This window comes from Mesorhizobium koreense (assembly GCF_031656215.1).
Taxonomy (GTDB): Bacteria; Pseudomonadota; Alphaproteobacteria; order Rhizobiales; family Rhizobiaceae; genus Mesorhizobium_L; species Mesorhizobium_L koreense.
In genome coordinates this window covers 2,154,546-2,383,122 of sequence record NZ_CP134228.1, presented here as the reverse complement: position 1 = coordinate 2,383,122, position 228,577 = coordinate 2,154,546, and the positions used below count along the sequence as shown (strand labels likewise).

At 63.2% G+C, this 228,577-nt stretch carries 215 protein-coding genes and 1 tRNA gene (1 of these 216 running past the window's edge); 90 read left to right on the top strand and 126 right to left on the bottom strand.

Features of this window, described 5'->3' with window-relative positions; genetic code table 11:
* Nucleotides 1–12: 12 nt before the first annotated feature.
* Entirely contained in the window at nt 13–708 is a 696-nt protein-coding gene (locus RBH77_RS11285) for a winged helix-turn-helix transcriptional regulator (RefSeq protein WP_371832860.1), read from the bottom strand.
* A 183-nt stretch (nt 709–891) separates the two neighbouring features.
* On the opposite strand from RBH77_RS11285, the gene RBH77_RS11280 reads away from it, so the two are divergent.
* From RBH77_RS11280 to ychF, 8 genes are all read left to right on the top strand, one after another.
* Entirely contained in the window at nt 892–2,313 is a 1,422-nt protein-coding gene (locus tag RBH77_RS11280) for an FAD-binding oxidoreductase (protein WP_311032265.1), read from the top strand.
* A 974-nt stretch (nt 2,314–3,287) separates the two neighbouring features.
* Nucleotides 3,288–4,082, top strand: a complete 795-nt coding sequence (gene pgeF, locus RBH77_RS11275; protein WP_311032264.1) for a peptidoglycan editing factor PgeF — start codon at nt 3,288–3,290, stop codon at nt 4,080–4,082.
* Nucleotides 4,083–4,087: 5 nt separating this feature from the next.
* Nucleotides 4,088–5,239 (top strand): M24 family metallopeptidase, encoded by a 1,152-nt coding sequence (locus RBH77_RS11270; protein WP_311032263.1) that lies wholly within the window; start codon nt 4,088–4,090, stop codon nt 5,237–5,239.
* Nucleotides 5,240–5,299: 60 nt separating this feature from the next.
* Complete coding sequence (locus RBH77_RS11265) at nt 5,300–5,854, top strand: hypothetical protein (protein ID WP_371832859.1); 555 nt, start codon at nt 5,300–5,302, stop codon at nt 5,852–5,854.
* Nucleotides 5,855–5,973: 119 nt separating this feature from the next.
* Nucleotides 5,974–6,906, top strand: coding sequence for a ribose-phosphate pyrophosphokinase (locus tag RBH77_RS11260; RefSeq protein WP_311032261.1), 933 nt, complete (start codon nt 5,974–5,976; stop codon nt 6,904–6,906).
* 231 nt (nt 6,907–7,137) lie between these two features.
* Entirely contained in the window at nt 7,138–7,788 is a 651-nt protein-coding gene (locus RBH77_RS11255) for a 50S ribosomal protein L25/general stress protein Ctc (RefSeq protein WP_311032260.1), read from the top strand.
* Nucleotides 7,789–7,813: 25 nt separating this feature from the next.
* Nucleotides 7,814–8,545: an aminoacyl-tRNA hydrolase gene (gene pth / locus RBH77_RS11250; RefSeq protein ID WP_311032259.1), complete on the top strand. Its 732-nt coding sequence runs from the start codon at nt 7,814–7,816 to the stop codon at nt 8,543–8,545.
* A gap of 105 nt (nt 8,546–8,650) precedes the next feature.
* Nucleotides 8,651–9,754: a redox-regulated ATPase YchF gene (ychF, locus tag RBH77_RS11245; RefSeq protein WP_311032258.1), complete on the top strand. Its 1,104-nt coding sequence runs from the start codon at nt 8,651–8,653 to the stop codon at nt 9,752–9,754.
* 60 nt (nt 9,755–9,814) lie between these two features.
* Here ychF and RBH77_RS11240 read toward each other — a convergent pair whose 3' ends face one another.
* On the bottom strand, nt 9,815–10,252 hold the full coding sequence (locus tag RBH77_RS11240) for a CopD family copper resistance protein (protein ID WP_311032257.1): 438 nt from the start codon (nt 10,250–10,252) through the stop codon (nt 9,815–9,817).
* 146 nt (nt 10,253–10,398) lie between these two features.
* Complete coding sequence (locus RBH77_RS11235; protein WP_311032256.1) at nt 10,399–10,614, bottom strand: YgaP family membrane protein; 216 nt, start codon at nt 10,612–10,614, stop codon at nt 10,399–10,401.
* A gap of 230 nt (nt 10,615–10,844) precedes the next feature.
* Here RBH77_RS11235 and RBH77_RS11230 point away from each other — a divergent pair, with 230 nt between their 5' ends.
* Genes RBH77_RS11230 through RBH77_RS11220 form a run of 3 tightly spaced genes read left to right on the top strand, consistent with a single transcriptional unit; the run spans nt 10,845 to nt 12,139 of the window.
* Nucleotides 10,845–11,312, top strand: a complete 468-nt coding sequence (locus tag RBH77_RS11230) for a MaoC family dehydratase (protein WP_311032255.1) — start codon at nt 10,845–10,847, stop codon at nt 11,310–11,312.
* A complete protein-coding gene (locus RBH77_RS11225) occupies nt 11,309–11,779 on the top strand; it encodes a MaoC family dehydratase (RefSeq protein WP_311032254.1) in 471 nt (156 codons plus the stop codon). Before RBH77_RS11230 ends, RBH77_RS11225 begins: the two co-directional genes overlap by 4 nt.
* 15 nt (nt 11,780–11,794) lie before the next feature.
* Nucleotides 11,795–12,139: an ASCH domain-containing protein gene (locus RBH77_RS11220; protein ID WP_311032252.1), complete on the top strand. Its 345-nt coding sequence runs from the start codon at nt 11,795–11,797 to the stop codon at nt 12,137–12,139.
* 9 nt (nt 12,140–12,148) lie between these two features.
* Here the strand turns inward: RBH77_RS11220 and RBH77_RS11215 are convergent, their stop codons facing one another.
* The 9 genes from RBH77_RS11215 to RBH77_RS11175 form a co-directional block, all read right to left on the bottom strand.
* Nucleotides 12,149–12,694, bottom strand: a complete 546-nt coding sequence (locus RBH77_RS11215) for an adenine phosphoribosyltransferase (protein WP_311032251.1) — start codon at nt 12,692–12,694, stop codon at nt 12,149–12,151.
* A gap of 67 nt (nt 12,695–12,761) precedes the next feature.
* Entirely contained in the window at nt 12,762–13,178 is a 417-nt protein-coding gene (locus tag RBH77_RS11210; RefSeq protein WP_311032250.1) for a GFA family protein, read from the bottom strand.
* Nucleotides 13,179–13,312: 134 nt separating this feature from the next.
* Complete coding sequence (locus RBH77_RS11205) at nt 13,313–14,170, bottom strand: cytochrome c1 (RefSeq protein ID WP_371832858.1); 858 nt, start codon at nt 14,168–14,170, stop codon at nt 13,313–13,315.
* Nucleotides 14,171–14,190: 20 nt separating this feature from the next.
* Nucleotides 14,191–15,492: a cytochrome b gene (locus RBH77_RS11200; RefSeq protein WP_311032249.1), complete on the bottom strand. Its 1,302-nt coding sequence runs from the start codon at nt 15,490–15,492 to the stop codon at nt 14,191–14,193.
* 12 nt (nt 15,493–15,504) lie between these two features.
* Entirely contained in the window at nt 15,505–16,005 is a 501-nt protein-coding gene (gene petA / locus RBH77_RS11195; protein ID WP_371832875.1) for a ubiquinol-cytochrome c reductase iron-sulfur subunit, read from the bottom strand.
* A 411-nt stretch (nt 16,006–16,416) separates the two neighbouring features.
* Nucleotides 16,417–16,731 (bottom strand): DUF6665 family protein, encoded by a 315-nt coding sequence (locus tag RBH77_RS11190; RefSeq protein WP_311032247.1) that lies wholly within the window; start codon nt 16,729–16,731, stop codon nt 16,417–16,419.
* 9 nt (nt 16,732–16,740) lie between these two features.
* Entirely contained in the window at nt 16,741–18,609 is a 1,869-nt protein-coding gene (locus tag RBH77_RS11185) for an ABC transporter ATP-binding protein (RefSeq protein WP_311032246.1), read from the bottom strand.
* Entirely contained in the window at nt 18,606–20,453 is a 1,848-nt protein-coding gene (locus tag RBH77_RS11180) for an ABC transporter ATP-binding protein (RefSeq protein WP_311032245.1), read from the bottom strand. The genes RBH77_RS11185 and RBH77_RS11180 overlap by 4 nt, the downstream gene beginning before the upstream one ends.
* Before the next feature lie 253 nt (nt 20,454–20,706).
* The gene (locus RBH77_RS11175) at nt 20,707–20,907 is read right to left on the bottom strand and encodes a hypothetical protein (RefSeq protein WP_311032244.1); all 201 of its coding nucleotides are present in this window, start codon (nt 20,905–20,907) and stop codon (nt 20,707–20,709) included.
* A 35-nt stretch (nt 20,908–20,942) separates the two neighbouring features.
* Here RBH77_RS11175 and RBH77_RS11170 point away from each other — a divergent pair, with 35 nt between their 5' ends.
* The gene (locus tag RBH77_RS11170; protein ID WP_311032243.1) at nt 20,943–21,425 is read left to right on the top strand and encodes a tRNA (cytidine(34)-2'-O)-methyltransferase; all 483 of its coding nucleotides are present in this window, start codon (nt 20,943–20,945) and stop codon (nt 21,423–21,425) included.
* Here the strand turns inward: RBH77_RS11170 and RBH77_RS11165 are convergent.
* Nucleotides 21,394–21,651: a hypothetical protein gene (locus RBH77_RS11165; protein WP_311032242.1), complete on the bottom strand. Its 258-nt coding sequence runs from the start codon at nt 21,649–21,651 to the stop codon at nt 21,394–21,396. The two genes, RBH77_RS11170 and RBH77_RS11165, sit on opposite strands and share 32 nt — an antisense overlap.
* Nucleotides 21,652–21,752: 101 nt before the next feature.
* On the opposite strand from RBH77_RS11165, the gene hemF reads away from it, so the two are divergent.
* From hemF to RBH77_RS11150, 3 genes are all read left to right on the top strand, one after another.
* Nucleotides 21,753–22,667, top strand: coding sequence for an oxygen-dependent coproporphyrinogen oxidase (hemF, locus tag RBH77_RS11160; RefSeq protein WP_311032241.1), 915 nt, complete (start codon nt 21,753–21,755; stop codon nt 22,665–22,667).
* 210 nt (nt 22,668–22,877) lie between these two features.
* The gene (locus RBH77_RS11155) at nt 22,878–24,347 is read left to right on the top strand and encodes a pilus assembly protein TadG-related protein (protein WP_311032240.1); all 1,470 of its coding nucleotides are present in this window, start codon (nt 22,878–22,880) and stop codon (nt 24,345–24,347) included.
* A gap of 96 nt (nt 24,348–24,443) precedes the next feature.
* Complete coding sequence (locus tag RBH77_RS11150; RefSeq protein ID WP_311032239.1) at nt 24,444–24,629, top strand: DUF1059 domain-containing protein; 186 nt, start codon at nt 24,444–24,446, stop codon at nt 24,627–24,629.
* Nucleotides 24,630–24,685: 56 nt separating this feature from the next.
* Here the strand turns inward: RBH77_RS11150 and RBH77_RS11145 are convergent, their stop codons facing one another.
* The 3 genes from RBH77_RS11145 to RBH77_RS11135 are packed head-to-tail and all read right to left on the bottom strand — an operon-like array spanning nt 24,686 to nt 27,239.
* Entirely contained in the window at nt 24,686–25,975 is a 1,290-nt protein-coding gene (locus RBH77_RS11145) for a CCA tRNA nucleotidyltransferase (RefSeq protein ID WP_311032238.1), read from the bottom strand.
* Nucleotides 25,972–26,610 (bottom strand): CoA pyrophosphatase, encoded by a 639-nt coding sequence (locus tag RBH77_RS11140; protein WP_311032237.1) that lies wholly within the window; start codon nt 26,608–26,610, stop codon nt 25,972–25,974. The genes RBH77_RS11145 and RBH77_RS11140 overlap by 4 nt, the downstream gene beginning before the upstream one ends.
* Nucleotides 26,611–26,612: 2 nt before the next feature.
* Nucleotides 26,613–27,239 carry a DUF1285 domain-containing protein gene (locus RBH77_RS11135; RefSeq protein ID WP_311032506.1) on the bottom strand — a complete coding sequence of 209 codons (627 nt, stop codon included), beginning with the start codon at nt 27,237–27,239 and terminating at the stop codon, nt 26,613–26,615.
* A gap of 128 nt (nt 27,240–27,367) precedes the next feature.
* Between RBH77_RS11135 and RBH77_RS11130 the strand changes: the two genes are divergently transcribed.
* The 4 genes from RBH77_RS11130 to RBH77_RS11115 are packed head-to-tail and all read left to right on the top strand — an operon-like array spanning nt 27,368 to nt 34,192.
* Nucleotides 27,368–28,372: an AAA family ATPase gene (locus RBH77_RS11130; protein WP_311032236.1), complete on the top strand. Its 1,005-nt coding sequence runs from the start codon at nt 27,368–27,370 to the stop codon at nt 28,370–28,372.
* On the top strand, nt 28,372–29,289 hold the full coding sequence (locus RBH77_RS11125; RefSeq protein ID WP_311032235.1) for a DUF58 domain-containing protein: 918 nt from the start codon (nt 28,372–28,374) through the stop codon (nt 29,287–29,289). Before RBH77_RS11130 ends, RBH77_RS11125 begins: the two co-directional genes overlap by 1 nt.
* Nucleotides 29,286–32,126: a DUF4159 domain-containing protein gene (locus RBH77_RS11120; RefSeq protein ID WP_311032234.1), complete on the top strand. Its 2,841-nt coding sequence runs from the start codon at nt 29,286–29,288 to the stop codon at nt 32,124–32,126. The genes RBH77_RS11125 and RBH77_RS11120 overlap by 4 nt, the downstream gene beginning before the upstream one ends.
* On the top strand, nt 32,123–34,192 hold the full coding sequence (locus RBH77_RS11115; RefSeq protein WP_311032233.1) for a hypothetical protein: 2,070 nt from the start codon (nt 32,123–32,125) through the stop codon (nt 34,190–34,192). The genes RBH77_RS11120 and RBH77_RS11115 overlap by 4 nt, the downstream gene beginning before the upstream one ends.
* 27 nt (nt 34,193–34,219) lie before the next feature.
* Here the strand turns inward: RBH77_RS11115 and RBH77_RS11110 are convergent, their stop codons facing one another.
* On the bottom strand, nt 34,220–34,738 hold the full coding sequence (locus tag RBH77_RS11110; RefSeq protein WP_311032232.1) for a GNAT family N-acetyltransferase: 519 nt from the start codon (nt 34,736–34,738) through the stop codon (nt 34,220–34,222).
* A 279-nt stretch (nt 34,739–35,017) separates the two neighbouring features.
* Here RBH77_RS11110 and RBH77_RS11105 point away from each other — a divergent pair, with 279 nt between their 5' ends.
* The 3 genes from RBH77_RS11105 (at nt 35,018) to RBH77_RS11095 (ending at nt 38,791) form a co-directional block, all read left to right on the top strand.
* Nucleotides 35,018–36,007, top strand: a complete 990-nt coding sequence (locus tag RBH77_RS11105; protein ID WP_311032231.1) for a glutathione S-transferase family protein — start codon at nt 35,018–35,020, stop codon at nt 36,005–36,007.
* A 363-nt stretch (nt 36,008–36,370) separates the two neighbouring features.
* Nucleotides 36,371–38,080 carry a 2-isopropylmalate synthase gene (leuA, locus tag RBH77_RS11100; protein ID WP_311032230.1) on the top strand — a complete coding sequence of 570 codons (1,710 nt, stop codon included), beginning with the start codon at nt 36,371–36,373 and terminating at the stop codon, nt 38,078–38,080.
* 111 nt (nt 38,081–38,191) lie between these two features.
* Nucleotides 38,192–38,791, top strand: coding sequence for a hypothetical protein (locus RBH77_RS11095; protein ID WP_311032229.1), 600 nt, complete (start codon nt 38,192–38,194; stop codon nt 38,789–38,791).
* Between the two features lie 42 nt (nt 38,792–38,833).
* Here RBH77_RS11095 and RBH77_RS11090 read toward each other — a convergent pair whose 3' ends face one another.
* Nucleotides 38,834–39,766, bottom strand: coding sequence for a metallophosphoesterase family protein (locus RBH77_RS11090; protein WP_311032505.1), 933 nt, complete (start codon nt 39,764–39,766; stop codon nt 38,834–38,836).
* A gap of 59 nt (nt 39,767–39,825) precedes the next feature.
* Here RBH77_RS11090 and RBH77_RS11085 point away from each other — a divergent pair, with 59 nt between their 5' ends.
* Entirely contained in the window at nt 39,826–40,314 is a 489-nt protein-coding gene (locus RBH77_RS11085) for an NUDIX domain-containing protein (protein ID WP_311032227.1), read from the top strand.
* A gap of 521 nt (nt 40,315–40,835) precedes the next feature.
* The gene (locus RBH77_RS11080; protein WP_311032226.1) at nt 40,836–42,377 is read left to right on the top strand and encodes a DUF2778 domain-containing protein; all 1,542 of its coding nucleotides are present in this window, start codon (nt 40,836–40,838) and stop codon (nt 42,375–42,377) included.
* Between the two features lie 38 nt (nt 42,378–42,415).
* On the opposite strand, the gene RBH77_RS11075 is transcribed toward RBH77_RS11080, so the two are convergent.
* Nucleotides 42,416–43,501 carry an AbrB family transcriptional regulator gene (locus RBH77_RS11075; RefSeq protein WP_311032225.1) on the bottom strand — a complete coding sequence of 362 codons (1,086 nt, stop codon included), beginning with the start codon at nt 43,499–43,501 and terminating at the stop codon, nt 42,416–42,418.
* A gap of 291 nt (nt 43,502–43,792) precedes the next feature.
* Here RBH77_RS11075 and RBH77_RS11070 point away from each other — a divergent pair, with 291 nt between their 5' ends.
* On the top strand, nt 43,793–45,100 hold the full coding sequence (locus RBH77_RS11070) for an MFS transporter (protein ID WP_311032504.1): 1,308 nt from the start codon (nt 43,793–43,795) through the stop codon (nt 45,098–45,100).
* Between the two features lie 22 nt (nt 45,101–45,122).
* Here the strand turns inward: RBH77_RS11070 and RBH77_RS11065 are convergent, their stop codons facing one another.
* The 11 genes from RBH77_RS11065 to choX all read right to left on the bottom strand — a co-directional run bounded on the left by RBH77_RS11065 (nt 45,123) and on the right by choX (nt 59,478).
* Nucleotides 45,123–46,049: a cation diffusion facilitator family transporter gene (locus tag RBH77_RS11065; RefSeq protein WP_311032224.1), complete on the bottom strand. Its 927-nt coding sequence runs from the start codon at nt 46,047–46,049 to the stop codon at nt 45,123–45,125.
* Between the two features lie 26 nt (nt 46,050–46,075).
* Entirely contained in the window at nt 46,076–48,265 is a 2,190-nt protein-coding gene (locus RBH77_RS11060) for an anthranilate synthase (RefSeq protein WP_311032223.1), read from the bottom strand.
* Nucleotides 48,266–48,566: 301 nt separating this feature from the next.
* Entirely contained in the window at nt 48,567–49,916 is a 1,350-nt protein-coding gene (locus RBH77_RS11055; protein WP_311032222.1) for an SH3 domain-containing protein, read from the bottom strand.
* Nucleotides 49,917–50,402: 486 nt separating this feature from the next.
* Complete coding sequence (locus RBH77_RS11050) at nt 50,403–52,082, bottom strand: formate--tetrahydrofolate ligase (RefSeq protein WP_311032221.1); 1,680 nt, start codon at nt 52,080–52,082, stop codon at nt 50,403–50,405.
* A 194-nt stretch (nt 52,083–52,276) separates the two neighbouring features.
* The gene (locus tag RBH77_RS11045; RefSeq protein ID WP_311032220.1) at nt 52,277–53,092 is read right to left on the bottom strand and encodes a TrmH family RNA methyltransferase; all 816 of its coding nucleotides are present in this window, start codon (nt 53,090–53,092) and stop codon (nt 52,277–52,279) included.
* Between the two features lie 11 nt (nt 53,093–53,103).
* Nucleotides 53,104–53,457, bottom strand: coding sequence for an ArsR/SmtB family transcription factor (locus RBH77_RS11040; RefSeq protein WP_311032219.1), 354 nt, complete (start codon nt 53,455–53,457; stop codon nt 53,104–53,106).
* 162 nt (nt 53,458–53,619) lie between these two features.
* A complete protein-coding gene (locus tag RBH77_RS11035; protein ID WP_311032218.1) occupies nt 53,620–54,393 on the bottom strand; it encodes a HugZ family pyridoxamine 5'-phosphate oxidase in 774 nt (257 codons plus the stop codon).
* 83 nt (nt 54,394–54,476) lie between these two features.
* The gene (locus RBH77_RS11030) at nt 54,477–55,238 is read right to left on the bottom strand and encodes a 3-hydroxyacyl-CoA dehydrogenase (protein WP_311032217.1); all 762 of its coding nucleotides are present in this window, start codon (nt 55,236–55,238) and stop codon (nt 54,477–54,479) included.
* Between the two features lie 1,035 nt (nt 55,239–56,273).
* A complete protein-coding gene (gene choV, locus RBH77_RS11025; protein ID WP_311032215.1) occupies nt 56,274–57,455 on the bottom strand; it encodes a choline ABC transporter ATP-binding protein in 1,182 nt (393 codons plus the stop codon).
* Complete coding sequence (choW, locus tag RBH77_RS11020) at nt 57,452–58,300, bottom strand: choline ABC transporter permease subunit (RefSeq protein ID WP_311032214.1); 849 nt, start codon at nt 58,298–58,300, stop codon at nt 57,452–57,454. Before choW ends, choV begins: the two co-directional genes overlap by 4 nt.
* A gap of 242 nt (nt 58,301–58,542) precedes the next feature.
* Nucleotides 58,543–59,478 carry a choline ABC transporter substrate-binding protein gene (choX, locus tag RBH77_RS11015; protein ID WP_311032213.1) on the bottom strand — a complete coding sequence of 312 codons (936 nt, stop codon included), beginning with the start codon at nt 59,476–59,478 and terminating at the stop codon, nt 58,543–58,545.
* A gap of 252 nt (nt 59,479–59,730) precedes the next feature.
* Between choX and RBH77_RS11010 the strand changes: the two genes are divergently transcribed.
* Nucleotides 59,731–60,858 carry a DUF2333 family protein gene (locus RBH77_RS11010; RefSeq protein ID WP_371832874.1) on the top strand — a complete coding sequence of 376 codons (1,128 nt, stop codon included), beginning with the start codon at nt 59,731–59,733 and terminating at the stop codon, nt 60,856–60,858.
* A 24-nt stretch (nt 60,859–60,882) separates the two neighbouring features.
* Here RBH77_RS11010 and RBH77_RS11005 read toward each other — a convergent pair whose 3' ends face one another.
* Together RBH77_RS11005 and RBH77_RS11000 are read right to left on the bottom strand one after the other, a co-directional pair.
* Nucleotides 60,883–62,079: a coiled-coil domain-containing protein gene (locus tag RBH77_RS11005; protein ID WP_311032211.1), complete on the bottom strand. Its 1,197-nt coding sequence runs from the start codon at nt 62,077–62,079 to the stop codon at nt 60,883–60,885.
* Nucleotides 62,080–62,191: 112 nt separating this feature from the next.
* The gene (locus RBH77_RS11000) at nt 62,192–62,776 is read right to left on the bottom strand and encodes a DUF1134 domain-containing protein (protein WP_311032210.1); all 585 of its coding nucleotides are present in this window, start codon (nt 62,774–62,776) and stop codon (nt 62,192–62,194) included.
* Between the two features lie 305 nt (nt 62,777–63,081).
* Between RBH77_RS11000 and chpT the strand changes: the two genes are divergently transcribed.
* Nucleotides 63,082–63,717, top strand: coding sequence for a histidine phosphotransferase ChpT (chpT, locus tag RBH77_RS10995; protein ID WP_311032209.1), 636 nt, complete (start codon nt 63,082–63,084; stop codon nt 63,715–63,717).
* A 157-nt stretch (nt 63,718–63,874) separates the two neighbouring features.
* Complete coding sequence (locus RBH77_RS10990) at nt 63,875–64,447, top strand: DUF998 domain-containing protein (RefSeq protein WP_311032208.1); 573 nt, start codon at nt 63,875–63,877, stop codon at nt 64,445–64,447.
* A gap of 67 nt (nt 64,448–64,514) precedes the next feature.
* On the opposite strand, the gene RBH77_RS10985 is transcribed toward RBH77_RS10990, so the two are convergent.
* Nucleotides 64,515–64,793: a helix-turn-helix domain-containing protein gene (locus tag RBH77_RS10985; RefSeq protein ID WP_311032207.1), complete on the bottom strand. Its 279-nt coding sequence runs from the start codon at nt 64,791–64,793 to the stop codon at nt 64,515–64,517.
* Complete coding sequence (locus RBH77_RS10980; protein ID WP_311032206.1) at nt 64,762–65,049, bottom strand: BrnT family toxin; 288 nt, start codon at nt 65,047–65,049, stop codon at nt 64,762–64,764. The genes RBH77_RS10985 and RBH77_RS10980 overlap by 32 nt, the downstream gene beginning before the upstream one ends.
* A 169-nt stretch (nt 65,050–65,218) precedes the next feature.
* Between RBH77_RS10980 and RBH77_RS10975 the strand changes: the two genes are divergently transcribed.
* Nucleotides 65,219–65,587 (top strand): response regulator, encoded by a 369-nt coding sequence (locus tag RBH77_RS10975; RefSeq protein WP_311032205.1) that lies wholly within the window; start codon nt 65,219–65,221, stop codon nt 65,585–65,587.
* Between the two features lie 100 nt (nt 65,588–65,687).
* Here the strand turns inward: RBH77_RS10975 and ctrA are convergent, their stop codons facing one another.
* Nucleotides 65,688–66,383, bottom strand: a complete 696-nt coding sequence (gene ctrA / locus RBH77_RS10970; RefSeq protein ID WP_195163170.1) for a response regulator transcription factor CtrA — start codon at nt 66,381–66,383, stop codon at nt 65,688–65,690.
* 480 nt (nt 66,384–66,863) lie between these two features.
* On the opposite strand from ctrA, the gene RBH77_RS10965 reads away from it, so the two are divergent.
* Nucleotides 66,864–67,235, top strand: a complete 372-nt coding sequence (locus tag RBH77_RS10965) for a flagellar export protein FliJ (RefSeq protein ID WP_311032204.1) — start codon at nt 66,864–66,866, stop codon at nt 67,233–67,235.
* Between the two features lie 162 nt (nt 67,236–67,397).
* Here RBH77_RS10965 and sciP read toward each other — a convergent pair whose 3' ends face one another.
* Nucleotides 67,398–67,673 (bottom strand): CtrA inhibitor SciP, encoded by a 276-nt coding sequence (sciP, locus tag RBH77_RS10960; protein ID WP_026227425.1) that lies wholly within the window; start codon nt 67,671–67,673, stop codon nt 67,398–67,400.
* Nucleotides 67,674–67,937: 264 nt separating this feature from the next.
* Here sciP and mnmA point away from each other — a divergent pair, with 264 nt between their 5' ends.
* Entirely contained in the window at nt 67,938–69,122 is a 1,185-nt protein-coding gene (gene mnmA, locus RBH77_RS10955; RefSeq protein WP_311032203.1) for a tRNA 2-thiouridine(34) synthase MnmA, read from the top strand.
* Nucleotides 69,123–69,152: 30 nt separating this feature from the next.
* On the opposite strand, the gene RBH77_RS10950 is transcribed toward mnmA, so the two are convergent.
* Nucleotides 69,153–70,145 carry a Gfo/Idh/MocA family protein gene (locus RBH77_RS10950; protein ID WP_311032202.1) on the bottom strand — a complete coding sequence of 331 codons (993 nt, stop codon included), beginning with the start codon at nt 70,143–70,145 and terminating at the stop codon, nt 69,153–69,155.
* Nucleotides 70,146–70,461: 316 nt separating this feature from the next.
* On the opposite strand from RBH77_RS10950, the gene RBH77_RS10945 reads away from it, so the two are divergent.
* Nucleotides 70,462–70,538 (top strand) — tRNA-Met (locus RBH77_RS10945).
* 89 nt (nt 70,539–70,627) lie between these two features.
* Here RBH77_RS10945 and RBH77_RS10940 read toward each other — a convergent pair.
* The 7 genes from RBH77_RS10940 to RBH77_RS10910 all read right to left on the bottom strand — a co-directional run bounded on the left by RBH77_RS10940 (nt 70,628) and on the right by RBH77_RS10910 (nt 79,841).
* Nucleotides 70,628–71,662, bottom strand: coding sequence for a hypothetical protein (locus RBH77_RS10940; RefSeq protein WP_311032201.1), 1,035 nt, complete (start codon nt 71,660–71,662; stop codon nt 70,628–70,630).
* Nucleotides 71,663–72,183: 521 nt separating this feature from the next.
* Nucleotides 72,184–73,290, bottom strand: a complete 1,107-nt coding sequence (locus RBH77_RS10935; RefSeq protein WP_311032200.1) for an ABC transporter ATP-binding protein — start codon at nt 73,288–73,290, stop codon at nt 72,184–72,186.
* Nucleotides 73,287–74,087 carry an ABC transporter permease gene (locus RBH77_RS10930; RefSeq protein ID WP_311032199.1) on the bottom strand — a complete coding sequence of 267 codons (801 nt, stop codon included), beginning with the start codon at nt 74,085–74,087 and terminating at the stop codon, nt 73,287–73,289. Before RBH77_RS10930 ends, RBH77_RS10935 begins: the two co-directional genes overlap by 4 nt.
* Nucleotides 74,084–74,872, bottom strand: a complete 789-nt coding sequence (locus tag RBH77_RS10925) for an ABC transporter permease (protein ID WP_311032198.1) — start codon at nt 74,870–74,872, stop codon at nt 74,084–74,086. Before RBH77_RS10925 ends, RBH77_RS10930 begins: the two co-directional genes overlap by 4 nt.
* Before the next feature lie 132 nt (nt 74,873–75,004).
* The gene (locus tag RBH77_RS10920) at nt 75,005–76,075 is read right to left on the bottom strand and encodes an ABC transporter substrate-binding protein (protein ID WP_311032197.1); all 1,071 of its coding nucleotides are present in this window, start codon (nt 76,073–76,075) and stop codon (nt 75,005–75,007) included.
* Between the two features lie 38 nt (nt 76,076–76,113).
* On the bottom strand, nt 76,114–77,805 hold the full coding sequence (locus RBH77_RS10915) for a hydantoinase B/oxoprolinase family protein (protein ID WP_311032196.1): 1,692 nt from the start codon (nt 77,803–77,805) through the stop codon (nt 76,114–76,116).
* Nucleotides 77,802–79,841, bottom strand: a complete 2,040-nt coding sequence (locus tag RBH77_RS10910; protein WP_311032194.1) for a hydantoinase/oxoprolinase family protein — start codon at nt 79,839–79,841, stop codon at nt 77,802–77,804. The genes RBH77_RS10915 and RBH77_RS10910 overlap by 4 nt, the downstream gene beginning before the upstream one ends.
* Nucleotides 79,842–79,944: 103 nt before the next feature.
* On the opposite strand from RBH77_RS10910, the gene RBH77_RS10905 reads away from it, so the two are divergent.
* Nucleotides 79,945–80,700 carry a GntR family transcriptional regulator gene (locus tag RBH77_RS10905; protein WP_311032192.1) on the top strand — a complete coding sequence of 252 codons (756 nt, stop codon included), beginning with the start codon at nt 79,945–79,947 and terminating at the stop codon, nt 80,698–80,700.
* Nucleotides 80,701–80,719: 19 nt separating this feature from the next.
* Here the strand turns inward: RBH77_RS10905 and RBH77_RS10900 are convergent, their stop codons facing one another.
* Nucleotides 80,720–81,685, bottom strand: a complete 966-nt coding sequence (locus tag RBH77_RS10900) for a GlxA family transcriptional regulator (protein ID WP_311032191.1) — start codon at nt 81,683–81,685, stop codon at nt 80,720–80,722.
* Between the two features lie 87 nt (nt 81,686–81,772).
* Between RBH77_RS10900 and RBH77_RS10895 the strand changes: the two genes are divergently transcribed.
* The 4 genes from RBH77_RS10895 to RBH77_RS10880 are packed head-to-tail and all read left to right on the top strand — an operon-like array spanning nt 81,773 to nt 86,809.
* Nucleotides 81,773–83,023: a sarcosine oxidase subunit beta family protein gene (locus RBH77_RS10895; RefSeq protein ID WP_311032190.1), complete on the top strand. Its 1,251-nt coding sequence runs from the start codon at nt 81,773–81,775 to the stop codon at nt 83,021–83,023.
* 9 nt (nt 83,024–83,032) lie between these two features.
* A complete protein-coding gene (locus RBH77_RS10890) occupies nt 83,033–83,320 on the top strand; it encodes a sarcosine oxidase subunit delta (protein WP_311032188.1) in 288 nt (95 codons plus the stop codon).
* Nucleotides 83,317–86,265 (top strand): sarcosine oxidase subunit alpha family protein, encoded by a 2,949-nt coding sequence (locus tag RBH77_RS10885; protein WP_311032186.1) that lies wholly within the window; start codon nt 83,317–83,319, stop codon nt 86,263–86,265. The genes RBH77_RS10890 and RBH77_RS10885 overlap by 4 nt, the downstream gene beginning before the upstream one ends.
* Entirely contained in the window at nt 86,246–86,809 is a 564-nt protein-coding gene (locus tag RBH77_RS10880; RefSeq protein ID WP_311032185.1) for a sarcosine oxidase subunit gamma, read from the top strand. Before RBH77_RS10885 ends, RBH77_RS10880 begins: the two co-directional genes overlap by 20 nt.
* 115 nt (nt 86,810–86,924) lie before the next feature.
* Here RBH77_RS10880 and RBH77_RS10875 read toward each other — a convergent pair whose 3' ends face one another.
* From RBH77_RS10875 to RBH77_RS10715, 33 genes are all read right to left on the bottom strand, one after another.
* The gene (locus tag RBH77_RS10875; RefSeq protein WP_311032184.1) at nt 86,925–87,989 is read right to left on the bottom strand and encodes a carbon-nitrogen hydrolase family protein; all 1,065 of its coding nucleotides are present in this window, start codon (nt 87,987–87,989) and stop codon (nt 86,925–86,927) included.
* A gap of 152 nt (nt 87,990–88,141) precedes the next feature.
* A complete protein-coding gene (locus tag RBH77_RS10870) occupies nt 88,142–89,122 on the bottom strand; it encodes an NAD(P)H-quinone oxidoreductase (protein WP_311032183.1) in 981 nt (326 codons plus the stop codon).
* An 11-nt stretch (nt 89,123–89,133) separates the two neighbouring features.
* Entirely contained in the window at nt 89,134–90,066 is a 933-nt protein-coding gene (locus tag RBH77_RS10865) for an MBL fold metallo-hydrolase (protein ID WP_311032182.1), read from the bottom strand.
* Nucleotides 90,063–91,613, bottom strand: a complete 1,551-nt coding sequence (locus tag RBH77_RS10860; RefSeq protein ID WP_311032181.1) for a class I adenylate-forming enzyme family protein — start codon at nt 91,611–91,613, stop codon at nt 90,063–90,065. Before RBH77_RS10860 ends, RBH77_RS10865 begins: the two co-directional genes overlap by 4 nt.
* A 19-nt stretch (nt 91,614–91,632) precedes the next feature.
* Nucleotides 91,633–92,847: an NADH:flavin oxidoreductase/NADH oxidase gene (locus RBH77_RS10855; RefSeq protein ID WP_311032178.1), complete on the bottom strand. Its 1,215-nt coding sequence runs from the start codon at nt 92,845–92,847 to the stop codon at nt 91,633–91,635.
* A complete protein-coding gene (locus RBH77_RS10850) occupies nt 92,844–94,217 on the bottom strand; it encodes an MmgE/PrpD family protein (protein WP_311032176.1) in 1,374 nt (457 codons plus the stop codon). The genes RBH77_RS10855 and RBH77_RS10850 overlap by 4 nt, the downstream gene beginning before the upstream one ends.
* Before the next feature lie 35 nt (nt 94,218–94,252).
* The gene (locus tag RBH77_RS10845; RefSeq protein WP_311032174.1) at nt 94,253–95,005 is read right to left on the bottom strand and encodes an aspartate/glutamate racemase family protein; all 753 of its coding nucleotides are present in this window, start codon (nt 95,003–95,005) and stop codon (nt 94,253–94,255) included.
* Between the two features lie 26 nt (nt 95,006–95,031).
* Nucleotides 95,032–96,249, bottom strand: a complete 1,218-nt coding sequence (locus RBH77_RS10840) for an NADH:flavin oxidoreductase/NADH oxidase (RefSeq protein WP_311032172.1) — start codon at nt 96,247–96,249, stop codon at nt 95,032–95,034.
* A 119-nt stretch (nt 96,250–96,368) separates the two neighbouring features.
* The gene (locus RBH77_RS10835; protein WP_311032171.1) at nt 96,369–97,406 is read right to left on the bottom strand and encodes a LacI family DNA-binding transcriptional regulator; all 1,038 of its coding nucleotides are present in this window, start codon (nt 97,404–97,406) and stop codon (nt 96,369–96,371) included.
* A gap of 24 nt (nt 97,407–97,430) precedes the next feature.
* A complete protein-coding gene (locus tag RBH77_RS10830) occupies nt 97,431–98,318 on the bottom strand; it encodes an MBL fold metallo-hydrolase (protein ID WP_311032170.1) in 888 nt (295 codons plus the stop codon).
* 43 nt (nt 98,319–98,361) lie between these two features.
* Nucleotides 98,362–99,717 (bottom strand): MmgE/PrpD family protein, encoded by a 1,356-nt coding sequence (locus tag RBH77_RS10825; RefSeq protein ID WP_311032169.1) that lies wholly within the window; start codon nt 99,715–99,717, stop codon nt 98,362–98,364.
* Between the two features lie 10 nt (nt 99,718–99,727).
* On the bottom strand, nt 99,728–100,909 hold the full coding sequence (locus tag RBH77_RS10820; RefSeq protein ID WP_311032168.1) for an acyl-CoA dehydrogenase family protein: 1,182 nt from the start codon (nt 100,907–100,909) through the stop codon (nt 99,728–99,730).
* Between the two features lie 14 nt (nt 100,910–100,923).
* Nucleotides 100,924–101,847 (bottom strand): hydroxymethylglutaryl-CoA lyase, encoded by a 924-nt coding sequence (locus RBH77_RS10815; RefSeq protein WP_311032166.1) that lies wholly within the window; start codon nt 101,845–101,847, stop codon nt 100,924–100,926.
* 1 nt (nt 101,848) lies between these two features.
* Nucleotides 101,849–102,643: an enoyl-CoA hydratase/isomerase family protein gene (locus RBH77_RS10810; protein ID WP_311032165.1), complete on the bottom strand. Its 795-nt coding sequence runs from the start codon at nt 102,641–102,643 to the stop codon at nt 101,849–101,851.
* The gene (locus RBH77_RS10805) at nt 102,640–103,776 is read right to left on the bottom strand and encodes a CaiB/BaiF CoA transferase family protein (RefSeq protein ID WP_311032163.1); all 1,137 of its coding nucleotides are present in this window, start codon (nt 103,774–103,776) and stop codon (nt 102,640–102,642) included. Before RBH77_RS10805 ends, RBH77_RS10810 begins: the two co-directional genes overlap by 4 nt.
* A gap of 32 nt (nt 103,777–103,808) precedes the next feature.
* On the bottom strand, nt 103,809–104,501 hold the full coding sequence (locus RBH77_RS10800; RefSeq protein ID WP_311032162.1) for an ABC transporter ATP-binding protein: 693 nt from the start codon (nt 104,499–104,501) through the stop codon (nt 103,809–103,811).
* On the bottom strand, nt 104,485–105,246 hold the full coding sequence (locus RBH77_RS10795) for an ABC transporter ATP-binding protein (RefSeq protein ID WP_311032161.1): 762 nt from the start codon (nt 105,244–105,246) through the stop codon (nt 104,485–104,487). The genes RBH77_RS10800 and RBH77_RS10795 overlap by 17 nt, the downstream gene beginning before the upstream one ends.
* Nucleotides 105,243–106,289, bottom strand: coding sequence for a branched-chain amino acid ABC transporter permease (locus tag RBH77_RS10790; protein ID WP_311032160.1), 1,047 nt, complete (start codon nt 106,287–106,289; stop codon nt 105,243–105,245). The genes RBH77_RS10795 and RBH77_RS10790 overlap by 4 nt, the downstream gene beginning before the upstream one ends.
* Nucleotides 106,286–107,152: a branched-chain amino acid ABC transporter permease gene (locus tag RBH77_RS10785; RefSeq protein WP_311032159.1), complete on the bottom strand. Its 867-nt coding sequence runs from the start codon at nt 107,150–107,152 to the stop codon at nt 106,286–106,288. Before RBH77_RS10785 ends, RBH77_RS10790 begins: the two co-directional genes overlap by 4 nt.
* 15 nt (nt 107,153–107,167) lie before the next feature.
* On the bottom strand, nt 107,168–108,340 hold the full coding sequence (locus RBH77_RS10780) for an ABC transporter substrate-binding protein (protein WP_311032158.1): 1,173 nt from the start codon (nt 108,338–108,340) through the stop codon (nt 107,168–107,170).
* Nucleotides 108,341–108,812: 472 nt separating this feature from the next.
* Complete coding sequence (locus RBH77_RS10775) at nt 108,813–110,219, bottom strand: FAD-dependent oxidoreductase (RefSeq protein ID WP_311032157.1); 1,407 nt, start codon at nt 110,217–110,219, stop codon at nt 108,813–108,815.
* A 1-nt stretch (nt 110,220) separates the two neighbouring features.
* The gene (locus RBH77_RS10770; RefSeq protein ID WP_311032156.1) at nt 110,221–110,838 is read right to left on the bottom strand and encodes a cysteine hydrolase family protein; all 618 of its coding nucleotides are present in this window, start codon (nt 110,836–110,838) and stop codon (nt 110,221–110,223) included.
* Nucleotides 110,838–112,895 carry a hydantoinase/oxoprolinase family protein gene (locus tag RBH77_RS10765; protein WP_311032155.1) on the bottom strand — a complete coding sequence of 686 codons (2,058 nt, stop codon included), beginning with the start codon at nt 112,893–112,895 and terminating at the stop codon, nt 110,838–110,840. The genes RBH77_RS10770 and RBH77_RS10765 overlap by 1 nt, the downstream gene beginning before the upstream one ends.
* Nucleotides 112,892–114,631 carry a hydantoinase B/oxoprolinase family protein gene (locus RBH77_RS10760; protein WP_311032503.1) on the bottom strand — a complete coding sequence of 580 codons (1,740 nt, stop codon included), beginning with the start codon at nt 114,629–114,631 and terminating at the stop codon, nt 112,892–112,894. The genes RBH77_RS10765 and RBH77_RS10760 overlap by 4 nt, the downstream gene beginning before the upstream one ends.
* Nucleotides 114,628–115,494 (bottom strand): isocitrate lyase/PEP mutase family protein, encoded by an 867-nt coding sequence (locus tag RBH77_RS10755; RefSeq protein ID WP_311032153.1) that lies wholly within the window; start codon nt 115,492–115,494, stop codon nt 114,628–114,630. The genes RBH77_RS10760 and RBH77_RS10755 overlap by 4 nt, the downstream gene beginning before the upstream one ends.
* Nucleotides 115,494–115,994 (bottom strand): LeuD/DmdB family oxidoreductase small subunit, encoded by a 501-nt coding sequence (locus tag RBH77_RS10750; RefSeq protein WP_311032152.1) that lies wholly within the window; start codon nt 115,992–115,994, stop codon nt 115,494–115,496. The genes RBH77_RS10755 and RBH77_RS10750 overlap by 1 nt, the downstream gene beginning before the upstream one ends.
* Nucleotides 115,991–117,268, bottom strand: coding sequence for a 3-isopropylmalate dehydratase large subunit (locus RBH77_RS10745; RefSeq protein WP_311032150.1), 1,278 nt, complete (start codon nt 117,266–117,268; stop codon nt 115,991–115,993). Before RBH77_RS10745 ends, RBH77_RS10750 begins: the two co-directional genes overlap by 4 nt.
* A complete protein-coding gene (locus RBH77_RS10740; RefSeq protein ID WP_311032148.1) occupies nt 117,268–117,972 on the bottom strand; it encodes an ABC transporter ATP-binding protein in 705 nt (234 codons plus the stop codon). The genes RBH77_RS10745 and RBH77_RS10740 overlap by 1 nt, the downstream gene beginning before the upstream one ends.
* On the bottom strand, nt 117,965–118,711 hold the full coding sequence (locus RBH77_RS10735) for an ABC transporter ATP-binding protein (protein ID WP_311032146.1): 747 nt from the start codon (nt 118,709–118,711) through the stop codon (nt 117,965–117,967). Before RBH77_RS10735 ends, RBH77_RS10740 begins: the two co-directional genes overlap by 8 nt.
* Entirely contained in the window at nt 118,704–119,690 is a 987-nt protein-coding gene (locus RBH77_RS10730) for a branched-chain amino acid ABC transporter permease (protein ID WP_311032144.1), read from the bottom strand. Before RBH77_RS10730 ends, RBH77_RS10735 begins: the two co-directional genes overlap by 8 nt.
* Nucleotides 119,691–119,695: 5 nt before the next feature.
* Nucleotides 119,696–120,568: a branched-chain amino acid ABC transporter permease gene (locus RBH77_RS10725; RefSeq protein ID WP_311032143.1), complete on the bottom strand. Its 873-nt coding sequence runs from the start codon at nt 120,566–120,568 to the stop codon at nt 119,696–119,698.
* 65 nt (nt 120,569–120,633) lie between these two features.
* Nucleotides 120,634–121,881, bottom strand: a complete 1,248-nt coding sequence (locus RBH77_RS10720) for an ABC transporter substrate-binding protein (RefSeq protein ID WP_311032141.1) — start codon at nt 121,879–121,881, stop codon at nt 120,634–120,636.
* 2 nt (nt 121,882–121,883) lie between these two features.
* Nucleotides 121,884–122,795 (bottom strand): GntR family transcriptional regulator, encoded by a 912-nt coding sequence (locus RBH77_RS10715; protein WP_311032140.1) that lies wholly within the window; start codon nt 122,793–122,795, stop codon nt 121,884–121,886.
* Nucleotides 122,796–122,880: 85 nt separating this feature from the next.
* Here RBH77_RS10715 and RBH77_RS10710 point away from each other — a divergent pair, with 85 nt between their 5' ends.
* Entirely contained in the window at nt 122,881–123,429 is a 549-nt protein-coding gene (locus RBH77_RS10710) for a nuclear transport factor 2 family protein (RefSeq protein ID WP_311032138.1), read from the top strand.
* A 157-nt stretch (nt 123,430–123,586) separates the two neighbouring features.
* On the opposite strand, the gene RBH77_RS10705 is transcribed toward RBH77_RS10710, so the two are convergent.
* Genes RBH77_RS10705 through RBH77_RS10685 form a run of 5 tightly spaced genes read right to left on the bottom strand, consistent with a single transcriptional unit; the run spans nt 123,587 to nt 129,096 of the window.
* Complete coding sequence (locus RBH77_RS10705; protein WP_311032136.1) at nt 123,587–124,561, bottom strand: ABC transporter ATP-binding protein; 975 nt, start codon at nt 124,559–124,561, stop codon at nt 123,587–123,589.
* Nucleotides 124,558–125,517: an ABC transporter ATP-binding protein gene (locus RBH77_RS10700; protein WP_311032135.1), complete on the bottom strand. Its 960-nt coding sequence runs from the start codon at nt 125,515–125,517 to the stop codon at nt 124,558–124,560. The genes RBH77_RS10705 and RBH77_RS10700 overlap by 4 nt, the downstream gene beginning before the upstream one ends.
* Nucleotides 125,514–126,392, bottom strand: a complete 879-nt coding sequence (locus RBH77_RS10695; RefSeq protein WP_311032134.1) for an ABC transporter permease — start codon at nt 126,390–126,392, stop codon at nt 125,514–125,516. The genes RBH77_RS10700 and RBH77_RS10695 overlap by 4 nt, the downstream gene beginning before the upstream one ends.
* A complete protein-coding gene (locus RBH77_RS10690; RefSeq protein WP_311032132.1) occupies nt 126,385–127,341 on the bottom strand; it encodes an ABC transporter permease in 957 nt (318 codons plus the stop codon). The genes RBH77_RS10695 and RBH77_RS10690 overlap by 8 nt, the downstream gene beginning before the upstream one ends.
* 21 nt (nt 127,342–127,362) lie before the next feature.
* Nucleotides 127,363–129,096 (bottom strand): peptide ABC transporter substrate-binding protein, encoded by a 1,734-nt coding sequence (locus RBH77_RS10685; RefSeq protein ID WP_311032131.1) that lies wholly within the window; start codon nt 129,094–129,096, stop codon nt 127,363–127,365.
* Between the two features lie 164 nt (nt 129,097–129,260).
* Here RBH77_RS10685 and RBH77_RS10680 point away from each other — a divergent pair, with 164 nt between their 5' ends.
* From RBH77_RS10680 to RBH77_RS10655, 6 genes are read left to right on the top strand one after another with little or no spacing between them, the layout of a single operon-like run.
* Entirely contained in the window at nt 129,261–131,675 is a 2,415-nt protein-coding gene (locus tag RBH77_RS10680) for a GcvT family protein (protein WP_311032128.1), read from the top strand.
* Nucleotides 131,672–132,925, top strand: a complete 1,254-nt coding sequence (locus RBH77_RS10675; protein WP_311032127.1) for a sarcosine oxidase subunit beta family protein — start codon at nt 131,672–131,674, stop codon at nt 132,923–132,925. The genes RBH77_RS10680 and RBH77_RS10675 overlap by 4 nt, the downstream gene beginning before the upstream one ends.
* 15 nt (nt 132,926–132,940) lie before the next feature.
* Nucleotides 132,941–133,210 carry a sarcosine oxidase subunit delta gene (locus RBH77_RS10670; RefSeq protein ID WP_311032126.1) on the top strand — a complete coding sequence of 90 codons (270 nt, stop codon included), beginning with the start codon at nt 132,941–132,943 and terminating at the stop codon, nt 133,208–133,210.
* Nucleotides 133,207–136,089, top strand: coding sequence for a sarcosine oxidase subunit alpha family protein (locus RBH77_RS10665; RefSeq protein WP_311032125.1), 2,883 nt, complete (start codon nt 133,207–133,209; stop codon nt 136,087–136,089). The genes RBH77_RS10670 and RBH77_RS10665 overlap by 4 nt, the downstream gene beginning before the upstream one ends.
* Entirely contained in the window at nt 136,082–136,603 is a 522-nt protein-coding gene (locus RBH77_RS10660; protein ID WP_311032124.1) for a hypothetical protein, read from the top strand. The genes RBH77_RS10665 and RBH77_RS10660 overlap by 8 nt, the downstream gene beginning before the upstream one ends.
* Nucleotides 136,604–136,652: 49 nt before the next feature.
* Nucleotides 136,653–137,315, top strand: a complete 663-nt coding sequence (locus tag RBH77_RS10655) for a TetR/AcrR family transcriptional regulator (protein WP_311032123.1) — start codon at nt 136,653–136,655, stop codon at nt 137,313–137,315.
* Nucleotides 137,316–137,369: 54 nt separating this feature from the next.
* Here RBH77_RS10655 and RBH77_RS10650 read toward each other — a convergent pair whose 3' ends face one another.
* From RBH77_RS10650 to RBH77_RS10625, 6 genes are all read right to left on the bottom strand, one after another.
* On the bottom strand, nt 137,370–138,641 hold the full coding sequence (locus RBH77_RS10650) for an amino acid ABC transporter substrate-binding protein (protein ID WP_311032122.1): 1,272 nt from the start codon (nt 138,639–138,641) through the stop codon (nt 137,370–137,372).
* A complete protein-coding gene (locus RBH77_RS10645; RefSeq protein ID WP_311032120.1) occupies nt 138,638–139,399 on the bottom strand; it encodes an ABC transporter ATP-binding protein in 762 nt (253 codons plus the stop codon). The genes RBH77_RS10650 and RBH77_RS10645 overlap by 4 nt, the downstream gene beginning before the upstream one ends.
* A complete protein-coding gene (locus tag RBH77_RS10640) occupies nt 139,396–140,109 on the bottom strand; it encodes an ABC transporter ATP-binding protein (protein WP_311032118.1) in 714 nt (237 codons plus the stop codon). The genes RBH77_RS10645 and RBH77_RS10640 overlap by 4 nt, the downstream gene beginning before the upstream one ends.
* Nucleotides 140,106–141,122: a branched-chain amino acid ABC transporter permease gene (locus RBH77_RS10635; protein ID WP_311032116.1), complete on the bottom strand. Its 1,017-nt coding sequence runs from the start codon at nt 141,120–141,122 to the stop codon at nt 140,106–140,108. The genes RBH77_RS10640 and RBH77_RS10635 overlap by 4 nt, the downstream gene beginning before the upstream one ends.
* Entirely contained in the window at nt 141,119–141,997 is an 879-nt protein-coding gene (locus RBH77_RS10630) for a branched-chain amino acid ABC transporter permease (protein WP_311032115.1), read from the bottom strand. Before RBH77_RS10630 ends, RBH77_RS10635 begins: the two co-directional genes overlap by 4 nt.
* A 131-nt stretch (nt 141,998–142,128) precedes the next feature.
* On the bottom strand, nt 142,129–143,421 hold the full coding sequence (locus tag RBH77_RS10625) for a flavin-dependent oxidoreductase (RefSeq protein ID WP_311032114.1): 1,293 nt from the start codon (nt 143,419–143,421) through the stop codon (nt 142,129–142,131).
* A 260-nt stretch (nt 143,422–143,681) separates the two neighbouring features.
* Here RBH77_RS10625 and araD1 point away from each other — a divergent pair, with 260 nt between their 5' ends.
* Together araD1 and RBH77_RS10615 are read left to right on the top strand one after the other, a co-directional pair.
* Nucleotides 143,682–144,680, top strand: a complete 999-nt coding sequence (araD1, locus tag RBH77_RS10620; RefSeq protein ID WP_311032113.1) for an AraD1 family protein — start codon at nt 143,682–143,684, stop codon at nt 144,678–144,680.
* A gap of 153 nt (nt 144,681–144,833) precedes the next feature.
* The gene (locus RBH77_RS10615; RefSeq protein ID WP_311032112.1) at nt 144,834–145,766 is read left to right on the top strand and encodes a Gfo/Idh/MocA family protein; all 933 of its coding nucleotides are present in this window, start codon (nt 144,834–144,836) and stop codon (nt 145,764–145,766) included.
* Nucleotides 145,767–145,787: 21 nt separating this feature from the next.
* On the opposite strand, the gene RBH77_RS10610 is transcribed toward RBH77_RS10615, so the two are convergent.
* The 4 genes from RBH77_RS10610 to RBH77_RS10595 all read right to left on the bottom strand — a co-directional run bounded on the left by RBH77_RS10610 (nt 145,788) and on the right by RBH77_RS10595 (nt 150,163).
* Nucleotides 145,788–146,570, bottom strand: coding sequence for a FadR/GntR family transcriptional regulator (locus RBH77_RS10610; protein ID WP_311032111.1), 783 nt, complete (start codon nt 146,568–146,570; stop codon nt 145,788–145,790).
* A 30-nt stretch (nt 146,571–146,600) separates the two neighbouring features.
* On the bottom strand, nt 146,601–147,605 hold the full coding sequence (locus tag RBH77_RS10605; protein WP_311032110.1) for an ABC transporter permease: 1,005 nt from the start codon (nt 147,603–147,605) through the stop codon (nt 146,601–146,603).
* Nucleotides 147,606–147,615: 10 nt separating this feature from the next.
* Entirely contained in the window at nt 147,616–149,142 is a 1,527-nt protein-coding gene (locus RBH77_RS10600; RefSeq protein ID WP_311032502.1) for a sugar ABC transporter ATP-binding protein, read from the bottom strand.
* A 70-nt stretch (nt 149,143–149,212) separates the two neighbouring features.
* Nucleotides 149,213–150,163 carry a sugar-binding protein gene (locus tag RBH77_RS10595; RefSeq protein WP_311032109.1) on the bottom strand — a complete coding sequence of 317 codons (951 nt, stop codon included), beginning with the start codon at nt 150,161–150,163 and terminating at the stop codon, nt 149,213–149,215.
* A 324-nt stretch (nt 150,164–150,487) separates the two neighbouring features.
* On the opposite strand from RBH77_RS10595, the gene minC reads away from it, so the two are divergent.
* Genes minC through minE form a run of 3 tightly spaced genes read left to right on the top strand, consistent with a single transcriptional unit; the run spans nt 150,488 to nt 152,362 of the window.
* On the top strand, nt 150,488–151,255 hold the full coding sequence (minC, locus tag RBH77_RS10590) for a septum site-determining protein MinC (RefSeq protein WP_311032108.1): 768 nt from the start codon (nt 150,488–150,490) through the stop codon (nt 151,253–151,255).
* 34 nt (nt 151,256–151,289) lie between these two features.
* Nucleotides 151,290–152,105, top strand: a complete 816-nt coding sequence (minD, locus tag RBH77_RS10585) for a septum site-determining protein MinD (protein ID WP_311032107.1) — start codon at nt 151,290–151,292, stop codon at nt 152,103–152,105.
* A complete protein-coding gene (gene minE / locus RBH77_RS10580) occupies nt 152,102–152,362 on the top strand; it encodes a cell division topological specificity factor MinE (protein WP_311032106.1) in 261 nt (86 codons plus the stop codon). Before minD ends, minE begins: the two co-directional genes overlap by 4 nt.
* A gap of 52 nt (nt 152,363–152,414) precedes the next feature.
* Here minE and RBH77_RS10575 read toward each other — a convergent pair whose 3' ends face one another.
* Nucleotides 152,415–153,971, bottom strand: coding sequence for a GumC family protein (locus tag RBH77_RS10575; protein ID WP_311032104.1), 1,557 nt, complete (start codon nt 153,969–153,971; stop codon nt 152,415–152,417).
* A gap of 211 nt (nt 153,972–154,182) precedes the next feature.
* Between RBH77_RS10575 and RBH77_RS10570 the strand changes: the two genes are divergently transcribed.
* Complete coding sequence (locus RBH77_RS10570; protein ID WP_311032103.1) at nt 154,183–155,430, top strand: O-antigen ligase family protein; 1,248 nt, start codon at nt 154,183–154,185, stop codon at nt 155,428–155,430.
* A 66-nt stretch (nt 155,431–155,496) separates the two neighbouring features.
* Complete coding sequence (locus tag RBH77_RS10565; RefSeq protein WP_311032102.1) at nt 155,497–156,240, top strand: SDR family NAD(P)-dependent oxidoreductase; 744 nt, start codon at nt 155,497–155,499, stop codon at nt 156,238–156,240.
* A 210-nt stretch (nt 156,241–156,450) separates the two neighbouring features.
* Here the strand turns inward: RBH77_RS10565 and RBH77_RS10560 are convergent, their stop codons facing one another.
* Nucleotides 156,451–157,242, bottom strand: coding sequence for a hypothetical protein (locus tag RBH77_RS10560; protein ID WP_311032101.1), 792 nt, complete (start codon nt 157,240–157,242; stop codon nt 156,451–156,453).
* Nucleotides 157,243–157,522: 280 nt separating this feature from the next.
* Between RBH77_RS10560 and RBH77_RS10555 the strand changes: the two genes are divergently transcribed.
* Complete coding sequence (locus RBH77_RS10555) at nt 157,523–158,215, top strand: orotate phosphoribosyltransferase (protein ID WP_311032099.1); 693 nt, start codon at nt 157,523–157,525, stop codon at nt 158,213–158,215.
* A 283-nt stretch (nt 158,216–158,498) separates the two neighbouring features.
* On the opposite strand, the gene RBH77_RS10550 is transcribed toward RBH77_RS10555, so the two are convergent.
* Together RBH77_RS10550 and RBH77_RS10545 are read right to left on the bottom strand one after the other, a co-directional pair.
* Nucleotides 158,499–160,982, bottom strand: a complete 2,484-nt coding sequence (locus RBH77_RS10550; RefSeq protein WP_311032098.1) for a heavy metal translocating P-type ATPase — start codon at nt 160,980–160,982, stop codon at nt 158,499–158,501.
* 240 nt (nt 160,983–161,222) lie between these two features.
* Nucleotides 161,223–162,290, bottom strand: a complete 1,068-nt coding sequence (locus tag RBH77_RS10545) for a dipeptidase (protein ID WP_311032097.1) — start codon at nt 162,288–162,290, stop codon at nt 161,223–161,225.
* A gap of 55 nt (nt 162,291–162,345) precedes the next feature.
* Here RBH77_RS10545 and RBH77_RS10540 point away from each other — a divergent pair, with 55 nt between their 5' ends.
* Both RBH77_RS10540 and RBH77_RS10535 read left to right on the top strand, forming a co-directional pair.
* Complete coding sequence (locus tag RBH77_RS10540) at nt 162,346–163,173, top strand: beta-keto acid cleavage family enzyme (protein ID WP_311032096.1); 828 nt, start codon at nt 162,346–162,348, stop codon at nt 163,171–163,173.
* Nucleotides 163,174–163,198: 25 nt separating this feature from the next.
* On the top strand, nt 163,199–163,678 hold the full coding sequence (locus RBH77_RS10535; protein ID WP_311032095.1) for an SIS domain-containing protein: 480 nt from the start codon (nt 163,199–163,201) through the stop codon (nt 163,676–163,678).
* 304 nt (nt 163,679–163,982) lie between these two features.
* Here the strand turns inward: RBH77_RS10535 and RBH77_RS10530 are convergent, their stop codons facing one another.
* The 6 genes from RBH77_RS10530 to RBH77_RS10505 form a co-directional block, all read right to left on the bottom strand.
* Nucleotides 163,983–164,879, bottom strand: a complete 897-nt coding sequence (locus RBH77_RS10530; protein ID WP_371832873.1) for a carbohydrate ABC transporter permease — start codon at nt 164,877–164,879, stop codon at nt 163,983–163,985.
* 48 nt (nt 164,880–164,927) lie between these two features.
* Nucleotides 164,928–166,010, bottom strand: a complete 1,083-nt coding sequence (locus RBH77_RS10525; protein ID WP_311032501.1) for a carbohydrate ABC transporter permease — start codon at nt 166,008–166,010, stop codon at nt 164,928–164,930.
* A gap of 136 nt (nt 166,011–166,146) precedes the next feature.
* A complete protein-coding gene (locus RBH77_RS10520; protein WP_371832872.1) occupies nt 166,147–167,796 on the bottom strand; it encodes an extracellular solute-binding protein in 1,650 nt (549 codons plus the stop codon).
* Between the two features lie 220 nt (nt 167,797–168,016).
* Nucleotides 168,017–168,952, bottom strand: a complete 936-nt coding sequence (gene rbsK / locus RBH77_RS10515; RefSeq protein ID WP_311032092.1) for a ribokinase — start codon at nt 168,950–168,952, stop codon at nt 168,017–168,019.
* A gap of 7 nt (nt 168,953–168,959) precedes the next feature.
* The gene (locus RBH77_RS10510; RefSeq protein ID WP_311032091.1) at nt 168,960–169,412 is read right to left on the bottom strand and encodes an RbsD/FucU family protein; all 453 of its coding nucleotides are present in this window, start codon (nt 169,410–169,412) and stop codon (nt 168,960–168,962) included.
* A gap of 78 nt (nt 169,413–169,490) precedes the next feature.
* Nucleotides 169,491–170,120 (bottom strand): LysE family translocator, encoded by a 630-nt coding sequence (locus RBH77_RS10505; RefSeq protein ID WP_311032090.1) that lies wholly within the window; start codon nt 170,118–170,120, stop codon nt 169,491–169,493.
* 263 nt (nt 170,121–170,383) lie between these two features.
* Between RBH77_RS10505 and otsB the strand changes: the two genes are divergently transcribed.
* From otsB to RBH77_RS10455, 10 genes are all read left to right on the top strand, one after another.
* The gene (gene otsB / locus RBH77_RS10500; RefSeq protein ID WP_311032089.1) at nt 170,384–171,178 is read left to right on the top strand and encodes a trehalose-phosphatase; all 795 of its coding nucleotides are present in this window, start codon (nt 170,384–170,386) and stop codon (nt 171,176–171,178) included.
* Nucleotides 171,179–171,195: 17 nt separating this feature from the next.
* Complete coding sequence (gene otsA, locus RBH77_RS10495) at nt 171,196–172,611, top strand: alpha,alpha-trehalose-phosphate synthase (UDP-forming) (RefSeq protein WP_311032088.1); 1,416 nt, start codon at nt 171,196–171,198, stop codon at nt 172,609–172,611.
* 73 nt (nt 172,612–172,684) lie between these two features.
* The gene (locus tag RBH77_RS10490) at nt 172,685–172,882 is read left to right on the top strand and encodes a hypothetical protein (protein ID WP_311032087.1); all 198 of its coding nucleotides are present in this window, start codon (nt 172,685–172,687) and stop codon (nt 172,880–172,882) included.
* A gap of 144 nt (nt 172,883–173,026) precedes the next feature.
* A complete protein-coding gene (locus RBH77_RS10485; RefSeq protein ID WP_311032086.1) occupies nt 173,027–174,463 on the top strand; it encodes an aldehyde dehydrogenase family protein in 1,437 nt (478 codons plus the stop codon).
* 75 nt (nt 174,464–174,538) lie between these two features.
* Complete coding sequence (locus RBH77_RS10480) at nt 174,539–175,456, top strand: dihydrodipicolinate synthase family protein (protein WP_311032085.1); 918 nt, start codon at nt 174,539–174,541, stop codon at nt 175,454–175,456.
* A gap of 298 nt (nt 175,457–175,754) precedes the next feature.
* A complete protein-coding gene (locus RBH77_RS10475) occupies nt 175,755–176,732 on the top strand; it encodes an ABC transporter permease (protein ID WP_311032084.1) in 978 nt (325 codons plus the stop codon).
* The gene (locus tag RBH77_RS10470) at nt 176,729–177,571 is read left to right on the top strand and encodes an ABC transporter permease (RefSeq protein ID WP_371832857.1); all 843 of its coding nucleotides are present in this window, start codon (nt 176,729–176,731) and stop codon (nt 177,569–177,571) included. Before RBH77_RS10475 ends, RBH77_RS10470 begins: the two co-directional genes overlap by 4 nt.
* Nucleotides 177,568–179,223, top strand: a complete 1,656-nt coding sequence (locus RBH77_RS10465) for a dipeptide ABC transporter ATP-binding protein (RefSeq protein WP_311032083.1) — start codon at nt 177,568–177,570, stop codon at nt 179,221–179,223. Before RBH77_RS10470 ends, RBH77_RS10465 begins: the two co-directional genes overlap by 4 nt.
* A complete protein-coding gene (locus RBH77_RS10460; RefSeq protein WP_311032082.1) occupies nt 179,220–180,815 on the top strand; it encodes an ABC transporter substrate-binding protein in 1,596 nt (531 codons plus the stop codon). The genes RBH77_RS10465 and RBH77_RS10460 overlap by 4 nt, the downstream gene beginning before the upstream one ends.
* Before the next feature lie 31 nt (nt 180,816–180,846).
* Complete coding sequence (locus RBH77_RS10455; RefSeq protein ID WP_311032081.1) at nt 180,847–181,434, top strand: substrate-binding domain-containing protein; 588 nt, start codon at nt 180,847–180,849, stop codon at nt 181,432–181,434.
* A gap of 63 nt (nt 181,435–181,497) precedes the next feature.
* Here the strand turns inward: RBH77_RS10455 and RBH77_RS10450 are convergent, their stop codons facing one another.
* Entirely contained in the window at nt 181,498–182,841 is a 1,344-nt protein-coding gene (locus tag RBH77_RS10450; protein ID WP_311032080.1) for an amidase family protein, read from the bottom strand.
* Nucleotides 182,842–183,197: 356 nt separating this feature from the next.
* Between RBH77_RS10450 and RBH77_RS10445 the strand changes: the two genes are divergently transcribed.
* Nucleotides 183,198–183,767 (top strand): Crp/Fnr family transcriptional regulator, encoded by a 570-nt coding sequence (locus RBH77_RS10445; RefSeq protein WP_311032079.1) that lies wholly within the window; start codon nt 183,198–183,200, stop codon nt 183,765–183,767.
* A 39-nt stretch (nt 183,768–183,806) separates the two neighbouring features.
* Here RBH77_RS10445 and speB (RBH77_RS10440) read toward each other — a convergent pair whose 3' ends face one another.
* The 6 genes from speB (RBH77_RS10440) to RBH77_RS10415 all read right to left on the bottom strand — a co-directional run bounded on the left by speB (RBH77_RS10440) (nt 183,807) and on the right by RBH77_RS10415 (nt 188,995).
* Nucleotides 183,807–184,751, bottom strand: a complete 945-nt coding sequence (gene speB, locus RBH77_RS10440; RefSeq protein WP_311032078.1) for an agmatinase — start codon at nt 184,749–184,751, stop codon at nt 183,807–183,809.
* Nucleotides 184,752–184,788: 37 nt separating this feature from the next.
* A complete protein-coding gene (gene speB, locus RBH77_RS10435) occupies nt 184,789–185,799 on the bottom strand; it encodes an agmatinase (RefSeq protein WP_311032077.1) in 1,011 nt (336 codons plus the stop codon).
* Nucleotides 185,800–185,831: 32 nt separating this feature from the next.
* Entirely contained in the window at nt 185,832–186,662 is an 831-nt protein-coding gene (locus RBH77_RS10430) for an amino acid ABC transporter ATP-binding protein (RefSeq protein WP_311032076.1), read from the bottom strand.
* Between the two features lie 33 nt (nt 186,663–186,695).
* A complete protein-coding gene (locus tag RBH77_RS10425) occupies nt 186,696–187,346 on the bottom strand; it encodes an amino acid ABC transporter permease (protein WP_311032075.1) in 651 nt (216 codons plus the stop codon).
* 4 nt (nt 187,347–187,350) lie between these two features.
* Nucleotides 187,351–188,004: an amino acid ABC transporter permease gene (locus RBH77_RS10420; protein ID WP_311032074.1), complete on the bottom strand. Its 654-nt coding sequence runs from the start codon at nt 188,002–188,004 to the stop codon at nt 187,351–187,353.
* Nucleotides 188,005–188,140: 136 nt separating this feature from the next.
* Nucleotides 188,141–188,995: a transporter substrate-binding domain-containing protein gene (locus tag RBH77_RS10415; RefSeq protein WP_311032073.1), complete on the bottom strand. Its 855-nt coding sequence runs from the start codon at nt 188,993–188,995 to the stop codon at nt 188,141–188,143.
* A 258-nt stretch (nt 188,996–189,253) separates the two neighbouring features.
* Here RBH77_RS10415 and RBH77_RS10410 point away from each other — a divergent pair, with 258 nt between their 5' ends.
* Nucleotides 189,254–190,201, top strand: coding sequence for a LysR family transcriptional regulator (locus RBH77_RS10410; RefSeq protein WP_311032072.1), 948 nt, complete (start codon nt 189,254–189,256; stop codon nt 190,199–190,201).
* Nucleotides 190,202–190,210: 9 nt separating this feature from the next.
* Here the strand turns inward: RBH77_RS10410 and RBH77_RS10405 are convergent, their stop codons facing one another.
* Both RBH77_RS10405 and speB (RBH77_RS10400) read right to left on the bottom strand, forming a co-directional pair.
* Nucleotides 190,211–190,843 carry a DUF1989 domain-containing protein gene (locus tag RBH77_RS10405; RefSeq protein WP_311032071.1) on the bottom strand — a complete coding sequence of 211 codons (633 nt, stop codon included), beginning with the start codon at nt 190,841–190,843 and terminating at the stop codon, nt 190,211–190,213.
* Nucleotides 190,844–190,861: 18 nt separating this feature from the next.
* A complete protein-coding gene (gene speB / locus RBH77_RS10400; protein WP_311032070.1) occupies nt 190,862–191,830 on the bottom strand; it encodes an agmatinase in 969 nt (322 codons plus the stop codon).
* Between the two features lie 553 nt (nt 191,831–192,383).
* Here speB (RBH77_RS10400) and RBH77_RS10395 point away from each other — a divergent pair.
* On the top strand, nt 192,384–192,590 hold the full coding sequence (locus RBH77_RS10395) for a DUF6494 family protein (protein WP_311032068.1): 207 nt from the start codon (nt 192,384–192,386) through the stop codon (nt 192,588–192,590).
* A gap of 35 nt (nt 192,591–192,625) precedes the next feature.
* Here the strand turns inward: RBH77_RS10395 and RBH77_RS10390 are convergent, their stop codons facing one another.
* Nucleotides 192,626–193,501 (bottom strand): substrate-binding domain-containing protein, encoded by an 876-nt coding sequence (locus RBH77_RS10390; protein ID WP_311032066.1) that lies wholly within the window; start codon nt 193,499–193,501, stop codon nt 192,626–192,628.
* A 102-nt stretch (nt 193,502–193,603) separates the two neighbouring features.
* Here RBH77_RS10390 and RBH77_RS10385 point away from each other — a divergent pair, with 102 nt between their 5' ends.
* The 5 genes from RBH77_RS10385 to RBH77_RS10365 all read left to right on the top strand — a co-directional run bounded on the left by RBH77_RS10385 (nt 193,604) and on the right by RBH77_RS10365 (nt 199,141).
* Entirely contained in the window at nt 193,604–194,296 is a 693-nt protein-coding gene (locus tag RBH77_RS10385) for an ABC transporter permease (RefSeq protein WP_311032064.1), read from the top strand.
* Between the two features lie 2 nt (nt 194,297–194,298).
* Nucleotides 194,299–195,021 carry an ATP-binding cassette domain-containing protein gene (locus RBH77_RS10380; RefSeq protein ID WP_311032499.1) on the top strand — a complete coding sequence of 241 codons (723 nt, stop codon included), beginning with the start codon at nt 194,299–194,301 and terminating at the stop codon, nt 195,019–195,021.
* A 64-nt stretch (nt 195,022–195,085) separates the two neighbouring features.
* Nucleotides 195,086–195,871, top strand: coding sequence for an ABC transporter substrate-binding protein (locus RBH77_RS10375; protein WP_311032498.1), 786 nt, complete (start codon nt 195,086–195,088; stop codon nt 195,869–195,871).
* Nucleotides 195,872–196,022: 151 nt separating this feature from the next.
* Nucleotides 196,023–197,153 carry a molybdopterin-binding protein gene (locus RBH77_RS10370; protein WP_311032063.1) on the top strand — a complete coding sequence of 377 codons (1,131 nt, stop codon included), beginning with the start codon at nt 196,023–196,025 and terminating at the stop codon, nt 197,151–197,153.
* Nucleotides 197,154–197,179: 26 nt separating this feature from the next.
* Nucleotides 197,180–199,141 carry a molybdopterin biosynthesis protein gene (locus RBH77_RS10365; RefSeq protein WP_311032062.1) on the top strand — a complete coding sequence of 654 codons (1,962 nt, stop codon included), beginning with the start codon at nt 197,180–197,182 and terminating at the stop codon, nt 199,139–199,141.
* Here RBH77_RS10365 and mobA read toward each other — a convergent pair.
* Together mobA and RBH77_RS10355 are read right to left on the bottom strand one after the other, a co-directional pair.
* The gene (mobA, locus tag RBH77_RS10360) at nt 199,126–199,767 is read right to left on the bottom strand and encodes a molybdenum cofactor guanylyltransferase MobA (RefSeq protein WP_311032061.1); all 642 of its coding nucleotides are present in this window, start codon (nt 199,765–199,767) and stop codon (nt 199,126–199,128) included. The genes RBH77_RS10365 and mobA overlap by 16 nt on opposite strands.
* On the bottom strand, nt 199,757–200,650 hold the full coding sequence (locus RBH77_RS10355; protein ID WP_311032060.1) for a formate dehydrogenase accessory sulfurtransferase FdhD: 894 nt from the start codon (nt 200,648–200,650) through the stop codon (nt 199,757–199,759). Before RBH77_RS10355 ends, mobA begins: the two co-directional genes overlap by 11 nt.
* A 165-nt stretch (nt 200,651–200,815) precedes the next feature.
* Between RBH77_RS10355 and RBH77_RS10350 the strand changes: the two genes are divergently transcribed.
* From RBH77_RS10350 to fdhF, 4 genes are all read left to right on the top strand, one after another.
* Nucleotides 200,816–202,072, top strand: a complete 1,257-nt coding sequence (locus tag RBH77_RS10350) for a molybdopterin molybdotransferase MoeA (RefSeq protein WP_311032059.1) — start codon at nt 200,816–200,818, stop codon at nt 202,070–202,072.
* A gap of 36 nt (nt 202,073–202,108) precedes the next feature.
* Entirely contained in the window at nt 202,109–202,348 is a 240-nt protein-coding gene (locus RBH77_RS10345; protein ID WP_311032058.1) for a sulfurtransferase TusA family protein, read from the top strand.
* Nucleotides 202,349–202,568: 220 nt separating this feature from the next.
* Nucleotides 202,569–204,242, top strand: coding sequence for an NAD(P)H-dependent oxidoreductase subunit E (locus tag RBH77_RS10340; RefSeq protein WP_311032056.1), 1,674 nt, complete (start codon nt 202,569–202,571; stop codon nt 204,240–204,242).
* Nucleotide 204,243: 1 nt separating this feature from the next.
* Complete coding sequence (gene fdhF / locus RBH77_RS10335) at nt 204,244–207,042, top strand: formate dehydrogenase subunit alpha (protein ID WP_311032054.1); 2,799 nt, start codon at nt 204,244–204,246, stop codon at nt 207,040–207,042.
* Between the two features lie 87 nt (nt 207,043–207,129).
* Here fdhF and RBH77_RS10330 read toward each other — a convergent pair whose 3' ends face one another.
* Complete coding sequence (locus RBH77_RS10330) at nt 207,130–208,119, bottom strand: LysR family transcriptional regulator (RefSeq protein ID WP_311032053.1); 990 nt, start codon at nt 208,117–208,119, stop codon at nt 207,130–207,132.
* A gap of 183 nt (nt 208,120–208,302) precedes the next feature.
* Here RBH77_RS10330 and RBH77_RS10325 point away from each other — a divergent pair, with 183 nt between their 5' ends.
* The 9 genes from RBH77_RS10325 (at nt 208,303) to fdxA (ending at nt 216,388) form a co-directional block, all read left to right on the top strand.
* Entirely contained in the window at nt 208,303–209,337 is a 1,035-nt protein-coding gene (locus RBH77_RS10325) for an ABC transporter substrate-binding protein (protein ID WP_311032052.1), read from the top strand.
* Between the two features lie 10 nt (nt 209,338–209,347).
* Nucleotides 209,348–209,794 (top strand): MaoC family dehydratase, encoded by a 447-nt coding sequence (locus tag RBH77_RS10320; RefSeq protein WP_311032051.1) that lies wholly within the window; start codon nt 209,348–209,350, stop codon nt 209,792–209,794.
* A 79-nt stretch (nt 209,795–209,873) separates the two neighbouring features.
* Nucleotides 209,874–210,908, top strand: a complete 1,035-nt coding sequence (locus tag RBH77_RS10315) for an ABC transporter substrate-binding protein (RefSeq protein ID WP_311032048.1) — start codon at nt 209,874–209,876, stop codon at nt 210,906–210,908.
* An 11-nt stretch (nt 210,909–210,919) separates the two neighbouring features.
* Complete coding sequence (locus RBH77_RS10310; protein WP_311032047.1) at nt 210,920–211,729, top strand: ABC transporter ATP-binding protein; 810 nt, start codon at nt 210,920–210,922, stop codon at nt 211,727–211,729.
* Nucleotides 211,729–212,571, top strand: a complete 843-nt coding sequence (locus tag RBH77_RS10305) for an ABC transporter permease (RefSeq protein WP_311032046.1) — start codon at nt 211,729–211,731, stop codon at nt 212,569–212,571. The genes RBH77_RS10310 and RBH77_RS10305 overlap by 1 nt, the downstream gene beginning before the upstream one ends.
* 36 nt (nt 212,572–212,607) lie before the next feature.
* Nucleotides 212,608–213,963, top strand: coding sequence for an FAD-dependent oxidoreductase (locus RBH77_RS10300; RefSeq protein WP_311032045.1), 1,356 nt, complete (start codon nt 212,608–212,610; stop codon nt 213,961–213,963).
* Nucleotides 213,964–214,018: 55 nt separating this feature from the next.
* Nucleotides 214,019–215,224, top strand: coding sequence for a CaiB/BaiF CoA transferase family protein (locus RBH77_RS10295; protein WP_311032044.1), 1,206 nt, complete (start codon nt 214,019–214,021; stop codon nt 215,222–215,224).
* Entirely contained in the window at nt 215,221–215,997 is a 777-nt protein-coding gene (locus tag RBH77_RS10290; RefSeq protein WP_311032043.1) for an enoyl-CoA hydratase-related protein, read from the top strand. The genes RBH77_RS10295 and RBH77_RS10290 overlap by 4 nt, the downstream gene beginning before the upstream one ends.
* A 10-nt stretch (nt 215,998–216,007) precedes the next feature.
* On the top strand, nt 216,008–216,388 hold the full coding sequence (fdxA, locus tag RBH77_RS10285) for a ferredoxin (RefSeq protein WP_311032042.1): 381 nt from the start codon (nt 216,008–216,010) through the stop codon (nt 216,386–216,388).
* An 18-nt stretch (nt 216,389–216,406) separates the two neighbouring features.
* On the opposite strand, the gene RBH77_RS10280 is transcribed toward fdxA, so the two are convergent.
* Genes RBH77_RS10280 through RBH77_RS10270 form a run of 3 tightly spaced genes read right to left on the bottom strand, consistent with a single transcriptional unit; the run spans nt 216,407 to nt 219,060 of the window.
* Nucleotides 216,407–216,808 carry an ester cyclase gene (locus RBH77_RS10280; protein ID WP_311032041.1) on the bottom strand — a complete coding sequence of 134 codons (402 nt, stop codon included), beginning with the start codon at nt 216,806–216,808 and terminating at the stop codon, nt 216,407–216,409.
* The gene (locus RBH77_RS10275) at nt 216,805–217,977 is read right to left on the bottom strand and encodes a Gfo/Idh/MocA family protein (RefSeq protein WP_311032040.1); all 1,173 of its coding nucleotides are present in this window, start codon (nt 217,975–217,977) and stop codon (nt 216,805–216,807) included. Before RBH77_RS10275 ends, RBH77_RS10280 begins: the two co-directional genes overlap by 4 nt.
* 27 nt (nt 217,978–218,004) lie before the next feature.
* On the bottom strand, nt 218,005–219,060 hold the full coding sequence (locus RBH77_RS10270) for a sugar phosphate isomerase/epimerase family protein (protein WP_311032039.1): 1,056 nt from the start codon (nt 219,058–219,060) through the stop codon (nt 218,005–218,007).
* Nucleotides 219,061–219,254: 194 nt separating this feature from the next.
* Here RBH77_RS10270 and RBH77_RS10265 point away from each other — a divergent pair, with 194 nt between their 5' ends.
* The 3 genes from RBH77_RS10265 (at nt 219,255) to RBH77_RS10255 (ending at nt 221,636) form a co-directional block, all read left to right on the top strand.
* The gene (locus tag RBH77_RS10265; protein WP_311032038.1) at nt 219,255–220,244 is read left to right on the top strand and encodes a hydroxyacid dehydrogenase; all 990 of its coding nucleotides are present in this window, start codon (nt 219,255–219,257) and stop codon (nt 220,242–220,244) included.
* 247 nt (nt 220,245–220,491) lie between these two features.
* Nucleotides 220,492–221,271 carry a hypothetical protein gene (locus RBH77_RS10260; protein ID WP_311032037.1) on the top strand — a complete coding sequence of 260 codons (780 nt, stop codon included), beginning with the start codon at nt 220,492–220,494 and terminating at the stop codon, nt 221,269–221,271.
* Nucleotides 221,268–221,636, top strand: coding sequence for a DUF2019 domain-containing protein (locus RBH77_RS10255; protein WP_311032035.1), 369 nt, complete (start codon nt 221,268–221,270; stop codon nt 221,634–221,636). Before RBH77_RS10260 ends, RBH77_RS10255 begins: the two co-directional genes overlap by 4 nt.
* Before the next feature lie 16 nt (nt 221,637–221,652).
* Here the strand turns inward: RBH77_RS10255 and clpS are convergent, their stop codons facing one another.
* The 3 genes from clpS to RBH77_RS10240 form a co-directional block, all read right to left on the bottom strand.
* A complete protein-coding gene (clpS, locus tag RBH77_RS10250; RefSeq protein ID WP_311032034.1) occupies nt 221,653–221,958 on the bottom strand; it encodes an ATP-dependent Clp protease adapter ClpS in 306 nt (101 codons plus the stop codon).
* Between the two features lie 88 nt (nt 221,959–222,046).
* Entirely contained in the window at nt 222,047–222,985 is a 939-nt protein-coding gene (locus RBH77_RS10245) for a DUF5996 family protein (protein ID WP_311032033.1), read from the bottom strand.
* A gap of 70 nt (nt 222,986–223,055) precedes the next feature.
* Complete coding sequence (locus RBH77_RS10240) at nt 223,056–223,703, bottom strand: glutathione S-transferase family protein (protein WP_311032031.1); 648 nt, start codon at nt 223,701–223,703, stop codon at nt 223,056–223,058.
* Between the two features lie 318 nt (nt 223,704–224,021).
* Here RBH77_RS10240 and RBH77_RS10235 point away from each other — a divergent pair, with 318 nt between their 5' ends.
* Together RBH77_RS10235 and RBH77_RS10230 are read left to right on the top strand one after the other, a co-directional pair.
* Nucleotides 224,022–224,717, top strand: a complete 696-nt coding sequence (locus tag RBH77_RS10235) for a helix-turn-helix transcriptional regulator (protein ID WP_311032030.1) — start codon at nt 224,022–224,024, stop codon at nt 224,715–224,717.
* 174 nt (nt 224,718–224,891) lie between these two features.
* Entirely contained in the window at nt 224,892–225,623 is a 732-nt protein-coding gene (locus RBH77_RS10230; protein ID WP_311032029.1) for a helix-turn-helix transcriptional regulator, read from the top strand.
* A gap of 108 nt (nt 225,624–225,731) precedes the next feature.
* Here RBH77_RS10230 and RBH77_RS10225 read toward each other — a convergent pair whose 3' ends face one another.
* The 4 genes in view from RBH77_RS10225 to fliN are tightly spaced (at most 28 nt apart) and all read right to left on the bottom strand, a layout consistent with a single transcriptional unit that may run on beyond the window.
* Nucleotides 225,732–226,187, bottom strand: coding sequence for a BspJ family T4SS effector nucleomodulin (locus RBH77_RS10225; protein WP_311032028.1), 456 nt, complete (start codon nt 226,185–226,187; stop codon nt 225,732–225,734).
* Nucleotides 226,188–226,197: 10 nt separating this feature from the next.
* Nucleotides 226,198–227,289, bottom strand: a complete 1,092-nt coding sequence (flhB, locus tag RBH77_RS10220) for a flagellar biosynthesis protein FlhB (protein ID WP_311032026.1) — start codon at nt 227,287–227,289, stop codon at nt 226,198–226,200.
* A 16-nt stretch (nt 227,290–227,305) separates the two neighbouring features.
* Nucleotides 227,306–228,328, bottom strand: a complete 1,023-nt coding sequence (locus RBH77_RS10215) for a flagellar motor switch protein FliG (RefSeq protein WP_311032025.1) — start codon at nt 228,326–228,328, stop codon at nt 227,306–227,308.
* A 28-nt stretch (nt 228,329–228,356) separates the two neighbouring features.
* Nucleotides 228,357–228,577 carry the 3' portion of a flagellar motor switch protein FliN gene (fliN, locus tag RBH77_RS10210; RefSeq protein ID WP_311032024.1) on the bottom strand. The gene runs 175 nt beyond the window's last position, so the window shows 221 of its 396 coding nt (coding positions 176–396); its start codon lies off the right edge, out of view; it ends in the stop codon at nt 228,357–228,359.

Genomic DNA, 228,577 nt, shown 5'->3' with positions numbered 1-228,577 from the left:
TCAGGCCCGAAGTCAGGCGTTGACGAGCTTCTTTTCCACGGCGAACGGGCTGAGGCCCAGCCATTGATGGATGGCGTTCTTCAGCTTTTCGTTGCCGGTAAGATGCATGCGCCCGGCATCGACCTCGCTTCTGATGGTGGTGAGTCCCATCCAGACCGCCGTCATGGTCCTGAGATCGGTCGATATATAGAGATCCACCTCGAAGCCGGGATCCACCTTGCAAAGATCCGTTTCCCCGTTTTCGATCACCAGCCACCAGCTTCGCGTACCCCGTTTAAGTTCCGGATACACAATCTGTATCACCGCGCGCGGCTGCGGCATGGGGGTCGGATCGAGATTGCGGCGCATGTCCCACATCAGGAGCGAGGGGTCGAGATTCTTCAACGAGCTTTGCGCCTCGATCCAGCGCTGCCCCCAGAAGCCGAGATCGAGAACGACCGTTTTCAGATCGTTCCCGGCCGGCGTGAGCCGATATTCGGATGCCTCTTCCGCCGATCTCACGCGCTCTATCACGCCTGCTTCCTCCAATTGTTTCAATCGCTTGGAAAGAAGCGTTGGAGAAATGCGCGGAACGCCGCGCCTCAGATCGTTGAACCTCGTGCTCCCCGCTACAAGTTCGCGCAGGATGAGCGGCGTCCAGCGCGTGCAGAATATTTCGGCAGCCATCGCAACCGGGCAGAACTGCCCGTAGCTCTCCGCCATGTTCATGGCAAATCCTCCCTCGCGACAGGATCGGCGCCGATCCGGACGTGCCGGCCGGTACAGATCGTGCAGTTGCCGGTGCTACCCGACTGCATTCTGATATGCGGCGAAAAGCGGATGCCGCGCAACGTGCCTTTCGACGGGTAGCGCCACGGCAATCCCATGAAGCGTGGGGAAAGAGGAGGAACTATGGCAAACCTAGCAGAAACTATTCGCGCCCGGCCATCCCCTGTCCCGGCCGGCGGCATCGAGACCATCCGGTCTTCGCTGAAAGGTCAGGTCTGCGTCAAGGGAGAGCCTGGCTACGATGAGGCGCGCACGATCTGGAACGCCATGATCGATCGTTCGCCGGGCGTGGTCATCCGGTGTGCCGAAGCAGCCGATGTGATCGGCGCCGTGCGCTTCGCAAATGCGCACGATCTCGATATCGCCGTGCGCGGCGGCGGCCACAACATCGCCGGAAACGCCGTTTGCGAGGGCGGGCTTTTGATCGACCTGACGCCGATGAAAGCAGTACGGGTCGATCCGGCCGCCAGGCGGGCGTGGGTCGACCCCGGCTGCACGCTGGGCGACGTCGACAGGGAAACCCAGGCCTTCGGCCTCGCCGTGCCGACCGGCATCAACTCGACGACCGGTATCGCCGGCCTCACCCTCGGCGGCGGCTTCGGTTGGCTGACGCGCCCCTTCGGCATGACCGTCGACAATCTTGTCGGGGCCGATGTCGTTACGGCGGAAGGCGAAATGGTCCATGCCAGCGAAACGGAAAATCCGGATCTGTTCTGGGCGCTTCGCGGCGGCGGCGGCAATTTCGGCATCGTCACCTCATTCGAATTCAAGCTGCACAAGCTCGGCCCGGAAGTGTTCTCGGGGCTGATCGTGCATCCCTTCGAAGACGCTGCGACACTGTTGAAGCAATATCGCAAGATCGCCGACGAAGCTCCGAACGAACTAACGATCTGGACGGTCATGCGCAAGGCGCCGCCGCTCCCCTTCGTTCCAGCCGAGTGGCATGGCCGCGAAGTGTTCATCTTCGCCGCCTTTTATGCAGGCTCCAACGCCGACGGCGAAAAAGCGACCAAATCGCTCCGCGCGCTCGGCCATCCGATCGTGGATGTGCTCGGCCCGCATCCTTTCATCGGCTGGCAGTCTGCCTTCGATCCGCTGCTCACACCGGGCGCTCGCAACTACTGGAAGACGCATGATTTCGCGACACTTCCAGACGGCGCGATCGACGCGATCACCGGCGCGGTATCGAACCTGCCGGGGCCGGAATGCGAGGTCTTCATGGCGCATGTCGGCGGTGCCATGGCGCATGTGGCAAAGCACAGCACCGCCTATCCCTATCGCGACGCCCATTTCATCATGAATGTGCATACGCGCTGGCGCGAGGCCGCCGATGACGGGAAATATCTTGCCTGGGCGCGCAGCCTCTATAAGGCCACCGAACCCTTCGCCACCGGCAGCGCCTATGTGAACTTCATGCCGGCGGACGACACTGGAAAAATCGGCGAGGTCTACGGCGACAACTACCGACGGCTGGTCGAGGTGAAACGGCGCTGGGACCCGAAGAACCGCTTTCACATCAATCACAATATCAACCCGGCAGGCTGATTGGTTGCCGATTGCGGTCGGGGGCTAACGCCCACGACCGCACCGCTTCGATACCCTCATACGTCTCGTGCAGATACAAGGGGTATCGGGCCGAACAGGACGTGGATAAACCTGCGCCCGTTTGGCTCCCAACCCGTTCATATCGCTGCTTTTCCATATTTTCTTTTCCCGTCTCTCTCCACGCCTACCGCGCTTCCTCCATAATCGCTCGCAGTCCCTCCCATCGGGAACACCGATCATGACGGTGATTGCGTGGGGAAGGATCGGCGCCTCCGCCTTGATGCTGACGTGGCATCATGGCCGGGGAGGTCCTGCCGGGAGGTTCCCCTGGGGGCACTATGACCCCTGCGTGTCGGAAAGAGGCACACAGACCCGAGACAGAAGAGCGCTTCGGGAGCAGCGGAACAGGCGGGAACAGAAATCGCCGGACGGACGGCCGCAAGGTCGCATATAATTTGCTAGATGAGCGAGCCTGCGGCCGCCCGTCTTTCCCGAAGGATCAATGGCCAGATCGGAAACGAGGCGTGGCAGCGAGAAAGCATGTGCGATCGCAGATACGGATAATCCTGCGCCCCTGCGCACCCCCCTCTGTCCTGCCGGACATCTCCCCCTCAAGGGGGGAGATCGGCTGTCATCGCGGCCTTCGCCAATCTCTAAAGCTGCAGGAAGGGTGCAGGCGGTGCGGCCGGCTCAATCTCCCCCCTTGAGGGGGAGATGTCCGGCAGGACAGAGGGGGGTGCGAAGGGGCGGAGGATGGGGAGTATTTTTACAAACGATAAACTTCAAACGGAGAGGCATACCCCAAAGCCCGACCGGGCGTCGCGCCTAATGGCGCGCCCCCGCGGAGCCCAGCCGCGCAAGTGGCGGATACGGGTACGAGCGAAAACAAACCCCCGCATTGACTTCGCCTCCCCGCTTCGCAATCATCCGCGCCCGACGCACAAATCATCAGCAGCATGAGGGCATAGCCGCGAATGCTTGACCACACCGGGCCGGAGCCACTGCGCTCGGCGAGGCTGGACGCCGCGCGGCGATCCGGCATCCGCCATGGCTTTTTCACCCGCAAAGGCGGCGTTTCCGACGGCCTCTATGCCGGCCTGAATGTAGGCATGGGCTCCGGCGACGAACGCGCCTCGGTAACGGAGAATCGCGCGCGCGTAGCGCGCTGGATGGGCGTTCCGACCGCTTCGCTGGTCTCCGTCCACCAGATCCATTCGGCGGATGTCATTGTCGTCACCGAACCATGGGGAGCCGAGAGGCCGAAAGCCGACGCCATGGTGACCGCGACGCCGGGTCGCGCCATCGGCGTTCTGGCGGCGGATTGCGGGCCCGTCCTTTTCGCCGATGCCGAAGCCCGCGTGATCGGTGCGGCGCATGCCGGATGGAAGGGTGCGCTGACCGGCGTGCTCGAATCGACCGTCGCCGCCATGGAAACGCTGGGAGCGAAGCGCGGGAACATCGTCGCGGAACTCGGCCCCTCGATCAGCAGGCGCAATTATGAAGTCGGCCCGGAATTCGTCGCCCGTTTCGTGGAGGCGTCGCCCGATAACGACCGCTACTTCATGCCCTCGCCCAAGCCAGGCCACGCATGGTTCGATCTCAACCGCTATACGGTGGACCGGCTGAATGCCGCTGGAGTAAAGGCGGATTTCCTCGACCGCTGCACCTATGCGGAAGAAGAGAATTTCTATTCCTACCGCCGTGCCACCCACCGGGGCGAACCCGATTACGGGCGGCAGATTTCGGCGATCGTCCTGGAAGAGAGGTAGATAAAATGGCGCTTCATTTCGACCGCGCGGAGTTCGACGCAAGGCGCGACCGTCTGATGATCGACATGGCGGAGAAGAAGCTGGATGCCATCCTGCTCTTTGCCCAGGAGAGCATGTACTGGCTGACCGGCTACGACACGTTCGGCTTCTGCTTCTTCCAGTGTCTGATCGTCCAGGCGGACGGTTCGATGACGCTTCTGACCCGCTCGGCGGATCTGCGCCAGGCGCGCCACACCTCCATCATCGAGAACATCGTCGTGTGGACCGACCGCGTCGACGCCAACCCGGCAGTGGAACTGCGTAACCTCCTGAACGACCTCGACCTGCTCGGCGGACGCATCGGCGTCGAATACGATACGCACGGGCTGACTGCCTATAACGGGAAGCGTGTGGACGAACAGCTCCAGACCTTCGGCCAGATCATCGACGCGTCCGGCATCATCGGGCATCTGAGGCTGTTCAAGAGCCCCGCCGAAATCGCCAAGGCGGAGAAGGCGGCGGCGCTCGCAGACGACGCGCTCGACGCGGCGCTCCCGCTCATCAAGCAGGGCGGCGACGAGGCGGCCATCCTCGCCGCCATGCAAGGGACCATTTTCGCCGGCGGCGGCGATTACCCGGCCAACGAGTTCATCATCGGTTCCGGAGCAGACGCGCTTTTGTGCCGTTACAAGGCCGGCCGCCGCAAGCTCAACAAGAACGACCAGCTCACGCTGGAATGGGCGGGTGTCTTCCATCATTACCACGCGGCGATGATGCGCACGATCCTCATCGGCAAGGTTTCGAAACGCCATCAGGAACTGTTCGACGCCGCGCGTGAAACCTTGCTTGCCGTCGAGAAGGCGATGACGCCCGGCAATACTTTCGGTGACGTCTTCGACGCCCATGCGCGCGTGATGGAGGCGCACGGCCTCACCAAGCACCGGCTGAACGCCTGCGGCTATTCGCTCGGCGCCCGCTTCACCCCGTCCTGGATGGACATGCCGATGTTCTATGCCGGCAATCCCGAGCCGATCGCGCCCGACATGACGCTTTTCGCCCACATGATCATCATGGATTCCGAAACCGAAACCGCCATGACGCTCGGCCGCACCTATCTCACCACCGAGGACGCTCCGAAACCGCTCTCGCGCCACGGTCTCGACCTGATCGTACGTTGAATGAACGGCGTCAAACGGCTAAGCGAACAGACGAAGCCCGGTGCGGAGGGTCAGGATTACGTGAGACGCTTGTTCCCTGTAATCGCCGGGCTGATTGCGGCGGCGGCCCTTGCCGGTTGCAATACCGCTTCCACCCTCGGTACCGCCGCGCCTCCCACGGCCGAAAGCCCGGCCGGCTCCACGACGACGCCGGGCACCACGCCTTCCGGCCAGACCACAGCGGCAACCCCGCCGGTTGGTGACCTTTCCAGCCAGCGCGTGCAGTTCGCGCCCATCGTCGGAACGACGGCCGAATCGGTCGCCCCGCTTTCGAAGGAGTTGTCGGCACGGGCGAAAGCGCGCGGCCTGACCATCGTTCCCACCAGCGATCCTTCCACGACGCTCTTGATGAAAGGCTATTTCTCGGCCCTGACCGACAACAGCCAGACGACGGTGATCTATGTCTGGGACGTTCTCGATCCGGCCGGCAACCGGCTGCACCGCATCGAGGGCCAGCAGAAAGCGCCCACCGCGAAGGGCGAGGGCTTTGCGGCCGTTACCGACCAGACGATGAAAGCGATCGCGGACCAAACGATCGACCAGCTCGTCACCTGGCTTTCGGCCAAGAAGACATGAGCCGACCGCGTTTTCCCACGGCAATCATGGCACAGAGCGAGGATTTGCCGCTACGCGCTTGCAATACCGGCATGGGGCGCTAAAAAGCGCTCCTATCGGCTCTCCCCCAGGGACAATCCATGAAACTTTTTGCGGGAAACTCCAATCGGGTGTTGGCCGAGGCCGTCGCCCGCTACCTCAACATATCCCTGGGCAAGGCAAGCGTCCGGCGTTTCGCGGACCAGGAGATATTCGTCGAAATCCAGGAGAACGTGCGCGGCGAAGATGTCTTCGTCCTGCAGTCGACCTCCTACCCGGCTAACGACCATCTGATGGAAATGCTCATCATGATGGATGCCTTCCGCCGCTCCTCGGCCCGGCGCATCACGGCGGTGATCCCCTATTTCGGCTATGCCAGGCAGGATCGCCGCGCTTCGGGCCGCACGCCGATCTCTGCGAAGCTGGTCGCCAACCTGATCACCCAGGCCGGCGCCGACCGAGTGCTGACGCTCGACCTCCATGCCGGGCAGATCCAGGGTTTCTTCGACATCCCGACCGACAACCTCTTCGCCGTGCCCGTGATGGCGCGTGACGTCAAGGCGAAATACAGGCTCCCGAACGTCATGGTCGTCTCGCCGGACGTCGGCGGCGTGGTGCGCGCCCGCGCGCTCGCCAAGCGCATCGACGCCCAGCTTGCCATCGTGGACAAGAGGCGGGAGCGGCCGGGCGAATCGGAGGTGATGAACATCATCGGCGACGTGCGCGGCAAGGATTGCCTCCTGATCGACGACATCGTCGATTCCGGCGGCACGCTGTGCAACGCCGGCGACGCGCTGCTTGCCAACGGCGCCACCAGCGTGACCGCCTACATCACCCATGGCGTGCTCTCCGGTGGCGCAGTGGCGCGCATAACCGGCTCCAAGCTGAAGGAACTGGTCATCACCGATTCCATCCAGCCGACATCGTCGGTGGAGGCGGCACGCAACATCCGCGTCATCTCGATCGCCGACCTGATCGGCGAAGCAATTTCGCGCACCGCGAGCGAAGAATCCGTTTCGAGCCTCTTCGACTGAGGCACGATACCTGCAAGCTGTCGATCCGCTTGCGCCGGCCCCCAGCATTCGGTATAGACGCGCGTCCGCGTAGACACCCTTGGAGGCACCGCGGATGAAGGCGGCCTGGCCGTGTGATCCCCGATTTCGTTCGGCAAAGATCACGCTCCCTTCGGGGCGGGTGCTTTCGACGTTTTCGGCCGATGCCGCAAGGCGGGCCGGAGACGCTCCAAAAACGCGAAAGGAAAAGCCATGAGCCACGACACTTACGAGCTCAAGGCCGAAGCGCGCGAACGGGTCGGTAAGGGGTCCGCCCGTGAAGTTCGGCGCAACGGCAAGATACCCGCCGTCATTTACGGCGACAAGAAGCCTCCCCTGGCGATCGCGCTGTCCTACAAGGACGTCTATTACAAGATCCATGGCGGCGGCTTCATGACCACCATCGCCACGATCGACGTCGGCGGCGACAAGATCCAGGTCCTCCCCAAGGACTACCAGCTCGATCCGGTCCGCGACTTCCCGATGCATGTGGACTTCCTGCGCGTCGGCAAGGACACGATCGTGACCGTGTTCGTTCCGGTGCATTTCATCAACGAGGAAAAGTCGCCGGGCATCAAGCGCGGCGGCGTGCTCAACGTCGTACGCCACGAGGTGGAGTTCCACTGCCCCGCCACCGCGATCCCGGATGCCATCACGCTCGATCTCGACGGCACCGATATCGGCGACTCGCTCCACATCTCTGCCGTGAAGCTGCCGGAAGGCGTTACCCCGGTGATCGCCGATCGCGATTTCACCATCGCCACCGTCGCCGGCTCCTCTGCAATGAAGCCGGAGCCTGTCGAGGAAGGCGTCGAGGCGGCTGAGGAAGCGGCTGAAGAAGAAGAAAAGGGCGAGGAGGAGTAACCTCTACGCCGAGGAGGATGCGTCGATGCTGCTTTTGGCAGGCCTCGGCAATCCGGGCCCGAAACATGCCGGCAACCGGCACAATATCGGCTTCATGGCGGCGGACGCGATTGCCCGCCGCCATTCCTTTTCGCCCTGGTCGAAGAAGTTCCAGGGCCTCCTCGCCGAAGGTACACTGGCCGGCGAGAAGACGCTTCTCTTGAAGCCGCAGACCTTCATGAACCTTTCCGGCCAGTCGGTCGGCGAGGCCATGCGCTTCTATAAGCTCGACCCGTCGAGCCTGATCGTCTTCTACGACGAACTCGACCTCGCGCCCGGAAAAGTGCGCGTGAAGACCGGCGGCGGCGCGGGCGGGCATAACGGCATCCGCTCGATCGATCAGCATGTCGGCAAGGAATACCGCCGCGTCCGCATCGGCATCGGCCATCCCGGCGCCAAGCCGATGGTGCATGGCCATGTGCTTGGCGACTTCGCCAAGGCCGATGACGAATGGCTGGAGCCGCTGCTCTCATCCATCGCCGATAACGCGCCGCTTCTGGTGAAGGACGACGGATCGAGCTTCATGAACCGCGTTACGCTCGACCTGCGCGAGAAACTCCAGCCGACCGGTGACCACGACCGCCCTCCCCCGAAAGCACCGAAGCCCGCAAAGGCGCAAAGCCACATCCGCCAAGCCCGGCCGCAAAAGCCTGCGGTGAACGTGCCGGAAACCGGCCCGATGGCCGCTATGCTGAAGAAGCTGTTCGGGAAGGATTGATGTCCCTGCCGGGTCGGAGCTCGAACACCCAAGGACTTGACGATCGTCGATCCCTTCGCCCATAGCCCTGAGCAAATTCTGGCTTCCCCATAGGATAACGAACAGATGGGTTTCAAATGCGGTATCGTCGGCCTGCCCAATGTCGGCAAGTCGACGCTCTTCAACGCGCTGACGCGCACGGCTGCGGCACAGGCGGCCAATTATCCCTTCTGCACCATCGAGCCGAATACGGGTGAGGTCGCGGTGCCCGACGAGCGGCTGCAAAAGCTCGCCGGGATCGCCAAATCGAAGGAGATCATCCCGACCCGCATTTCCTTCGTCGATATCGCCGGTCTGGTGCGCGGCGCCTCGAAGGGCGAAGGGCTCGGCAATCAGTTCCTCGCCAATATCCGCGAAGTAGACGCCATCGTCCATGTGCTGCGCTGCTTCGAGGACGATGATATCACCCATGTCGAGGGCCGTATCGACCCCGTAGCCGATGCCGATACCGTCGAGACCGAACTCATGCTTGCCGACCTCGATAGCCTCGATCGGCGCATCCAGCAGGTCAGGAAACGCGCCACCGGCAAGGACAAGGAAGCGCTCACGGTCCTGCCCGTCATGGAGAAGGCGCTGGCGCTGCTCCAAGACGGCAAGCCCGTCCGGCTCATGCTTCAGGGTATCGCAGCTGAGGACCTGCATATCCTGCGCGGGCTGAGCCTTCTGACGTCGAAGCCCGTTCTCTACGTCTGCAACGTCGCCGAGGCGGATGCTGCAGCCGGCAACGCGCACACGAAAGCTGTCGAGACTATGGCTGGCGAACAGGGCGCGCGAACCGTGACCATCTCGGCCGCCATCGAGGCGGAAGTCGCACAACTGCCGGACGAGGAGCAAAAGGAATTCCTCGAGTCGATGGGACTGGAGGAGCCCGGCCTGGACCGGCTGATCCGTGCCGGTTACGAGTTGCTGGAGCTGATTACCTTCTTCACGGCCGGGCCGAAGGAAACCCGCGCCTGGACCGTCCACAAGGGCGCGAAGGCACCGCAGGCGGCGGGTGTCATTCATACCGATTTCGAGCGCGGTTTCATCCGGGCGCAGACCATCGCCTACGCGGATTACGTGGCCCTTGGCGGCGAGGTGGCGGCGAAGGAGGCCGGCAAGGCCCGCGACGAGGGCAAGGAATACGTCGTTCAGGATGGCGACGTGATGTTGTTCAAGTTCAACGTCTGATCTTCTTCCCGCCGCCAACGATTTTTGGTCGACCGGCCGGGAGCGTCCCCGTCACATTCATCACGTGATGTAGAACATTGCTTTCGCCAAAAAGACGATGAGCACTACATGGCAGAAGACGCTCAAATGAATGAGCTTGAAATGCCGTGACTTGAGCTTGCCTCGGGCGCCGAGTGTGACGGCCGTTATGAAATGGGCCAGCACGCTCACCGCCAGAACGATCTTGATCCACAAAAGCGTCGCGAAGCTGCTGTCGAGAGGATGCGCGAGGGTATCGCGATACTGCCACGCCATGCTGATGCCGGCAGCGTAGAGAACCAGTATCACGAACGGCATCAGGCGACGGGCACGCCGCCCTATGGCGGTTTCGACCGACCGCATCACCTCTCGCCCGACTGGTTTGCGGATGCCTTCGAGGATCAGCACCTCGAAAAAGACCGTGCCGACAAACATGATGGCAGCGAACAGATGCAGCGTGACGAGTGTGAAGTAGCCCATGGCGCGTAATTCCCGCGACCATGACTATGCCCGCCCGCAGCACCGCGCAACGTACGTTTCCGCGACACAAAGTCCTGTATGGCTTTTGGGCATCCCAGGGAACGAATTGGCGATTGGCCGTAACTCGGCCAATCGCCAATCCGTGACTACGATCGGGCCTTGTCCTTCATCGGGCAAGTCGATTTGCCCATCAGCTTGTAGAATGGGCAAATCCCGAATACGCCGCTCATCAGCGGCACGACACCGATCAAGCCGAACCAGCGCAGCGGCGCATTAGGCGCCAGAAAGATCAACCCTATAAGGAAAAGGCCCGACAGGGTGCGCACGGCGCGATCGCTGAGGCCGACATTTTGCTCAAACATTTCGATTCTCCGGAATATGCACTTCGGCGCCTGCTAGACACATATTTTTCATTGCCAGGCGAACCGCCGATATGGGATCGAACCGATCGGTTCGCAATATTACTCTCAAACATTTTCTGGAGAAAGACCGTTCACCGGCAAAATTTCGTGAGTGGCGATATCCCCTTCCGAAGCTTGCCGGCTTCCCTCGCAGACGGCAAGTTACCTCTTTCGGATGAATGGATTCGGCGATGACAGACAAGAAATGGGCGTATGAGAATCTCGAAATCGGCCTGGTTCTCGATCTCGGATCGAAGACCGTTACAGCCGAAGAGATCGTGGAGTTCGCGCAGGAATTCGATCCGCAACCCATGCATCTCGACGAAGCAGCGGGGAAGGCGGGTATCCTCGGCGGCCTGTCGGCATCGGGCTGGCACACCTGTTCGATCTATATGCGCATGGTCTGCGAAGCCTTCATCCTGCAATCGACTTCCGAGGGCTCGCCCGGCATTGACTATGTGCGCTGGAAGAAGCCTGTTCGCCCCGGCGACGTACTGACGGGCCGTGCAACCATCACAACGAAGAGACGCTCGAAATCGCGGCCCGACATTGGCTTCGCCAACTGCCGGGGCGAACTCGAAAACCAGCGCGGCGAGATCGTACTGGAGTTGGAAAACACCGGCATGTTCCGGCTGCGTAATCCGGAGGCGACGGCATGACACTCGACAAGCACCTCGGCGTCGGCCGGACCATAACGCTCGGCACGCACCGTTTCGGAGCCGAGGAGATCAAGGCCTTCGCCCGAAAATTCGACCCTCAACCTTTCCACATGGACGAGAAGAGCGCCGAGAAAAGCGTCTTCGGACGGCTGTGCGCGTCGGGCTGGCACACGGCATCGACATGGATGCGCTACAACGTCCTGGCGCGCGACAATGCCGGCGAGCACGCCGCGGACGGCTCCCACCCTGAACCCGAATTCGGTCCCTCCCCCGGGTTCAGGAACCTGAAATGGCTGAAACCCGTCTACGCGGGTGAGACGATCACCTTCAAACGGACCGTTCTCGGGCACCGCCCGCTGGCTTCCAGACCTGGCTGGCGGCTGATGACCGTTCGCGCCGAGGCTTTCGATTCAACCGGCGACAAGGTCATCGAGTTCGAGAGCGCGGTTCTGGTGAAAGCGGAATAGCTGCCGGAGAATGCCATGCAGTCGCTCATGATCGCCGACAGACTCTATCCGCTGGTTCTGAACGGTAAGAAGACGCATACGATCCGCTGGCGCGAAACGCGTATCCATCCCGGCACAATGCGCTATGTGTGCGACCGGGACCCGGAAAAGACAGTCGTCGTCCTCGTGACACGTTGCAGGGACGTTCCGCTATCGCAAGCCGCTGTGCTGGTGGGAAAGCAGGATATCTGGCCGGATGCGATCATGCTTTCAGGGATGCGGGAACATTATCCCGACATCGAACTCGACGACATAGTGCAAGTGGTCGAGCATCTGACCCCGCAACAGACACAAGCCGCCCGGGCCGGCGAGAGCGACTGACAGGCGCCCTCACTCGCCGTCAAAGGCGACGAGGCATCGCACATCGACGCCGAGCGCCTCCAGCTTGGCGCGGCCGCCGAGCGCCGGCAGATCGATGACGAAACAGGCCGCCACGATCTCCGCTCCCATCTGACGAAGCAGTTTGACCGCGCCTTCAGCCGTGCCGCCAGTGGCGATCAAATCGTCGACGAGGATTACCTTCTCTCCCGCCGTGACGGCATCCTTGTGCATCTCCATCTCATCCAGCCCATATTCGAGGCTGTAGGCGACGCGCACCGTCTCATGCGGCAGCTTGCCCTTCTTGCGGATCGGGATGAAGCCGGCCGAAAGCTGATGGGCGACGGCGCCGCCAAGGATAAAGCCGCGCGCCTCGATACCGGCGATCTTGTCGATTTTCGAGCCGGCATAGGGATGCACCAGTTCATCGACCGTACGGCGGAAGGCGCGTGCGTTACCAAGCAGTGTCGTGATGTCGCGGAACTGGATGCCGGGCCTCGGATAGTCCGGGATCGTCCGGATTGACGACAGGAGCGTGTCTTCGAGGGAAGGTTTCATGCTGGCCCCATTGCTTGCCGGCAAGTCGTAGCGCCTGCCGACGGCAAAGGAAAGCGTTGATGGAACGTCAGGCGGCGTGCCCTTCATGCTGTGGCAAGTCGTCCGTAATCGTGAACCAGGGCGCCTTGGAGCCGACGAAGATATGCGCCGAGGGCCGGATAGAGGGCGCATCGACAAGCGTGCCCATCGCGACGTGCACGTATTCTCCCTCACGCACGACGGAATAAAGCAGCGAGCCGCAGACGGAACAATGTGCATCATGCGCCTGCTCGTTACCAAAGCGCTTGATATCGTCCGCACCCTTTGTCACACGAAATTTTTGCCGTTCGATCCCGGCAAATGGCTTGAACGCCGAGCCGGTCGTTCGCCGGCAATTCGAGCAATGGCAGTTGGCGGCATAAAGAAAGGCATCCGCCACGATGTACCCGACGGCCCCACACAGGCATCTGCCTGTCAGGTTCTTCGTCTTGTTCGCTCGATCCATCCGGCCGGCTCCCGCTTTGTCGATCCGTACGCATGCATCGACATTCGCCGAAGCCGGTCAAGGCGGGAATGCGGGATCGATGCAAAAGGGCGCCTTACGGCGCCCTTGCACAAACCTCTTCCGGTCCCTCAAGCTCAGTGCGCGACGTCCGCCCACACCTTGCGCTTCGTCAGATAGACGAGAACGCCAAAGAGCAGGATGAAGATCATCACGCGGAAGCCCGTCTCCTTGCGCGCCTCGAGATGCGGCTCTGCGGCCCACATCAGGAAGGCAGCGACGTCCTTGGAATACTGGTCGACCGTCTGCGGCGCCGCATCGTCATAGGCCACCTGCCCATCGGACAGCGGCGGCGGCATATGGGTCGAAACGCCTGAGATGAAATGCGGGTTATAGTAGGTGCCTTCGGGGATGGTAACACCGGCCGGAGGCTTCTGGCCGAAGCCGGTGACGAAGGCATGGATGTAGTCCGGACCGCCTTCCTCATACTGGGTGAAGATGTCGAAGATGAAGCGGGGGAAGCCACGCTGCACCTCGCGTGCCTTGGCGATCAAAGAAAGATCGGGCGGAGCCGCACCGCCATTGGCAGCAGCGGCGGCCTGCTCGTTCGGGAACGGCGCGGGGAAATGATCCGACGGCTTGCCCGGCCGATCGAACATCTCGCCGTCGTCATTCGGTCCGTCATGGATCTGGTATCCGGCGGCAAAGGCCTTCACCTGCGCCTCGCTGTAGCCGAGGTCCTCAAGGCTGCGGAACGCCACGAGATTGAGCGAATGGCATGCCGAGCACACTTCCTTGTAGACTTTCAGCCCGCGCTGAAGCTGAGCCTTGTCATAGGTGCCGAACGGCCCGGCGAAGGACCAACTCATTTCCTGTGGCCGCTCAAGCGGGAAATGCGTCGGTTCGGCGCTACTTCCGTTCTGCGCCGCAGCCACCACGACCGTGCCGCCGGCAACGATGGCGAGGGTCGCCAACCCGTGAAGGATTTTTCTCACTTCTCGAAATCCTTTCCGGATCAGCCTTTGGTTTGCGGTGCTGCTGCGGCGCCAGCGGGGTGCGCCGAGCCTCCGTTCTTTTCAAGAACGGCTTCGGTAATCGAATTGGGCATTCGTTTGGGTGTCTCAATCAGGCCGAGAACCGGCAGGATGATCAGGAAGTGGACGTAGTACCAGACGGCGCCAAGAAGCGCGAGCGTCGGGTAGATGCCTTCCGGCGGTTTGGCGCCGATCCAGCCGAGCATGACGACGTCGGCGATGAATATCCAGAAGAACAGCTTGTACCAGGGGCGGTACACCGCCGATCGCACCTTGGACGTGTCGAGCCAGGGCACGATGAACAGGAGTACGATCGAGCCGAACATGACGAGCACGCCACCGAGCTTGGAGTTGATCGGCCCGATGTTGAAGGTGATGGCGCGCAGGATCGCGTAGAAGGGCAGGAAGTACCATTCCGGCACGATCTCCGACGGCGTCTTCAGCGGGTTTGCCTCGACGTAGTTGTCGGCATGGCCAAGGAAGTTCGGGATGTAGAAGATGAAATAGGCGAAGATGAACAGGAAGACGATCATGGCGAAGCCGTCCTTCACCGTCGCATGCGGCGAGAACGGAACCGTGTCGCCCTTCGACTTCACCTCGATGCCGGTCGGGTTCGTTTGCCCCGCCACGTGCAGCGCCCAGATGTGCAGGATGACGACGCCAGCGATCATGAACGGCAGCAGGTAGTGCAGCGAGAAGAAGCGGTTGAGCGTCGGATTACCGACCGCGAAACCGCCGATCAGAAGCTGCTGGATCCAGTCTCCGACGAGCGGAATGGCCGAGAAGAAGCCGGTGATGACGGTGGCGCCCCAGAAGCTCATCTGCCCCCAGGGCAGGACGTAGCCCATGAAGGCGGTTGCCATCATCAGGAGATAGATGATGCAGCCCAGGATCCACAGCAGTTCGCGCGGCGCCTTGTAGGAGCCGTAATAAAGGCCGCGGAACATATGGATATAGACCGCTATGAAGAAGAACGAGGCGCCGGTCGAGTGCATGTAGCGCAGGAGCCAACCATTGTTGACGTCGCGCATGATGCCTTCGACGGAGTTGAAAGCGAGACCCGAATTCGCAGCGTAGTGCATGGCGAGCACGACGCCGGTCAGGATCTGCGCGACGAGCATCAGCGAAAGGATGCCGCCGAACGTATAAGCATAGTTGAGGTTGCGCGGGACCGGATAGGCGACGAATGAATCGTACATCAGCCTCGGCAGAGGCATGCGCGCATCGACCCAACGGCCGATGCCGGTTTTCGGCGTGTAGGTGGAGTGTTGCATTCCGCTCATCGTCTTGCTCCCCTACCCGACCCGCACCACGGTATCAGACGTGAATTCATAGACCGGGATGGCCATGTTCTCCGGCGCGGGTCCTTTGCGGATGCGCCCGGCGGTATCGTATTGCGAGCCGTGGCACGGGCAGAACCATCCGCCGAACTCACCCTGCTCGCCGAGCGGGATACAGCCGAGATGCGTGCAAACCTCCACCATCACAAGCCATGCCTCTTTCTTCGGCACGGTGCGGTTGGCATCGGTCGCCGGCGCATCGCTCGGCAGATTGGCGTTCCGGGCGATCGGATCCTTGAGCTCGGAAAGCTTTACGGCCTTGCCTTCTTCCAGTTCCTTGTCGCTGCGGTAGCGGATGACAACTGGCTTACCGCGCCACTTGACGGTGAGCGAAGCGCCCTTCTGCAACGAAGAGACATCGACCTCCACCTGCGCCAGCGCCAGCGTCGAGGCGTCAGGCTGCATCTGGTCGATGAAGGGCCACGCGACGCTTGCCGCGCCGACCACGCCCGCCATGCCTGTAGCGATGTAGAGGAAGTCCCGCCGGTTGCCGTCAACCGTTTCGTTTGCCGCTTCGTGTGCGCTCACGGGTCCAGAATCCTTTCGAATCGATCCCGCCGGCGAAAACCTGCCCAGAACACCTGTCAAAGCCTTGTCGGCCTTGAGGCAATACCCCTCGGGCCGGACGGATTCCCCCGGCAATTGGCGAAGTTTCTATGCGTCCGTGCCACGCTTGTCCAGACGCCTGCGGTACGGGAGGGCAGATTGTCGCGGGCGCCGGTCAAACGTCCCGAAAGGTAGCGAATATGCAGGAACTGATGCGATCGCAGGGGAACAGAGCCACCGATCGAAAAGCGCTGAACCGAGCTTGTCGTCAGCTTGTCCCCAACAAGCTTGACCGACTCGGTCTGTTCTTCCCGTCGGCCGCTATTTCGCTCCTAGTCTCACCAGCACTTCTTTGGGAATCGCATATTCCCGGATCAGGCTGTCGTGGCGCCTTAATCCGCATAGTTCCCGCTGGATGAACCAGGCATAGACAGCCTCGACCGTCTTCTTGAGCAGAACGGCGCGGCCATCCGCATCGCCCTGATAGTTGCGCAACAGATTGAGATGCTGCTCGGCATAATAGCCGGCACGGCCGAGCGAGGCGGCCTTCTCGGCCATCAATTCGTAATCGAGGACATCGACGCCGGTCTGGCCGGACGCAGGCGTGGAATTCTGTCCGGGTAGGCGCAGGCTCATCCGGTCACCCTACTCCGCCGCGATCCGGTCTGCCAGGAAACCGCCCGACTGTCGCTTCCAGAGCTGCGCGTAAAGCCCGCCGCGCCGGATGAGTTCGTCATGCGTGCCCTCCTCCACGATGCGTCCACGATCGACCACGATCAACCGGTCAAGCGCGGCGATGGTGGACAGCCGATGCGCGATGGCGATGACGGTCTTACCCTCCATCATCTGCGCAAGGTTTTCCTGGATCGCCGCCTCGATCTCCGAATCAAGCGCCGAGGTCGCCTCGTCGAGAACCAGGATCGGCGCATCCTTGAGAATCATGCGGGCGATCGCGATACGTTGCCTCTGGCCGCCGGAAAGCTTGACGCCGCGTTCGCCGACATGGGCGTCATAGCCCTTACGCCCCTTCGGATCGGTGACATTCAAGATGAAGTCATGCGCCGAAGCCCGTTTCGCGGCATGGACGATCTCGGCTTCGCTCGCGCCAGGCTTGCCATAGGCGATGTTGTCGCGGATCGAACGGTGCATCAGAAGCGGTTCCTGGCTGACTACACCGAACTGCGCCCTGAGCGAAGCCTGGGTAAGTTTGCGGATATCGCTTCCATCGAGCAGGATCCGGCCATCCTCGATATCGAAAATCCTGAGTGCCAGATTGACGATCGTCGTCTTGCCGGCGCCCGAAGGGCCGACGATCGCCACGCGCTCGCCCGGTCGGATATGGAACGACAGCCCATCGATGATGCCGCCGCCCTTGCCGTAATGGAAGGAGACTTCGTCGAACCGTAGATCGCCTTCAGCGCGCGGAATCTCGGCCGCATCCTCGGCATCACGGATTGTCGGCTCGACCGATATCACGCCGGTCGCGTCCTGCACGGTGGCGAAGTTGCGGATCAGCCCGTTGATATTGAACATCATATAGCCGGACATGGTGTTCAGCCGGAAGACGAGGCCGGTCGCTGCGGCAATAGCGCCTGTCGTGGCGTCGCCCTCCATCCAGCGATGCACGGCGAGCACCATGACCGCGCCCATCATGATGCCGTTCAATATGGCGACGGCAGCGCGTACCGAGGTGATGGCGCGCGTCAAATCGATCACTGCCATCAGGAAGATATCCATTCCCTCGCGCACAAAGGCGTGCTCGCGCCGGCCGCTGTCGAAGAGTTTTACGGCAAGGATATTGGTAAAGGCATCGACCATGCGGCCGTTCAACACCGAGCGGCCGTCTGCCGTACGGCGGCCGGCTGCACGCAGCGGCGGCAGCAGGGCGCGCGCGACAGCAAGATAGCTCACCAGCCACACAGCGATCACCACCGCCATGAGAGGATCGAGTGCGGCCAGGATGGAAGTCGCCAGCACCAGGAAGGTCGCAAAACTCCACAAAGTTTGCAGCGAGGAGACGATGAAATCGCCGGTCGATTCGCCCGCCTGCATGATCTTGGTGGCGATACGCCCGGCAAAATCGTTCTGGTAGAAATCGTAGGGCTGTTCGATGACGCGGCGGAAGGACTGCCAACGGACCTTCTGATAGAAATGCGGGACGATCACCTGCTGCTCGACCACGGCATTGGCGATCAATATGACGGCGCGCACCACCAGCACCAGCACCAAGAGCGCCAGCAATTCCGGCCAGTGGTCGGCGATCAACGTCTTCGGGCTGGAGGAATCGAGCAGGTCGATCAGCCAGCCGACCGCCCAGTAGAGCGAGGCATCGACAATGCCGGCCAGCCCGCCGATGACGAGCAACAGCGCGAACGGCCCCTTCGCCTGTCTGGCGAAATAAAGGATGAAGCGCCAGCCCTCGCGGGGCAGCACTTCGCGGTCGGTGTCGCCGAAGGGATCAATGATCCCCTCGGCCTTGCGCCAGAGCCGATCGAAAATCGCGCCTTGCTTCACTCCGCCGCCTCCGCCTGCCCCGGGTCGATGAAGCCGCCGGACTGGCGCCGCCACAGGCGCGCGTAGAGCCCGCCACGCGCGATCAGTTCTTCATGGCTGCCTTCCTCAATGATGCGGCCCTTGTCCATGACGATCAGCCGGTCCATCGCCGCGATGGTCGAAAGGCGGTGCGCGATGGCGATGACGGTCTTGCCCTGCATGAGTTGGTAAAGGTTCTCCTGTATCGCGGCCTCGACCTCCGAATCGAGCGCCGACGTCGCCTCGTCGAGGATCAATATAGGGGCATCCTTCAGCATCACACGCGCGATCGCGATGCGCTGGCGCTGGCCGCCCGAAAGCTTGACGCCGCGTTCGCCGACATGGGCGTCGTATCCCTTGCGCCCCTGCGGATCTGCCATGGCGCCGATGAAACCCGCTACCTCGGCACGCCTTGCCGCCTCGATCATCCGCTCCTCACCGGCATCAGGCCGTCCGTAAAGGATGTTTTCCCTTACCGAGCGATGCAGGAGCGACGTGTCCTGGGTGACCATGCCGATATTGGCGCGCAGTGAATCCTGCGCAATATCGGCTATATCCTGCCGATCGATCAGGATGCGGCCGCCCTCGAGATCGTAGAAACGCAGAAGCAGGTTCACCAGCGTCGACTTGCCGGCGCCAGACGGGCCGACGAGGCCGACCTTTTCCCCTGCCTTTACCCTCAGGCTCAGATCTTCGATGACACCCTTCTGCTTGCCGTAATGGAAGCGGATATGGTCGAAATCGATCTCTCCACGCTCGACGGCGAGGTCGGGCGCTCCCGGCCTGTCCTCGACCAGCCTTGGCAGCGAGATCGAACTGATGCCGTCCTGGACGGTGCCGATGTTCTCGAACAGGCCGGAGGTTTCCCACATGATCCATTGCGACATGCCCCAGAGGCGCAGCACGAGGCCGATCACCACCGCGACGGCCCCGACCGTCACCGCCTCGCCCAGCCACAGCCAGATGGAGAGTGCGCCGACGGCCAGAAGCAGCAGCGAGTTCAGCGCATAGATGACAGTGTAGAGCGAGGTGATCAGCCGCCCCTGCCGGTAGGCAGTCACCATGAAGTCGCTCATGCCCTCACGCGCGTAATCCGCCTCGCGCCTGGCATGCGAAAAGAGCTTCACCGTCTGGATGTTCGTGTAACTGTCGACGATCCGTCCGGTCATGAGCGAACGCGCGTCCGCCTGCGCCTCGGCGACACGGCCAAGACGCGGAATGAAATAGCGCAGCACGAATATATAGGCCACGATCCAGACGGCGAGCGGTGAAGCAAGTCGCCAGTCGGCCGAACCCACGATGACGAGGACGCCGAGGAAATAGACCACGACGTAGTTCAGCACCTCGACGAACTTGATGACCGTCTCGCGCACGGCAAGCGCCGTTTGCATCAGCTTGGTGGCGATGCGGCCGGCGAACTCATCCTGATAGAAGACCATGGACTGCTTCAGGAGATAGCGGTGCACCAGCCAGCGGATGCGCATCGGGTAATTGCCGAAGAGCGTCTGGTAGGTGGTCAGCGAGGAAACCGTCACTACCGCCGGCAAGGCCACCCCCGCCACCAGCGCCATGCCGAGCAGCTTCCACTTCTCCGTCTGCAGGAAGGTCTCGCGGTCCTGTGCCGCCAGCCAGTCGACGATGTGGCCGAGGAAGCCGAACATCCACACTTCCATGACGGCGATCAGCGCCATGCAGATCGCGGAAAGCAGGACGAACGGCCACGAGGCGCGCGTGTAATACCAGCAGAAGGCGAAAAGCGTCTTCGGCGGCTCGTCCGGCTCGGCGGCCGGGAAGGGATCGAGTCTTTGTTCAAACCAGCGAAACATCGTCAAAGCCTTGAAGGAATTTCGAGAATATGGGGAGAGGCCGGCCGGTTTCTCAGCCTCGTCGGCTGAAAAACGAACGGCACGAGATGGATGCCAGCGCTCGGCGGCAGAGCGATTTGGTCAGGCGAGGCCGAAAGCCTCTTGGGCAGAAAGACGGACATTGGGCGAATCCAGAACGAACCGGGGATGATCTCCGGCGGGATTCGCGACGATGAAACCGAATGTCAGGGATGCGTCGAAACGAAAACCGCCGTCAGGCCAGAGGCCAGCCACGCAGGCAGAAAGTCGATGGGAACATGATCACGTTCACTCCTGCCTCCTTGCGGTTTTCGTACTGATGTTCATACACGGGACGAATACCATCCCTAACGGTCAGCAGCTTATAGTCGCCTTCTTCCGACATGGCCAGACGGGTCGTGGCGCGATAGGAACGCTTCCTGACAATTGTGGCCATCGGGCAACGGCAGCGCCGTTCGACAAGGGAAATCCGTGCACGAAACCGTCCGCATCGCGCTTTACCAGCCGGACATCGCCGGAAATACCGGAACGATCCTGCGCCTTGCCGCCTGCCTGGCACTCGGCGTCGATCTGATCGAGCCGGCGGGGTTCGATCTTTCCGACCGGGCGCTCAGGCGTGCCGGCATGGACTATCTGGAGAGGGCGGCGCTGACACGCCATGTCGATTGGACCGCCTTCGAGGGTTGGCGGGCGTCCGAAGGGCGGCGTCTCATCCTCTTCACGACAAGAGGCGCCCTTCCCTTCACGGATTTCTCTTTCAGGGCCGGCGACATCCTGCTCTTCGGACGCGAATCGGCCGGCGTACCCGATTCCGTACGCGAGGCGGCGGACCATCGACTGCTCATCCCGATGCCGGGCGGCGGCCGTTCGTTGAATGTCGCGATGTCGGTTGCAATGGCGACTGGCGAAGCGGTCCGGCAGCTTAGTCCGCGCTCGGCAGCCGTCGCATCGTGAACTCGATCACGTCGCCCGGCTCTTCGCGCCAGCTTTCGATTTCCGTCCAGTAGGCCTGTTTCGGCCAGCGGTCGAGCCATTCGCGAGCCTTCGCACGGGCCTCGACACGCGGCAGAATGAAAGTCTCCCTGAGAAAGCCGTCGCGTGGCTTGACCGCTTCGGCGGCGCGCTGTCGGCGCAACCTCTCCTTCAGGCTGTCGAGCGATGGTCTTGCCGGTGTGCGCATGACGCAACTCCTTGACCCGCGATACAGAAAGTTTAGGTGTCGCGGACGCAAAAAACGAGTCTAAAGTCGACCGGCAAGGGCGCGACGCGAACGGAGAAGGCATGGACCCCCACGATCTTCCATCCGGCCTGCCGGATGCCATCGAGGAGAAGAAGACCGCGGCCGAAAGCTGGTTTCGCGAGTTGCGCGACCGCATCTGCGCCGCCTTCGAAACGCTGGAAGACGACGCAACAGGTCCACAAGCCTCATGGGCGGCGGGTCGTTTCGAGCGGCATCAATGGCTGCGCGAGGCCGGCAAGGGGGGCGGTGGCATCATGTCTACCATGCGCGGCCGCGTCTTCGAGAAGGTCGGCATCCATACATCGACCGTTTATGGCGAGTTCTCGCCGGAGTTCCGCAAGCAGATCCCCGGCGCGGAGGAGGATCCGCGCTTCTGGGCCTCCGGCATCTCGCTCATCGCCCATCCGTGGAATCCGCATGTCCCGGCCGTGCACATGAACACACGCATGGTCGTCACGTCGCGGCAGTGGTTCGGCGGCGGCGCCGACCTGACCCCGGTGCTGGACAGGCGTCGGGTGCAGGACGATCCCGACACGGTCGCCTTCCACAAGGCGATGCAACTCGTCTGCGACCGGCATTCGGCCATCGTCGACTATCAGAAGCTGAAGAAATGGTGTGACGAGTATTTCTTCCTGCCGCACCGCGGCGAGCCACGCGGGATCGGCGGAATTTTCTACGATTGGCTCAAAAGCTCCCACGAAAAGGGCGGCTGGAATGCCGATTTCGCCTTCACGCAGGATGTCGGCCGTGCCTTCCTCCTCATCTATCCGCACCTGGTACGCCGGAATTTCATGCAGAACTGGACCGATGCGGAACGCGAGGAGCAGCTTGTCCGGCGTGGCCGCTATGTCGAGTTCAATCTGCTCTATGACCGCGGCACGATCTTCGGGCTGAAGACCGGCGGCAATGTGGAATCGATCCTGTCCAGCCTGCCGCCCGAAGTGAAGTGGCCCTAGCGAGCTGCCTTCTATTTTGCTGAAGCGCTGTGATTTCAGTAGGCTAGGATTGTTTTCGCACACGGAAGTGAGGGTTCGTTCACCAAACGGGACGATTTCCCGCGCCCTACCGCCAGATTTTCGCGGCGGCTAACCGAAAAGAAAGCGGCAAACGGTTCCTTGCATGCAAAGCCCGACATCAGGGGGTGGGGCATGCAGGGGAAGCAATCGATGACAAGGGCCTTTCTCGCCGATCGCCGCGGCGCCTATTCCGTAGTCCTGGCGGTATGCGCCATTCCGCTTCTCCTGTCGGTCGGGCTGGGCGTGGATTATGCACGCTACCTCAGCGCGCAGGCTCATCTCCAGCGGATCGCCGACGCGGCGTCGCTTGCAATGGCGGCCTCCCGCGCCGAGGACGAAGACGCGCTTCGCAAGGTGGGCAACGACTATATCGCCGCGAATTATACCGGGAATCAGGTCGACAACGTCCATGTCGCCAGCCTGCAAGGGACGACGGAAAGGGTCGATCTGACGCTCGAAGGAACTCTTCCGACAACCTTCATGGCCCTCGGTCATATCAACACGCTCGACGTGAAGGCGAATTCGCTGGCGATCCGTTCGGTCTCGGGCAGCGTGGAAGTAGCGCTTGTCCTCGATAATACGGCCTCGATGAACGACAACAACAAGATCGGCACGCTCAAGGCCGCTGCGAAGGACCTTGTCACCAACCTGTTTTCCGATAGCAACGGCGGCGTGCGCGTCGGACTGGTTCCCTATGCCGACAACATCAATGTCGGTGTGGCAAATCGCAACGCGAGCTGGCTTTCGATCCCGGCGGAATATACAACGCCCGCGACCGAAAGGGTGTGCCAGCCTTCGACATACGAGACCGTCTCGACCTGCAAGACATATGAAAAGGTATCGTGCACCCGAACCGTAGATGGCGTGGTCAAACAATCCATGTGCAACGGACAGTGCTTGGCGTACAACGATCCGGTAACGCGGGAGGTGACGCATTGCAGCGGCGGCAATGCCGCGGTCTCCTACACGTGGAAGGGTTGCATCGGATCGAGACTGTCTGGAACCGCTCTCGTGCTCGATGATCAACGCGCCTCGATCCCTTATCCCGGCTTTCTCGATGGCGGTAACTACAAGAGTTGCCTGTCTGAAATAACGCCGTTGACGGACGACCAGAACAAGGTCCAGGCCGCGGTCTCCGGGATGACGACGTCGTCGCCGGGATATAACGCCGATACGTACATTCCGGGCGGTATGATCTGGGGGATCAATATGCTTTCTCCGACCGCGCCGCTGACGGACGGTGCGGCCTACGACCCGAAGAACCAGAACCCGCGCAAGGTCATCGTTCTGATGACCGACGGGCTCAATTCACGAATGGTCGTGAGGAGCGGGTCCAACAAAGGCGGATATCAGAATATCCCCACGGTCAACAACGTCCTCGATCCCGACAAATCGGCTCAGGTCAACAAGGACACCGAAACCGTCTGCGATTACGCGAAGTCGAAAAACGTGGAGATATTCTCCATCGCCTTTATGGTGGGCGACGGTGACGCCAAGACGATGCTGCAGAATTGCGCGACCGATGCGCAACATTATTACGACGCCACCAATTCCGCCGCCTTGGCGGATGCATTCTCCGGCATCACCCAGTCGCTCACCAACGTGCGGCTTGCGCGCTGATAGGCGGAGCTTCGGAATTTTGACCGGCCTGGCAACGAAATCGCCCCATTTCGTGTTATCCTTCGATCCATGTTACGTGGACAAGGAGGATTTCCGATGAAGGAATTTCATTGCGGTTCGCTGGTGCCCGGCTGCGAGTGGCACACCCGCGCCGAAGACGAGGCGGAAGTCATGCGCCGCGCGGTGGAGCATCTGCGTGAGGTTCACGGCGAGGATACGATCCGCGAGACGATGATCGAAGCCATCCGCTCGCGCATCGAGAAGGTCCGCGACGCGGCTTAGCTGAAAAAGCTGAATCAATTTGTGAACAAGCGGAATCTATTTCCGCGGAGCCGCTTCTAATGGCCTGAATTGCCGATCTTTTTCGCGGCGCGCGCCATCAGCGCGTCGCGGTCGAGCGCGAAGCCTGTGTTGATCCATTCCGATTCGAGTTCGGTGAGCAGTTCGCCGACATTTTTGCCCTGTTTCAGGCCCAATCCGCGCAGATCGTCGCCATTGACGGGGAAAACAGGCCGCTTCCATCTTTCCAGATAGCTGAGAAGGCGCGCATAGTTGCCCGCCTCGATCATCAACGCATTGTCATCGTCCACTGCACGGCTCCGCGCGGACGCGAAGGCAAGGCGCAGGCCGTCCTCTTCCGCTTTCGGATCGCCGCGATAAAGCGCCCTTGCCAGCGCGACCTCGGTCGTGGAAGGCTTTATCCGTTCCGCCAGCGCCCATTTCGTCAGCCGCCCCCCTTCGGCCTTGGAAAGTTTGAGCCGCTTGGCGAGTTCCTCCATGCGCGCGGCGTCCGGCGGAACGATGGCTTCCAGCCGGAGCAGTGGATCGGGTATCCAGCCGAGATCTGCCTCTGCTTTCGTCAACGCATGGATCGCGTCGATACCCCATTTCTCGCCTTCCGGCAGCACCATCCCGAGCACGCCGGCCTGCCGCATCCACAAGAGCGCGCGCGACGGATCGGGTGCGGAAAGAAGCTTCTTCAACTCCGACCACACGCGTTCGGCCGAAAGGTTCACCAACCCGTCCTTTAGCCGGGCGCAGGCCTTCAGCCCCTCGGCGTCCGGCCTTCCTGAGCCATACCAGGCGAAAAAGCGAAAAAAGCGCAGTATCCGCAGAAAATCCTCGCGGATGCGCGCTTCCGGGTCGCCGATGAAGCGCAATGTCCGGCTCTCGATATCGGCAAGCCCACCGATGAGATCGACAATCGTCCCGTCCGCCTCGGCATAGAGCGCATTCATTGTGAAGTCGCGCCGCTCGGCATCGGCCTTCCAGTCGCGCCCGAACGCGACCCTGGCATGGCGGCCGAAGGTCTCGACATCAGCCCTCAGCGTCGTCACCTCGAAGGGCCGGTTGCCGGCGACCACGGTCACAGTGCCGTGCTCGATGCCGGTCGGCACCGGTTTGAAGCCCGCTGCCTTCGCTCGCCGCGTTGTTTCTTCCGGTAATGTCGTCGTAGCGATGTCGATGTCGGTCACCGCAGCGCCGAAGAGCGCGTTGCGGATGGCGCCGCCGGCGATCCTGGCTTCCTCACCGCCTTCCGAAAGCGCCGCCAACAGACGCTGGAGGTTCCTGTCGGCGAGCCAGCCCGCGCGCCCGGCAAGCGTCTCCGGCCCCTTTGCCGCGCTCATGCGTAGAACTGCTCGTAGAGCATGCGAATGATGCCGGCGGTCAGCCCCCATATATAATGATCATTATAGGGCATCTCGTAGTAGTTCCGCATATGGCCCTGCCACTCGTGTCTTTCGCGGCTGTGGTTCGCCTCGTTCATGAGGAAGGCAAGCGGCACCTCGAACGCGTCGTCCACCTCATCGGCGTTGAGCGTCAAAAGAAAACCGGGCCGTACGATGCCGAGGATGGGCGCCACGCGGAATCCGCTACCCGAGACATAGTCTGGCAGCCGGCCGATCACTTCGATGAAGCCTCGGTCGAGCCCGATTTCCTCTTCCGTTTCGCGGAGCGCCGCGTCTTCAGCAGAAGCGTCCGAAGGGTCGATGCTGCCGCCTGGAAAGGCGACTTGGCCGGAATGGTTTCTGAGCTTCTCGGTGCGTTTGGTCAGGATGACACTTGCACTGCCCTTGTGGTCCACCACCGGAACGAGTACCGCCGCGTTGCGCAGGCCATCGCGGACGATGAAGCGCCGAAGCTCGGGATTGAAGCGATGGTCGCCATAATCACCGTCACTGTTCACGGCGGAGATGTTGCGACGCTCCGCCCGCATGCGGAAATCAGCCGCGGAATAGGGTTCGACCGCGTGCGCGTCCATCGTCACGCACTCAGCTTCTTCAGTGTCTCGGCCGGTATGATCGGAAAGACCATGCCTTTCGAACGGACCGCAAACATCAACCTGCCGTCAAACTCGACCTCCTCGCCGACATTGACGAGTTCATACATCACCGGCCGCGCCACCAGCGCTTCCAGCCGTCCGCGCACATGCAGATAGGGCTTCAGCCCGTCCGTGCCGACCTCGTCGACGAAGCGCAAAGGGTGCTCCGGACCCGCCTCCACCACGTCGCCGACATTGGTGCGGAAGGTCAGCACCTGTTCCTCTCCTATGCCCGAAGCATCCATCTCGACCGCGACGAACGGCGCGTCGATCACACGAATACCGGCCTTTTCCACTGGAGTGACGAGATAGGTCTTCCCGTCCTCATCCTTGCGCAACACCGTCGAAAAGAGCCTGACCAGAGGCGCCCGGCCGATTGGTGTCCCCATATAAAACCACGTCCCGTCGGCCTTTATCTCCATGTCTAGATCGCCGCAGAAGGGCGGGTTCCAGCGCTCCACCGGCGGCGCGCCCTTGCCGGCGCGTGCCGCGCGTGCGATCAGCGCATCAAGGCCGCTTGTGTCACGGGCCGCCGAAAGCGTTGCGTCTGGTTGCTGCTCGTCGAACATCGTCACGAAATAGTCACTGTTCTTCCGCTTGTCAGCCATCGGGGGTGATTTAAGTTCACCCCATTGTCCATGGGAAGAGGCGAATCACCCGCAATAGGGTGAATCACGCAGCAAGGGAAGCAAGCGGCATGAGCGTCATCGCCACCGGCAAGCCGATCGACGAGAAGGAAATGATCGCCGAGGCGGAGCGCGCCCTCGCCGACATCGCTCGCGTCAAGGAAGGTGTCGGCAAGGTCATCTTCGGCCAGGCCGGCGTGGTCGAACGTGCGCTGGTGACGTTGTTCGCCGGCGGTCACGGGCTGCTGGTGGGCGTTCCCGGCCTCGCCAAGACCAAATTGGTCGAGACGCTCGGCATCGTGCTCGGCCTCGATGCAAGGCGCATCCAGTTCACGCCCGATCTGATGCCCTCCGACATACTGGGCTCGGAAGTGATGGAGCAGGATGCGAAGGGGAAGCGCTCCTTCCGTTTCATCCACGGGCCGGTTTTCGCACAGCTTCTGATGGCCGACGAGATCAACCGCGCCTCGCCGCGCACGCAGTCCGCACTCCTGCAGGCCATGCAGGAATACCATGTGACCGTGGCCGGCGCCCGACACGACCTACCCTCGCCCTTCCATGTGCTTGCCACCCAGAACCCGCTCGAGCAGGAAGGCACCTACCCGCTGCCCGAAGCGCAGCTCGACCGCTTCCTCATGCAGATCGACATCCTCTATCCCGAACTGGAAGCGGAACGACGCGTGCTCCTGGAAACCACCGGCGTCGAGGAAGCGAAGGCTGCAAACGTCCTTTCCGCCGAACGGCTGAAGGAGATCCAGCTTCTGGTCAGGCGCATGCCGGTGCCCGAAAGCGTGGTGACGGCCATTCTCGATCTTGTCCGCTCGGCCCGTCCCGGCCAGGGCAACGCCGAGACCGACAGGCATGTCGCCTGGGGGCCCGGTCCGCGCGCCAGCCAGGCGCTGACGCTCTGTGCTCGTGCCCGCGCACTCTATGACGGAAGGCTGGCGCCCTCGATCGACGATGTGCGCGCATTGGCGGAGCCTGTCATGCAGCACCGCATGGCGCTTACCTTCGCCGCCCGCGCCGAAGGCATGAACGTACGCGATGTGGTGGCGCGGCTGGTGAAAGGCATGTGATGGCGCGTATCGGCGAGGCGACCGCTCCTGCCCTTACCAGCGACGCTCTAGCCCGCGGCCGCTCGCAAGCGGCGCTCGTGCCCGACCTGCTGGTCGAGGCCCGTCGTGTCGTCAACACCGTGATCGCCGGCTGGCACGGCAGGCGCAAGCGCGGCATCGGCGAAAATTTCTGGCAGTTCCGCCCTTATGTGGAGGGCGAGCCCGTCTCGCGCATCGACTGGCGTCGCTCGGCACGCGACGACCACATTTATATTCGTGACCGCGAATGGGAAGCCGCACATACGGTCTGGCTGTGGGCCGACAATTCGCCGTCCATGCTCTTCAAATCGGCCAATGCGCTCGTTTCCAAGGAATCCCGGGCGCTCGTCCTGACCCTCGCCCTGGCCGAACTCCTGTCGCGCAGCGGCGAGCGCATCGCCTGGCCGGGGCTTACCGACCCCTTCAACGCGCGCGACGGCGCCGAGCGGCTGGCCGCACACCTCACGCATGCGCCGGACCGCCCCGGCCGGCCCGACCTGAGTGCCGTCCGCCGCTTTTCCGACGTCGTGCTCGTCGGCGACTTCCTCGACGCGGTCGAGGAAACGCAAGCCTGGCTGGAAGTGCTGGCCGGACGCGGCGCCCGCGCGCATCTCGTCGAAGTGGCTGATCCGGTCGAGGAGAGCTTTCCCTATGCCGGCCGCACCGAATTCCGCGATCCCGAAACCGGTGAAAAGCTGACCGCCGGTCGCGCCGAGATGCTGCGCGAGGACTATGCCCGCCTCTATCAGGCCCGGCGCGACGAGCTTGCCCGCTGGGCGACACGGCTCGGCTGGAGCTACACCGTCAATCATACCGACCGACCCGCTTCCGAAGCACTGGTGCGCGTTCATCTGGCGCTCTCCGCCGATGCCGGCCTCGCCGAACGGGCGCACGCATGAGTTGGCTCGCTCTCTCGTTCGGGCAGCCGCTCGTCCTCTTCGGGCTGGCGGCATTGCCCGTCATCTGGTGGCTGCTCCGGGCAACACCGCCCCGGCCGCAGGACGAGGTCTTTCCGCCGCTCCGCATCCTCGCGCGCGTCCTGAAGCGCGAGGAGACGCCGGAGCGCAGTCCATGGTGGCTGACGCTGCTGCGCCTCCTGATGGCCGCGCTGATCATTCTTGCGCTGGCCGATCCAGTTATCAATCCGCGCGAGAAATTGCCCACCAAGGCGAGTGCGCTTGCCATGGTCATGGACAATGGCTGGGCCTCGGCGCCCGATTGGGACAAGCGCGTCGCCACCGCCGCCCGGCTGATCGCGGACGCGGGCGACAGGAACGAACCCGTCATGCTCGCCTTCACCGCCGAAAAGCCGAATGCCGAGATTGGCCCCTTCGATGCGAAGACAGCCGAGGACAGGTTGCGCGCGGCAAAGCCCCGCCCGATCCCCGTCGACCGCGCTTCCGTCTATGGCCGCGTCGCCGCAGCAATTCATCAGTTTCCAGGCGCACGGCTCGCCATCCTATCCGACGGGCTGGCAACCAAGGGCGACGAGGCCGCCTTCAAGGCCATTCTGGGCGAGAATGAAAGCGGATTGGTCTGGGCGGCACCAGACAGGCTGACGACGCTCGGCCTGACGGCCGCGGATAACCAGCCCGACGCCTTCGCGGTCACCGCCGTCCGCGCTGAAAACGACAAGGGCCCGCGCCAGGCGACGATCGGCGCCTTCGACACCAAGGGCCGTCGCATCGCCGATGCGACGCTCACCTTCGCGCCCGGCGCCTCGAAGGCGACCGGCAAGGTCCCGGTCCCCTTCGAACTACGCAACGATTTCACCTCGATCGCCATCGACGGCCAGCGTCAGGCCGGCGCGATGCGTGTTCTGGACGACAGTTCCAGGCGCCGACGTGTCGGCCTTCTCTCTCAGGCCGATTCCAACGACCTTGCCCAGCCGCTCCTGTCGCCGCTCTATTACATCAGCCGGGCGCTCAGGCCCTTCGCAGATCTCATCGAGCCGAAAGACCAGGACCTGGCCAAAGCCATTCCCGAATTGATCGACCAGAAGCCGGCGATGATCGTCATGGCGGATATCGGCACGCTGCCGCCGAGCGCGCGCCAGAAGTTGATCGGCTGGTTGAAGGATGGCGGCACGCTGGTGCGTTTCGCAGGACCCCGGCTGGCGGCGGTGACGGAGAACGACGAGGAACTTCTACCCGTGCCGCTCAGGCTTGGCGAGCGCTCGCTCGGCGGCGCTTTGTCGTGGACCAAGCCGCAGCCGGTGGCGAAATTCCCCTCGATCGGTCCGTTCTCCGAACTCTCGGCACCTCAGGACGTGACCGTCAACCGGCAGGTACTGGCCGAGCCGACACCGGATCTGGCCGACCACACATGGGCTAGCCTCGCTGACGGCACCCCGCTCGTCACCGGGGCAAAGCGCGGCAAGGGCACGCTCGTCCTTTTCCATGTAACGCCGGAAGCGACCTGGTCGAACCTGCCGATCTCCGGCAGCTTCGTCGAGATGCTGCACCGTATCGCCTCCCTCTCCCGCAATCAGGGCGCTATAACGAACGGTGCCGGTGAAACCGCACAGAGCGCCTTGCCGCCCTATCGCATGGTCGCTGCCGACGGGACGCTCGGTCCGCCGTCGCCCGACGCCCGGCCGCTGGAGCGGGGCAATGCCGCCGCGCCCGTCACGATCGAGAATCCGCCCGGGCTCTATGGCGGCGAGGACGGCGTCGTGGCGCATAATCTGCTTGACGCCGACACAAAGCTCGTCCCGCTCGAGCGACCCGCTACTTCGCTTCCCGTCACGGAAGTCGCTTATGCGCTCGACCAGTCGCGCGCTCTGAAAGGCTCCTTCCTCCTCGCCGCCCTTATCCTGATGATCCTCGACGCGCTGGCCGTGCTGTGGCTGGGCGGCCTCTTCAGCCGCCGCCCCCGCAAAGCCGCTTCCGCTTCGGCCGCCGCATCGCTCTTCGCGTTCGCGATCGTGGGCGGTCTGCTCATGGCCGCATCCGGCCATGCCTTTGCCGACGACACCAAGCCCGGTGACCAGGTAGCGATCGATGCGGTTTCCAAGACCCGCATCGCCTATGTCATCACCGGCGACAAGGAAATAGACGATATCAGCCGCGCCGGCTTGCTTGGCTTGTCCCGCTTCCTGATCGAGAAGACGGCTCTGGAGCCGGGCGACCCCGCTGGCGTGGATATCGCCAAGGACGAACTTTCCTTCTACCCGCTGATCTACTGGCCAATCGACGCCCGAGCGGCAATGCCGTCCGAAGACGCCATCGCCCGTATCGATGCTTATATGAAGCAGGGCGGCACGGTGCTGTTCGACACGCGGGACCAATTCACCAACGGCCTCGACGCGAGTAACGTCAGCCCCGCCACCGAGCGCCTGCGCGACATCCTCTCCAACCTCAACGTGCCGCCGCTGGAGCCCGTGCCGCCCGACCACGTACTGACGAAATCGTTCTATATCCTGCCGGAATTCCCCGGTCGCTATGACGACGGCCCACTCTGGGTGGAGGCCTCCGCCGAAGCGAAGAGTAGCGCCAACCGTCCGGTCCGCACCGGCGACGGCGTTTCGCCTATCCTGATCACCGGCAACGATTTCGCCGGCGCCTGGGCCATCGACGACAACGGCAATCCGATGTTTCCGACCGTGCCCGACGACCCGATGCAGCGCGTCTATGCCTACCGCGCGGGCGTCAACATCATGATGTACATGCTGACCGGCAACTACAAATCCGACCAGGTGCATGTGCCCACCCTCCTCGAAAGGCTGGGGCAATGAACTGGTCCGTCAGCTTCGAACCGCTCATCCCGTGGGTCTGGATCGCCGCCGGCCTGGTGCCGCTCCTCATCCTTGCCTGCGTTGGCCTCTTTCTGCGCCGGCGCGGCGCGTGGCTGAGGCTGCTTGCCTTCCTCGCATTGGCGCTCGCGCTGGCCAATCCGGTTCTCCTGGATGAGCTGCGCGACCCGCTGAAAAGCGTCGTCGCGCTGGTCGTCGACAAGAGCCAGAGCCAGGACATCGGCGATCGCGCCAAAATGACGGACGCCGCCGTCGAGGAACTGAAGGCCCGGCTCGCTCGCTTCAAGCAGTTCGACGTGCGCGTCGTCGAGGCCGGCCGTTCGCCTAAGGCCGACGAACGCGCTGAGACGAGGCTCTTCGCCGCGCTCGACAGCACCTTCCGCGATGTACCGCCCTCGCGCATCGGCGGCGCCATCATGGTGACCGATGGCGAGGTCCACGACATACCGGGGAAGGCAGGTTCTTTCCCGGCGCCGCTTCATGCGCTGATAACAGGCCGCGCGGACGAGCGCGACCGCCGCATCTTCTTCCAGAAGGCGCCGCGTTTCGGTATCGTCGGCAAGCCGCTGGAACTGACCTATAAAATCACCGATACGGCCGGCGGCGACGGCACCGTCAATGTCCGCGTGTCCGTGAATGGTGAGACGGTGTCGTTCGACCAGGCGCGGCTCGGCCACGAGACGCCGATCTCCATCCAAGTGCCGAATGCCGGCCGCAACATCATCGAATTGTCGGTGGCTGCCGTTCCGGGCGAGATCAGTACGACCAACAACCACACGATCGCGCTGGTGGACGGTATCCGCGAGAATTTGCGCGTGTTGCTCGTCTCCGGCGAACCGCATGCCGGCGAGCGCACCTGGCGCAACCTGCTGAAATCGGACGCCTCGGTCGACCTCGTCCACTTCACCATCCTGCGCCCACCGGAAAAGCAGGACGGCACGCCGATCAACGAATTGTCGCTGATCGCCTTCCCGACACGCGAGCTTTTCGTCGAGAAGATCGAGGATTTCGACCTCATCATCTTCGACCGCTACCAGCACCGCGACGTGCTGCCGATCCTCTATTACGACTACATCGCTCAGTACGTGGAAAACGGCGGTGCGCTCCTGATCGCAGCAGGCCCCGAATATGCCGGCGAGAATTCGATCGCGCGAACGCCGCTGATTTCGGCTCTCCCCGCCCTGCCGACCGGCGACATCATCGAAAAGGGCTTCTATCCGCGCCTGACCGAGACCGGCAAGCGCCATCCGGTCACGCGCGGGCTGGAAGGCTCCGGCTCCGAGCCGCCGCATTGGGGCCGCTGGTTCCGCGATATCGTCGTCGACCATCCCCAGGGCGAAGTGGTGATGAAGGGTCCCGACGATCAGCCGCTTCTCATCCTCGACCGCAAGGGCAAGGGCCGGGTCGGCATGCTCTTGTCCGACCAGGGCTGGCTATGGTCACGCGGCTATGAGGGCGGTGGCCCGGACGTGGCGCTCTACCGGCGCGTGGCGCACTGGCTGATGAAGGAGCCGGATCTCGAGGAAGAGCGCCTGACGGCAGACGGTTCCGGCATGACGCTCAACATCCGCCGCCAGACCATGAGCGACGATCCGGGTGACGCGCGCGTCATCACGCCTTCGGGCAAGAAGCTGACGGTGAAGCTTTCCAAGTCCGAGCCGGGCGTATTCACCGGCAGCGTCGATACCGACGAGATCGGCCTCTACCAGATCGGCAATGGCGACCTGACCGCGCTCGCCCATGTCGGCCCCGTCAATGCGCCCGAATTCGCCGATCCGGTCTCCACGACCGAAAAGCTCCGCCCCTTCGCCGAAGCGACCGGCGGCAGCGTCAGGCGGCTCGCCGACCAGTCCGGCAATATGAACCTTCCCGGCATCGTTCCGGTGCGCAGTTCCGGCGACGCCTCCGGCCGCGACTGGATCGGCTTGAGGACCACCGGCGACAGTGTCCTGAAAGCCGTCGATCGCGTGCCGCTCTTCGGCGGCTTCCTCGGCCTGGCGCTGCTGCTCTTCGCCATGGGCGCCATGTGGTACCGCGAAGGGCGATAGGCTGGCCACCAACCGCAGGGGCGCCGGCTACACCACCGCCCGCGCCCTGTTCTCGTGGTCGAGCATGCCGGTCAGGGCTGCTACTGCGCCCGGCGCGATCTCGTGCGCCAGCAAGCGATTGAGATCGACGGGGCCGGGCATCGACAATTGTCCGCGCGGCACGCGCTGGAAGCCGAGCGGCCCGTAATAGGGCTCGTCCCCCACCAGCACGACGGCGCCCGCGCCGGCCTTCGCCGCCGCATCGAGCGCCATCGCCACCAGGCGCCGGCCGATACCGATATTCTTCCACTCCGGCCTGACCGCAAGCGGGCCGAGAAGCAGTGCCCTGCCCTTCCCCGCCGCCACCCATGTCATGCGCACCGAGCCGATCACGGTTTCACCCTGCATGGCAACAAAGGAAAGCGCGCGCTCGTGCGGTCCGCCTTCGCGGATGCGATAGGCCGCGCGAGTGTAGCGACCGGGGCCGAACGCCTCTTCGTTGATTTCGTCGATTTGGGAGTCGTGAGCCGCCTGCTCCTGCAGGTAGGCGAAATCGGTTGCCTTCATGGTCGATCGGTTCCGGTTCGAGAACGAGTTGTACAGATGGTTCGGCGCAGCACACGCCGGCGCCGGGTCAGGCGCGGGCTCGTCGTCGCTCGAAACGGATGGTGACCAAGGCTCTTCCTCCAAGGAGTTCCCCGCTAGACGATTTTGGCGTCGCGCGCAATCGTCATCTGCATGAAATTGACGGCGGCCCCCGCCGAGAACGGACTGTTCAGGAACCGAAGGGTTGGGCTCGCCGCACCGCCGGCCTAAATGCTTGGAGGAGAAACCAAGGATATTGTCATGGGACTTCTGGTCGACGGTGTTTGGACGGATAAATGGTATGATACGAAATCGACCGGCGGCCGCTTCGAACGGTCGGAGGCGCCCTGGCGCGATTTCGTCACGGTGGACGGCAGCCCGGCGCCCGGCCGGACACGCGGCTTCAAGGCCGAGCCCGGCCGCTATCATCTCTACGTTTCGCTCGCCTGTCCCTGGGCGCACCGCACGCTGATCTTCCGCAAACTGAAGAAGCTGGAGGACGTCATTACGGTTTCCGTCGTGCATCATTTCATGGGCGAGAACGGCTGGACCTTCAAGCGTGAGGAAGGCGCGACCGGGGACACGCTTTACGGCCTCGACTATCTCCATAAGGTCTACACCAAGGCCGATCCGCACTATTCCGGCCGCGTCACCGTTCCGGTCCTGTGGGACAAAAAGGAGGAAACCATCGTCAACAACGAATCCTCCGAGATCATCCGCATGCTGAACTCGGCTTTCGACGAATGGGGCGACCGTTCGCTCGACCTCTATCCGGCCGCCCTCCGCGCCGAGATCGACGCGGTCAACGCGCTCATCTATCCGGCGATCAACAACGGCGTCTACCGCGCCGGCTTCGCCACCACGCAGGAAGCCTATGAGGAAGCCTTCGATGCCCTTTTCGCCACGCTCGACAAGATCGAAGAGCGGTTGTCGCGGCAGCGCTATCTGGTCGGCGGCCACTTCACCGAAGCCGACTGGCGGCTGTTCACGACGCTCGTCCGCTTCGACCCGGTCTATGTCGGTCACTTCAAGTGCAATCGGCAGCGCATCGCCGACTATCCGAACCTGTCGAACTACCTGCGCGACCTCTATCAGGTGCCGGGCGTGGCGGGGACGGTGAGCCTCTACCACATCAAGCACCATTATTACGAAAGCCATCCGACGATAAACCCGACGCGGATCGTGCCGAAAGGACCGACGCTCGACTACGCGGCCGCGCACGACCGCAACCGTTTCAGGAAGGCGGCGTAGGGAAATCAGGGAGCGAAACACTTTCGTTTCAGTAGGTTCACGCGCTTGCATGAATCATTATCTGAGCGGCAGGGCGCAACCCTCCCCGCCTTTTTCCTTGCAAGACGTTCCCGCCTTGTCTATTGAAACCGCCATGAATACGCGCCGCGCCCTGCCTTCATCGTCGTCCGTTGCCTTCGCGACGGCGACCGTTCGCGCGCTTTCCTCGACGCTGCTTCTTCTCGGCCTTATCGGCGACCGTCGGGCTCGTTAAACAGGAGCACCCGGCGGTCGATGCGACGCCGACGCTCCTCCACAGAACCCGTTCAAGCAAGATCATAAGGCGATGCTGGGGCTTCGAGGCCCGCGCGCCGGAGGAAAGAGATGAACCAGCACGAGAAGATCGTCCGCGCCAAGGGCATGCCGGACGCCGCCCGCAAATACCAGCCCTACCCGACCATTTCCCTTTCCGACCGCACTTGGCCGGACAGGATCATCGATCATGCGCCCATCTGGTGCTCCGTCGACCTGCGTGACGGCAACCAGGCGCTCATCGACCCGATGGGGCACGACCGCAAGGCACGTATGTTCCAGTTGTTGCTGGACATGGGCTTCAAGGAGATTGAAGTCGGCTTCCCCTCCGCCTCGCAGACCGATTTCGACTTCGCCCGTTGGTGCGTTGAGGAAGGCAATGTTCCCGACGACGTCGATCTCCAGGTGCTCGTCCAATGCCGTCCCGAACTGATCGCGCGTACCTTCGAGGCGTTGGAAGGCGCGAAGACGCCCATCGTGCATTTCTACAATTCGACCAGCGAGTTGCAGCGGCGGGTTGTCTTCGAGAAAGACGTCGCCGGAATCAAGCAGATCGCCACCGACGCCGCCAAGATGATCACAGACATGGCGGCGAAAAGCGGTGGCGGCTACCGTTTCCAGTATTCACCGGAAAGCTTCACCGGCACCGAACTGGAGGTGGCGCTGGAGATCTGCAACGCGGTGGCGGAGATCGTGAAGCCGACGCCGGAAAACAGGCTCATCATCAACCTGCCTTCGACCGTCGAGATGGCCACACCCAACACCTATGCCGACCGCATCGAGTGGATGTGCCGCAACCTCGACAACCGCGAGAGTTTGATAATCTCGCTGCATCCGCATAACGATCGCGGCACCGGCATCGCCACCACCGAACTCGGCCTGATGGCCGGCGCCGACCGCGTCGAGGGCACGCTGTTCGGCAATGGCGAGCGCACCGGCAACGTCGATATCGTGACGCTGGCGCTCAACATGTACACGCAGGGCGTCGATCCGATGCTGGATTGCTCCGACATCACCCGGATGAAGGACATCTACGAATATTCGAACCAGCTCCGCATCCCCGAACGCCACCCTTATGTCGGCGAACTGGTCTACACGGCCTTTTCCGGCTCGCATCAGGACGCGATCAACAAGGGCATGAAGGCCGCGCAGAAGGCCAACAACACGCTTTGGGAAGTGCCTTACCTGCCGATCGATCCCAAGGATGTCGGCCGCAGCTACGAGGCGATCATCCGCATCAACTCGCAATCGGGCAAGGGCGGCATCGCCTATATCCTGCAAGCGGATTACGGGCTGAACCTGCCGCGTGGCCTGCAGGTCGAGTTCAGCCAGTCGATCCAGGCCATTACCGACGCGGAAGGCAAGGAACTTCCCTCGAAGCGCATCCACGAGGAATTCCTGAAGCACTATGTCGACCAGCCCGGCGCCCGGCTGAAATTCGTCGAGCATCGCACCTTCCCCACGCAGATCAGAGGTCAGAGAATCGTGGAGGCCACCGTCATCGACGGCGGCAAGGAGATAACGATTTCCGGCACCGGCACCGGGCCGATCGACGGTTTCGTCGACGCGCTTTCGCGCCATGTCGGCATTCCCTTCTCCATCCTCGACTATTCCGAGCATTCCATGCAGCGCGGCTCCAACGCCGCCGCGATCTCCTACATGGAGGTGGAATATCCGGACGGACGTGTCTTCGGAGCCGGCATCAACACCAATATTTCCGCCGCGTCGCTGGAGGCGGTGGTTTCGGCGGTCAATCGCATCCTTTCGCGTGGCCAAGGCTGATTTCATGCCCTTCCTTTCTCCCTTCAACCGGGAGAAAGGAACGTGAACATCGTGGCAAACCCCGCAGGCTTATGTTAATGATCCATTAACTGTGTGCTGCGGAGTTTTCCTATGGCTGATGCCGAGGCCAGCGTAACGCCCATAGACCAGGCGCGAAGGCTCAACGACGCCGTCCGCGAGGTGAAGAACGCGGCCGCCGACCGCGATGACGTCGTCGTGGAGATCCGCGAGGCGAGCCGTGTGCGGCTAGAATTGCTGGCGCAGGAATTGCAGCCGGTGTTCGACGCGGTTCCAGCCGACAATGACTGGTTCGACTTCGCCATTTCCTCCGGTCTCCAGCCGAGGCTGTGGATCGACGCCATCAGCCATGTCACGCTCGCGCGCGACCGCCGCACCTACCGTTTCCTAGCCGATACTAGGCTCGGGCGGACGGTGCTTGCCGAAGCGCCCGAGATCAAGCCGGTCGCCGATCAGGTGACCCGCTATATCGCCGAGCGCATGGTCGAACGCCAGCGTCTTGTCGAGGGAACGGTCGAACCGGTCGCCCGGCTGGCGGAGCGCGCGAAATGGGGCAGTGTCTACCGGCCGCGCCGGGGGTGGCGGGCATTCCTCCACGGCGCCCTCCTGGTCATCGCCGGCGCCCTGGTCGGACTGGCCTTTGCCGCGGCCTTCTTCTGGGACCGGCTCGCCGAATTGGGGATAGGCTTCTAAGGAAACCCATCAAGGACGACCGACGGACTTATCGAGCGGTCTCTACGCCCGAAGAAGCACCTTGTGCGGCTTGTGCGATAGGTACTCGGAGGATATCTCCGTCACTGTCGCCGTTGGCCCGGTGACGCCCCGGCGTGTCAGGCGGATTGCCCAGTCCTTGCCGTCGCGGTCGATGTCGATCAGATTGTATTGCGCCAGCGGTCGCCGCGAGCCGAAGGCTTCCCCCGCCGCAGCCACGCCGACCACCGGAATATCCTCGCCATGGCCGGGAATGCGGTAAAGCGTGGGTTCGTGCGTGTGACCATGGAGCACGAGTTCGGCGCCATGCACCCTGACCGTACGCTGGAACAGCGATATGCCGAACAGCCGCTTGTGGGCAGCGGCCGAACCGCGCACCGGCGGATGGTGGATCATGACGACGCGAAAGAGCCCCTTCCGGCCCGCCGTGTCGAGCAGCGCGCCAAGCCGTGCCGCCTGCGCTGCACGGAAATAGCCCGTCGCCATGAAGGGAGCGCTGGCCCTTGCGGAAGACACGCCGATGAGCGCGACATCCCCGCGCACACGCATATAGGGAAAGTGGCGGCGGAAATCCGTCATCGGCATATCGCCGTCGCCGATCATCCATGGGCTCCATGCCCGGCAGGCCTTGTCGAGCGCGCCTGGAACATAGGCGTCGTGATTGCCGGGAATGAGGGAGACGTCGTGCGGAGGCCCCAGAACCTCCAGCCACAGCCGCGCCATCTCGATTTCGCGGTCCAGCGCCAGATTGACGAGGTCGCCGGTGACCGCGATGTGATCGGGCTCCGCAGCCTTCATGTCGCCGACGATCGCGTCGAGGATGGAATCGCGCATATGCCGGCGGCGGCTGCGCTGCCAGTTGACATAGCCCGTAATTCTCTTGGATGCGAGTTCGCGGTAGTCTACATCGGGCAAGGGACCCAGATGGACGTCGGAAATATGCGCCAGCCGAAACATCATAAACCCTTACGCCACGCAACCGCCCCGCACCAGCCTTTTGCCGCAGCGCGATCGATATGAAAGCGGATGTGTTCCGCCAGACGGGCTGGCGCGGGGTCAGGGCGAAGCTCTTCCATGGCTATTTCCTTCTATCGCGGCCGATGACATTCGGGGTCCGCGCCATCGTCCATGACCGTAACGGGCATAAGGTCTTCCTGATCCGTCACACTTACGTGCCCGGCTGGCATCTGCCGGGCGGCGGCGTGGAGAAGGGCGAAACGGCCTTCCAGGCGCTTGCACGCGAGCTTGCCGAAGAAGGCAACCTGCAGCTTGTCGCCCCCCCTCTCCTGCGCTCGCTGCATTTCAACCGGCACGCCAGCCCCCGCGACCACGTGGCTCTCTTTCTGGTCGAGGATTTTCGCCAGCATGCGGCGAAGATAGCCGATCACGAAATCGCGGAGGCCGGATTCTTCGCCATGGACGACCTTCCGGAGATGACCACGCCCGGCACCCGTCGTCGGCTGGCGGAAGCCTTCGACGGCGCGCCGATCTCGGAATATTGGTAATTTCGGGTGCATGGACCCGCGTTTCCGCTTGCCCATTGGCCAAGGCTGGAAAATACTGCGGATACAGGTTGCTGCCCGCGTTTGCCGCAATGTCGCCGCGTCCATCGGCATAACAGGCAGAAGATGGAGATCAGCCGGGGTGGGCGATGTTCCATCCATGAAACAACAGAAGCTTTCGACGTTGATCGAAGCCGTCCGTGTTGTGACCGGGAAAAGAAACGTATGGCGGCGCTTCGCCCGTTTACTTTACCGCCAACGGGCATCTCTGCGCGACGCCGAATGCTTGCTTTGAACTGAATGAGGGATTAACCACTGCGATACGTCGTGAGAGGGGCCCTTTCTCGACAAACAAAATTTAGGTGGCGAGTAAAGGGATTGGTTAACCAAGCTTGTCGATAATTTTAGATCAGTCGGCCATCGGTGGCGGGCGCAGAGGCGCTTGGCCTGTCTCCGCCGCACGCGGGAATGCGGCGGCCAGAACCGATTGTCTGCGCGTAACGAGTAAAGTTCGATTGGCTGGTATGGCGTACGCAAGCGACACGATCTGGGACGATTATCCCCGCGGAAATCCAAGTCTCCGCCTCCCTTCGATCCGCACGAGCTGGCTGGTCTCCGGCGCGGCCGTATTGGGGCTGGGCGTAGCGCTCGCGGGCTGGTCGCTCGCCACGGTAGCCGCGGTGCACAGGATGGAGACATCGCTCTCCTCCACGCCGACCCTTTTGCCGGAAAGTGCTTTCGCGCCCGGCGCGGTCGCCCTTTTCGATCCCGCCCATCGCGTCGGGCATGTCAGCGACAGGATCCGGCAGCGCCTGGCCGGGCACGCGACCCCCGCCGTCCAAGCCTCTTCTTCCGCCAATCGAACGGAAACAAGCCTCCACCCGAAATCCGCGCGGATAAGCACCCCCTCCCTGATACAGGAGCCCGTGTCGGAGCGGATAGCATCGCACATGCCCCTCCAGGAACGTTTCGGCGAGGCCCGGTCCGAGGCGGCGGCGATCGCGCATCAGCGGGGATCGGCTTTCATCCGCTCTCGTCTGGAAGCGGCCGGGTCCGTCAAATCGACACGCGTGGCTCTGGCTTCTATCGCCAGGCCCGCCGTCGAACAGACTGCTCCAGCGGCAAAAGAGGCGGTTGCGCTTCCCGACAAAGTCGCGCTCATCCCACAGATCCCGTCGGACAGCCGTTTCGCGCATGAAGTCGCCGAAGCCGTCCCGGCTCTGCTGCGCGATGCGCCGTTGACCGGCCGCTTCGGCCCGCGCACCGACAATGCGGAGAAGCCCTCGAAGATTGCCCTCGCCGTCATCGATGCGGAACTGGGCGACGGGGAAAGCATCTCTTCGCCGCCGCTCCCGAGTGCGCCGCCGGCACATAGCGCGCCGGCTATTTCCGACGACGCGGCGGATGACGCCGACACGCGGGCTGACGCTCCTGTTGCCGAAGGCATTCCCGACAGCGTGCCGCTGCCGACATGGCGCCCCGAATGGGAAAAGCCGGCGCCAGCGGCGCGGCCCGAGCGGGCTCCGTCGCACTCGCCCAATACCATGACGGCCTATGCCAAGCCCGACGATGCCGAGGACACCGCCCCGATGTCGGGCCTGGCGAAGCTCTTCCAAAGGAAGCCTCATCTTCCCGGTGCCGGAAGCGGGGTAGCCGTCTACGATGTCCGCAACGCGGTCGTGTACATGCCGAACGGCGACAAGCTTGAAGCGCATTCCGGCCTCGGCCAAATGGTTGACAAGCCACGTTACGCATCCGTCAAAAATCGCGGCCCAACGCCACCGAACACCTATAAGCTCGTCTTGCGTGAACGGCGTTTCCATGGCGTCGAGGCCATCCGGCTGCTCCCGGTCAACGGCGAGAAAAAATTCGGCCGCGACGGCCTTCTGGCCCACACCTACATGTTGCGTGGCGGCCTCGCCCAGTCGAACGGCTGCGTCGTTTTCAAGGATTACAAGCGCTTCCTGAGAGCGTTCAAGCGGGGCAATGTGACCCGCCTGGTGGTCGTTCCGGACCTTTCGCACGCTTCTCCGGCCGTCATCGCGTCGGCGGCGCGCGGCGCGTAAGCCGTTTCGCCCCACGCCTGCATTTCACCGTACCTCAGTCACCGTACCCATCGCGCGACCAGCCGCGCGATGGGCGCGCCAAGGACCAATACGAAAAAGAAGCGCACCGCCTGCAGCGCCATGACCAGCGGCAAGTCGACCTTGCCGCTTGCCGAGGCGATGATGGCGATGGAATCCATGCCTCCGGGGCTTGTCGCCAGATAGGCGGTGAGAAGATCTATCCCGAGTATCCGGCTGAGCATGAAGGCGAGCGCGCAGCAGAACAGGATCAGCGCGACGATCGATGCGGCAATCTGCGGAAGCGCGCGTGCCGCGTGCCGCACCACCTGCCGCGTGAAACTGAGGCCGATCGACCAGCCGATCAGCGCATAGCCCGCCACCAGCAGCCATTCGGGCAGTTGGTAACTCGCATAGCCGCAAAGATGGAGCGCCGTCCCGACAACCATCGGCACCAGCATCGCTCCCGCCGGAACCTTCAGGAACACGCCGAGCGGTACGCCGAGAGCGATCAGCGTCACTGTCCAGGAAAAATTCGTGACGTCGATAGCCGGGAACCAGACGACGGCCGGTGCCGGCACATCGCTCGCTTCGGCGAAGAAGCGCGCCACGATCGCAGCCGCTACGGCAACGAAGATGACGCGCAGATATTGCATGAATGCGACGAGGCGCACATCGGCCCCGAACGCTTCCGCCATCAGCACCATCGCCGTCGCGCCGCCCGGCGAAGCGCCCCAGACGCCGGCGGTTCCTGGCAGCACGTGCCAGCGGCTTATGAGATAGCCGAGCAGGCTGGAGGCCATCAGCACCGACAGCACGACCGGCACGAAGAGCAGCCATTCCTCCCGGAAGGTCGTCAGGATCTGCGGCGTCAGCGCCTGTGCGATAAGAATGCCGACGACCCCCTGCGCGATCCTGTAGAATGCCATCGGGACGCGGACGGTCGCGCCGTTGACACCGGCGACCACGCCGGCTGCCAGTGGCCCGAGAAAGAGCGCCGCCGGGATACCCGCCATCTGCAGGGCGCCGCCTACAACCGCCGAAATCGCGACAATCACCGCCCACTGCGCAACGGCAGGCGTACCCGCCAGACGGGCAGGCGTGATGTCTTCGACGGATTTATCCATAAGGCGGGAATCCCATGGCGCGGACCATGGGCCACCGGGCACTACAATTCAACGGCGGCGCCCCAATGACCGCATCGTTGGGGGAATAACAGCCTGCGAATTGCACTCTGACCGATCCTTGCGCAAAGTGGCCCAGTCTGTTTGCCGCTCAGCGTCTATGACGCATCTTTCATTTCGTGCTCTGCAGGCCCTCCATTGGACCAGACCGAATCCCCGCCCGTGACCCGACCCCGCATCACCGCCCCCGACGGTCTCGAAACGCCGAGACGCCAGTGGGCATGGGCAACGATCATGGTCGGCATCACCCTTGCCGTGCTCGATGGCACCATCGCCAACGTGGCATTGCCGACCATCGCGGCGGATTTCAACGCAAGCCCTTCTGTCTCGATCTGGATCGTCAACGGCTACCAGTTGGCGATCGTCACCACGCTTCTGCCTTTTGCCTCGCTCGGCGAAATATATGGCTACCGGCGCATCTACATCTTCGGTGTCGTCGTTTTCACGGTGTCGTCCCTTGCCTGTGCACTTTCCGGCTCGCTGGAATTGCTTACGGCGTCCCGCATCGTGCAGGGCATCGGCGCCGCCGGCCTTATGAGCGTCAATTCCGCGCTCCTGCGCTACATCGTGCCACGTGTGAAATTCGGCACGGCCATCGGCCTCAACGCTCTCGTGGTCGGCGCCAGTTCGACCATCGGCCCCACGCTCGCCGGATCCATTCTCGCGGTCCTGAGCTGGCCGTGGCTGTTCATAATCAACGTGCCGCTCGGCGTGCTGACCGTCGTCATGGGCTGGCGCAGCCTGCCTGAGAACGACCTCGCCGATCGCCCGTTTGATCTCGCGAGCGCCGTGCTGAGCGCCTTGTCGATCGGCCTTATCGTAACGACGATCGACAGCATCGGCCATGGGCTGTCGCTGACGCTGATCCTTCTACAGGCGGTGCTTTGTGTGCTGACAAGCACGCTGCTGGTCAGGCGGGAACTCGGGATGCGCGACCCGCTCCTGCCGCTCGACCTTCTGAAGGTACCGGTCTTCGCGCTTTCGATCGGGACCTCGATCGCATCCTTCACCGCCCAGATCCTGGCTTATGTCTCGCTTCCCTTCGTCTTCCAGAATATCTACGGCTTCACCCCGGCCGAGGTCGGCATGCTTATCGCCCCATGGCCAGCCGCCGTTGCCATCATGGCGCCGATATCGGGCAAGCTGTCCAACCGTCATTCAACCGCGCTGCTCGGCAGCACCGGCCTCATCCTGCTTGCGGCCGGCCTGCTGCTTCTTGCCTTCCTGCCGCAGCATCCCTCGATAATGGGCATCGCCTGGCGCATGGCGCTTTGCGGCATCGGCTTCGGATGTTTCCAGTCGCCCAACAACCGGACGCTCATCCTGTCGGCGCCGCGCGAGCGCAGCGGCGCCGCGAGCGGCATGCTCGGCACCGCGAGGCTGACGGGCCAGACGATCGGGGCGGCGCTGGTCGCCCTGCTCCTCGGCCGCCTCGGCATCAACGGCGCTACGACGGCGCTGCTTGTCGGCGCGGGCTTCGCCATCCTCGCCGCGATCGTCAGCCTTTCGCGCTACGGCCGGGAAAACCAGGCAATGTATTGAAGGCCGTGGACACCTGACCCCCTCAAGCGAAGGGGACCGATGCAGTTCCCGGCGGCAGCTTCGCCTCGTCGTCCGGTTCGACATGGATCACCACCCGGACACTCGGGATTTCGGCCTTCAGCGCTTCCTCGATCCGGTCGCAGATCACATGGCTGTCGCCGACGCTCATCGCCGCGTCGACAACCAGATGGAATTCTATGAAGGTCGCGCGACCCGCGATCCGCGTCTTCAGATCGTGGACCTCGAGCGCGCCGCCCGCATTGGTCGAGATGATGCTGCGGATACGCATCGACTGCTCGGCATCGACCCCCACATCCATCAGGCCCTGGACGGAAGAGCCAATGACGCTCCAGCCCTGGTAGAGAATATTTATCGCGACCGCGATGGCAAGCAGCGGATCGAGCACCGTCCACCCGGTCGAAACCGCCGCGACAAGCCCGACGATCACGCCAGCGGACGTCCACACATCGGTGAGGAGGTGGCGCCCATCCGCATCGAGCGCCGGCGATCTCTCCCGCCGCCCGGCGCGGATCAGGACCCATGCCCAGCCAGCGTTGAGCACGCCGGCAACCGCGTTGATGGCCAGGCCTGGCCACGGCCGCTCGAGCGGCATCGGAGATTGCAGCGCGAAAAACGCCTCCCGGAAAATGAGAAGCGCGGCGACGATGATAAGCGCCCCTTCGACCACGGCGGAGAGATATTCGGCCTTGTGGTGGCCGAACGGATGGTTCTCGTCCGCCGGCATATGGCTGATGCGGATCGCCCAGAGCGCGAAGAAGGAGGCGATCACGTTGACGATTGATTCCAGCGCATCCGAATAGAGCGCCACGGAATCGGTGATCCACCAGGCGGCGAATTTCAGCGCAAGAACGGCAACCGCCACCGGGATCGACCAGAGGGCGAGCATGGCGACTTTTCGCTTGGCTGTCTCTATTGACCGAGCCGCCATCATCAGCCCCTCGCCCTCCGGTACGGCTACGCCGCTTTTTCCTTCGCCCGGCGCGGCAGATGCGCAACCACATTCTCGATCATCCGCATGCCGGCGTTCTGACCGAGTGTCATGATCGATTCGGGATGGAATTGCACGGCCGCCACCGGCTCCTTTCGATGCTCGAAGGCCATGATGACGCCATCATCCGTCTCGGCGGTAACGACGAAATCCTCGGGCAGAGCGGCCGGATCGGCAAAGATCGAGTGATAGCGCCCGACCGTCACCTCGCCGGGCAGGCCGGAGAATATGACGCCCTCCCTGCTCACCTTGATGCGGGAAGGCTTGCCGTGCATCGGCAGCCGCAACTGCCTGAGCGCGCCGCCATAGGCTTCGGCAAGCGCCTGCAGCCCAAGGCACACTCCGAAGATCGGCAGCCCGCGCCGGCGCGCCATCTCGATCGTCGCCTTGCAGTCGAAATCGGACGGCAGTCCCGGCCCGGGAGAAAGCACGACGAGATCGGGGTTGAGCCGGTCGAAGATTTCCTCCGCGACCGGCGTGCGCACCGTGGTAACCGCCGCGCCCGTCTGGCGGAAATAATTGGCGAGCGTGTGGACGAAGGAATCCTCATGATCGACGAGCAGCACGTTGACCCCGGTCCCGACACGGGCGCCGGCCCGCTCCGGGTTCACCGAATTGCCGGCTCGCGCGTCGCGGATGGCCGCGAGCATCGCCGAGGCCTTGAGTTCGGTCTCGGCCTCCTCGTCCTCCGGCACGGAATCGTAGAGCAGTGTCGCCCCTGCCCGCACTTCGGCGATGCCGTTCTTGATCCGGATCGTTCGCAAGGTGAGGCCCGTATTCAGGTCGCCGTTGAAATGCACCATGCCGATCGCGCCGCCATACCATGCGCGCGGGCTCTTCTCGTTGTTCTCGATGAAGCGCATTGCCCAAAGCTTCGGTGCGCCGGTGACGGTGACCGCCCAGGCATGCGATAGGAAGGCGTCGAAGGCATCCATGCCTTCGCGCAGCCGCCCCTCGATATGATCGACCGTATGGATCAGCCGCGAGTACATCTCGATCTGGCGGCGGCCAATCACCCTGACCGAACCCGGCTCGCAGACCCTCGACTTGTCGTTGCGATCGACGTCGGAGCACATGGTAAGCTCCGACTCGTCCTTCTTGGAATTCAAGAGCTTCAAGATCTGCTCCGAATCCGAAATGGCGTCGTCGCCGCGCTTGATGGTGCCGGAGATCGGGCAGGTCTCTACGCGCCGTCCGTTGACGCGCACGAACATCTCCGGCGAGGCGCCGATCAGATACTCGCGGTCGCCGAGATTGATGAAGAAGGAATAGGGCGACGGATTGATCGCCTTCAGCCGTCGCGCGATCTCCGACGGCTTCCCCTCGCAGCGCTCCAGGAACTTCTGGCCGGGCACCACCTCGAAGAGGTCGCCGCGCAGGAAACTTTCCTTCGCCTTCTCTACCAGCCGCGCATATTCACCGGGCTCATGGTCGGAACGCGGCGGTATCCGGTCGGACGGCTGGAAAGCCGCTGTCGAGCCCTCGCGCGGCAAACCTTCGGTCGTCCAGCCTTGGCCGGCGAAATCGTAGCGATCGAGCCACGCCGCCGCCGAATAATGGTCGACCACGAGAATCTCGTCCGGCAAGTAAAGCACCACATCGCGCTGGTCATCCGGCCGCTCCAGCCTGTATTCGACCGGGTCGAACTGGAAGGCGATATCGTAGCCGAAAGCGCCGTAGAGTCCGAGGTTCGCATCCTCCGGCGATTTGAACAGGGCCACGATCGCGCGCAGCACCGTGAAGATCGTCGGCGCCCGCGAACGCTCCTCCTCGCTGAACACACGGCCGGGCTCGGCAACTTTCAGCGTCGCGACTCCCGCGCCGTTCTCCAGAAGCGTCACCTCTTCCATGGCCTCGACCGCGCCGACGATTGCCGGCAGCATCGCCCTGCCGCGGCCGTTCAGCGCCTCGATCCGCATGGCGCGATCCCGTGCGGTGACGACAATCGGCGGGTCGATGATCGCCGTATCCCATCGCGTATAGCGACCCGGATACTCGTAATTCGAAGAAAAGACGGCGCCACGCCTTGAATCGAGCCCATCGATGAAGCGCTCGATCGCGCCCTCGTAGGGCGTAGCGTGCCGCTCCCGCGTGATCGAGACGCCGCCGGCCGTCACATAGCGCTCGGCTCCGTTTTCGAGACTTTCGATCGTCATTTCCGTATTCCCTTCTGATCTCGCACGGAGCCGGGAAAACAAAATGGCCGCCCGGAGCATCCGTTGCGGCCACCACAATCTTCATACGCACGCGCGTCGACCGGCCGCTGTCAGCAGCCCCACCACCAGACGGTCTTGATCGAAAGCGCAGTCATGGGAATCTCCATACCGGCGTTCAGACGGCATGGCAACTAGAAATGGCGGGGCGGTCACAGGCACCGCCCTCACCTCGCCTTGCAGAAGGAGTCGCGAAACAGACGCGAGGCAACTACCAGTTCCGCCTTTGTGGCACGAGGAGGCGTTACCGCCGCATCATCGTCCGCTCGGATGCCGCCTCGAGCGCCTCGGCGTTGGCTGGCGCAGGGGTAGCCGGCTTGGCGGCGGCACTCTGTGCCGTCTGTTGTGCCGCGGGTGCGGCCGGAGCGGCGGCAGATTTCTGCGGGGCAGCCTGTGCCGGCGCAGGGGAAGCATGGCCACCAAGGAAGCTCTTGAAGACATAGCCTTCCTTGCCTGCATAGGAGACCTTGCACCACCCCTTGCAGTTCAGCACATGCACAGTCGCCTTCCCCGGCACGACGCCGATGGAACGGCTGCCGTTGCTCGGGCCGGCGCGCAATTTGACGGCCGTATGCACCGTGCTCGCATAACCACCCGCAGTATCGCTACTGCCGGCAGTGTCGTTGGCCTCACCAGCCGATGCCTTGGCCGGCACCGAGAGCGGATTGGCATTGACGCCCGGTAACGCAGTCTCCCCGGAAGCATCCTGGGCAGCGGAACCCGCTGGCGGCAATGCCGCCGTCACCGCTTTGTCGACCGGATGCACCGCCTGAGAAGGTGCCGCATAGGCAAGTTTCTTCGGCACTTCCGCCTTAGGGGCTTCCGTTTTAGGGGCCGCCATCTTCGGCTCTTCCGTTGGCACCGGAGCGCTCTGCGGATCGTCCACCTTAGGCGCGGCATCGACTTCATCAGCCTGCGGCTGTGGAGCGGCGGCAACTTTGGCGCCCGACGATTCGCCCCAGCGCGCATTGTCGGGGGCGAGTACCTTCGTTTCTGTCGCGGCGGCACCCGTCGGCGCGACAGCCGCCACCTTTGCCGGAGCCACCGGTGCGGTAACTCGCGCAGCGGTATCCTGACTGGTCGCGGCGCTCGTCTTGGCGGTTTCAGCGGGCGCAGCCGGCACCTGCGCTACCGCCGCCACTGTCGTTTCGGCTTTGGTCGGCGCGGCGGTGTTGGCGACAGCCGCATTCGGACCAGCCGCGAATGTATGCATGAGATAGAAAGCGCCAAGCGCGACACCTGCCAGCAGGGCCAACGCACCGGCGGGCAAAAGCACCCGGCGGCCGAGCGACGGACCTTCCTGCTCGTTGGCGGCCTGGCTCACATAGCGTCCGTCCCAATTGTAGCGGCCGCGCCGACGCGGCCTTGCCGTATCGTTCGCAGCCAATGTCGGATAGCGCTGCGCGCCTGTTTGCGCCGCTCCCACGGCCGGCTGCGGCGCCGGGCGGAAGACTTCGCGTTGCGGAAAACTCAGGAGTTGCTTCTCACCGGCCGTCCTGTCGGAAAGGCTCTGCCATCCCTGCAATGCGCTGTGCTGAAGCGGCGGCGCGTTCCTTGCGGCGTCGGCGGGTTTAAGTCCCTGACTACCTCTCAAATTCCCTACTCCGAACCGGCACTACCGTCGATCAAGCTCCCAGCCCGCCCCTCGATCGTAGTGTCCTTGCTTACCTTTCAGCCGGCGCGAACGCGGTTTTTTACCCTGCGCCAGCCCTGTGTCGAATTTGCACCATTCGAAATAATTGTGGCGATCGCGTGCTCAAAAAGTAATTTTCTTCTATCTTTCGCGGGGTTAGTAAAGTCACAAATGGCAAAAATGTGCGACAATCGGTTGCAATAGGCACTTTTTTATCCCGAAATCGCCGATCCGAGCTTCGGAAATCCATCTCATGCCATGCGTCGGTGCAACGAAAGGGTCGCCGCCGACGGCCGATGGTTCAGGCGCGGTAGCCCGAGCAGCTTCAGCCAAAGCGCACTAAAGCGCATCGCGATCTTTCAGATTCGCCCCGTGCGCTTTAGCCCTTTGATTTTGCCCATGTCTTCATCCCGAAACCGGTGACCGCTTTCGGCAGACATGCTGCAGTCAGCTCAGCCCTTCGATCAGGCCGTCCTTGTTGAGGAATATCTTCTCCGAGGAGGGACGGCTCGGCAGGCCCGGCATGGTCATGATCTCGCCGCAGATCGCCACGACGAAACCGGCTCCTGCCGAAAGCCTGACCTCTCTCACCGGCACCACATGACCGGTGGGCGCGCCGCGCAGATTGGGATCGGTCGAGAAGGAATATTGCGTCTTGGCCATGCATACAGGCAGATTGCCGTAGCCCGCCTGCTCCCACTGGTGGAGCTGGTCGCGCACGCTCTTGTCGGCGATCGCCTCGGAGCCGCGGTAGACCCGCTTCACGATGGTGTTGATCTTCTCGAAAAGCGGCATCTCGTCCGGATAGAGCGGTGCAAACTGAGAAGCGCCCGACTCGGCGAGTTCCGCGACCTTCTTCGCAAGCTCCTCCGTGCCTTTGGAGCCCTCCGCCCAGTGGCGGCAGATGATCGCCTCCTCGCCCATCGAGGCGACATAGTCCTTGAGCGCCTGGATCTCGGCTTCGGTGTCTGAGTGGAAGTGGTTGATCGCGACCACCGCCGGCACGCCGAACTGACGGACATTCTCGATGTGCCGGCCGAGATTGGGAGCACCCTTCTTCACGGCCTCGACATTCTCCGCGCCGAGATCCTCCTTCTTGACGCCGCCATTCATCTTCATGGCGCGAATGGTCGCGACGATCACGGCCGCGGCCGGTTTCAGCCCGGCTTTCCGGCATTTGATGTCGAAAAACTTCTCCGCACCGAGATCGGCGCCGAAGCCGGCTTCCGTCACCACATAGTCGGCAAGCTTCAGCGCCGTGGTGGTAGCCATCACCGAATTGCAGCCATGGGCGATGTTTGCGAACGGGCCGCCATGGACGAAGGCCGGATTGTTCTCCAGCGTCTGCACCAGGTTCGGCTGCATCGCATCCTTCAAGAGCACCGCCATCGCCCCGTCGGCCTTCAGGTCACGGGCATAAACCGGGCTCTTGTCGCGGCGGTAGGCGACGATGATGTCACCGAGCCGCTTCTGCAGGTCCTTGAGGTCGCGCGCAAGGCACAGGATCGCCATCACTTCCGAGGCGACCGTGATGTCGAAGCCAGACTCGCGCGCGAAGCCGTTGGCAACGCCGCCAAGCGAGCAGACGATCTGCCGCAGCGCCCGGTCGTTCATGTCCATCACCCGCCGCCACGTAACCCGGCGCGTATCGATGCCGAGGTCGTTGCCCCAGTAGATGTGGTTGTCGACCATCGCCGACAGGAGATTGTGCGCCGTGGTGATGGCGTGGAAATCCCCGGTGAAGTGGAGGTTCATGTCTTCCATCGGCACGATCTGCGCGTAGCCGCCGCCCGCCGCCCCGCCCTTCATGCCGAAATTCGGGCCGAGCGAGGCTTCGCGGATACAGATGATGGCCTTCTTGCCGATGCGGTTCAGCCCGTCGCCGAGGCCGACCGTGGTCGTCGTCTTGCCCTCGCCGGCCGGCGTCGGATTGATCGCCGTGACCAGGACCAGCTTGCCGTCCTTCTTCCCGGAGAGCGATCTGATGAAGTCCGCCGTAACCTTCGCCTTGTCATGGCCGTAGGGCAGGAGATGCTCGGCGGGGATGCCGAGTTTCTCACCGATTTCCATGATCGGCTTCTTTTTCGCGGCGCGGGCGATTTCGATGTCGGACTTGAACTCGGCCATGCGGCTTTCCTTCAAACTTGCATTGGAAAATGGAACCGATCGCGAAGGACCGGAGACGGATTGTCGATCAATTGGAGGGGATAAAGGAGCCGATGTCCTCCCCATCGGTTACGGGGGGGCATAAAAGCGCGAGCGCGAAAAATTCCGCCGTCTCAAAACAGCCGCCGAATGCACCGATTGCGACAGGCAACATGCTATCCCGCCCGCTTCTGCCATAAATGGTGGAGCGCAACCGCCGAGGCGGCCGCGACGTTCAGACTGTCGAAGCCGGGCGCCATGCCGATCCGCACGGTCCGGAGCGCCGAAAGCAGCCCGGCCGGGAGCCCCTCTCCTTCGCTGCCGAGAACAAGCGCCGTACGCGCCGCCGGCGCCATATCCGTGATCTCCACTCCTCCGGCAGGCGAAAGCGCGAGTATCGAGAAGCCGCCTTCATCCAGCGCGGCCATCATCGCGTCCGCATCGCCGCCCTGCACGAACGGCACCTTCAGCGCCGCCCCGACCGAGACCCGGATCGCCTTGCGGTAGAGCGGATCGCACGAGGTCTCGTCGAGAATGACCGCAACGGCGCCGAAGGCGGCCGCGTTGCGGAAGATTGCGCCGACATTGTCATGGTTCGAGATTCCGACCAGCACAACGACGAGGGCCTTTTCCGGCAGGCTCGCGATGAGCCCCGAAAGGCTCTCGCCGGTACGTCGGCGGCCGAGCGCAAGGATGCCGCGATGCAGGTGGAAACCGGCGATCCGGTCGATGACATCCTGGCATGCGACATAAACGGGTGTGTCCTCCGGTGTCGCGGCCAGCACCTCCTGCATTCCCGCGACACGGTTTTCCAGGAGGAGCACCGATGCAAGCGCGAACCTCCGCGCCGCCAACAAGACGTTGAGCACCACCTTGCCCTCGGCGACGAAAAGCCCTTCTCGGCCGGAAAGGTCCTTCTCGCGGATGTCCCGATAGCAAGCGATCCGTGGATCGCCTGGATCGTCTATACGGATGAGGTCGGGGCGGCTCATGGCCGGCGAAACTAGCTGAGCGATGTCGGATTGTCGCCCTTCGAGTGCGCCCGCCCAGGCTTGTCGGGATCGGCCTCGCCGAAAAGCCCGTCAAGCGTATTGAGCACTTCCTTCACCTGTTCGGAGCGGCAGGAATAGTAGATCGTCTGCCTGACCCGCCGTGTCGATACCAGTTCCTCGCCACGCAGTTTCGCCAGATGCTGTGAAAGCGCCGACTGGCTCAGCTGCACCTTTTCGGCAATGGCCCCGACGGACATCTCGCCGTTGACCAGAAGACACAGGATCGCCAGGCGCTTTCCATTACCGAGTATCGCCAGAAACCTTGCGGTTTCTCCAGCTTTTTCAAAGAGCGCCCCCGAAATCATTAGTAATTCCTAATATGATGTACTCTCTGGATCGGTCAAACGCCCAAATTGAATAGACTTGGATTGCGACCCTCTTCCGTTCCTCAGAATCATTTCAGGATGATATTGAACCGCGCTTGATCATTTCAAGTTAAAACTAACGGTGGCACGATACGACACCCTTCACCCAGCGTTGCGATTGCCGGCCGCCTCATCGGCCGCGGCCATATCCACCAGCGTCCGGCGCAATTCGGAAAGGTCGCCCACCGGCGCCGGAAAAAAGACGCGGCGGGTCATATCGGAGCGCTGAAGGTCCATGCCTTCCGGATCGGCGGCTACCGCGCGCCAGCCCGTGTCGCGGGCGCCTGCGAAATGCCGGGCGTAGAAATCGAGCGCGGCGGCATGATCCGCATTCATATGGTCGATCGCCGACTGTTCGCCGACCGCGATCGACGCCACCGCCGGTCCCGTCAGCACGATGTCGCCGCGGGTCAACCTGTACGCCTTCGCAAAACCGCCATTGAGGCTCGATCGCTCGATCTTCAGCCTGAAGAAGGAAAAATCCTTGAAGCCTGCATAAAGCTTCGCCTTGGGGTGACGGTTGAGATAACGCCGCCCGGCTTCGTCGCACTCCGGCGTGCCGCGTTCCAGCCTCTCGGCGCGGCACATCAGCGTGACGCGCGCATAGGCGAGCGGATCGCCGCTGCCCGGCTCGCCGAGAAGCAGCGAGCAGCGCGGATCGGCGAGGATGAACCCGGTATGCTCGGAGAGTTGCGACACGAGGATGATCGGATCGCCGGCCACCTCCGTCGCCACCGCGACGCGGCTGGCGAATGGAGCGCCGGTTCCAGGCTCCAGCGAAGCGAGTGCCCCGTAGCGGGCGGTCCTGAGCAGTTTCCTGGCAAGCCGGACACCTTCGTCGTCGGTTTTCTGGATGACGTTCTTTTCTTCGGCCATTCAATCCTCGGTAGACCTATTCGGTAGCGCTGTCATGGATGGCACCGCCATCGTCGACCAGCGGCCCCGCACTCCATCGGCGGTCAGCGCGGCGCCATGCGGATTGCCCCGTCGAGCCGAATCGTCTCGCCGTTCAGCATCTGGTTTTCGACGATATGGCAGGCAAGCGCGGCATATTCGCCCGGCTCGCCGAGACGCGGCGGGAACGGCACCTGCTGGCCGAGCGATTGCTGCGCCTCTTCGGGAAGGCCGGCCATCATCGGCGTGCGGAAGATACCGGGCGCAATGGTGCAGACCCGGATGCCGGAACGGGCGAGATCACGCGCCACCGGCAGCGTCAGCCCGACGATGCCGCCCTTCGAGGAGGAATAGGCGACCTGCCCGACCTGGCCGTCGAATGCGGCGACCGATGCGGTGTTGATGATAACGCCGCGTTCGCCACCCTGAAGCGGTTCGATATCCTGCGTGCGCGCCGCGAACAGGCGGATCATGTTGAAGGTGCCGACAAGATTCACCTCCAGTACCTTCCGGTAGAGGTCGAGCGGGTGCGGCCCGTCCTTGCCGACCGTCTTCATGGCGATGGCGATGCCTGCGCAGTTGATCAGGATGCGCGCCGGGCCGAGCTTTGCGGCGGCATCGGCAAAGGCCTTTTCGCCGCCCTCGGCGCTCGACACGTTGCATTCGAAGGCCGCTCCGCCGATCTCGGCGGCGACTTTCTCGGCCTTATCCGTCTGAAGGTCGAAGATCGCGACCTTCGCGCCCTTCGCGGCAAGCGCCCGCGCGGTCGCTTCGCCAAGCCCCGAGCCGCCGCCGGTTACGATCGCGACCTGGCTTGATGGATTCATGTTCTTCTCCGACTTCTAAACGGTTAAATGCCAGCCGACAGTAGCGGGCACCGCACCCGAGGCGCAAGCCACGCGCCGTGCGCCTTTTTGGCAATGCGATGCTCGCTGCCGCCTCACCCTCTTCTCTCAGGCACGCATCGACGGTCGCGCGGGAGAATTCCGCGGCGGCGTGCCGTCGGGCGGGACACCCGGTCGGACCTTTGGGGGTGCGTGATTGCTTGAAACTCGTCCCCCCTGTGAAACATCCTTCTTCGTTCTCCGCCCCTTCGCACCCCCCTCTGTCCTGCCGGACATCTCCCCCTCAAAGGGGGGAGATCAGCCGGCCGCGCCGCTTCTGCCAGTTTCCAAGGTCTCAGAAAGGCCGCGAACAGAGCGGCCAGCGTAATCTCCTCCCTTTGAGGGGGAGATGTCCGGCAGGACAGAGGGGGGTGCGCAGGGGCACAGGGCTATCCGCATCTATCATTGCACATGCCTCATCTTCGCCACGCCCGGTTTCTCCACCGTCTGGCCATTGAAAGTCGGGAAAGACGGGCGGCCGCAGGCTCGCTCATCTAAGCAATTTACGTGCGACCTTGCGGCCGCCCGTCCGGCGATTTCTGTTCCCGCCTGTTCCGCTGCTCCCGAAGCGCTCTTCTGCCTCGGGTCTGTGTACCTTCTACCGGCACGCAGGGGTCATAGTGCCCCCAGGGGAACCTCCAGACGGGACCTCCCCGGCCGTAATGCCACGTCAGCATCAAGGCGGAGGCGCCGATCCCTCTCCACGCAATCACCGTCATGATCGGTATCCCCGATGGGAGGAACTGACGGGGATTATGGACGAAGGGAAAAGGGCGTGGAGAAAACGAGAGAAGAAAAATGCGGAAAGCGCTGAAATCAGCGGTCTCGCGAGGCAGGCAGGGGTAAATCTGTCCACGTTTTCGCCGGCCTCCCCGCCTTCGTCATCCACGGCAAGCGACGCCCCAGAATGACGACGCACGAAGGGCAACATGCCTCCCGGCCACCACCTCGCGTCCTCGGAAAGCGGAATGGTAAATGTCAGCGTCGAATAATTGCGCTCAGCACGTCGCGCACGCCGATGGACCCGACGAAGCGGGACTGCTCGTCGAAGAGCGCGACGGGCGCGGTCTGGCTTTCGTGCATGGCGTGCATGACCGTCTTGAGCGACGTCCCTGCCTTGGCCCAGAACACCTGCGGCGCGTCGGGCGGCAATTTCTCGATGTCGTCGCAGGACACCCACTCCGCCGGCCGCCCGTTGCGCTCGGCGCCGATGACGAGCCCGTCGGCGTCTATCCTGAAGCGCGTCGTGTTGCGCCGGTCGAGCCACACCCAGCCGCCGCCTGCATCGTCGAGGTCGCGGCGGTCGCGCATGACGTTCCACGCCGTCAGCACCGAGAGCGGGTTCACATTGGCGATGAACTCGCGCACGTAGTCGTTGGCGGGCCTCAGGACGATGTCCTCCGGCGCGCCCGTCTGCACGATGCGTCCGCCCTCCATGATGGAGATGTGGGTGCCGATCTTGAGCGCCTCTTCCAGATCGTGGCTGACGAAGATGATCGTCTTGTGTAGCCGCTCCTGAAGCTGCAGCAACTCGTCCTGCAGCTTGGTGCGGATCAGCGGATCGAGTGCCGAGAACGGCTCGTCCATCAGGAGGATCGGCGCCTCGGTGGCGAAGGCGCGGGCCAACCCGACCCGCTGCTGCATCCCGCCGGAAAGCTCGTGCCCGTATTTCTTCGCCCACTGGTCGAGCCCGACCAGCTTCAACTGGGCCGCGACACGCTCGCGGCGCTCGGCGTCGGGCACGCCGGCGAGTTCGAGGCCGAGGCCGACATTCTGTTCCACCGTACGCCACGGCAGGAGCGCGAATTGCTGGAAGACCATGGCCACCTGCGTCTGGCGGATATGACGAAGCGTCTTCTCGTCAGCGCTCACCACGTCCACCATGCGCTCGCCGTCGCGGACCAGCACCTTGCCACGTGCCGGCACATTGAGCCGGTTGACGGCGCGCAGAAGCGTGGACTTGCCGGAGCCGGAAAGCCCCATCAGCACGCAGATTTCGCCGGTCTCGACGGTGAGGTTGGCGCCGGCGCAGCCGAGCACGCTGCCGGTCTCGGCCAGGATCTCCTCGCGGCTCGCGCCCCGATCGATCATCTCGAGCGAACGGCGCTGTTCCTCGCCGAAGACGATATCGACGTTCTGGAAATCGACCGCCGCGCTCATTTCGCCTCTCCGATGCGGCAGATGCGGTCAAGGATGATGGCGACGATGACGATGGCCAGCCCCGCCTCGACGCCGAGCGGGATGTTGACGGAGTTGAGCGCCCTGACGACCGGCTTGCCGAGACCGTTAGCGCCGATCAGCGCCGCGATGACCACCATGGAAAGCGACAGCATGATGCATTGTGTCAGGCCGGCCATGATCGTCGGCAGCGCCGAAGGGAACTCCACCTTCCACAACAATTGCCGCTTGGTGGCGCCGAAAGCCTGGCCCGCCTCGATCATCGGCTTCGGCACGGAGGTGATGCCGAGATAGGTGAGGCGGATCGGCGAGGGCATCGCGAAGATCACGGTGACGATGAGGCCGGGCGCGATGCCGAGGCCGAAGAGGATCAGCACCGGGATGAGGTAGACGAAGGTCGGCATGGTCTGCATCAGATCGAGCAGCGGATGGAGGACCCGGTAGACGCGCGGATTGTGCGCCGCCCAGATGCCGATCGGCACGCCGATCGCCATCGAGACCGCCGTCGCCGCCACGACGAGCACCAGCGTCTCCACCGTCTCACGCCACAGGCCCTGGTTGATGATGAAGAGCAACCCGACAGCGACCGCGACCGCCAGCCGCCACGATTTTTGCAGCCACCACGCCAGCGCCATGATCAGGATCACCAGCACGACGGGCGGTATCCAGAGCATCAGGTCGATGAGGGATTCGAGAAGTGACTTCAGCCCGTCCGACAAACGGTCAAAAAACCACGAGAAATTGGTGGTCAGGAAGTCGAAGAATTCCTTGCCCCACGCCCCGATCGGGATTTTCCAGTCCGCGATGAATTGCGAGATCGGGTCCATGCCTTCCCCTCATTTCCCGTCCTTTTTGAACGGACAGGATATTCACATGGCAAAATATCCCCACTCCGTCCGCTTCGCGGCCACCTCTCCCCCGCTTTCATGGGGTAGAGGAAAGATGCCAAGCCTTGCGGCCGGCGTTTCCTCTCCCCCGTCGATCGGGGAGAGGTGGTCAGCGAAGCTGATCGGAGTGGAGGTCGAACTTCATAGGCTATCGCGCCGCCGCGGGAGAAGGAGCGTTCTCCTCACGACCCGAGCTTCTCCTTCAGCGCCGCCTTGGCGTCCTTGCCGTCGAAGGTGGTCACGCCGTCGAGCCAGGCGTCGGCGGCATTCGGGTTGGCCTTCAGCCAGTCGGTCGCGACCTTCTCCGCGTCGCCGCCCTTCAGGATCCCGTCCATCATCTTGTTCTCCATGGAGAGATCGAATTTGAGCTGCTTGATGAACTTGCCGACGTTCGGGCATTCGTCGAGGTAGCCCGTCCGGACGTTGGTGTGCACGGTTGCCGCGCCGAAGCCGGAATCGCCCATGCCCTCCAGATAGGTGATCTTCATCTCGCCCATGACCGGGTGCGGTGTCCAGCCGAGGAAGACGATCCAGTCCTTGTTGCGTATGGCCTTTTCGGCCTGGGAGAGCATGCCGGCCTCCGAAGATTCGACCAGTTCGAAGCCCTTGAGGTTGCTCTTCGGGTCCTTGATCATGCCGAGCACGATGCGATTGCCGTCATTGCCGGGCTCGATGCCGTAGATCTTGCCGTCGAACTTGTCCTTGAACTTGCCGATGTCGGTCAGCGTCTTGACGCCGGCCTCGGCCACATAGTCCGGCACGACGAGGCCGTAGCCGGCGCCCGTGAGATTGGTCGAGATGGATTCGACGGACTTGTCCTTGAGGAAGGGCGCGATGTTCTCGTTCATGGACGGCATCCAGTTGCCGAGGAAGACATCGATGTCCTTGTTCTTGAGCGACTGGTAGGTGACGGGAACCGAGAGCACCTGCGTATCCGGCTTGTAGCCGATTGCGTCGAGCACGACGGAAGCCGTCGCGGTGGTCGCCTGGATGTCCGTCCAGCCGACATCGGCGAAGCGGACCGCCTGGCAGGAGGCGGAATCGCCGGCATAGGCCGCGCTAACGGACATGCCGGCGGCCAGCATCAGCGCCGCGGCAAGTGATTTGGAAAACGACATCGGACTCTCCCATTATGTGATCCGGCCGCCCGTTGCGACGGCCGGGAAAGTTTCCCCAAGGGGCTTCCCTTTGAAACAAACACCATTTCGCCGTGCTTTCAAGAAAATTGGCGGCGCACGGCGCGACCTCATATAGTCGTCGGGCGACACTTCGGGGATCGCCTTCCGGGCACGGTTGTCCGACTACCGGAAACCCCCTATCTGACGCGAGGTCGCCCACCGGCATGGGGGCCATGCATGAAAGGTCGAAGCGTGCTCAATCCCGTCGTCGAATTCGTGACGCGCATCTTCCAGTGGATCGGCCGCGCCATCGGCATGTTCATCGCCTGGCTGTGCTGGCCCTTCGTGCTCGCCGGCCGCTGGTACACGCGCCGCGGCTGGATCGTGCGCATCGTCATCGGCCTTTTCGTCCTTGTGCTGATCGGGCTCTACGCCAACTTCTTCTGGCAGACGCAGCGCTGGACCGATTTCAATCCGGACTACGCGCAGAAATACGACCTGAAGGACCGCCAGGCTTCCGCCGGCGAAGAGACGCCGGCGGTCCAGGCAACCGGCGCCAGCCAGAAAGTCTGCGCGCGCTCGGCCATCGTCGACGCTTCCGCCGACCTGACCGACTTCAATGTCAACAAGAACCAGTGGATCTCTTCGATGATCCTCTACAAGCTCGGCTTCTTCGGGCTCGACTGGGACAGGACGCCTTTCTTCGACAATAAGGCCTCATTCCAGCGCGGCATCAACCAGGCGGTGCGACGCACCTCCGTGGAACTGGTCGACACGCTTGGCCGCGTGCGTGGCACCTCGCAGGTGGATGCGGACCTGCAGGATGCGCGCGGTGCGCTGCAATTCGACGAATATACCTGGTATCTCGGCTGGAACCCGCCGGGGCCGAAGACGCCGACGCCGAGCTACTACCGCACCGCCATCAAGAAACTGCGCGCCTTCAACGACCACCTCGCCGCATGTCAGGCGACCTTCGACGCGCGCGCCGACAACCTCATCCAGTTCATCGACCGCATCGCCAACGATATCGGCTCGACTTCGGCGATCCTGAAGGACCGCGCGGAGAACCATAACAATGGCTGGTTCGACACCCGCGCCGACGACCGCTTCTGGTTCGCCTACGGCCAACTCTACGGCTATTACGGGATACTGACCGCGGCGGAAGCCGACTTCGATTCCGTCATCAAGGAGAAGAAGCTCACCACGCTGTGGGACGACATGGAAGGCCAGTTCCGCTCCGCGCTCAGGATTCAGCCCTTCATCATCGCCAACGGCCGCGAGGACGGCTGGATCGTACCGAGCCACCTGACCACGATGGGCTTCTACATATTGCGCGTCCGCTCGAACCTGGTCGACATCAAGGCCGTGTTGCAGCAGTAGCGCTAGCGTCAGATTTGCGCGGCTTTAGTTCCGCCGCGCCGCCGCTTCCCTTAAAGCGCGTACGCGCTCGGCAATGCTCGGCGTGTCTCTGCCAGCCGCTTCCCCGGCGCCTTCCGCCTCCGGCATGGCGAGCGCCTTGTCGATGGGCGAACCCGGCCCCTCGATCAGGGCGGTCAGCGCCACCATCTCGGCGGCGAGGTTGCTGATCTGCTCGCGCAGCGCCGTTTCCCCGGGCATAACCTCGCGCGTGGGCACCGACGCTTGCGGCGATAGCGAAGCCGTGCGCAGCCTCTTGTTCTCTCGGGTTAGCGTGGTGAGCCGCTCTTCCAGGCGCTTGCGCTCGCTCTTCAGCCGCGCGAGCGCAGCATCCGGCGCGTCGGGATCGACCGGGGGCGTCTCCCCATTCGCTTGCGGGACTGCCGCGACCGTTGCCGCCGCTTCGTCCGGCGCCGTTCTCTCGCTCCCTCCTTCGCCGCGACGGACGCGTTCACGTTCGCCCCGTTCGAGCGCCTCCTCCCGATCGGCAAGCGTGGTGAGCGCCTTTTCCAGACGGCGTTCGAGATCGGCGGACCGTGCGCGCTCCGTCTTCAGCGCCTCGCGCCCGGACCTGTTGTCGAGGGTCATGTCGCGCAGCTTCTGCTCGCCTATCCGGCGCTGTTCCCTGAGCCGTGCGACATCGTCCTTCAGCTTGGCGACTTCCGCCTCCCGCGCCGCAAGCTCGATCTGCCGGTTCGAGACTTCGAGGCTGGCGTCGGTAGCCGCCAGGTCCAGCCGGGAAATCTCCGTATCCTTGTCTGCAAGCTGCACGCTGATCGCGGCGAATTTCGCGGAAAGGGCTTCGCCCTCCTCACCGGCTGCCTTGAGCGCCGCATCAAGCTCGTCGTTCTTCTTGCCAAGCGCTGCGCCGTCCGCCTTCAGGCTCTCGCGCTCCTCGCCCGCCTGCCTGAGGTCCTCCCGGCTGCGTTCGATCTCGACCATCTGCGTCGCGACGCGGTCCTGAAGGCTCTTCACCTTCATTTCGAGACGCCGCGCGGACATGGCGAACTCGGCCCGCAATCCGTCCTTCTCGGCCTGGATCTCGTTCATCGTCAGCGGCACGGTCGCCCGGATACGCCGCTCCGTCAGCCTCACAGCGCGACGCCAGAACGCCGGCGCGACGAGCAGGGCGATCAGCACCGCGCACAGGAAACCAAAGCCGAAAAAGAGAAGGGACTGGATCACCTGAATACGCCCGCAAGACGCGCCGGATCATACCGGCACGCCGCCTTTTGCCACGAGGATGGGCTTCTACGCCAGCGGCGATCCAAACCGGTCGAAGCTTGTCCGTCCAGGATCAGAACGGATTCCAGGTCGGCTGCTCGGTCAGCTTCAGATAGCCCAGATTGACGCCGAGCCTGGCGCCGACGCCGGTGCGCACGGGCACCAGAAGCACGTTCCCATGCTTGAGCACGTTGAAGCCGAGGCCGGCGACCACATAGGCGGATCCCGCAACGCCGGCATAGCGTTCGTAGAGGCTGTCGACGCTGTCGAGATTATAGACCAGCACCATCAGCCGCGAACCTTCGGCGCCGAAATCCCAGCCGATCGACGGTCCCTGCCAGAAGACCTTATGGTCGCCGGCATTCTTGGTGTAGAGCGTCCCTTCACCGTAGGTCAGACCGCCGATGATGGCGCCCGACCCCTGCTCTCCCAGCACGTAGCCGTTCGGGAGGCCGTAGGTGGCGAATACCTTCTCCACGACACTGGCGAGCCCGCCCGATGTCGATCCGAAGAACCGGTTGCCCGAATCGATGATTTCCTGCGCCGTGTAACCCGTATCGGCGCGTGCGCCGGGAGCGGCCACCGCAAGGACGGCGAGACACACGGCGAAAATGGCGACGAAACGGATGCCTATCCGCTTCAGTGGATTAAAGTTCATTGGTCTCGGTCTCCCTATGGGAGCCCATTCGCCGACGCCTTGTTCCCGGGCTGCCTTGGATGGCCGCTTCTCGGAGTGAGACAAACTAACCCGTAATTCTTTTTCAACTATTAAGTTCGCACATGGAGATGGCCGAGAAGTGGCCCAAAAGGTGGGATTGCGGGGGCGATTGCCGAAAAATTTCTACGTTTTTAACGGGGAATGTGATTTCCCCCGTCGGAGGCGATAATCGGCGCGGACGGGTGATTCGCCGCGCGTGCGGCATCGCGCGATGTTCATTGACGAAGAAGCAGGAACGGATGGAAATGGCTGACATATTCACGCTGACGGCACCGGAACTGGCGGCGCTGCTCTGCAGCCGGGTCTGCCACGACATCATCTCGCCGGTTGGCGCCATCAATAACGGCCTCGAATTGCTCGACGAGGGCGGCGCCGACGAGGATGCAATGAACTTGATCCGCGTCTCCGCCAGGAACGCCTCGGCCAAGCTGCAATTCGCCCGCATCGCCTTCGGCGCGGCCGGCTCTGCCGGCATGCAGATCGACACCGGCGATGCCGAGGCCGTCGCCACCGCCTTCATGAAGAACGAGAAGCCGGAATTCTCCTGGTCGGGGCCCCGCGCCTACCTGCCGAAAAACAAGGTCAAGCTCCTGCTCAACCTCATCATGATCGCCAATGCCGCCATCCCGCGCGGCGGCAAGCTCGCGGTTACGCTCGAAGATTTGGAAACGGAACCGAAATTTACGCTGGTGGCGGGCGGTCCGATGGTGCGCGTTCCGCCGAAATTCCTGGAGATGCATTCCGGCCAGAAGCCCGAAGAGGCGATCGACGCGCATGCGGTGCAGCCTTATTACACGCTGCTTCTCGCCCGCGAGACCGACATGGCGGTCGAAATCCGTGCCTCGGCGGAGGAAATACGCTTGACGGCGAGCCGGCAGTAGAGCCTGTCGCTTGCTTCCACGGACGAAGCCGGGGTTTGCGCGGAGCGCGGAAGCTCGGCGAAAATCGGTCGGCGGCGGGATTGCGGAAGAAATGCGCTTTCGCGCCATTTATCGCTCGCCGGATTTGCCTTCACATCGCTGACAATAGGAGATGCAGGTGACGATCTACGCCGTGGCCGCATTGGCTTATCTCGTCCAGTTGGCGCTGTTCTTCGCGCTGAATATCCGTGGCACCTACAGCTTGGTCGGTCATGCCGTCAGCGACTACGGCGTCGGCCCCTCACGGCGGCTGTTCATGATATACGGCTTGACGGGTATCATCGCGGCGATCGTTCTGGGCGTGGCCGTGCTTGTGGATGGGCGGTTTCCGACCCGCGGCGGTGTGTATCTTCTGATCATGGCTGCGCTGAGGCTCGGCGTCCTCGCCTTCCCGACCGATCTGGAGGGCCAGCGCCTGACGGGGACAGGAAGGCTGCACTATGTCTTCGCGATCGCCAGTTTCGCGCTTGCCTATATGGCGATCGACGTTCTGAATCCGGTCGTGCTTCCGATTGTGGCGGACTGGGCCACACCTGTGTTGGCCGGACTGTATTGGGTGGTCACGGCATCGCTCGCCGGCGTCGTGATCTGCCTTATCCCGGCCCTCCGCCGTATTTTCGGGCTGGTAGAGCGGGTGTTCCTGGTATCAGTGATGCTGTGGTCGGCTGTGTTCGCATTGGCTGCAACCTGAAGCCACACCGGGGCGCAGCTTCCGGCATTGCAGCCTTCCTGCCGGTCAAAACTCTCCGGCACACCGGCTATGCGACCGCCTTTGCCACCATATCGGGATGCTGGCCGATCACCCGCACATAGGCGACAGCGAAATCAGGCGCGGTCACCCGCGCCTGTTCCCAGTCGCGCAGCGTGCCGACCGGAACCCGGAAGCGCCGGGCGAATTCGGACTGTGACAGGCCAAGCCCGGTCCTCGTCTTGCGGATCAGGCGGGCACGCTGGGCTCGGTCTAGTGCTTTGGCCGTCACGTCGAAATCTTCGGCGTCAGACGGGTCAGCAGGCAGCGCGATATGCTCGTTCTTCACCTATGTTGCTCCTTCTTACCGAAATGAAACGAGGCAATTCGCCCCGCCAGACAAAAACACCGGTGAACAGCTTCTCCTCGACGACCCCGACCACCTTGAACCGCTCCTCGCCATCGATCTCGCGGATAGAGGGGATTATCAGGTGGTTGTCGTCCTCAAAAATCCGATCGCCAAAGACCAATGGCAATCTGTGCTTCTCGCGATTGGCCGCGTCTTTGACGGGGTCGAACCTGTCTTGAGTCATTGGTGCAATCATACGGGATTTCCGTACAGTATGCAAATCCTCGATCGGCGGGATGCAAACCTCCCACCTTGGCTAAAATTTAACCAAATCCGTCCCCCCGTTTCTTAACCGTTTCCGTTTAGCTTACGCATCGTCGGCTCGCCGGTCTCGATCCGCGAGACGCGCCATTCAGGGGTGGAAGATGAAACGGTGCATGATCGTCGACGATTCGAGCGTCGTCAGGAAAGTCGCGAAACGGATCCTCACGAGCGAGGACTTGCTGGTCGTCGAGGCTGGCAGCGCAACGGAGGCGCTCGGCCTCTGCTCGGCGGAGATGCCGGAACTGATCGTCGTGGATACCACTCTTCCCGACATGGCCGCTGCCGATTTCATCCGCGAGGTGCTTTCCTACGAGGCCGAAACGAAGCCGCGCGTGGTCATCTGCATCGCGGAGATCGATGTCGGCGCCATCATGCGCGCCAAGCGTGCCGGCGCCTCAGGTTATCTGCTGAAGCCATTCAACCGGCCGCAATTGCTGGAGCGTTTCCGCGAATTCGAGATGGCCGCGTAGGTCCGGCGATCAATAGCAGTTGGTAAGGGAAAGCAGCGCCTTCGGGGCCGGATCCGACACGAACCCGACTGCCGATTATCAAATACCGATTGACTGAGCGTCAGGCGCTTTCGCGGATTTCCTCGGGCTCGCGCAGCACATAGCCACGGCCCCAGACCGTCTCGATGTAATTCTGGCCGCCGGATGCGGCGTCGAGCTTCTTGCGAAGCTTGCAGATGAAGACGTCGATGATCTTCAGTTCCGGCTCGTCCATGCCGCCGTAGAGATGGTTGAGGAACATCTCCTTGGTCAGCGTCGTGCCCTTGCGCAGCGAAAGCAGCTCGAGCATCTGGTATTCCTTGCCGGTCAAATGCACCCGCTGTCCGCCGACCTCGACGGTCTTGGCATCCAGGTTGACGATCAGATCGCCCGTGGTGATGACTGATTGCGCATGGCCCTTGGACCGGCGCACGATGGCGTGGATGCGCGCGACCAGTTCGTCCTTGTGGAATGGCTTGGTCATGTAGTCGTCGGCGCCGAAACCAAGGCCCCTCACCTTGTCCTCGATGCCCGCCATGCCCGACAGGATGAGGATGGGCGTCTTCACCTTCGACAGTCTGAGCGTCCTGAGCACCTCGTAGCCCGACATGTCCGGCAGGTTGAGGTCCAGAAGGATGATGTCGTAATCGTAGAGCTTGCCGAGATCGACCCCCTCTTCGCCGAGATCCGTCGTGTAGACATTGAAGCTCTCAGACTTGAGCATCAATTCGATGCTCTGTGCGGTAGCACTGTCATCTTCAATCAGCAGAACGCGCATTTAGGTCCCCTTTTCTGCCGCCAGCCGGGCTCGCCCCACCCTAAGCCTGGTTCACCCGATCCTGAACCGCAGCAATCAACACGTGAATCGCAGGCTGCCACCGAATGGTTAACAAAATATAATTCGGTTTGGCAAGCGGTAACGATCTGTCCAACATTTCTAGGCACGCAACTGAATCCTTTAAGGAATCTCAGCAGAAAACTCAGCAGACGAACTTCAATAAATCACGCTAAGTGATTCAACTGACTCGCTTTGTGGGGATTTGTCGGCTCACTGCGAATTTTTTACCGGCCCTTAAGTCCTGCCCCGTATGATTAACAATGCCCGTAAACGAATGGTTACCGTCGGCGCAAAAGCTTAGGAATTTGTTTCCGGGCGGAGAATCGCAGCTAGGCGGCTTTCGAAGAGGGGCTAGGGGTATGAGGGGCTTGACCCAGGCCGCTGGGACCAAAGGCGTTCGCGTTTCGGGAGTATGATGGCATGAAAGCACGTGAAAACCTCGTTCGGCTGAAGCAGTTTCAGGTGAACGAGAAGCGTCGGCAGCTCCTGCAGCTCGACATGATGATCGCCGAATTCGAGCGCATGGCCAACGAACTCGATGTCCAGATCGCGGCCGAGGAGAAGAAGGCAGGGATCACGGACGTGAACCATTTCGCCTATCCGACCTTCGCCAAGGCGGCCCGCCAGCGCCGCGACAACCTGTTGAACTCCCAGGCCGACCTTGCCGAGCAGCGCGCAATCGCGGAGGCCGCCCTTGCCGAGGCGGAACTGGAACTTTCCAAGGCCGAGATGCTGGAGACGCGCGACGCCAAGGCCCGCGAGGGCGACGGCAGCCGCGCGATGACCGGGTAATGCCAAACTGCATCAGGCAGCCGGCGATCGGCAGCCTCCATACGCCTTCCAGGCATCACGAACACGAACAATATTCCGCCCGCTAGCGCGCGGCGGAATTCTTCGTTCTATCGCTGATCGTCGGCCTGTCGGCTGCCTAGGCTTGGCTGCCGGCCTGCAACGTCAGTGCCGGTATTGCTGGATACGCGTGGTTCTGAGGCCGGCCAGCCCGTATTCGTCGATCGAAGCCTGCCAGGAAAGGAATTCCTCGGTGGTCAGCTTGTAGCGCTGACAGGCTTCCTCGAGGCTGAGCAGCCCTCCGCGCACGGCGGCGACCACCTCGGCCTTTCGCCGGATGACCCAGCGACGGGTGTTGGACGGCGGCAGATCCGCTATGGTAAGCGGGCTACCATCGGGCCCTATGACGTACTTGACGCGAGGCCTTACAAGATCGGTCATCCGTACTCTCTACTAAAATCAAAGAACCAATCGTCGGTCACTTTAACGCCACAGCTTTAAAAATTGCCTAAACAAAAGGTAACGCACCGGTAAGCTTGGTGAATCGCCCGTTAGTCGGATCATGCGTATTCTAACGATCCGAAATCGAGGCCTTCACGCCGCACGGGCTGCGCCGCCACGCCATATGGTGCAAGGGTTCGGCTTGACCTATATTGGCAAGGTCGGCATGAAGCCGGCCATCAACGTACCTGGAACGCACCTGAAATGAACAGCCTCGACCTGCCGGGACGCCCCGAAGACACGCGCGTTGTCGTGGCCATGTCGGGGGGTGTCGATTCCTCCGTCGTTGCCGGTCTCCTAAAGAAGGAGGGCTACGACGTCGTCGGCGTCACGCTGCAGCTTTACGACCACGGCGCGGCGACCCACCGACCCGGCTCCTGCTGCGCCGGGCAGGACATAGACGACGCACGCCGTGTGGCGGAAACCTTGGGCTTTCCGCATTACGTGCTGAACTACGAGGAGCGTTTCCGCAAGGCGGTGATCGACCCCTTCGCCGAGAGCTACGTTTCCGGCGAGACACCGATCCCCTGCGTTTCCTGCAACCAGACGGTCAAGTTCGCCGATCTTCTGGAGACGGCGCGCGAACTTGGCGCCGACGCGCTGGCGACCGGCCATTATATCCGGTCCGCGCCGCGGGGCGACGGCCACCGGGCGCTCTACCGGCCGCTCGACGCCGACCGCGACCAGAGCTATTTTCTCTTCGCCACTACGCAGGAACAGATCGACTATCTGCGCTTTCCGCTGGGCGGCCTGCCGAAGCCCGAGGTACGCCGTATCGCCGAGGAAATGGGGCTTGCGGTTGCCGCCAAGCAGGACAGCCAGGACATCTGTTTCGTGCCGCACGGCAAATATTCCGACATCATCGCGAGGTTGAGGCCGGGTGCCGCCGCGCCCGGTGACATCGTCCATATCGACGGGCGCGTGCTCGGCCGCCACGACGGCATCCTGCGCTATACGGTCGGTCAGCGTCGCGGCATCGGCGTGGCCGCCGGCGAGCCGCTTTACGTCGTCCATCTCGATGCGGGGCATTCGCGCGTCATCGTCGGGCCGCGCGAGGCGCTGGAAACCCACAGCCTCGTCCTGCGCCAGGTGAACTGGCTGGGCGATGCGCCGCTTGAGGATATCCCGGCCGAGGGTATCGAGCTTTTCGCCAAGGTGCGTTCCACGCGCCCGCCGCGGCCGGCGGTGCTGACGCGGTTCGGCGGCTCGGTCCGGGTGGAACTGGTGGACGGCGAAACCGGCGTCGCACCCGGACAGGCTTGCGCGCTCTATTCCGACGACGGCGACGAGGCGCGCGTGCTCGGCGGCGGCTTCATCGAGCGCGCCTATCGCGGCGCCGAGGCCGAAGCCATGCTTTCACGCCTTACCGCACAGCCCGCGCACGCCTGAAGCCGAGAGGCCGGACCGGCCGATCCCCAATCAGCCGATAGAAGAGATTTTCTGTTCGCCCGCGAAGCGGGTATCGTGGGTCACGCTTCCCGCGGTGAGTACCTTGAGCACCAGAATCGCCTCTTCTCCGTCGGTCCTCGGCTCCTCACGCGTTTCGATGCAGTGCATGAAATGCTCCAGTTCGCGCGTCAGCGGCATGCCCTCCTTGACCTCTATGTAGGAGGGGTCGTTGGCGGTGAAGGCCCATTGGCCGCTATCCTGCCAGACGGCGTGCCGGTAGACGGCGAGCTTGCGCTCCCACGGCTCCACGTCGTCGAACACGGCCATGGCGCGGGTGCCGACGACGGTGAGGCGGCGTTCGCGATAGGGATTGAGCCGCGACGTGAAGAGATGACTGCGCAGATTGTTGGGAAAGCGCATGTGAAGATGCGCGAAATCGCTCAAATGATCGAGAAGGGCAGCCCCCTCCCCGCGGACCTCCACCGGCCCCGCGCCCGTGATCGCCAGGATCATCGACAAATCGTGCGGTGCGAGATCCCATAGAGCGTCGTTCTCGGTATGGAACTTGCCGAGACCGAGCCGATGCGAATGGATGTACTTCACCTCGCCGAGCTCACCCTCGTCGATAAGTTCCTTCAGTTTCTCGAAGGCCGGATGGAACCGCAGCACATGCCCGACCATGAAGATGCGTCCGGCATCGTGCGCCGCCTTCACCGAGCGCTCGGCGTCGGCGACGGTGAGCGCAACCGGCTTCTCAACAAGCACGTCCTTGCCGTTCCGAACGGCACGGATCGCGCATTCGGAGTGGAATTGCGGAGGCAGCGCCATGACGATGGCGTCGATATCATCGCGGCCGTAGATTTCTTCGGGGTCGATAGCGAGGCAATCCTGCTCGCTGGCAAACCCCTCGGCGCGAGGCCGGTTGGCGTCGGAGACGGCATAGAGCGCGCCAAGCGATTTGAGCGTGCGGATATGGTTCGATCCCCAATATCCGCAACCAAGGACGGCAATGCGCGGTTTCATCAACAGGATACCTGAAAGTCTGTGCCAGACACATATCCATGCGACGGGCCGAACTCAACCCCGGCGCGGCGCTGTTGCGCACCCGAGTGGATCGCCTGAACGGCGCGAGGGCCACGGCGGGTCCTGCTCCGGCTGTCCCGGGAAGGCGCGAGGGCCGAATCCGACGGCTTTACACCCTGACCGAACTCCTGTCGGAACCCCGGGCCCGGCTTTACCCGATCGGCAGCCGACCGTCCTTGACAGGGTCGCCACACCCCCCTTATATCCGCGCGTCCTTGCCGGGGTACGCGGGTTCGTAACCTGGACCCGGCAGCGTGGCGGAGTAGCTCAGTTGGTTAGAGCAGAGGAATCATAATCCTTGTGTCGGGGGTTCGAGTCCCTCCTCCGCTACCACCGTTTAATATCAATAGCTTAGCTTATTTTCAACCCGCTACCGGCCAGCACCCCCGACAGCCCCTGATCCATTTGATCGGCGACGGCGTCTACTTGGAAAGGGTCTCAAAAAAGGCCGCCAACTGCTCTTTTCCGCCTTCTGTGGAAATCGCGGCTATTCCTAGAAACACTGGCGCCTCGCTTGATGCTCTTACTTGAACACCAAAGCTGTTTGAATATGCCAGCATGCGGGCTTCTAACTGCGATAGGCTGGACATCACATTGATGTAAATTCCGACTCGCTCCCGCAAAGCTCGCTGCGAGATGTCTATGCGAGTGTCCTCGCCATTCACAACGATCTCTACGAGGGGGAATGTCGTAAGCTCTCTTTCGCGGCCTTGAGCCTCGATAACTGCATGAAAAAGGAACCCCGAATCCTTGCGGTAGTGCAACATCACTTTGTGGTGGCCGTAGAGTGAATCCCGCTCGCCTCGAACGTACAACCCGCCGGCTCGCGCCTGCACGCTCCAAGTGACATCCGTTTCCCCACCAGTCACGACTTTCAAGCGGCGTAAACTTACCTCGTCGACAAGCTTGATCTGACTGCTTAGCACTGAAGACGACAATTCTAGAAATTCGGGCGATACCCCCATTTCAAACACATACAGAGCTATCTTGGCGGACAAGACCTGCGATCGTCCCAAGTCGTCAGGCGATGGATTTCGAAAGGAGAACTGATGTACGCCAAACTGAGCCTCAGCGTTGAAATATCGAAGCCTTCCGCCGAGGTAGATTAGAGTAGCTGCGCTCATGCACCGTCCGGGTAGATGGTCCCTCTCTGTTACGAATTCCTTCCTTCCTCGAAGAACATAATTGCCTATGGCCGTATGCATCCACGCGCCTCGGATCAATCGGCCGATGCCAATAGCCGCATCCACGTCACCGCCAAGGGAGTCGATGTAGACAGTCGTTCTCGGTGGAGGAGATGACCGCTCCAGAAAGTCACGAAACTTGATATCGTCTCCAGGTTCAATCACGCCGAAGGCGTTGATAGAGAAGTGGCCGCCGATCAGCGCCTCGAATTCGGTTTGTGGGTCTGTGTATTCGAACTGCAAATTCTGGCTCTGATCCTGCAATACGCGCACGACGATTAAGCACCCATCGAAAGCAGATGTTCAAGAGCGATATCGCCTCTCACGAAACCTACGCTGCTCGCTCACTGGATCGCCGCTTAACCGCTTCACGCCACGCGAATGCGACATGATTTTCGGTCGGGGGGTTGCGCCAAAGCAGACCTCCGCTACCAGAATTCTTTAATAATTTCAGTTATTTAGATTAACACCACCGGCTCCGTATGAGGCACGAGCGGCTATGGGTGTCATTTTGCATGGCACGGACGTGCGCTTTGACGCGATAGATGAAGAGCCAAAAAACCTTACCTTCCTTCTCAGCGCAACCGCGCTTCAATATCTTTGCGAAGCCCATCATTTTCACAGGCCCTAGCTAGTCCTTCCAAAACGCCGGCCAAATAGGGATAGAAATCGTGAAGAGCAGGTGCATTCTTGCGAGAATCGGCCGCGAGTTCGCCCTCCAGCGCGCTGCCGTGAAGGACACAGATTGAAGAACCGGTTGAGACACTCGGACCGATGAGGCCGCCGCGAGTCTGCTATCCTATGACGTATGTCGCCTCGGGGGGGATGATCAGATCGACAGAGTCGCCGATGCGGAATGGCGGCGTTCCGTCATCCTTGTTCGATGTCCGCACCGTAAACCGTTGGCCAGCACCTTCGCTGACGGCAATCTTGAGTTCCGCCCACGCGCCCAGATAGTTGACATCCAGGACCGACCCGCGAAGCACGGCGGAGTGCGATCCGCCTGCCTCCTGCCTTTCACTAGGATGGACCGTGGCGATCCGCTCCGGGCGGAACATGACCATCACGGGACCCTCGGCCGTGCTTTCGCAATCCGCCATCGGAAGTCTCGCCTCCACCCCGTCAAGCGCAAGCTCGCAGCCATGGCCGCCCGGCTGCCGCTTCAACTGCCCCTTGAGCAGATTCATGCGGCCCATGAAGTTGGCGACGAACGCCGTGGCCGGCCGCTCGAAAATGTCGGCCGGCGTCCCCACTTGCTCCACTTTTCCCGTGTTCATGACCACGATGCGATCGGAGAGGGTAAGCGCCTCTTCCTGATCGTGCGTTACGAGCAGCGTCGAGATGCCGAGGCTGCGCTGCAACTGGCGCATCTCGCTTTGCATGTGCTGCCTGAGTTCGCGGTCCAGAGCGCCGAAGGGCTCGTCCAGCAGGAGGATATCCGGCTGTATCACAAGGGCCCGAGCCAGGGCCGTGCGCTGTTGCTGCCCGCCGGACAATTGGCGCGGATAGGCGTCACGCCGTTCAAGGAGGCGAACCTTTTCCAGGGCTTCGTCGATCTTCGGACGCGCCGCCTGTTTGGCGATACCCCGCATCTTGAGCCCGAAGCCGACATTCTCCGCAACGGTCATGTGCGGGAATAGCGCATAGTTCTGGAAGACGAGCCCCACCTGCCGCTTGTGCGGCGGTATATCGTTGACGGGCGTACCGGCGATGCTGACGGTCCCGGAAGTGGGCCGCACGAAGCCGGCGATCATGCGCAGGATCGTCGTCTTTCCGCAGCCGGAAGGGCCGAGCAGCGTGACCATCTCTCCGCGACCGATCGTGAGGCTCAGCCCATCGACTGCGGCAAGCGCTCCGTATCGCTTGGTCACGCCTTCGAGATGTACGGCTTCGGCGCTCATGCTTGTCCTGTTCTCCCATAACCGCCGCGGGTGATGAGAAGCCCGCTCAGGACGGCGGTCAGCACTAGCGTCAGGCCGGAAACGGCAGCTATCGATGGTTCGAGTTGATAGGAAAGGCTGCTGAATATCTTGATCGGGATCGTGAAATTCCGCGTGGCAAGGAAATAGGTGACGATGAACTCGTCGAATGAGGTGATGAAGGAAAAGATCGCGCCTGCGAAAATGCCCGGCCGGATGATGGGCAGGACGATATGGACGAATGCCGAAAAGGGCGAAGCGCCAAGGCTTTGCGCGGCTTCCTCGAACCGGCGGTCGAAACTTTCCAGGCTGGCCCCGACCGTGACCACGACATAGGGAACACACAGGAGAAGGTGGGCCCCGACGAAGCCGGGTATCGTATCGTCGAGCCGTATCGGCAAAAGCACGCGATAGAGCGCCATGCCGAGCACCACATGCGGCAGGAGCATGGGCGACAGGAGCGCGCCGCGCAGGAATTTGCGGCCAGCCGGCGGCCCACGGTCGAGGGCGAGTGCCGCCATCGTCCCAAGGAGTAGCGCCACAGGCGTGGAAATCGAGGCAACGATCAGGCTTGTCCCAAGTGCCTCCCGCCATTCCGGGTCCGTGAAGATGAAAGCATACCAGCGGATTCCGAAGGCCTGCGGCGGGAACATCAGATAGTCCTCCGCGGTGAACGACTGAATCAGAAGGATGATTTGCGGCACGACCAGGAAGAACAGGACGACGCACGCAGTAATGGTGACAAATGCCCCCTTTTTTCCTTCGCGGCTCTCCTTCAAAGCGCCGCCTCCTTGCCGCGGGCCTTGGTGAGCTGTCTCGTCGCCGCATAGGAAAGCACGAGCACCGCGCCGATGAAGGCCAGCAGCATGACCGAGAAGGCGGCGGCTCGCGCCCAGTCGTACTGGTTGCGAACCAGATCGGTGATCGTCATCGCAAGCGTGGTGACGAAACTGCCGCCCATGATCACGGGCGTAAGATAGATGCCCATCGACAATATGAAGACCAGGGTCACGCCGGCGACCAGGCCCGGCAGCGAAAGCGGCAGGGTCACATGAGCAAAAACCCGCCAGGGCGATGCGCCGAGGCTTGCGGCGTTCTCCTCGAGCGACGGATCGATCGCGAGCAGGCTCGCAAAGAGCGGCAGGACGACAAAGGAAAGATAGACATGCGTGACGCCGACAACCACGCCGAACGTATTGTAGAGGAGCGGCAATGGCTGGTCGATGATGCCCAACGCCCGTAACGTCGTATTGATCAGCCCTTCGTGCCCGAGAACGAGGAGCCAGGCGACGTTGCGCACGATGACGCTGGTAAGCAGGGGGGAGACGACCAGCGCCAGGAGGACAATCCGCATACGCGGACCGGCCCGACGCATGAAAAGCGCCACGGGATAGCCCAGAACGACACAAGCGACCGTGACGAGGACCGATATCCAGACGGTCGACAGGAAGATGCTGAACGTTACGCCGTCCGTCCAGAAAGCCTGGTAGTAGGCAAGGCTCGGCCCGGCGGTCTGACCCGCCTCCGCAGGCGGACGAACACTGTCCGTAAGCAGGACACCCAACGGCAACGCAAAAACGCATGCATACAGGATCGCACTTGGCAGCAGGAGCAACCAAGGACGATATGACGCGCTTTCATCGCCGCCGCCGAGCATCAGCCGTTTCTCACTAGACGAAGTTCCGGTGAACGGGGATCAGCCCTGTTTCCAAGCGTCCCACATGCGGCGCCATTCGCCAAGATGATCGAGGATGGCGCCATAGTCTTCCTTCACCGCCAGCTTGAGGTCCTCCGGCTTGGTGATGACGACGCGCTTCGCGATGTCCGGCGTATAGCTGACCTTCATGTTGGGCGTGCCCTGGAAGAGCTGGTCTGCGAGGCCTTTCTGGCGGTCTGCATTGCAGATGTAGTTGATCCAGCGCTTCGCAAGGGCGGGATTTTTGGCCCCACGCGGGATGCAATACGGATCATAGCGGACGAAGAAGCCTTCCTCGGGCGTCACGAAATCCACCGGGACTCCGTTATCCTGAAGCGTGAAGACCCGGCCGTTCCAGCACGGCGTCAACCAGACTTCCTCGGTGCGCAGAAGCTGCTCCGCCTGAGCGCCGGTCGTCCAAAGGGTGGCCAGGTTCGGCCGCAGCTTGTCCAGTTCGGCGAACGTCTCCTTGTCGACCGGCGTCGGCTTCCCTTTCGCTACGAGATTCACCATCTGGAGAGCCTGTTCGAAGAGCGCCTCGTTGAGGGCGACCTTGCCTTTATAGGCCGGGTTCCACATCTCTTTCCACTGCTTGGGCCTCTCGGCGATGTGCTTCGTGTTGTAGGCCAGCCCATAGCACCAGAGGATCAGGCCGGGGCCATGGTCCGTCACGAATTCGGGGAAAAGGTTCGCGTATTCGGGAATCTCGTCACGGCCGATCGGCATCAGGAGATTGTTGCGCACCGCGAATGTATAGTCGGTGAGCTGCATCGGGATGACGTCGGCATCGGGCCGTCCTGCGTCGACCTGAGCCTTGATCTTGGCCATCGGGGGCGAACTGCCCTGCATCGTCAACACGTCGATGCGGACGCCTTCGGACTTGGCGAAGGGGTCGATCCAGTTCTCCTTGATGAATTTCCCGATGATGCCGTCGAAATTGTACACCACCAGCGTTTCGTTGGCGTACGCCCTGTTGACGATCGCCGGCATCGCCAATCCCGTGGCTGCCGACCCGGCTAGCGCTTTCAGGACGACCCGGCGGGTCAATCCGTTATTCATTCTGTCTGTCATCGTTTTCCTCCCTTGCTCTGATCCTGTTTCTGTATCGGCTACGCCGACTTCCGATCGGCTTTGGCATAGTGATGTCTGAGATACTCGTCCGAGAATTTGCCCGAGACACGGTCGGTCGCGAGATCCGCCTCGGAACGACCGAGCGGATCTCCGTATCCGCCGGCGCCCGGCGTCTCCGCCACCACCACTTGTTCAGGCGCCAGCACCATGCCCGAAGCCTTTGGCGGCAAGTCGGTGACCTTCCCGTCATCATCCCTGAGGAAGAACCGGCCCGAACTTCCGCTCTCCCCGCCGAAGATGCCCCATGGCTGGTGCCTGAAACGTTCGCCGACTCCGGAAAACTCGCAAGCGTGGCCGACCGGGCGGATCACGCGGCGCAGGCCCATTCCGCCGCGCTGGCGCCCTGCCCCACCGGAATCGGCGACGAGCGAATACTCCTCGACGCGAAGCGGATATTCCATTTCGATCGCCTCGACCGGCAGGTTGGACGTGTTCGTTATGCCGACCTGGACCCCGTCCTTGCCGTCATGGGTCGAGCGCGCGCCCATTCCACCACCCAACGTCTCGAGATAGACATATGGAGCGCCGGTCAGCGGATCCGTCCCGGCGAACACCATGCTGGTGTTGGCCCCGTTGGATGCGCCCGTCGTCTTCTCCGGAAGTACGGACGCGAGAGCTCCGAACACCACGTCGATGACGCGCTGGCAGGTATTGGCGCGCAGCGCGACGGCGCTGGGGCCGTCGCAGTTCACGATGGAGCCGCGCGGCGCAACGATCTCGAGCGCGTCGAGCACACCCTGATTGTTCGGCATATCGGGATCGAGAAGCGCCTTCAGCACGAAGGCGACAGCCGACTGGACGGCGTTCAGCGTCAGATTGATATTGCCGGGTACCTGCGGGTCAGATCCCGTGAAATCGAGGACGATCGTGCTATCCGTTTTCTTCACGGTCAGCGCGATGCGGACGTCCTCGCGTCCCGCCCCGTCATCGTCCATGAAATCCTCGAACGACCAGGTGCCGTCCGGAAGGGCGGCTATCGTTTGCCGCATCCGTTCCCTGGTACGCGTCACGATGTCGGCGAAAGCCTGCAGCACGTTCTCCACGCCGAAGCGCGCGAAGATCTGGGCCATGCGGTCGTTCCCGAGCCGGCAGGCTGCGATCTGCGCATTCAGATCGCCCCGTCGCTCGCGCGGCAGCCGCATGTTGAGCAGCAGGATATCGAAGATCTCTTTTTGCAGTTCGCCGCCACGGTGCAGGCGAACGACCGGAATCCGCACGCCCTCCTGATAGATCTCGGTAAGCCCGCCCGACATGGAGCCCTTGGCGGCGCCGCCTACATCGGCATGGTGGGCGATATTGCATACGAACCCCGCCAGCTCGCCATCGGCAAAAACCGGCATCGCCATGTTGATGTCCGGCAGATGGGTACCCCCGGCAACATGCGGGTCGTTGGCGACAAAGATATCGTTCGGGCCGATATCGGAGCCGTAGCGGTCGAGCAGGACCTGCACCAGCCCCGTCATGGAGGCGAGATGGATAGGCATCGACTTGTCCGCCTGCACGATGAGGCGGCCGGACCGGTCGAGGATAGCGATGGAGTGGTCGTGGCGCTCCTTGATATTGGTCGAGAAAGCGCTGCGCTGAACCGTCAGGAAGCACTCGTCGGTCACCGAGCGCAAACCGTTCCAGATGATTTCCAGCGTTATCGGATCCAGATTGGGCGTACTCACGCGCTAAGCTCCATGATCAGATTTCCCGCTTCGTCGACATGGGCGGCCGCTCCGGGAGGAACCACCGTGGTCGAATCGAACTGAGTGATGATCACCGGTCCGGCGAGGCTATCGCCCGGACCAAGCGAGGCACGATCGACGATGGATGTTTCTACCGGACGATCGCCGCCGAACCAGACGAGTCCATTGAGAGGCGCGGCTTCCGAAGGGGCACGTCCCGGATTGTTGGAGGGCCGCACCTTGCCGAACTGGATACGCGCGCGAAGACGCACATTGATGATCTCGACGCTGGCGTTCGGGTCGAAGTGTCCGTATTTCGCCCGGTGTTCGGCAAAAAACCGGCTCTGCAGTTCTTGACCGCCGGGAAGCGACGATTCGTTTCCGTTGCCGATGTCTATGGGAAGCTCGTAATTCTGGCCGACGTAGCGCATGTCGAGCGCGGCGGACAGATCGCAATGCTGCCCCTCCCCGATGCTCATGGCCCATGTGCCGGCCTCATCGAGGAGGCGTGCCAAGGCTGACCGCACGGGCCCCAGATCCTGCTCGACGGGAGCCCTCACCGTGGCCACGAAGCTCTCTTCGAGGTCGGAAACCGCAACCCCTTCAGCGCAGAGGATACCTGGAGAAATCGGGACGACGATATCCCGCATTCCCAGTTCACGGGCAACGTCGGCGGCGTGCAGGCCGCCCGCGCCTCCGAAAGGCATCAGCGAGAAACGCCGCGGATCGTAACCGCGCTCGATCGACACGACGCGGATCGCCCTAACCATATTGGAAACAACGATCCTGATGATCCCCAGGGCCGCCTCTTCGACCGAGAGCCCCAGCTTGTCGGCAATCGGCTCGATCGCGCGCGCGGCGGCATCGCGGTCGAGCCTCATTCCCCCGCCGACAAGCTCGCATGGAAGGCGGCCGAGCACCACATTCGCATCTGTAACCGTCGGCAGCGTGCCTCCTTGTCCGTAGCAGGCCGGCCCGGGAGCGGCGCCCGCGCTTTCCGGCCCTACCTTGAGCAGGCCGTCACGGCCGATATGCGCGATCGATCCGCCGCCGGCCCCGACGGTGTGGATATCGATCGAGGGTAGGCGAACGGGAAAGTCGGCGATATTGCGGCCATAGGCCAGCGTCGCGGCGCCATTTTCGATAAGGCAGACGTCCGTGCTCGTGCCGCCTATGTCCAGGGTGATCAGGTCACTTCGTTTGGAGCGGGTCGCGACCGACATGGCTCCCACGACGCCGGCGGCCGGCCCAGACAGAGCGGTGCGGATCGGCATTTCGGAAGCACGGTGAATGTTCATCAACCCACCGGAAGACTGGCTGATACCGATCGACGCGCGCGGTGCTTCGCCGGCGAGCGACGAGGCCAGATGGTTCATGTATTGCGTAACTTTCGGCTTCAGGAACGCGTTCAAGAGCGTCGTCGAAAACCGCTCATATTCGCGGAACTCCGGCTGCACATCACTCGACAACGAAACCTGGATGCCTGGACAGCGCTCGCTGAGCGCGGCCCCGATACGTTGCTCGTGCCGCGGATTGATGAAGGAGAAGAGCAGGCAGACGGCGCAACTGTCGACGTTCGCCGCAACCACCTCCGCCACTACGCGGTCGATCTCTTCGTCGAGCAAGTCCCGCAGGACCTCTCCGCTGGGACCGATGCGCTCCGCCACCTCGAAACGACACTCGCGCGGCACCACCGGCATCGGCGCATCGGCGTTCAAATCGTAGACCTTGGGACGAACCTGGCGGCCGATCTCGACGAGGTCGCGGAATCCGGCCGTGGTTATCATGGCCACGCGTCCGCCCTTCCGCTCGATCAAGGCGTTCGTGGCGACGGTCGTACCGTGGGCGAACCGATCGAGCACGTTCGCGGGCAGATCAAGGCGGGTGCGGAGGTCGATCAGTCCCGAGAGAACGGCGGTCGAGGGGTCATCCGGCGTGGAGGGAATCTTGTGGACGTGAACGGCTCCAGTCGTGCTGTCCGAAAGGAAGAAGTCGGTAAAGGTCCCACCTACGTCGACACCGACCGTCCAGCTCATTGCATTTTTCTCCTCGATGGATATTATTTGTATCCAAATTGGATATCTTGTCAATCAGGCAGTGCCAGAATATGTCGATAACGAGGGAGGCCTTTGATTCGTCATGGGAAATGCCACTCGAAACAGTGACGTCGGCCAGCGGAACGCGGATCGCATCTATGGCGAGATACGCGAGAAAATCCTGTCCATGGAATTCGCGCCAAGCTCTGTGATCGACGAAGCCGGCATCGTGCAGAAATCAGGCGTTTCGCGAACACCCGTCCGGGAAGCGATCATTCGTCTCGTATCGGAGGGCTTGCTGCTGCGCGATGGGCGGCAGGTTCGCGTGGCTTCCTTCGATATTTCGCAATTGCGCGATGTGTTCGAGGGCCTGATGCTTCTGTCGCGCGCGTTGCATCGCCTGGCAGCACTTCGCCGGGAGCCGGCACATCTGACGGCCATGTGGAAAGCGCTTCAGATATTCGAAGCCGAGGCGGAATCGCCCGACGAGGCCCGGTTGAGCGAGGCGAACCATCACTTTCACATGGAGGTCGCCAAGGCCGCGGCGAGTACCGTTCTGCACGGCTTCTACGAAACCGTCTCCATCGACACGTTGAGACTGTCGCGCCAATGCTTCATCGTCGGTGCTCGGGCCGGCTATGTCGGTGACGATCACCTGAAGCAGACCATGCAGGACCACCGGGATCTCTTCGCAGCGATCGAGGCCGGCGACGGGGACGAGGCCGATAGTGTCGCGCAGCGCCACACCGTTCTCTTCAGGGAGCGGCTCACGCGGCAATTGCTCGGGCGGTCGGGCGATATCGATTCCTTCCACCTCCAAGACCGAATGGGCCTGGAACCGTCGGGGCGGCGCGGCTGAATCCGGCGATGATATCCCACTATACAGCTCTTGTGCGCTCTCCGCTCGGCGTCATGCCGAATTGCGCACGGTAGCAGCGCGCGAAGTGTGAACTGCTGGCAAAACCGCAGGCGAATCCGATCTCCGTAACCGACAGCGCGCTTTGGCGCAGGAGGTTACGCGCATGGGCGAGCCGCAACTGGTGGTAATGATGCAGGAACGAAGTCCGTAGCCGCGTCTGGAACAACCGGTCGAGATGGCGCGGGCTGATGCCTGCGAACGAGGCCATCGTGATGCGGTCGAGAGGCGCGGAAAGCGTCGTCTCCATCTTCTCCAATATAGCGAGCAGCACGGGGTGGTGGACGCCATAGCGCTCCGCCAGCGAGGCGCGTTGCGGGGCGGACGGCATATCGACATGGGTGTGCAGGAACCAGTCGCTTACGCGCCTTGCGAATGCCGCGCCCATGCGTTCCGTGATCAGGGCGTGCATCATGTCCATCGGCGCGATGCCGCCGCCGCAGGTCAGCCGGTCGCGGTCCAGGATAAAGCGTGAGCGCTCGGGCTTCAGCGTCGGGAACGCCTCCATCAGCGCTTCGACGTGCTCCCAGTGTATCGTGAAGCGGCGTTCGGCGAGTAGTCCTGCTGCCGCCATCAGATAGGGCCCGCCGGCGATGCCGCCGATCCGCACACCCTGGCGTGCGAGCCGGCGCAGGCAACTGATAACCGGCGGTACCATCCAGTCTTTCGGCTCGCCGCCCGCCGTCACGAATACGGTATGCAGCGAGCCCCGATCCACGGGCAGTCGCTCGCCACGGACGCTCGCGCCGGATGACGAGACGGTCTCCTCGCCGGAGACGATATAATTTGTCCAGCGATAGAGCGGCCGTCCGGCGAGCCGGTTGGCCGCACGCAGCGGCTCGACGGCGGTAGCGTACGACATGAGGGCGAAGCCCGGCAGCGGGATGAAGCCGAAATGCTGGACGCCGGGAGTTGGCTCTATAACCATGTCTCATTCATATCTGTATCCGTCCTTCACAGACAAGGGCCTGCCGTTCGTTTCCGCATATTTCGCGGCGGTCGAAGGATTTGATCCATGCGCTATTCGTTTGCGTCTCTCATCACCAACGCCCTTTCGGGCAACCGCAACTGGACGCCTGTCTGGCGTGAGCCGGAACCGAAGAGCCGTTACGATGTCGTCATCGTCGGTGGCGGCGGCCACGGCCTCGCCACCGCCTATTACCTTGCCAAAGAACATGGCATCCGCAACGTCGCTATTGTGGAAAAGGGCTGGCTCGGCTCGGGCAATATCGGCCGCAACACGACCCTCATCCGCTCCAACTACCTTCTGCCCGGCAACGAGCCTTTCTACGAATGGTCCCTTAAACTGTGGGAGGGGCTGGAGCAGGAATTCAACTTCAACGCCATGGTCTCCCAGCGCGGCGTGCTCAATCTCTATCATTCCGACGCCCAGCGCGACGCCTTCACCCGCCGCGGCAATGCCATGCGCATGCATGGCGTCGATGCCGAATTGCTGGACCGCGAGGGCGTGCGCCGCATGTTGCCCTTCTTCGACTACGACAATGCGCGCTTCCCTATCATGGGCGCGCTGTTGCAGCGGCGCGGCGGCACGGTTCGTCATGACGCGGTCGCCTGGGGTTACGGACGCGGCGCCGATGAAATGGGCGTGGATATCATCCAGCATTGCGAGGTGACCGGCATCCGCGTGGAGAACGGCCGGGCCAAGGGGGTCGAGACGACCCGCGGCTTCATCGGCTGCGACCGGCTGGCACTCGCGGCTGCCGGCAATTCCTCCGTCGTCGGCGCCATGGCCGGGCTGCGCCTGCCCATCGAGAGCCATGTACTGCAGGCCTTCGTCTCCGAGGGCCTGAAACCCTTCATCGACACCGTCGTGACCTTCGGCGCCGGCCATTTCTACATCTCGCAATCGGACAAGGGCGGGCTGGTCTTCGGCGGTGATATCGACGGCTACAATTCCTATGCCCAGCGCGGCAATCTGGCGACGGTCGAGCATGTCTTCGAGGCAGGCCTGGCGATGTTCCCGGGCCTGTCGCGCGTCAAGGCGCTGCGTTCCTGGGGCGGCGTCATGGACATGTCGATGGACGGATCGCCGATCATCGACAAGACGCCCATCCCCAACCTCTATCTCAATTGCGGCTGGTGCTATGGCGGCTTCAAGGCAACCCCGGCCTCCGGCTGGTGCTTCGCCCATCTGATCGCCCGCGACGAGCCGCATCCGGTGGCGCGCGAGATGCGGCTCGACCGCTTCGCGCGCGGCTATCTCATCGACGAGAACGGCCGCGGCGCCCAGGCAAATCTCCATTAGGAAACGACGATGGCCAGTCTCATCCCCTGCCCCCACTGCGGCATGCGCCCGAAGGAGGAGTTCACCATCCGCGGCGCCGTGCCTGACAATCGCCCCGCCTGGGGTACGCCGATAGACGATCCGCAATGGTTCTCTGCCGTCTATCTGCGAGCGAACCCGCGCGGACGCCTGCGCGAGCATTGGTATCATGGCGCCGGCTGCGGCAGTTGGCTGATCGTCGAGCGGGACAATATGAGCCACGCCGTCTACGACGTCGCCGACGCCCGGGCACGCGGGCTCGCGGGAGACCGGACATGAGTTCCCGGCGTCTCCCGCAGGGTGGCCTGATCGATCGTTCCCGCCCGATCGACTTCACCTTCGACGGACAGAAACTCTCGGGCTTCGCCGGCGACACGCTGGCCTCGGCCCTGCTCGCCAATGGGCGACGCCTCGTGGGCCGCAGTTTCAAATACCACCGCCCACGCGGAATCCTGACCGCGGGCTCAGCCGAACCCAACGCTCTGGTAACCGTCGGCACGGGCGGGCGGCGCGAGCCTAATGTGCGCGCCACCATGGCGGAGCTTCACGAAGGCATGGTCGCCAAGAGCCAGAACCGCTGGCCTTCGCTCGGCTTCGATCTGGGCGCCGTCAACCAGCTTTTCTCGCCTTTCCTCGCCGCCGGTTTCTACTACAAGACCTTCATGTGGCCGGGAGCTCTCTGGGAGAAGCTCTACGAGCCGCTGATCCGCCGTGCGGCAGGACTCGGCAAGGCAAGCTACGAGCGGGACCCGGACCGTTTCGAAAAGCGCTGGGCACATTGTGACCTGCTGGTGATCGGCGCCGGCCCCGCCGGCCTGATGGCGGCGCTGACCGCGGCGCGCTCCGGCGCGCGTGTCGTCCTCGTCGACGAGCAGTCGCTTCCCGGCGGCTCGCTCCTCGGTGAACGCGAGAGCGTTGACAATATGGAGGCGCCGGACTGGGCGCGGCAGGTCGCGGACGAGCTTGACACCATGCCGAATGTGCGGGTGCTTTTGCGCACCACTGCCTTCGGCTGGTATGATTCCAACGTGTTCGGCGCGCTCGAACGGGTGCAGAAACATCGCGCCGAAATAGACGAGGCGCTTCCTGTCGAGCGGCTTTGGCGCATCGTGGCAAAGCGCGCCGTTCTGGCGAGTGGCGCCGAAGAGCGTCCGTTGGTGTTCGGCGGTAACGACCGGCCCGGCATCATGATCGCCGGCGCGATGCGCACCTATCTCAACCGCTACGCCGTGGCGCCGGGCAGGAAAGTCGCAATCTTCACCAATGGTGACGCCGCCTACCGTACGGCGCGTGATCTGCAGGCACGCGGCGTCGAGGTGGCGGCGGTAATCGACAGCCGCGCCGCCTCTTCGGCCACGTCGGCGGCAACCCGCACCATCCCCGGCGGGCTGGTGACGCGCACCTTCGGCGGGAAAAGCCTCAAAGGCATCGAAATCCTCAGCAACGGAAAATACGAGCGGATCGGCGTCGACGCGCTGGCGATGTCAGGCGGTTATACCCCGATCATCAATCTCGCCTGCCAGCGCGGCGGCCGTCCTATATGGAATGAAGGCCTGCAAGCCTTTCTCGCCCCCGAGATCGGCGGGCTGGCAGTAACCGGGTCCGCTGCCGGCATCTATGGTCTCGCCGACTGCCTACGCGACGGTATCGAGAAGGCCAAAGCCGCGCTCGGCGAACTAGGCATCAAACCGGCTCGCTTCGATCCGCCCAAGACGGCGAAAGAGACCGGCGCCGGGTTCAAAGCGCTCTGGCATGTCAAGGAGTCTCGCGCCAAAGCCTTCGTCGATTTCCAGAATGACGTGGCCGTCTCCGATCTCGGCCTGGCCGTACGTGAAGGCTACGGCCATATCGAGCACGCGAAGCGCTACACCACCACGGGAATGGCCACCGACCAGGGCAAGCTGTCCAACCTGAACGCGATCGGCATCGTCGCCGAGGCACAGGGGAAGTCGCCGGCGGAGATCGGCACGACCACCTTCCGCCCCTTCTATACGCCGGTTTCCTTCGGCGCGATCGTGGGCGCCAATCGCGAAAAGCACTTCCAACCGGTGCGCAAATCGCCATTGCATGGCTGGGCCGAGGCGAATGGCGCCGTCTTCGTGGAAGCCGGGCTCTGGTATCGCTCCGCCTGGTTCCCCCGGGAAGGCGAGACCCATTGGCGCCAGAGCGCGGATCGCGAGGCGGCCAATGTCCGCGCCAATGTCGGCATCTGCGATGTCTCCACCCTCGGCAAGATCGAGATCTTCGGTCCCGACGCTCCGGAATTCCTGAACCGCATCTACTGCAACGGTTTCGCCAAGCTCCCGATCGGCAAGGCGCGCTACGGACTGATGCTGCGCGAGGACGGCTTCATCTTCGACGACGGCACGACAAGCCGCTTCGCCGAGGACCATTATTTCATGACCACGACGACGGCGCAGGCCGCCGGCGTCATGACGCATCTGGAATTCTGTGCGCAGGTCTTGTGGCCGGAGCTCGACGTGCGTTTCGCCTCTGTCTCCGACCAATGGGCGCAGATGGCGATCGCCGGACCGAAATCCCGCGACGTGATCGCCGAACTGGTGGACCGCGATGTCTCGAACGAAGCGTTCCCCTTCCTGGCCGCGGCTGATGTCACGGTTCTGGGCGCGGTGCCGGCGAGGCTTTTCCGCATCTCGTTTTCAGGTGAGCTCGCCTATGAGCTTGCCGTGCCGGCGCGCGCGGGCAAGCGTGTTGCCGACGCTGTCATGGAAGCGGGCGCGAAACACGGCATCATGCCCTACGGCACGGAAGCGCTCTCGGTGCTGCGCATCGAGAAGGGCCATGTTACCCACGCCGAGATCAACGGCACGGTGGTTCCAGACGATATCGGCATGGGCAGAATGGCGTCACAGGCCAAGGACTATGTCGGGCGCCCGATGCTCGGCCGCGAGGCGCTGGCCGCCGGGGATCGAATGCAGCTCGTCGGGTTGAAGCCTGTCGGCGCCGATCGCATCATCCGGACTGGTTCTCATCTGCTGGAACGCGAGGCACCGCCGTCGACCGAGAACGACCAGGGCCACGTCACCTCCGCCTGCTATTCGCCTGCGCTCGGCCATCACGTCGCCCTGGCGTTGCTCAAGCATGGACGCGCCCGCCATGGCGAGGAAATCAGGATATGGGACGGGCTGCGCGGAGAGGAATTCCTCGCCGTCGTCTGCGAAGCCTGCTTCGTCGATCGGGAAAATGGGAGGCTCCATGTCTGATGTTGCCAACGGCGCTGGACGAACCAGGACGCCGACGGTTATGCTCGCAGCCACTCTTCCGGCCGCGATCTTCCTCGTCCTTGCCTCAGCGAAAGCGCACGACGCCGTAGCAAAGCGGCTCATGACTATCGCCTCTGCCGTCGGTGTTCTTCCCCGCTCCGTTGGGCGCGATAAATGGCTGATCATCGCCGAAACCGGCGCGGCAACGGCGAAGCTGCGACAATCCCTTGCCGCTGGCCTTGGCGCCGAAGCATCATTCCTCGACCAGAGCGACAGCCGTACGGTGATTGTCGCCGATGGTCCGGATGTTCGTGAAATGCTTGCGAAAGGCATCGGCATGGATCTCGCCCCCGATTCCTTTCCGGAGGGCGCTTCAGCCATGACGGCCTTCGGTCATCTCACGGTCCAGGTCACCCGCACGGCCGCCAACCGCTACGACCTTATCGTCACATCCAGCTTTGCCGACAGCCTGTGGGAGTCGTTGCGCGAAGCTTCCCTCGAATTCGGTTGTGACGCGCCCGAAAAGCTCACTGACCTGGGCTGAGCACTTCGAATTATCGGGAAGATCGGCTGCGAGATCGACCTTCAACTCGCCGCTTTGAGGAAGTGAGCGGGCGTACCCGCGACTACGGCATTGCTACAGCTCGAACCACAACCCTTCAGGTATCCGCATTGCGGCCGTTCCCGGCATGTCGCGTGCGGGACGGCATGTCGTCGCCATCCTCGCCTAGCGGCATCTCATCCGTTTCCGGAAGATCGACGAACCTGGCCGGGGAGAGCCGCTTGCGGTTGATCGTGACGTCGAAGACGTCGAAGCGGTTGTAGTAGCCGACCACATCGTGGAACTGTTTGGGCTCGATGCATCGCCGCAGGTCGAACTCGGCATAGCCGATGCCTTCTTCCTCCTGCAGATGGTCCCCGAGCGTCTCTCCCGTCGGATCGACGAAGAAGCTTGCCGCGCGCGGAGTCCCGTCGATGATATCGGCAACGCCGGGATCACGCGCGATGAGAAATTCCCTCATCGCCTTGTCCATGTACCCGGCCGTGACGATCCCGAACGCTTTTGCCTCGAACGAATGCGCGCTTGCGCGAATTCTGTTGGCCGCGACATTGTTGAAATTCCCGCCGACGCTGGGGCGTCGGGTCGGCCACATCGGCGGCCAACTCGAAATATGGATCTGCTCGCTCTGCGCCATCAGGGCATAGCGGGCCAGCGGGTTGGTATTTTCCCCGCAGATCAGGTTTCCCACGCGGCCGACAGGCGTGGAAGAGACCTTGAGGCCTGCCCCGTCGCCTGAGGCCCAGACGAGTTTCTCGTAGAACGTGGGAACGAGCTTGCGATGGTGGTTGAGGATCGCGCCGTCGTGCCCGATCAGGATATTGCTGTTCCAAAGCGCGCCTACGCTGGCATCCGAGCTTTCGCTGATGCCCATCGAGATGCAGACGCCGAGCGATTTGGCTTCCCTTCTGAGCGCATGGATTTCAGCGCCGTGCGGAGACACGGATTGCTCGGCCATTCGGACGAAGAGATCGTGATTTTCGATCGGAGCCCACAAGGCAGCCCAAACGGGAAAGGCCGGAATAAACGTCTCAGGAAAGGCAATAAGCCTGGCGCCGTGGCGCGCCGCCTCCCGGACCAGCGAGATGGCTTTCTCGGCCGTCGCGGCCCTGTCGAGGAAGACCGGAGCCGCATGAACGGTGGCGACTGTTACCAACGAAGACATCTGTCAGGGAACCTCGAATGCTCACGCAAAGCACAGCAGGCTATCAGACAGATTGGCGAAAGTTGAATCGTACTTTCGCAGCCCGGCCGTGGTCCCAAAAAAACGTGGCCTCAAAAAAGGAAGAGCCATCCGAAAGCCGCCAAGCCCCTGCTTCAGACCCTCAGTATGATCTTGCCGAAATTGTCCGTCGCCTCCAGCATGCGATGGGCCTCGACCGCCTCTTCGAACGGCAGAACGGCATGGATTACCGGTTCGATCTCGCCTCGGGCAAGAACCGGCATCCAGCGCTGGCGGAAACGCTCGACTATCCGGGCTTTCTCTTCGATGGAGTGCGGACGAAGGGTGAAGCCGCGCAGTTGCAGCATCTTGGTCAGAACCGAGGCAACATCCATTTCAGCCATGCCGCCGCTCAGCAGGCCGACGAAAGCCATTCGCCCCCGCCACCTGAGCAGCGAGATATGACGTGCGAGATAGGCCGGTCCGACGAAATCCTCGACCACGTCAATTCCGTCGGGGTAAATCTCGCGGACAGACTCGGCGAAATCCGCTTCGCGATAGTTCACTACATGCCGCACACCCCAGTCACGCAGGCGCCGGGCCTTCTCCTCGCGGCCGGTGGTGGTGACGATCTCGGCCCCGATATGCTGGGCCATGCGGATCGCCGTGCTGCCGACCGCGCTCGCGCCGGCCTGAATCAGCACGCGCTCGCCCGGCGCGAGACGCGAGAGTTCGAACAGTGTCTCATGCGCGGTGCAGTATGTTTCGATCACGCTGGCCGCGCGCACGTCATCCCAGTCGGCGGGTACGGCGACGACGTGGCGCCAATGCGCCACCGCATATTCCGCGTAGCCGCCGCCTGAAAGCAGGGCCGCGACGCGCGTCCCGGGAACGATATCCCGGACCTCCGCCCCGACCTCGATCACCTCGCCGCCGCATTCGACGCCAAGCACGGGATTGGCGCCCTTGGGCACAGGATAGACGCCGGCGCGTTGCATCGCGTCGAGCCGGTTCACGCCGATCGCTCCGACGCGGATCAGGACCTCGTCCGGAGCGGGATGGGGCCGCTCGACATCCAGGAAGCGCAGGGCCTCCGGTCCTCCCGGCTCGGGTGCATGGCAGATCATCATCGGCATAGAAACCCCCTTCAATTCTTTTGCGATGACACCCGGATTCCGGGACGGTGCCCATGATTCAATGCGTGGAACCATTGCTCCTGAATGAAACGAAATGCCCCGCTATAACCGGGGCGGATGCGGGCGAAGCCGGGAAAGTGGATATGCATGCCCGCGACCAGCAGGTCTTCGTCGACACAACGCTGCAATATCCAGCGGCGCGATATCGCACCCGCGGGGCTGTCGGTGTCGAAGATCATTCCCACATCCGGGTCGGTGAGTTGCACCTCGGGGATATGGACCGTGTCTCCCCAGATGATCATCGCCTCATCTTTGGACCGTACGATGTAGCAGGTGTGCCCGGGCGTATGGCCCGGCGAAGGCACGGCCGTAATTCCCGGCAGAATGTCACGTTCGCGGTCGAATGCCTTGACCGAATCCGGGAGGTAGGGCCGCAGTTGAGTCCGGCCGGCGTCGAAATAGACCCGCTTTTGTCGTTCAGTCGCTTTCGCCTTCTGTTCGTCGTCGAACCAGTGCGTGATCTCTGCCTGGTGCACATGGACGGTGGCGGATGGAAAGAGCTTGCGGCCGCTCGCCGGGTCGGTCAGGCCGTTCGAGTGGTCCGGATGGACATGGGTCAGGGCGACATCGGTTATCTGGTCGGGGCGAATGCCCAAAAGATCCAGCAGGCCCGGCAGCCTTCCGCAGGTGGGCCCCATGATATCGCCGGAACCGCAATCCACCAGGACGCTGCGCTCCCCGTCCCGAAGGAGGAAGGCGTTGATCGAAACCACGGGCGGCGACACCCGTGTTTCCCCGGCAAGCAGCCTCTCGAGCTTGCCGTGATCGGGATCCTTCATGATGTCGAGCGTGTCGTAGGTCACGTAGCCGTCACAAAGGGCGGTGACCAGAATGTCGCCGACCATACGATGATAGATGCCCGGTACCTGTTCGAACGCGATCACTGGCCGCTCCCCGCTGTTTCAGCCTGCTTCGGTACGAAGGCAGGACGTGGCTTCTCGACAAGGTCGTACTGTGCGGCCAGCCAGCGGCGCAGGTGCACGCGGGCCATCTTGCCGATCGAATTGCGCGGCAGGCTGTCGATCGAGGCGAAGAGCCGCGGTCGCTTGTAGGAGGTCATCTCCGCCAGCGCCAGCGCAAGGCGCTCCTGCCAATCCGCGGGCGGCTTCTGCGCAACCACCGTGACGATCTCGCCCCAATATTCGGAGGGGAAACCCAGGACCACCAATTCCGTGCCCGGCAGCGAGGGGGCCAAAGATCGTTCGACCTCCTCGGGCGAAACCTTGTAGCCTCCGCTCTTCATCATGTCCGCCTGGCGCGCCACGAGATGGAGCCGCCCGGCTTCATCGAGATATCCGATATCCCCGGTTTCATGGAACTCGTCGGGCGCCAGCATCCTTACTCCGTCACGCATCATGTATCCGCTGAAGAGATGCGGGCTGTGGAGATGGATCATGCCGATCTCGCCGGCCGGCAGCACTCTGCCCTCCTCGTCGCGGATCTCGATCCGCACGCCTGTCGCAGCCCAGCCGACGCAAAGGCCTTCACCGATCGGCCCGGCATAGGCCGCGGCGGTTTCCGATGGCTCCAGCGAGGTGATCGGATTGAAGATCTCGCTCTTGCCGTAGGTGACGCGAATGATTTCTCCGAAACGCGTCGCCGCGTTGCGATAGATCGTTGGCGTAAGCGGCGCCGTGCCTGTCAGGATCATGCGCAGCCTGGGCCGAAATTCAGCGAAGGCCGGAGCCGAGGCAGCCTCCGTCAATTTGGCAAGCACGGTCGGAGGAGCGAACATCTCGGTCACTTCGCCCGATGCCAGAAGCGGCAGCACGACCGCCGGATCGACACCTTTCATCAGGTGCACGCTCGCTCCATGCGCCAGATAGGCAAAGGTCAAAAGCGAGCTTCCGTGCGAAAACGGCGTCATCAGGAGGATGCGGTTGCTGCGGTCGGGCAGGAGAGGCAGCGACGAACGCAGAAGAAGAGTGCCCGTCCATCGGCCGAGATGGCTGTGGATCGCGCCCTTCGAGAAGCCGGTGGTCCCGCTGGTGAAGACAATGCGGCTTGGCGCTTGCGGCTCGACGTCGGGCCAGTTCGCTGCCGTCATGGTACGAGGCGCGATCTGCCGCGCATCGACGGGCGTCGCGTCGAGTTCCGGCAACGGCTCGGCCGCGCCGTCCACAAGGATGAACCGCGCTCCGCTGCAGGCGAGCGCATGGGCGATTTCAGATTGGCTAAGCAGAGGGTTGATCGGCACCTCCGCCGCCCCCGCCAACAGCACGCCATAACTTGCCGATGCGGCAAGCGCGGAATTGTGGAAGACCGTCGCAACGAAGTCGTTCGGCCCCAGGCCAAGGTCGCGAAGGCGATCGGCGATCCCCGCCCCGCGGTCGATCAACTGCGCAATCGTATGCCGGCCCTCCGCATCGAAGACACCCGGATTGTCGCCGTAGCGCAATCGGGTCGCGGCAAGGTCTTCGCCCCAGTTCATCCCGGATCTCCTGCCAGCTTCATGAGGGTTCGGGAAAACGCTCAGGCCCCAACGGATCCTCGCCGTTCGCTGCCAGGGCGCGCGCCCATTTGTCGAGCCACCAGCCATAGGGTTCGGGCCAGGTCGCGAAATCGCGTTCCACTCCCATTTCCCAGGCGGCATGACGGACCCAGAACGGGTTGAACAATATCTGCCGCCCGATACAGACCAGGTCCGCCTTGCCGCCCTGCAGGATTTCCTCGGCATATTGCGGGGTGCGGATCATCCCGACCGCGGCGGTCGCAATCCCGGCCTCACGCCGCAGACGGTCCGAGAGGGCGACCTGATATCCCGGCCCGCGCGCAAGGTTCGAATTGGTTGCCCCAGCTCGCATGTTGCCGCCGGACGAGCAGTCGATCAGGTCGACCCCGGCCTCCTTCAGCTTTCCGGCGAGAATGACGCTGTCATCCTCTGTCCATCCGCCCTCCATCCAGTCGGTCACCGAAAGCCGCGCCAGAAGCGGCATCGAGTCCGGCATGATATCGCGCAGGCGCTCGACCACCGTCAGCGGCAGACGCATGCGGTTCTCGAGCGATCCTCCCCACCGGTCGCGGCGCTGATTGGCAAGCGGGGAAAGGAAGCTTTGCAGCAGGTAGCCATGCGCCAGATGGAGCTCCAGCAGGTCGAAGCTCGCGAGCAGGGCGCGGCGCGCGCCCGCCACGAAAGCTTCGACGATGCCTTCGATCTGCGCCTCGTTCATCTCGATCGGCGTCAGCCATTCTTCCGCCAGCGGCAATGCCGAGGCACCCATCGGATAAAGCGGCTCGTCGCCTGCCGCCAGGTCACGCTCGGTGATCGGCCCGTTGCCGTCATAGGCGCGTTGCTGGCCGCCCTTTCGGCCCCCATGGCTGATCTGGATGCCCGTCCTGGCGCCATAGCGCTTCATTTCGCTGACGAGCCGGCTCATGGGCTCGATGTGGCTGTCGGCCCAAAGGCCGGGATCGCCGTTGCTGACCCGGCCTGCCCGTGTGACGAAGGTCTGCTCCATGATCACCAGCCCGGCACCGCCCATCGCCATCCGCTCGTAATGGGCGAACTGGAAGGGCGTCAGCCGCCCGTCCTCGGCCGAATAGGTGCCCATCGGCGAGACGACGACACGGTTCTTCAGCGTCACGCCTCTCAGCGTGTAGGGCTGGAAAAGCAATGGAATGTCCGGCATATCGGGCTCCAGTCGGATGAGGCGGGCGCTGTTCATCGCGTCAGTTCGATGACCTCGCTCACAACCTTGCCGATGGCGGGGCTTTCGGCACCCTCCAGGCCGGCAAAGAGGCGCTCTCCGAGTTCACGCACCGTGCCGGCAGTGGCACCCAGCCACGACAGCCGGGCCTCGAAAACATCGAGGGAGCGTGCGCGGGTCTGGAAGATGAGTTCGCGCGGCATCTCGGACGAATGGGCCTCGCGACGGCTGCCATCCTTCATCGTCAGCGTCACGCGCGAATCCAGCGCCCCGCCGACCGCGTCCGGCACAACTGTCGTCTTCGCTACAAGGCCGAGGATCACCGGATCCTTGCGCAGCGAATTGCCCATCTCGTAGGTGATGTCGCCGCGCGCGAGCATCGTGCCCACGGCAAAGGCGGTACTGGCCTGGGTCTGCACCAGCCGCTCATAGGGCCCCTTGTAGTTGGTGCCCGGATAGTCGGTGTAAGGCTTCCATAGTGTGACCTCGATCGCCTCCACCGCGGCAGGATCGACGCCTTCCTTGTGAAGCTTTTGCGCGGCCATGGCTGCGGGCATGTTGTCGCCGAGCGTCGCATAGGGCTTGGCCATGATGGTGCGCATGATGGCTGGATCGGGCGGGGTCGCCCATACGTCCGGCGTCACATCGAGCCCGGCAAGGGTGGCGAGGAAGCCCTTGGGCCCGTCAAGCGCCTGCGGCGCGCCCGTCACACCACTACCGGCAAGACACGCGGCGACAAGGCCGCCCTGCGCGGCACGGCCGTTCTGCACCCGCCATTCGTCACTTCCGGAGCGCACCGGTTCCAGCGTTCCGCCGGTCGTGCTGGCCGCGATCGACACCGCCGAGCCGGCCTGACCGGCATCAAGACCGAGCAGGGCTGCACTGCCTGCGGCGGCCCCGATCGTGCCCAATGTCGGGCTCGTACGAAAACCGCGTCCAATCAGCTCGCGTGCCACGACCTCTCCGCGGCCAAGCCAGTTGATCACGCTGTAGCCGGCGACTATCGCGGAAAGGACCGCGTTCAGGCTGGCGCCCTGCTGCTCGCCCAACGCAACGACGGCGGGCGGGACCAGGGAGCCGGGATGGGTCCATGAATCGTGGTCGGTATCGTCCTGGAAATGCGCATGCGCGGCAACGCCGTTCGCAAAGGCGGCCTCGCTCGCCGCAAGCCGCGCTCCAGACGCCCACGCCGTCGCGCCGCCCGACTTGAGCGGATGCGACAAGGCGAGCGCCGCCTGCGTTGTCGGCTCGATCGCCGCCAAAAGCGAGAGGCCGAGCGTATCGAGCAGGCAGATCAGCGCCTTCTCGCGGATATCGGGATCGAGCCGGATGGTCGCGAAGCTCGCGATATAGTTGCCAAGGATCTGGCCGGCGGGTTTCATCGTCATGTTTCCTTCCAGGGAATTGAAATCCGGTGATCTTCTCAGCCGCGGCTGTAAAGCCAGGCGCGACTGGTGCCGATACCGGCACGCCGCAGACGGACGAGGTTGAGCGCATGGCTCCACGCGGCGGCGAAGACATCGATGACGACCGCCTTGTCGATCTGCTTCAGCCCCTTGTGCGCGAAGATTTCAGCCATCACACCCTCGGCCGGCACGATGACGTCCGCTCCCTTGGCGATCAGGTCGCGCGCCGTATTCGTGAAGGCGGCGATAAGCGCGGAAGCATCCTCGCGCGCCGCGATCAGTTCATATTCGTCCATGCCCGGCGAGAGGGAGGTTACCGAGAGCACGCGCGCCTCGAGGTGGTGCTTGGCAACCGAAAGCCGGGTCATGTAGGCCACGTTCGGGGCGTTCGAAATCAACCCGATCTGCGAGCCCAGCGAACAGCCGGTCAGCAACGCCGCCTCCGTCAGCGAAGCCACCGGTATGTCGACTGCGGTCCGCATCTCGCGCAGATACGGCTCGCTGAACGAGCCCATGACGAAAGCGTCGTAGCCCTGCCGTTCCGCCTCCACCGCCATGTCGACGAGAGGCGAGAGAAGGCGGTGATAGGTATAGGCATTGCCGAGCGCGTCGCTCGGGCTCAGCGCGCCATATGTACCCTCCGGCAGGCCGTGGACCTCCACCTGCGCCTCGGTGCCGAGAAAGGCGCGGGCATGGGCTTCAATGCCCTGCTTGTAAGCCGCGATGCGGCTGAGTTCATTGACGGACTGGTGCCAGATGCGAACAGGCATGATCTTTTCCCTCCATGGATCTTCGTTCAGGCGCGGGACGAACGGGAGCGTCTGCCTGCCGCCACCGCGGCGGGCTCGGGAAAGACCTCGGAGCCCATGGGGGTCTCGCCATTCGCGGCAAGCGCTCGCGACCATTTGTTGAGCCACCAGCCATATTGAGGCGTCCATTCCGAGAAACCGTCATTAACGCCCAGAGCCTCGGCTGCGTGATGCGCCCAGAATGGGTCGAACAGCGCCTGACGGCCGAGGCAAATCAGGTCGGCCCGTCCGTCCTGAACGATCCGCTCGGCAAATTCCGGGGTTCGGATCATGCCGACAGCAGCGGTCGGAGTGCCGGTTTCGGCTCGGATACGCTCGGCGAACGGCACCTGATAGCCCGGCCCGCGGCCAAGGCTCGAATTGGTGGCGCCGGAGCGCAGATTGCCGCCCGAGGAACAATCGACGAGATCGATCCCCGCCTCCGAGAGCGCCCGAGCCAGCACGAGACTATCCTCGATGGTCCAGCCGCCTTCTATCCAGTCGGTGGCGGAGATACGAGCGAAAAGCGGCATGGACTGCGGCACGACGGCCCGCACCGCGCGCACGACCTCGAGTGGAAAGCGCATGCGGTTCTCGAGACTGCCGCCATAGTCGTCCTCGCGCTGGTTGGCGAGCGGCGAGAGGAAGTTCTGCAGCAGATAGCCATGCGCCATATGGATTTCGATCAGATCGAAACCCGCCAGAACCGCGCGCCGGGCGGCGGACGCCCATGCCTGTCGCAAGCCGTCGAGCTCTCCCAGGGTGATCGCTTCGGGCGTAAGCCACCCCTCGCCCAGTGAAAGGGCGGACGGCGCCATCGGCGTCCACCGCTCCTCGCCGCTGGCCAGGTCTGCGTCGGTCAGCGGGCCATTGCCGCGGAAGGCGCGCTGCATGCTGGATTTGCGCCCACCATGGTTGAGCTGGATTCCGGCCTTGGCGCCATAGCTCTTCATATGGCTCACCAATTGCCGCATTCCGGCAATATGGCTGTCCTGCCAGAGACCCGGATCGCCGTTCGTCACCCGGCCTCGGCGCGTGATCGAGGTCTGCTCGATCATCACCAGACCGGCCCCGCCCATGGCGAAGCTGGCGTAGTGCGTATGATGGAAGGGTTGAAGATTGCCGTTCTCGGCCGAATACGTGCCCATGGGCGAGATGACGACGCGGTTCTTCAACGTCACGCTGCGCAGGCTGAACTCCGAAAACAGCTTTATGCCTCCTGGCATCGGTCTCTCCTCTTACTGGGTGCGTTGCCAATCCGGCCCCTGTCGGGCTGGCGTCACGCAAAAGTCCGCTCCCCGCTCCTCGGCGGAGCGGCAAGAACAGATCTGAATTTTATTGGCCGTCAGGCGGCCGGCGGCCCCAACGCCCCCTTGGGCGGCGCACATGAGGATTGCGGGTTGAAAGTCGTGGGAATAATGACCCGGCGCGGTTCGTCCCTCTTCTCGTGGATGATGTGATTGAGCAGCAGCGTCGCAGCCGTCGCGCCGACCTCGTTCTGGTCCCAACTGACGACCCCGATCGGCGGCTGATGCAGATCGCAAAGGTCGTTCTGGCCCGACGCGACGACAGAAATATCCTGCGGGATCGATAGGCCGCGCGTGCGTATCGCGCGCAACACGCCGGAAAGCATGTCTATCCCGCCGGCGATTACGGCCGTCGGCCGCTGCGAAAGGCCGAGCAGGGAAGACGTCGCCCTGTAGGCATGGTCGCGCAGGAAACTCTCCGCTATGACGAACTCCGGCACCGGCTGCAATCCGCGCGCGGCATGAGCGCGCTCGAAGCCGCGGACTCGCGCGGCTCCCGGGTGGAGCCGGGTCGGTCCGGTCAGCAATGCGATCTGCCGATGGCCAAGGTCGAGCAGATGCCCGGTTGCGTTGAAGGTTCCGCCTTCGTGATCGGCGTAGACGGCGTCACACCATTCCGGCTGGTCGCGGTCGATCATCACGAAGGGTATGGGAAGCGCGCGCAGGATTTCCTCGAACTCGCCTTCGATCGGGGTATATGGCCCCATCAGGACGCCATCGACCTGCCCGTTGGAGAAGCGGCGCAGCAGCTGGATCTCCCGCTGCGTCCGGCCCTCCGTATTCGAGATCAGCATCGAATATCCGGATTCGTTGAGTACATTCTGCGCGGTCGAGACGAATCCTCCCAGCTGAGCGATGTTGATCTCGCGCAGGATGCATCCCACCGTGCGGGTACGGCCCATGCGCATGGATTTGGCAGCGGCATTCGGCACGTAACCCAGTTGCTCGATGGCGTTTTCCACTGCCTTGCGGATATGCGGCTTCACATCCACCGCGTCGTTGACCACGCGCGAAACCGTCCCGATCGAAACCTGGGCCAGTTGGGCGACGTCACGTATGGTCGAGGCTTTTGCCATGTTTCCTTCCGCTATCCGGGTCCGTCAGATCTCGAAGTTCCACTGTTCGGTCGCGACCCGATAACCAGCGCCCTCGCGAACGAGCCAGCCGAGGCCGGGGAAATGGATATGCATGCCGGCAACGAGCATGTCCTCGGCCAGAATCCGCGCCAGGAGCGCTGTGCGATTCCTGGCTGCCATGTCGGGATCATGATCGAAACTCATCGAAACGTCCGGTCGCGCCACCTGGATCTCGGGCACATGGGCAAGGTCGCCCCAGACGATCATCTGCTTGCCTTCCGAACGGATAAGCCATGTGCTGTGGCCGGGTGTGTGGCCCGCGCACTCCACAAGGGTGATCCCCGGCAGAACCTCTTCCCCATCCTTTGCCAACCGAAGCCGGCCGTCACGATAGGGGCCGATCTGCTCGCGCGTCCAGGTGAAATAGCGCTCGCGCTTGCGCTCGTCCGCAGCCGCCATCTCCTTGTCCGAAAACCAGTGCGCGATCTCCTTGTGATTGGCGATTACCGTGGCGTTCGGGAAAAGCCGCTCGCCGGTCCGGACATCCGTGAGCCCGCAGGAATGGTCGGGATGGCAGTGGGTCAACAGCACATATTCGACTTCCGCCGGATCGACACCGGCGGCGGCGAGGTTGTCGAACAGCTTGCCGGCGGTCGGGCCGAATTTGTCCTGCGAACCGCAGTCGATCAGCGCGGTCCCGGCCGGTCCCCGCAGCAGGAAGCAATTCACCGAGATCCGCGGCGGCGATATCCTGTGGTCGCGCGCCATCATCACGTCGACGTCCTCGCGCGAGAATTCGCGGAAGATATTGTAACCCATCTCGACATAGCCATCCGACAGGGCCGTCACCAGGAATTCGCCGAAGCGGCGGTGATAGACGCCAGGAATCTGTTGCTGCGGCAGATGTGTCATTCCCTTGTTCCCGTGTCCTTTCCCTTTCCTCGCCCGGCCTAGCTCACACCAGAGCAAGCTCGCGAAGATCGCCGATTTCGTCGATCCGATAGAGCGTTTCGAACAGCGGCTGCACGCGTTCCTGCGGCAGCAATATCGAGGCGCAATCGGTGAATTTCGCCTGCAATTCTTCGCGGCTGAGCTGAAGCTGCCAGCTCCCCCGGGCGTTCTCCACCGGCTCATGGCGATGAACGGAGCCATCCTTGAGCGTCACCCAGACCAGATCATACGGCGCAAACGGCATGTCGGTCCCCGCCTCATCCTCGTTCACGGTCACCTCGACCCGACCAAGGACCGATTGCACGTCCTCACGCGAAACGAATTCGTCGGTCAGTTCACGCAGCCCCACCCTGCGGGCGATGAGGGCGCTGGCCATGGCGAATTCCATCGAGAACTTGGCGGCAAGCCCCGTCTGTGGCTGCTGGTTTCGCAGCATCAGACGCTGGGTGACACCGGTGTGGACATGGATCGTTCCCACGTCATCCGCGGAAAGGTCATGCTCTTCAACCAGATCCAGCATGGCATCTATGGCGCGGTGCGTTGCATAGCATGTCGGATAGCGCTTGATGTTGGTGCCGAACCGCGCCGATATCCACTCCTCGCCGATCCGGAATGCGGCCGGATCGAGATCGGGCGCGCTCGAGGGGGAGAAGGCCCTGAGAAAGCCGGAGCGATGCTCCACGGCATCGAGGCTGCCCGTATAGCCGACCTTTGCAAGGCGAACGGCCTGGATCCCCGATTGCGCGGTGCGGCCGGCATGGAGCGACTTCGTCATCGAACCGAAATTGGCGACCAGCCCTGCGGCGAACGAGGCCGCGATGGCCAGCGCATGAGCAGTCGCTTCGGGCGAAAGCCGATGCAGGCGCGCCGCGGCGGCCGCGGTCGCCAATGTTCCCATCACCGCCGTGGGATGGAATCCCCGGTCGTGCAGATGGCCGGGTTCCAGTTCGGCCAGATGCGCCCACAGTTCATAGCCGACAAGGTAAGCCTCGATCGCGTCCTGGCCGGATGCCCGCACCTCGTGACCCTCGGCCAGTATCGCGGGCACGAGAACCGTGCTCGGATGCCCCGCGAGCGCCACATCGTCGAAGTCGAGGACATGGGCGGCCACGCCGTTGATCAGCGCGGCATCCGGCGCAGCGTAGCAGTTACCGTTCACGGCGCGCGGCGCATCGTTGCTGCCCGGAAGCGGCGTGGCGATGTTCGCCACCAGTTCGACCGCGGGTTCCCGCGACCCCGCCAGCATGACGCCGACACAATCCACGATACCGATCCGGGCGGCGTGAAGCGCTTCGGCCGGAGCCGATGCCATATCGAAACCCGCAACGAATTCAGCGGCTTTTCTGGTGATACCGTCCATCATCGTCACCTCAATACGAACGTGGCAGTCCCAGAATGTGCTGGGCCACATAGGCAAGGATCAGATTGGTCGAGATCGGCGCCGTCTGGTAAATCCGGCTCTCGCGCCATTTGCGCTCGATGCCGTATTCGCTGGCGTAACCGAAGCCGCCGAAGGTCTGCAACGCGGTGTCGGCCGCCTTCCAGGTCGCCTCCGATGCCAGGAGCTTGGCCATGTTCGCCTCGCCGCCGCAGGGCCGGTAGGCGTCGAACAATGCCGCGGCCTTGCGGCACATCAGGTCGGCCGCTTCCAACTCGGCATAAGCGCGGGCGATCGGGAACTGAACGCCCTGGTTCGCGCCGATCGGACGTTTGAACACGACACGCTCGTTTGCGTATTCGACCGCGCGCCGGATCATGTAGCGTCCATCGCCGACGCACTCCGACGCCACAAGAATGCGCTCGGCGTTCATGCCGTCCAGAATGTAGCGGAAGCCCTCGCCTTCCTTGCCCACCAGCGCCGTGGCCGGGACCCGCAGGTTCTCGATGAAGACCTCGGTCGTGTTGTGGTTCATCAGCGCCCTGATGGGGCGGATATCCATCCCGTTGCCGCGCGCTTCGCGCAGATCGATCAGGAAAACCGAGATGCCCTCGGTCTTCTTCGATACCTGATCGAGCGGCGTCGTGCGTGCCAGAAGCAGCATCAGGTCGGAAAAGAGCGCACGCGAGGTGAACACCTTCTGGCCGTTGATCACATAATGGTAATTGCCATCCTTGACGGCGCGGGTCTTGAGCTGGGTCGTATCCGAGCCGGTTGTGGGCTCGGTGACGCCGAAAGCCTGGAGACGCAGGGAACCGTCGGCGATCTGCGGCAGAAATTCCTTCTTCTGCTCTTCGCTGCCGTGACGCAGCAGGGTACCCATGATGTACATCTGCGCATGCGCCGGGCTGGCTTGGCAGCCACAGCCGTTTATCTCCTCGAGAATGACGGCGGCGGCGCGCAGGGGCAGGCCGGCGCCGCCATATTCCTCCGGTATGAGAACCGCGAGGAAGCCGCCTTCGGTCAGTTCCGCTACGAATTCGGACGGGTAGCCGGATTCCTCTTCGAGCTTCAGCCAGTATTCCAGCGGATATTTCTCGCAGATCCTGCGGATGGATTCGCGCAGTTCCGGATAGTCTTCACCCAGTTCGAGGTTAACCTGATCCTGACTCATCGTTCGGGGGTCTTTCACTCTGCCGCTTCAAAGGTCTTGGGAAGTCCGGCGCGCGCGATGGCGCCGCTGTAGCGCTCGTCACCGAGCCAGTTCTCGACATCGCGCCGAAGATTGAGAAGGGCTTCGATGTCGATGCCGGTGGAAAAGCCCATGCTCTCCAGCATATAGGCGGTGTCTTCGGTATTGATGTTACCGGTGGCTCCCGGCGCGAACGGGCAGCCGCCAAGACCGGCAAGCGAGCTGTCGAAAACCCGGATGCCCGTCTCGAGCGCCGCCGCGACATTGGCGAGGCCGAGACCGCGCGTGTCATGGAAATGGCAAATGACCCGGCGACCGGCCGCGATCTCGATGATCGGCGGCAAAAGCATCTTCACCTGGGCCGGGTTGGCATAGCCGACGGTGTCGGCGACGATCAGTTCGTCGGCGCCGCCCGCCGCGACATGCCGCGCTACCTGCCAGACACGTTCGGGCGCGACATAGCCTTGAAGCGTGCAGCCAAAGGCGGTGGCCAGGCCGACTCCCAACACCATTCCCCGGCCCTGTTCCGTGTCCTTCAGCGCCGCGATCCGTTCGAACTCGGCGATCGCCTCGTCGGTCGAGCGCCGGACATTGGACTGGCTGTGCGCCTCGGAGATCGAGAGCACGTAGTTGACATGGGTGAAGCCGGCGGCGAGCGCCCGCTCCGCCCCCTTGAGGTTGGGGATGAGAGCCGACGCGACCACGCCCTCGAGCCGGGGAAGGCCCTGAGCGAGTTGGTCGGCATCGGCAAATTGCGGCACCACCTTCGGCGGCACGAACGAGGTCAGTTCGATTTCCTTGACGCCGGCGGCCTTGAGCCGTAGCGCCCATTCCAGCTTTCGTTCGGTTTCCAAAAAGCGCTTCGCCATCTGGATACCGTCGCGGGGCCCGACCTCGCGCAGGGTCGCTCGCTCGGCCATCTCAGGCTCCCCGGAAATTCGGCTTGCGCTTCTCGTTGAAGGCGCGCACGCCTTCATGGCGGTCTTCGGTCGAGACCATGCGGTTGTAGCACTCTATCTCGAAGGCCAGTCCGTCCGCGAGGGACATCTGCAAGCCTTTGTGAATGGATTGCTTCGCCTGCCTGACCGAGATCGGCGCGTTGCCGGCGATGCGACGGGCGGTAGCAAGCGTCGCCTCGAGCAATTCGCCCTGCGGCAACACGCGGTTGATCAACCCCCAGTCGCATGCCTCCCTCGCGGTGAAGGGCAGCCCGGTGAGGATGATTTCCTTGGCGCGCCGTTCACCGACCGCACGGGGCAGGCTCTGCGTCCCCCCTGCCCCCGGCATGATGCCGAGCGTCACCTCGGTCAGCGCAAAACGAGCGTTCTCGGAAGCATAGGCGAAGTCCAGCGCCGCGGCGATCTCGCACCCGCCTCCATAGGCGGCTCCGTTGATCGCCCCGATCACGGGCAGCGGGCAGGCCAAGAGCGAGCGCAGCATCCGCTCGAACATGGCATGCTGGCGCAGCCATTGTTCATCGGTCATGCCGTTGCGTTCCTTCAGATCGCCGCCGGCACAGAAAGCCTTTTCGCCGGTACCCGTCATCACGATCGCCCGAAGGCCGCCGCTGTCGAGTTGGAAACCCTCGAAGAGGTCCATCAGTTCTTCGCCCATGCGGGTATTCATGGCGTTGGCGGCCTGCGGTCGGTTCAGCCGGACAAGCAGCACCTGATCGTCCGTGCGCTCGAGCGCGAGCGTTTCATATTTCGCGGTCATTGATATTCCTGCCTGAAAGCATCGTTATCCGCTCCGAGCGTCGGGGCGGCGCCGCCCGAAGTCGGCCGAACATCGTCGAGCGTGAAGGGAAGGCCGACCCATTTCTCGCCGCCTCCCGTGGTCAGGATGCCGATCGCGGTGGTTTGCGGATGGGTCCAGACCTGATCGATGCTGAGAAGTGGGCAGTTCGGCACCTGGAAGGCATCGAGCGCGGTGCTGACTTCGGCCACGGTCAACTGCGCGACCGCAGCTTCGATCAGCGGGATCAACTCGCCGCGCAGGATGACCCGATCGCGGTTCAGGGCGAAACGCTGATCCTCGCCCACTGCCTTCAGCCCGGGAAGCGCCTGGCAAAGCTTGCCGAAAAGCTTGTCGTTGCCGGCCGCGATCATCACCCAGCCGTCGCTCGCCTTGAAGGCCTGATAGGGCACGATCTCCGCAAGCGCCGAGCCGTGAGGCTTGCGCACCTCGCCGGAAATTGCATGCGCGGCGAGCGGAATGGTCATCCAGGCAAGGCCCGTCTCGAACAGCGAAGTCTCCACATGCGCTCCCTTGCCGTTCTTCTGACGCTGGAACAGCGCTGCCAGAAGACCGATGACCGTCCACATGCCCGAGCCCATATCGACGAGGGATACGCCGACGCGAACGGGTGGCCGGTCGGCTTCTCCGGTGACCGACATGATACCGGAGGTGGCCTGCGCCAACGGGTCGTAACCGGGCTTGCGAGACAGCGGACCGCTCTTGCCGAAGGCGCCTATATCGCACCAGATCAGCGTTGGATTGTCGCGCAGCACCTCGTCGACGTTAATGCCGAATTTCGCGAGAAGCCCAGGCCGCAAATTCTGGATAACCGCATCCGACTCCCCGACAAGGCGCTTCAGCAAGGATGCGTCGGCCGCATCGGCAAAATCGAGCGTCAGGCTCTCCTTGCCTCGATTGAGAGCATGGAAGGCGGTCGCGTCCCCCTTGTAGAACGGCGGCCCCCAGCCTCGCGCATAGTCTCCCGTGGCCGGATTCTCGACCTTGATCACCCGCGCGCCGAGTTCGGCTAGGATCAGTCCTGCGTAGGGCGCGGCCACGCTGTGACCGAGCTCTAGGACCGTAAGGCCGCGAAGCGGAGCGGTATTCGTCAAGTCATGTCTCCTTATCGATGTCGCCGGCGGGATCAAAGGTATTCCTGGGCAAGAGCCTCTCCCCTGATCTCCGTAGTCGTGCCCGAACGGCGTATCTGGCCGCTGCGCATGACATGCCCGTAATGCGCGATCTTCAGCGCCGGACGCGCCATCTGTTCCGTCATGAGAACGGCGATGCCTTCATCTTGCATCTGACGGACAGCGGCGGAAATCTGCTGGATCCAGACCGGCGCCAGGCCAAGGAACGGCTCGTCCAGAAGCAACAGCTTCGGCGCGCCGCTTATCGCCCGTGCGATCGCAACGAGTTGCTGCTGGCCACCGGAAAGCTCGCCCGCCGGTTGGGTCTGCCGTTCGGCGAGGAAGGGAAACGCCGCCACCATCCCGTCCCAGCGACGACCCTGTTCCCACGCCGGAAGCCGCACGGCGCCGGCCAGGACGTTGTCCTTCACCGACATCGACGCGAAAACACGGCGGCCCTCCGGCGCATAGCCGATGCCGAGCCGCGCTCGCGCATCGCTCGAAAGAGCGCCGATGTCACGACCCTCAAAGCTGATCTGGCCGCGCGCCGATCGCACCAGTCCGATCACCGCATTGATCAGGCTCGACTTCCCGGCACCGTTCGCACCGATGAGCAGTACCGTCTGCCCGCTCACGATGTCGAGATCGACGCCGTCCACCGCGCGCGTACCGCCATAGGCTACATGCAGGTCACGAATGCTGAGCATCGTCACCCTCCTCGTCGCTGCCGCCAAGATAGGCGTCGATAACGTCCTTGCGGCTCAGTACCTCGCCTGGTTCGCCCTCGGCGATAAGCTTCCCGCCATCGAGGACGATCACCTGAGGACAAAGCCGCTTGATGAGATCCATGTCGTGTTCGACGAGCAGCACGCCACAGCCGAATTTCTGCTGCGCGAACTGGACATAGCGATCGATATTGGTCCGCTCCGACTTCTCAAGCCCGGCCGCCGGCTCGTCGAGAAGCAGCATCCGCGGCTGAGTCGCCAGGGCCATGGTGAGACCGAGCATCTTCTGCAGGCCATAGGGCAGGATCTCGGCATTGCGCCGCCAGTTGTCGATAAGCCCGAATTGCTCGAGAAGCGGCTCCAGCCTTTCCAGGACAGACCGGTCCCCACCCGAGAAACGCAGGGCGGAGATCAGATTGTCTTCGACGCTGCTCCCAGCGAAAGTGGCCGTCTGCTGGAAACTGCGGACAAGGCCGCGACCCGCGTTCTCGTAGACATAACGCCCGTCGACGCGGAAATCGCCCAGCAGGACCCGGCCCGAACTGACGGGCAAGCGGCCGGAAATGATGTTGATCATGGTCGTCTTGCCGGCGCCGTTCGGCCCGATCACCCCGAGAAGCCCCGCGGCCGGCAATACGAAGCTGACATCGTGGAAGACCTTCAGCCCGCCGAACTCCTTCGAGATGCTTTCGGCGCGGAGCGCACCTTCCTGCGTGTGCGCGCTCATGTCTGGACCTCCACGGCGGAAGGCGCCTCGTCGGCCGGCTCCTTCTGCTTCCTTTCGGCGCCTTTCACCCGCCGCAGGAGCGAGCTTGCCAGCCCAACGATACCGCCGCGCGCAACCAGGGTGACGATGATGATCAGAAGGCCGAAAAGCCCCGGCGAAAGTTCCCCGCGCAAGGCGAAATAGTCCGTGGCCGAAACCAGAAGCGCCGCCCCGACCAGAGTACCGAGGATAGACCCCTTCCCACCCACGATCGTGTAGGTGATGTAATTGACCGAGGACATCGACGAGAACGACGTCGGATGCGCGGTCATCAGCATGTTGACGAGCGCGAAGCCCGCAAGTCCGGACACACCGGCCGCGACAGAAAACGCCATCGCCTTGTATTTCCAGCAGGCCAGCCCAAGGCTCTCCGCCAGAATGTCATTCTTCTCGATGGCAGCGAATTCGAAGTGGAAGCGCCGGGTGAAAAGCGCCGCGACCAGGAAGCCGGCGAAGGAAAGACCGCAAGTCGTCAGCACGACCTGATAATTGTCGAAGAGTTCGATACCGAAGAAGGTGACGGGCGGCATCCCCACCAGCCCGTTCGCTCCGCCCGTCAGCGGCGCAGCTTCGAACAGGAGCAGTTGAAGGATCTCAGACAGCACGAAGGTCACGAGGACGAAGTAGACGCCTCTCAGACGCAGGATCAGCTTGCCAAGCGGGATGGCGATCAGCGCGGGAACCGCGAAGGCCGCCAGCGCCAGGAGGATCACGTCGGTGATCCCGAGCTTGATGCCCAGGATCGCGACCGTATAGCCGCCGATCGCCATGAAGCACGGCACGGCGAAGCTCATGAGATCCATGCGCAGCATGATGTAGACACCCAGCGCGGCGGTTGCAGCGATGAGGATCAGGTTGGCCTGCGACAGGATCTGCGGATTGGTGACCAGAATGGGCACGGCGAAAGCAAGCAGTACCAGCGCGAGCGTCGTCCATTCCCCGAGATCCAGGAGCGGAATATGCCGCTGCCGGGGGAGTCGCGTGGTTGGGGAGGTGCGGCTCATGACCGGCGTGCCTCCTTGCCGAACAGCCCTTGCGGCCGGACCACCAGAATGATGAGGACCAGCAGGAAGAGGGTCAAAGCCCCCTTGGATCCGCCGAGATAGACGGCGGCATAGGAATCGACCAGCCCGACGACGAAAGCCGCAACCGTCGCCCCGGTGACGCTGCCAAGCCCGCCGAGGATGACGGTAATGAAGGAAAACGCGAGGACTGAATCGCCGATATGCGGTGAGAGCGCGAGGATGGGGGTGACAAGCCCGCCCGTCACCCCCGCAAGCCCTGTGGCAAGGGCGAAAGCGAAGGGAAACAACGCCTTGGTGCGCATGCCCAGGGCGCTGGCCACCGCGCGATCCTCAGCCATCGCGCGCATCGCACACCCTACATTGGTGCGGTAGACCAGCCAGTAGACCGCCACGATAGCCACCAGACAGACAGCCAGGACGACCATGTTCGCATAAGGGATGTATATGTCTCCCTTGCGCCAGACGCCCGAGATCGGAAAGGGAAATTCCGGCGACAATGCGCCGAAGATCAAGAGTATGGCCGTCGCGATCACGAGGTTGAACCCTATGGTGACCATCAGCGTCGCCTGATGGTCGTCGATCACGCGCTCGAGAACGAATACCTCGAACAACCAGCCGAGCGCTACCGTGCTGATCAGAGCGATCAGCAGGCCGACCGGATACGGCAGGCCCAGCACGATGGTGCAGTAATAGGCGACATAGCCGCCCATTACATAGAACCCGCCATGGGCGAAGTTCACGACACCGAGGATGCCGAAGATAAGCGTGAACCCGAGCGCAAGGAGTGCGTATTGGGAACCGAGGCTGATTCCGATCAGCCCCGCTGTGATGAAGGAGTCCATCTTTCCTCCGAGACGTCAGTCTTCCTTGACTGCCGCGGCATGAATATTGGGCTGTACCTTGCCGTCCTGCACGACACCGATCGCGAAGGGGTAGGACATCTCCTGGTTGATCCCAAAGAATTTCTGCCCGATCCAATAGCCCTTGCCGATGTTTTCGTCCTCGACGGGCAGCTTGCGCATCGCCTCGGCGATCTTGTCGGCGTCATCGACGGTACCGGCGGCGGCAACAGCCTTGATCATCATCCGCGCTGCAAAGGTCCAGCGGAAGAAATCGGCATTCTCCGGACGCGGCTTGCCCATGAGCTTGGCGTATTTCTGCTCGAGCGCATGCAAATTGTCGTCCATGTAGACCGGCTCGTACCAGAGGAAGTCCTTGAGGACGTCGATTCCGCCGGCGACACGCGCGATCTCCTCGAACCCCGGCCCACCAAGGCGGAAGATGGGGCCTTCGAAACCGGCCTGGCGCAATTGCTTGACGATGATGCCGGCATCGCCGGCCGGCGACGAGGCGAGATCGACCGCGCCCGGATTCGAACTCAGCATCCGCGTGACGATCGGCGCGAAGTTGGTGGTGCCACGCTGATAATATTCCTCCGTGGGCTTCACGCCTTTTTCGGAGAATATCTGCGCGTTGACGCTTGCGATATCGGTCCCGCCCTGGTCGTTCGGAGCGACGATCGCCACGGTCGAGAATTTGAACCGCTCAAGTCCAGCATCGATGATCGGTCCTGCCCATCCCGAAGGCCCGGGACCGATGTGGAACATGTTCGGCCATTGCGGGCCGATCGCGTTCTTGGCGAAGCTGTCGACCATGGCAACCATGTGATTACGCTTGGCGACGGGCTTCATGCCGGTGACCTCGGGCGAGCCCACGGGGCCGACAATAACCTTGATCCCGTCTGCCGCGAACGCATTCGCCGCCGAAGCCGCGCCCTCGGCCGTATATTTGGAATCGATGGCGACCACGGAAACCGTGCATTCGGTACCGTCGATTACCAGGCGCTTCTCTTCCATGGTCTCCTTGGCAACGAACGCAACCGCGTCGCGCAGGGCGATGCCCCACTGAGCCGCCGGACCCGACAGCACCGCCGGCGATCCTATCTTGAGTTCGCAAGCCCAGCCCGTTCCGGACAACATGGCGGACACAACCAGCGTGCCGCATATTGCGCGGCCGAAATGCAAAGCCATTCCCGATCTCCTTCCTATTGATGGACAAGTGGTTCCGCACCTGAAGCGGACATGTGATCCGACACGTCGAACCGGACTGGCGGGTCTCCTCTGTACCGACAGCCACCACATGCCACGGCGCGACCTTATGAAGGTCCCGTGGGCATGTCAATAAAACGTTTCATATTTTTTGTCTCGGTTTTCACCGACGGAGCCGACGAACTCGGCGTCTAAATATGCAATATTCCCAATTAGTTATGAGAGTAGATTGCGACCCCAAGGAGAGTGAGTGCTTTGCTGCACGAAAAATATTGAGCCATCCATATGAATTTTCTGAATCGTTCTAAAAACCCCATATCAGAGGATGAACGAGAGCGATGCGCCGCATCGGCGCAAGATCGAGACCGGATATTTCATGGCATCACGCCGCGACGACAGACATGTGATGTCGCCGGCGTGAGAGGACAGCCGGTTGAACTGACACGCGAAAGGCTCAGGCGCCTGCAGCGGCGCTTTCCCCGGCAATGAAGCCGAACGCCATGGCTGTCAGCAAGCCGTTGCCCGAGAGATAACCCGAGACGTCCGGTCCCGAGACGCCACACGCCGCTCCCCCGCCGGCGAAGAGGTTCGGAAAGGACGAGCCGTCCTGCCGTATCACGCACGCCTTCTCGTCGATCATTAGTCCGCCCTGCGTATGGAAGAGCGCGCCGGTCACCTTGACGGCGTGGTAGGGTGGTTCCAACGGTGGAAAGGCCGTGAAGTCACGCCCGAAGATGTCTTGTGCCTCTCCCTTGCGGCATGCCTCAACGTGATCGAGCGTTTCTGCGATCCTGGATTCGGATAGGTGTGCAACGCATGCCAGTTCGACGGCATCCCCTGCCTGGCGGATGGCGCCGGCCGCCATTGCCTCCCGGTAGTCTGGAAAATCCTGCGCGAATTCGTGGATGCGGCGATCGTAGATATTCCAGGCGATCCCGTCCGGTTGACGAAGCACATGCACGGCCTGTTCGGAGTAACCGCCGCTTTCGTCGGAGAACCGTTCACCACGGGTGTTCACCTGGATAGCGCCTTTGGTCATGAGCGCCCAGGAGATCAGGATGCCATGCGGATGCGCCAGCGACCCGTGGCCCTGATAGGCGGAGAGATGCTCGGTCCTCGCATCGAGGGCCTGCCCCCACGACAAGGCCTCTCCGGTGTTGCCGGCATGGCCGTGATAGAGGCCGTCGGCGATCTCCGGTATGTGCTGTCGAACAAGCTCCGTGTTGCCACCAAAACCGTTACAGGCCAGAACGAGGGCGCGGCAGGCGATCGTCTCCTCCGCGCCGTCCGGTCTTTCGATTCCGATGCCGGCGACGCGGCCGTTTTCCATGAACAGGCGCACAGCGCGCGCGTTGGTAACGAGCGGGATGCCCTGTGCCTCGCCGGCGGCGAGCAGGCGCGCCATCAGTCCGGCTCCAGTCTTTTCGGGGACGGCATGCATGCGGTGTCGGGAATGGCCCGGATACAGGAAATCCGTCAGCACCGACCATTCGATGCCGTGCGCTTCGGCCAGCCATTCCAGTGTCGGCCCGATATTACGCGCGGCAAGCTCGGCAAGATGCGGAACGGCCCTACCCTTCGATTTGGCCATGATATCGGCGACGAAGCGTTCGGGCGTGTCATCCGCTATGCCGGCTTTGCGCTGGAATATCGTCGCGGGCGCAGGGACGAATCCCGACGACATGGAAGTCGAGCCGGACGGCGTCGCATCGCGCTCCAGCACGATCACATCGGCGCCGGCGGCACTAGCGCGGAGCGCGGCGACCAGGCCGCAGGCCCCGCCGCCGACGACTACCACCTCGGCGGACGCATCGATGCGCTCCGGCAATCTATAAATGACGGAGGGCCGCGTTCCGTTCACGTCACGACGTCTCGATCCAGTCGACCGCCTCGGCGCAGTTCATGACACGAGCCACCGTCGAAAGGTCGCCGATGGCGCGCTCATGCGTCTCGCGCGAGAAGGCCGCGCAGCCATCTGCAAGCACCGTCGCGGGGAAATCCCGGATGTGTGCATCCCGCACCGTCGAGGCCACGCCGCCATTGGTGACGATGCCGCAAAAAAGGAGCGTGTCGATCGCGGCTTTCCTCAGCACCCATTCCAGACGCGTCATGTAGAAAGCGGAATAGGCGACCTTTTCGATGGAAAGATCTGCAGGCTGCAATTCGTCCACCAACTGATGACCCCAACTGCCGGGCGCGAAATCGCCTTTCCGCAGGAACGGCCGCATGGCCTTCAGGTGCGGCGAGATGAAGGGCTCCCCGCCCTTGCCCGGCACGAGCGTGAAATGCGTGGAAACGACCCAGCCGCCCTTGGCGCGCAGCGCGTCGGCGACCGGGCGGACGCGGAGCGGCAACGCGGCAATGTCGGCGTTCTCCTTGCCGCCGCGCGCATAGGCGCCATCGGGATGGACGAAATCGTTCTGCAGGTCGACGATGACAAGCGCGGTATGCCGGGGACGCAAGGGCGCGTGGGCATACATCAGCGGGCTCCTGCCCGGCGCATGATCAGATTGCCGAACCCGTCGACCACGGCGGATAGGCCCGGATCGACGAAGATCGTCGTATCCGGCTGCTCCAGTATGGCCGGCCCGCGGATCGATGCTCCTTCGGCCAGATCGAGACGCTCGTAAACGAAAACATCGTGATAGCTGCCCTTGGCGTAGACACGCCTTGTGCCTGTCCGGCAGGCCTCGGCCGGCTTTCCGCCGGTCGGCGCGAAGACCCTCATGTCGAGGTCAGGGCGGCGCCCGACCACTGCCACGCGGAAATTCATGACGCGTTTCGGGATCCCGTCGAGCAGCCGGCCGAAGGCCTCCAGATAGGCGGTATCGAACGCGGCATCGATCGCGGCGGCGGTCAGCCCGCCCTCCCCGATGGAAATCGGCACGGAGACCGAATGAGTCTGCCCGAGATAGAGCATGTCGAGTTCGAACAGCCGGTCGATCTGCTGAAATACGGTGGCAGAGCGTTCAAGGATGCTTTCCGCCTCACTGGCTACGGCCGCCATCTGCCGGCCGAGTTCGCCGGCATCGAGATCATCGAGCAGGCGGTTCACCGTCTGTACGCGGTCGTGCCGCATGTCGGCGACGACACAGCCGAGCGCGGAAGTCACGCCCGGAAAGCGTGGCACCAGCGCCGAGCCGAGCCCGACCTCCTCGATCAGCGCCCCCGCATGCAGCGCACCGCCGCCGCCGAAGGGCATGGCGGCGAATTTCGCCGGGTCGTGGCCCTTCTCGATGGAGACGAGGCGTATGGCGCCGGCCATCTTGGCATTGGCGAGCCTGAGGACGGATTCGGCGGCGTCCTCTATGGACAGGCCGAGCGGCACGGCGATCTCGCGTTCGATCGCGGCACGCGCGGCCTCAACGTCGAGACGGTCTAGTTTGCCGCCGATCGGCCTGTCGGGGTTGATCCGGCCGAGCACCAGATTGGCGTCCGTAACGGTCGGCCGGTCATTGCCAAGGCCGTAGCAGACGGGTCCGGGGTCGGAGCCAGCCGATTCGGGGCCGACCCGCAGCAACCCGCTCTTGTCGATCGAGGCGATGGAGCCCCCGCCGGCACCGATCGTCGTGATTTCGATCATCGGCGTGCGCACGACCATGCCGAAATCGATCGCCGTCTGGGCCGCCAGCGCCGCCTTTCCGTCCGCCACGAGCGAGACGTCGAACGAGGTCCCGCCCATGTCACAGGTGATGATGTTGTCGAGCCCCGCCGCCCTGGCGATGGCGGTCGCGGCGATGACGCCGGCGGCAGGTCCCGACAGCGCGGTGCGAACCGGATAACGCCGCGCCGTCTCGGCCGACATGACGCCGCCATTCGACTGGACGATGAGCAGTTCGCCCGCAAATCCGCCCTCGCCGAGCGCCGTTTCCAACCGCTCCAGATAGGAAGACACGACCGGCTGCAGATAGGCATTGAGCGTGGCGGTAGAAACGCGCTCGAACTCCCTGATTTCAGGAAGGATTTCCGTTGCCGAGGTCACGAATGTGTTGGGCCAGACGGAGCGGACGGCTTCAACGGCCCGGCGTTCATTGTCGTTGTTGGCATAGCCGTTGATGAAGAACACGCAAGCCGCCTCGCAACCGCGTTCGGCGAGCGCCCGCGCCTGCGTCCGCACCTCCTCCTCATCCACCACCTTCAGCACCGAACCGTCCGCGAGCACGCGTTCGGAAACCTCCAGCCGGTCGGTACGCTCAACCACCGGCGTGAAAGAGCCCTTCAGTCCCCAGGTGGTCGGTCGGTCGCGCCGGCGCATTTCGAGCACGTCGCGGAACCCTTCCGTTGTGATGATGCCGGTGCGCGCGCCCTTGCGCTCCAGAAGCGCGTTGGTGCCGACTGTGGTGCCGTGGACGATGGTGGCGATCCCGGCAAAATCGGCGACGCGCTGGCGGATGCCCTGCACGAAGCCTCTGGACTGGTCGCCGCGTGTCGAGGGGACCTTGACGGTCGCGACCGTGCCGGCCGCTTCGTCGAGAACGAAAATATCGGTGAACGTGCCGCCGACATCGACGCCGACGACATAAATCGGATTCTTCAAGCTGCGGCCTCCCGGCTGCGTAGTTCCATTGTTGCCGATCGATCGACGGTACCGTCGTCGGCGACCGCGACCTGATAGTCGGATAGAGCCTTTTCGGGCGTGACGTAGCCCAGCCGGACATCGCGCGCGACGGCATCCGGATCGCGCGTTGCCGGCTCGCCATAGCCACCGCCCCCGGGCGTTTCGAGCCGCACCTTCTGCCCCTCGGTGATATGGATGCCGACCATCTTGGACACCATCGGCGGCGAATGCTCGCCGTCCGCCTGTTCGTAGACAAAATGGTTTGCGGCAGCCTCACCGCCGTCGACAACGCCTCTCGGAGCGTATTTGCCACGCTCGCCGAACAGGAACACGTCGGCGGACTTCTCCAGAAGCGCGATCTCGTAGATTGCGCCGAGACCTCCGCGATACTGGCCGGGGCCGCCGGAATCCGGCCTGAGCGCCCATTTTGTGAAGCGTACCGGATAGGCGGCCTCCAGGATTTCGAGCGGCGGGATGGTGGCGGTCGAGATCGGCGCGTTGCCGTGGTTGAGGCCATCGCCTCCGCCATGCGCGCCATGGCCACCGCCGAAGAAGGAGAACATGACCCAGCGCTGGCCGTTTGAGCGATGGCCGGCAAGGGACAGCGCATTGATCGTGCCATAGGCGCAGGCCATGGCCGGCCCCGGCGCGATCCGGGCGACGGCCTGGAAGACGACATCGATCAGGCGCAGGATGGTCTCCGTATAGCCGCCGACGGGTTTCGGCGCTTTCACAGAGAGAAGCGAATCCGGGTCGATGCGGAACTCGACCGGCTCCAGCACGCCGGCATTGGCGGGCACGTCGCCGAAAATATGCTTCAGCGCGACATAGCAGGCGGCGATCGTCGTGGAGCGCGAGATGTTCACCGGCCCGGCGCAGGCCGGCGAGGAGCGGGTGAAATCCATCACCATCCGGTCCTTCTCGATCGTCAGGTCGAGCGCGATCTTCAAAGGTTCATCGACGATGCCGTCATTGTCGAGGAAATCCTCGGCGGTGACGGTGCCTTGAGGCAGTTCGGCGATCTGGGCGCGCATCATCTCGGCGGCCCGCGCCTTGAGCGCGGCAAGGCTTTCGGCAATCGTCGCCGCACCGTATTCGTCCAGCAGCACGTGCATGCGGCGCTCGCCCAGTTCCAGCGCGTTGATCTGGCCGTTGAGGTCGCCGTAAAGCGACATCGGCAGGCGTGAATTCGCCGAGACGATATCGACGACATCCTGGCGGAACTGGCCGCGGTCGAACAGCTTCACCGGCGGGATCAGCATGCCTTCCTGGAAACATTCGGTGGCGGCGGGGTTGTAATTGCCCGGCACGTTACCGCCGACATCGTGCCAATGGCCGACCGAGGCGAGGAAGCAGAAGACCTTGCCGTCGCGGAACACCGGCTTGACCAGGCGGAAGTCGGAAAGGTGGGTGCCGCCCTCATAAGGATCGTTGAAGATCCACACGTCACCCTCATGGATCCCGTCACGCCCGGCGGCCTTGTCGATGACCGCCTTGACGGCGAAGGCCATGACGCCGACGAAGATGGGCAGGCCCGACTTGCCTTGGACCAGCGTCTCGCCGCTCAACGCGTCGTAGATGCCGTGCGAGGCGTCATGCGCCTCGGCGATGATGGGATTGAACGCCGAGCGGAAAAGGGTTGCGTCCATCTCGTCCGCGATCTGTTCAAGCCGGCCTTTCAGGATGGCGAGCGTCACCGCATCGACCGGCATCAGGCCTGCTCCCCGTCATAGCGATGGCCGAGCGCGAGCATCTCCGGCGTGCCGATCAGTTCGTTCAGGCCGGAGAAATCGAACATACGGTTGCGGAAGGCGGCGTTGGAACCGGCCCCCACGAGGTTGGAATAATAGTCGCGCGCCGTCGCTGCTACGGCGCGGACGATACCGCCCGGAAAGATGACAAAACTGTAGCCGAGCCTTTCCAGCCCCGCCGCGTCGACGGCGGGCGTCTTACCCCCTTCGACCATGTTCGCCATCAGCGGCACACGACCGGCGAGCCGGGAAACCACCTTCTCGATCTGGTCGACCGACTGCGGCGCCTCGACGAAGAGAATATCGGCCCCCGCCTCCACATAAGCCTCGGCGCGGTCGAGCGCTGCTTCGAACCCCTCGACAGCGATCGCATCGGTGCGGCCGATGATCAGCGTATCCTCCGAATGGCGTGCATCGCAGGCGGCGCGGATCTTACCGGCCATCTCCTCGCTGGAAATCAGCGACTTGCCGTCGAGATGACCGCAGCGTTTCGGCATGGTCTGATCCTCGAGTTGAAGTGCGGCCGCGCCCATGCGCTCGAACACGCGGACCGTCCTTTGCACGTTGAGCGCATTGCCGAAGCCGTTGTCGGCGTCCACAACGATAGGGATCGAAACGCGGTCGCGGACCGCCGCCACCGTGTCGGCAACCTCGTTCATCGATACAAGGCCGATATCCGAACGGCCGAGCCGCGTATAGGCGATCGAGGCCCCGGAAAGGTAGACCGCCTCGGCGCCCGCCTGTTCCGCGATAAGCCCCGTCAGCGCATCGTAGATGCCTGGAGCAACCAATATCTTCTTCTCTGCAAGTCTTTGTTTGAGTTTCATTACCAGTCCTGGCCTCGCTCCGCTGCGAAGCGCTTCTTCAGATGCGGCACCAGCCCGCCATCGGCGAGCAGCGCTTTCAGATTGTCGGGCAGCGGCTCCAGCACGATCGGCGCCGCGCCTGCCGGCTGCAATTGCCCCGCGTCAAGATCGAGCACCGCCTCCACTCCGTCGCGAACGGCGCCGAGATCGCCTTCCGCCACGATGACCGGCAGGCCGAGATTGATGGCATTGCGATAGAAGATGCCGGCAAACGAGCGCGCCACGACAGCGGCAACGCCCAGAAACTTCAGCGCCTCGGCCGCCTGCTCACGCGAGGAGCCCATGCCGAAATTGCGTCCGGCAACCACGATGTCGCCGGGTCCGACACTCGCCGGGAAATCCGGCCTGACCGCTTCGAGGCAATGGGCGGCAAGTTCTGCTAGCCCGCCCTTCATATACTGGCCCGGCGCGAGCTGGTCGGTGTCGATATCGTCGCCGAAGAGGAAGATGCGCCCGCTCATGCCCCATCTCCCGCCCGCAGGAATTCGCGCGGGTCGGCGATGCGTCCGGCGACGGCCGAGGCGGCGACGGTGTAGGGCGACGCCAGCCACACATTGGACGAGGCCGCACCCATGCGCCCCTTGAAGTTGCGCGCTGTGGAGGAAATACAGGTCACATTCTCGCCGAGACGGTCCGCGCCGTAGCCGGCGCAGATGCCGCACGCATTGGGCAGGATGCGCGCGCCGGCATCCTCGAATATCTTCATGATGCCCTCGTCCGTCGCGCGGTCCTGATCGCGGCGCGAAGAGGGCGCCACCATCAGTTCGGTACCGGCTGCCGTATGGCGTCCGCGCAGGATCGAGGCTGCGCGTTTCAGATCGTCATATTTCGCGCCCGTACAGGCGCCGATATAGGCGACGTCGACCGGGGTCGCAGGGGCATCGCCGACCGGCGCGGCATTGGCCGGCGAATGCGGCGCGGCCACCTGCGGCTCGAGCGCCGCGGCGTCGAAGACATGGTGTTCGAGGAGCGCCGCTTCCGGGTCGGATTTCAGGCCGGACCAGTCTCCGGGATCACTGCCAACGCCTTCCAGCCAGCGCGCGGTGGTTTCGTCGGGCCCGATCAGGCCGGCCTGCGCACCAAGTTCCGCCGCCATGTTGGAAAGCGTCATGCGCTCCTGCATGGAGAGCGCGGAAATCGCCTCGCCCGCATATTCGACCGCCTGGTACTTGCCCCCGTCCATGCCGAGGCGGCCGCAAAGCGCCAGCATGATATCCTTGGCGGTCACGCCAAGGCCGAGCCTGCCTTGCCATTCGATGCGGATGGTGCCCGGCACCTTCAGCCATATCTCGCCGGTCGCCAACACGCCGGCCATCTCCGTCGCTCCGACGCCGAACATGTAACAGCCGAAGGCGCCGCCGGTCGGCGAATGGCTGTCGCCGCCGACGACGAACATGCCGGGCCTCAGATGCACCTTCTCCGGCAGGACGACATGGCAGATGCCCTCGCCGTCGTGGAAGGCGACCTTGCGCTCCTTCGCCCATTGCCGGGTCAGTTCGAGGATGCGCGCGCCCTCGTCGGTATCGCCCGGCACAAAATGATCCGAGATCAGGACCACCTTGCCGGCATCGAAGAGCCCGACGCCCAGATCCTTCAGGATCGGCTCGACCCGGCGCGGGCCGCCCGAATCGTGGATCATGGCAAGGTCGATTTTGGCCGTGACGATCTCGCCCGGACGGACGGACTGGCGTCCGGCCGCACGCGCGATGATCTTTTCCGCCAGTGTCGCCACCATCATGCCAATCCCAGATAGGAACGCTGGAGTTCAGGATCGTCCATCATTTCGGAAGCCTTGCCGGACAACCTGATCTCGCCATTCTCCATGACGAAGGCGCGGTCGGCGATCTCCAGCGATTGCAGCACATTCTGCTCGACCAGAAGGATCGTCAGGCCGCGCTCCCTCAGCCGGCCGATCAGCGCGAACATCTCTTCCACCAGTAGCGGCGACAGGCCGATCGACGGTTCGTCGAGAACGAGCAGTACCGGTTCCGCCATCATGGCGCGGCCGATCGCCAGCATCTGCTGCTCGCCGCCGGAAAGCGTGCCCGCCTTCTGCGCCAGCCGTTCCTTCAGCCGTGGGAAGGTATCGAGCACTTCGCCGAGGTTTTTGCCCAGGCTTTTCGCGGCGCGGCGATAGGCGCCGAGCTCCAGATTTTCCCTCACCGTCAGGTTCGGAAAGATGTGCCGACCTTCCGGAACCTGTATCAGTCCCGCCGCGACGATCTCGCTCGGTGCGAGATGGCCGATCTCACGGTTCTGGAAGCGGATGCTGCCGCTCCTGCACCGAACGAGGCCGGAAAGGGCGGCGGCAAAAGTCGTCTTGCCGACGCCGTTCGAACCGAGCAGCGCCACCAGTTCGCCCTGCGCGATGCCGAGATCGACCCCGCGAAGCACTTCCACAGCGCCGTAGCCGCCACGAATGCCCGAGACTTCAAGCATGATCGGCCTCTCGCCGCTTCATGCGCGCGGCCATGCCCTCGCCGAGATAGGCGGCCACGACCTTAGGGTCGGCGACGACATCGGCCGGGGCACCCTCAGCGATGATCTCGCCCTCGCTCAACACCCAGGTATGTTCCGAAAGGCTCATCACCGCCAGCATGACATGCTCGATGAGCAGGATCGTGACGCCGGAATCGCGCAGCGCGCGGATGACCGGAATGACGTCGCGGATCTCGGACGGGTTCAGCCCCGCCATCACCTCGTCGAAGAGGATCAGGCGCGGCTCCGTTGCCAGCGCCCGCGCGACTTCGAGCCGCTTGCGCCCTGCGCCCGTAAGTGCCGCCGCATCCATGTCGAGCCGATCGCCGAGCCCGACGCGACGCGCCACCTCCTCGGCCTTGGCGAGCGCGCGCGACCGCGAGGCGATGCGCAGGTGCGCGCCGACCGCGATGTTCTCGCGCACGGTTTGGCCGGCGAAGGGCTGAACGATCTGGAAGGTACGCACCATGCCGCGTCGGGCGATCGCTTCCGGCGAGAGGCCGGTAATGTCCTCGCCGTTGAAATGCACCCTCCCCTCGTCCGGCTTGTGGAAGCCGGTGATCATGGCAAACAGCGTCGTCTTACCGGCACCGTTCGGCCCGATCAGCGATGCAATCTTCCCCTCCTCGAGGGACAGACGTACGCCGTTTGCGGCCCGCACACCTCCGAAATGCTTGGAAAGGCCCTCGACCTCAAGCATGGCGGATCTCCGGCGCGGCCTTGTTTTCCGGTTGGGCGGGCCGCCAGCCGAAGCGGCGGAAGAGCCCCGCGAGTCCGCGCGGCATGAAGATGACCATCAGGACCAGTACGGTGCCGTAAAGCGCCAGCGCGATGCCCGGTGCGTCTCCCATCGTCTCGCGCGTGACCTCGGAAATGAAATGCACGCCGACCGCGCCGAGCAGCGGCCCGAAAAGCGTTCCCATGCCGCCGATGATCGGCACCAGCAGGCTTTCGATGGAAACGCTCGTGCCGTAGGCGATGCTCGGGTCGAGATAGAGGAAATACTGGGCGTAGAAGATGCCGGCGAGACCTGAGAAAAGGCCCGACAGGACGATGGCGCCCATCTTGACGCGGAACGGGTTGACGCCGAGCGCGCGCGCCGCGTCCTCATTGTCGCGGACGGCGGTAAGCTGCGCGCCGAAACGGGAATGGCCGATCCACCAGACCACGAGGAAAGCCGCGAGCGTCATCACCCAGATGAGGAAGAAGAAGCCCGTCTTGGTGGGGAACTGGAGGTTGGATGCCTCCTGCCTGAGCGGGATCAGAAGTCCGACGCCGGCCCCGGTGATGTCGAAGGAATTGGCGAGGATGCGCAGAACCTCGGCGAATGCCAGCGTGACCAGCGCGAAATAGGAACCGCGCAGCCCGTAGCGGAAGGTGCAGTATCCGATGAAGGCCGCAACCAGCATGGCAAGCACCGCGCCGCCCGCAAGGCCGAGCCACGGATTGATGTCGAATTTCATCTGCAGCACAGCCACCGCATAGGCTCCCGTTCCGAAGAAAGCGGCATGGCCGAAGGAGAATTGCCCGCCATAACCGCCGAGGATGTTCCAGGATTGGCCGAGCAGCGCGCCGTAGAGCGTCATGATGACGAGGTTCAGCCAGAACTCCGAGCGGATGAGCCAGGGCGCCGTCGCGATCGCGGCAAAGACGACGAGGAGGATGACGAGGTTTCGCATGCGGCTCAGACCTTGTGCCCGAGCAGCCCCGTCGGGCGGAACAAGAGGACGAGGATGAAGATCACGAAAATGCCAATCTGGCCGAGGCTTTCGCCGAGATAGAGGCCGCTGACGGCCTCGACGACTCCGATGATGAGGCCGCCCAGAAGCGCCCCGATGAACGAGCCCATACCTCCCAGCACCACGATGGTGAAGGCGATGAGGATAAAGCCCTCGCCGACTTGCGGCGTTACGTAGTAGGTCGGCAGCAGCAGGCACGCCGCGACCCCCAGGCAGGCGATGCCGAGGCCGAAGCTCAGCCCATAGATATGTTCGGTATCGATGCCGACGAGTTCCGCGCCCTTGCGCTCCTTGGAGATGGCGCGGATGGCGCGACCGGTCGCGGTCCGCGACATGAAGAGCCAGAGGAAGGCGGCGGTGACAAGCGCGCCGAAAAAGGCGACGACCTTGGGTAGCGGGATGAAGGCGCCAAGCACGCTCACCGTCTCGAAGGCGTAGGGCACATCGATGGTGCGCGTGTCTGAGCGGAAGAAATAAAGCGCGAGGTTCTCGATGACGATGGCGAGGCCGAGCGTGGCCAGCAGGATGTTCTCGTCACGGCCATGGCTTGCCCTTCCGATGATGCCGCGCTGGAGCGCATAGCCGAGGGCGAACATCAGCGGCGGGACGATCAAAAGCGCGACATAGGGATCGATGCCGAACCGCGCATTGAGGAAGTAGGCCGCGTAAAGGCCGACCATCAGGAGCGCGCCATGCGCGAAATTGATGATGTGCAGCACGCCGTAGATCAGCGTCAGCCCGAGCGCGATGAGGGCATAAAGCGCCCCCATCGTGAGGCCGTTGAGAATGGACGGGATCAGGATCGCGCTGTCTGGCATATCGATCGGGTTCGGCGTTCGGGACCGGGCTGGTGCCCGGTCCGGAGTTGGGACAGTGGCGTCGGTCAGCTCTTCATCGGAAAGACCGCATCGGCGGATGCGAATTCCTTCGGATAGATGACCTCGATCTCGCCACCGAGCACCTGCGTGTTTGCCGGCGCGGCGCCCTCGTTCTGGCCATTGACGAACTTGGTCGGGCCGTAGGGCATGCCATGCTTGTCCCAGGTGGAAGCGGCAAGCGCCTCGATGACCTTGTCCTTGTCGGTCGAGCCGGCCCGGTCGATGGCATCCGCCAGGAGCGCAACGGCATTATAGGTCAGGAACACCTCGTAGGTGTAGATCAGGCCCTTAGCCTCGGCTGCCTTCTTGCGCTGCAAGGCGAGGTCGGATTTCGGATTGAACCAATGGTTACAATCCATGATCCCTTCCGCGGCCTCGGGGAAATCGTGGACGAACTTGTAGTTCGACGCCGCCCCGCCGAGGACCGAATAGATGCCCTTCGCCTTCACCTGCTGCTGCCTGAGTGTGCGGGCGAACAACACATATTCGTTATAGTAGTTTGCGGGGATGATCAGGTCCGGGTTCTTCGCCTTGATCTGCAACACGATATTGGTGAAGTCGCGCGTCGGCGTCGGGTGCTTGATGACATCGACCAGTTCGATGCCGATCTTCGGCAATTGCGCGGACAGGAGCTTCGCCGTGCCGGTGCCGAAAAGCGAATCCTCGTGCACGACAACCGCCGTCTTGGCGATCGAGCCGGCGGCCTTGTTGATCTTGTCGAGGTTGTCGACTGCGATCCCCGACACCGTTCCGTAGCCGGGGGCGAGACGGAACGTGTTCTTCAGGCCGCGCTTGATGATCTCGTCCGAAACGCCGACGTCGACCACATGCGGTGTGTTGGATTTGGCCGCCTCCTGCGAGGTCGCGAGCGAGATGGCGGAGGAATAGCCCGCGACGATGCCGGCCACGCCCTGCTCGACCATCTTGTCGACTTCCGACGCACCGATTTCCGGCTTGCCCTGGCTGTCGCCCAGCACACCCTCGATCTTGGCCCCACCCAGCGACTTGATGCCGCCGGCGGCGTTGATATCGGCGATCGCCAACTGCGCCCCGGCCCGGCACTGCGTTCCCGAGAAGGAAATGGCTCCCGTCACCGGGTGGATCAGGCCGATCTTCACCGATTGAGACTCGGCCCTCAGAACGGCGGGGAATCCGGTGATCCCCAGTCCGACCGCGGCGCTACCTGCCGCCAGGAACACCCGGCGGTTCACGCCCGCCCCGGCCGTAATGCGTCGCTTGGAAAACTCGCTCATCTTCACCTCCTGTTTCCGGCCCGGACGGTTCGTTGCCTGTCCGGATCCATCCTGTTCCCCGGTAGAATTGACATTTCCTCCTCGCCGGCCGGGATCGGCGCCGAAGGTAACGTTGCCCAGCGCATGCCTTCCTTCTCGCGGACGCGGCGCATGGACATTTCGAAACGGTAGAGATCGGGACGATAGAGCACCCGGATATACTCGACGGGCCTGCCTCCGGTGTCCCGCACGACGCGGCGAACTTCGATCAATGGGGCGCCGGCATGCGTCGAGAGCGCCGTTGCAACCTGGGAATCGGCGACGCTCGCGGATATCGTCTGGCGCGCGGAAGCGACTTCCACGCCGGCTCTCTCAAGAAGGTTCAGCAGCGGCCGCTTGTTGAGATCTTCCCTATCGTACTGGCGGCCGATATCGCTCGGAACGTAGGTGACCAGATAAGACATCGGCTCGCCGTTGAGAATGCGAACGCGAACCGCGCGCTGCACCTCGGTCCCGGAGGCCAGTTCCAATGCCTGGGCTATATCCTCGCTCGCCGGAACATAGCCGAATTCAAGGACACGCGCTTCGGTGGCGATGCCCATCAGCGAGATGTTCTCGAGCCACCCTTCGATGGAGGAAGTGACGGCCGGCGGCGGCGGGCGCTTGACCACGCGCGTTCCCTTGCCCCGCTCGCGAACGACCAGGCCGGCATTGGCAAGCTCGTTCAACGCCCGCTTGGCGGTGATGCGCGAGACGCCGAACGCGCCGCACAGTTCCTGCTCGCCGGAGACAAGCTCCCCGGCCCTCAATTCGCCCGCATAGATGCGGTTGCGCAAAAGGACGAAAAGCTGATGGTAGAGTGGCACACGCGTATTGGCGTCGAGCCGCGCGCCCGCCACGCCTGTTACCCCGATGTCGTTGCCATCTCCGGGCAATCGTTCCTCCCTGTTGCTCTCATTGGTATATCAATATACCATGTTGTCAACGGGCTCTCCGCCCGATCCTGCGCGAGGAGGGAAAATGCCGGTCGTCCGTGTCACCCTGATCGAAGGCTATGGAGACGAGGTGCGGTCGAGCCTGTCGCGACGCCTGACGGACGCCGTTCGCGCAACAGTCGCGGCTCCGCTTGACGGCATAATTGTGGCGATCGAGGAAGTGAAACCGACGAGCTACATGCGCGGCCGCGTCTCCAGGATGCCCGGCAAGCCCCTCCCGACGCCTGCCGAAACCGTCCAGGCGTTCCTTTCGGCGATGGAGAGGCGCGACCTCGCGGCGGCCAGGACGTTTCTCGCCGACGATTTCCGGATGATTTTTCCCGGCAGCGCGGAATTCGGCGCGCTGGAGGACCTCGTCGCCTGGAGCCGCCCGCGCTACCGCTTCGTGAAGAAGAGCTACGAAGCCTTCGACGAGTGTTTCGGCGAGACCGGGACGGTCGTCTATTGCTTTGGCAAACTTTCCGGCGAATGGCCGGACGGCGAGCCCTTCGAGGGCATCCGCTTCATCGACCGTTTCACCGTCGGGGACGGCAAGTTGCTGGACCAGAAAGTCTGGAACGACTTGCGGGCCTGACAAGCAAAGAACCTTGACGGGTTTGGAGCCTGGCCCGTTGGCGCGATTCCCATGAAGAGTTCGTGATTCATCGCCTTTATCGAAGCGATGAAGTGGCTGATTTCTTTTGCTTTTCGGATGCCAACACGCCAACCCGAGAGCGTGGCGCGCAGTAATCTCACGTATCGGATGTATTTGGTCCAAGCGGGTGGTGGCAGGCGACCTGATGGCCGGGATCGACCGGCCGGATCTCCGGATCGGCCGTGCGGCAGAGTTCCGTCGCCCGCGGGCATCTGGGGTGGAAGCGGCAGCCGCTCGGAACAGCCGACGGATCGGGGGTCTCGCCCTGCAGCCTGGCCCGGACCCGGTTGCGCTCGCGCACCGGATCGGGCAGCGGGATCGCCGACAGAAGCGCCGCCGTATAGGGATGCCGCGGCGCCTTGAACAGCGCCGAACGCGGTGCAAGCTCCACGATGCGCCCCAGATACATCACCGCGACGTCGCGGCACATATGCGCCACGACGCTCAGATCATGGCTGATGAAGAGCATCGTCAGCCCGCGTTCGGCCTGTAGTTCGCGCAGAAGATTCATGATTTGCGCGCGGGTCGAAACGTCGAGGGCCGAAACCGGTTCGTCGGCGACGATGAAGGCCGGATCGGTGCTGATGGCGCGGGCGATCACCGCTCGCTGACGCTGGCCGCCCGATATCTCGTGCGGATAGCGCGTAAGGAAGGCGGCAGGCAGGCCGGCCTGCTCGATGACGACAGAGGCCTGTCGGCGTGCGTCGGGACGCGACCAGCCCTGCACGCGCAGATGCTCGACGATGGTGTCCCCGATCGTCATGCGCGGATTGAGCGCGCCCGAGGGGTCCTGGAAGATGATCTGCCGCTGCTGCCGCAGCCGCTTCAACGCGACGGCGTCCGGTGCGCCCGTATCCTTCCCCTCGAAACGTATGGTGCCAAGGGTCGGCGTCTGGAGGCCGACGAGCGTCCGCCCGAGCGTGCTCTTGCCGCTACCGCTCTCGCCGACGAGGCCGAGGGTCGCTCCACGTCCGACTCCGAGATCGATCCCGTCCAGGGCTCGCAGCATACGCCCGCCGCTGAGATGATAGTGCCGCGAGATGCCAACGGCTTCGATCAGCGCTTCGCTCATGGCGCGTTCCAGCATGCCACGAAATGGCCTTCGCCTGTCTCTCTCAGCTTTGGCTCGGCCGCGCAGAGCTCGCTCGCCAGGGCGCAGCGCGGCGCGAAGCGGCAGCCCTTCAATTGCATTGCGCCCTGTACGCTTCCGGGAATGGCCGGCACCGGCTCGTCCCAGCCGCTGTCGAGCTTGGGAATGCAATTCAAGAGGCCATTCGTATAGGGATGCTTCGGCTCCGCGAACAGCGCCTCCGTCGGCGCCAGTTCGACGATCTTTCCGGCATACATCACCGCCACGCGGTCCGTCATGCCGGCGACCACGCCGAGATCGTGGGTGATTAGGATCACGCCCATCCCGGCCTCGTCCGCCACGTCGCGCAGAAGATCGAGGATTTGCGCCTGCACCGTGACGTCGAGAGCCGTGGTCGGTTCGTCCGCGAGCAAAAGGCGCGGCGAGCAGGCGATGGCGATCGCGATCATGACGCGCTGGCACATGCCGCCCGACATCTCATGCGGATAGGCATCGATGCGTTGCTCGGGCGCGGCGATGCCGACCTTGCGCAGGAGGCCGATCGCGCGCTCGCGCGCCTCGTCCCTCGTGATATCCAGGTGCGCGCGCAACACTTCGATGATCTGGTCGCCGACGCGGATCATCGGGTGAAGCGCGGTGCCCGGATCCTGGAAGATCATCGCGATATCGGCGCCGCGCCGTCTGCGTATCGCCGCCTCATCCAGCGTCATCAGGTCCTCGCCGCCGAGGCGCGCCGTGCCTTCTATCCTGGCATCGCGCAGGAGCCGCATCAGCGCCAGCGCGGTGGTGGACTTGCCGCAGCCGCTTTCGCCCACCAGCCCGAGCGTTTCCCCCTTCCGGACATTGAATGAAATGCCGTCGACGGCCGTCGACGGACCGAAGGCGACAGCAAGCCCGTCAACCTCCAGCAACGGTGCTTCCTGGGACGGTTCGCTCATCGGTCGCGCATCTTCGGGTCAAGCGCGTCGCGCAAGCCGTCGCCGATGAAGTTGAAGCTGGTAACGGCGAGCGTAATGGCAATCCCTGGGAAGACGGCGAGCCAGGGATCGACCTGGAAATCGCTCTGGGCGTTGGTCAGCATGTTGCCCCAACTCGCCGCCGGCGGCTGGATGCCGTAGCCGAGGAAGCTGATATAGCTCTCGAGCAGGATCGCGTTGGCCGTATTGAGCGTCGCGGCGACCAGAAGCGGAGCCATGGTGTTCGGCAGGATCTGACGCAGGATGATGCGCCAGGACGGCGCGCCGACCATCTGCGCGGCGGCGATGAAATCGGCCGATTTAAGCACAAGGATCTGCGAATAGACGATCCGGGCGATTTCCATCCAGCAGGTCAGGCCGATCATCAATGCCATCGAGGTCAGACTAGGCGTGACGAAGGCGGCGACGAAAAGCAGCAGGAAGACGCTCGGGAAACACAGCATGATATCGGTGAGCCGCATCAGAAGCGTCCCGACCCACCGGCCGTAATAGGCCGCGAACGCGCCGACCGAGAAGCCGACCACGACCGTCACCAGCATCGCCGCGATGCCCACGGAAAGCGATATCTGGCCGGCATACATCAGCCGTGTCAGCACATCGCGGCCGAGATCGTCGCTGCCCAATATGTGCCCTGCCGTAAGCGGTGGGGCATAGCGGTTGGCGATGTCGAGTTCCTCCGGGTCGTGCGGCGCGAGCCAGTGCGCACCGGCCGAACCGACGATCAGGATCGCCAGCACGATCAGCGCCAGTATGGACAGCCGATGGCGCAGCAGGCGCTTCAGCACGCCGGCGCGCGGCGGCACGATCATGGGAGGGGTGAAGGCGGCGTCAGCCATAGCCGAGTTTCACCCTGGGATCGATGAAGGCGACGAGAATATCGGCCAGAAGATTGCCGAGCACGACCATGAACGCGCCGACCATGAGGATGGCCATCAGCACCGGATAGTCGCGCGTGTTGAGCACGCTGAGAAACAGCATGCCCATGCCCGGCCAACTGAACACCGTCTCGGTGACCAGCGCTCCGCCGACCAGCAGCGGTATTTGCAGGCCGGCAAGCGTCACAAGCGGAACCAGCGCGGCGCGTAAACCGTGATTCAGCAGTACGCGCGAGGGCTTGATGCCCTTCGCCCGCGCCGTGCGGACGAAATCCTGATCGAGGATCTCCAGCATGGAGGAACGCGTATAGCGGCTCCACTGCGCCACCAGCACCAGTGCCAGCACGATGACGGGCAAGATGAGATGTTCCAGACGATCGAGGAAGCCGCCGCCTCCGATACTGGCAATGCCGCCGGCCGGCAGCCATTCCAGCGTTTGCGCAAAGGTGAAGATGGCGAGCAGGCCAAACCAGAAGGTGGGTAGCGAAAGCGCCACCATCGAGCCTACTGCGCTCGCATAGTCGAAGACCGAATTACGGCGCACCGCCGACAGGATGCCGATCGCCACGCCGATCACCAACGCCAGCGCCAGCGCCGTCCCCATCAGGAGCAGCGTTGCCGGCACGCGGTCGAGCACGATGTCGCGGACAGGCTGGCCGCCGAAGAAACTGAACCCCCAGTTCCCGGTCACCATGCCCGCCGCCCATTTCAGGTATTGGACATAGACAGGCTGGTCGAGGCCGAACAGCACCTTGACGCGCTCGATATCCTGCGCGGTGACCGTGGGATTCAGTGTGTAGAGTGCCAACGGGCCGCCCGGCGCCAGATGCATCAGCGCGAAGCCGACAATCGAAACGCCGAGCAACAGAATGGCCGACTGCACCAGCCGGTTGATCAGGAAACGTGCCATTCCGTCCTTATACGATCTTTCTCAGCTCGCGGACCATTGTGCGGTATTCCACGAATTGATGGGGACGTATGGATTCGGAATGTATCCCTTGATGCGGTCCTTCACGCCGACGATCGTCTGGTAGGCGAAGATCGGCGCAAACGGCATGTCCTCGAGCAGGATCTCCTGGATGCGGTCGTAGATCTTCTTGCGCTCGCCCTGGTCGACGGTGCTGACGCCCTTAGCGCAAAGCTCGTCGATCTCCGGGTTCTCGTACTGGACGTAGTTGGAGCCGCTGCCTCCCTTGGCCGGGATCGACGAGCTCCTGATACGGTCGCCATAGTCGGGGTCGGGATAGAGCAGCGCGTCCCAGCCGACCATCAATGTGTCGTACTGGCTCTTGACGGTGTAATCGCCCCAGACGACCGACGCCGGCATGTTCTTGATCGTCATCTCGACGTTAATCTTCTTGAAGTTCTGCTGCACGAGCTGCTCGGCCTGCTCGCGCGCCTTGTTGCCGGCCGTAGTCGACATGGTGAAGGCCAGCCGCACGCCGTCCTTCTGCCGGACACCATCGGACCCGACCTTCCAGCCGGCCTCGTCGAGAAGTGCTGCCGCCTTCTCCGGATCGTGACCCGGATCCACAAGGTTCTTGTTGTAAGCCCAATGGTTCGGCGGCAGGTAGCTCAACGTCGGCACCGGGACGCCGTAATAGACCGCGTCGATCCAGCCCTTCTTGTCGACGGCCATATAGAGGGCTTTGCGCACGCGCTTGTCCTGGAACTGCGGCTTGGCGCAGTTGAAATAGATGAACTCGACGAAGGGGCTCGCGCTCAGTTCGATGGTGCAGTTGGGGAGCTTCTTGGCCTTCTCATAGAGCAGTGGCGGGATGCCCTGGAGCTCATAAATGTCGACCTCTCCGGTCTGGAACTGGGCATAAAGCGTTTGCTGATCGGGCACGTATTTCTGGACAAGCGAGGTGAGCTTCGGCGCGCCGCCGTGATAATCGGGATTGGGCTCGAAGCTTATCTGGCTGCCGGCGACCCGGTCCTTGAATTTGAACGGACCGGTGCCGATTGGAGATGTGTTGAAGGGGGCCGTGTTGATGTCGGTCCCTTCAAGTATGTGCTTGGGGATGACGCTGGTCTTCTGCCAGGACACCATGTAGGGCGCGAAGCTGTCCTTCAGCTTGATCTCTATGGTGTGGTCGTCGACGGCCTTGTAGCTCTCGACGTGGTCCTGGCCGTTGCGGCTGCGGACCGTCACCTTCGGGTCCATGATGACATCGAGCGTGAAGGCGACGTCGGCCGCGGTGAACGGCTTCCCATCATGCCATTTGACATCGGGATGCAGCTTGATCGTCCAGGTGAGCCCGTCTTCCGATATGCCGCCATTCTCACGCGTGGGGATTTCCGCTGCGAGATTGGGAATGAACTTGCCTTCGGGATCGATCTTCCAAAGCGCGTCGAAGACGATGAACTCGACGGAAGTCTCCACGCCGGTGTTGACGTAGAGAAGCGGATTGAAGTTGACGGCCTCCTGCGTGACGCCGAGAACGCACTGGCCGGTCACCGAGGCGCGCGCCGGGGTCGCCCACGTACCGAGCGCGGAGGCGCCAATGCCGCCCGCGAAGGGCAGCGAGAGACCGAGCATGCCGCCCGCGCGCAACAGGTCGCGACGGCTTACCGCTCCCGATGAACCTGCTTCCTCGCCGGCTGGCGCTCGCCCGATCGCGTCCACCGCGGTCCTGTTCGGATTGTTCTCGCTATCGCTCATGATCGCTCCTCCCAAAGCGCGGTCCCATCGACCGGTCAGTGGAAAGGCTAACCGATCCCGTGGAACTAGACAAGGATGTACACTGCCTTTCGCGAACAGTCGCGCAGCTACTAGACATTAGTGTCCACTAGAATTAGGCTTCCCATACTTTGGGGGAGGAAGCCATGAAGTCCCATTACCGCGCGGTCGTCATCGGCGGCGGCGTCGTCGGAGTGTCGGTGCTCTACCATCTGGCGAAATTCGGCTGGACGGATGTCGCGCTGATCGAACGCGAGGTGCTGACCGCGGGATCAAGCTGGCACGCGGCCGGCGGATTCCATGCCCTCAACGCCGACCCGAATATCGCCACGCTGCAGGCCTACACTATCGACCTCCTCTCCGAGGTGGAGAAGGAATCCGGCCAGAATATCGGCATGCACATGACCGGTGGCATATCGGTCGCATCGGCCCCGGAGCGCTGGGAATGGCTGAAAGCCTCCTATCGCGTCTTCCAGACCATGGGCATCGACGACGTCCACCTGATCGGCCCGGAAGAAATCGCCAAGCGCTGCCCCATCCTCAATACCGACGGCATCCTCGGCGGCCTCTATGCCGAGCGCGAGGGCCATATCGATACGTCTGGCACGGTGCATGCCTATGCGAAGGCCGCAAAGCTGCGCGGTGCCGAGATCATCGAACACAACCGCGTGCTGGAGTTGAAGCACCGGCCGGACGGCCATTGGGACGTAGTGACGGAAAAAGGCACCGTCGTCGCCGAGCATGTCGTCAATGCCGGCGGCCTCTGGGCAAAGCAGGTCGGGCGCATGGCAGGGTTGGACCTGCCGGTCTCGCCGATGGAGCATCACTACCTCGTTACCGAGGGGTTGCCGGAAATCCAGGCGCTCGACCGTGAACTGCCGCTGATCGTCGATCTCGAGGGCTTCACCTACATGCGCCAGGAGCAGAAGGGGCTTCTGCTCGGCATCTACGAGATCGACCACAAGCACTGGAACATGGACGGCGCGCCGTGGGATTACGGCATCGAATTGATCCAGGAAGATCCCGGCCGCATCGCCGACGAATTGGCGCTCGGCTTCAGCCGCTACCCCTGCCTGCAGACGGCCGGCATCAAACGCTGGGTCAACGGCGCCTTCACCTTCTCGCCGGACGGCAACCCGCTGGTCGGGCCGGTTCGCGGCGTCGCGAACTACTGGGTCGCCTGCGGCGTCATGGCCGGCTTCCTCCAGGGCGGTGGCGTCGGCAAGTCGCTTGCCGAATGGATGATCCATGGCGAGCCGGAGGCCGATGTCTACGGCATGGATATCGCACGCTATGGAGCCTTCGCTTCCAACCGCGAATATATCCGCCAGACCACCGGCCAATTCTATTCCCGCCGCTTCGTCATGAGCTATCCGAACGAGCAATTGCCGGCCGGCCGGCCGCTCAAGACCGCCGGCGCCCATGACGCGATGGATGCGGCCGGCGCGCGCTGGGGCGTGTCCTGGGGCATGGAGGTACCGCTCTATTTCGCGCCGGAAGGCTTCGTCGAAAAGCCGACGCTGAAACGCTCCAATGCCTTCGATATCGTCGGCGAGGAATGCAGGATGATCCGCGATGGCGTCGGGCTGATCGATATCGCCGCCTTCTCGCGCTATGAAATCTCGGGCCCGAACGCCCGCGCATGGCTCGACCGGCTTCTGGCATGCCCTCTGCCGAAGCCCGGCCGTGCCCGGCTGGCGCCCATGCTCGGCGAGAACGGCAAGCTGAAGGGCGACCTCACCGTCTTCAACTGGGGCGACGGCACTTGGTGGATCATGGGATCCTACTATCTTCGGGAATGGCATATGCGCTGGTTCGAGGCGCATCTTTCGGAAGGCGTCGGCATCCGCGATATCTCCGACGCGACGGTCGGTTTCGCACTTTGCGGCCCCTCCTCGCGCAAGCTTCTCGAAAGGCTGACGCACGGGGACGTGTCGAACGAGGCCTTTCCGTTCCTCGCCTGCCGCAGCCTCGATGTCGGCGTTTTGCGAACGAAGGTCGGCCGGCTTTCGGTCGTCGGTGAACTCGGCTACGAAATCCATTGCCAGGCGAACGAGCACGCCGTGCTGCGAAACCTGCTGCTTGAAGCTGGGCGCGACCTGGGCATCGCCGAGTTCGGCTATGGCGCACTCAACGCGCTCAGGCTGGAGAAGAGCTTCGGCATCTGGTCGCGCGAATTCACGCAGGCCTATACGCCGGCGGAGACGCGGATGGACAGGTGGATCGCATTTGACAAGGCCGACTTCGTCGGCCGCGACGCGGCACTAAGGGAGAAGGAAAAAGGCAGCCCGGAACGCCTGCTCGTCACACTCGAAGTGGATGCCACCGACGCCGACGCCAGCGGCTACGAACCAGTCTGGCACAAGGACAGGCTCGCCGGCTTCATTACCTCGGGCGGCTACGGCCATACCATCGGTAAGAGTCTTGCGATGGCACTCCTCGACCGTCAAGCGGCCGAAACCGGCACGGAACTCACCACCCATATCGTAGGCGTGGAGCGCGCCGCGCGCGTCATCCCTGCCTCGCCCCACGACCCTGAAGGCCGGTTGCTGCGCACGTGACCAGACGTTACTCCGCCCTTTCGCTTTTCAAGGAAGGTCTCGCCGGGCAGACCGGCTGGGAAAAGGCATGGCGCTCGCCGGAGCCGAAACCGGCCTACGACGTCCTCGTCATCGGCGGCGGCGGCCATGGGCTTTCGACCGCCTATTACCTGGCGAAGAACCACGGCATCACGAATGTCGCCGTGCTGGAAAAGGGCTGGATCGGCGGCGGCAACACCGGGCGCAATACGACAGTGGTGCGCTCCAACTATTTCTATCCGGAGAGCGTAGCGCTCTACGGCCTCGCGCACGAACTCTACAAGTCGCTCTCGAAGGACCTGAACTACAATGTCATGTTCTCGGCACGCGGCATGGTCACGGTCTGTCATTCGGAAGCGGAGATGGAGATCGCGGCGCGCACCGTGAACGCCATGCAGATCAACGGCACCGACGCCGAGCTTTTCTCGCCAGACGACGTACGCCGCGTCGCCCCGATCTACAATTTCAGCGATAGCGCGCGCTTCCCCGTCTTCGGCGGTATCTGGCAGGGCAGCGCCGGCACCGCCCGCCACGATGCGGTCGCCTGGGGTTACGCACGCGGCGCGAACCGACTCGGCGTGGACATCGTCCAGAATTGCGAGATCACCGGCTTCATCGTCGAGGATGGGCGCTGCCGCGGCGTCGAGACCACGCTCGGCCCCATCCGCGCCGAACGCATCGGCATGGCGGTGGCCGGCCATTCCTCGGTGCTTGCCGCGAAAGCAGGCTTCCAATTGCCGATCAATTCCTACGCGCTTCAGGCCTGCGTGTCGGAGCCCGTGAAGCCCATCCTCGACACTGTTCTCCTGGCAATGGGTACCGGCACCTATGTCAGCCAGTCCGACAAGGGCGAGATGGTGATCGGGGGTGGCCTCGATCGTATCCCCTCCTACGCTCAGCGCGGCAATCTGCCGGTGCTGGAGACGGTGATCGCCGGCTTGTTGGAGATGTTTCCCGCCTTCGGCCAGTTGAAGCTGATGCGGCAATGGGCCGGTATCGTCGACGTCGTTCCCGATTCCTCGCCGATCATCGGCCCCTCTCCCCTACCCGGCCTTTTTCTGAATTGCGGCTGGGGGACCGGCGGCTTCAAGGCAATACCCGCCGGCGGCACGTTTCTGGCGCATCTGCTGGCGACCGGCGAGCATCACGACATCAGCCGGCCCTTCGATCTCGACCGCTTCGCGCGCGGAAGACTGATCGATGAGGCGGCCGGCTCCGGCATCGCGCATTAGGGAGAGGACGGCATCGTGCAGCTTTTCCCCTGCCCTTTCTGCGGCCCCCGCGACGAGACCGAATTCCACTATGGCGGCGAGGTCGGCAACGCTCGCCCGGAAGGTACGGACGTTCCAGTCGACGACTGGGCCCGCTACCTCTACATGCGAGCCAACCCAAAGGGCCGCACGCGCGAAATCTGGGTGCACGTGACCTGCGGCGAGTTCTTCGTCATGGAGCGCGACAGCCTGACCCATGTAGTGCTTGGCGCAAGCGCTCTCGGCGAAGCGGAGCAGAAAGGATGAGCGCCTCGCGTCTTCCCCAAGGTGGCAGTGCGATCGATCGTTCGCGCCCGCTGACATTCTCCTTCGACGATCGTCCGGTCGAAGGCTTTGCCGGCGACACGATCGCCTCCGCGCTTCTGGCGAGCGGCCAAGGGGTTGTTGCGCGCAGTTTCAAATACCATCGACCACGCGGCATCTGGGGCTGGGGCTCCGAGGAGCCCAACGCGCTGGCCGATATCGATATCGCCGACCGCCACCTGCCGAATGTCCGCGCGACCACCGAGCCGGCACTCGAAGGGTTGAAGGCAAGGAGCGTCAACGCAGCGCCGACGGCGCTTGCTGACCGCAGCGCCTTTCTCGATCGCTTCGCCCGTTTCATGCCGGCCGCCTTCTACTACAAGACCTTCATGTGGCCGGACTGGCGTCTGTTCGAACCGCGGATCCGCGCAATGGCGGGCCTCGGAAAGGCCGATCCCGACAAGGTGCGAACTCAACCGGCCGACCAGATCAACCATCATTGCGACGTGCTCGTTGTCGGAGCGGGGCCAGCCGGGCTCTCCGTTGCCACAAATGCCGCCGCAGCCGGACATTCCGTCGTCCTCGTCGACGAGCAGTCGCATCCGGGCGGTTCGCTTCTCCACCGCGCCGCCGAGATCGATGGTCAGCCGGGAGCGGAATGGGCGGGACAAGCCGCCTCGGCGTTAATCCGGAACGGCCACCTGGTACTGTACGATACGACGGCCTTCGGCATCTACGATCACAATCTGGTCGGACTTGACCAGCGCCACCACGACGGCAGGCCGGATACGTTGTGGCGGGTGAGGCCGCGCCGCATCGTGCTCGCCACGGGAGCGATCGAGCGTCCCCTTCTGTTCGCGAACAACGATCTGCCCGGCATCATGTCGGCGGATGCGGCGCTCCGCTATCTCCGTCTCTACGCTGTCCGCGCGGGCAAACGCATCGTCGTGGCGGCCAATAACGACAGCGCCTACGAAGTCGCCGGCGCACTGGCCCAGGCTGGCGCGGAGACGGTACTCGTCGATTGCCGCGACACCCCTTCGGCGAACGTTCCGGCAGACGTTCGTGTCCTGACCGGACGGACTATCTCGGCGGCGCGAGGCAGGAATGCGGTCGAGAGCGTCAAGCTGGACGACGGCACCGACCTGCCGGCCGATTGCGTTCTGGTCTCCGGCGGGTGGACGCCGACCGTGCACCTTTTCTCGCAGGCAAAGGGCAAACTGAATTGGGACGAGAGCCTCGCCGCCTTCGTGCCAGGAACGGGAGTGGAAGGGATCGGCGTTGCCGGAGCCATGACCGGAGCCGCCTCGCTTTCCGATGTGCTGACCAGCACAAGAGAGGCGCTCGGCGAGTTCGGGAGCCCCAATGCCATACCGCCACGCAGCACCGGACCGGAAGCCCAAAAGGGCATCGTCGGCACCTGGCCGAAACCTGCTGCGAAGGGCCGCATCTGGATCGACTATCAGAGCGACGTTACCGTCAAGGATGTAGAACTCGCCGCGCGCGAGAACTTCGTCTCGGTCGAGCATCTCAAGCGCTATACGACGCTCGGCATGGCGACCGACCAGGGCAAAACCTCCAGCCTCAACGGTCTCGCGCTTCTTGCCGGCATCACGGATCGTCCGATCCCGAAGGTCGGCACCACTACCTATCGACCGCCCTATACGCCGATCCCGTTCGCGAGCCTCGCCGGGCGCCGGGCGGGCACGCTGATGGCACCGCCGCGCCGCCTGCCGCTCGAAGGAGAGCACCGCGCCGACGGCGCCGCCTTCCGCGAATATGGCGGCTGGCTGCGGCCGGCCTTTTACGGCGCCGGAGACGCCTCGTTCCACATCCAGGACGAGGCGCAGCGGGCACGCCGGTCGGTCGCGCTGTTCGACGGCTCGACTCTCGGCAAGATCGAGGTGATCGGGCCGCGCGCGGCCGAGTTCGTCGATTTCATCTATTACAACACCATGTCGACGCTAAAGCCCGGCCGCTGCCGCTACGGCTTCATGCTTTCGGAAAACGGCGTCGTCTTCGACGACGGCATATTGATCCGCCTCGAAGAGGACCGCTTCGTGGTTTCCTGCTCGACCTCGCATGTCGCCGCCGTCCACGCGCGGCTGGAAGAGTGGCGACAGGACCGCTTTGGCCGCAAGGGCGTCTATATCCACGATGTCACCTCCAGCCTCGCAACCCTCACCGTATCGGGGCCGAACGCGTACAATCTTCTGGAGACACTCGACCTCGGGGCCACGCTCAACGATGCCAGCCTGCCGCATATGGCGATCGGTCGGGGTAGCTTTGCCAGCGCTTCCGTACGGATCGCTCGCGTCAGTTTCACCGGGGATCGCAGCTACGAGATATCGATCCGGCCCGACCGTGCCAACCTCCTGTGGCGCCGCCTCAAGGAAGCCGGGCGGGCGTTTGACGCCGTGACCATCGGCGTCGAGGCGCTGATGATCCTGCGCGCCGAGAAAGGCTACATTGTCATCGGCAAGGACACGGACGGCACGACGCTACCGCACGACCTCGGCCTCGACGGCCCCCGCGCCAGGCGCGAGAGCGAATTCGTCGGCAGGCGCTCGCTCTTCACCGAGGAAGCGAACCGTGACGACCGCAGGCAGCTCGTCGGCCTGACGGTCGCCGAAGGCGAGGCGCCGCTTGCCCCAGGTGCGCACGGCATCGAGCGGCGCGGCGCGGACAAGCGCAGTATCGGCTTCGTCACGTCGAGTTATATGAGCCCGACACTCGGTCGCCCGGTAGCGCTTGCCCTCATTGAGCGGGGCGCGTCCCGGCACGGTGAGACGATCGAACTTCAGCATCTCGGCGCCACGAGGCGCGCTGTGATAGCACACCCCTGCGCTTTCGACCCGGAGGGGGCTCGCCTCAATGCGTGATCTCGCCGAAAAGTGGCCGCCCGTCCCGGACTGGAAAAATGCTTCCATCCAGTTCCATGACACGACGATCGGTACGGCAGCGGGGCTCAGCCAATTGCTGGTCAGCGGCGATATCGATGCATGGAGCCAGGCGAGCGGCGTCGCCGGCTCCCCCGCCGGTGCCTCGTCGATCGTAACAGGAGATCGTTATGCGGTCCGCCTTGCTCGCGATCGCATCCTCGCCGTGTCCGCTGCACCGTTCGGCACCGCGGCGGGATGGCACAAAGAGGGCTTCGCCGTCAGCACGGTCGATACCGGACTGCACATCTTCGAAATCGATGGCCCATGGATGCCGGAGATCCTGGCCCGCGCCACGACGCTCGACCCGAACGACAACACGGCATCGGCCGCTCTCTTCTTTGCCGGCGTCAATGCGATCGTCTATCGGTACGGGGGCACAGCGTGCATCCGGATACACGTCGATTGCGGGCTGGCGCCATATCTCTGGCAATGGCTCGAACAGGTATGTTCATAGGTGCATTACATGGCGTTCCATCATACCTATCCATGGCGAGGGGCAAACCATGGCATCGTTTGATTTTGTAGATGAAGGCCGATCCCGGCCAGCCGCTGTCGGCAACGTAAAGGCGACGCGCGAGGACTGGCTCGAAGCCGCGCTCGATACGCTGATATCCGACGGTGTCGAAAGCGTCCGCATCCTGACGCTCGGACAGAAGCTCGGCGTTTCGCGTTCGAGCTTCTACTGGTACTTCGAGAGCCGGCAGGACCTGCTCGATCAGCTCCTTGAATTGTGGCGCAACAAGAACACCCGCTTCATCGTGGAGCGGGCGTTGCGTCCCGCCCCGTCCATCACGCAGGGCGTGCTGAACGTATTCGAATGTTGGGTGGACCAGCGACTTTACAACCCGAGGCTTGATTTCGCCATCCGCGCCTGGGCGAGGCATTCGGCGGATGTCCGCGCGATCATCGACGATGCCGACAATGAACGCCTCGAAGCCATCCACCAGATGTTCCTGCGCCAAGGCTACCACGAACCAGACGCCTTCGTGCGGGCTCGCGTGCTCTATTTCATGCAGATCGGCTATTACTCGCTCGAAATCATGGAACCGATGAAGAACCGGCTTTCGCTCGTCCCCGCCTATCTGCGCAGCTTTACCGGCCGCGAGCCTTTGGAGGGAGAGGTCGAAGCCTTCGCCAAATTCGTCGAAGAGGTGGATGCAGGATAAGAGCCTTGGCCGCAGTTGCGGCGGAACCGGAATCGTCCGGTCCCGCCTCTGTGCTCACGCTCCAAGCGGATAGATCAGCTTGGCGCGGCTGAGGTCCTTCGGCGCGACCGAGACGACCTTGCCGTTCTGGATCTGGGCAAGCATCGGCGGCGGCAGAGTATTGTCATGGAAATGCGCGCCGCTCTGGTCGAACTTGATCGGACCGTAGAAGGTGTGAATGTCCGTCGCGCCGATGATCTTGGCCAATTGCGCCCGATCATCCTCCGATAGGCCGGGGCCCTTGCCGAGTTGCTTCAGGGCAAGCTGGAGCACCATGCCCGACACCGCGCACCCGGCGCCGGTATAATCGGCATCGACCTTGTACTTCGCCTTGTAATTGTCGGCGAATTCCTGCGCCGTTCCGAAGATGTCGTCCTTGTAGGGGAAGCCCGGATCCCAGTCGATGATGCCGAGCACACCGTCGGCGTCCTTGCCGAGCGCCTCGACGAAGGCGGGTTCGGTGACGCCGTAATGCTGGATGAGCGCCTTCGGCATGTAGTTCTGCGCTTTCAGCGTCTTCACCACATTGATCAGGATCGTGTCATGGCCGCCGACGGCAATGATATCGGGCTTGTCGGCAATGACCGCGCTGATCACCGGGCTCAGATCGGCCGTGGGCGGGAACAACGTGTTGGTGGTGATCTTCAGCCCTGCTTCCTTGGCCCCCTCGGCAAAGCCGGCCGCCGCATCCTTCGAGAACGGCTCGTTGGCGCCGATGATCGCGGCCGACGTCGGCTTCGGAGTACCCGTCTCGACGATGAATTTGAGCGCCTTGTCGGCTGTAAGGTCGACGGAAGGGATGATGCCGAAGGTGAATTGCGGCTGCGGCGTCCAGTTGCCGGGCGATTCGGCCGAGCCGGCAATGCAGGGCACCTTGTATTTCGCGCAGATCGGGTTGATCGCAAGCTGCACGCCGCTCGTATAGGAGCCGAAGATGGCGTCGACCTTTTCCTCGTTGATCAGCCGGCTCGCGGCTTGCGCGCCGGCCGCCGGCTGGCTGCGCGAATCCTGCGAAATCATACGCACGGGATATTTCTTGCCGCCGACCTCGATGCCGCCGGCCTTGTTGACCGTATCGACCCAGAACTGATAGCCGCGCTGGGCGAGATGCCCGCCGGACGAATCCGCGCCGGAAAGCTCCAGCACCGCGCCGATCTTGAATTCCTTGCCGGCCTCCTCCGCCGCTCGCGCGGGCGTCGTCAGCCGGCCGTGTCCGAGCACGGCGCCTCCCGCTGCCGCGCCTGCCAGGCTGAGAACAGTCCGGCGTGTAATCCTTTTATTGCTCATTCCATTTCTCCTTCCCTATTCGTGTCGTGTCGATGGTCCTCCTCCGCCGCGGCACCGAGATAGATTTCCATCAACTGGCGGCCGTTAGCAATATCCTCCGGTCGTCCGGCGAACCGATTGCGGCCTCCAACGAGAACATAGATGCGATCGGCGACGCGCAGCGCCTCGCGGATATTCTGTTCGACCATCAGGACCCCCACGCCGCGCCCTGCCAAGGCGGCCACCCTGTCGAGCGCTTCGGCTGCGAGCTTCGGCGACAGGCCGGCGGAGGGTTCGTCGAACAGGATGAAGCGCGGCTTCACGATCAGCGCGCGGGCGATCGCCAGCATCATCTGCTCGCCGCCGCTCAGATTTCCGGCCATGACCGACATGCGCTCGCCAAGCCGGGGAAACTCATCAACGAGTTCGCCGATCCGCTCTTCCAGCAGATGGCGGTCGGCCAGCGTATGGCCGCCGACCCGCAGATTCTCGCGCACCGACAATTGCGGGAAGATGCCGCCGCCCTGGGGCATCAGCGCAAGCCCGCTCTGCAGGACGGCATGCGCCGGCCGGCCGGTCAGCTTCTCGCCGTCGAGATCGACCTCGCCCGCCCACACGTCCACCGTACCGGCGATGGCGCCGAGCAATGTGCTCTTGCCGCAGCCGTTCGGTCCGAAGATGCAGGTTACCTCACCGTCGCCCGCCTCGACCGAAACGCCGTGGAGGATTTCCACCGCGCCATAGCCGGCAACGATATCGCTGGCCGTGAGGCGCGTCATGCCGCGGGCCGCCCTAGATAGGCGTCGATCACGACTTCATTGCTCGCGACCTCCTCGAAACTGCCCTCGAAGACGATCTCGCCGGCATCCATGACGATGATCCGTTCGCACACGCTCCTCACGAGTTCCATGTCATGCTCGATGATGAGGAAGGTCTTGCCTTTTTCCTGGAGGGCGCGGACGCGCGCGAGGATGATCTGGCGCAAGCGCGGATTGACGCCCGCCGTCACCTCGTCGAGCAGGATGATCTCGGCGTCGCGCATCTGAACGCGGCCGAATTCGAGCAGGCGAAGCTGCCCGCCCGACAGCGTGCCCGCGAGATCGTCCGCGACATGGGTGATCTCGAGCGCTTCCAGAACTTCATCAGCCCGGCTTCGCGCGTTCGCCCAATCGCCTTCGACCGCCGCCGCAAGCAGATTCTCCCGCACCGTCATATTGGTGAACGGCGTCGGGATCTGGAACGTGCGGCCAAGCCCCAGCCGCGCGATCCTGTAGGCCGGCATGCGCGTCACGTCATGGCCGCGCAGTTTGATCACTCCGCTCGTCGGCGCGATCGTGCCCGAAAGCAGGCTGAAGAGCGTGCTCTTGCCGCTGCCGTTAGGGCCGATGATACCGACGATTTCGGCGGGCTCGACTTCGAAGCTTACCCCCGCGACGGCTTTGATGCCGCCGAAGGAGCGGCGCAGGTCCTTAACTTCCACCGCGCTCATGGCCGGTCTCCCGGAGGAGCATCGCCGACCGAGGCGCCGGCGGGACGCAGCAATTTGCGTATCAGCTTCATGCCACGGGCGCGCGGAGCAAGCCCGATGAGCCCATCCGGCAGGAACAGGATGATGAGCGCCAGCAGCGCGCCGATCATGGCGATGTAGCTTGTCGAACCGCCATATTCGGCCCCAAGCCACGTACTCGCCAGATAGAGCACGCCGGCTCCCAGCGCCGGTCCCCACAGATGGCCGAGCCCGCCGATCAGCACCATCACCACCATCTGGTCGGTGATCTCGCCGGAAAGCACGCTCTGCGGATTGATGAAGGTGATCCAGTAGGCATTGATGCCGCCAAGCACGGCCGGCAGCGCGGCACTCAGCATGAAGGCCTGCAGCTTGACCGCCGTCGTGTTGATGCCGAGGCTCTGGGCGGCCGCCTCGTTGTCGCGCACCGCCTTAACCTTGTAGCCGAAGCGCGAGCGTTCGAAGAGCAGGAAGATCAGGAGATAGATGACGACCGTGGCGATCAGCATCGCATAATAGAAGAACCACGTGCTCGGATTGCCGGGCGTGGAAAGGCCGAAGGAGCCGCCTGTGAAATCGAGCGTATTGATGATTTGCGCCAGGGCCTCCGCGAGCGCCCAGGTGGCGATGGCGAAATAGGCGCCGCGAAGCCGAAGCGTCGGCCAGCCGACGACGAGCGCGAAAAGGCCGGCTATCATGACGCCGACCGGCAGCGTCAGAAAGAAATTCCAATCATAACCCGGCTGCATCAGGATCGCTGTCGCATAGGCCCCGATGCCGAAGAAGGCGACATGGCCGAAGCTGATATAGCCGGCATAGCCGCCGATGATGTTCCACGACGCCGCAAGGCCGGCCCACATGGCGACGCCGGTCCAGACGCGAATCCAGTAGTCGTCCGTCCACATCGGCAGGGTGCCGAAGACGAGCGCGAGGATAATAAGGGGAAGCGCGGCCAACGCCGCCGGACGACTGGGTTTCCTCTCCCCTTCAGTCACGCGGCAAGTCCCCGGCGCAGCACGCCCTGCGGCGAAACGAGCAGCACGATGAAGAGGACCCCGAAGACGATGGCAAGCGTGTAGTCGGCACCGATATAGACTGTCACCAAAGCCTGCAGCATGCCGAGGAACAGCCCGGCGACGAGCACGCCGCCGATGGAGCCGAGACCGGCCATCACCACGACGAAGAAGGCGAGCAGCGAATATTGCGGTCCGACCTGCGCCGTGAATGTGTAGATCGCGCCGATGAGCACGCCCGCCATCGCGGTGAGGCCGGCATAGATCGCGTAGACGATGGTGCTCAGCCGCTTCACGTCGATCCCCATCAGGCTGGCGTTGCGCTTGTTCTGCGCCGCCGCGCGAACGGCAAGCCCCGTGCGTGTAAAGAACAGGAAGCCCATGAAGAGCGCCGTCGTGACGATGGCGAAGAGAAAGCCCGCGAGCCGCAGCCAGGGCATATGGACACCCCCTATAGTCAGCGTACCGCTGACTAGACTCGTCTGGACCGTGCGCGGATCGAAGCCGACCGTCGTCAGCATCGTGCCGCGCGCCAGCATGGCGATGCCGAAGGTGAAGGCAAGCGCCATCAGCGCAGGTCGCGCATAGCGGCTGGTGCGCACGCGGTAGATCAGCGGCGCCACCAGCGACCCGATCAATGCGAATATGACGAAGACCGCCGGAAGGAAGATGATCGGGTCGATGCCAAGCCAGGTTTGCGCGGCCACGCCCGCGAAGCCGCCCAACACCACCCATTCGCCGACCGCAAAATCGACGACATCGAGGATGCCGAAGGCGAGCGAGAAGCCGATGCTAATCGCAACATAGAGCCCGCCGACAAGGAGCCCGTCTATAACGGTCTGGATCAGAAGCTGCATGGTGACGCGCACCATAGCACAGCGATGTCATTGGACAATTCCGGATCGCAACGTTTCACCGGAAGATGGATTTCGCTGTAGATTCTATGCAGTTACCTGCTGAGCGCGGGCTGTCACGCCGCGCCCGCGCTTCAGTCTCGCATTCCTGCCCGACTGCCGGCTGCGATCGTCGGCGGCGCGTCGTTCAGCGTCTCCACGGCAAAGCCCGCCGCCTTTTTGTAGCCAGCCATGAAGCGCGCGCGTTCCTCGACCGAAACCACGGCATCTATATCGTCGAACTTTCCACCGCAGCGTTCATCAACCATATTGAGCAAGCCAAACGGACCTGCTCCGCGGTTGCGCAACACGAGTTCCGACATCGGTCCGCACAGCTTCGCGTCATAAGCCTTTAGCGCCTCATGTGTCAGGCCGTGCTCCACGATAGCTGCGCCTAGCACACGCGCATCCACGATGGCCTGGCTCGCTCCATTCGATCCGGTCGGATACATGACATGCGCGGCGTCTCCGATCAGCACGGCCCCGCCATCCCTCCAGGTGGGGATGGGATCGCGGTCGATCATCGGATTTTCGTAGGCGACCTCGGCGCGTCGGATCAGCGCCGGCACATCCAGCCAGTCATAGGTCCATCCCTCGAAATGGCGGATAAAACTGTCGATCGCCACCGGCTTGAACCAGCCATGCTTTTGCCAGCCCTCGGCGGGATCGACCGTCACTTCGGCGATCCAGTTGATGGTGGCGAAACCAGTTTCCGGGTCGGTCGGCGAGATCGGGTAGAGGACGAGCCGCTGACGATGAGTACCAAGTCCCACGAAGGAAGCGCCGGTGCGGATCGGCAGGCCCGGACTGATGCCGCGCCACATAATCGCCCCGCCCCAGCGGATCGGCGGCTGGCCGGGATGCATCTGCGCCCTCACGGCGGAATGCAGGCCATCCGCTCCGATGAGCAAGGAGCCCGTCTCCTCCGAGACCATTCCGTCGGCGCTTTCCACTGCCGCCGTGACGGTGCCGTCGGCATTGTTGCGATAGCCGGTGACGCGATGGCCGGACCGCACCGCATCCGCGCCGATGCGCTTCAGAGCCTTTTCGTAGAGCAGCATCTGGAGCCGCCCGCGATGCGCCGAATATTGCGGCCATTTATAGCCGGCATCGAGGCCGCGCGGCTCGGCATAGATGTCGTTGCCGTTCAGGCCGACCAGCGCCCATTCCTTCGCCGGCAGGCCGATCCGGTCGAGGTCCGCGGCGCCGATGCCGACATCGAAGAGTTCGCGCACCGCGTTGGGCTGAAGATTGATACCGACGCCGAGCGGTCGCAACTGCCGCACGGCCTCGAACACAACTGAGGGCACGCCGATCTGGTCAAGCGTCAACGCCATGGCAAGGCCGCCAATGCCGCCACCTGCGATCATGACCGGAAGTCGTGCCATCCGTGTTCCCCTTCATCTTCACTCGCCACATGCCGGGCAATAAGCCCCGGGAGTGTGGTCTATGCCTCCTTCACCGAAGCGCCAAGAAGCGCCGTCCATGGCGTATTCGCGAAGCGTTGAGGTTCTTTATACAAGCCTTTGAATTAAATAGGGGATCGAAAACCAAATGCGCGGGTTTCATGCTGCCGTGGCCTCGACATCCTTTGTCCCCGGGAGTATCGACGTTCATATGGAAACCCCGCAGGGCGGAGAAGATCGCGATGCTTATTTCCCAGATAGCGGCGCCGGACGGAAAAACGGTCGTCGTGGTCCGCGAAGACGGCCAGACCCGTGCCGTAAAGGGTGCAGTCGGCGTCTATGAACTGGCGATGGAGGCCGCGCGGGCGGGAAAGCCTCTCGCCGCGCTGATCGCCGAACTCGGCATCGGCGAGAAGGTGGACCTCGAAGCTGCCCACGCGGAAGGCCGGGTTCTCCTGCCGGTCACGCACCCCGATCCCGCGCACATGCACCTGACAGGCACCGGTCTCACCCATCTCGGCTCAGCCGCGACCCGTGATGCCATGCACGCCGCGACCGCGCAGAAGGAAGAGACCCTCACCGATTCCATGAAGATGTTCCGCATGGGCATCGAGAGTGGCAAACCGGCGGACGGCGAGATCGGCGTCCAGCCGGAATGGTTCTACAAGGGCAACGGCACGGTGGCGACGGCGCCCGGCGCGCCGCTGCTTTCACCCGATTTCGCGCTTGACGGCGGCGAGGAACCGGAGATCGCCGGCATCTATGTCATTGGCGACGGCGGAACACCCTTCCGGATCGGCTTCGCACTTTCCAACGAATTCTCCGATCACGTCACCGAGCGGCAGAACTATCTCTACCTTGCTCACTCCAAGCTCCGCCCCGCCTCCTTCGGCCCGGAAATCCTAGTCGGCGAACTCCCCGCCGACATAAGAGGCGCCTCCCGCATCCGCCGCGCCGGCAAGCTCCTGTGGGAAAAGCTCTTTCTTTCCGGCGAAGGAAACATGTCGCACACCATCGCCAACCTGGAACACCATCATTTCAAATACGGCCTGTTCCGTCAGCCGGGCGACCTGCATGTCCATATGTTCGGAACCGCGACGCTCTCCTTCGCCGACAAAGTCCGCATCGAGCCCGGCGACGTCATGGAGATCGAGGCTTCGGAATTCGGCCTCCCGCTCAGGAACCCGCTGGCGATAGCGGCGCCGTCCGCGCCGGGAGCGGTGCGGGTGAGGATGCTGTGATAGGCAGTAGGGCAGTAGGGCAGTAGGGCAGTAGGGCAGTAGGGCAGTAGGGCAGTAGGGCAGTAGGGCAGTAGGGCAGTAGAAGAATTCCCGATTCATTCATTTTGCATACTACCTTATTGCCATAATGCCCCACTGCCGCTGAGGATTGAAATGGCCACCGCACCGAACAAAATCGCCATCGTCGGCGTTGGCAAGATCGCGCACGACCAGCACGTGCCCTCGATCGCGGGTAATCCCGACTTCGAGCTTGCCGCGACGGTGAGCCGCCACGGTTCGGTCCAAGGCGTCGAGGCCTTCACAGATCTCAATACGATGCTGGCAAAACGGCCGGACATCGGCGCGGTCGCGCTCTGTATGCCTCCACAGGCGCGCTTTGCCTATGCCGTGGAAGCGCTGGCCGCTCGACGCCACGTCCTGCTCGAAAAGCCGCCCGGCGCGACGCTGAGCGAGGTCCACGAACTGGAGCGCCTTGCCGCGCAACATGACTGCACACTCTTTGCCACGTGGCATTCGCGTTTCGCCGTCGCCGTTCCCGCGGCAAAGGCGTGGCTCGCCGACAAAAAGATCGCACGGCTGGCCATCACTTGGAAGGAGGACGTGCGCCGCTGGCATCCCGGACAGGAGTGGATATGGGAACCCGGCGGGCTCGGCGTCTTCGACCCCGGCATCAACGCGCTTTCTATCCTGACCGCGATCTATCCACGCCCCTTACACCTCGCCTCGGCCGACCTCTCTTTCCCGGAGAACCGCGGCACGCCGATCGCCGTCTCACTCCGCTTCGTCGACCCGGAAGGCGCGGAAGTGACTGCCGAATTCGATTGGCGGCAGGAAGGCCCGCAGACATGGAATATTGAGGCCGATACCGACGCCGGCCATATGAAGCTTTCCTCGGGCGGTGCTTCGCTCGCCATCGACGGCAGGAAGGTGGAACAAGCGCCTGATCGCGAATATGCCGGCATCTACCGTCGTTTCGCCGAACTGATCCGTACAGGCAGGAGCGATGTCGACCTCTCCCCGATGGTCCACGTCGCCGATGCGTTCACCCTCGGCAGGCGGATTGCGGCGGAGCCGTTCGAATTCTGACGGCTCCCGAACCCGGCGTCCTCACGGGAAAAGATGCGTCCGGATCATGGCGATGGTCGGCTCGCTCCTTTCACCGAGCGAGGCCCAGCCGTCCTCGATCACCGTCGTCATGGCATCGGCCGCCGCCTTCGGGTCGCGCGCTCGGATGGCGTCGGTGATGGCGCAATGATGGCGATGGCTGCGGTGCAGGGTTTCCAGGCTGTCGCTCGGCGCGCTCAGCCGGAAGGCAGCGGCAAGCGCGGCGCCGATCAACGCGCCGATCGAGCGCATCATCAGATTGCCCGAAGCGTCGAGCACGAGCAAATGGAAGGAAAGATCGGCATCGGTGAAGCGCTGCCGGTCGAGGCCGGCATTCAGCATGCCGGTCGTCATTTCCTCCATCCGGACAAGGTGATCGTCCGTCCTTCTTAGCGCCGCAAGCGCCGCCGCCGTCGGCTCGATCGCCTGGCGCATCTCGAAAAGCCGGCCGATGAAGCGCCTGTCGACGCCAATTTCGAGCCGCCAGCCAAGCAGTTCCTCGTCCAGGAAATTCCAGCTCTCCTCGCTGCGAACCCAGTAGCCGACCTTCGTACGGGCGGCGACCATGCCTTTCGCCTCGAGCGTCTTCAGCGCCTCGCGCAGCGATGTATTGGAGACGCCGAAGCGGCGCATCAACACTTCCTTGCCGGGAAGCGTCTGGCCGACCGGGAACTCGCCGGCAACGATACCGATGCCGAGCCCTCTCAGCGCGGCGGAAAAAGCGCCGCGCGGCAGCGGTCGCCGGTCTTCCGGCGCGGAAACGATCCGCTCAGAAAGAGGCTTCATTTCGCGCGTGGTTCCCTCCCCGACCTCCCTCTATTGCACAGCCGGCGCCTTGTCGCCTGTCGCGAGCGCGCTGCGCGCCCGTGCCGCGGCCCGCGCGTTGCGGTACTTGACGAGTTGCTGGTCCGCCAGCACGCCAACGAGGATGACCGCGCCCATCACGGCGAAATTCAGCGAACTCGGTATGCCGAGAAGATTGACGAGATTCTGCAGAACCTGCAGCAATATGGTGCCGAGCACGATGCCGAAGACCGATCCTTCGCCGCCACGCAGCGAACACCCGCCGAGCACCGCCGCGGCAATCGCATAAAGCTCGTAGAACGTCCCGTGCGACGCCGGCGAGATCGAGCGCGTATACATGGCGAAATAGATGGCCGACAGGCCCGACAGCGCGCCAAGGATGATATAGGTGGCAGCAATCACCCGCTCGCTTTTGATACCCGAATAGCGCGCCGCCTCCTCGTTGCGGCCGACCGCGAAAAGGTGCCGGCCGAAGACCGAGCGGTGCAACACCACGCCCATCACGATCGCCACCAGCACGAAGGCGACGAAGGTAAGCGGGACCCCGTAGACGCGGCCCGTCGTCAGCCACTCTAGCGTCGGGAAACTCTGGCCGAAGGCGAAGCCCGCCGTGCCGTCATCCGTGTACCAGCGCGCGATGCCGCGATAGAGCAGAAGCCCGCAAAGCGTGACGATGAAGGGCTGCATCTTCAGTTTCGTGATGAGAAAGCCGTGAATCCAGCCGAGCACCGTCCCGGCGAGCACGATGACCAGCACGGCCAGCGCCCAGTTCATCTGGTAGGTCGTCAAAAGGTCGATGAAGATCACGCCGAGCAGCGCCAGGATCGAGCCGACCGAAAGATCGATGCCGCTCGTGATGATGACGAATCCCTGGCCGACGGAGATCAGGCCGAAGAGACCGACGAGGTTGGCGGTATTGGACAGGTTGATCGGCGAGATGAAGCGCGGATTGAGGAACGCGACGATGCCGGCGACGACGATCAGGAGGATGAGAAGACCGAGGTCCTTTTTCAGCATGGCGGGTCCTTCAATGGGCGGTGCTGGGGGCGGCGTGGTCGCCGTGGCCGACGGCAAGCTGCATGACCGCTTCCTCGCTGAAGCGGTCGCGCGAAAGAATGCCGGCGATCGCTCCTTCATGCATGACGGCCATGCGGTCGCTGACGCCGACCACCTCTTCCATGTCGCTCGAGATCATCAGCACGCCGACGCCGCTGTCGGCCAGGCCACGCATCAGCATATAGATCTCATTCTTGGAGCCGACGTCTATGCCCCGCGTCGGTTCGTCGAAAATGAGGATTCGCGGCTTCATCGACAGCCATTTACCGAGCACCACCTTCTGCTGGTTGCCGCCCGAAAGACTGCCGGCCGGCGTCGAAACGTTCGGAGCCTTGATGCGAAGCGCCCGGCATTGAGCCATGGCGTTCTTTTCTTCGAGCGCGGAATTGACGAAGCCGGAAGGCGCGAAGGCGCGAATGTTGGCAAGTGAGATGTTGGCGGTGATGGTGTCTTCGAGAATGAGGCTCGATTGCTTGCGATCCTCGGGGATGAGGTAGATTCCCTCTGCGATCGCCTCGCTCGGCGAATTCACTACGATTTCCCGGCCCTCCAGCCGGATCGCCCCGCCGAGCGGCCGATCGATGCCGAAAAGCGTGCGCGCAAGTTCGGTGCGGCCGGCGCCGATCAGCCCGGCAAGGCCAAGGATTTCCCCGCGATGGAGAGCAAGATCGACCTTACTGTCGGGGAATGCATCGGTGCGGACGCCGGTAAGCTCCAGCATCGCCTCACCGGGTGGCGCGGCCGGCGGCGTATAGAGCGCTTTCAGGTCACGGCCGATCATCAGCCGGATCATGGCGTCATGCGTGATCTCGTCGCCCCGGAGCCGACCGCTGATCCTGCCGTCGCGCAGCACCACCACGCGGTCGGCACATTCCTTCACCTCGTTCAGCCGATGCGAGATGAAGATGATGGCAACGCCGTTCCTCTTCAACTCCTCGATCACGGAGAGCAGCCGGCGCGTTTCCGACACGGTGAGGCTGGAAGTCGGCTCGTCCATGATAACGACGCGCGCGTCGAGCGAAAGCGCCTTGATGATCTCGAGAAGCTGCCGCTGCGCGATCGACAGTTCGGCAACAGGCGTCTCCGGAGAGAAATCGACGCCGAGCCGGTCCATCAGCGGCTGCACGGCGGCCTTGAGCCGCTTGCGGTCCACCAGCTTGAGGAACGGCGTCCGCGGCTCCCTGCCGATGAAGACGTTGGCCGCGGCATCCAGATTATCGAAGAGGTTGAGTTCCTGGTGCACGAAAGCAATGCCGGCGGCGCTCGCCTCCTTCACCGTCAGCGCCTTGCGGCTTTCCCCGTCGATGCGGATCGTGCCGACGGTCGCTTCCGCCACGCCGCCGAGGATTTTCATCAGCGTCGACTTGCCGGCGCCATTCTCGCCGATGAGGCCGATCACCTCGCCCGGCGCCACCGACAGGCTCACATCCGAAAGCGCCTGCACGCCCGGATAGGTCTTGCTGATCCCTTCCAGTTCGAGGAACGGCTCCAATGGAATGGCCTCCGGCGTGACGATCGGCGGACGCCGGCGAAAAGGCCGCCGACGCCGTAGCTTCTTCTATAGCGCGTCAGCCTTTGCCCTGCATCTTGGCGAGTTCCTTGGCGTATTCGTCGACGCTCGATTTGTCGACCACCTTGGTCGGGATGATGATCAGCCCGTCGCTGGGGATGAACGACTTGTCGCCCTCCAGGATCTTGGCCATGTCCTTCATGCCCTCGTAGCCCCAGAGGAAGGGCTGCTGAACGACGGTGCCGACAACCGTCCCCTCCTTGATGCCGCCGAGTGTGATCGGATCATCGTCGAAGCCGGTCACGGTGATCTTGCCGAGCTGTCCGGCTTCCTTGAGCGCCTGATAGATCTGCGGGATGTTGTAGGAATAGATGCCGAGCATGCAATTGACTTCGGGATGCGCCGTCAGCGTATCCTCGACATTGCGCTTGGCGCGCGCCATGTCGATGTCGTCGGCGCGCACATCCACGATCTCGATCTTGGTGCCCTTGATGACGTCCTTGATGCCCTCGATGCGCTCCTTGGCGTTGTCAGCGCCGGGCAGACCGACGAAGGCCATACACTTGCCGCCGTCCGGCAGCGCTTTCTTGAGGATCTCGCCGACCTGCTTGCCGGCCTCGACGTTGCTCGAGCCGATATAGGCGACACGGCCGCTCTTCGGCGCATCGCTGTCGGTGGTGAGAAGCAGCGTTTCCTTGGCGATCTTGGCAAGCGCCTCCGTCTCCGTCTTCGGATCGACGGCGCTGACCATGATGCCGGAAACGCCGGCGGCGACGAGATCGTCCATCAGGCGCTGCTGGATCGCCGCCGACGACTGCGACGGATATTTGAACTGCATTTCGTAGTTCGGAAGTTCCGCGTTTGCCTTCTTCACACCGGCCTCGGCCGCCTTCCAGAAATCTGATGCGCCGTTGGCGACGAAGACGAGCGTCTTCTTGTCCGCCGCGTGCGCGGTGAACGACGACAGGGCGAGAGCGAGGGCCGCTCCCATCAGGGCGATACGTTTCATGATGTTCCTCCTTGCGCGAAAGCTGCGGGACGCAGCCTGGCTCCTCCACGCGACCGCCGACGGAGCTGAAGCCGATGTTCGGCCGCCCTCGGAGTGCGATGCGCAAGCTAAGCACGGCCGATTAATACGATCAATAGCAATTGATACGATTATTCAGACTAGTTGGCGTCCGCCGCGCCCGCTTGATCAAACGATCGCCACCGCATGCCGCTCAGCTTCGGCACACCTTTCCATTCCGTTAAAAAAAGCCGGCATGGGCGGATGGCATTTACTTTCCGTTAACCATGCCGCGCATAGCGTTAACAAATCAGTAAGGACCATCTCGTGAACAATATCGCACCGTTCAGGAATACCCGTTCCGCGTCTGTCGCAAGGAAGCAGATCCGCTTCAATGCGCGCTCCTTCGTGGCCTTCGCGCTCGCGCCTGAGGCGCCCTTGTCGGAATGGTTCGACGGGCTCGACCAATGGACGGAGAATTCTCCTGGCTTCTTCGCCGGTCGCCCGGTGGTCCTTAATCTCAACCATATCACGCTCGACACCGAGGAGATCATCGACCTCGTCGACGGGCTCGCCGATCGCGGCATCCGCGTTTGCGCGATCGAGGCGAATGGCCTCGACGATCTCGGACTGGACCTTCCCCCTCTCCTGACCGGCGCCCGTACGATCACGGTCGAGGAGAGGGAACCTGAGCGCCGGCAGACGGAAACGGCGAGCGCTCCGGCAAACACCAATGAACAGGCCGTGCCCGCACGCGCCGTCGAGGCAAAAACCCTCATCATCGACACGCCGATCCGCTCGGGCCAGTCGATCTTCCATCCGCATGGCGACGTGATCGTACTCGGATCCGTCGGCTCGGGTTCGGAGATCATTGCCGGCGGCTCCGTCCATATCTACGGGACATTGCGCGGCCGCGCCTTCGCCGGCGTCATGGGCAATCCGGACGCGCGCATCTTCTGCCGGAAGAACGAGGCCGAGCTTCTGGCGGTGGACGGGTGGTATCGCACCGCCGACGACATGGAGCCGTCGTCGCGCGGCAGGGCGATCCAGGCTTTCCTCGACAATGAAGCGATCTGGGTTTCGGCCCTCGACTGAACGGCGTTCAACAAACAAATGCGGAGAGAAAAACATGGGTAAGGTGGTGGTCGTCACATCAGGCAAGGGAGGCGTCGGCAAGACAACGTCGACCGCGGCTCTTGGCGCGGCGCTCGCGCAGACCGGCAAGCGGGTGGCGCTGGTCGATTTCGACGTCGGCCTGCGCAATCTCGATCTCATCATGGGCGCGGAACGGCGCGTGGTCTTCGACCTCGTCAACGTCACGCAGGGCGTCGCCAAGCTCCAACAGGCTTTGATCCGCGATAAACGAGTGGACACGCTCTTCCTGCTGCCGGCCTCGCAGACCCGCGACAAGGACGCGCTGACCGAGGAAGGCGTGGCCGAAGTCATCGGCGCGCTGCGCGAGAAATTCGACTACGTCTTCTGCGACAGCCCGGCTGGCATCGAGCGCGGCGCACAGCTTGCAATGCGCCACGCCGACGACGCGGTCATCGTCACCAACCCGGAAGTCAGTTCGGTGCGCGATTCCGACCGCATCATCGGGCTTCTCGATTCCCGTACGCTGAAGGCAGAACGCGGTGAAACCGTCACCAAGCACATCCTCGTGACCCGTTTCGACGCGGCCCGCGCCGCGCGCGGCGAGATGCTCAGCATCAACGATGTGCTCGAGATCCTGTCGACGCCGCTGCTGGGCATCATCCCCGAGAACCAGGGCGTGCTGCGCGCCTCGAATGTCGGCTCGCCGGTGACGCTCAGCGAACCGACCAATGCCGCCGCTCGCGCCTACATGGACGCAGCCAAGCGGCTGGAAGGCGAAGATCTGCCGGTCGTGCTTCCCTTCCAGAGACAGGGCTTCCTCGACCGGCTGTTCGGAAGGAGGGCGGCATGACCCTTTTCGATCTCTTCAAGCGGCGCGGCAGCGCGCCAGTGGCCCGCGAGCGCCTGCAGGTGCTGCTCGCCTACGAACGCAAGAACCGTGGCCAGCCCGATCTTGTCGCCATTCTGCGCGAGGAGATCATGGCCGTGATCGCCAAGCATGTGCAGGTCGGGCAGGACGATGTGCAGATCGCCATGGACCGCGGCGACACGATGTCGACGCTGGAGATCGACGTCCAGATCCCGAATGGCGGCCTGATCGCTGCTTAGAAAAGATATCCCGTCAGGAAGGGGATGAGCGGCGGGCCGAAAGGCCCGCCGCTTATATATTGAGAAGCGATCCGCCGCGCCCGTTGCGCGGCAAGGAAGGCGCGATGGGGGGAGGCGGTTTGTGTGCCTCCGGCTCCCTGACCGTCTCGCGGCGACGACGGTCCGCTTTCTCTCTCGACGGCAGCAGGATCCGGGGCGACGGAGCGTGGCCCATATCGGATGCGATGCCGAAGCCGAGAACGCCGAGGATGCCCAGCACCATCCCCGCCATGGCGCCGAACCCGCCGACCTGGATCGTGCCGGGCGGCCAGCTTCGGCTCTTGGGCAGCACCGCCGGCGAGATGACGCGTATGTTGGTGGTGTCGAGCTTCTGACGCTCGGAAATCTCCCGCGCGCGCAGCAGGAAGGATTCGTAGATCGCCGCCTTCGCCGAGGATTCGCGGGTGAGCTCCCTGAGCTTCACCTGCGCGTCATTGTCGGTGAACACGTCCTTGCCGGCGGAGGCCGCCTCGGTCTCCAGCGCCGTCACGTTCGAGCGCGCCTGTTCAAGCTCGTTCTTCGCCGCAAGCACGACGCGCTTGACCTCGGCGTCGATCTCCGCCTGAAGGGCACTGAGCGAGGAGCCCTCCTGCACGACCTGCGGATGCAAGGGGCCGAGTACCCTGGACTGTGCCGCGACCTTGGATTTCAGCGCCGCGTATTGCGCGCGCAGCGCCGCGATCGTGGTCGATTGCGTGGCGGCGGCGTCTGCCGCATGCGACGAGGAAAGCTCACGATAACGCGATTCGGCCGCGATCAGCCTTTGCCGCGCCTCGACAAGCTGCTGGTTGATCTGCGACATGGAGCGCGAACTGATAAGTTCGCCCTGACTCGACTGCAGCTTGTGCTCACGCCGGAACGCCTGCACGGCTTCATCAGCCTTGTTCACATCGTCCTTCAACTCACCGATGCGAACCGTCAGCGCATCGACGGAACGCCTTGCGCCGGCAGTATCCGCCGCCACGAGTTCTTCCCTGAACGCCTTGATGATGGCCTCGGAAACCCGGATCGACTTACTGGCATCCCAGGTCCATACCGACATGGTGACGACGAAGGACCGCTCATCGCGCCGCGCCGTCAGCCGCTTCTGCAGGGTTTCGAGCGCGGTGATCTTCGGGCTGCGCTGCACGCCGCTGCCGCTGCCGCCAAAAAGGCCGCGGACGCTGGATAACAGTGAAGGCGGCGGCACGAATTCGGGATCGTCCTCCAGATCGAGCGCCTCGATAGCCCTCAGAAGCACGCTGCCCGAGATAAGTGTCTGGCGCTTGCTTTCGACATTGAGGAGAAGCGCGTCCTTCTGCTCGCTCTGGCCGAAAAGGTCGTTCGACACGATCTGAAGGCCGCTCGGATCGATCAGGATATCGGTGGTCACCGTGTAGCGCGGCTTCGCCAGTTTGGCATAGGCCATGCCGACGATGAGCCCGATCAACGCGGCAAGCGCGATCCATTTCACGCCTCTGCGCAGCCAGAAAAGCAGACGGGGAAGGTCGATCTGGAGATAGCTGGCGACGGTCTCCGGGCCGATGCCGGCATGGTTTGCCTGCTCTGCTGCCGCCTCGCCTTCGAGCATCAAACGCGCTCCTACCCGAACAAACCCTTGGAAAATCCTTCCTTAACGGTAACCGGCCGCGGTTAATTATCGGTTTCGCATGCCTTTTGTTTACCATTTCCGGTAACGATCGCAGCGGCCTGCACCGGTTCATATTCACGGGGGCCATATTCACGGGAAGGAAGCCGGCGAGGCCGATGCTGGATCGATGCAGGTAGGATACGCGCCGCGAATGGAGAGCTTCGCCCTCTACGCGCTCTTCATCCTGTCGCTGTGGGCGCCCGACGTCACGACCGCGTTCGGGGCGAAGGCGGAACTGCTTAAATATGCCCTCTTCCTGGCCGCCTCTGGGCTCATCATCGTCCATTCCTACCGTACCAGGGGATTGACCGTCTCGCTCGCCGGCGACTGGACGTTTCTCATCGCCTTCCTGTCCTACACGGCGCTCTCGGCCTTCTGGAGCGAGGGTTCCACGAATGCCTTCATAAAGGCGATGCTGGTGCTGTCGGCCATGCTGGTCTCGATCGCCATCGCGCGGATGAAGCGCATGGACGAGATTCTCCCGATTCTCTACCGCTGCCTGGTCGTCTTCGTGGTGCTGTCGCTGATCGTGGTGATCCTCTTTCCGGGCAGGGGCATCGAAACCGGCTGGGAACTCGAAGGGGACTGGCGCGGCATTGCCGGCCAGAAGAACGGCCTCGGCTACATCTCGGCGCTGGTTCTGGTCGCCACGCTGGCGCTGCCGCTTTCCGGCAAGCCGGGACAACGCTGGGGCGCCTGGTTATCGCGGCTGGCGATCATGTCGGTAGCGGCGATTTGCCTCGTCAATTCGGGCTCGCGCGGCGGTCTGCTGGCGGCTGGCGTCGGCATCGGCTCGATCGTGCTCGCGCATCTTCCGCGCGTCATGCAGCGTGTCGTCTTCCTGGTTTCCATCGCGCTTGTCGTGCCGCTGGTGAACCTGATCGTTCCGACCCTGGAACTGACCGCCGACAAGATCGGCGTCCTCGGGACGACGATCAACACGTCCAACCGCACCACGCTGTGGTTCTACGGACTGGACCAACTCGGCCATCGCATGCTTCTGGGCTTCGGGATAGAAGGCTTCTGGACTCCGGAACGCATACAGGCCTTCAAGGATATCTACGGCTGGGTGCTCGACAATTTCCACAATGGCTACATCACCATCCTCATCGGGGGCGGCATTGTCGGCATCCTGCTCCTGCTGCTCGCCATCCTGTTCATCGTGCTTTTGTTCATGGTCTCGATCGGCAATCTCAGGGACCCGTATCTGACGCTCGCCTTCGGCTACACGAACATGTTCCTGGTCGGCAATCTGGTGGAGAACGAACTCGGCCGCTCGACTTCGCCCCAGTTCATCATGTTCCTCATCCTGGCTTTCGCGCTTCGCCCATACGTCTCGCGGATCGCCGGCGTGCCGGACGCGTCCGGTCTGGCCCACCCGAAAGCCGTTCCTGCATAGCGCTTCTCCTTGCAAGGCTAGATGCAATCTGAAATCAAGCATGCGAAGCGAACTGGAGGAATTGGCATGAGCGAAGAGAGGATCGCGGTCATCACCGGCGCGGCGCGCGGCATCGGACTCGCGGTGGCGAAGCGGCTGGCCGCTAAGGGCGACCGGATCGTCGGCATCGACCTTCAGGAAGAACTGCTGAAGAAATCCATGGCTTCCATCGGCGGCGGGAAGAAGGCCATCGCCATCGCCGCCGACATCTCGCGACCCGAGGAGGTCGAGAAGGCTTTCGCCAAGATCACTGCGGAAGTCGGCGCGCCGGAGGTGCTGGTCAATTGCGCTGGCATCACCGGCAAGACGGGCATGCCGACGCACGAGGTCGATCTCGAGGATTTCGACCGCGTCTATCGCATCAACCTCTACGCCGCCTTCCTGCTGACCCGCGCGGCGGTGAAGGCCATGCTCCCTAACGGCAAGGGGCGCATCCTGCATGTCGCCTCGATCGCGGGCAAGGAAGGCAATGCCGGCATGCTCGCCTATTCGGCGACCAAGGCCGGGCTGATCGGCATGGTGAAGAGCGCCGGCAAGGATTATGCCGAGACCGGCATCACCATCAACGCGCTGGCGCCGGCGGTGATCCGCACCGACATGGTGGCGGCCATGCCCGAGCATCAGGTCAAGTACATGACCGACAAGATCCCGATGAAGCGCACGGGCGAACTCGACGAGGCAGCCGCGATGATCGACTTCATCGTCTCGCCGGAATGCTCCTTCACCACCGGCTTCACCTTTGACCTGACCGGCGGCCGCGCCACCTACTGATCCATCGCCTGAAAGCGTCTTGCGGAGCGATTCGTCCTTCGAGGCTCGCTCCGTGAGCACCTCAGGATGAGGGAGGCTGGGGCTTACCTCGATGAGCGCGCCTTCGACGAGCTTCTCGAACGTCTCAGGATAAGGAAAGTTGGCACAGAGCCTCCTCATCCTGAGGTGCTTTGCGCAGCAAAAGCCTCGAAGGACGCACCCCGCCGGATTTCAGAACCGCTTCCAGATCGCGGCGAAGTAGCCGCGCTCCCGAAGCGCGTTCGCGCCTGCCACGGTGGCGATGCCGCCGATCTGCACGGACCAATTCCGGGTGAAATCCCACACGAGGCTCAGCGCTGCCTTGTATTCCCAGCCCGTAGCGTAGAACCATCCGGCTCCGCCGAATGAGAAGGTGCTGAAGGCCTGCGCCATCACCATGGCATCGGGGCGTGGCCGCACGCCGAAGGTCACGTCGGACCGGACCTCGTCCGGCGCAACGCCACCGCGGAAGCGATAGGCGAACTCGGTATCGATGAAGGCCGGCCACGAGCCAAGCCTGTAGGAATGCCCGTATAGCAGCCGGGTCTCGGTCTCGAACTGCGTGCTGCCCACCAGAGGTTCGCCCGGGATGCGCAGCATCGATTGCAGCGAGAACACCGTTTCGCCGCTCGACCACAATCCCATCCGCAGGCCGATAGCCGTGTAGCCCAGGCCGGAATAGTGCAGATCGTAGGGCTTCGCGAGGCTGACGGAGCGAAATTGCGGCCGGAACACCAGCGTGAATCGGTCCGTCAGTCCGTATTCCAGCCACGCATTGGTATCGAACCTGCTGTAGCGCGGAATATCGACCGGATGGCCGGCGGCGTCGAACGCGCGGTCGCTTGAAAGCATCGTTGCGGAAAGGATGAGGAGGCCGTGCCCCTTCTTCTGCAGCCACGCGCCGGCATGGGCCGAGCCCTGAAACACCGTCAGGGCAACCGCTACGAGGAAAGAAAGAGAGCCTGCTTTGAGCCGGGGCCGCATGGCGGCCCCTCAATCGGGCAAGATAATACTCCCGGCGACAACATCGAAAGCCACGCGACAGCAGGAAACCGGTACGCCACGCATCAAGAACCCCTCCCCCGATACATTCCGGCATTGAAGCGCCATAAGCGGCCGGGATCAACCGGGACCAACGGTCAAAGCGATTTTCGACCCGATGCATCCCATCCACTGGAATGTGTGTGAGGAGGCTATCTAGGGGTGATGGAAGCTGGTAGCGGGGGTTTCGTCCAGATAAACAGAACGAACCGGGGCGAAATCCATGTTCTCCAATAGTTTTCCCGACCGCGAATTGATCGCGCGGACCGTCGCCCGCATGCTGATCGAGATCGAGGCGGTGCATTTCCGCGCCGACCAGCCCTATACCTTCACCTCGGGCCTTGCGAGCCCGGTCTACATCGACTGCCGCAAGCTGATCTCCTATCCGCGCGTGCGCTCCGCGCTGATGGACTTCGCCGCCTCGCTTGTGTTCCGCTCGGTCGGCTTCGAGCAGTTCGACGTGGTGGCCGGCGGCGAGACGGCGGGCATTCCTTTCGCCGCCTGGCTGTCGGACAAGATGGGCCTGCCGATGGTCTATGTGCGCAAGAAGCCGAAGGGGTTCGGGCGCAACGCCCAGATCGAGGGCAGCCTCAGCGAGGGGGCGCGCGTGCTCCTGGTCGAGGATTTGACCACCGACGGCGGCTCCAAGCTGAAATTCGCCGAGGCGATCGGCCATGCCGGGGCGAAGGTCTCCGACACGTTCGCGGTCTTCTACTACGACATTTTCCCGGAGACGCCGGCCAGGCTCGAAGCCGCCGGCATGCGGCTGCACTACCTCGCCACCTGGTGGGACGTGCTCAAGGTGTGCCGCGAGGAACGGCGCTTCGACGTCGCAACCCTGACCGAGGTGGAGCGCTTCCTCAAAGCCCCCATCGCCTGGTCCTCCGCCCATGGCGGCATCTCCGAACTGAAGTGATGCGCCGAGGGGAAAACGATTCCAGAACAAGTGTCTGCAGCATTTGGGTGAATCATTTTTCCAACATCTTCGCGTGAAGGCTGAGGCAGCTACTTCATCCAGGCAGAGCGTCCTTCGAGGCTCGCTTTGCTAGCACCTCAGCATGAGGAACGTGGGCGCTGGCTTCCCTCGACCTGAGACGTTCGCGAAGCTGATCGAAGGTACCCCGTCGGTTAGGCAAGCGCCGGCCTCCCTCATCCTGAGGTGCGAGCAAAGCGAGCCTCGAAGGACGCACCGACCCCACTCAGAGCTTCAACCCTCTCAATCTCAGCGCGTTGCCGATGACCGACACCGACGACAGGCTCATCGCGGCCGCCGCCAGCATCGGCGACAGGAGCGCACCGAAGAAAGGATAGAGCACGCCTGCTGCGACCGGCACGCCGAGCGCGTTGTAGATGAAGGCGAAGAACAGATTCTGCTTGACGTTGCGGATCGTCGCGTGGGCCAGCGTGCGGGCGCGAACGATGCCGCCGAGATCGCCCTTCACCAGCGTGATTCCGGCGCTCTCCATGGCGACGTCCGCGCCGGTGCCCATGGCGACACCGACATCGGCGGCGGCGAGTGCCGGCGCGTCGTTGACACCGTCACCAGCCATGGCGACTTTGGCGCCGGCAGCGTGCAGTTCCTCGACCAGTGCCTTCTTGCCTTCCGGCAGGATGCCGGCGCGCACCTCGTCGATGCCGAGCTTTGCAGCGACAGACCTGGCCGTACGCTCATTGTCGCCGGTCGCCATGATGATGCGCATGCCGCTTTCGTGCAGCGCGCGGATGGCCTCGACGCTCCCCTGCTTGATCGGGTCGGCGACCGCGACCACGCCGGCCGCACGCCCGTCGACCGCGACGAACATCGCCGTCTTGCCCTCGCCGGAAAGCACATCCGCCTGCTCCGCGAACTTCGACGCATCGATACCGGCATCCTCCATCATCGAGCGGTTGCCGAGCACGACCGTCTTGCCGCCGACCCTGCCCTTCACGCCCTTGCCGGTGACGGCATCGAAATCCGTCACGTCGCGGAGCGCCGCACCCCGCGCCTTCGCACCCTCGACGATCGCCTCCGCCAGCGGATGTTCCGAGGCGCGTTCGAGGCTTGCCGCCAGTGACAGCAGTTCCTTCTCGTCAATCCCTCCAGCGGCGATGTCGGTAAGCTTCGGCCTACCTTCGGTCAGCGTGCCGGTCTTGTCGACGATGAGCGTATCGACGCCGGCGAAGCGCTCCAGCGCCTCGGCGTCGCGCACCAGCACACCGGCCTGCGCGCCGCGCCCGGTGGCGGTCATGATCGCCATCGGCGTCGCCAGGCCGAGCGCGCACGGACAGGCGATGATGAGCACCGACACCGCCGCGACGATCGCGTGGATCAGCGCCGGAGCGGGACCGAACCACGCCCACCCGGCAAAGGCGAGGATGGCAACGACCACAACGGCCGGCACGAACCAAGCAGAGACCCGATCCGCCAACCCCTGGACCGGCGCGCGGCTGCGCTGAGCCTTCGCCACCATCTCCACGATGCGCGACAGCATTGTGTCGGCACCAACCTTCTCGGCGCGCATGACAAGCGCGCCGTTGCGGTTGAGCGTGCCGCCGGTAAGCGGGTCGCCCGCCGTTTTCTCGACAGGCACCGGCTCGCCGGAGATCATCGATTCGTCCACCGAGGAACGGCCCTCGGTCACGATGCCGTCGACCGGCACGCTTTCGCCCGGGCGGACACGCAGAAGATCGCCGGCATGGACCGCGTCCAGCGGCACGTCGCGCTCCTCGCCGTCCTTGATCAGTCGTGCCGTCTTCGGCGCGAGGTCGAGCAGGGCGCGGATGGCGGAGCCGGTGCGCTCGCGCGCCCGAAGCTCCAGAACCTGCCCGAGGAAGATCAGCGCCACGATGACGGCCGCAGCCTCGAAATAGACCGGAACCGAGCCGCCATGGCCGCGCATGGAATGCGGGAAGATGTCGGGAAAGAAGGTCGCCACGACACTGTAGCCATAGGCCGCACCGACGCCGAGCGAGATCAGCGTCCACATGTTCGGGCTGCGATTGACGATCGATTGCCAGCCGCGCTCGAAAAACGGCGCCGCCGCCCACAGCACGACCGGTGTCGCAAGCACAAGCTCGATCCAGATGGAGAGCCGCTCGCCGATCCAGTCGCGCAACGGCAGGCCGACCATCGGCGCCATGGCGAGGATGAAAAGCGGCGTGGCGAGCGCGGCGCTGACCCAAAAGCGGCGCGTGAAATCGACAAGCTCCGGGTTCGGGCCTTCGTCGCCGGCCGGCACGCCCATCGGCTCGAGCGCCATGCCGCAGATCGGGCACGCGCCCGGCGCATCACGGACAATCTCGGGATGCATGGGGCAAGTGTATTGCGTGCCCTTCGGCATTGGCTGAAGCGCCGGTCGATCGCCCAGATAGCGCTCCGGCTCGGCCTCGAACTTCGCCTTGCAGCCTGTGGAACAGAAATAATGGCCCCTGCCCTCGTGACGCGAGAAATACTTCGCCGACGCGCGATCGACCTTCATGCCGCAGATCGGGTCCGTCGCTTCGAGATAGGCTTGTGGATCCTTGACGAACTTGTCGCGGCAGCCGGCCGAGCAGAAATGATAGGCATGGCCGCCATGCTCCGCGCTCGGCTTGCCGGCCTTCGGATCGACGATCATGCCGCAGACAGGGTCGCGCACGACGGCATCCTCCGCCGCGCCATGCGCGCAATGCCCTTGGTGATGATGGTGAGTGTGCTCGTTCATATCGCCGGATTCTCCAGTGTCGGAGCAGAGGTAGTCATTCCAGTCACTGGAAGGTCAAGGGTATGATTTCACCCCGCACACGCCGGCACGCGCTGGCGCTGCCGGGCTCCGCCCGGACGGACGTTTGGGAGGCGCTTGTCTGAGGATCTGTTCCTCCGAACATCCTCGTCCTCCGCATTCACCACAGCATATGCCACGCGGCCCGACGGCTTCCAATAAAAGGACGAGGGCCTCTTATCCTCACCCGCCCCATGTCCGCCTGAGTACACCGACCCAGTTATCCCGGCAGATCTTGCGGATCGTCTCCTCGTCGTACCCCGCGCCATGGAAAGCCTCGACCAGCTTCGGCAGGCCGGCGACGTCGCCGAGCGCGGCCGGGATTGCCGCGCCATCGAAATCGGAACCGAGGCCGACGCCATCGGTGCCGAGGATGCCGATCAAGTGATCGGCATGGCGCACAAGCGTCTCAAGCGGCGTATCGGGGTTCATGCGCCCGTCCTCGCGCAGGAAGCTGGTTGCGTAATTGATGCCGACCAATCCGCCGCTGTCACGGATAGCGCGGAGCTGGTCGTCGGTAAGGTTGCGCGAATGCGGCGACAGCGCATGCGCATTGGAATGGCTGGCGACCAGCGGCGCATCGGAAAGCTTCGCCACATCCCAGAAACCTTTCTCGTTCAGGTGCGAAAGGTCGATCAGCACCTTGAACTCGTTGCAGGCCCTGACCAATGCCCTGCCGGCATCGGTGAGGCCGGGACCGGTGTCGGGCGAACTCGGAAAGCGGAACGGCACACCGTGACCGAAGATGTTCGACCGGCTCCAGACCGGACCGATCGAGCGCAGGCCCGCCTGGTACAATATATCGAGCATGCGGAAGTCGGCGTCGATCGGCTCGGCGCCCTCGATATGGAGCACGGCGGCAAGCGCGCCGGCCTCCGCCGCGCGATCGATGTCGGCGGCGCTGCGGCAAATCCGGACTGCGCCTTTGGAGGCGCGCTCGATGCGAAAAAGCCCGGCGATCATCGCGATTGCCGCCTGCTGCGCGTCGGTCAGCGCAAGGCCGGCCGGCAGTGGGACATCGTAGCCCTCTCCCCGCATAAGCTCCTCGACACTCTGGGCGCGCTCGATGGGCGGACAGAAGACGGCGAAAAGGCCGCCGCTGAAGCCCCCGGCCCGGGCGCGCGGCAGGTCGAGATGCCCCTTGTCGGTGCCTTCAAGGAAAGCTTTCGCCCCCGCCGCATGGTCGCCCTTATGCATGAGCCGCAGAAGGACATCGTTGTGGCCGTCGAAAATCGGTACGGGATGTGTCATGGAAGAAGGATTAGGCATGACAGGGGCGGCAGGCAACAGCCGTGACGGAGAAACCATGAATGACAGGAACATCGCCATCGCCGTCGCGCCGAACGGCGGCCGCAAGACGAAGGCCGACCATCCGGCGCTGCCGCTAACGCCCGCCGAACTGGCCGCCACCGCCGCCGAATGCCTGGAAGCGGGCGCGGCGATGATCCATGTCCATGTGCGCGACGCGGACGGCAGGCATCTGCTCGACGCCGACGCCTACCGTGCCACGACTGCGGCCATCCGCGAAGCGGTAGGCGACCGTCTCGTCATCCAGATCACCAGCGAGGCGCTCGGCATCTACCGGCCCGACGAGCAGATGCGGGTGGTGCGCGAAACGCGACCGGAGGCCGTATCGCTTGCGCTGCGCGAATATCTGGGCGTTGGCGGCGACGAGAAAGCCTTCGCCGATTTCCTCTCCTGGCTTGCGCGCGAGAAGGTGATGCCGCAGATCATCCTCTACGACGCGGAGGACGTGCGCCGGCTCGACACGCTCCGCGCTAAAGGCGCGCTGCCCTGGGATGCGGTGCCGGTGCTCTACGTGCTCGGCCGCTATACGAAAACGCAGCAATCCGCGCCCGCCGACCTGCTGCCTTTCCTTTCGGCAGACGCACCCCGTTTCGGCCCATGGGCGGTATGTGCCTTCGGCCGCGACGAGGCGGCCTGCGTCTCGACCGCTGCCCTGCTCGGCGGCCATGTGCGCGTCGGCTTCGAGAACAATCTTCTGCTGCCGGACGGCTCGACGGCCGCATCGAACGCCGATCTCGTGAAGGCCGTGACGGGTATCATCGGCGCTGCCGGGCAAAGGACGATGACGGCGGATGAGTTGCGCCGCCTCCACCCTGCCGCTTCTTGACCTGAATCCGGATACGAGGCCGACCGTGGATGAACTCTATCGCCAGGCGATTTCGGAACTCGAAAACGTGGCAACCCGCATTGACGACCATGCCGTCGATCGCGCATGCGAGATGATTGCCGACACACGGCGCATCGGCGTCTACGGCTGCGGGCGCGAAGGGCTCCAGTTGCGCGGCTTCGCCATGCGCCTCTTCCATCTCGGCCGTGACGTGTCGGTCGTCGGCGATATGACGATGCCGCCGCTCGGCGCCGGCGATCTTTTCATTGTCAGCGCCGGTCCGGGATATCTCTCCACCGCCATGGCGCTCGCAACCGTCGCCAGAGACGCCAGCGCGAAGGTGCTGTTGCTGACCGCGCAGCCGGCCGGGGGCATGGCCGCTCTCGCCGACCACGTGTCGTTATCCCGGCGCAGACGATGGCCGACGACCGGGGACCGGCACGCCGTTCCGTGCTGCCCATGGGATCGGTCTTCGAAGGTGCTCTATTCGTCCTCTTCGAGGTGATGGTACTGAAGCTGCAAAAACGGCTGGACGTGACCCTCGAAGCCATGCGCGCCAATCACACGAACATGGAATGAGGCCAGATCTCTTCGGTGCGTCCTTCGAGGCTCGCTTCGCTCGCACCTCAGGATGAGGGAGGTTTGTGGCTTGCTCTTGTGAAAGGTTGGCCCCTTGCTCCCTCGTTCTGAGGCGCCGGTATATCGATGAAACCCCGCTCACGAAGAAAAGGAAGTTGCACAAACCTCCCTCATCCTGAGGTGCGAGCGAAGCGAGCCTCGAAGGACGCACTGGCCCCGATAGCTTGAATCTATTTCACAGCGCCGGTCGCCAAGCCCTTGACGATATAGCGTTCCAGGAGGATGCCGACGAAGACCAGCGGCGCGATCGCCGCGGTGGAAAGCGCCGCCATCGACCACCAGTTGATGCCCTGCGACCCCGTCTGGCTGGCGACCATCACCGGCAATGTCTTGGCGTCCGATCCCGTCAGGAGCGCGGCAAAGAAATACTCGTTCCAGGTCAGCACCAGGGACAGGATGAAGGCGGCGACGATGCCGGGCAGCGCGATCGGCAGGATGATGCGCAGGAACGCCCCCCATACCGACAGCCCGTCGACCAGCGCCGCCTCATCGAGTTCGACGGGGATGGAATTGAACTGGTCGCGCATGATCCAGATGACGATCGGCAGTACGGTCAGCGTATAGAGCAAGATGAGCCCGATCTGCGTGTCGAGCAGCGCAAGGTCCTTGTAGAGCACGAGGAAGGGCAGCGCGAGCACCACAGGCGGCAGGATAAGCTGCGAGATGAAGAAGAACAGGATGTCGTCGTTGCGCATGAACCAGAACCGGTACTTGAACCGGCTGAGACCGTAAGCGGCGAGCGAACCCAGGATGACGGCCAGCAGCGAAGCACCGACCGAGGTGATGATGCTGTTCTCGAAGCGGCTGATGAACTCCGTGCGCGGCGTCGAAATCTCGAATATCGTGTCCGGCGACAGGCCGAGCGAGCGCCAGCCCTTCCAGTTCGGCATGAAGTCGACGAAGGGGATGATGTGGCCCTGCGTGACGTCGACCGCCGATTTAAAGGACGTGGTCACGGTCCAGTAGATCGGGAACAGGCAGATGAAGGTCCATAGGAGGAGTGCGCCGTAGACGAGCACGCGGCCGACAATGTGCCGGACACGCCGGCTCGTTTCGGCGGAGGGTATCTCGAAGGCGGCTGTCTGGCTTGTCACGCGCTTTTCCATGGGCCCGGCCTAGTCGTTGACGCTTCGCGTCCAGCGCCGCGTAACGCGGAGCAGCACGGTCAGGAAGATGATGATGAGCACGAGATAGAACATGGCGAGCGCCGTGCCGTAGCCGACATTCGAGCGGTCGCGATAGACGCGGTAGATGAAGCTCGACACCGTGTCGGTTGCCCCGCCCGGCCCGCCCGACGTGACGTTGATGACGATGTCGGCGAGCTTCAGCTTGAAGATGATGCGGATGAGGACAGCGGTGACGGAAACCGGCAGCATCATCGGGAAGGTCACGCGCCAGAAGGCCTGCCATCCATTGGCGCCGTCCACCTTCGCCGCCTCGGTGACCTCGCGCGGCATCGCCTGCAACCCGGCGAGAAGCAGGATCATGATGAAGGGGATCGAAACCCAGGCATCCATCGCCTCGATGGCGATGCGCGCCGTCCATGGGTTGGCGAAGAAGGCGGGCGTGTCCCAGCCGAGATCGCGGGCGAGCCTTGCCGCCGGCCCGAACCGGTATTCCATCAGCGACTTGCCGACCATCCAGCTCACCGCCACGGGGCTCAGCATGAAGGGCAGCAGGAAGGCGACGCGGAAGAACTTGCGCGCCCGGATTTCGGCATTGAGAAGCAGCGCCAGACCAAAGGCGATCGCATATTCGACAATGACGGCAAGGAGATAGAACACCATGTTGAGGAGGGCGTTCCAGTAATAGGGGTCTTGGAACATCGCCGCGAAATTGCGCAGGCCGTTGAAATGCGGCCCCTCGGCGGAAGACAGATTCCAGTCGAGCGAGGCTATGTAGAAGCCAAACAGCGTCGGGAAGATCGCCACCGCTAGCGTGAAAAGTGCGGCCGGCAGCACGAATAGAGCGCGCATGCCGACATAACCGCGCACGATCACCTGCCAGGCGCCGAGCGCGACGGCCCACAAAAGATAGGCGTAGAGCAGCGGCCGCCAGTTGGCAAAGCCGATGGCTAGGACGCCGGACGCGTCGAGCGTCTGCAACAGAGCCACGGCGAGCAGGATGAACGTGGCGGCCGCAAGCAGCGCGTGCCCCAGGAGCCTGCGGCGGGGGGCGATCGCGTCGTCGACAACCATGGGAGCCTGGCCGGCCGGGGCGGTCTGGTTCATGATGCCGTTCTCGTGAAACCAAATGGATGAAAAAAGTCCGGCGGGAATGGATGGTCCCGCCGGACCGGGTGGCTGCCGCGTAAACGCGCGGCCGCGTTGTCCCCTACAGGCCGAGAGAAGCCTTGTAGAGTTTGATCTGGCTTTCGCGCCCGAGCTGATCCGTCAGTTTTTCCCATGCTGCGGCGATCGCATCGGCGCCTTCCTGCGCCTTCATCTTCCCGGCAAAGGTATTCGCCAGGATATCCTCTGCGAGCGAATAATACTGGAAGATGCCGGGAATGCGAGGCTCGATCGCCCCATTGGGATGGTTGTAGGAATTGAACTGCGAATCGAGATACGCGGTGATGAACTCCTTGTCGTAGCCGGCGCCCACCCACTCGTCGATATTGTGCTGGCTGTTGCGGTAGCACTGGAAGCCGGACGGATAGGCCGACATCCAAAGCGCGATGTTCTTGCCGCCGAGATGCGCGGCAGCGCTCCACGCCGCTTTCTTCTTCTTCTCGTCGCTGTCGACCTTCTTCATCACGTAGATGCCCCAGCCGAGATAGGCGAGGTTCGGCGCATAGTTCGGACCGGAGGGCAGCTTGTCCCACTTTCCGGTCTTGGAATTATAGACATCGTCCGAGCCGGGAAGGATCGAGAAGCTGCAGGTGTCGCCGACGACCGAAGAATCGCTCGTCTTGGCGGCGGCGCCGACATCGCCCCACCACACCACCATCGAGCCGGTGCCGCCGAGGAACTCGGCGAAGCCGGTCTCGTTGGGATCGGCGTTGATCTGGTTTGGCGGCTCCGACGGCAGCGCGTCGATTACGTCCTGGATGGCGCGCACCCAGGCCGGGTTGTTGACACGCGGCTTCATCGTGTCGACGTCGAACAGCCAGGCCTTGTCGTCAGGATGCTTGGCGTAGGCGGTGGCGCGGCTGCCGAGGAAATAGAAGCCGAACCCGCCCCACGGCTTGGGCGCATCGAGATAGCCATAGGCGTCCTGGCCGGCGAGCTGTTTGCCTTTCAGGAATTTGGTAACCGCCTGCACTTCCTGCCACGTCTTCGGCACGCCCCATTCGCCCTTGTTGCCGGCGTCCTTCCACGCCTTGGCAAGGTCGGGATCGGAGAAATAGTCGGTGCGGTAGTTGAAATTGTGCGTGTCGCCGTCGATGGAGACCCGGTAGAGCTTGCCGTCCCAGGTGCCGACCGGCGCCTTGAGGTAGTTGACGTAGTCGTCAAGGTCGATGGCTTTCTGGACCCAGTCCGGCACTTCCGAGGTCAGCCCCCTTCCGCACACGTCGCCCTCGAAGGGCGCACCCATCTCCAGCACGTCCCAGTCGATCGTGCCGGTGGAGATGGCCTGCTGCAGGCGGGCGTTGTAGTCGGCCTGCGCGAGGTCGATCCAGTTGATCTTGGCGCCGGTATATTCCTCCCACGGATGCAGGAAGCCCCGGAACAGGAAATTGTGCGTGTTCTGGTTGTTGAGGCCCATGAAGGTGAGTTCGACGCCCTTCAGTTCGCCTTCCTTGATCGTCTGCTTGGTGCCGCCGAGGCAAAGCTCGCCCACCTTGCGGTAGTCGGCATCGGTCGGCTGGCCCTTGCCGACGCCCGGTATGGCGAGGATCTGCTTGCGCAGTTCCGTGTCGACTTCGCCCGCGGCGAAGCTCGGCCGCGTGAAGGCGCCGAGGCCGGCGCCGTTGAGCGCGGTGATCGCGCCGAGGCCGGCCGCGCCCTTGAGCAGGCCGCGCCGGCTCGCCTGAGCCGCCATGATCTGATTATAAACGTTTAGTTTCACCGTAATCCTCCCTTTTTGGCACCTTTTTCGACCGGCGCACCAGCGACGGCTACAAGTTCATTCACTTAATGTTGTGGTCCCGACCGGCACTTCATGCCCGGGCCTGGCTTCCTCTTCGGACAGACCGACCACCGATGGTAGGAAGCAATCGAGCCGGAAGTCAACAACGTCGAACGTGCATTCGCGCTTACCGTCATCCGGGCTTTGATTTTTCCAGCAGCGCCTCGATTTCCGCCAGGCGCGGCATCGACGGAGCGGTACCGTGCCGCGTCACCGAAATGCCGGCTGCCGCACAGGCGAAACGCACCGCCGCTTCCGCTTCCAGCCCGCGCGCCAACGCCGCCGCGAAGGCACCGTTGAAGGCATCGCCCGCACCGGCCGTCTCCACCACCATCCCGGCATCAAAGGCCGGAACGAGGATCGAGCGGTCTTTCGTGTGGAGAAGCGCGCCCTTCTCTCCCAGCGTGATGAGTGCTGCGCCGGCACCCTTGGAGAGAAAGATGTCACCGGCCCTCCGTGCTTCATCCACATTGGTGACCGCGATGCCCGTCAGTGTCGCCGCCTCATGCTCGTTCGGCGTCACGTAGTCGCAGAGCGGAAAGATATCGTCCTCGACCGGTTCGGCCGGCGCGGGATTGAAGATCGTGGTAACGCCGGCGGCGCGCCCGATCTCCAGCCCGCGCTTCGCCGCCGCGACGGGCTGTTCGAGCTGGGTTACGAAGACGGCGGCGTTCCTTATCGCATCTTCTGCTGCCTCGACATCGGCCGGGCTGATTCCGGCGGCCGCACCCGGCACCACGATGATGGCGTTCTCACCGTTCTTCTCGTTGACGTAGATGAAGGCAGCGCCCGTGGGCTCGTCGGCGCTTTCCGCAACCCGCGCCGTAATACCTTCGGCTTTCCATGTCGCAAGCGCGATACGACCGAAATCGTCCTTGCCGATGCGGGAAACGAAGGTAACGGCCGCGCCAGCGCGTGCTGCCGCGACCGACTGGTTCGAGCCCTTGCCGCCCGGCCCGAGCTTGAAGCCGGAACCGGAAATGGTCTCCCCGATGCCCGGCATCCGTCCGGCACGGAAGGCAAGGTCGGCCACGAAGATGCCGAGGATAGCGACGCCGCTTTTTGACATTTTGGGCTCAGGCATCCGGCGCGATGACGCCCTTCTTGAAGGCGAAGCAGCCGTAGAAGCGGCGTTCGCCGGTCTGGATCACGCAATAGGATTTCTGCGCCAGGTCGTAGAAGGCGAAGCGCTCGATCGAACCCATCGGCATCGGCTTGCCCTCGGCCGCGTCGATCGCCTGCTGCACCTCGACCTGCACGGGCGGGATGTCGTCCGGCGCGCCGACGATCTCCATCCTGAGCGCCGGATGATCGACAAAGCTGTCAAGCGGCATCACCGAAAGGATCGCCTTCGCCACGCGACCAGCCGATGCGTTATCAATTCTCAAGAGCCGGCCGAGCCGCGTCTGCCGCGCGACCGAATCGGAAGGGAAATTGGTGTCGGCGATGATGAGATCGTCGCCATGGCCCATGGAGCGCAACGCGTAAAGGACATCGGCATTAAGAATGGGATCTATGCCCTTGAGCATGGCGCGGCGGCTCCTGCGTTTTTCTGAGGCGCGAAGGATGACCACGGATCGGAGGGCAGCGCAAGAGCGGTCCCGCGTTCAGCGCACCGTCATTGCCAGCCGGTAGCCCGCATACAGGAAGAAGCAGCCGAGTCCGGCTTCGACCCATTTACGGAAGCGCAGATAGAGGCGGCGGATCGGCCCGGACGACAGGAGGAGCGCGTAACCTCCATGGCCCGCGAAGGAATTCACGAAGGCTCCCGCGATGAAGATCAAGATTACCGGCAGCGGCGCATTGCCGACACCGCCGACGCTTGCCACCGCTATCCAGAAGAAGATCGCCTTCGGATTCGAGATCTGAAGCGTGAAGCCGTTGAGGGCGGAACGCCACGGACTGCCCGTTGCCGTCCGCTTGAGTACCAGTTCCTTGTCGAGCGCGGCGTTGCGGAACGCCTTCCAGGCGAGCCACAGGAGATAGACCGCGCCGACAAGGCGCACCGCGATCATCAGTTCGGCCACCTGTGCGAAAAGCGAGGCGAGGCCGAGCACTGTCGCCGTCGCCAGAATGATGGTGCCGCAAGCGATGCCGGATGCCGTAACCAGCGACGGCGCCCGTCCCTGGCTCGTCGCCACCGACAGGATCAGCATCACGCTCGGCCCGGGCGACAATACGCCCATCCACTGGATCGACCAGGCAAGCAGAAGCTGGGGCAGGTAGTGCGCGATCATCGATAGAGCCTGATAGGCCGGGAACGGTGGGAAGGATGCGCTTGATAGCGCTGATTGCACCGTCGCCATAGACCCCGCGTGAAAGATACTGACAGCATGATGGCGGGAGCCGGCCGCTCGCGCCTCCCCCTACCCTCCACCCCCGGGTCGGTACGCGTATCCGGCCGGGTTGCATCGGCGGACAGCCCCAAAGAATCCGCTTTGCATCTCCGCTTCGGCCGTTCGCGCCCTACATGGACCGCAGTGACCGAAACGGAGACACGATGGCAGAAGAACCCCGGACGCTCGCCGACCTCGATCCTTCCCTGCTGGGGCCGGAGCACACGGCCTTCTTCCTGGATTTCGACGGCACGCTGGCGGATTTCAGGGACGATCCGGCCGCAGTTGTCCTGCCGGAGCGCGAACGGCACACCCTCGCCGCGCTGGCGAAAGCGGCCGACGGGGCGGTTGCGATCATCTCGGGCCGGCCTATTGCCGATATCGACCGTATGCTCGACCCGCTGGAATTGCCGGTCGCCGGCGTGCACGGGCTGGAGCGCCGGAACGCCGGCGGCGAGGTCTTCCGAACCGCCCTTCCCGAAGCGCCGCTTGCCGCTGCTCGCGCCCGCTTTCAGGCGATGGCGCGTCTCCACCCCGGTCTTCTGATCGAGGAGAAACCCGGCTCCGTCGCGCTGCATTTCCGCCGCCGTCCAGAGCTGGAGCCGCAGTGTCTGGAGATCGCCAGCAGCATCGTGGAGACGCATATGGAATTGCGGATGCTACACGGAAAGATGGTCATCGAATTCAAGGCCGGCAGCGCAACGAAGGCGGACGCCATTGCCGCATTCCTGAAGGAAGAGCCCTTCCGAGGTCGGCACCCGTTTTTCGCCGGCGATGATTCAACGGATGAGGATGCATTTAACAAGATACTGAAACTAAAAGGGGTTTCCATGAAAATCGGCCCTGGCGCCACGATAGCCGCCTACCGCGCCGCCGATATCGACGCTTTCCGTGAGTGGCTGGCGGCTCTTACCCAACAGTACAACAGGACGGAAAGGAGCACCGCCGCCCGCGCCTGAGCGGCATTGCAAGGAGCATGACGGATTTTGAAGGGACAGCGACGAACGGGCCAAGGCTCGTCGTCATATCGAACCGCGTCGCCGATCTGCGCAAGACGACACAGACAGGCGGGCTGGCGGTCGGCCTCGCCGATGCGGTGAAAGAGCGCGGCGGCGTCTGGTTCGGCTGGAGCGGCCGCAAACTGAAGGAGCCCGGCCAGCCGAAGGTCGACCGGATCGGCAAGGTTATGCAAATCTCGGTCGCGCTAAGACCGGAGGACTACGCAGCCTACTATATCGGCTACGCCAATTCCGTGCTGTGGCCGCTCTTTCACTACCGGCTCGACCTCGTCGATTTCCGGCAGCCCTTCCACGACGGCTACCGGCGCGTGAACGAGAAGTTCGCCGAGACAATCCTGCCCTTCCTCAAACCGGACGACATTATCTGGGTGCATGACTATCATTTGATCCCGCTGGCCGCCGAACTGCGCAGGCGCGGCTGCCGCCAGCGCATCGGCTTTTTCCTGCACATCCCCTTTCCTCCGCCCGACCTGCTGGCGGCCGCGCCCGACCATGATTGGCTGGTAGGGTGCCTCTTCGAATACGACCTGATCGGCTTCCAGACGGAGGCCGACCTCGGCAATTTTCGCCGCTACGCCAAAGAGCAGGCCGGCGCGATGGTCGGCAAGGACAGCTCGCTCGAGGCGGCCGGGCATAGCTTCCGCGCCGGCGCCTTCCCGATCGGCATCGACGTGGACCATTTCGCCGAAATGGCGAGCCGCGCATCCGAGGAAGTCGCGATCGACGAATTGCGGCGCAAGGTGCTTGGCCGCAGGCAGATCATAGGCGTCGACCGGCTCGACTATTCGAAGGGCCTGCCGGACCGCTTCAAGGCCTTTGGCCGGCTGCTCGAACAGCATCCGGAGATACATAAGAAGGTCACGCTCCTGCAGATCGCCCCCTCCTCGCGCCAGGAGGTGCAATCCTATGCCGACATCAAGGAGGAGCTTGCCGGCCTTTCCGGCTCCATCAATGGCCGCTTCGCCGATTTCAACTGGACGCCGATCCGCTACATCCAGCGCAACGTGCCGCGCGAGAAGTTGGCGGCGCTCTTCCGCGCCAGCCAGGTCGGGTTCGTCACGCCGCTGCGCGACGGCATGAACCTCGTGGCCAAGGAGTTCGTCGCCGCGCAGGACATCAACGATCCGGGCGTGCTGGTGCTCTCGCAATTCGCCGGCGCGGCGGAGGAGATGGCCGAGGCGCTGATCGTCAATCCCTACGATATCGACGACATGGCCGAGAATTTGTTCCGCGCGCTGCAGATGCCGCTGAAGGAACGCCAGCGGCGCCAGAAGGCGCTGATCGCCCGCATCCGCAAGCAGGACGCGCGCGCCTGGTTGGGCAGTTTCCTGAGCGCACTCGAAGGCTTGCGAGTAACGGACGCGGCGGCGTAGCGCCGCGCGGCAGGGAACGGGCCCCCATATAGGCGTTGGGCGGGCAATTCGTCCTTCTTGAAGGAGAAAGACCATGCAGGCCGCGAAGGAAGGAAAGGGCGGAAAGATTCCGCTTGCCGGCCACAACCGGCAAAAGAATAAAGATCCGGAAGAAAAGCGACGTGCGACAAGGCCGGTCGAGGGCGCGCAGACCGGGTCGCAAGGGCTCGGCTATCTGAAGGACACGGACAAAGCCGCCGGAAAATCCGGCAGGCCGAAGCGCGGCCGCTGACCGGGCACAGCGGTTTCAGGCCATCAACGCAAAATATTTCGATCCAGACGGCCTCGGACAAGGCGCGGCGGGTGGCGCTTCGGCTCAATATGCGTCAGATAGGGGCCCACTGAAGTCGCTAGTCGAAAGAGGAACTGGTTACCCATGACGATCCATAAGAATTTCATCGCCGGCGAGTGGCTGGCCGGTAGCGACGAAACGAAGAACATCAACCCGTCCAATATCGACGAGGTGATCGGCGTCTACACTCGCGCCTCGCGCAACGACGCGGAGAATGCGATCCAGGCGGCGCGCAAGGCCTTCCCGGCCTGGGCGCGCTCCGGCATCCAGCAGCGCCATGACATCCTCAAGAAAGTGTCCGACGAGATCCTCGCCCGCAAGGACGAGCTCGGCCAACTCCTGGCGCGCGAGGAAGGCAAGACATTGCCGGAAGCGGTGGGCGAAGTCGCCCGCGCCGGCCAGATCTTCGATTTCTTTGCCGGCGAGGTGCTGCGGCTATCCGGCGAGAAGATCGCCTCGACCCGCCCCGGCCTCGATGTCGAGATCACGCGCGAGCCGGTCGGCGTCGTCGGCATCATCACGCCGTGGAACTTCCCGATCGCCATTCCCGCTTGGAAGATCGCGCCGGCGCTCGCCTATGGCAACACAGTGGTTTTCAAGCCGGCCGATCTGGTACCGGGTTCTGCATGGGCGTTGTCGGACATCATCGTGCGCGCGGGTCTGCCGGAAGGCGTCTTCAACCTCGTGATGGGCCGCGGCTCGGTGGTCGGAGACACCATGCTGAATTCGCCGCACATCGACGCCATCACCTTCACCGGCTCGGTCGCGACCGGCAAGAAAGTCGCCGCCGCCTGCGTCGAGCATATGCGCAAGTTCCAGCTCGAGATGGGCGGCAAGAACCCGCTCGTCGTGCTCGACGACGCCGACCTGAAGACGGCGGTGGAGGTTGCTGCCAACGGTGCCTTCTTCTCCACCGGCCAGCGTTGCACCGCCTCCTCGCGCCTCGTCGTGACCGACGGCATCCATGACAAGTTCGTCTCGGCGCTGACGGAGCGGCTGAAGGGTCTCACCGTGGACGATGCGATGAAGGACGGCACGCATATCGGGCCGGTGGTCGACCAGTCCCAACTCGACCAGGACATCTCCTATATCGACATCGGCCAGAAGGAAGGCGCGAAGCTGGCCTGGGGCGGCGAGCGGCTGAACCGGGAGAAGCCCGGCTTCTACCTGCAGCCGGCGCTCTTCACCGACACCCAGCCCGACATGCGCATCAACCGCGAGGAGATCTTCGGCCCGGTCGCCAGCGTCCAGCGCGCCAAGGACTATGACGAGGCGCTGGTGATTGCGAACGACACCATCTTCGGGCTGTCGTCCGGCATCTGCACGACCAGCCTGAAGCACGCCTCGCATTTCAAGCGTAATTCGGAGGCCGGCATGGTCATGGTCAACCTGCCGACGGCAGGCGTCGACTACCACGTTCCCTTTGGTGGCCGCAAAGGCTCCTCCTATGGGCCACGCGAGCAGGGCCGTTACGCCGCCGAATTCTACACGACCGTCAAGACGACCTACACGCTGCCTTGACCTGACGATTAAAGATCCTTCTCCGTCTCGGCGGAGAAGGCAACAGCCCGAACAGATTCCCGGAGACAATATAAGATGCCCAGCCTTTCCGGCGTCATCGCCGCCGCCGCCACGCCCGTTCGCGATGATCTGTCGATCGACCTCGACCATCTGGTCGAGCATTGCCGCTGGCTGCTCGGCGACGGCGGTTGTGACGGCGTCAACCTGCTCGGCACCACCGGCGAGGCGACGTCCTTCCCGGTTGAACAGCGCATCGCCGCCATGCGTGCCATCGCCAAGGCCGGCCTGCCGCTAGACCGCTTCATGGTCGGCACCGGCGCGGCGGCGCTGGACGATGCCTGCCGGCTGACGGCTGAAGTAAAGTCGCTCGGCTTTGCCGGCGCGCTGCTACTGCCGCCCTTCTACTACAAGGGCCTCGATGCCGACGGTGTCGTGGGTTACGTCGAGGCGCTGATCGGCAAGGTCGGCGCCAATGGGCTGAAGCTTTATCTCTACCATTTCCCCGCCAATTCAGGCGTGCCCTATACACCGGAAATCGTCGCCCGGCTGCGCAACGCCCATCCCGAACAGGTGCTTGGCCTCAAAGACAGTTCCGGCGACCTCGACTATTCCGCCGGCTTGGCGCGCGACCTGCCCGGCTTTGCCGTGTTTCCGAGCGCGGAAGCCTCGCTCGGCCGCGCCGCCGAACTCGGCTTCGCCGGCTGCATCTCGGCCACCGCCAATGTCACCGGCCCCTATGCGCAGATCGCCTGGAGTGGTTCGGAGGAGACCGCGAGGAAGGAAGCGCTGGACAACGCCGTCGATATCCGTGCCATCGTTGCCCGCTTCCCGCTCGTCGCTTCGATCAAGACGGCGCTGGCGCTACTCACCGGCCGTGGCGGCTGGGCGCGCACTATGCCACCGCTGACAGCGTTGTCGGCAAAGCAAAAGGCCGAACTGGGTGATGCGCTTTCGACCAGCGCGTTGGGAAAGGTAGCCGAACTGATGCGGTAAGCATCGGCAAGGTCGATCTTACCCGTCAAAGCTTTGTCGAGACGCCGCTCTTCGTTGACGACGTCCTTCGATACCTTGCGCCTTTTCGCTGCATCGCACAGATGGCCCTTTGTGTATCATCTGATACCAGCCATCGAACGACCGGAGGCTAGACTCCGTTGCATGAAAGAGGCTCGTCAGGTCAAGGAACGTAAGGCGCGGTGGCCGCTATGCGAGGATTCCCTCGCATGATGAACAGGTCACTGCCGGCCTCCCGTGTTACCGATGTTCCGGACATTCATTGCCGGGACATCCAGTAATGCACACTTTACGCTACATTTCGGGCAGGCTCATCAAGGCGTTCCTGATCGTCCTCGCCGTGGCGATCATGAACTTCTTCCTCATCCGCCTCGCGCCCGGTGACCCGGCGACCGTTATCGCAGGACAGTCGGGCGACGCCGACACGGTTTATCTCAACCAGTTGCGCGCCGATTTCGGCCTCGACAGGTCGATGCCCGAGCAATTGGGCATCTATCTGAAGAAGCTCGCGGTTCTCGACTTCGGCATGAGCTACCGCGAGCGACGACCGGTAAGCGAGATCATCTGGGAGAGACTGCCCTCTACCCTTGAGATTACCGCATCGGCCTTCGTGCTGGCGCTCGTCGCAGGCGTGCTGCTCGGTACCGCCGCCGCCGTAAACCGTGGCGGCTTTTGGGATCGCACGGCCACGGCCCTGTCGCTGGTCTTCTATGCGACCCCGCTGTTCTGGGTCGGTATTCTGCTGGTGCTGGTCTTCTCTGTCGAACTCGACTGGCTGCCCGCCTTCGGCCGTGCGACGATTGCCGGCCCGGACACGGGGCTTCCGGCCTTGCTTGATCGGCTGAAGCACCTCGTGCTGCCCGTCCTCACCCTGACGCTGTTCTACCTGGCGCTTTACGCGCGGATGACACGCGCCAGCATGGTCGAAACGCTGGACATGGATTTCATCAAGACGGCGAGGGCCAAGGGCGTCGGCCGCGCGCGCATCCTGTTCGTGCACGCCTTGCGCAATGCCGTCCTCCCCATCCTCACGCTTGCGGGCGTGCAGGTCGGCCAGTTGCTCAGCGGAGCGATCATCATCGAGACCATCTTCGGCTGGCCGGGCCTGGGTCTGCTGGCCTTCAACGCCGTCCTGCAGCGCGACTACAACACGCTTCTGGCGGTCTTCTTCGTCACGTCGCTGCTGGTCGTCCTGGCAAACCTGATCGTCGACGGGCTCTATGTGCTGATCGACCCGCGTACGGGGACACGCACATGAGACGCGCCCTTGAACGGCTGCCTCAGCGGGACTGGGTATTCGTCGCATCGGTCGCCGTGTTGCTCGGTGTACTTGCCATGGCATTTTCCGCCTCGCTGCTGTTCCCCGGCGGCCCATGGGAAGTCGTCGGGCCGCCGGTTGCGCCGCCCTTCTCGGACGGCTTCCTCCTGGGTACCGACACGATCGGCCGCAGCGTCATGGCCGGCATCTTCTATGGAGCACGGGTGTCGCTGCTGGTCGGCATCGTGGCAACCGCGCTGCCATTCCTGCTGGGCATGCTGATCGGCGCCGTTGCGGGCTATTATGGCGGCTTGATCGATGACGCATTGATGCGGCTGACGGAGCTGTTCCAGACGGTCCCGCATTTCATGCTGGCGCTGGTGCTGGTTGCAATCCTGACGCCGAGCATCACCTCCATCGTCATCGCCATCTCGGTCGTAAGCTGGCCGCCGGTCGCGCGGCTGGTGCGCGCGGAATTCCTGAGCCTGCGCAATCGCGAATTCGTGGAGGCCGCCATTGTAGCAGGCCGCAGCCACACCTCCATCATCCTCAAGGAGATCCTGCCTAATGCGCTCGGTCCGGTCATCGTACTGGCATCGCTGATGGTCGCGACCGCGATCCTCCTCGAGGCGGCGATCAGCTTCATCGGCCTGGGCGATCCGAACCTGATGAGCTGGGGATACATGGTCGGCGCATCCCGCACCGCGCTTCGCACGGCATGGTGGGTGAGCGTCATGCCGGGCCTTGCCGTGTTTCTGACCGTCCTTGCCATCAATTTCGTCGGGGAGGCGCTGAACGAAGCGCTCAATCCCAGAAGCGCGTTGAAGGCCCTTCCATGACGGCGGACGTCCTGAAGGTCGAGGGATTGACCGTCGCGCTACCGCCCTCGGGCCAGCGCGCGCATGCGATAGAGAACATCGACTTTGCGCTCCGCCGAGGCGAGACGCTGTGCATGGTCGGCGAGTCCGGCTCGGGTAAATCCGTTGTCGCCCACGCCGTGATGGGATTGCTCCCCGCAAATCTGCATCTCCTTGGAGGCCGCGTGCTTCTCGAGGGACAGGAGATACAGTCTCTCCCTGAAAGAGATTTTCGACGCATCCGCGGGCGCAAGCTGTCCATGGTCTTCCAGGAGCCGATGACGGCACTCAATCCGCTGATGCGGGTCGGCGACCAGATCTCCGAGGCGATGCGGGTCCATGGGATTTCCAGCCAAACCCTCATCAACGAGCGGCTTCATGAACTCGCCGAGCAGGTACGCCTGCCGGATCCGGCAAATACGCTGAGTGCCTACCCGATGCAGTTGTCGGGAGGGCAACGCCAGCGGGTGATGATCGCCATGGCGCTGGCGCTCAGGCCCGCGCTCTTGATCGCCGACGAGCCCACGACCGCGCTCGATGTGACAACCCAGGCGCAGATCCTTTCGATCATCAAGGACATGCAACAGGCCTACGGGACCGGGGTTCTGTTCGTGACCCATGATTTCGGCGTCGTAGCCGAAATTGCCGACCGGGTGGTCGTCATGGAGAAGGGGAACAATGTCGAAGCGGGCGCTGTCAGCGATATCCTCGAGAGGCCGACCCATCCCTACACGCGCCGGCTGATCGCCGCGGTGCCCGATCTGGATGTGCGAGGCGGCCGCAAGCCTGCCGTTCCGCCGGCTTCGGCGCTGGAGATAAAAGGGCTTTCCAAGCGTTTTGTCCGGCGCGCCGGACCATTCGCCAGGCGGACTGTCGTGGACGCGGTGCGGAACATCGACCTTTCGGTGAACCGCGGCGAGATATTCGGGATCATCGGCGAGTCCGGATCCGGGAAATCGACGCTCGGCCGATTGATCGTACGCCTGGCTCGTCCCGATAGCGGCGACATCCTGGTCGACGGCGTCAACATGGCCCATCTCGACGGTAGCGCCATGCGGGCATTTCGGCCGCGCGTGCAAATGGTCTTCCAGGATCCTTTCGGATCGCTCAATCCGCGCCAGACGGTCGGCGGCATACTGGGCAATGTCCTGGCGCTCGGCGGCAGAAACGGCGCCACGGCCAGGGACGAAGCCGGAAGGCTGCTCGAACTGGTGGGGCTCGATGCCAGGGCGCTGGACCGCTTTCCCCACGAATTCTCCGGCGGTCAGCGCCAGCGTATTTCACTCGCCCGCGCGCTTGCCACAAATCCGACCCTGCTGATCGCCGACGAGGCCGTCTCCGCCCTGGACGTGGTCATCCAGGCGCAGATCCTGGACCTTATCGCCGATCTGCGCCGCCGGCTTCAACTCACGGTGCTGTTCATCACGCACGATCTCAGGGTCGCGGGCCGGATCTGCGACCGCATCGCCGTCATGCTGCGCGGCGAGGTCGTCGAGCAAGGACGACCGGAAGATATCTTCGCCTCGCCGCAACACCCCTACACCGCCCGTCTCATCGCCTCCATTCCTGGCCGGAGCCGGTGCGGAGAAGAGAATGCAACTGAACAACAAAATGGGAAGGAAACAGTGCGATGAGACCATATCTGCAATCCATGCGCCCGCTGATCGCGGGCGCCCTGGCGGCCCTGGCCGTGGCATCGTTCGCATCGAACGGATACGCCGAACCGAAGCATGGCGGCACGCTGCGCATGGCCATCAACCCGGAACCGCCGACGCTGATGGTGGGCGTCAATCCGCAGACCCCGGTCCAGATCGTCGGCAGCAAGATCTATGAGGGATTGCTCGACTATTCCTTCGACCTCAAGCCCGAGCCGAGCCTGGCCAAGTCATGGACCGTCAGCGCCGACGGGCTGACCTACGACTTCAAGCTCCAGGAGGGCGTCAAGTGGAGCGACGGCGAGCCTTTCAGCGCCGAGGACGTCGTCTTCTCCTTCACGAAATTCCTGCTGGAAACCAATGTCGGGGTCCGCAACTACATGGCGAATGTCGATTCGGTCACGGCAGTGTCGCCGACCGAAGTGGCGTTCAAGCTGAAGTCGCCGAAGCCGGCTTTTCTCTACAGCTTCTCCGCCGAACAGGCGCCCATCGTGCCGCAACACGTCTACAAGGACGAGAAGGATTTCCGCAACAGCCCGAAAAACGACAAGCCGATCGGAACCGGCCCGTTCATGCTCGACGAATGGAAGCATGGCGAATACATCAAGCTGAAGCGGAACCCGAACTACTGGCAAAAGGGCAAGCCGTATCTCGATGCCCTCTACTTCGTCGTTATTCCCGATTCGGCGTCCCGCGCGGCCGCGCTGGAGAACGGCGACATCGACGTGACGAGTTTCAACGATATCGAGGTTTTCGACATCCCGCGGCTCAGGAAACTGCCGAACCTCCATGTGAGCACCAAAGGCTACGAATACCTGTCGCCGATGATGTGGATCGAGGTGAACAATCGGAAAAAGCCGCTCGACGATCCCCGTTTCCGCAAGGCGATGATGTATGCGATCGACCGCGAATTCATCAAGGACAACATCTGGAACGGGCTCGGTGAGGTCGCCGTCGGTCCGCTGGCGCATTCGACGCTCTATTTCGACAAGTCGATGAAGCCCTATGCCTACGATCCCAAGAAATCGGCCGAACTTCTCGACGAGATGGGCCTCAAGCCGGATGCGAACGGCGTGCGCGCCACCATCGAGATGATGCCCCTGCCCTATGGCGAGGTCTGGAACCGCATGGCCGAATACGTAAAGCAGGCGCTCGCCAAGGTCGGCATAGCTGTCGAACTGAAAGGCGCGGACGTCGCCGGCTGGCGGAAGAAATTCGCCGATTGGGATTACTCCACGACCTTCACCTACGGCTATCAGTATGCCGATCCGGCCGTGCGCGTCGGTCGCACCTATACGAGCGACAACATCAAGAAGGGCGTGCCCTTCAGCAACGAGAGCGGCTACTCGAATCCCGAGATCGACAAACTGTTCGACGAGGGCGCCAAGGAAGTGGATCCGGCGAAGCGGCAGGAAATCTACTCGAAAATCCAGCACATCCTCTACGACGACCTGCCCGTGCTCTGGATCATGGAAATGAAGTTCGTAACCGTCACCAATGTGCGCGTGCACGATCTGGTGACCGGCGGCACCGGCGTGGTGAGCAGCTTCGCCAACGCCTACGTCAACTGACGCCAAGCGATCACGAAGAAGGAATCGACTGATGCGGATAGCAACCCTCGGACCCGCGGGCAGCAACCACGAAAAGGCAACAAGGGCATACTTGCGGTTTCATGGACTGACGGATGCCGAGCTTTCCTTTTTCGAGACCTACAGCCAGGCCCTCGAGATGCTGCGGAGCGGGAAGATCGACTTCTTCACCCAGGTCTGCGCCCATCCCGAAGTCGCGATAACCATCGAAAAGTTCCACCGGGAGATCTTCCTGGTGGACAGCTTCATCGGCCCGACCAGGCCGATGGGAGTCGTGACCCGAAAGAATGTCGAATCCCCGCAATCGCTAGGCTACATGATCGCAACGGCAGGCTATTTCGACCAGAGCCGGTGGTCGACGATCGTGACGGAAATATCCAACAGCGCCGTCGCGCAGGGACTTTTGGCCGGCAAATACGATTCCGGATTCACGACGACGGAACTGGTCGATCGATACCCCGACCGTTTCCGGATCGATGAATATATCGGAGAGGTCGATGTATGCTGGCTGGTCTATGGCCGTGAACGGGTACGCCTTGGCGAGATCACAGCCTGGCGCGATGCACCGGTGCGCCGACTGCTTGCGGAGAACGTTGGCTGAACTCTGACAAAAGTCGCCGCGCAGCCCCATTGCGGCCGCGCGGCGATAATCTTCCGGTGAGCGCTACACCAGCATCGGCCAGGGTCGCGCCTCTTCGAAAGCGGCGGCGATGGCGAACAGTCGCTCCTCCTCGTAGAGGTTCGCAACGATCTGCAGGCCCGCAGGAAGACCGTCGACGAGGCCAGCGGGCAAGGATACGGCCGGATGGCCCGTCAAATTGAAGGGGTAAGTGTAAGACGCCCAGGCGACGAGATCGTCCTGCCGATATCCGGCAGGCGCCGTCCGCTCGACCGGAAAAGCGACGACGGGCAGAGTGGGAGTGACAAGGAAATCGAAGGTTTCGAACAACGCCCGCACCACATCGCGCAGCTGATAACGCTTCAAGGCCAACTCGCGATGAGAAAGAAGGCTGCGGCCGGCATAGTCTTCGAGCTTGGCGGCAACGTCGGCATCAAGTTCGGATCTTTGGGCCGCAAGCAGTATGCGTAGCTTCATCGCCACATCGGTATAGAACTCGCTCTCCCAGATGTCGGCGGAATCGGCAAAGACCGATTCCACCAGTGTGACCTCGCAGCCCATATCTTCAAGACACCCGACGGCCTGCTCGACTACGCGCCGCACGCCTGGATCGGGCCGCGCATATCCCAACGTCGGACTATAGGCGACCCGCGGACGCCCCAAATCGGCCCCGCAGGCGGCAAGGCCGGCGGTGGCGGGAAACGGCAGGGCATATGGATCGCGGGCGTCATAGCCGGTGATCGCGTCGACCAGGAGCGCGGCATCGCGGACGTTGCGTGCCAGGACGCCGACATGGCCGACCGTCGGCGTCGCCGATACGGGATGGACCGGCGCTCGTCCGAATGTCGGCTTGAAGCCGACTATCCCGGTGAGTGCCGCGGGGATGCGGACGGAGCCGCCCCCATCCGTGCCGAGGGCAACCGGCGCCAGCCCCGCCGCGACCGCCGCGGCCGATCCGGCGCTTGATCCGCCGGGGGTCAACGCCGTGTCCCAGGGATTTCGCGTGAAACCTGTGAGCGGGCTGAAGCCTGTCGCCTTGCATCCGAATTCGCTGGTGGTCGTTTTGCCGAACAGAAGGGCGTCCCGCTTGAGCGCTCGCGCGACGGTAGGCGCGTCGGCCGACGCACGGCTCTCCCGGAATGGCTTCGAGCCGAATGCCGTCGAATAGTCGCGTGTGGCGATCAGATCCTTGACCGGAACAGGTACGCCGCATAGCGGGCCTGCTGCCGACGGATCGCGGCTCAACGCCTTCTGCAACCGCGCCGCCTGCCGGAGAACGAGATCCGGATCGAGCGCGGCGAAGCAGTTGAGCAGCGGATCCACAGCTTCCACATCGCTCAGGACAGCGCGCGCGATCTCTTCCGTTCCCAATTCGCCAACCGTGACCATCCGGGCAATTTCACGTGCGGAGAGCCGGGACGTGAAACTGCGATTTTTCGGTAACGCGGCACCTGCCGTCACGATTTGACCCTTTGCGCCCGATCTCGTCGCATGATGGTTGTATTCTTGCTTTCTCCGGCGGGAGATTTGGTATCATTTGCTACAAGTCGTTCTTGGCCGGGGCGTTCAGGAGTATGCTGAACTTGCCGCGGATCGCGTTGGCCACAGCGGGGCCATGCCGAAGCCGGAAAACGGGTGTGTAGGGAGGAAAGCGACTGCCGAGGCAAGTTTCCCCAACCTGGTCGATCGCACGGCCTCTGATCCGTACCTGGCTCGAATTCGCACCCGCCGGACGCACGATCACGTTGCCTGCAGGCGTCCAGATCTATTCCCAGGAAGAGATATCTCCGTATTTCTACCTGGTGGAGAAGGGCGCCGTTCAGGCGACCTATTATCATCCGAACGGCGCCGTGCTCGTCCTTGAAATCATGGGCCCCGGCTCCCTTTTCGGCGAGGGTCCGGCATTCGAGCGGCAACCGCGCCAGATCACGGCCGAGACACTGTCGCCGGCCAAGCTCATCGAATTCCACGCCGACGATGTGGCTAATGCCATGGCCGCCGATTCCCGGCTTGCCCTGGTGCTCATCAAGATCATGAGCTCAAAGCAGCGTTCCCTCATTCCCAAACTTGCGATGACCGCGAGGCGGTCGCACGAGGGTGCGTTGCTAAATCTTCTGCTGCGCTTCGCCAGCTACGGCGACCTGTCCATCCAGCTCACCCATGCCCAGATGGCTGAAATCATCGGCGCATCCCGCATCACGGTTACACGAACGTTGGCACGCCTGCGTCGGGACGGCCTCGTTACGCTGGGAAATGGCGTGGTGAAGGTGGTTTCCAAGGAAAGATTGGCTGAACGGCTGGGCAGGTCGCCCTGACCCTTCCGGTTCGGCCGCCGCGCCATGTTCTGCCGTCTATCAGCTCAATATGCTGGCTCCAGTCATGACGCTCAGCAACTCAAATAAAAGCGTTGCTCCGGTCAGTGCGGTCAGACCTGAGGGGTCCAGCGGGGGCGACACCTCGACCAGATCAGCAGCCACGATGTCGAGGCCGTGGAGCGCGCGGACCATCTGCTGAGCCTCGCGCGTAGTGATGCCGCCGATCTCGGGAGTGCCGGTTCCAGGAGCGAAGGAGGGATCGATCACATCGATATCGAACGATATGTAGGTGGGCGCTTCGCCAACGATCGAGCGGGCCTCCGCCATGATTGATTCCGCACCGCGCGCTATGAATTCTTCGATGAAAACAATGCGGATGCCGGCGTCGCGTGCGAAATCATAGTTCCGCGCATCCGAGATCGAGCCTCTTATGCCGATCTGAATCATGCGTTTCGGATCGAGCAAGCCTTCTTCCACGGCGCGGCGGAACGGCGTCCCGTGATTGTATCGGTTGCCGAAGAACTCGTCGTAAGTGTCCGAATGGGCATCGAAGTGGATCAGCCCTACCGGCTCGTCCACGGTTCCGCGCAGGATCGGCAGCGTAACGAGATGATCGCCACCCACGGCGAGCGGCTTCGCTCCCGCTCGGCGGACATTGGCGAAGTAGGTAGAGATGGTGTCGAGCGCGCCATTCAGGTCGAGCGGGCTCAACGGTACGTCGCCGCAATCTCCCACGCGCGCCAGGTCGAAGGGCGACAGGCCGGTAGCGTGATGGACGCGTCGCACCAGAGCGGACTGGTTGCGTATCTCACGCGGCCCGTGGCGGGCCCCCGGCCGATTGGTCGTACCGCTGTCGAAGGGGATACCTATCAGGGCGATGTCGACCTGGTCGGGACGCACCACCGGCAAGCGCATGAAGGTCGATAACCCCGCGAACCGCGGTACCTTGCCGGAGTCGAGCGGCTGGAAATTTTCGGTGCTCATCGTCGTGCCTCCTTCAGATACCCAAGCCCGACGCAAGCTATTCGCGTGCGCTGCCGGTTGCATGGGCGTGTCGCCACGCGTCCTGTCGACCGGCCTTCCTGGCCGCCAGGCAAAACAGCGCTTCCGCGAGCAGACGGCCTGCGAGAATGCTGGTCGTACCGCTGGATGAATCGAAATCCGGCGACACTTCCACCAGATCGAATCCGGCAAAGCCGTCCCGCGCGGCAATACGCACCGCGCGAATGATCTCCCGCGAAGTGAGACCGCCCGGTTCGGGGCTGTTCGTGGCCGGCGCGAAGGCCGGGTCGACGCCATCGATATCGAGGCTGATATACAGCCGGGCGCCATCCGCGCTGGCTATCGCACGCGCATGTTCGGCCACGGCCTCGATGCCGAGACGCTCGACTTCCTCCATGGAAAATACCGTGATGCCGAGCTGCCTGTAGAGTGGCGTCCATTCCGGCAGGTTGCGTGGCCCTCGCGCGCCGATAACCACGACCCGATGCGGATCCACCTTGTCTAGTTCGGTAATACGCAAAAGCGGGGAAGCGCGAGTAAGGCGATCGCCGCTGAAGGATTCACTGAGATCGAGGTGGGTGTCGAAGACGATGAGGCCGACCGGCAGGTCACCGGCATCGCTGACCGCCCGCACCGCCGGGTAGCTGATGCCGTGATCGCCGCCGATGGACAGAGGAACGGCGCCGGCGGCCAGCACCGCGGCAAGTCTCGCTTCGAAACGCGCATAGCTGGCGACGTTGTCTCCGGGCACCACGTCGATGTCGCCTGCGTCGGCCACCGCGATGTGCATCGACATGTCCAGGTCCCAGTCGAAGCTGTAGCTGCCGTAGAGGAGCGAATATTTGCGGATCTCCTGCGGCGCGCGCCGCGTCGCCCCGCCACGGAATGTCGCGATGCCGTCATACGGCATCCCCAGCACGACCGCATCGGCCGAAAGCCCCGCAAGGTCGCGCACATAGGGGACTGCCATAAAGGGCGGTACATCGCCGTAAATACGCGGGACACCGGCCGGGCTCAGCGCTTCATTCATGAGCGCGCTCCTTCACGACTTTGCGACAGGAATCACTGGCTCTGTTCCCCGGCAGTCGCCTGCTCGGTCTGGAAGAGCATGTTGCGAGACCTCCAGGTGTCGAGAAATTCCCGCAGGCGTGAGCTTTGCGGCTTGTTGAACAGCTTGGCGGGTGGACCCTGCTCGATCACCTTGCCGTGGTCCATGAACACGACGCGGTCGGCAACCTGGGCCGCGAAACCCATTTCGTGGGTGACGATCACCATCGTAATACCCTCACTGGCCAACTGCTTCATGGTATCGAGAACTTCGCCGACAAGCTGCGGATCGAGGGCGGAGGTCGGCTCGTCGAACAGGATCACATGCGGCTCCATGGCGAGCGCGCGGGCGATGCCGACGCGTTGCTGCTGCCCCCCGGAGAGCTGCGAGGGATAGCGGTCCGCGAAATCACCCAATCCGACCTTGGCGAGCGCTCGGTGGCCTGCCTCCCGGGCCTTTGTGACCGGGATGCGCTTGGTCAGGCGGGGTCCCAGCGTCACATTGTCCAGCACCGTCATATGCGGCCACAGATTGAAGTGCTGGAACACCATGCCGACATTCCGCCGTACGGCATCGATGTTACGCTCGCTTTCGCGTATCAGTGCGGTGCCCGACCTTCGGTAGCCGAGAAGGCGGCCTTCGATTTCGATTTCACCGCTCGTGTATTCCTCGAGGAAACTGGTGCAGCGCAGCAGCGTGCTCTTGCCCGACCCGGAAGGACCGATGATGCAGACAACCTCCGAGGGGTTGATATCCAGCGATATTCCGGACAGTGCGGTGAACTTGCCGAACTCCTTCGTCAAATCCCGGATCTTGATGACGGGTTCGGAAGATTGGGTGACCATCGCTTCTGTCCGATCGTTCTGTAGATACATCGCCTAAAACCGTACGCGCCGCTCTACGTATTTACCGACCTGTGCGACGGCTTCCACCAGCAGCCAGTAAAGCAGCGCGGCAGCGAGATAGGGCTGGATGACGGCATAGGTCTCGTTGACGAATTGCGTCGTATTCTTGGTCAGTTCGGCGACCGTGATGATGGAAAGAACCGCCGATTCCTTGATGAGGATGATGACCTCGTTGACCATTGGCGGCGTGATCAGGACCAGCATCTGCGGCAACTTGATATGGCGCACGATCTGCGTGCTCGTGAGACCGGCCATGCGGGCGGCCTCGATCTGCCCCTTGGGGATGGACTGGAAGCCGGAGCGGAAGATTTCCGCGAAATAGGCGGCGCCGTAGAAGCCGAGGCCGAATACGCCGACCGTTTCCGCATCCAGCCTGAGCCCGATGCTCGGCCCGCCGTAGTAGAGCACAAAGAGCAGGATCAGGATCGGCAAGCCGCGCATGATCTCGATGTAGGTGCGCACGGCCCAGTGCAGCGGCTTCAAGCCCACCCCCTCCAGGCAGGCGAGAACGAGGCCGACGGCTATGCCCAAAACGGTCGCCAGCGCGCAAATCCACGCCGTCGTCACCAGTCCGGCGAGCATCAGCGGCGCGTACTGTACCCACAGGTCGAAAAACTGTGTCATGGGCTCAGGTCCCGCGCGCCAGCCGCTGCTCCGCGGCGCGGCCGATCAGCGACAAAAGGAAATTGGTGACGATGTAGATGACGGCAGCCGTGATGTAGATCTCGAACGGACGGTAGGTCGTCGCCACGATCTGTTGGCTTACGCGCATCAGTTCCGTCACCGCGATAACGGAAACCAGCGAGGAATTCTTCAGGATGCTGATGGTCTCGTTGACCAGCGAGGGGATGACCAGCCGGAATATCTGCGGAACAAGTATGTAGATGCGCGCCGACCACTTGCGAATCCCCACCATGCGAGCGGCTTCCATTTGTCCGGGCGGGATCGCCAAGAGCCCGCCGCGGAAGATTTCAGCCTGGAAGGCGATGGTGTTGAGCGTCAGTGCGAGGATGGCCGCGAGGATGGGCGCCACGTTTATGCCGATCAGCGGCAGCAGGTAATAGATGATCAGCAACTGCACGAGGATGGGCGTACCGCGCCACACACTCTGGTAGATGCGTGAAACCCGGCGCCGCAACGCGCTCGCGGACGTCAATCCGAAGCACAGCAGCAGGCCGAGCGGCATGCCGAGCACAATGGCCACGCCCGAGACGAGGATCGTGACGCCCGTGCCCCACAGCATCATGGGCAGATTGTCCTGGATGAGGGCAATTGTAGCCACCGAACATCACCCTGAAAAGCTTGATCCGAAACCGGCGCGGGGAGATATCCTGACGATACAACCGACGCCGCTGCGGGGACGCATGCTCACGCTGTCGCAATTGTCCCCGCGGCGTCCGGCCGAGCCGGAGTTGTCGTCACTCCTGCGGCACAGGAAGCGCGTCGGTCGGCAGTTTCATTGTGAAACCGAACCACTTCTCCTGAAGCTTGGCCATCGTTCCATCGGCCGCGAGCTTCCGGAACTGATCGTCGACGAGATCGGCCAGCGACTTGCTGTCGTCGTCCTTGCGAAAGGCCCAGCTGAAATAGGTCGGTGCTCCGAAGGTCGTCTGCACGGTTTCGAAAACGTCGCCGCGCTGCTTTTGCAGGTAGAGCAGGTTGGGCAGCGAGTTCACCACCGCGTCGGTCCGTCCCGCAGCGAGGTCGGCATAGGCTTCGTTGAAGTCCACGTATGTCTGTATGCTGGCGATCGGCGCCAGTCCCTTCCCCTCGAGCTGTTTGGAGAAAGACTGGGTGGCCTTGAGCTGGGCCGAGCCGGCCTGCGTGCCGACGGTCTTGCCGCTCAAATCCTCGGGCTTGTTGAGCGATGTATCGCCCTTGCGCTTGACGTACGCGAAAGAGGCATCGGCGATTGGCAAGGATAGCCGATAGGTGTCGTAGCGCTGCTTGTTCACCGTGACCGATGTAATGATCGCATCGAACTTCTTGGTCTGCAAACCGGGCAGCAGGCCCTGGAACGGCAGGTCGAGACGCGTGACCTTGACATCCGGAAGCGCCTTCATGACTTCCTGGAAGAGATCCACGCCGTAGCCTACGATCTTGCCGTTCTCGACATATTCGAACGGCGGGTAGCGGGCCTCCGAAGCGATGACGATCTCGCCCTTTTCCTTGATCCGTTCAAGAAGATCGGCTGCGGTGGCTACGCTCGCCATCACCAGCGACAGCGAAGCGGCAAGCAACGCCGAGGCGCACAACTTCAAAGCAGATCGCATGAATTCCTCCTGTCCCCATGTTCTCGCTCGTTGTTGAATTTCAGTTCACGTGATTTGCGTCGCGTGCAGTGCGGTTTCCATCATCCGCGACTTATGCATCCACCCCTAGGCATTCCCCGTACCGACCGGCGATGCGGAAATCGTACGACCGCAGCATAGCAGCATTGACTCTCTGATAAATGTGGAAGGAATAGACTATAGATCGGAATTTACGATGTGACGCCGCTGGGCCGGGCGCGCGCTTCAGGGAGCTCCCATATGCGGTTGTCGGCATCCGATATTCGAGCGCTGCGGGTTTTCCGTTCTGTGGTGGAGCATGGCGGCTTCACCGGCGCGCAACTGGCGCTTTCCATGAGCCAATCGACGATCAGCTTCCAGATCAATGCGCTTGAGCAGCGGCTCGGTTTTTCGCTGTGCCAGCGCGGGCGGCGTGGCTTCGCGCTCACCGACCGCGGCAGCGCCGTCTACGATTATTCCCATTCGCTGACGTCGGCGCTCTCGTCGTTCGAGCAACAACTGGGTGAGCTACGTTCGCGCGCGACCGGCGTACTGCGCGTGGGGATCGTCGATGCGACCGTCACCGATACGGCCCTCGGGCTTGACGACGTAATCGATCAATTCATCAGAAAGGCCAGCGAGGTCGATTTGCGCATAACGATCGGCTCGCCGGAACAGCTCATAGCCGATATCGCCAAGGGCGGCATCGATTGCGCCATCTCCCCGCGCATAAAACTGCTTCCCGGTTACGCACAAACAGAGTTCCATCACGAAATAAACTCCCTGTATTGCAGCGAACGTCATCCGCTGTTCGGCAAGAAGGTCGTGACGAAGGCGGACGTGGAGGCGGCACAGGTCGTGGTGCGGCCATATGCGAACAAGTCCGAGTTGCAATACATTCCAGATGCAAGGGTCGGCGCCTATGCCTCGAATATCGAGGCGCAGGCCATGTACATTCTAAGCGGCCACTTTCTCGGCTACCTGCCGGACCACATGACGGTCATGTTCAGGGAGAAAAACCGGCTCAAGGCGCTGCTGGTTCCCGAAGCGCAAATCCGCTCGCCGTTCGTCATCATCTCGCCCAAGCACAAGAAAGCTTCCCTGTCGCAACGGATATTCACTCAGGAATTGCGAAGGAGGGTAGCCAGCAGCGGCCAGCGTCCCGTAGATCCAGGGCATAATCCACCGCCGACCAGCCGCAGAAAATAGCTTCGGGCGTTAAATGCGGGGCGCCCCGTCATCGATCCTGTAGTGGGCGTCCGTTGGAACGCACGCGGCTCCGTTGACCGGCACGAGGTCCTGCGGGCAGGCCGAAAAAGCGACGACGATATCCATTTCCGCCAGCAACGAAACATGGGAGCCCGGCTCCGAGACCGGGGCCTCGAAAGAGATCGAACCCTGTTCGCCGACCGGAATATTCATGAACAGATTGAGAGGAGACGGGGTTTCCGGCGGCGCAAGGCCGAGCACCGACAGAGCCGCGGCGAGATTATCGGTGCAATTGTCGTGGTGGCCTGCATGCCCCAGCTGCTCGTAACGATAGCGATCGCATGCCGCGATCAGCGTATCGTGCACGCCGCCGGATGTGTCTTCCACGACGGTCAGCATCGGGCGACGCCTGTTGCTGCGCAGCGTATCGCCGACTTTCGGATTGAGCTTCAGCATGGCACCGCGGCTGTGCTCCATCGACATGAACTCGGTCACATCGTTCGCGCAAAACGCCCATGTATCCACGACCTGGCTTCCATGCGTGTTGATGACAGTGACGATCTGGCCCTTCCTCACACGCGCGGCGACGCCTTTGCGTGCGGGGATGACGCAGACCTTGTCCTGCTGACCGCTCTTGTCCATGCTCCGCTTCCTTTTCGTTCAGCCTTTCCGCGCTTCCCGTTCGACAAAGATATAGCCCAGGAAATTCAACAATACCTGTGCCGCCAGGAATCCGGTTATGCCCGAAGGATCGTAAGCCGGCGCGACCTCGACGAGATCGATGCCGACGACGTCGCCCCGCTTGACCAGGCCCTTCAGGATTTCCATGACTTCATAGTACAGGAAGCCGCCGTGGCTGGGCGTGCCCGTTCCGGGCGCAATCGAAGGATCGAAGCCGTCGATATCGAGTGTCACGTAATAGCGGGAGCCGGCCGGTATGCCGGCAAGAACGCCCTCGGCGCCGAGTTTGCGCGCCTGCCGCACGGAAAGAATCGTCGAGCCCCGCTGGCGCGCATCCTCGTAACCGTCCCGGGCGGTCGAGGAAACGTTGCGGATGCCGATCTGGCTCAGTCCTGTAACATGAGACTGCTCGGCGGCCCGCCGCATGGGATTGCCGTGACCTTCCCGCACGCCGTGGCGGACATCGACGAAGTCCAGATGCGCGTCGATCTGCACGATATGGATCGGACCATGTTCGCTGAAGGCCCGAACGCAGGGGATGTTGATGGCGTGATCGCCGCCCAGCACCAGCGGAAGGGCTCCTTTCTCGAGGATCTTCCGCACTGCCTTTTCGGTGTTGGCGTGGCTGGTTGCGGTATCGGTATGCACGATGTCGGCATCGCCGATGTCGACGATCCGCACCTTGTCGAGAGGCAGGTAGACCTCGTCGTCCTCATGATCATAGGCGCCACTATGGCCGAAGGAGAAAAGCGTCGATGCCTCGCGGATAGCGCGGGGGCCGAAGCGGGCGCCGGAACGATATTGGGTGCCCATGTCGAAAGGTACGCCCAGGACCGCGACGTCCGCATCGATCTTGTTCCAGTCCAGGCAGGCGGGACGCTTGCCGAACGTACAAAGCCCCACGAAAGGAAGATCGAGACGCCCGCTCTCGTATCCATGTCCTGTCATCAAAATCCTCCATCGATCATGAATTTCTCCGGCGGGCTGTAAAAGATCGTCGGCAGAAGAACGCAGCCGGCCGGGCTGCTCGATTGCCCTAGTGATCCGGAACCGCCTGCGATCGACGTAAAGCCCGCTGAATGCACACAGGTGTTCAATTCACCGGCTCTTGCTTAGCATTCGCATCGAACTCCAATCCATAACGAGTATTCGTCGTTCATATCGTGGTTTTCGATTATTTCTCGTCGGCATCAGCACCAACGAGACAGGATCGTCTCAACCGAGAGTAAAGGCATTCTGGACTGGGAGCGAGTTGGACTGAGAGCGGGAAAATTCCGGCTCATCGTAGCGCTTCAGGAGAGCGGAGATGAGACAGGTTTGGGCCTCACCTCGGTAGTGACACATGAAGGTACTCAGCCGCCAGCAGCGCTATGCCGAACGTCATATGCGTTGCGCACCTGACGGTTCCGTGCTCCGTTAGCGACAGTACGTTTCGCTGGGCGAAACCCGTCGAATATCGAACTGGCGAAGCGGCATCATCCACATAATTCGAGGCAGGCACATGACGCAGAACATGGAAACCGATCCTTTCAACGTCTCGATGCGCAAGTTTCTGAAGCAGGTCGGCGTGACCTCGCAGCAGGCGATCGAAAAAGCCGTGGAGAAGGAAGACCTCAAGGGTCAAGGGCGCCTGATCGTGAAGGCCGTGATCACCGCGGAGCGCGCCGGCTTACGCCACGTCGTCGAAGGTGAAATCGATCTCGGCTGATGCCGGCGACCTAGGGCGTCAAAGACACAGGCGGGTCAACTGACGAACCGGATTTCTCCGGACGGGCTCGTGTCGTATCCGGTCAGCTCGGCGGCGCGTCGGGCGAAGCCGTCCTGCCCGAGGAATCGCACCAGCGCCTGCACCGAAGGCTGGAAATAGGTGCGCTGCCGCATCAAAAGATCGAAATTTTCCCACATCAGCGACACGAATTCGAGACCGGCTGCGAGTGCCGCGGAGCGCGTGGCGATGCCGCAATCGGCTCGTCCGGTACGGACTGCCGCGGCAAGATCAGGGCCTGTGAGGCAGGGTGGCTGAAGTCGATTGAGATCGCCTCGCCGCGCACCGCATCGGCCGAGCAATAGTTCGAGCAGCATGTCCGCTCCGGCGCCGGGCTGACGCACCGCTATCAGGGCATGGTTCTCAAGGACATCGGCAAGACTGTTGAGTGATTTCGGGTTGCCCGGCGGCAGCAGAAGCCCTTGCTCGCGCCGCACGAAACCGATCAGCACCGCGTCGTGCAATTGAGGGATCGAGCGCGCTGCAACGACATTGGCATCGTCGGCCTCGCTGTGAAAATGGATCGCAGCAGCGGCGACTTCCCCGCGCAACAGCCGCATCACCCCTGTTTCCGTACCCTCGTTGAGCGACGCAAGGCCCGAGCCCGCCTGGCGCAGGCTCCATTCGAGCAGATCGTCCTGGCTGCCGCCAACGATCGGAGGCGGTTCGGGCATGATCATGCCCGCGGGACGGGTCAGCCCCGAAAGAACCCAACGGTCCAGTTCGTGGCGCGGAAACAGCCACTTGCCGGTCACCTTGCTGCACGGAATCCGGTTTTCGGCGACCAGCTCGTAAAGTTTGCGCTCGCCCAGGCGTAGATAGTCGGCGGCTTCGGCTGTCGTCAGTAGATCCATCCTGCAAGTTTATGCATATTCCTGCGCAAGTTCAATTACTTGACCAGTACAGAATGAATGCAGCAGAAGTTGCGTGGAATCTGTCGCGGGCAAGGGTTTTGAATGTCGGAAGGCGTCAGCGCATGGCAACTTATCGCGAGTGGTGATGCGACGCTGTTCGCCATCGTGCGGCTGTCGCTCGCGGTCAGCCTGTCCGCCGTTGCGATCGCGGTCATAGCCGGCCTGCCTCTCGGAGCCATGCTGGCCCTCACGCGCTTTCCCGGGCGTTCCGCGGTGGTCGTGGTTCTCAACGGTTTCATGGGGCTGCCGCCGGTCGTTGTCGGGTTGACCGTCTACCTGCTCCTTTCGCGATCGGGGCCGCTCGGCGAGTTCGGCCTCTTGTTCACGCCCGCCGCGATGGTCGTCGCGCAGGCGCTCCTGGTGCTGCCCATCATCGCGGCGCTGGCGCGCCAGACCATCGAGGATCTCTGGAGCGAATATCGCGACGAACTTACCGCGATGGGCGTCGGCCCGGCGGGCCGCGTGGCGACGCTCCTATGGGATAGCCGCTTCAGCCTCGTTACCGCGCTGCTCGCCGGCTTCGGCCGCGCGGCAGCGGAGGTCGGGACCGTGATGATCGTCGGCGGCAACATAGAGGGCTTCACCCGCACCATGACGACGACGATCGCGCTCGAGACATCCAAGGGAAACCTGCCGCTCGCAATGGGTCTCGGAATTGTCCTTATCGGCATCATCATCGCGATCAACGCCGCCGCATGGGGTATGCGGCTATGGTCCGAGCAACGGGCGGGCTGATGATGCGGGCCACACCGAGCGATCTGCCACTTGTGCTCGACGGCGTCTCGCTGCACGTTGGCTCGACCACGGTGCTCGATCGGCTGAATCTGACGATCGCGCCCGGCGCGCCGACGCTTGTCGTCGGACCCAACGGCTCAGGCAAGACGACGCTGCTGCGGCTCTGCATGCAGCTTGTCAGGCCATCGGAGGGGCGCGTGAGCTGGGGCGGGCGCACCGATGCTGGTCAGGGGCGGCGCGCCATCCTTTTCCAGAAGCCAGTCATGCTGCGCCGCTCTGCCGCCGCCAATATCACCTATGTCCTGGCGCAGGTCGGGTATCCTCGGCATCTTCGCGCCGCACGCGCGCACGAACTGCTCGATCGCGTCGGCCTTGCCGATCTCGCCGCCCGCCCGGCACGGCGCTTGTCCGGCGGCGAACAGCAGCGTGTCGCCCTCGCCCGCGCTCTGGCGCGGCAGCCGGAAATCCTGCTGCTCGACGAGCCCACCGCCAGCCTCGACCCCGCAGCGACCCTTCACGTCGAGGAAATCGTCCGCATGGCCGCGCAGTCGGGCACGAAGATCGTCATGGCCTCGCACGATCTGGGACAGGTGCGCCGGCTCGCGGGCGAAGTGGTTTTCATGGTCCGGGGCCGCGTCTGCGAACAGGCGCCCGCCGAAGACTTCTTCGATCGGCCCTCCACTCCCGAAGCCGCCGCCTTCATTCGCGGTGACCTCGTTCTCTGATTTGAAAGGAAAGGAATTTCATATGCTGAACCGCCGGCTGTTTGCCGCGATTGCCGCTTTCGCCATGTTCGCCGTTAGCGGCATTCCCGCCATCGCGCAGGACAAATCGATTGTCGTCGCCTCGACGACCTCGACGCAGGATTCGGGCCTGTTCGACTATTTGCTTCCCATATTCAAGAAAAAGACCGGCATCGCTGTGAAGGTGATCGCGCAGGGCACCGGCCAAGCCCTCGACACGGGGCGCCGTGGGGACGCGGACGTAGTCTTCGTCCATGCCAAGGCGCAGGAGCTGAAATTCCTCGAGGAAGGATACGGCGTGAAGCGGTTCGACGTCATGTATAATGACTTCGTCCTGATCGGGCCGAAGAGCGACCCCGCCGGTATTGCCGGCACCAAGGATATCGCGGCGGCCTTCGTCGCGATCAAGGACAAGAAAGCGCCTTTCGTCTCGCGCGGCGACCGCTCCGGCACCTATTCGGCCGAACTGCGCCTCTGGAAGGCAGCCGGTATCGACATCGATGCCGCGAAGGGAAGCTGGTATCGCGCGATCGGACAAGGCATGGGCGCCGCGCTCAACACCGCCGCGGCCATGGATGCCTATGTGCTCTCCGACCGCGGCACCTGGATTTCCTTCAAGAACCGGGGCGACCTCCAGATCGAGGTTGAGGGCGACAAGAGGCTGTTCAACCAGTATGGCGTGATGCTGGTCAATCCGAAGAAGCATCCGAACGTCAAGGTCGATCTCGGCCAGGCTTTCATCGACTTCCTGATCTCGCCGGAAGGCCAGAAGATAATCAGCGAATACAAGATCGGCGGTAAGCAGCTCTTCTTTCCAGACGCGAAGCCGTAGAGCAATTCCAGGAGAAACGGGAACCGATTTTCCGTCTGGAATCGCGTGAAAATAGAACGATAGAGCGTTTCCGCGATTGAGAGGAAAGTGGAAATACTCTCGCGTTCCTGAAGGCGGTTGCAAAGCGGTTCTGATCCACCCCATATCGCGCATGATGAGAACGCTTCTTCCGATCGGCGCGCTGACCAGCCTCGAAGCGGCTGTCGCCATGTTGCTCGACGGCCTGGAGCCGGTCGCCCCGAGCTTCCTGCCGCTTGAGGCGGCGCTCGGACATATTGCCGCCGGGATGCCGCCTCTCGTGCATGCCCTGCCTGCCGCCGACACGGCGATCGTCGACGGCTGGGCGTTTCGCGCGCTCGACCTTGTCGGGGCGTCGGCCTATGCGCCGATGCCGCTCGCGAATGCCCCCGCCTGGGTGGAAACGGGCGATACCATGCCGGAAGGCTGCGACTGCGTTGTCGATGCCGGCCTCGTCGACTGCAGTGGTCCGATCGCCCAGGCGCTGACGGAATCCGTGCCCGGACATGGCATCCGCCGCATGGGCGAGGACGCCGAAGCAGGGTATCCGATCGCGACGGCGGGTCGGCGTGTCACGGCCGCCGATCTTCTGCTGGCGCGCAGCGCACATATCGAAGAAATCGCGGTGCGGACACCGCGCCTGCATCTGATCGACGTGACCGCGACAAATGGCGATGATTTCACCGCGCATTTCATCACTGCCAGCGCAAAAGCCTCCGGCGCAGCGGTGAGCGCTATCGAGAAAGTCGCGCGCGACCCGGGCTCCATCGCGGAGGCACTCGATAGTCGAGCTTCGGATATGATCGTCCTCGTCGGGGGGACGGGTGCGGGCCGTACCGACGCAACGACCGAAGCGCTTGCTGCAAGGCGTGCGCTGACGGCGCACAATATCGCACTCCAACCTGGCCGGACCGCGGCGATCGGCCGGCTCGGCAAGATGCCGGTCGTTGCCCTACCCGGCATGCCGGATCAGGCATTCGCGGCATTCCTTGCGCTGGTTAAGCCGGTCCTCGACCGATTATCCGGCAGGTCCGCCCGGCAAGACATCTCCCTGCCGCTGCGGCGCAAAATCGCTTCCACGGTCGGGATTGCCGAGATTGCCCTGTTGAAGCAGGGACAGGGCGCCTGGATACCGCTTGCGGTAGGAAGCCTTTCGCTGCAAGCGATGCAGTCGGCGGATGCGTGGCTTATCGTTCCGGGCGGTAGTGAAGGATATGCTTCCGGCACGCCCGTGGCCGCCCTTCCATTCCGCGATTCCAGATGAGCCAGCGAGGGTCAGGACCTGCCGATATGACCAGTCCCGCATTTCCCGCCCGCAAGGATGCCGATCAGGAACAATTCCTGGAAGTGCTGCCGCGCGAGGAGGCACTGGCCCGTTTCGAGGCGGTTCTATTCCCGCGTGCTGTCCCGGCTGAGGAACGGGCACCGGCCGATGCGCTCGGCCTGGCGCTTGCGGAAGACGTGACGGCACCGATCGACGTGCCGCCCTTCGACCGCTCGAACGTCGACGGCTTTGCCGTGCGCGCCGCCGATATCGCCCGTGCCTCGGAAGCGCAGCCTGTCCGGCTCGCCCTGACCGGGGAGATCATCGCCTGCGGCGTCGCCCCGCAACTTTCCGTACTTGCGGGCACCGCAACTTCCATTGCGACGGGCGGGCCGGTCCCTCGGGGCGCGGACGCCATCGTCATGGTGGAACATACCCACCCCGTGGATGGTGACGTCATCGAGATTCGGCGAAGCGCCTCCCCTGGCCAGTTCGTTTCCTATGCCGGTTCCGACATAGCCCGCGGCGAGATCCTGCTACGAGCCGGAACGGTGATCGGTTCGCGCGAGATCGGCATGCTCGCCGCCTGCGGCATTGCCAGTGTAAAGGTGGCGCGCAAGCTCCGCGTCGCCGTAATGTCTACGGGCGATGAACTCATCCAGCCGGGCGAGCCGTTGCGGCCGGCCGCGATCTATGATGCCAACGGCGCGATCGTCAGCGCGGCGGTTAACGAAAATGGTGGCGACGCGGCGTTTCTGGGCGCTTTTCCGGACGACGAGGCAGCGCTGGAAGCCGCCATGCGCGCGGCGCTGGCAAATCATGACATGCTGATCCTGTCGGGCGGCACCTCGAAAGGCGCCGGCGATGTCAGCCATCGCATCATCGGCCGCCTCGGCGAGCCGGGCATCGTCGCTCACGGGGTCGCGCTGAAACCCGGAAAACCGCTTTGCCTCGCGGTTTGCGACGGCAAACCGGTGGTCATCCTGCCGGGCTTCCCGACCTCGGCCATGTTCACCTTCCACGACATGATCGTACCCGTCCTGCGACGCATGGCGGGCCTGCCGCCGCGCATGGACGCGGAGGTCACGGCAAGAATTCCGTTCCGCATCGCTTCCGAACTTGGCCGCACCGAATTCGTGATGGTGTCGCTGGTCGAGGGTCGGGAAGGGCTGGCGGCTTACCCGACCGGAAAGGGCTCGGGTGCGATCACCTCCTTCACCCAGGCGGACGGCTTCATCCGCATCGAGGCTCTGGCCGACAACATGCCGGCCGGCAGCGAGGTGCCGGTAACACTGTTCACGCCGCATGTCCGCGTTCCTGATCTCGTCATCATCGGCAGCAACTGCACCGGTCTCGATCTGGTGCTGGGGGAACTCTTCCGGAGCGGATTGTCGGTGCGTTCGCTCGCAGTCGGCAGCCTTGGCGGACTGGCCGCCGCCAGCCGTGGCGAATGCGATCTCGCGCCGATCCATCTCTTCGACCCGAAGACGGGCAGCTACAATGTGCCGTTCCTGATGGAGGGTATGGAACTCGTGGAGGGCTGGCGGCGCATGCAGGGCATCGTCTTCCGGCCGGATGACGAGCGTTTCGAGGGCCTTGCAGCCGAGGACGCCATAAAAGCCGCGCTTGACGATCCAGATTGCATGATGGTCAACCGCAACCAGGGCGCAGGGACGCGCATACTGATCGACCGATTACTGGGTTCCGCCCGGCCAGGCGGATACTGGAACCAACCGCGCTCGCACAATGCAGTGGCCGCTGCCGTTGCACAGAAGCGCGCCGATTGGGGCGTCACCATCCAGCCGGTTGCGCGGGCGGCCGGGCTGGGCTTCATTCCGCTGGCGGGAGAGCACTACGACTTTGCATTGGTCTCATCACGTGCCGGCAGGCCCGCGGTGCAGGCTTTCCTTGCCGCGCTTGCCTCGTCCGAGACCCACGCCGCACTCGCGCAAGCAGGCTTTGCCCGACCGGCTCAGTCGGCTCCCTGATCAGCAACGAGGCTGGCGAGCCGTTCGGCCTCGGCAAGGTCGTCCACCGTATTGGCGTTGAAGAATGGATCGACGGGTTCGGTCGGCCAGGACACGGTGGCGAGCCGATAACGGGCTGTCCACCGATCGATCTTGCGCAGTCCCTCCCCTACCAGCGCGTGGCGTAATTCCTCCCGAAGGCCGACGCCCCAAAGCCCGATCACCGGATGGGTCCGCTCGCCGGAGGCGGCCACCGCCAGTTGCGCATCCTCTGCCGCCCGCGCTCTGTGCAGGCGGGCGACAAGGTCGCGCGGCAGGAACGGGCAATCGCCGGCGACTGAAACGACCCATTCCGCACCGTGCCTGTTCGCTGCTGTCCAGTCGAGCCCGGCGAGCACGCCGGCAAGTGGGCCGGGATAGTCCCCGACCGTGTCCGGAATGACGGGAAGAGTAAATCGCGCGAAGCGTGCGGGATCGCCATTGGCATTCAGCAAAAGTCCCTCGCATTGCGGATTCAACCGCTCGATGACGTGGTCAAGGATCGTGCGGCCGCCGATCCGGCGCATTGGCTTGTCGCCGCCGCCCATGCGCCGCGCCAGCCCCCCGGCCAGCACGACGCCGATGGTCATGGCCTTGTCAGTCGGCATTTTCGGCTCCTTTGCGCCTGTGGCGGGGCGCTTCCTCCTCGACCGAGGCGAGATCCTGGTCGAAGACGATGCGTTCTTGCCCTGATAGCGCGACGAAGCGTTTGCCGCGCGCGCGGCCGACCAGCGTCAGGCCGACCTGCCGGGCCAGCGCCACGCCCCAGGCGGTGAAGCCCGAGCGCGAGACGAGGATCGGTATGCCCATGCGGACGGTCTTGATGGTCATTTCCGAGGTCAGCCGCCCGGTCGTGTAGAGGATCTTGTCGGCCGCATCGACGCCGTGGCGGTACATCCAGCCGGCGATCTTGTCGACTGCGTTGTGACGCCCGACATCCTCCATGTAGCAGACCGGCGTCCCTTCCCTGCAAAGCACGCAGCCATGGATCGCGCCCGCCTCGAGATAGAGCGAGGGCGTGGTGTTGATCTTGCGGGTCAGTTCGTAGAGCCACGAGGTGCGCAACTCCGAGCGGGGGAGGCTGATATCCTCGATTGCCTCCAGCAGGTCGCCGAAGGCGGTGCCCTGCGCGCAGCCCGAGGTTTGCGTCCGCTTCCTCAGCTTGTGTTCGTAATTGGTGTTGCGTTCGGTGCGCACGACGACGACCCGCAGATCGTCGTCATATTCGACCCCCGTCACCACATCGTCCGGTTTCAGCATGTTCTGGTTGAGAAGGTAGCCGAGGGCCAGATATTCGGGATAATCGCTGATCGTCATCATGGTGACGATCTCCTGTGCATTGAGATAGAGCGTGAGGGCACGCTCCACCGGCACGCGAACCTCCACCGCCGCGCCCGTATGATCGACGCCTGCGACTTTCTCGGTCAGGCGAGGGTCCTCAGGATCCGGCATGATGACCGCGAGGTCCGGTCGGCGTTTCGTCTGGTGCATGGCTGTCTCTTCAAATCGCAATCGGCGGCCGCAAGAAGGTGTCGCTCAACTTGACCTCACTCTTATAGACTGTTCAAACGAGGGCTAGTCGACAAAAAGTGCCGCCGGCTTCACGAGCGCTTGGCGCCGACCCGGTTCGACAGACCCGGAGAGACTGTAGAGACAATGGCGCAACTCTCGGACGATTGTTTCGTTTTCGGCGGACCGATGCAGCCGGTCGACGAGGTCGCCGCTCTCATCGCCTCGCGGCTCAGCGCCGTCGAGGAGAGCGAGGCGATTCCGCTGGCGCTTGCCGATGGGCGCGTCCTGGCGAAGGATATGGTGGCACTGCTCCCGCTTCCGCCCTTCACCAATTCCGCAGTCGACGGCTATGCCTTGCGCGGCGAGGACCTGCCTGAAACGGCTGAGATCGCCTTTCCCGTCAGCGGCAGGATCCAGGCCGGCATGTCGCCGGGGCAATCCATCTTGTCTGGCGAGGCCATGCGCATCTTTACGGGTGCCCCCATGCCCGATGGCGCCGACACGGTGTTCATGCAGGAGGATGTGCGCCTCGACGATTCCGGCAGGGTCGTTCTCCCTCCCGGCCTGAAAAGAGGGGCGAATGTACGGCCGAAGGGCGAGGATATCGCAGAGGGCAAGGTGGCCCTGCCAGCCGGCCACCGTATGCGCCCGCAGGACGTCGCGCTTGCCGCGGCGCTCGGCATGACGGAGGTGGAGGTCAGGCGAAGGATACGGGTCGCGATCTTCTCGACAGGGGACGAGATCGTTGCGCCGGGAAGCATTCGGGGGCCGGCGCAGCTCTTCGATTCCAACCGTTTCATGCTGACGGCCATGCTTGCCCGGTTGGGCTGCGACATCACGGACCTCGGCATTCTGGCCGATGACGGCGGCCTGATCGCGGGGAAATTGGCTGACGCCGCCGCGGCGCATGATCTGATCCTGACGTCGGGCGGCGTCTCGACCGGCGAGGCCGACTATGTCAAGGCCGCTGTCGAGAGCATCGGCACGCTGGTCTTCTGGCGCGTAGCCATCAAGCCCGGCCGGCCGGTCGCTATGGGAGTAGTCCGGGGAACCGCCTTCATCGGCCTCCCCGGAAACCCGGTGGCGAGCTTTGTCACTTTTGCCCATGTAGCGCGCGCCGCCATCCTAACATTGGCCGGGGCGCGGCTGGAGCCGCTCATCGCCAGGCCCGTGCGGGCGGCCTTCTCGTATCGAAAGAAGGAAGGGCGGCGCGAATATGTGCGGGTCAGCCTGCGCACGGTTGGAGACGGTTCATATGAGGCGGTTAAATTTCCGCGCGAAGGAGCAGGTCTGCTGTCTTCTCTCGTGGAGACAGACGGCCTCGTCGAACTCGGCGAGAAGGTCACGCGGGTAGAACCGGGCGAGACTGTCCGGTTCCTGTCTTATTCGGACCTCAATTGACGAGTTCCTCGCCGACGGCCATTCTATGCGCCAACCATGGCAATGACGCAGCTTGATCTGACGGGGCTGAAATGTCCCCTGCCGGCGCTGAAGACCCGCAAGGCGCTGAAGAGTATCGGCCCGGGCGATCGCCTCGAGGTTCGCTGCACCGACCCGCTGGCAGCCATCGATATTCCCAATCTGATCAATGAAACGGGCGATCGCCTCGAGGCGACGGAACGGGACGGCAATCATATCGTCTTCGTGATCGAGAAAGCGATGGGGCCGGCTGCCTAGCGTCATTCCTCCTGAAATGGACGCGATTTGTCGTTTCCGCCAGCGTTTGTCGCGTTTGGACGGCCTCGACAGCCCATTGATTTGGAGGAAAGTCGGGGGATTTGGAGGAAAGTCGGGGGTGGAATTTGCCGGACGGATGCTGCAACCTGTAGCGAACATGGCGGCAACATGATTGGTGGCTGGAAGCACCTTTCGATCAGGGCGGCCGGGGAGAAACGACATGACGATGCATGAACGGCGACCACGGGATCGCGGACCGAAAGGTCGCGGGCTCGATGATGCCGCGCTCCGCGAGGTTCAGGCGTTGCTGGGCTCGCGCGCGCGCCGCCGTGATCTGCTGATCGAATTCCTGCACCTGATCCAGGATGCGTATGGGCATCTGTCGGCCGCGCATTTGCGTGCGCTCGCACATGAGATGAGACTGTCGCAGGCGGAGGTCTATGAGGTCGCTTCGTTCTACGACCATTTCGACGTGGTGAAGGAAGGGGAGACACCACCTCCCGCCTTGACGATCCGCGTCTGCGATTCCGTAAGCTGCATGCTCGCAGGAGCGGAGACGCTGGTCGGGGCATTGCAGAAGGGAGCCGATCCGGCCTCGGTAAGGGTGGTTCGTGCGCCTTGCATGGGCCGATGCGCGGACGCGCCGGCCGCACGAATTGGCGACCGTGAAGTCGGCCACGCCACGGTCGATGGACTGTTGGAGATGGCAAGGAAGGGTGAGACCGAGATCGTCGTTCCGGATTATATCGGCTTTGCCGCCTACCGGGCCGAAGGCGGCTATGAACTGCTGGGCAAGGTGCGCGCCGGCGAGGTGCCGGTCGAAGCGCTGATCAAGACCATGCAGGATGCCGGCCTGCGCGGGCTCGGCGGCGCGGGCTTCCCCGCCGGCAAGAAATGGGAGATCGTCCGCTCCTATCCCGGACCGCGGCTGATGTCGGTAAACGGCGACGAGGGCGAGCCGGGTACGTTCAAGGACCGCATCTATCTGGAGCGCGACCCGCACCGCACGCTGGAAGGGGCGCTGATCGCGGCCCATGCGGTGGAGGCAGAGCGCATCTATTTCTACATGCGCGACGAATACCCGGCGGTGCTTCATATCCTGCGCACGGAGATCGCGGCACTTGAAGCGGCCGGCATCGCCGCGCCCGGTTTCATCGAATTGCGGCGCGGAGCCGGCGCCTATATATGCGGCGAGGAAAGCGCGATGCTGGAATCGATCGAGGGCAAGCGCGGCCTGCCGCGCCACCGGCCGCCCTATATCGCCGAACTCGGCCTGTTCGGCCGCCCGACGCTCAATCACAATGTCGAGACGCTTTGGTGGGTTCGCGATATCGTTGAGAAGGGCGCGGCATGGTTTGCCGCGCTCGGCAAGCCCGGCCATCCCGGCATCCGTTCTTGGTCGGTGTCAGGACGGGTGAAGAACCCCGGTGTCAAGCTGGCGCCGGCCGGCATCACCGTGCGCGAGTTGATCGAGGAACATTGCGGCGGCATGCAGGACGGCCACACCTTCAAGGCCTATTTGCCGGGCGGTGCATCGGGCGGCATCCTGCCGGCGTCGATGGGCGACGTCCCGCTCGATTTCGGCGGTGAACTGGCCAAGCTCGGCGCATTCGTCGGCTCGCATGCGATCGTGATCTTCTCGGACCAAGACAGCGCCAAGGCTGCGACCGTCAACCTCCTGAAATTCTTCAAACACGAGAGCTGCGGCCAGTGCACGCCGTGCCGCGAGGGCACCGGCAAGATGGTCCAATTGCTGCACAAAGACGGCGCGCTCGACGAAACGGGGCTGCGCGACCTCGAACAGGTGATGCGCGACGCTTCCATCTGCGGTCTCGGCCAGGCCGCGCCCAATCCGGTCAATCATTTGCTGACCTATTTCCGCGAGGATCTCTGATATGGCGGATATGATCGAATTCACCCTGGACGGAAAGACGGTCACGGCGGCCGAAGGTGAAACCATCTGGGAAGTGGCGAAGCGCGAAGGCACCGACATCCCGCACCTGTGCCATGTCGATCTGCCCGGCTATCGTCCGGACGGCAATTGCCGCGCCTGCATGGTCGATATCGAGGGCGAGCGCGTGCTTGCCGCCTCCTGCATCCGCAAGCCGACGAAAGGCATGGTCGTCAAGACCGACACCGAGCGCGCCGAAAAGTCGCGCGCCATGGTGTTCGAGCTTTTGGCGAGCAACATGCGGCCGGCCGAGGAAGGCCCCGACAACCAGTCGGCATTCTGGCAATGGGCCTCGTCGATGGGGATTTCGGGCAGCGAGCGCTACCGGTCGAAGTTCGCCGGCGCGCACCATCCCGAGCCGGAGTTCGACATCTCCAATCCGGCGATCGCGGTCAATCTCGACGCCTGTATCGCCTGTGGGGCATGCGTGCGCGCCTGCCGCGAGGTCCAGGTCAACGACGTCATCGGCATGGCCGAGCGCTCCGACCACACCATTCCGGTCTTCGACATCCACGACCCGATGGGGCTGTCGACCTGCGTGACCTGCGGCGAGTGCGTGCAGGCCTGCCCGACCGGCGCGCTTTATGAAAAGACGCTGATGGACCCGGCCGGCAAGAGGCGCGCCATTCAGGAGTTCGACAAGATCGTCGACAGCGTCTGCCCCTTCTGCGGCGTCGGCTGCCAGACGAAAGTCGCCGTCAAGGACAACAGGATCGTCCAGGTGGACGGCCGCGACGGCCCGTCCAACGAGAACCGCCTCTGCGTCAAGGGCCGTTTCGGCTTCGATTATGCGATGTCGCCGGAGCGCCTGACCAGGCCGTTGATCCGTCGCGACGACGCTCCGAAAGCCGGCGACATCGATCTGCGCGGCGTCGATCCGCTGACCGTGTTCCGCGAGGCGACCTGGGAGGAGGCGATGGAACGCGCCGCCGGTGGCCTCAAGAAGATCCTCAAGGAAAATGGCGGCTCCGCGCTGGCGGGTTTCGGTTCGGCAAAGGGCTCCAACGAAGAAGCCTACCTGTTCCAGAAGCTGGTGCGCCAGGGGTTCGGCACCAACAATGTCGACCATTGCACGCGCCTCTGCCACGCCTCTTCCGTCGCCGCTCTCATGGAGGGCGTCGGTTCGGGCGCGGTTTCAGCGCCCTTCATGGATGTCACGAAGGCCGAATGCGCCATCATCATCGGCGCCCGCCCAACCACCAACCATCCGGTCGCGGCGACTTATTTCAAGCAGGCGGTCAAGCGCGGCCTGAAACTGATCGTCATGGATCCGCGCCGCCAGGATATCATGCGCCATGCCACCTATTCGCTGCAGTTCAAGCCGGGCAGCGACGTGGCTATGCTCAACGCGCTCCTGCACGTCATCGTGGAGGAAAAGCTCTACGACGAGCAGTACATCCAGGCCAACGTGACCGGCTTCGAGGCGTTGAAGAACAAGGTCAAGGACTTCTCGCCGGAGGCGATGTCGGAGGTGTGCGGCATCGAGGCCTCGGTGCTGCGCGATGTGGCGCGCATCTACGCCAAGTCCGAGCGCTCGATGATTTTCTGGGGCATGGGTGTTTCCCAGCATACCCATGGCACCGACAATTCGCGCTGCCTGATCGCGCTGGCGCTGATCACCGGTCATGTCGGGAGGCCGGGCACCGGCCTCCATCCCCTGCGTGGCCAGAACAACGTCCAGGGCGCTTCCGATGTCGGCCTGATCCCGATGTACTATGCCGACTACAAATCGGTGGAGAATATCGACATCCGCAGCCAGTACGAGAATTTCTGGGGCCAGACGCTGGACCCGAAGCGCGGCCTGACCGTGGTCGAAATCATCGACGCTATCCATGCGGACGAGATCAAGGGCATGTACATCATGGGCGAGAATCCGGCGATGTCGGATCCCGATCAGACCCACGCCCGCGCCGCGCTCGCCAAGCTCGACCATCTGGTGGTGCAGGATATTTTCATGACCGAAACCGCCTGGCATGCGGACGTGGTGCTGCCGGCTTCGGCACATGCCGAGAAGCTCGGCACCTATACGAACACCAACCGGCAGGTGCAGATCGGCCGGCCGGCGCTCGACCTGCCGGGCGAGGCGCGTCAGGATCTCGACATCATCATCGATCTCGCCCGGCGGCTGGGGCTCGACTGGAACTACGCCCATGTTTCGGATGTTTACACCGAGATGACGAAGGTCATGCCGTCGCTCGACCACATCTCGTGGGAGCGCATCGAACGCGAGGATTCGGTCATCTATCCGGCAGACGGTCCGGATGTACCGGGAAACGAGATCGTCTTTACCTCCGGCTTCCCGACATCCGACGGGCGTGGCCGCATCGTGCCGACGGATCTCCTGCCGCCGGCCGAAGTGCCGGACGAGCAATATCCGCTGGTGCTCACCACCGGGCGTATGCTCGAACACTGGCATACGGGCGCCATGACAAGGCGCGCGGGCGTACTCAACGCCATCGAGCCGCAGGGCATCGCTGCGATGAACCCTTACGAGATCGAACGGCAGGGCCTTCGGATCGGCGACCTGATCGAAGTTGAAACCAGGCGCGGTACGACCGAAGCCATCCTGCGCGCCGACAGGGAAGTCGCTGACGGCATGATATTCATGCCCTTCTGCTTCAACGAGAGCCCTGCAAACAGGCTCACCAATCCGATGCTCGACCCCTACGGCAAGATCCCGGAGTTCAAATATTGCGCAGCGCGCGTGGCACCGCTTTCCAGACACATCGAGGCTGCTGAATAGAATTGCATCCTTGTCACGGGGATGCCGCCATTTCGAACGAGGCTCGATGGGTTGCTACTGACGGCGAATGGGAGCCAAAGGTCGATGTCATCCCGAACGGGCGGCTTTGAACGAATTGCCGTCGCCGTATTGCGGTAACGTTCCGAGGTCCTGCTCCATGTTGGCGAATTCGGCGACCAGATTGGCGCTGAGCGCCCGCACCGCCGGATAGGACTGGCGGTCGCGATGGATCAGGAGCCCGATCTCGCTCGCGGAAAGATCAGGTTCCGCGAGCGGTACATGGACGAGAGTGCCGGCCTTCAGTTCATCAACGAAGCCCAGCGGCGTGAAGAAGCCGACGCCCAGTCCGGCATGTATGCTCTCCTTGGTCATGGCGAGCGAATTGGTGACGACCAACGCCTTGAACTGCGCGCCCGAATGGGTGAACTCGGCTTCCGCCGTGGCGTTCAGGATCCAGGGATCATTGAGCATCACCACCGGATAGGACGCGCATTCGGTCAGCGTCAGTTCCGAGCGCTTCGCCAGCGGATGCTCGGGCCGCATAATGGCGCCAAGCCGCATGCGAATGCGCGCCGCAACCTGATAACCGCGATAACGCCGGTCGATAAAGAGAACGGCGATATCGGGCCGTCCAGCGCGCATCTCCTCGGCGTGCTCGTTGGGGCTGGCGTCGATGATGCGATAGGAGATGTGCGGATGCTGGCGGGTGGTCTTCCCGACGGCCCGAGGCAAAAGCCGCACGATCGGCGAGGGAATAGTAACGACCCGCACCTCGCCCTGGACGTCGCCCGAAAGCGCCGAAACCTCCAGGCAGGTACTCTGCCACTTCGCCAGCGTATCGCGCGCATGGCGGATGACGAATTCGCCGGCTGCCGTTGGGCGCACGCCGTTGCCAACCCGTTCGAAAAGCGGCGTGCCGAAATCCGCTTCGAGCTTGAGGATTTGCCGATTGACCGCCGATGACGCCACGTTGAGTGCGCTTGCGGCACGGCGGATCGAGCCCATGCGGGCAACTTGGTCGATGTAGCGGAGGATGGCGGCATGCATGGCGAGACACTCCGCATACGGTGATGCCATTTTGGCAGCACCTCTGTCGAATCTTTATGCTTCCTGACAGCACCTGGCTACCTCTAAAGTGGCTTGACTTCATGACTGATGCCGCCCGCGCCCGGCTGCGTGCCGTGGTACGCAGCGGTCGGTGGAGTATCGGAGGAGATGCGGGACCGGAGCCAGGTTCCCACCCGCAACAGGAGGAGTTGAATGGATCGAAACGGGCTCTCGCGCCGCGGCGTGCTCAAGGCAGGTGCCGCGGTGGCCGGCGCGCTGGCCATGCCGACGATACTTTCCGGACGCGTCTTTGCCGCCAAAGGTACCAAGACCCTGAATATGCAGCTCGGCTGGCTTGCCAACGGCAATCAGCTTGGCGAGATCGTGGCCAAGCAGATGGGCTATTTCGAGGAAGAAGGCATCGATTTCAAGCTGCAGCCCGGCGGGCCCAACATCGATGGCCTCGCCATGGTCGCATCGGGCCAGTACGAGATGGGCGTGATGCCGTCGAGCCCCTCCATCATGCTCGCCGCCTCCCAACACATTCCGATCCGCTGTTTCGGCGTCGGCTTCCAGGAACACCCCTTCGCCTTCTATTCGCTGCCCAAGGCCCCGGTCCGCGAGCCCAAGGACCTGATCGGCAAGCGCGTCGGCATTCCGCAGACGACGAAGATCCTGGTCACGGCTCTCTTAAAGAAACATGGCATTCCGGAAGACCAGGTGAAGGTCCAGATCACGGGATCGGAGCTCACTCCGCTGCTCACCGGCCAGGTGGACGTGATTACGGCCTGGCAGACCAATACGACCAACCTCAAGATTCTCGGTCCCGACGCCGTCAGGATGCGCCTGTGGGATGTCGGCATCAAGCTCTACGCCAACAACTACTACGCACAGGCCGACCGGCTGAAGGAAGATCCTGAGCTCTACGCCAAGTTCATGAAGGCCTCTTCCCGTGGCTGGGCGCTTGCCCGTGAAGACTCCGCCAAGGCGGCTGGATTGCTGGTGAAGGAATTACCCAACCTCGATCTCGCCGGGGAAACCGACGCCGCTGCAGTGGCCGTCTCCGTCACCTTCAATGCCGACACGAAGGAATACGGATGGGGACATTTCCGCCGCGACCTGTGGGAAGACCAGATCGCGCTCTATGACGGGCTCGGACAATTCTCGGCCGGCGCTCCGAAGGTCGACAACGTCATCGACGAGAGCATCCTGGCCGCGACCAAGGACGTTCGTGCCAAAATCGGTTGATGGGAAGAAAATGACACAGGAAGAGATCAGGCCGGAATGCGATCGGGTGGGATATTCCTACAAGACGCGCGGCCGCACCATCTCCGAGGCCGACATCATCTTCCACGCGGGGCAGACGGGCGACCTGTTCCCGGCGCATCTTGACGCCGAAGCCGCCAGCAAGACGCCCTATGGACAGCGGATCGCGCATGGGACGCTGACGCTCTCGATCGCGATGGGGCTGAAATTCGATACCGACCTCTCGAAGGGATTGAGGATCTCCTACGGTTACGACCGCGTCCGCTATCGCAAGCCGGTTTTTATCGGGGATACAATCAGTGTCGACGTGGAGGTGACCAGTTGTGAGATGGACCCGAAGCGGAAGGGCGTGAGGCGAATTATCGAGACCATGAATGTGGTCAATCAACGTGGGGAGAGCGTGATGTCGGCGGATCACGTTCTTATACGCTGGGTATGAATTCCGGGCCGGCTTTGCCGGACGGATGCAGCCGGAAAGGGAACCCCGGCTTTCAAGTACAAGACATGGGAGGTTTAGAATGAACATTACACGGATTTCACGGCGCAACATGCTGAAAGCGGGCGCCGGATTGGCTGGCGCGCTCGCCCTGCCGACGATCGTCACAAGTCGCGGCATGGCCGCCGGTGGCACGCAGCCGGTCAATATGCAGCTCGGCTGGATCACCGGCGGCAACCAGATCGGCGAGGTCGCCGCCAAGCGTCTCGGCTATTTCGAGGAAGAGAAGATCGACTTCGCCATCCAGCCCGGCGGGCCGAGCATCGACGGCGTTGCGATCGTGGCCTCCGGCCGCTACGAGGTCGGGCAGGTCTCCTCCAGCCCGTCCCTCATGCTGGCGGCGTCGCAGCATATTCCTGTGACTTGCTTCGCGATCGGTGCCCAGAAGCACCCCTACGCATTCTTCTCGCTCGCCAAGAACCCGATCAGGACGCCAAAAGACATGATCGGCAAGAAGATCGGCATCCAGGCGACCGGCCAGATCCTGCTGACCGCGCTTCTGAAGAAGCACAACATTCCCGAAGACAAGGTCGAGAAGGTTATTGTCGGCTCCGACTTTACGCCGCTCGTCACCGGCCAGGTGGACGCCTTCACCGGCTGGGCGACGAGCATCACCCAGCTCAAGATGCTGGGGCCGGACTACGTGACGATGAGGCTGTGGGACGAGGGCATCCAGCTCTACGGCCTGCCCTACTACGCCACGCAGGACACGTTGAAGAACAAGGCGGAACTGCTCGCTGCCTTCCTGCGCGCCGCCGGCAAGGGCTGGGCCTATTGCAAGGACAATCCTGAAAAGGCCGTCGATCTCCTCGTCCAGGAATATCCGAACCTGATCAAGAAGGACGAATTGGCGGGCGCACCCGTCATGCTGTCTTACGAGTTCACCGAGCGCACCAAGGAACATGGCTGGGGCAGCTTCGACACGGCCGTCTGGCAGGAGCAGATCAAGACCTATGCCGACCTCGGCCAGTTCTCCGCCGGCACACCCAAACTGGAGAGCGTGGTGTCGACGGCTATCCTCGACATGACCAAAGATTCGCGACCGAAGATCGGCTGAGGAGGATCCCGATGGAAGCCGCCGTCCTGGAGCAAACCGACCGTAAATCGGCCGCCACGGCGGCGGCCGTCGAGCTCTCGCGCGTCACCGTGCGTTTCACCACCGAGCGCGGTACGGTAACCGCGCTCGAGAACATCGATCTCACCGTGCCGAATGGTGGCTTCCTGACGCTTCTTGGACCGTCGGGCTGCGGCAAGTCCACGCTGCTGAGGGTCGTCTCGGACCTGATCCAGCCGACTTCCGGCAGCGTCAGGATATTGGGCGGCGACGCCTCCGCCGCCCGCGCCCGCCGCGACATCGGCTTCGTCTTCCAGGACGCGGCGCTCTTGCCCTGGCGCACGGCGCTCGAAAACGTCTCCCTTCCGCTCGAGGTCGGCGGCAAGAACAGCCGTCCCAGCCGCCGCACGCCCGCGGAACTTCTGGAACTGGTCGGGCTGGCCGGCTGGGAAAAGGCCCTCCCCCATGAATTGTCGGGCGGTATGCGCCAGCGCGTTTCGATCGCCCGCGCGTTGGTCAACGATCCCAAGCTGCTGCTCATGGACGAGCCGTTCGGCGCGCTCGACGAGATCACGCGCGACCGGCTGAATGAGGAACTCCTGAGCATCTGGGAGGAAACCGGTACGACGATCCTCTTCGTAACGCATTCCATCTACGAGGCGGCCTTCCTCGGCCAGAAAGTCCTGCTGCTCGCCGCCCGTCCGGGCCGTGTCCGCGAAACGGTCCCCGTTCCGCTTCCGAACCCGCGCCGCATCGAACAACGCGAAAGCCTCCAATTCATCGAACTTGCCGCGCATCTGCGCCGTGTGCTGGAGACCTGCTGATGTCCGCCTCCGCCATTGAAGCCGCGCCCGTGTCCAAGACCTTCGACGACGACGCGCAAGCCCACTTCGACGCAACCCGCCGCTACCTCGCCTGGCGTCGCCGGCTGCTGCCGGTCATCGCGACGGTCGGCATTCTCGTGATCTGGGAGGCCTCGGTCCACATTTTCGGGATCCGGCCCTTCATTGCACCAGCGCCTAGCGCGGTCGCGATGATGCTCGTGCAGAAATTCGGGCTGTTGATGTCGAATCTCGGTCCAACCGCGATCGAGGCGATTTCCGGCTTCCTCATCGGCAACATCGCGGCGGTCCTGATCGCGACGAGCTTCGTCTACCAGCGCACTGTGGAGGAAGCCTTCTTTCCCGTCGCGGTGATGGTCCACACCATCCCGGTCATGGCCTATGCGCCGATCCTCGTCCTGCTCCTCGGCAACGGCATGTCCGCGAAGATCGCCATCGCCGCGATGATCTGTTTCTTCCCGACGCTGGTCAACATGACGCGCGGCCTCAGGAACGTGAACCCGCAGCACATGGAACTGATGCGCATCCTGTCGGCCTCGCCGACGGAGATTTTCTTCAAGCTGAGGTTCAAGAACTCGCTGCCCTACCTGTTCTCGGCCCTGAAGATCGCCGCCGCCACCTCGGTGATCGGCGCCATCGTCGGCGAGTGGATCGGCTCCACCACCGGCATCGGGGCGCTTATCATCCAGGCGACCTACAATTTCGACTCGCCGCTTCTCTACGCCACCATCGTGGTCGGTTCCTGCTTCTCCGCCTTCTTCTTCGGTCTCATTTCCTGGGCGGAGCGCATGAGCCTCAAGTGGAATGTCGCCGAGGCAGTCTGAACTCAACTCGATCAAGATCTTACGGAGGTCATTTCCATGACAACCCCCAATTTCGTGACTGAGCCGGCAGGCCAGGTCCCCGTCGTCGCCAGTTCCGATCTCGTCGTCGTCGGCGGCGGACCGGCCGGCATCTCGGCGGCGGTGGCCGGCGCCCGCAACGGGCTTTCGGTGACGCTTCTCGAACGCTACCCCTATCTGGGCGGCCTCGCCTCCGGCGGCATGGTGCTGGTGCTCGACGACATGTGCGACGGGCCGGAAGTAACCGTGCGCGGCCTGTGCGGCGAGATCATCGACCGCATGACAAAGCTCGGGCTGTGCGTCACGCCGCCAGAGAGCGACTGGATCTCGGATAACGCCAAGTTCCGCCAATGGGCGCGGTGGGGCTGCTACAATTTCCATTCGCACCAGAAACCGCAGCCGGTCTGCTACGCTTCCGCCTTCGATCCGGACGGCTTCAAGCGAGCGGCCAACGAAATGGTGGCCGAATCCGGAGTAACGCTGAGGGCGCACTCCTGGTTTTCCAAGCCCATTGTCGAGGACGGCACGATCAAAGGCGTCATCTGCGAAACCAAGAGCGGCAGGCAGGCCGTGCTCGGCAAAGTCGTGATCGACGCGACGGGTGATCTCGACGTGGCCGCTGCCGCCGGTTCCCCGCACACGCTGGGTTCCTTCATCGTCACGACCGTCTTCCGCCTCGGCGGCATCGACACCGATGAAGCGGAGCGCTTCGAGTATGAAGAGCCGGAAGCCTTCGCCGTGCTCGACCGGGAGGCGAAGCGTATCATGGGCGGCTCCTGGGAGCGCTGGTGGCTGAAGACTCCGCTACCCGGCATCGTCTGGTGCAATTGCCCGCACATGGCCGGCTTCGACGGGCTCTCCGTCGAGCACCTTACCAATGCCGACTTCAAGGGCCGCGAGCGCATCGCTGAACTGGTCTCCTTCATCCGCGCCAAGATGCCGGGCTTCAAGAATGCCTTCGTCGTCGACGTCGCGCCGCAGATCGGGGTGCGCCAGTCGCGCCTGCTCGAGGGCGAGTATGTGATGACCAAGGAAGACGTGACGGCGCGCCGGCACTTTGCCGACAGCGTGGCACGCGGCCGCGACTACTATTATCCCTACCGCACACTGCTGCCCAAGGGTGTCTCGCAGCTTCTCGTCGCCGGCCGGCACTATTCGTCCACCGCTGCCGCGCAGCGCATCTCGCGCGAGATCCCGCCCTGCATGGCGATGGGCGAGGCGACCGGCGTCGCCGCCGCGCTGTCCCTCCAGGCCGGCGTCACCGTCGACAAGGTCGACGTGCGCAAGGTGCAGGATGTGCTGCGCGCCCAGGGCGCCGATCCGGGCGACCGGCCATCGGCCAACGCGACGATCGAGATGGCCGCGGCGGAGTGACGGGATCGCGAAGCCCAGGCGCGATGAAAAAGTTTTGAAAGAACAGGAACGCAAAATGTCATCCTCCGATATGCAGCCGCTCTCGGGCATCAAGGTCATAGACTTCACGCAAGTGATGCTCGGTCCCTGCTGCACGCAGGTCCTTGCCGACTATGGTGCCGACGTCATCAAGGTCGAGCGGCCGGGCGCCGGCGACCTTTCCCGCAATTCCATCGCCGACGATCCCGACGGCCAGAACAATCCCGTCTTCCGCAGCCTGAACCGCAACAAGCGCTCGATCGCGCTGGACATGCGCAAGGACGACGCCAAGGCGGTGATCTACGAACTGGTGAAGACCGCCGACGTCGTGATCAACAATTTCCGCGCCGGCGTCATGGAGCGCATGGGCTTCGGCCACGAGAAATTGTCCGAGATCAATCCGCGCATCATTTCCGCCTTCGGCTCGGGCTTCGGCCCCAAGGGACCGCTGTCGCACAAGGGCGGGCAGGACCTGCTCGCCCAGGCACTTTCCGGCGTGATGCTGCGCAAGGCCGACCCGAGCTTGCCGACCTCGCTCTATCCAACTGCGCTCTGCGACTACACCGCGGGCATGCACCTGGTGCAGGCGATCCTGCTGGCGTTGATGCAGCGGGAGAAGACCGGCCGCGGCCAGTCGGTTTCCGTTTCGCTTTTCGAGAGCATGCTCGCCATGCAGATCCAGGAAGCGGCCATGTGGCTGCAGCGCAAGAAGGACCTGAACTGGGGCGCCTTCCCGCTGACCGGCGTCTTCGAAACGACCGATGGCGCCATCGTGCTGGTCGGCGCCTTCAAGGCGAACCCGCTGCAGGACATCTGCAAGGCGCTCGACCTGCCTGACCTGTCGCTGGAGGCCCGCTTCGCCAGCTTTGCCGACAAGGTGGCCCACAAACCGGAACTGCAGAAGCTGTTCCGCGAGCGCTTCGCCACCAATACGACCGAATACTGGCTGGGCCGGCTGGAAGAGCAGGACTTGCTCTGCGCCCCGGTGCTTACCTTGCCGCAAGCCCTCGACCATGGGCAGACCAAGGTCAACGGCTCGATCATCGAACTCGACGGCGGCATCCCGCTCCTGGGCTCGCCGCTGACGATGGACCCGACCGCCTTCCAGGTGCGGCATACTCCGCCCGAACTGGGCGGCGATGGCCGCGCCATCCTGGAAGAAGCAGGCTATTCAGCCGGTGAGATCGACCGCCTGGTCGAGAGCGGCGCGCTCGCTGGCGAGCGGCGCGGAGAAGCCGCATGAGCGTTCTCTTTTCCGTCGAGGATCATGTCGCGCGCGTCACGATCGACCGGCCCGACGTGCTCAACGCTGTCGACCTTGCGACACAGACCGAACTCATCCGCATCTGGGAGGCAATCGAGAAAAACCGCGACATCCGCGTCGTGGTTCTGACGGGGGCCGGAGAACGGGCCTTCTGCACAGGCGCCGACATGAAGGGTGGCTCGGGCATGAGCGGCCTGGAATACTGGGCCGCTCCCCGCCCCGGCGGCTTCGGCGGCATCGCGTTGCGCGATACGCTGAACGTCCCTGTCATCGCTCGCGTAAACGGCCATGCGCTTGGCGGCGGCATGGAAATGGTGCTCGGCTGCGACATCGTCATCGCTTCGGAAAAAGCGACCTTCGGCCTGCCGGAGCCGCGTGTCGGTCGTCTCGCGCTCGATGGAGGCATCGCGCTGCTCGCCCGCCGCATCCCTCATGTCCAGGCGATGGGCATGCTCCTGACCGGGAGACGCGTAGGCGCGGAAGAGGCCTTCCTTCTCGGGCTTGTCAACGAAGTGGTGGCTCCGGACAGCCTGGATGAGGCGGTGGACCGCTGGGTGAAGGACATTCTCGCCTGCGCTCCGCTTTCGGTGCGCGCGGTGAAGGCGATGGTCCGTGCCGGCGAAGGGCTGAGCGCCAAGGAGGCGCAGATGCTGAGGCTCCCCGAACTGGTCGAGGCTCTGAAGTCCGAGGACCAGAACGAGGGCGTCGTCGCCTTCCGCGAGAAACGCGCCCCGAACTGGAAGGGGCTCTGAGGGCCGGACCATGGTCTACGTCATCGCCTCGACCTGCATCGACGTTAAGGACGGCGCCTGTCAGGACGTCTGCCCGGTCGAATGCATCTATGAGGGCGGCCGGATGATGTACATCCAGCCGGAGGAGTGCATCTCCTGCGGGCTGTGCCTTTCGGTCTGTCCGGTCGACGCGATCTGGTCGGAGGACGACCTGCCCGAACACGAGCGACGATTTCAGGCCATCAACGCGGAATTTTTCGGCCCTGATGTGACCGGCTGGGGTGCGCCGGGGGGTGCTTCGGCCGAATATCGGTCAGATAAGGACCACCCCGAAGTCGCGAGCCAGGAAAAGGAATTGATTACGCATGATCATTCACAGGAAGCTCATGGCGGGCGAGTGACGGGCGGGTAGCGACGGCGGCGCAACTGCTTAAGCGGAGCTCCAAAGCTGGGTTTCGATCGCCGCCTTGTCGATGACCGACCACACTTCCTCGATCCTGTTCTCCCTGAACCTGTAGAACACGTTCTCGGCGAAGGACACTTTCCGCCCGTTCACGGGAAGACCGAGGAACATTTCCCTCGGCGTGCAATGAAAAGCCAGCCGAGCTGCGACGCAGGGCGGATCGGCGATCAACAACTCGATATTGAAGCGGAGATCGGGAATCTGGAGAAAATCCTGCTCCAGCATCCTGCGATAGCCGGACAGGCCGATTTGGCGGCCGTTATGCCGCGCGTCTTCATGAACGAACCGTCCAAGGTTCGGCCAGTCCTTTGCGTTCAGACAGGCGATGTAGGCCCGGTAGGCATCGGCAAGGTCGATCTTACCCGTCAAAGCTTCGTCCAGGCGCCGTTCTTCTTCGACGACTTTACGCAGGCCTCGATGAAGGCAACGCCCTCGACACCATCCTCGACGGTGGGGAAGACGACATCCTTCGGCACCTTGCCGCCCTTTCGCCGCGCTGCGCGGATGGCCCGGGCCGCTTCCGCATAGATATTGGCGAAGCCTTCCAGATAGCCTTCCGGATGGCCAGGCGGGATGCGCGTCACTCGGCCGGCCGCGCCACCGGCGCCTGCCCCACCACGCGTGATCAGCCGCTTCGGCTCACCGAAAGGCGTGTACCAGAGATAGTTCGGGTCGGCCTGCGTCCATTCCAGCCCGCCCTTGGTGCCGTAGACGCGTAGCTTCAGCCCGTTCTCGTTGCCTGGCGCGACCTGGCTCGCCCACAGCATGCCCTTGGCGCCGCTCTTGAAACGCAGGAGCACGCTGACATTGTCGTCGAGCGGCCGGCCTTTCACGAAGGAGGTGAGGTCGGCGGCGAGCGCCTGAAGCTCCAGCCCGGTGACGAAGCGGGCAAGGTTATAGGCGTGCGTACCGATGTCGCCGACTGCGCCGCCGGCGCCAGACTGCTTCGGATCGGTGCGCCAGACCGCCTGCTTGGCGCCGCTGTCCTCGATCTTCTCGGTCAACCAGTCCTGCGGATATTCCGCCTGCACGACACGGATATCGCCGAGCACGCCCTTCGCCACCATCTCGCGCGCCTGCCGCACCATCGGGTAGCCGGTGTAATTGTGCGTCAACACGAAGATTTTGCCGGTCTTTTTGACCAGCCCCGCAAGCTTCTTCGCATCGGCGAGATTAGAGGTCAGCGGCTTGTCGCAAATGACGTGGATGCCGGCATCGAGGAACGCTTTCGCCGGCGGGTAGTGCATGTTGTTGGGCGTCACGATCGCCACGGCCTCGATGCCGTCGGGACGCTTCGCCTCGGCTTTCGCCATCTCGGCAAAGGAGCCGTAGCTGCGCTCCGGATCGAGCCCTAGCTCGGCGGCCGAAGCCTTCGCACGCGCCGGGTCGGACGATAGCGCACCCGCCACCAGTTCGAACTCGCCGTCCATGCGCGCCGCGATGCGGTGCACGCCGCCGATGAACGCGCCCTGCCCGCCACCCACCATGCCGAGCCGGATCGGTCCTGCCTGCTTCTCACTACGTCCTTCGATCGCCATCTCGTCCTCCTCCCTCTCCGTACCGCCTCAAATGCCCATCATCTTCCGAAGCTGGGCCCGATCCGTCGAGCCGCCGGCGAAATCGTCGAACGCCTTCTCCGTGACGCGGATAATATGGGCGGCGATGAAGGGTGCGCCTTCGGCAGCTCCCTGTTCCGGATGCTTCAGGCAGCATTCCCATTCGAGCACCGGCCAGGAATCGTAATCATATTGTGCCATTTTCGAGAAGATGCCGGAGAAATCGACCTGCCCGTCGCCGAGCGAACGGAAACGCCCGGCCCGCTCCAGCCAGCCGGCATAGCCGGAATAGACGCCCTGCCGGCCGGTCGGGTTGAACTCGGCGTCCTTCACGTGGAAGGCGTAGATGCGCTCGTGATAGATGTCGATGAAATCGAGATAGTCGAGCTGCTGAAGCAGGAAGTGCGACGGATCGTAATTGATGCCGGCACGCTTGTGACCGCCGATCTCGTCAAGGAAACGCTCGAAGGTCGTGCCGTCGAAAAGGTCCTCGCCAGGGTGCAGTTCGTAGCCGATATCGACGCCGTGCCCGTCATAGAAATCGAGGATCGGCTTCCACCGCCGGCCGAGCTCGGCGAAGGCTTCCTCGATCAGTCCGGCCGGGCGCTGCGGCCAGGGATAGAGATAGGGGAAGGCGAGCGCGCCGGAGAAAGACACCGATGTCTTCAATCCCATATGCTCCGACGCCTTCGCCGCCGCCTTCATCTGGCTGACTGCCCATTCCTGCCTGGCCTTCGGATTGTTGTGGACGGAGGCCGGAGCAAAGCCGTCGAAGGGCGCGTCGTAGGCGGGATGCACGGCAATGAGTTGGCCCTGGAGATGGGTCGAAAGCTCCGTCACCTCGACACCGGCTTCCTTGCAAATGCCCTTCACCTCGTCGCAATAAGTCTTTGACGATCCTGCCTTTTCCAGATCGAACAACCGCCCGTCCCAGGTCGGGATCTGCACGCCTTCGTAGCCGAGACCGGCCGACCATTTGGCGATCGAAGGCAGCGAGTTGAACGGCGCCTCATCGCCCGCGAACTGCGCCAGGAAAATGGCCGGGCCCTTCATCGTCTTCGGCATATGGGATCTCCTCTGTCGTCTTGCCGGCCCCGGGGCGCGGCGGTCGGTCCATCTTTCGTCGGTGCCACAATGGCGTGCCCTCGGTGAAAGCTCAACGGGGGGCGGCGGGATTTTCGATGGGTTTCGAGCGATCCGATTTTCCACCTTCCAAAATCATTGTATGGGATGGCGTCTCTTCCCATTCCGAGCGTTTGATGCCCTCCCTACCGATCGTTTATTCGACCCATCCGCTGCACCCGCATGCAACCGCCATGCTCAACGGCATCGCAACGATGAAAGTCGCCTCGGCGCTCGATCCTGAAACCTTCGTACGGGAATCCCGCGATGCGGCCGCGCTCGTCATCCGCGTGCCGGTGCCCGCTGAGATGTTCGAGAACGCACCGCTGTTGAGGCTCGCGGCCCGCCATGGTGCCGGCCTCGACATGGTGCCGATGGAGGCAGCGACGCGCGCCGGCGTGCTCGTCTCCAACGTGCCGGGCGCCAATGCGCGTACGGTGGCGGAATACATCTTCTTCGCCGCGATGGCGCTCCTGCGCCGTTTCCGCCCGATCGACCGCGACCTGAGGGCGAAGGGATGGCTTGCCGGTCGGGTCGAGACGGTGCACGGCAGGGAATTGGCAGGGCGCACATTCGGCATCGTCGGCATGGGCAGTATCGGCCGCGCCGCCGCCATGATCGCAACCGCCGGCTTCGGCCTCGACGTCATCGCCGCCAGCCGCAGCCGGCAAAGCCTGCCGGAAGGGGTCGGCTGGCGCACGCTGGAAGAACTGATGGCCGAAAGCGACATCGTCGCCATCTGCTGCCCGCTGACGCCGGAAACGCGCGGCATGATCAACGCCGATCGCATCGGCCGCATGAAGCCGGACGCGATCCTCATCAACGTCGCGCGTGGCGCGATCGTCGACGACGATGCCCTGCTCACGGCACTTCGTGAAAACCGCATCGGCGGTGCGGCGCTCGATGTCTTCGACACGCCGCCGGAGCCGGACCATCCCTATTTTTCGTTCGACAACGTGCTGGTCACCCCGCACATGGCCGGCATCAGCGAGGAGAGCATGGAGCGCATGGGCACCGGCGCAGTCGCCGAAGTGATCCGCGTGCTGAAGGGAGGCCTGCCCGTCAACCTGCGCAATCCGGAGGTGGTGGAGCACTACCGGCAGAGGTTTCCGGAAGGGCTACGGTAGACTCTCTTCGCACCGCCTACGGGGAGAAGGTAGCAAAAATCCTACGAAGCGATTGGGACAGTATCCGAAGACACTTCCACGCGGGGTGTCATCGGTGGAAAAAATCTCGTAGCAGAAAGCAAAATATTTAAGCCAAGCGCCTGGCCAAGCACACAAATTCGAATGCTCCTGATACGCGACGAGGCGATTTTATCAACGCCTCCGCGCTCGCGCTTACCATCGAACGGTCATTGGACAATGGACCGCGATGGAAGCACAGATTCGAAACTACGAAATTTCTCTCAGTCGCCTTTCCTACCATGCGGCGGCGCTGCATGTCGTGCTGGCAGGGCGCCGCCTCCAGCGGCTTCTCAAGGCGAACTTTCATCCAACCGAGCCGCGTGTGCCCCGCCACAATACCGGCGGCGGCCAATGGACGAAGATCGGCGGGTCGTACCGCCTGCCTTCCGGCGCCCGCGTCATACGCGTTGGCGGCGAGGCGCATCTCTTCAAGCTGCGGCCGGGCATGCTCGACGAAGGCGACGATTCGCCCGGCTCCAAGGACTTTCAGGAGATCCCTATCGTCCGCCCTCGTGACGCAAGCGACCGCCATTCGATCGTGCGGAGTATCCCGATGGCGCCGTTCGTCGGAAAGCCGGCCGGGACCTTGCCTCGCAAGCTTGAAGCGATCGGCGCGCCTGCATGGCTGCGAGAGTACTATCCGCATATCGATGCCTACACGCAGGGGCCGAAATCTTTGTCCGAATTGCAAGCGGGTGCGCAATCGAGCCGACCCGGCTATGATATCCACCATATCGTGGAGAAAACCCCGGCGTTGGATGAAGGCTTCCCGAAATCACTCGTGAACGGGCCAGACAATCTGGTCAGCATCCCAAGGTTCAAACATTGGGAAATTACAGGGTGGTACGCGAGAAAGTTCGAAAGCTCGGATCACATGTCGCCCCGCGAGACACTTAGTTTGCGTCCTTGGGATGAGCGCTACCAATTCGGTCTCTACGCATTGAGAAAATTCCAGGTGATGAAATGAGCATCAACGATCGTTTCAAATCAATGATAACTGACGAGCTCGTGGCTGCGTTTGAGCGAATCTGCCTCGAACAATACGAAGCGATTCTAGGAGGGAAAAACCAGAAATATAACCGGTTGTTCGATGAGGTCATGATCATCCGCGACGAGCTAAAGGCGCGCGGAGAAAGACAGGTATTGCTACCGCTTCTGAGCCACAAGAACAGGCAGGTTCGGTATCAAGCGGCCATGGCAACGCTTTTGGTTTCACCTGCAAGCGCAAAGCAGGCACTCGAAAAACTTAGCCACAGTCACGAGTTTCCCCAGGCTGCCGACGCCAGCATCGCGCTGGACAAGCTTGCGGACGGAAGCTTCGTGCCGTCGTAATGGCAGCCCGCTTCCCTCACTCCTCCGGTTCGGTGGTGAACTGCAGCGGATAGCCCTTGGCGCGGCCCGCCTCCGTGGCGCGGGTGGCCTTGGTCTCGGCGATATCCTTGGTGAAGACGGCGACCACGCACACGCCGCGCCGGTGCGCCGTGATCATGACATGATAGGCCTGCTCCTCGCTCATGCGGAACTCGCCTTTCAGGACGGTCACGACGAATTCGCGCGGCGTATAATCGTCGTTGACGAGGATCACCTTATGCAGGCGCGGCCGTTCGGTCTTCGGCTTGACCTTCACGCGCGGCTTGGTGACGACATCGCTCATCGGAACACCTCACGGGTTACGAGCAACCTGCGATTTTGCCACCGCGGCGGCGAACGGTCCATCCGCACCCTGAAATTGTGAACCGGGGCTAGGCCCGAACGACGCGCGGCTGCCCCGGAACGCCGGTCGCGCATTCGAGCGCGGCGCAGTCCCAATGGCCGAGATCGGCCGCCGCGCGATAAGTGCTTTCCAGGAATTGCATAAGTCTCGCCGCTGGATCGGCAGCCGCCCGCACCGCATCATATGGCAGCAGGAACTCACCGAGCGTCGTATCGAAGCGCGCCGCGCCCGGCACGACCGTCGCCGCCGCGAAGCCATCCGGCGCCGGATAGGCGTAGGAATAGAAGGCCGGAAAATCGACGCCTGCCCCGCCTGGCCAGAAGCCCGCAGAGGAGACTTCATGGCTGTAGGCTTCCTGCGTGACCGTGTCCGGCAGTGCCGCGATACCGCCGGGGTGAAGTGGCGCGCGCCTGCCCGAGAAACGGGTCACGGCGAGGTCGAAACCTCCCCAGAAGAGATGAACCGGACTCACCTTGCCAAGGAAGGAGGTCCGGAAGGTGCCGAATACCTCCGCTACCAGGGCCAGCGCCTGATAGAAGCGCTTTACTGCATCCGCATCGTAAGGCCGGACGGCGTGGTCCTCGGCAAAGGGAAGAGCATACGGTATCTCGCTCGGCTTGCCGTTCCATTTCGGTGTGCCGCCGAGCGAGGCCACAAGTTCGCGCAGCCGGTCCTGGAAATCAGCGACCGACATCGGCCCTAGAGCAAACCCGCCCCGCCGCCCGTCGGCGGCGGCTCCCTCGATACGATGGGCGATGAAGTCGAAGCGCAGTTCGATGCCCGGCCCGTCCGGCACCATCGAGGTGGTCAGTCCGCGTGCGTCCGGATAGAGCGTCGCATGCCAGGAATGGTTGACCCAGGGCGTGTGCGCCAGCCGATACTTGCCGACGATCTGCACATAGAGATGCAAGGCCCGGCATGTGTCTTTCCAGGGACCATAGGGAATGTCAGGCCATGAGTGCGCCATCCATTGTCCTCCGAAGGCTAAGGAATGGAGCGTGCCGTCGATTGCCTCTCTTGTCCACCCGGCCCTCGGCTCAGCCGGGGAACAGCTTGAAGTAGGGCTCGGCCTCGTCCAGCACCCGCTTGAAGGAAGGACGCCGGGCGAGCCGGTCGTAATAGGCGGCAAGCTTCGGGTATGTTTCCGCGAATGGCTGCACCTTGCCGGCATAGAAGAGCGCCGGCAGGGCGGCGCAATCGGCGAGCGTGAAGTCTTCCCGTTCGGGCCACATTCCCTGCGGCAGCCGCGCCTCGACGGCGTCATAGGCGGTGGCGAGTTCCGCCCTCGCCTTCTCGACACCGAAATGGTCGTTCTTGCCTTCCGGCCTGATCTTGTCGGTGACGATCTTCGACATCAGATCCTGCACATAGAAATCGAAGAAGCGCTCGGCGAAGCGGACCCTAAGCGCCTCCTCCGGGTCCTCGGGCAGGAAGCGGGTCGGGCCGGGATAATGGCGATCGAGATATTCGATGATGACGCTCGTTTCCACGATCGTGCGGCCGTGTGCGCCATCCTGCAGCGCCGGCATCTTGCCCATCGGCGAATATCGCCGGAACGTCTTCGCCTCGGCTTCATCCATCAGGTCCACGACATGGCTCTCGAACGGCGTGTCGTTCTCGTAGAGCGCGATCAGCACCTTCCAGCAATAGGACGCCAGCGGGTGGTAATGGAGCGTCAGGCCCATCGGTTTCTCTCCTTGCCGACCCGGCATATGACGATGTTCCAGACAGGCGGCGATCATGCGGCAGCGACATCAGCGATGCGCGCATAAAATTCTTCCCCTTCGCGACTTTTTATTGACCGCGCTTCTGTCGATTCCTAACACTAGGACACGATTCGGCGATGTACCTTTTTCGCCGGTCCGGGGGCACAAGTAGCGTCAAACCGAGTCCATTCCACTCACCGCCGGCAATCTGTTCGACGGCGATATCCGGACTGCGCATATCCGCGGAGCGGTCGCAAGGCCGGACGGAATGCACGGCGCCGGTGAAAAAATCGGGCAATGAACGCATACGCAAGACCGCCAGAACCAGTATCGGCCATCACGCGGCGAAGCGACCTGTCCATCGGGCTCATGCAGATATGCCTCGGCATTTCCGCCGAATATTACATGGTCCTCGATACGGCCTGCGGACCGGATGGTTCTTCCACACGCTTGCTCGCGTCGAACTGGATCTACGACGCCATAGACATGGTCGGGCTAGACCACCTGGCTAAAATGGCGCGAAAGGCGACGCCGCTAGGCGCGACACCGCAACCGCTCTTCCTTGCTGAAAACCCAAGCAGGAACAGGAGGATATGCGGCGACCCTGAATCTGAACTTGCGCGCTTCGGGCACAGCGAGGTTTACGCGCTCTGGCTGGGAACCGGCGCGCGCCGGGCCTGCGCGTTCTTCTCCGCCTCCAGCCCCGGCCGCATCCGCCGCAATCTGGTTTCGGCGGCGCAGTTCCGCTCCGCCTATCTTCTGTCCGAAATGTCGGATCACGAGGCGGGGGCCGAGCCGGCAGATCCCTTGTCGGACCGCGAGCGCGAGTGTCTTTTCTGGGTGGCCGAAGGTAAGACCACCGACGATGTCGCGCTGATCGTCGGCGTCTCCGCCAACACCGCCAACCGCTATATCGCCCAGGCTATCCGCAAGCTTTCTGCAGCCAACCGCGCCAAAGCCGTGGCAACCGCGATTCGTCGGGGTATCCTGTGATGGGTAGGGCGATTGCATTTGGAATTCGACCCCCACTCCGTCCGCTTCGCGGCCACCTCTCCCCCGCTCGACGGGGGAGAGGAAGCGGCGGCCGCTGTCACAAGCTCCTTTCCTCTCCCCCAAGAATGTGGGGGAGAGGTGGCCGCGAAGCGGACGGAGTGGGGGATATTCCTTATGCGTGACCGTGTCGTTGGCAGGCAGGAAGCGACGCTCGCAGCGGATATAATCGAAACAAGATCCCGACTACAGGCTCCCTCCCCGGCCATACATTCAGCCTCTTTCTTACGCGACCAGGGCACGGAACTGGCACGGCGGATCGGCGCGACGGGCCATGTTGTTTTCGCGCTCACGCGCGGCGCGCGCGGCGGAGAACTGGCCCCGATCCTCCGCTCTGACTTCCCTGATATCCCGCCCGCCGGTACGCGTCGGCTTGCCGATTGCGCACGAGGCTCGATCAGGCCGTTCTGGTGGGCACAGGATGCCGCGAGCGGCCTCGAGGGGCTGCGCTGGGCATTACGGCTGCAAGTCCCCCTTCCCGGCACGACCGGCCTGGCGTTCCCGGTAGCCGCCGGGCAGGATGCAAGCGGTCTGGTCGTGTTTATCGGGACGCGATTGGCCGTATTGGATCGGGCATTGCCCGACCTTCACGGCGAATGCTTCAGCCTCTTCGAAAATGCCGTCCGCCAGCACGCCACCTCACCTCGGGAAGCGATTTCGCTGACGAAGCGCGAATTGGAATGCATCCGCCTCGCCGCCGATGGATTAAGCAGCGAGGAGATCGCCAAGGCCCTCCGGCTCTCGCTCCATACGGCCAACCAGTATCTATCCGACGCCGCCCGAAGGCTGAACGCCAATGGTCGCATGCACACGGTGGCAAAGGCGCTGCGGCTCGGCTTGATCGACTAAAGCATGTCTCCCGAAAGTGGGCGCCGGTTTTGGGACAAAAGACATGGGTGAAATCAAGAAGCTAGAGCACATGGAGCGAATCTGAAAGATCGCGACGCGCCTTAGGATCTATTCCAGATAGCCGGCTTGCAGCCCGCTATGTCCCCGCGTCTTGCGGATGCGGGCATCGGCGATCGCCGCTTCCAGAAAGCTGGTGTTGGCGTGCGGGTCGTTGCCCGGCTCGTCGAAGGCGACGTAGTTGACGTCGATTTCGGCGTGCCGGTCCGAAAGCGCGAGCGTGAAATAGATCGTCGCTCCGCGTGGCCGAAGCTCGAGGTCGAGCACGATCTTCGGCGGTGTAGCCCAGCAGATATGGGCCTCGCCGCCATGGCCGAGCCTGAGCGTACCGGGCATGAAATAGAGTTCGGCCGCGGACGCCACCAGGTCCGATATGTTGGCGAAGCGCTCCAGCTTTATGTACGCCACATAATCGGCGACATCGATCATGCGCAACTCGGCGACGACGTTCTCGATCGCCTTGGCGACGATGACCTCACGGGCTTCCGAATACGCTTGCCTGTCCATCACTTCCCTATCAATGAGCAGCCTTGTCCGACGCTGGAGCCGCCTTCTCGCGGTAGACGATCCGCACCAACTCGGCCACCGCCTGGTAGAATTGCGACGGTATCATGCTATCGACCGAAACTTGTTTGTACATGGAGCGGGCGAGCGCCACGTCCTCGAAGACGGGAATGTCGTGCTCGGCAGCGATCTCTCGGATCTTGAGCGCGAGCAGATCCTGCCCCTTCGCCACCACGATGGGCGCAGCCGTCTCCTCCCGCACATAGCGCAGCGCAATCGAGAAGTGTGTCGGGTTGGCGATGATGAGCGTAGCGCGCGGCACCGCCTGGATCATGCGCCGGCGCGCCCGGTCGCGAGCGAGCGAGCGCATGCGGCTCTTGATGATCGGATCGCCGTCGGTCTGCTTGAACTCGTCCTTGACCTCCTGCCGGGTCATGCGCAAGTCGCGCCGCCATTTGAAGCGTGACCAGAACAGGTCGGCGCCCGCGATCGCCGTCATCACCAGCGTGATGGCGACAAGGATATGCGTGGCGGCTTCCTTAATGACGGCCGTGAACTCGATAGGCTGCGTGATCATGCCAGAAAGCAATTGCCGGACGATCCCGTTCATCGCCAACGCCACGAACATCGCCGTGAAGCCGAGCTTCCCGAGCGACTTGGCGAATTCGACGAAGCCCTGCACACCGAACAGGCGCTTCCATCCTTCGCGCAGCGAGATGCGCGAAGCTTTCGGCTGAATGCGATCGAGCACCAGGCGCGGCATGTTCTGCAGCGCAGAGGCGGCAAGCCCCGCCGCCATCAGGAGCACGAGCACGCCGCCGATACTCTTGGCGATCTCGACCAGCACCATGCGGTAGAGCGTGGCGACGTCTTGCGCCGTGGCGATCGGCCATTCCTCCGGCCGGTCGAGAAAGCCGGAAAGGAAGCCGCCGAGGTCGAGGATACTGTCCTGCGCGAGGAAGACGGTGAAGACGAGGATCGCCACGAAGGAGGCGAGGATCGACAATTCCTTGGAGAAAGGCAGATTGCCCTTCTCGATGGCGTCGCGGATCTTCTTTTCCGAGGGTTCCTCGGTTTTACTTTCCTGATCGCTGTCCTCGGCCATTGGCTATGCCGAAAGCCTATGCCGCTTCCTGCACGTCTTCGGTGCCGGGAAGCTGTACCGCGCCCTCATTGGCAAGTCGGATCGCGGTAGAGGCAATGTTCTTGCGCGCCCGTGCGATGTCCGCGAACGGGATGTTACCGGGCTCCGAGGCAAGCTCCGATTCGATCATACGCCGCGAGCGCGGTCCGAGCGCGGAGAGGATCGCTTCCGCCAGTGTCGGCTCGCAGCCGCGCAGCGCCAGCGTTACGACGTCGGTACCGAGGCCGTCGAACAGCGCCACCCGCGACTTCTGCGAAAGCTGGACGATATCGTCGAAATTGAAGAGCCGCGAGCGGACAGCGTCGAGGTCCGCCGTGCCGGCCGCCTGCATCTCGCCGATGACCTCATCGAGGTCCTCCTTGTCGAGTTCGTTCAAGATGCCGGCGACGCGAATCTGGCCAGCGGTATTGTCCTTGAACGAAGCATCGGACAGCATCCGAGTACGTATCTGGTCCTCGACGATGCGTTTGGCCTGCTCAGGCACGCTGTTCATGGCGAGCAGACGCTTGACGACCTCGCCGCGCATCGGCTTGGCGAGCGTCATCAGCGCGTTGGCGGCGGCCTGCGTCGCCATGTTGCTCAAGACCAGGGCGGCCGTCTGCGGATGCTCGTTGGCAAGGAAGGCCCCGACGCGCTCGGCTTCCAGTTTCTCGACGGCCGGCCACACGGGCGGCGGCGCCTTGCTCTCCACCGCCTTTGGCTGGTCCTGGCCGAGGATCGCGTTCATCTCCTCCGGCGTGAAGGATTCGTTCAGGATCGTGTCCATCGTGTCGGCGGAATCGAGAAGCCCCGCGCCCTCGGCGAATTCCGCTTCGAACTCGCCGACGATCCGCTCGAGTTCGCCCTGCGGGATGGTGCGCAGCGCGCGAGCACCGTCGATCAGCGCCTTCAATTCGTCCTGCTTGAAATATTTGAGCAGGCGACCGGCAGTCGGCTTTCCCATCGCCACCAGGATGGCGGCGGCCTTCTGCGGCTTGGTCAGGTTCAGGGACTGGCTCATCGGGCGGGATCCATAAGCAAGCGTAGGTTTATCGCGGCGTCTTGCCGGCGGTGATGATCTCGGTCAGCTTCACGCCGAAGCGCGATGGGTCGTTGTCGAGCACGGTGATCTCGCCGCGCGCGATCTTCTGGCCGTTGACGACGACATCGACAGGCTCGCCGATGCGCCGGTCGAGCGCGACGGTCGAACCCTTCTGCAGCGCCATCAACTCCGACACCGGCATTTCGGTGCTGCCGAGCATGATCTGTA

Bases quoted from the DNA above. Each gene is read 5' to 3' on its own strand.
- RBH77_RS11285 (WP_371832860.1), bottom strand. From the start codon at position 708: ATGAACATGGCGGAGAGCTACGGGCAGTTCTGCCCGGTTGCGATGGCT.
- RBH77_RS11280 (WP_311032265.1), top strand. From the start codon at position 892: ATGGCAAACCTAGCAGAAACTATTCGCGCCCGGCCATCCCCTGTCCCG.
- pgeF (WP_311032264.1), top strand. From the start codon at position 3,288: ATGCTTGACCACACCGGGCCGGAGCCACTGCGCTCGGCGAGGCTGGAC.
- RBH77_RS11270 (WP_311032263.1), top strand. From the start codon at position 4,088: ATGGCGCTTCATTTCGACCGCGCGGAGTTCGACGCAAGGCGCGACCGT.
- RBH77_RS11260 (WP_311032261.1), top strand. From the start codon at position 5,974: ATGAAACTTTTTGCGGGAAACTCCAATCGGGTGTTGGCCGAGGCCGTC.
- RBH77_RS11255 (WP_311032260.1), top strand. From the start codon at position 7,138: ATGAGCCACGACACTTACGAGCTCAAGGCCGAAGCGCGCGAACGGGTC.
- pth (WP_311032259.1), top strand. From the start codon at position 7,814: ATGCTGCTTTTGGCAGGCCTCGGCAATCCGGGCCCGAAACATGCCGGC.
- ychF (WP_311032258.1), top strand. From the start codon at position 8,651: ATGGGTTTCAAATGCGGTATCGTCGGCCTGCCCAATGTCGGCAAGTCG.
- RBH77_RS11240 (WP_311032257.1), bottom strand. From the start codon at position 10,252: ATGGGCTACTTCACACTCGTCACGCTGCATCTGTTCGCTGCCATCATG.
- RBH77_RS11235 (WP_311032256.1), bottom strand. From the start codon at position 10,614: ATGTTTGAGCAAAATGTCGGCCTCAGCGATCGCGCCGTGCGCACCCTG.
- RBH77_RS11230 (WP_311032255.1), top strand. From the start codon at position 10,845: ATGACAGACAAGAAATGGGCGTATGAGAATCTCGAAATCGGCCTGGTT.
- RBH77_RS11225 (WP_311032254.1), top strand. From the start codon at position 11,309: ATGACACTCGACAAGCACCTCGGCGTCGGCCGGACCATAACGCTCGGC.
- RBH77_RS11220 (WP_311032252.1), top strand. From the start codon at position 11,795: ATGCAGTCGCTCATGATCGCCGACAGACTCTATCCGCTGGTTCTGAAC.
- RBH77_RS11215 (WP_311032251.1), bottom strand. From the start codon at position 12,694: ATGAAACCTTCCCTCGAAGACACGCTCCTGTCGTCAATCCGGACGATC.
- RBH77_RS11210 (WP_311032250.1), bottom strand. From the start codon at position 13,178: ATGGATCGAGCGAACAAGACGAAGAACCTGACAGGCAGATGCCTGTGT.
- RBH77_RS11200 (WP_311032249.1), bottom strand. From the start codon at position 15,492: ATGAGCGGAATGCAACACTCCACCTACACGCCGAAAACCGGCATCGGC.
- petA (WP_371832875.1), bottom strand. From the start codon at position 16,005: ATGGCGGGCGTGGTCGGCGCGGCAAGCGTCGCGTGGCCCTTCATCGAC.
- RBH77_RS11190 (WP_311032247.1), bottom strand. From the start codon at position 16,731: ATGAGCCTGCGCCTACCCGGACAGAATTCCACGCCTGCGTCCGGCCAG.
- RBH77_RS11180 (WP_311032245.1), bottom strand. From the start codon at position 20,453: ATGTTTCGCTGGTTTGAACAAAGACTCGATCCCTTCCCGGCCGCCGAG.
- RBH77_RS11175 (WP_311032244.1), bottom strand. From the start codon at position 20,907: ATGGCCACAATTGTCAGGAAGCGTTCCTATCGCGCCACGACCCGTCTG.
- RBH77_RS11165 (WP_311032242.1), bottom strand. From the start codon at position 21,651: ATGCGCACACCGGCAAGACCATCGCTCGACAGCCTGAAGGAGAGGTTG.
- hemF (WP_311032241.1), top strand. From the start codon at position 21,753: ATGGACCCCCACGATCTTCCATCCGGCCTGCCGGATGCCATCGAGGAG.
- RBH77_RS11155 (WP_311032240.1), top strand. From the start codon at position 22,878: ATGACAAGGGCCTTTCTCGCCGATCGCCGCGGCGCCTATTCCGTAGTC.
- RBH77_RS11150 (WP_311032239.1), top strand. From the start codon at position 24,444: ATGAAGGAATTTCATTGCGGTTCGCTGGTGCCCGGCTGCGAGTGGCAC.
- RBH77_RS11145 (WP_311032238.1), bottom strand. From the start codon at position 25,975: ATGAGCGCGGCAAAGGGGCCGGAGACGCTTGCCGGGCGCGCGGGCTGG.
- RBH77_RS11140 (WP_311032237.1), bottom strand. From the start codon at position 26,610: ATGGACGCGCACGCGGTCGAACCCTATTCCGCGGCTGATTTCCGCATG.
- RBH77_RS11135 (WP_311032506.1), bottom strand. From the start codon at position 27,239: ATGTTCGACGAGCAGCAACCAGACGCAACGCTTTCGGCGGCCCGTGAC.
- RBH77_RS11130 (WP_311032236.1), top strand. From the start codon at position 27,368: ATGAGCGTCATCGCCACCGGCAAGCCGATCGACGAGAAGGAAATGATC.
- RBH77_RS11125 (WP_311032235.1), top strand. From the start codon at position 28,372: ATGGCGCGTATCGGCGAGGCGACCGCTCCTGCCCTTACCAGCGACGCT.
- RBH77_RS11120 (WP_311032234.1), top strand. From the start codon at position 29,286: ATGAGTTGGCTCGCTCTCTCGTTCGGGCAGCCGCTCGTCCTCTTCGGG.
- RBH77_RS11115 (WP_311032233.1), top strand. From the start codon at position 32,123: ATGAACTGGTCCGTCAGCTTCGAACCGCTCATCCCGTGGGTCTGGATC.
- RBH77_RS11110 (WP_311032232.1), bottom strand. From the start codon at position 34,738: ATGAAGGCAACCGATTTCGCCTACCTGCAGGAGCAGGCGGCTCACGAC.
- RBH77_RS11105 (WP_311032231.1), top strand. From the start codon at position 35,018: ATGGGACTTCTGGTCGACGGTGTTTGGACGGATAAATGGTATGATACG.
- leuA (WP_311032230.1), top strand. From the start codon at position 36,371: ATGAACCAGCACGAGAAGATCGTCCGCGCCAAGGGCATGCCGGACGCC.
- RBH77_RS11095 (WP_311032229.1), top strand. From the start codon at position 38,192: ATGGCTGATGCCGAGGCCAGCGTAACGCCCATAGACCAGGCGCGAAGG.
- RBH77_RS11090 (WP_311032505.1), bottom strand. From the start codon at position 39,766: ATGTTTCGGCTGGCGCATATTTCCGACGTCCATCTGGGTCCCTTGCCC.
- RBH77_RS11085 (WP_311032227.1), top strand. From the start codon at position 39,826: ATGAAAGCGGATGTGTTCCGCCAGACGGGCTGGCGCGGGGTCAGGGCG.
- RBH77_RS11080 (WP_311032226.1), top strand. From the start codon at position 40,836: ATGGCGTACGCAAGCGACACGATCTGGGACGATTATCCCCGCGGAAAT.
- RBH77_RS11075 (WP_311032225.1), bottom strand. From the start codon at position 43,501: ATGGATAAATCCGTCGAAGACATCACGCCTGCCCGTCTGGCGGGTACG.
- RBH77_RS11070 (WP_311032504.1), top strand. From the start codon at position 43,793: ATGGTCGGCATCACCCTTGCCGTGCTCGATGGCACCATCGCCAACGTG.
- RBH77_RS11065 (WP_311032224.1), bottom strand. From the start codon at position 46,049: ATGGCGGCTCGGTCAATAGAGACAGCCAAGCGAAAAGTCGCCATGCTC.
- RBH77_RS11060 (WP_311032223.1), bottom strand. From the start codon at position 48,265: ATGACGATCGAAAGTCTCGAAAACGGAGCCGAGCGCTATGTGACGGCC.
- RBH77_RS11050 (WP_311032221.1), bottom strand. From the start codon at position 52,082: ATGGCCGAGTTCAAGTCCGACATCGAAATCGCCCGCGCCGCGAAAAAG.
- RBH77_RS11045 (WP_311032220.1), bottom strand. From the start codon at position 53,092: ATGAGCCGCCCCGACCTCATCCGTATAGACGATCCAGGCGATCCACGG.
- RBH77_RS11040 (WP_311032219.1), bottom strand. From the start codon at position 53,457: ATGATTTCGGGGGCGCTCTTTGAAAAAGCTGGAGAAACCGCAAGGTTT.
- RBH77_RS11035 (WP_311032218.1), bottom strand. From the start codon at position 54,393: ATGGCCGAAGAAAAGAACGTCATCCAGAAAACCGACGACGAAGGTGTC.
- RBH77_RS11030 (WP_311032217.1), bottom strand. From the start codon at position 55,238: ATGAATCCATCAAGCCAGGTCGCGATCGTAACCGGCGGCGGCTCGGGG.
- choV (WP_311032215.1), bottom strand. From the start codon at position 57,455: ATGAGCGCGGCGGTCGATTTCCAGAACGTCGATATCGTCTTCGGCGAG.
- choW (WP_311032214.1), bottom strand. From the start codon at position 58,300: ATGGACCCGATCTCGCAATTCATCGCGGACTGGAAAATCCCGATCGGG.
- choX (WP_311032213.1), bottom strand. From the start codon at position 59,478: ATGTCGTTTTCCAAATCACTTGCCGCGGCGCTGATGCTGGCCGCCGGC.
- RBH77_RS11000 (WP_311032210.1), bottom strand. From the start codon at position 62,776: ATGAACTTTAATCCACTGAAGCGGATAGGCATCCGTTTCGTCGCCATT.
- chpT (WP_311032209.1), top strand. From the start codon at position 63,082: ATGGCTGACATATTCACGCTGACGGCACCGGAACTGGCGGCGCTGCTC.
- RBH77_RS10980 (WP_311032206.1), bottom strand. From the start codon at position 65,049: ATGATTGCACCAATGACTCAAGACAGGTTCGACCCCGTCAAAGACGCG.
- RBH77_RS10975 (WP_311032205.1), top strand. From the start codon at position 65,219: ATGAAACGGTGCATGATCGTCGACGATTCGAGCGTCGTCAGGAAAGTC.
- ctrA (WP_195163170.1), bottom strand. From the start codon at position 66,383: ATGCGCGTTCTGCTGATTGAAGATGACAGTGCTACCGCACAGAGCATC.
- RBH77_RS10965 (WP_311032204.1), top strand. From the start codon at position 66,864: ATGAAAGCACGTGAAAACCTCGTTCGGCTGAAGCAGTTTCAGGTGAAC.
- sciP (WP_026227425.1), bottom strand. From the start codon at position 67,673: ATGACCGATCTTGTAAGGCCTCGCGTCAAGTACGTCATAGGGCCCGAT.
- mnmA (WP_311032203.1), top strand. From the start codon at position 67,938: ATGAACAGCCTCGACCTGCCGGGACGCCCCGAAGACACGCGCGTTGTC.
- RBH77_RS10950 (WP_311032202.1), bottom strand. From the start codon at position 70,145: ATGAAACCGCGCATTGCCGTCCTTGGTTGCGGATATTGGGGATCGAAC.
- RBH77_RS10935 (WP_311032200.1), bottom strand. From the start codon at position 73,290: ATGAGCGCCGAAGCCGTACATCTCGAAGGCGTGACCAAGCGATACGGA.
- RBH77_RS10920 (WP_311032197.1), bottom strand. From the start codon at position 76,075: ATGACAGACAGAATGAATAACGGATTGACCCGCCGGGTCGTCCTGAAA.
- RBH77_RS10910 (WP_311032194.1), bottom strand. From the start codon at position 79,841: ATGAGCTGGACGGTCGGTGTCGACGTAGGTGGGACCTTTACCGACTTC.
- RBH77_RS10905 (WP_311032192.1), top strand. From the start codon at position 79,945: ATGGGAAATGCCACTCGAAACAGTGACGTCGGCCAGCGGAACGCGGAT.
- RBH77_RS10900 (WP_311032191.1), bottom strand. From the start codon at position 81,685: ATGGTTATAGAGCCAACTCCCGGCGTCCAGCATTTCGGCTTCATCCCG.
- RBH77_RS10895 (WP_311032190.1), top strand. From the start codon at position 81,773: ATGCGCTATTCGTTTGCGTCTCTCATCACCAACGCCCTTTCGGGCAAC.
- RBH77_RS10890 (WP_311032188.1), top strand. From the start codon at position 83,033: ATGGCCAGTCTCATCCCCTGCCCCCACTGCGGCATGCGCCCGAAGGAG.
- RBH77_RS10885 (WP_311032186.1), top strand. From the start codon at position 83,317: ATGAGTTCCCGGCGTCTCCCGCAGGGTGGCCTGATCGATCGTTCCCGC.
- RBH77_RS10880 (WP_311032185.1), top strand. From the start codon at position 86,246: ATGGGAGGCTCCATGTCTGATGTTGCCAACGGCGCTGGACGAACCAGG.
- RBH77_RS10875 (WP_311032184.1), bottom strand. From the start codon at position 87,989: ATGTCTTCGTTGGTAACAGTCGCCACCGTTCATGCGGCTCCGGTCTTC.
- RBH77_RS10870 (WP_311032183.1), bottom strand. From the start codon at position 89,122: ATGCCGATGATGATCTGCCATGCACCCGAGCCGGGAGGACCGGAGGCC.
- RBH77_RS10860 (WP_311032181.1), bottom strand. From the start codon at position 91,613: ATGAACTGGGGCGAAGACCTTGCCGCGACCCGATTGCGCTACGGCGAC.
- RBH77_RS10855 (WP_311032178.1), bottom strand. From the start codon at position 92,847: ATGAACAGCGCCCGCCTCATCCGACTGGAGCCCGATATGCCGGACATT.
- RBH77_RS10850 (WP_311032176.1), bottom strand. From the start codon at position 94,217: ATGACGATGAAACCCGCCGGCCAGATCCTTGGCAACTATATCGCGAGC.
- RBH77_RS10845 (WP_311032174.1), bottom strand. From the start codon at position 95,005: ATGCCTGTTCGCATCTGGCACCAGTCCGTCAATGAACTCAGCCGCATC.
- RBH77_RS10840 (WP_311032172.1), bottom strand. From the start codon at position 96,249: ATGCCAGGAGGCATAAAGCTGTTTTCGGAGTTCAGCCTGCGCAGCGTG.
- RBH77_RS10835 (WP_311032171.1), bottom strand. From the start codon at position 97,406: ATGGCAAAAGCCTCGACCATACGTGACGTCGCCCAACTGGCCCAGGTT.
- RBH77_RS10830 (WP_311032170.1), bottom strand. From the start codon at position 98,318: ATGACACATCTGCCGCAGCAACAGATTCCTGGCGTCTATCACCGCCGC.
- RBH77_RS10825 (WP_311032169.1), bottom strand. From the start codon at position 99,717: ATGGACGGTATCACCAGAAAAGCCGCTGAATTCGTTGCGGGTTTCGAT.
- RBH77_RS10820 (WP_311032168.1), bottom strand. From the start codon at position 100,909: ATGAGTCAGGATCAGGTTAACCTCGAACTGGGTGAAGACTATCCGGAA.
- RBH77_RS10815 (WP_311032166.1), bottom strand. From the start codon at position 101,847: ATGGCCGAGCGAGCGACCCTGCGCGAGGTCGGGCCCCGCGACGGTATC.
- RBH77_RS10810 (WP_311032165.1), bottom strand. From the start codon at position 102,643: ATGACCGCGAAATATGAAACGCTCGCGCTCGAGCGCACGGACGATCAG.
- RBH77_RS10800 (WP_311032162.1), bottom strand. From the start codon at position 104,501: ATGCTCAGCATTCGTGACCTGCATGTAGCCTATGGCGGTACGCGCGCG.
- RBH77_RS10795 (WP_311032161.1), bottom strand. From the start codon at position 105,246: ATGAGCGCGCACACGCAGGAAGGTGCGCTCCGCGCCGAAAGCATCTCG.
- RBH77_RS10790 (WP_311032160.1), bottom strand. From the start codon at position 106,289: ATGAGCCGCACCTCCCCAACCACGCGACTCCCCCGGCAGCGGCATATT.
- RBH77_RS10785 (WP_311032159.1), bottom strand. From the start codon at position 107,152: ATGGACTCCTTCATCACAGCGGGGCTGATCGGAATCAGCCTCGGTTCC.
- RBH77_RS10780 (WP_311032158.1), bottom strand. From the start codon at position 108,340: ATGGCTTTGCATTTCGGCCGCGCAATATGCGGCACGCTGGTTGTGTCC.
- RBH77_RS10770 (WP_311032156.1), bottom strand. From the start codon at position 110,838: ATGTATGCCCACGCGCCCTTGCGTCCCCGGCATACCGCGCTTGTCATC.
- RBH77_RS10755 (WP_311032153.1), bottom strand. From the start codon at position 115,494: ATGAAACTCAAACAAAGACTTGCAGAGAAGAAGATATTGGTTGCTCCA.
- RBH77_RS10750 (WP_311032152.1), bottom strand. From the start codon at position 115,994: ATGAGCGGGCGCATCTTCCTCTTCGGCGACGATATCGACACCGACCAG.
- RBH77_RS10745 (WP_311032150.1), bottom strand. From the start codon at position 117,268: ATGGTGGCGACACTGGCGGAAAAGATCATCGCGCGTGCGGCCGGACGC.
- RBH77_RS10740 (WP_311032148.1), bottom strand. From the start codon at position 117,972: ATGCTTGAAGTCTCGGGCATTCGTGGCGGCTACGGCGCTGTGGAAGTG.
- RBH77_RS10735 (WP_311032146.1), bottom strand. From the start codon at position 118,711: ATGCTTGAGGTCGAGGGCCTTTCCAAGCATTTCGGAGGTGTGCGGGCC.
- RBH77_RS10730 (WP_311032144.1), bottom strand. From the start codon at position 119,690: ATGCGAAACCTCGTCATCCTCCTCGTCGTCTTTGCCGCGATCGCGACG.
- RBH77_RS10725 (WP_311032143.1), bottom strand. From the start codon at position 120,568: ATGCCAGACAGCGCGATCCTGATCCCGTCCATTCTCAACGGCCTCACG.
- RBH77_RS10720 (WP_311032141.1), bottom strand. From the start codon at position 121,881: ATGAGCGAGTTTTCCAAGCGACGCATTACGGCCGGGGCGGGCGTGAAC.
- RBH77_RS10710 (WP_311032138.1), top strand. From the start codon at position 122,881: ATGCCGGTCGTCCGTGTCACCCTGATCGAAGGCTATGGAGACGAGGTG.
- RBH77_RS10705 (WP_311032136.1), bottom strand. From the start codon at position 124,561: ATGAGCGAAGCGCTGATCGAAGCCGTTGGCATCTCGCGGCACTATCAT.
- RBH77_RS10700 (WP_311032135.1), bottom strand. From the start codon at position 125,517: ATGAGCGAACCGTCCCAGGAAGCACCGTTGCTGGAGGTTGACGGGCTT.
- RBH77_RS10695 (WP_311032134.1), bottom strand. From the start codon at position 126,392: ATGGCTGACGCCGCCTTCACCCCTCCCATGATCGTGCCGCCGCGCGCC.
- RBH77_RS10690 (WP_311032132.1), bottom strand. From the start codon at position 127,341: ATGGCACGTTTCCTGATCAACCGGCTGGTGCAGTCGGCCATTCTGTTG.
- RBH77_RS10685 (WP_311032131.1), bottom strand. From the start codon at position 129,096: ATGAGCGATAGCGAGAACAATCCGAACAGGACCGCGGTGGACGCGATC.
- RBH77_RS10680 (WP_311032128.1), top strand. From the start codon at position 129,261: ATGAAGTCCCATTACCGCGCGGTCGTCATCGGCGGCGGCGTCGTCGGA.
- RBH77_RS10665 (WP_311032125.1), top strand. From the start codon at position 133,207: ATGAGCGCCTCGCGTCTTCCCCAAGGTGGCAGTGCGATCGATCGTTCG.
- RBH77_RS10660 (WP_311032124.1), top strand. From the start codon at position 136,082: ATGCGTGATCTCGCCGAAAAGTGGCCGCCCGTCCCGGACTGGAAAAAT.
- RBH77_RS10655 (WP_311032123.1), top strand. From the start codon at position 136,653: ATGGCATCGTTTGATTTTGTAGATGAAGGCCGATCCCGGCCAGCCGCT.
- RBH77_RS10650 (WP_311032122.1), bottom strand. From the start codon at position 138,641: ATGAGCAATAAAAGGATTACACGCCGGACTGTTCTCAGCCTGGCAGGC.
- RBH77_RS10645 (WP_311032120.1), bottom strand. From the start codon at position 139,399: ATGACGCGCCTCACGGCCAGCGATATCGTTGCCGGCTATGGCGCGGTG.
- RBH77_RS10640 (WP_311032118.1), bottom strand. From the start codon at position 140,109: ATGAGCGCGGTGGAAGTTAAGGACCTGCGCCGCTCCTTCGGCGGCATC.
- RBH77_RS10630 (WP_311032115.1), bottom strand. From the start codon at position 141,997: ATGCAGCTTCTGATCCAGACCGTTATAGACGGGCTCCTTGTCGGCGGG.
- RBH77_RS10625 (WP_311032114.1), bottom strand. From the start codon at position 143,421: ATGGCACGACTTCCGGTCATGATCGCAGGTGGCGGCATTGGCGGCCTT.
- araD1 (WP_311032113.1), top strand. From the start codon at position 143,682: ATGCTTATTTCCCAGATAGCGGCGCCGGACGGAAAAACGGTCGTCGTG.
- RBH77_RS10615 (WP_311032112.1), top strand. From the start codon at position 144,834: ATGGCCACCGCACCGAACAAAATCGCCATCGTCGGCGTTGGCAAGATC.
- RBH77_RS10610 (WP_311032111.1), bottom strand. From the start codon at position 146,570: ATGAAGCCTCTTTCTGAGCGGATCGTTTCCGCGCCGGAAGACCGGCGA.
- RBH77_RS10605 (WP_311032110.1), bottom strand. From the start codon at position 147,605: ATGCTGAAAAAGGACCTCGGTCTTCTCATCCTCCTGATCGTCGTCGCC.
- RBH77_RS10595 (WP_311032109.1), bottom strand. From the start codon at position 150,163: ATGAAACGTATCGCCCTGATGGGAGCGGCCCTCGCTCTCGCCCTGTCG.
- minD (WP_311032107.1), top strand. From the start codon at position 151,290: ATGGGTAAGGTGGTGGTCGTCACATCAGGCAAGGGAGGCGTCGGCAAG.
- minE (WP_311032106.1), top strand. From the start codon at position 152,102: ATGACCCTTTTCGATCTCTTCAAGCGGCGCGGCAGCGCGCCAGTGGCC.
- RBH77_RS10575 (WP_311032104.1), bottom strand. From the start codon at position 153,971: ATGCTCGAAGGCGAGGCGGCAGCAGAGCAGGCAAACCATGCCGGCATC.
- RBH77_RS10570 (WP_311032103.1), top strand. From the start codon at position 154,183: ATGGAGAGCTTCGCCCTCTACGCGCTCTTCATCCTGTCGCTGTGGGCG.
- RBH77_RS10565 (WP_311032102.1), top strand. From the start codon at position 155,497: ATGAGCGAAGAGAGGATCGCGGTCATCACCGGCGCGGCGCGCGGCATC.
- RBH77_RS10560 (WP_311032101.1), bottom strand. From the start codon at position 157,242: ATGCGGCCCCGGCTCAAAGCAGGCTCTCTTTCTTTCCTCGTAGCGGTT.
- RBH77_RS10555 (WP_311032099.1), top strand. From the start codon at position 157,523: ATGTTCTCCAATAGTTTTCCCGACCGCGAATTGATCGCGCGGACCGTC.
- RBH77_RS10550 (WP_311032098.1), bottom strand. From the start codon at position 160,982: ATGAACGAGCACACTCACCATCATCACCAAGGGCATTGCGCGCATGGC.
- RBH77_RS10545 (WP_311032097.1), bottom strand. From the start codon at position 162,290: ATGACACATCCCGTACCGATTTTCGACGGCCACAACGATGTCCTTCTG.
- RBH77_RS10540 (WP_311032096.1), top strand. From the start codon at position 162,346: ATGAATGACAGGAACATCGCCATCGCCGTCGCGCCGAACGGCGGCCGC.
- RBH77_RS10525 (WP_311032501.1), bottom strand. From the start codon at position 166,010: ATGGTTGTCGACGACGCGATCGCCCCCCGCCGCAGGCTCCTGGGGCAC.
- RBH77_RS10520 (WP_371832872.1), bottom strand. From the start codon at position 167,796: ATGGCGGCTCAGGCGAGCCGGCGCGGCCTGCTCAAGGGCGCGGCCGGC.
- rbsK (WP_311032092.1), bottom strand. From the start codon at position 168,952: ATGTCAAAAAGCGGCGTCGCTATCCTCGGCATCTTCGTGGCCGACCTT.
- RBH77_RS10510 (WP_311032091.1), bottom strand. From the start codon at position 169,412: ATGCTCAAGGGCATAGATCCCATTCTTAATGCCGATGTCCTTTACGCG.
- RBH77_RS10505 (WP_311032090.1), bottom strand. From the start codon at position 170,120: ATGATCGCGCACTACCTGCCCCAGCTTCTGCTTGCCTGGTCGATCCAG.
- otsB (WP_311032089.1), top strand. From the start codon at position 170,384: ATGGCAGAAGAACCCCGGACGCTCGCCGACCTCGATCCTTCCCTGCTG.
- otsA (WP_311032088.1), top strand. From the start codon at position 171,196: ATGACGGATTTTGAAGGGACAGCGACGAACGGGCCAAGGCTCGTCGTC.
- RBH77_RS10490 (WP_311032087.1), top strand. From the start codon at position 172,685: ATGCAGGCCGCGAAGGAAGGAAAGGGCGGAAAGATTCCGCTTGCCGGC.
- RBH77_RS10485 (WP_311032086.1), top strand. From the start codon at position 173,027: ATGACGATCCATAAGAATTTCATCGCCGGCGAGTGGCTGGCCGGTAGC.
- RBH77_RS10480 (WP_311032085.1), top strand. From the start codon at position 174,539: ATGCCCAGCCTTTCCGGCGTCATCGCCGCCGCCGCCACGCCCGTTCGC.
- RBH77_RS10475 (WP_311032084.1), top strand. From the start codon at position 175,755: ATGCACACTTTACGCTACATTTCGGGCAGGCTCATCAAGGCGTTCCTG.
- RBH77_RS10470 (WP_371832857.1), top strand. From the start codon at position 176,729: ATGAGACGCGCCCTTGAACGGCTGCCTCAGCGGGACTGGGTATTCGTC.
- RBH77_RS10465 (WP_311032083.1), top strand. From the start codon at position 177,568: ATGACGGCGGACGTCCTGAAGGTCGAGGGATTGACCGTCGCGCTACCG.
- RBH77_RS10460 (WP_311032082.1), top strand. From the start codon at position 179,220: ATGAGACCATATCTGCAATCCATGCGCCCGCTGATCGCGGGCGCCCTG.
- RBH77_RS10455 (WP_311032081.1), top strand. From the start codon at position 180,847: ATGCGGATAGCAACCCTCGGACCCGCGGGCAGCAACCACGAAAAGGCA.
- RBH77_RS10450 (WP_311032080.1), bottom strand. From the start codon at position 182,841: ATGGTCACGGTTGGCGAATTGGGAACGGAAGAGATCGCGCGCGCTGTC.
- speB (WP_311032078.1), bottom strand. From the start codon at position 184,751: ATGAGCACCGAAAATTTCCAGCCGCTCGACTCCGGCAAGGTACCGCGG.
- speB (WP_311032077.1), bottom strand. From the start codon at position 185,799: ATGAATGAAGCGCTGAGCCCGGCCGGTGTCCCGCGTATTTACGGCGAT.
- RBH77_RS10430 (WP_311032076.1), bottom strand. From the start codon at position 186,662: ATGGTCACCCAATCTTCCGAACCCGTCATCAAGATCCGGGATTTGACG.
- RBH77_RS10425 (WP_311032075.1), bottom strand. From the start codon at position 187,346: ATGACACAGTTTTTCGACCTGTGGGTACAGTACGCGCCGCTGATGCTC.
- RBH77_RS10415 (WP_311032073.1), bottom strand. From the start codon at position 188,995: ATGCGATCTGCTTTGAAGTTGTGCGCCTCGGCGTTGCTTGCCGCTTCG.
- RBH77_RS10410 (WP_311032072.1), top strand. From the start codon at position 189,254: ATGCGGTTGTCGGCATCCGATATTCGAGCGCTGCGGGTTTTCCGTTCT.
- RBH77_RS10405 (WP_311032071.1), bottom strand. From the start codon at position 190,843: ATGGACAAGAGCGGTCAGCAGGACAAGGTCTGCGTCATCCCCGCACGC.
- speB (WP_311032070.1), bottom strand. From the start codon at position 191,830: ATGACAGGACATGGATACGAGAGCGGGCGTCTCGATCTTCCTTTCGTG.
- RBH77_RS10395 (WP_311032068.1), top strand. From the start codon at position 192,384: ATGACGCAGAACATGGAAACCGATCCTTTCAACGTCTCGATGCGCAAG.
- RBH77_RS10390 (WP_311032066.1), bottom strand. From the start codon at position 193,501: ATGGATCTACTGACGACAGCCGAAGCCGCCGACTATCTACGCCTGGGC.
- RBH77_RS10385 (WP_311032064.1), top strand. From the start codon at position 193,604: ATGTCGGAAGGCGTCAGCGCATGGCAACTTATCGCGAGTGGTGATGCG.
- RBH77_RS10380 (WP_311032499.1), top strand. From the start codon at position 194,299: ATGCGGGCCACACCGAGCGATCTGCCACTTGTGCTCGACGGCGTCTCG.
- RBH77_RS10375 (WP_311032498.1), top strand. From the start codon at position 195,086: ATGTTCGCCGTTAGCGGCATTCCCGCCATCGCGCAGGACAAATCGATT.
- RBH77_RS10370 (WP_311032063.1), top strand. From the start codon at position 196,023: ATGATGAGAACGCTTCTTCCGATCGGCGCGCTGACCAGCCTCGAAGCG.
- RBH77_RS10365 (WP_311032062.1), top strand. From the start codon at position 197,180: ATGACCAGTCCCGCATTTCCCGCCCGCAAGGATGCCGATCAGGAACAA.
- mobA (WP_311032061.1), bottom strand. From the start codon at position 199,767: ATGCCGACTGACAAGGCCATGACCATCGGCGTCGTGCTGGCCGGGGGG.
- RBH77_RS10355 (WP_311032060.1), bottom strand. From the start codon at position 200,650: ATGCACCAGACGAAACGCCGACCGGACCTCGCGGTCATCATGCCGGAT.
- RBH77_RS10350 (WP_311032059.1), top strand. From the start codon at position 200,816: ATGGCGCAACTCTCGGACGATTGTTTCGTTTTCGGCGGACCGATGCAG.
- RBH77_RS10345 (WP_311032058.1), top strand. From the start codon at position 202,109: ATGGCAATGACGCAGCTTGATCTGACGGGGCTGAAATGTCCCCTGCCG.
- RBH77_RS10340 (WP_311032056.1), top strand. From the start codon at position 202,569: ATGACGATGCATGAACGGCGACCACGGGATCGCGGACCGAAAGGTCGC.
- fdhF (WP_311032054.1), top strand. From the start codon at position 204,244: ATGGCGGATATGATCGAATTCACCCTGGACGGAAAGACGGTCACGGCG.
- RBH77_RS10330 (WP_311032053.1), bottom strand. From the start codon at position 208,119: ATGGCATCACCGTATGCGGAGTGTCTCGCCATGCATGCCGCCATCCTC.
- RBH77_RS10325 (WP_311032052.1), top strand. From the start codon at position 208,303: ATGGATCGAAACGGGCTCTCGCGCCGCGGCGTGCTCAAGGCAGGTGCC.
- RBH77_RS10320 (WP_311032051.1), top strand. From the start codon at position 209,348: ATGACACAGGAAGAGATCAGGCCGGAATGCGATCGGGTGGGATATTCC.
- RBH77_RS10315 (WP_311032048.1), top strand. From the start codon at position 209,874: ATGAACATTACACGGATTTCACGGCGCAACATGCTGAAAGCGGGCGCC.
- RBH77_RS10310 (WP_311032047.1), top strand. From the start codon at position 210,920: ATGGAAGCCGCCGTCCTGGAGCAAACCGACCGTAAATCGGCCGCCACG.
- RBH77_RS10305 (WP_311032046.1), top strand. From the start codon at position 211,729: ATGTCCGCCTCCGCCATTGAAGCCGCGCCCGTGTCCAAGACCTTCGAC.
- RBH77_RS10300 (WP_311032045.1), top strand. From the start codon at position 212,608: ATGACAACCCCCAATTTCGTGACTGAGCCGGCAGGCCAGGTCCCCGTC.
- RBH77_RS10295 (WP_311032044.1), top strand. From the start codon at position 214,019: ATGTCATCCTCCGATATGCAGCCGCTCTCGGGCATCAAGGTCATAGAC.
- RBH77_RS10290 (WP_311032043.1), top strand. From the start codon at position 215,221: ATGAGCGTTCTCTTTTCCGTCGAGGATCATGTCGCGCGCGTCACGATC.
- fdxA (WP_311032042.1), top strand. From the start codon at position 216,008: ATGGTCTACGTCATCGCCTCGACCTGCATCGACGTTAAGGACGGCGCC.
- RBH77_RS10275 (WP_311032040.1), bottom strand. From the start codon at position 217,977: ATGGCGATCGAAGGACGTAGTGAGAAGCAGGCAGGACCGATCCGGCTC.
- RBH77_RS10270 (WP_311032039.1), bottom strand. From the start codon at position 219,060: ATGCCGAAGACGATGAAGGGCCCGGCCATTTTCCTGGCGCAGTTCGCG.
- RBH77_RS10265 (WP_311032038.1), top strand. From the start codon at position 219,255: ATGCCCTCCCTACCGATCGTTTATTCGACCCATCCGCTGCACCCGCAT.
- RBH77_RS10260 (WP_311032037.1), top strand. From the start codon at position 220,492: ATGGAAGCACAGATTCGAAACTACGAAATTTCTCTCAGTCGCCTTTCC.
- RBH77_RS10255 (WP_311032035.1), top strand. From the start codon at position 221,268: ATGAGCATCAACGATCGTTTCAAATCAATGATAACTGACGAGCTCGTG.
- clpS (WP_311032034.1), bottom strand. From the start codon at position 221,958: ATGAGCGATGTCGTCACCAAGCCGCGCGTGAAGGTCAAGCCGAAGACC.
- RBH77_RS10245 (WP_311032033.1), bottom strand. From the start codon at position 222,985: ATGGCGCACTCATGGCCTGACATTCCCTATGGTCCCTGGAAAGACACA.
- RBH77_RS10240 (WP_311032031.1), bottom strand. From the start codon at position 223,703: ATGGGCCTGACGCTCCATTACCACCCGCTGGCGTCCTATTGCTGGAAG.
- RBH77_RS10235 (WP_311032030.1), top strand. From the start codon at position 224,022: ATGAACGCATACGCAAGACCGCCAGAACCAGTATCGGCCATCACGCGG.
- RBH77_RS10230 (WP_311032029.1), top strand. From the start codon at position 224,892: ATGCGTGACCGTGTCGTTGGCAGGCAGGAAGCGACGCTCGCAGCGGAT.
- RBH77_RS10225 (WP_311032028.1), bottom strand. From the start codon at position 226,187: ATGGACAGGCAAGCGTATTCGGAAGCCCGTGAGGTCATCGTCGCCAAG.
- flhB (WP_311032026.1), bottom strand. From the start codon at position 227,289: ATGGCCGAGGACAGCGATCAGGAAAGTAAAACCGAGGAACCCTCGGAA.
- RBH77_RS10215 (WP_311032025.1), bottom strand. From the start codon at position 228,328: ATGAGCCAGTCCCTGAACCTGACCAAGCCGCAGAAGGCCGCCGCCATC.